The following is a 221,010-nucleotide window of genomic DNA, read 5'->3' as shown; positions in this document are numbered from 1 at the left end:
TGGGACGAGAACTTCTCCCGTATCTTCCCGCCGAAGGGCGGCACGACCTCGGTGCCGGATCCCGCGAGCATCTACGTCTGCAAGCCCAGCGCCACCGACCCCTCGGTCGCGCCCGAGGGCCACGAGAACGTCTTCATCCTCGTGCCCATCCCCGCCGACCCGACCATCGGCCGCGGCGGCGTCGACGGCGCGGGGGACGCGCGCGTGGAGGAGATCGCCGACCGCGCCATCCAGCAGATCGGCGACTGGGCCGGCATCCCCGACCTCGCCGAGCGCATCGTCCTCCGCCGCACCTCGGGCCCCGGCGACTTCGCCGCCGACCTGCACTCCTGGAAGGGCACCATCCTCGGGCCCGCCCACACGCTCACGCAGTCGGCCATGTTCCGCGCCGGCAACACGAGCAAGAAGGTCGACGGGCTGCACTACGCCGGCGGATCCACCATCCCCGGCATCGGCCTGCCCATGTGCCTCATCAGCGCGGAGATCCTCGTGAAGCGCCTCCGCGGCGACACGTCGACCGGCCCCGGCGCCGTGCCGCTCGTGCGCACGGTCGGCCGCCCGGTGGCCTGATGGGCCTCGTCTACCTGGTGCTGCTGCTCGGCGCGCTCGGCTGCATGATGCTCATCGACCGGCGCTGGCGCCTGTTCTTCTGGCGCGACCGCACGGCGGCGGCGGGCACCCTGCTCATCGGCGTCGCGTTCTTCCTGCTGTGGGACATCGCCGGCATCTCGCAGGGCATCTTCTTCCGCGGGGAGACCTCCTTCATGACGGGGATCCTCGTGGGCCCGGAGCTCCCGCTCGAGGAGGTCTTCTTCCTCGCGCTGCTCTGCTACCTCACGATGAACCTCGTCAACGGGTTCAGCCGCCTCGCCGACCACCACGTCGCCCGGGCGAGGGAGCGCGCGAACCGATGAGCTACCTCGTGCTCGACCTGCTGTTCCTGATCCCCGTCGCCATCGTCGGGTTCCTGTTCCGCCGCCTGCTGCTGCGCGAGGCCAACGCCGTGCCCTACGGATCCAGCCGCTTCGACTACCCCGAGTACTACTGGTACCGGCGGATGCCCGTCGTGATCCTGCTCGTGATGACCCTGATCTTCGACAACATCATGATCAAGGTGGGCCTTGTCGGCTACGACGACGACAAGCTGGTGGGCCTCATCCTCGGCTACGCGCCCATCGAGGACTTCGCCTACGCGATCGCCGCCCTCGTGCTGCTGCCCGCGGTCTGGTACCTGCTGCGTCGTCGTCGCCGCGTGTCCGGGATCGAAGCGCATGAGTGACGTGCGCGCGCGGCCGGGCGCCGCGGAGATGCTGCGCACCATCGCGCTCTCGTCGCGCCCGCTCTCCTGGGTGAACACGGCGTTCCCGTTCGCGGCCGCGTACCTCACGGTCACGCGCGAGCTCGACCTCACGGCGATCCTCGGCACCCTCTACTTCCTCATCCCGTACAACCTCGCGATGTACGGCATCAACGACGTCTTCGACTACGAGTCCGACATGCGCAACCCGCGGAAGGGCGGCGTGGAGGGCGCGGTGCTCGCGCGCGCGATGCACCGGCCCGTGCTCGTCGCGGTGCTCGTGACGAACGTGCCGTTCCTCGTCTACCTCGTGGCCGTGGGATCCGCCGCGAGCGTCGCCGTGCTCGCCGTGAGCGTCTTCGCCGTGATCGCGTACTCGCTCAAGGGCCTCCGCTTCAAGGAGCGGCCGATCCTCGACTCGCTCACGTCCAGCACGCACTTCACGTCCCCCGCGGTCTACGGCATCGTGCTCGCGGGCGGTGCGTTCACGCCCGCGCTGTGGGCGATCCTCGCGGCGTTCTTCCTGTGGGGGGTCGCGTCGCACGCGTTCGGCGCGGTGCAGGACATCGTGGCCGACCGGGAGGGCGGCATCTCCTCCATCGCGACCGTGCTGGGCGGTGCCGTCACCGTGCGGATCGCCGTGCTCGCGTACGCCGCGGCGGGCGTCGCGATGCTGTTCACGGGGCTGCCGGGGATCATCGCGGCCGCGCTCGTGATCCCGTACATCCTCAGCACCGCGCCGTTCTGGTCGATCCGCGACGAGGACGCCGAGCAGGCGAACCGCGGCTGGCGCCGCTTCCTCGGCCTCAACTTCCTCTCCGGCTTCGTCGTGACGATGCTCCTCATCGCGTACTGGCTCACGAACGCCTGACGCCGGCGGCCGGGCCGCGCCGCGCCCCCTCAGTAGTGCGTCGGCAGCATGCCGGTGGCGAGCTCGCGGCGGCGGCGCGCGTGCTCGCCCGCGAAGGAGAGCAGCTCCATGTCGTGCTCGCGCATCCACGCGACGGCGTCCTCGAGCGTGACCGCGGTGGAGACCCAGACACGGCGGCCCGAGTCGTCGACCGCGTCGGCGTAGATCTCGAAGACGGAGGCCTCACAGACGGAGACCTCGCAGGTGGGATCCGCACCGGCCGCGCGCACGGTCGGCACGACGTAGCCGAGCACGGGCTGCGACGCGACCTGCACGCGCCACGCGCCCTGGTGGTAGCGGGCGTGCGGGTGGTGGGGGTGCTCGGGCTCGCGGGTCATCGGTGCTCCAGGTGGTGGGACGGGGGCGCGAGCACCCGGCCGTGCTCGTGGACGACGATAGGCTGTGCGTCCGACACGGGGGTGGTCGGTCCCTGGTCTGCGCGCGGTCTGCGCATGATGGACGGACGCCCCGCGATCCCCAGGAGCCCATGTCACCGCCGATCCGCCTCCTGCACCAGACGGTGCGCCCCTTCGTGGCGGCCGGCCTGCGCGGCGGCATCCCCACGCCGCTGACCGCGGCCGTGCCCACGGACGCGCCCGTCGGCGTGGTGCCGGGGACGGATCCGGATCGCATCCTGGCGCTCGGCGGCATCGGTGGATCCGGCGTCGGCCTCCGCACGCATGCGGAGGGCGTCGCGGCGCAGTCGGCGAAGGCGCTCGCCGCGATCACGGGCCGAGGCGTCGAGTGGCGCACCGTCCCGCTCGCCGACCAGCACATCACGGCCACGCAGGAGGCCGTCCACCAGATCACCGAGCTGCACCGCTACGACGTCGTGCTCGTGATGCCGGGGGTCGCCGACGCGCTCGAGCTCGCGCGCATCACCCCATGGGTCCACCGCCTCGAGGACCTGCTCGACCACCTCGTGGAGCAGACCGCCGACAACTCGGTCGTGCTCGTCTCGGACGTGCCGCAGGTGTCCCAGTACGTGCAGGCCGGGACGTTCGTGCGGGGCCTGTTCCGCGATCACGCGATGTACCTGTCGCAGCGCAAGGCCGAGGTCTGCGCGCGCTTCCCGCAGGTCACGTCGGTGAAGCTGCCGGACGCGGGCCCGGTCGACTTCGAGGGCGGCGAGTTCCGCTACGCGTCCATGTACCGCCGCTGGGGCGAGCACGTGGGTCGCGTGATCGCCGACCTGCAGGCGGGGCGCGCCGGGGCCTGAACCTGCCGGCGGATCCGTCCGCTCGCGTCCCTAGCGCCCGCGACGCTGCCCGCGCGGCGGGGGAGTGCGCTTGCCGCCGCCCTTCGGGGTCGGCTTCTTCGCGCCCGCGGCGCCCGCGGCACCCGGCTTGCCCGCGGCCTTGCGCGCGGTCTTCTGCGACGCGGTGGGCTTCCGGCGGTCGCGCTCGTCGTCGTCCCGCTGCGAACGCGAGCTCGCGGCCGTGCGCCCGCGGACGATGCCCACGAGCTCCTCGATGTCGGGGGAGGTGTCGCCCTCGCGCCAGGCTACGGCGATCCGCGTCTCCGGCAGGTCGTGCACGGGCACCGCGACGACGTCCTTGCGCGCGTGCAGCCGGCCGAGCGCATGCGGCACGACCACGAAGCCGACGCCGGCGGCGACCAGCTCGACGGCGGCGGCGGTGTCCTCGGGCATCGGGACGGGATCCGCGCCCGCGGTGCGCCCGGGCCAGCCCGGCACCCGCTCGGCCGGCTGCAGGAGCAGGTCATCCGCCAGGTCGGCGATCGCCACGGCGTCGGCCGTGGCGTGCGCGTGCTCCTTGGGCAGGATCGCGACCTGGACCTCGCCGTAGAGCGGCACGATCGTGAGGCCGCGGCCGTCGACGGGGAGGCGGAGGAACGCGACGTCGGCGGATCCGTCGACGAGGGCGGGCGCCGCGTCGGGCTCGGCGAGCGGCACGACCCGCAGCGGCACGTCGGCGACGCGCTCGTCCCAGGCGCGGGTCCACTTGGCGACGGTGACGCCGGGCACGATCGCGACGACGAGACCGCGCGGGGGCGCGGCGGCCTCCTCGGCCAGGCGCGCGTCCTCGGCGGCGATCGCGGCGCGGGCCTCCGCGAGCCGGTCCTCGCCCGCGGGGCTGAGGCGCGTGGGGCCGTCGTCGCGCACGAACAGCTCGACGCCCCAGAGCGCCTCGAGGTCGAGGACCGACCGGCTCACGGCGATGCGCGAGACGTTGAGGGCCTTCGCGGCGCGGGCGAAGTGCAGCTCGTCGGCGACGGCGGCGAAGTGCCGGAGGGCGGTCGGGTCGGCGTCCACGGGAGTCCCCTCGATGGCCCGCACGGTGGTGGCGCGCGGAGCGGCGGCGGGTCGGATCCAGGCTAGTGCAGGGCGCCCGGGGCCCCGACGGTACCCTGGGGGCATGACGAGCCCCGGATCCAGCCAGACGATGAAGGCCGCGACCGCGGCGAAGAAGCTGGGCGTGCACCTCCCGGCGACCCCCGTGGAGTTCCAGGAGTCGACCCCGTCACGCGCGGAGCTCGCCGACATGCACGAGAACCCGCCCGAGTGGCTCGCCACGCTGCTGCGCGACGGCCCGCACCCGCGCCAGGTCATCGCCGGCAAGCTCGGCGTCTCCATCGCCGGCCTCGCCCGCGGCGGCGTCGACGAGGCGCTCACCACCGCCCAGATCAAGGAGCTGCTGCAGGCCCCGCCGCAGTGGCTCGTGCAGGAGCGCGCGACGCAGGCCGAGGTGCGCGAGGAGCAGATCCGCGTGAAGAACCGCGACGCCGGCCGCGCCGCCATGGCCGCCGAGCGCGAGCGCCAGGACGGTGCAGGCGGCGCGCGCCGCTGAGCCGACCCGCACCCTCCCGCTCCCGGGTCCGCCGGCCCTGAGCGGATGGTCCCGGGGATCCCGCCGCCGCGATCGCGGCCGCGCGTGAGACCCTGATGCGGTGACCCGCACGAACGACACGGCCCGCCGCCGCCACGCCGCCGACGACGGATCCGTCGAGCCGGATCCCGGGACCGCCCTCCCCGCGCCGATCACCGGATCCCGCGTGCCCGGCACCGTCGGCTCCATCGTCGTCGCGGCGCTCGTCACGGCCGTCTACGTGCTCTACTCGGCGCTCGAGTGGCGCCGCTTCACCGTCAAGTCGTGGGACCTCGGCATCTTCACGCAGCTCGCGCAGGACTACTCGCGCCTCCAGGCGCCGCTCGTCTCCATCAAGGGCGACGGCTTCAACCTCATGGGCGACCACTTCCACCCCATCCTCGTGCTGCTCGGCCCGGTCTACGCCGTGTGGCCGCACGCGTTCGCGCTGCTCGTGGTGCAGGCCGTCCTCATCGGGATCTCGGTGGTGGGCATCGGCCGCATGGCGGGCCGCGTCGTCGGCCGGTGGGGCGCGATCGTCGTGGCCGCCGCCTACGGGCTGAGCTGGGGGATCCAGGGCGCGGTCGCGTTCCAGTTCCACGAGATCGCGTTCGCCCTGCCGCTGCTGGCCTTCGCGCTCGACGCCGTGATCGCCCGCCGCGCGCTCGCCGCCGCCGCGTGGGCGGTGCCGCTCGTGTTCGTGAAGGAGGACCTCGGCCTCACGGTCGCGGTGCTCGGCGCGATCATCGCGCTCACGATGGACCGCCGCATCGGCGTCGCGCTCGCCGGCTGGGGCGTCGCGTGGTTCGTGCTCGCGACCACCGTGATCCTCCCCGCCTTCAACCGCGAGGCCCGCTGGGACTACGCGTCCAAGCTCGACGCGGGCGGCGCGCTCGCGGATCCCCTCGGCACCGTCGCCGGGCTCTTCGTCGCGCCGAAGCTCGAGACGGTGGCCTTCCTGATCCTGGCGGGCGCGCTGATCGCCCTGCGCTCGCCGCTCCTCCTCCTCGTGGTGCCGACGCTCGCCTGGCGCTTCCTCTCGCCGACCGAGGCGTACTGGGCGCCCGGCTACCACTACGACGCGGTGCTCATGCCGATCGTGTTCGCCGCCGCCATCGACGGCATCGTGCGCGCTCGCCGGGGCCGGCAGCACTGGCTCGCCATGGCGTCGCGCGCGACCGTGCCCGTGCTCGCGGTCGCGGCGATCGCGCTCTTCTCCCGCTCGCCCATGGTGGACCTCACGAAGCCGGCCATCTGGCAGCCGGCGCCGCGGGCCGCGCAGGCGCAGGCCGCGCTCGACCAGGTGCCGGCGGGTGCGAGCGTCCTCAGCGACATCGGCCTCATGTCGTACCTCGTCGACGACCACGAGGTCTTCTGGCTCGGCAACCCGGGCAACCCGGCGCCGCAGTACGTCGTGATCGACAGCCTCGGCGGCGGCCTCGGGCAGGGCGCGCTCAACGCGGACCAGTACGGCGAGGCGACGCAGGCGGGCACGACGTACGAGATCGTCTACGCCGACGCCGGGTACCAGGTGGCGCGGCGCACCCAGTAGGACGCACGGGCCCAGCCGCGCGGATCCGGTCGGCCGGGCGGACCCGCCGCACGCGCGGAGGCCGGGCGCTCCCCCGAGCCGCCCGGCCTCCGCGTGCGCGCGCTCCCGCGGGAGCGCTCCCGATCAGATCGGGATCACCGCCGTGAGCACGCCTACGGCGAGCATCGCGAGCGACACGAGCACCGCCCGCCACAGCACCTTGCGGTGGTGGTCGCCGAGGTTCACGTCCGCGAGCGACACGAGCAGCAGGATCGCCGGCACGAGCGGGCTCTGGAGGTGCACGGGCTGCCCGGTGATGGACGCGCGCGCCATCTCGACGGGGTCGATGCCGTAGTTCGCCGCGCTCTCCGCGAGCACCGGGAGCATGCCGTAGTAGAAGGCGTCGTTGCTCATGAAGAAGGTCATCGGGATGCTGAGCACGCCCGTGATGACCGCGAGACCGGGGCCGAGCGCGTCCGGGATGATCGTGACGAGCCAGGCCGACATCGCCGAGACCATGCCCGTGCCGTTGAGCACGCCGATGAGCACACCGGCCGCGAGCACCATCGACACGACGCCGACCACGCTGGGCGCGTGCGCCGCGATGCGCTCGCCCTGGTGCTTGAGGTCGCGGAAGTTGGCGATGAGCGCGATGGCGGCGCCGACCATGAAGACGTAGGCGAGGGGCAGCTGGTCCATGATCAGCAGCGCGAGCACGACGATCGTGAGGCCGAGGTTGAACCAGATCATGCGCGGGCGCAGGGTCTCGCGGTCGGGGTCGAGCATCGTCGTGCCGAGCGTGGAGACGGCGGCCGTCTCGGCGCGGACGAGCGCCGGGGCCATCGTGATGAGGCCGCCGCGCGGGGTCGCGGGGGCGCCGCGACCTGCGCGCCACCAGCCCGAGCCGCCCGCGGACCCGCCGGAGCCGGACCCGCTGCCGCCCGCGGCGTCGAGGCCGCCCTCGGCGCGCGCCTCGCCGAGAGCCGCCAGGCGGCTGCGCTCGCGGAGGCCCATGGTCCAGGCGAAGATCATGACGAGCGCGATGCCCACGAGGAGCGACGGGATCATCGGCACGAAGATGTCGGTCGGCGAGACCTTGAGGGCCGCCGCCGCGCGAACGGTCGGTCCGCCCCACGGGACGATGTTGAGCGTGCCGTTCGCGAGGCCCGCGGTGCAGGTGAGCACGACGGGGCTCATGCCGAGCTTGCGGTAGATGGGCAGCATGGCCGCCGTGGTGACGATGAAGGTCGTGGATCCGTCGCCGTCGAGGGAGACCGCGGCCGCGAGGATCGCCGTGCCGAGCACGATCTTCGCCGGGTCGCCGCCCGCGAGGCGGAGGATGAGGCGCACCAGCGGGTCGAACAGGCCGACGTCGATCATGATGCCGAAGTAGATGATGGCGAACATCAGCAGCGCGGCCGTGGGGGCCAGGTCGCCGAGCGCCTCGATGACCATGTCGCCGATGCCGAGCCCGGCGCCCGCGAAGAGGCCGAAGATCGTCGGGACGAGGATGAGGGCGACCATGGGCGTCAGCCGCTTGGTCATGATGAGGGCCATGAAGGTGAGGACCATGGCGAAGCCCAGGAATACCAGCACGCGTGACTCCTTCGTCGGTGGGCGGGACGCCCGGCTGAACACCACACGCTAGGTGGGCGTCCGCGTCCCGTCGCGCTTGTGCCGCTTCATCGCGATAGTGCACGTAGACGACGTTCTGCGCATTATTCTCAGTGGGTGGGAGAGGCGACGGGGCGAGGCCGGGCGGGGCTCGACTTCGCGCGCCGCACCCTCGTCCTCCAGCTGCTCGTCGTGCTCGTGGTGGTGGGGATCGCGACCGTCGCCTACGGCCTGCTGAGCTCGTCCGAGAACCGCGAGGAGGCGCAGGCGACGGCGCTCGCGATCGCGCGGACGGCCGCAGAGGATCCGGCGCTGCGGGCCGCCGTGACGGCCGAGACCGCGGATCCCGGGGTCGCCACCGCGTCCGACCTCGCCGACGGGCCGGTGCAGCTGACGGCCGAGGCGGTGCGCGAGCGGACCGGCGCGCTGTTCGTCGTGGTGACCGACGACCGGGGGCTGCGGCTCGCTCACCCCGACGCGTCCGAGCTCGGGCAGCGCGTGAGCACGGATCCGACGGTCGCGCTCGCGGGGCGCGAGGAGGTGACGTGGGCCACCGGGACGCTCGGGGAGTCGGCGCGGGCGAAGGTGCCGGTGCGGGCGCTGGCGGACGCGGGTGCCGGCGACGGCGGTGGTGCGTCCGGGGACGACCGCGTCGTCGGCGAGGTCAGCGTCGGCTTCGCGGCGGCCACGGTGCGCGACTCCATCGGCGTCGACGTCGCCGCCATCGCGGTCGTCGCCCTGCTCGCGCTCGGAGTCGGGGCCGTGGCCAGCGGGATCCTCTCGCGGCGGCTCGCGCGCCTCACCCTCGGCCTCCAGCCGTCCGAGCTCGCGGGCCTCGTGCAAGATCAGGCGGCCGTCCTCTCCGGCGTCGGCGAGGGCGTCCTCGGCATCGGACCCGACGGGCGGGTGACCGTCTGCAACCCGCGGGCCGCCGCGCTGCTCGGCCTCGTGGATCCCGTCGGCCGCACGCTCGCGGACCTCGGCGTCGCGCCCGTGCTGCGGGACGCGGTCGCCGGCGCGCAGGCCGGTGCCGCCGCCGGATCCCCGTCTCTCCGGGCGGTGGTCGACGACCGGCTCCTCTTCGTCGACGTCGCGCGCGTCGACCGCGACGGGCGCGATCTCGGCACCGTGATGGTGCTGCGCGACGAGACCGACATCGAGGCGATGAGCCGTCGCCTCACCGCCGTCACCGCGATGTCCACGGCGCTCCGCGTGCAGCGGCACGAGTTCGCGAACCGGCTCCACGTCGTGCGCGGCCTGGTCGCGACCGGCCGGGTCGACGAGGCCGACAGCTACCTCGCGGGCGTGCTCGAGCAGGGGCCCGTCGCGTTCCCGACGGTCGACGCGGGGCTCGTCGACGAGCCCTACCTGCAGGCGTTCCTCGGCGCGAAGGCGATGGAGGCGGAGGAGCGCGGCGTGGCGCTGCGGGTCGGGCCCGGCACGCTCGTGCGCGGGATCCTCGTGCGGCCCGAGGAGGTCACGACCGTGCTCGGCAACCTCGTCGACAACGCGATGCACGCGGCCGTCCGCGGATCCCGCGCCGACAGGTGGGTGGAGGTGGAGGCGCTCGACGACGGGGCCGACCTGCACATCGCGGTGTCGGACTCGGGCGACGGGCTCGCCGCGTCCGACGCCGGCCGCGTGTTCCAGCGCCGGCCCGACGACGTGGACGGGGCCGCGGAGGCGCTCGCGGCGAGCGGGGGAGCGGATCCCGCGCACGGCCTCGGATTCGGCCTGCCGCTGGTGCGCGACATCGCCCGGCGCGACGGCGGCGACGTATGGGTCGCGGATCCCGGCGGCCCGCCGCCCCACGCGGAGGCCGGCGCGGTGTTCTGCGCGCGGCTCGCGGGCGTGGTCGAGCCGCCCGACGCGGATCCGCCCGCCCCCGCCCCCACCGACGACACCTGGACCGACACCGACCCCCACGGAGCCCGCGCATGACCGATGACCTCACCGTCCTCATCGTCGACGACGACTTCCGCATCGCCCGCCTGCACGAGGGCATCGTGGAGCAGGCACCCGGGTTCCGCGCCGTCGGCACCGCGGGCAGCGTGCGGGCGGCGCTCGCCGTGCTCGACACGTCCCGCCCCGACCTCGTGCTCCTCGACGCGTACCTGCCCGACGGCAGCGGCATCGACCTCGTGCGGCGCATCGAGCCGGACGTGATCCTCGTCACGGCCGCCGACGACCCCGCCACCGTCCGCCGCGCCCTCCGCGGCGGAGCCGTCTCCTACCTCGTCAAGCCGTTCGCGCCCGAGCTGCTCACCGCGCGCCTGGCCGCCTACGCGGCCTTCCGCGCCGGGCTCGCGAGCGACCGCCCGCTCGACCAGGCCGGCATCGACCGCGCCATCCACGCGCTGCGGCCCGGCCGGGTCTCGGCGCGCGAGCGGCCGGCGACGGAGCAGGCCGTGCTCGACGCCCTGTCCGCATCCGACGCCGAGCTCAGCGCCCCCGACATCGCCGAGCGCGTGGGCGTCTCCCGTGCCACGGCGCAGCGCTACCTCGGCGCCCTCGCCCGCGACCGCGTGGTCGACGTGCAGCTGAACTACGGATCCACCGGCCGCCCGGAGCACCGCTACCGGATCCTGCGGCCGCGGTGACGTCGCCGGTCGGACGTACGCTCTCCCGATGACCTCCCCGCTCGACCGCCCCGGCTGGCACGCGCCCAGCGCCGTCTCGCTCGCCGACATCAGCAGGTCCGCCGTGGCGCGCTGGCTCGACGCATACGTCGCCGCCTGGCGGTCCTACGAGCCCGCCGACATCGCGGCCCTGTGGTCGGAGGACGCGGTGTGGCACTACCCGTTCGAGATCCGCGCGACGGGACGCGCCGCCATCGTCGCGGAGTGGATGGCCGAGCGCGACGCCTTCGTCGGCGAGCGCTTCGAGGCCGAGTACCACCCTGTGGTGGTCGAGGGGCACACCGCGGTCGCGCACGGGCGCACCGTCTTCCTCGCGTCGGATGGCGACGAGGTCGTCACGGCGTACGACAACATCTGGTTCCTCCGGTTCGACGCCGACGGCCGGTGCACGGAGTTCCACGAGTGGTACGCCGGCCGCCCCGAGGACGAGCCGGACCGCGCCGTCCCGCGCCGATGACCGTCCGCGAGCGGGTGTCGCGACCGTAGGCTCGACGGATGTCCGACGCTGACGCCCAGGTGATCCGCTTCCACCGGAAGCACCACGACGCGATCGTGAGCGGCGAGAAGGTCACCACCGTCCGCTTCGGCGAGCGCCTGCGGGTCGGGCCGGCGACGTTCGTCTTCGACGAGCACCCCACCGCGGTCCCCCTCGCCGGACGGGTCACCTCGGTGCGGCGGCACCTCCTGGCGGATCTCACGCCGGCGGACGCGCACCAGCCGCCGGACACGGACATGGCCCTGTTCGCCGAGCAGCTCCGCGAGAACTACTACCCGACCATGCCGGCGTCCGCGGCCGTCGTGGTCGCGGAGATCCAGCTCGAGGGCGTCGCGCCCGTCGGCTGAGCGGGGCGCGCGCGACGCGACGGACGGCCCACCAGCCGACACACGGAGAGCGGATCAGCTCCCGACGACCACCGGCAGCGGCACCTCGTCGGCCGCGAGCTCCTCGCTGGTGGATCCGAGGACCTCGCGGACGGACGCGCGGATGATCGCGAGACCCTCCTCGACCTGCTCGTCGGTGATGGTGAGCGCGGGCAGCACCTTCATGACCGTGCCGCCGGCGCCGCTCGTCTCCATGAGCATGCCGCGCTCGAACGCCGCCCGGCAGACCGCGCCGGCGAGCTCGCCCGAGGGGAACTCGATGCCGCGCGCGAGGCCGCGGCCGCGCACCTTCAGCTGCATCTCCGGCGCGGCGTCGGCGGCGATCTCGGTGAAGACCTCGTGGATCCGCTCGCCCTTGCGCAGCGTGGACGCCTCGAGCTCGCCGTCGGCCCAGTAGAGCCGCAGCGCCTCGGCACCCGTGAGGAACGCCGGCGCGATGCCGCGGAAGGTGCCGTTGTGCTCGCCCGGCTTCCACTGGTCGAGCTCGGGCTTGAGCAGCGTGAGCGCCATGGGCAGGCCGTAGCCGCCGATGGACTTGGAGAGCGTGACGATGTCGGGGACGATGCCGGACTCCTCGAAGCTGAAGAACCCGCCGGTGCGGCCGCAGCCCATCTGCACGTCGTCGACGATGAGCACGATGCCGTGGCGGGTGGTGAGGTCGCGCAGCTTCCGCAGCCACTCGGGCGTGGCGACGTTGATGCCGCCCTCGCCCTGCACGGTCTCGACGATGACGCCGGCGGGCGTGTCGACACCCGAGCCCGAGTCGTCGAGCAGCTTCTCGAAGTACGCGAGGGTGTCGGTCTCGCCGCCGAGGTAGCCGTCGAACGGCACCGCGACCGCGTGGTGCAGCGGGTGGCCCGCCCCGCCGCGCTTGAGCGCGTTGCCGGTGACCGAGAGCGCGCCCTCGGTCATGCCGTGGAACGAGTTGGTGAAGTGGACGATCGTGGTGCGGCCGGTGACCTTGCGCGCGAGCTTCATGGCGGCCTCGACCGCGTTCGCGCCGCCCGGGCCGGGGAACATGATGCGGTAGTCGAGCCCGCGCGGCTGGAGGATGACGTCCTGGAAGGTCTGCAGGAAGTCGCGGCGGGCCTCCGTGAACATGTCGAGGGAGTGCGTGACGCCGTCGCGGAGGATGTAGTCGACGAGCTTCTGCTTCAGGCCTGCGTTGTTGTGCCCGTAGTTGAGCGCGCCGGCGCCCGCGAAGAAGTCGAGGTAGCGGTCGCCGTCGGCCGTGAACATCTCGCTGCCCACCGCGCGGTCGAACACGACCGGCCAGCCGCGGCTGTAGCTCCGGACCTCGGACTCCATCTGCTCGAAGATCGTCATGCCGTGTCGCTCCTTGATGCTCATCGGCGACCTGGGTCGATCGCCGCACGTCGGGCGGGCTCGTGGCTCCGGGCGACGGGGAAGGCGCTGCGATGCGCAGCGCCTCCATCGTCGCACCTCCTCCCGACATCGCCGGAATCCCTCGCCCGGGGGATCCTCTGTAGGGTCGCGACATGGCCGCATCCGGGGACGTCGATCCGCTCCGGGCCCCGGGGACCGCGATGCTCGACGTCGGCGGCCGGCGGGTGCGGCACCGCGTGACCGGCTCCGGGGATCCGCTCCTCCTGCTGCACGGCATCGGCCGCAGCCTCGAGGACTGGGACGAGCAGCACGCCCGCCTCTCCGCCGGGCACGAGCTGCACAGCCTCGACCTGCCCGGGTTCGGCTGGTCGGATCCCGTCGTCGGAGCGACCACGCTGGAGTCGCTGGCCGACGCGCTGCCCGCGTACATCGACGCGGCGGGCGTCGCCGGTCCCGTGACGGTCGTCGGCAACTCGCTCGGCGGCGCGGTCGCGATGACCCTCGCGACCCGGCACCCGGATCGCGTGCGGGCGCTCGTGCTCGCGGACAGCGCGGGCTTCGGCCGGCAGGTGACCGTGGGCCTCCGGATGCTCGCCTTCGACCCGCTCGCGACGCTGCTGATGCGCCCGACGCCCGGCAACTCGCGGCGCTCGACCCGCACGATCTTCCACGACCCCGCGCTCACGACCGACGCGCGCGTGCGGCACGCGCAGGAGCTCTCGGCCCGGCCGACCCACGCGGCGACGATGCTCGACATCGCGCGCGACCTCGGCACGGTGCGCGGCGTGAGCTCGCGCTGGCGCCGTCCGCTCGTGGAGGGCGTGCGGGAGTCGGGCCTGCCGGTGCTCGCGGTGTGGGGCGATCGCGACCGGATCCTGCCGCTTGCGCACCTCGCGGCCGTCGCGCGCGAGCTCCCCGACGCGCGCACCCGCCTCATCCCCGACTGCGGGCACATGCCCCAGATCGAGCGGCCGGACCTCTTCGCGGGCCTGGTCGAGGACTTCCTCTCCGGACTCTGACGCCGCCGGGTCGGGCCGGGGTCGGGCTGGGGAGCGTCCGCGCGGGCCGTCGCCCTGCCACCTACCGTGGCCCCATCGCGCGGGACCTCCTCGCCTCGATCCTCGGAAGGGCGCCGCATGGGCCTCGCTCCCCACCGCATCCGCACGCTGCTGGTCGACGGGCTGCTCGTCGTCGCCGTCCTCGCCTCCGTGGTCACGCTCGCCGCGGCGCCGCCGGGGGCCGCGTCGGTCGCGTCGGCGGGCGACGCGGGATCCGCCGTGCTCGGCGACCGGCGGGTCGTCGGGGAGCCGGCCGCGCCGACCACCACCTGCGCGACCGTCCCGGCCCAGGTGGCGATGGCGCAGCGGCAGGCATCCGCGGACGACGAGGCGCACGCCCCGGACACCGCGCGCATCCAGGCCGCGCTCGACGGGTGCGCGGGTTCCGGCGGCGCCGTCGTCCTCGCGGCCTCGAGCACCACGGCGGCGTTCCTCAGCGCGCCGATCACCGTGCGCGCCGGCGAGGTGCTGGTCCTCGATCCCGCCGTCGTGCTGCACGCCTCCCGCGCCGCCGCCGACTACCAGGTGGCGGGCCGGGCGACGTGCGGCACCGTCGGCGGCGCCGGGAACGGCTGCCGGCCCTTCATCAGCCTCTCGTCGCACTCCGGGCTCGCGTCGAGCGCGGCGACCGGGCTGAGCCGGGGCCGGGTCGACGGCCGGGGCGACCTCCCGATCCTCGGCGGGACCGCGAGCTGGTGGCAGGTCGCGGCCAGCGCCAAGCAGGCCGGCAAGCAGAACGTGCCCCGGCTCGTCGCCGCGACGCGGGCGGACGACGTGACGCTCCACGACGTGGACCTCGTCGACTCGCCCGGCACGCACGTGTCCTTCGACCACGGCGACGGCCTCACCGTCTGGGGCGTGCGGATCCGGACCCCCGCCGGCGCCCGCAACACGGACGGCATCGACCCCGCCGGCGCGACCGACGTGACGATCGCCCGCTCGTGGATCAGCGCCGGCGACGACGGCATCGCCGTCAAGGCGGGCACCGCGGCGTCGGCGCACATCAGCGTCCTCGACGACCACCTCTTCGGCACGCACGGCGTCGCGATCGGCAGCGAGACGCAGGCCGGGGTGAGCGACGTGCTCGTCGCCCGCGTCACCGTCAGCGGACGGGACGCCTTCGGGGCGCTGAGCGTCGCGGCCGGTGGCATCCGCATCAAGAGCTCCGCCGTGTCAGGCGGCCTCGTGCAGGACGTCGAGTACCGCGACGTGTGCGTCGACGAGGTGAAGTACCCCCTGGCGTTCGATCCCCGCTACTCGTCGGCGGTCGGCACCTCCATCCCGACGATGACGGGGATCGTGGTGGACGGCTTCCGGGCGATCCGGTCGCTGCACCTCGCGTCGTCGGAGCTCGACGGGTACGACGCGGCGCACCCGCTGGGCCTCGCGCTCCGCGGCACCGCGGTGGACTCGGCGCGCGTCGACATGGCGGCGGCCGACATCACGACGGCGGGCGCGACCTTCGGGGGCGTGCCGCTCGCATCCACCGCGTCGGACGTGCGCGTGACGGCGGGGCCGGACGCCGGGGATCCGCCGACCTGCGCGTTCCCGGCGTTCCCCGACCTCTGAGGGAGCGCGCCCGTCGGGGCCTAGGGGCGGTCGGCGTCCGCGTCGGCGTCGTCCGCGTCCGCGTCGTCCGCGTCGGCGGCGGGAGCGCTCGCCTCGGCAGCGGCGGCCGCGTGCCGACCCGCGGGCGAGAGCACCTGCTCGTGGCGCGCGGCGAGGGCCTCGAGGCCGTCGTGGGCGGCGACGCGGACGGAGGTGTCGGGATCCGTGAGCGCGCGACGGATGACCTCCTCGTCGGACGGACCGCCGACGGCGCCGAGCGCGCGGAGGGCGGCGCCGCGGACACGGGCGTTCTCGTCGGTGACGAGCACCGTGAGGGCGCGCACGAGCGGCAGCTGCCGGGTCGCGACGACCTTCGCGCACGCCTCGCGCACGCGCCAGGCGCGGTTCGTGAGGTTCTTCTCGACGACCTTCGCGGCCTCGGGCGTCCAGGCGTAGAGGAGCGCGCGGGCACCCCACGCCTCGGGCCAGTAGAGGGGAGGGGCGCCGTTGAGGATCCCGCGGGCGTGGCGCCCGCCGACCAGCAGCAGGAAGTCGTCGCCCTCGTACAACCCGTCCAGCAGGCCCATCGCCCGCAGGGCGACCTCCCGCTCGCTCGTGCGCGACACCGCGTCGCTCATGCGCGTCGCGAGGGAGTCCTCGCGACGGCGGGGGTCATCTCCGTCAGCCATGCCGACAACCGTATCGGCTGCGACGGGCCGGCCCCGCCGCCCGGAGCGGCGGGACCCGCGGATCAGCCGGCCTGCGTGTTGAAGAGCAGCCCCAGCAGGTAGGTGGCCCCGGCCGCGCCGAACCCGATGAGCAGCTGGCGTCCCGCGCGGCGCAGCGGCGGGCCGCCCGAGAGGAGGCCCGTGACCGCGCCCGTGATCGACAGCGCGATGGCCACGAGCACGCACGCGAGGGCGAGCGCCGCGAGGCCCTGCAGCCCGAAGAGGTACGGGAGCACCGGGATCACGGCGCCGGACGCGAAGAAGCAGAAGCTCGAGATCGCCGCGCCCCAGGCGGTGCCGACGCTCTCGTGGTCGTCCTCCGAGGCGGCGACGCCCGCGATGCTGACGGGGATCGGCCGGGTCTCGGCGGCCAGGTCGCGCAGCACCTCGTCGGCGTGCGTCAGCGCCTCCTCCTCGGTCATGCCGCGGGCGCGGTAGACGAGGGCGAGCTCGTTGGCGTCGACGTCGAGGTGGGGGAGGGCGTCGCGCGTGCCCGGATCCGGGGCCGACGCCTCGAGCAGCTCGCGCTGGGAGCGCACCGACACGAACTCGCCCGCGCCCATCGAGAGCGCACCGGCGAGGAGGCCAGCGAGGCCCGTCGCGAGGATCACGGCGTTGGGCACGCCCGTGGCCGTGATGCCGAGGACGAGCGCGAGGTTGCTGACGAGCCCGTCGTTGGCGCCGAACACCGCGGCGCGGAACGTGCCCGACAGGCGCATGCGGCCGCGGGTCGCGAGGCCGCGCACGACCTCCTCGTGCACGCGCTCGTCGGCGGCCATGGCGTCGGTCGCGTCGGCGTCGTCCGCGTAGGGCGAGCGGCTCTCGGCGCGCTGCGCGAGGGCGAGCACGAAGACGGATCCGAAGCGGCGGGCGAGCAGGCCGAGGATCCGTGTGCGGATGTCGCCGCGGACGGGCTTGCCGACGCGGTCGCCGAGCAGCTCGATCCAGTGGTCGGCATGGCGACCCTCGGCCTCGGCGAGGGCGAGCAGGATCTCGCGCTCCTCGCCCGTGCGGCGACCGGCGAGGTCGCGGTAGACGGCGGCCTCGGCGCGCTCGTCGGCGAGGTACTGCCGCCAGCGGCGCACCTGGGCGGGCGTCGGATCGGGCGTCGGGGCAGGGGGCATGGATGTCATGGGTCCTCCGGTCGGGCGACGGCCGGGAACCTGAGAGGGTCTCCGGCCGACGCGACGGCGCATCGTGCGCCTGTCGTTCGTCTGGCCGAAGGTCTCGTCCGCCCGCCGCTCGTGCTCGTGGCGGGTGATGCACCGGGCCCGGGGGCCAGCATGTCGACGCATCGCCGTCCGGCTAGGAGGCCGGGGGGACTACTCCCCTTCGAGAGGAGACCCTAGCGCACGGGTCCGAGCGGGCCGGGTGGCCCCGTCGCTCAGGCCGCCGGCAGCAGCACGATGACCAGCGGCAGCACGGGGAGCGCGCACGCGACGGCGCACAGCAGCCGCAGCGCGACGCGATGCCCGCCGCGGGGGTGGCGCATGCGATCGGCGCGGAGGGCGGAGAGGCCGCCGTCGGGATCCAGCTTGCGGAGGGCCGAGGCGACCGTGGCCGGCCCGGCGACGCGGGCCGCGTGGTCGTCGGCGATGAACTCGATGGCGATGGTGGTGGAGAGGGCGAGGCGCTGGCTCGCGGGCAGGGCCGGGAGGATCGCGCGGGAGACCTGCGCGATCCGCACCGCGAGGGCGTGCCGCTGCTCCAGGTGCGCGGTCTCGTGCTCGAGCACGGCCGCGAGCTCGTCGTCGTCGAGGCGGGCGCGCGCCTCGGTGGTGAGGAGGATCACGCCGGTCGCGGGGGAGAGCGCGGCGAGGGGCACATCCGACTCCACGAGGCGCGCATCCCGCCCGGCCACCCGGTACGGCCGTGACGCGAGCAGCAGCGTCGCCACCTCGCCCGCGCGCTGCCTGGCCTCGCGCACCACCCGGCCGCCCTCCTCCACGATGCGGAAGAGCAGCACGCCGAGCACGCCCGCGGCGACGTAGGCCAGCGGGATCGCGGCGACGGGCGCGGTGTCCGCGTCCTGCTGCGGGCCGGCGCCCGCCTGCATCGCCATGCCCTGGTGGATGAGGAGGCCGAGCCCGGATCCGAGGCTCAGCACCGCCGTGACGAGGAACCCGTGCCAGGCCGCGAGCATCGCCACGGGCCGCTGCGCGACGAGCGGCAGGCGGCCGAGGAGGAGCGGCGCAAGGAGCGTGACGGTGACGTAGCACTCGAGCAGGAGCACAGCGCGGACCGTGTCGCTCACTGGTCGCGCTCCGATCGGGTGGTGCGGTGGTGCGCCACGGCCGGTGGTGCGTCGGCCGGTCAGATGGTCTCGGGGAGGGCCTTCGCGTTGTCGATGACCTGGCTCAGCACGGTCTTCAGGCCTTCGAGCTGCTCCTCCGTCATGGAGAGGCGGTCGCGGATCTGCTGCGGGATGGCGACGGCCTTCTCGCGGAGCTCGCGGCCCTGGTCGGTGAGGCCGATCTCCAGCACGCGCTCGTCGGTGGCCCGGCGGACGCGCCACACGTGGCCCATCGCCTCGAGCCGCTTGAGGAGCGGGGACAGCGTGGCGCTGTCGAGCTGGAGCTCGTGGCTCAGGTCCTTGACCGAGCGGGGCCCGCGGGCCCAGAGCGCGAGGAGCACGAGGTACTGGGGGTGGGTGAGCCCCAGCGGGTCGAGGATGGGTCGGTAGAGGGCGGTCACGCTGCGGGCGGCGACGACGAGCGAGTAGCTGACCTGCCTGTCGAGCGCGAGCGGGTCCTGCAGGTCCTGCGGTGTTGACATGGTTCCTCCGCGGGTCATTCTGTCACTCCGTGTTGCTAACCCCTGGGCGATAGGGGGCCGGCGGCCGGATCTGTGGAAAGGCTCCTGCTTGTGAGGGATTCGGAGCGGCGGCCTCAGGCGGTGGGTCGGGCGGCCGTCGGGAGCAGCCGCGCCTCGAGCTCGGCGGCCGTCTCGACCACCGCGATGGTGCCCGCGGCCTCCGCCGGGCTGCCGTAGCCCCAGCCGACCATGACGGTCGGGATCCCGTGGGCGGCCGCGCCGAGGACGTCGTGCTCGCGGTCGCCCACCATCACGACGTTGCCGAGGTCGATCCCGTCCGCGCGCAGTCGGCGCAGGGCCTCCTCGATGACGTCGGCCTTCGCGGAGCGGACCTCGTCCTCGCTCGCGCCGCAGACCTCGGTGAACACGTCGGCGAGGCCGTAGTGGTCGAGCACGCGGCGGGCCTGCGACTCGGGCTTGCTGGTGGCGAGGGAGATGGGGATGCCGGCCGCGTGGATCGCGCGCAGCACCTCGGGGACGCCGGCGTACACCGAGCTGTCGAAGACGCCGCCGCCCGCGTAGCCCTCGCGGTAGTGGGCGAGCGCGCGCTGCTGGGCGACGTCGTCCATGCCGGCGAGGTCGCGGAACGAGTCGAGGATGGGCGGGCCGACGTACTCGAGGAGCTGCGCCGGGCCGGGCACGGGCAGGCCCATGAAGACCAGCGTCTTCGCGAGCTGCGCGGTGATGCCGGGGGCCGAGTCGGTGATGGTGCCGTCGAGGTCGAAGAGGATGCAGCTCCAGGGCGCGGAGCCGACGACGGCGGCGGACGGCGTGGACGTGTCGGGTGCGGTCACGCTGCCACCCTACGAGGGTCGTGCGGGTGCCCGCCGGGAACCCGCACCCTCACTGCTGGGTGAGGCCGTGCTCCGTCTTCTCCCAGTAGTGCGGCCGGGTGAGCAGCTGCCAGAGGCCCTTGTACGCGGCGATGGAGTGGAGGATCCAGTAGACGGGGTTGAGCAGCGACCACAGGATCAGGTGGAACGTGCCGCGCTTGAACGGTCCCATCATCGAGACGTAGACCATGACCCCGTTGCCGATGAGGAAGTTGAACAGGCTCGTCCAGAGCGCCCAGGCCGGGAAGACCGAGGCGAGCACCTCGTTCGGGATCGCCAGCGACGCGATGGTCACCAGGTAGAAGGGGATGACGCCGAGGAACGTGGCCGGCGTCCCGCCGATGAGCAGCGCGAACGACAGGAAGCGCACGATCCCGACCTCGCGGATCAGGGCGACGGGACGGCGGGCGTGCACGAGCGTCGTCTGCATGTACCCCTTGATCCACCGCGAGCGCTGGCGGATGAAGTTCGGGATGGAGGTGTTCGCCTCCTCCATGGTGGTGGAGTTGATGACGCCCACGCGGTACCCGACGGCCGAGGCGCGGATGCCGAGGTCGGCGTCCTCCGTCACGTTGTAGGGATCCCAGCCGCCGAGCTCGACGAGCGCGCCCGTGCGGAAGTGGTTCGAGGTGCCGCCGAGCGGGATCGGCAGCTCCGAGTGGTCGAGGCCCGCGAGCATGTAGTCGAACCAGTACGAGTACTCCAGCGTGAACATGCGCGTCAGCGCGTTCTCGGTCGCGTTGAAGTAGTTGAGGGCGGCCTGCACGCACACCATCTCGGGCCCGCCGCGCTCGAAGGCGATGAGGGCCTTCTTGAGCTGGTCGGGATCCGGCGTGTCCTCCGCGTCGTAGATGACGAGGAACTCCCCCGACGCGAGGGTGAGGCCCACGTTGCAGGCGCGCGGCTTGGTCTGCGGCTGGCCGGCGGGCACGGTGACGATGTGGAAGTGGGCGGGCGGATCCGCGTGGACGATCGCGTCCCGGGTCTCGGAGTCCTCCTCCTCGATGAGGATCAGCACCTCGAGCTTGTGCGCCGGGTAGTCGAGGCCGCCGAGGTTCTCGATGAGCTGGGCGACGATGTTGGCCTCCCGGAACACCGGCACGAGCACCGTGTAGACGGGCAGGTCGGCGTCGTCGAGGCGCGCGACCTCCGCGTCGGTGACGCGCTCCACCACGTCGAAGCGCGCGCCCTGCAGCGCCACCAGGAACTTGAACGTCGTCGCCGCGAGGAACGCGAGGCTCACCACGGAGAGCGCGCCGACGGCGGTCTGCCGCGGCCACACCACCGCCAGGGCGACGATGACGACGGCGGCCACCAGGGCCCCCGCCTTCTGGCCGCGCGAGAAGACGAAGCGGCCGGACAGCTCGGGGTTGCGGCGGAAGAGCCGGTTGGCGGCGTCGTCTGCGACGGCCTCGCCGAAGAGGCGGAGGACGGCGTCCTTGAGCTCCCACGCGTCGACGAGCGTGACCGCGATCGGCCCGCCCAGCTCCTCGGCCAGCGCGGCCTCGAACCCCGGATCCCGGCGCCGCTCCTCCGCGGCGACGAGCTGCCGGCCGTCGTCGAGCCGCCGGACGGGGAGCCAGCCCTCGGCGAGGTAGCGCGCGCGGTCGCCAGGGCGGGCGAGGTCCGGGTCGATGCCGTCCGTCCACGTCGGCTGCGCGATCGTCATCTCAGGCCCACCCGAGGACGCGGGCGATGGATCCCATCCAGTCGAGCACCACGGGCCGGTTGTACGCGGCCGCCCAGGCGATGGCGATCTGCACGGCGGCGACGACCGTGATCAGCACGTCTGCCCGTCGCGTCGTGGCGGCCGGCAGGATCGCCATGCCCATCATCGTCATGATGAAGAAGGTGTTGCCGGCGGAGTTGGCGGGGATCAGGCCGAGGATGTAGCCCGTCAGCAGGCCGAGGAACAGCAGCGTGGAGATGAGCACGGCGCCGGGGCGGCGGACCAGGAGCGCGAGGATCCACCCGGAGATCATCGGCGCGAGCAGCAGGAACCCGTTGAGGGTGGTGACGAGCTGCGGCACGGTCGCCCAGAGCGCGGGGTCGTAGTGGAACTGCGCCTCGATGAACGCGAATGGCCGGTGCAGGAACACGAGCTGCAGGAACGACACGGTGAGGAACGCCGAGAGGGTCGGGAACAGGAGCACGAGGATGTTCGACGCCCGGGCTCCGCGCTCCCCGCGGCGGGCGAGCGAGACCAGCGGCGCGGCGAGCCCGATGACCACGATGTAGACGATGCCGCTCGCGCTCGACAGGGCCGCGAGCGCGAACAGCAGGCCCGCGCGGAAGCCGGCCTGCGTGTTCCGGTAGGCGACGAAGCGCACCATGTTGGTCGCGCCCACGCCGAACGCCGCGACGCCGAGGAACGCCTCGAGGTTGGTGGTCACCATTTGGGCGAACAGCGGGTTGGCAGCGAGGGCCGCCATGAACATGGCGGACTCGACGGGCGGGAAGCGGCGCTGCTGCATCGCCTGGAGCATCTGCTGGAGGAACGGGCCCGCGATGAGCGCGCCGACGATCCCGAGGCCGAGCGTCCCGCCGGGCGTGATGGCCGCGAGGACCGTCCCCACGGGCGGGTAGAGGTCGCCCACCCACGCGGCGTCGGCGCGGGTCCAGTCGATCCGGGCGACCCGCGCGAGGAGGTCGGCGTTCACCGTGCTCATCGCCGGGGGCGTCTGCGCGGTCGCCCGCTCGCCGAGGATCGCGACCACGACGTACGGGAGGGAGAAGAGCAGCCGCAGCAGCCAGCGGTTCCTGCGGCGGCGCGGATACGGGTCGATGCGCACGCGTGCGACGGCCGGTCCCGCTCCCGGTCCGGCACCGGCTCCGGCTGCTCGCGCGGCGGCGCGGGAGGCGGTGGCGTCGATCGTCGTCACGGCGTCGACCCGGCGATCGCCTCGGCACGCCTCACGTCCACCCCCGGCCATGCGGCGATGAGCCGTCGCCCGTCAGACGCTAGGCACGGGCCCGAGCAGTGCACAGCCCCCGAACGGGGACACGTCGCGCGATGGACATGCGGGCGCTCGCGGCGCGGCGGGCCGCGGGGCGGAACGGGTCAGAACAGGCGCGAGTGCCCGTCGTCCATCCCGCGCATGGCGTCGTAGTCGAGGAGGAGGCAGCGGATGCCGCGGTCCTCGGCGAGCGTGCGCGCCTGCGGCTTGATCTCCTGCGCGGCGTAGACGCCCGTGACCGGCGCGAGGTGCGGATCCCGGTTCATCAGCTCGAGGTAGCGCGTGAGCTGCTCGACGCCGTCGATGTCGCCGCGGCGCTTGAGCTCCACCGCGACGGACTTGCCGGACGCGTCGCGCGCGAGGATGTCGACCGGGCCGATGGCGGTCATGTACTCGCGGCGCACGAGCTCGTGGCCGTCGCCCAGCAGGTGGATCTGCTCGGCCAGCAGCTTCTGCAGGTGCGCCTCCACGCCGTCCTTGACGAGGCCCGGGTCGACGCCGAGGTCGTGCGCCGAGTCGTGCAGCACCTCGTGGATGGAGACGACGAGCATGTCGGCCGTCTTCGGCTGCACGACGCGCCAGATCTCGCGGACGCCCGCGAGCGCCTGGTCGTCGTCGGGCTCGACCTCGACGATGGAGCAGGGCGGGCTCATCCAGTTGAGCGGCTTGTAGGAGCCGCCGTCCGAGTGGACGAGGAGGCTCCCGTCGGCCTTGACCATGAGGAGGCGGGTGGCTAGGGGGAGATGCGCGCTGAGGCGGCCGGCGTAGTCGACGGAGCAGCGGGCGATGACGAGACGCACCCGGCGAGCCTAGCCGGGCGTCGGAGGGGTGCGCGTCGCTGCGGGCGCGGCGGCGGCGGGTGCGACGGTCGCGGAGGCCCGGGTCACGGATCCGCGTCCCGCGCGGCGGCGGCCCTGGGAGAGGAGCACGCCGAGGAGCACGAGGACGGCGCCGGCGGGCTCGTTCCAGTGCAGGGTCTCGCCGAGGACGAGGATCCCGAGCGCGACGCCCACCACGGGCGTGATGTACGTGACGGTCGAGGTGGCGGTGGGCCCCCACGCGAGGAGCACGTTCATGTTCCAGAGGTAGGCGAGGCCCGTGCCGACGACGCCGAGCACCACGAGGCTGAGCACGACGGGGAGATCCAGCGACACGGGGCCGGTCGCGAGGAACGGGGTGGCGAGGATCATCGCGGCGGCGCCCATGCCGATCTGCATGAACGCGGTCACGACGCCGGGGATGCCGCGGTGCGTGAGGAAGCGGCGGAGGTAGCCGAACGTGATCCCGTAGCAGAGGGCCGCGCCGAGGCACGCGAGCTGGCCGGCGAGCTCGAGCAGGGGCTGGCCGGACGCGGCGGCCTCCGCGTCCGGCGTCAGTCGCCAGGGGCCGATGATCACGACGACGCCGACGATGCCCAGCGCGATGCCCGCGAGCTGGCGACGGCCCAGCCTCTCGACGCGGAAGGCGAGCGTCGCGAGGAGCGCGGTCATGATCGGCGTGGTCGCGTTGTAGATGCTCGCGACGCCCGACGTGACGTGCTGCTCGGCCCACGCGAACAGCGAGTACGGGATGGCGGATCCCACGACGCCGACGACCGCGAAGTGCAGCCAGACGACGCGCTCCTTCGGCAGCGGCAGCCGGCGCGCGGCGACGATGAGGCCGAGCGCGATCGCGCCGAGCACCAGCCGCGTCCACGAGACCTGGCCGAACGAGACGCCCTCGAGCGCGACCTTCATGAAGAGGAAGCTCGCGCCCCACACCGTGCCCATGGCGGCGAACTGGATCGCGATGCGGCGGCCGCCGGGGAGCCCGGTCGGCGAGGCGGCGGATGCGGGCGCTGGGGTGGGCGCCGGTGCGCCGCGGGGTGTCACGTCGTCACCGTACCGGTGGGGTGCGACGCCGATCAGCCGCGGGAGGCGCGGGGCCGGCCCAGCCGCTCGGCCGGGATCGCCACGAGCAGGACGAGCAGCGCCCACGTGCCGACGCCGGGGATCGCCGCGGCCAGGACGAGGGCGAGCGCCATGAGGCCCGCGGGGATCCAGCGGCGGCGGCGGAGCGAGGCGGTCGCGGCCTCCGCGGCGTCGTCCTCGGCGCCGGCGCGATGGGCGAGCTCGGCGACGATCGCGAGCGAGGAGGTGGCGACGACCATCGTGCCGATGTAGATCACCACGCCGAGCCGGTCCTCGCTCGTCGCGCCCACGATGAGCACCGTGGGCAGCGGCAGGAAGACGATCGCGGCGAGCCAGGCGAAGTTCACCCGCATCATGCCGCGGGTCGCCATCGTGAACCGGCCCCACACGGAGTGGTGCGCCTGCCACAGGCTCGCGATCACCACGAAGCTCAGCGCCGCCGCGCCGAGCGGGGCCGCGTTCTCGCGGAGGAACCCGAGGACGCTGTCGCTGGCGCCGTCGCGCGCCGTGTCGACGAGCGGGAGCACGACGAGCGTGATGGCGATGGCGACGACCGCGTCGCTGAAGGCGACGAGGCGCTCGAGTCCGCGGGCGGTGGGCATGGGTCGATCAGATCACACGGACCGGCCTCACCGACACGTGCGAGCATCGGCCCATGACGACGTCGTCCGCTCCCGTGCTCGTCACGGCGCGGTTCGCGCTCGAGCCGCTCGTGGTCGCGCACGCGCGCGAGATGGTCGCGGTGCTCGCGGATCCGGCGCTGTACCGCTTCACCGGAGGAGAGCCGCCGTCGCCCGCCGCGCTCGAGGTCCGGTTCGCGCGGCAGGCCGCGGGGCGCTCGCCGGACGGATCCGCGCGGTGGCTCGTGTGGGTGCTGCGCGACCGCGGGTCGGGACGCGCGGCGGGGTTCGTGCAGGCGACCGTGACCGGCGAGGCGCCGACGCGGGTGGCGGAGGTCGCGTGGCTCGTGGGGACGGCGGCGCAGGGATCCGGCGCGGCGGCCGAGTGCGCGGCGGCGATGGTCGCGTGGCTGCGGGAGGACGGCGTCGGGATCGTGCGGGCGAACATCCACCCGGACCACGCGGCGTCGGAGGCGGTCGCCCGGCGGCTGGGGCTCGCGCCCACGGACGAGCGCGTCGACGGCGAGGTGCGCTGGGAGTCGCGCGCCGGCTAGCCGCCGTGCGGCGACGGTTCGCCGAGGTCGCGCACCATCCAGACGGTGTCGCCGTCCTCGGGATCCGGCGTGACGCGGCCGCTCTCCGTGAAGCCCGCCTTCTCGAGCACGCGGAAGGACGCGGCGTTCCACCGGCGCACGGTCGACCAGAGCCGTGCGCGGCCCGACGCGCGGGCGGCCTCGACCACGGCGCGCGCTGCCTCCGTCGCGAGCCCCGAGCCGTGCACCTCGCGGAGCAGCTCGAAGGCCATCTCGGGCTCGTCCACGGATGCGCTGCCGACGACGAGGCCGCAGTAGCCGATCGCTCCCGGCTCGTCCCGGCGCTCGATCGCGAGCAGACCGATCCCCGTCCGGAGCGACTCCTCGGCCTGCACCGTGAGGCGGTCGCGCACCTCCTCGCGCGACGGGCGGCCCTCATCGTCGAGGCGTCGCCTCGCGGGGTGGCGGGGATCGCGCTCGGCCCAGAGGCGGTGGACGACGTCGACGTCCGACGGGCCCAGCGGCCGCATCCGGAGGCGGGCGGTCTCGAGGAGCGCGGGCAGCGGGGACGCGGACATGCGTCCACGCTACGTGGCGGGTGCGCCGGGTCGGCGGCGGGCCGCGGCGACCGGATACCCGGCGGATCAGTGGACGGCGAGCTCCACCACGAGGACCGCGACGCCCAGCACCGCGACGCCCGCGAGCACCAGGAGCTTCACGCCGAACGCCACGCGCAGCCGGCGGACCGCGAGCAGCGTCACGATCACCAGCGTCGCCACGAGCACGATCGCGATGATCCGCAGGGCCGTCGCGAGGTCGAGCGCCCCGAGCGCGGAGAGCCCGAGGATCACCATCGGCGCCGGCAGGGCGCCGAGCGAGCTCACGGCGACGTAGAGGATGTGGCCGACGTCCCTGCGGTCCGGCACCTCCCCGTCGCGCACCATCTGCGCGATGTACTCCGCGACCGACACCGCGAGCAGCGTGCCGACGACCGTGAGCAGGAGGGTGAGGGCGGCTCCGCCGACGGTCGCGTGCTCGGCCTCGCGCTCGGTCGCGATGGTGACCGCGAGCGCGGTGAACGTCACGTAGATCCGCTCCTTGAGCGCCTCGGAGCGCTGCTCGGCGTCGGGGCGGCGGCGGTCGCGGCGCTCGGGGGCGGGCTGCGGATGCGGGTCGGTCACGGGATCAGGCTAGGCGCGCCGCGGGCAGGCACCGCCCGCGTGGGAGCATCGGATCCATGCCCGATGCGACCGCGCCCGTCTCCCCACCCGACCTGGCCGCGGCCGCCGGGATGTGGGCCGCGTACGCCGAGGCGCACCCGCAGGCCGCCGCGGCCGGGCGCGAGCACACGGTCGAGCACTTCGGCGACCATGCCCGGCTCGCCGACGAGCTGCTCGGGATCGTGCTCTCCGGTCGGAAGCGCGCCACCGCCGAGCTGGTCGCGGACTTCCTCGCGCGCGGCGACGAGGTGCCGCGGATCGGATCCCACTGGATCGCCTGCGACAGCACCGGGGCGCCGCGCATCGTGATCCGTAGCACCGAGCTCCGCGTCGGCCCCTTCACGAGCGCCGACGCCGCCTTCGCGCACGACGAGGGGGAGGACGACCTCTCGCTCGAGAGCTGGCGCACGCAGCACCGGATCTACTGGGAGCGCGTCAGCGCGGCCCGCGGCGCCGCGTGGTCGGAGGACGACGAGATCGTCTTCGAGCGCTTCGCCGTGGTGTGGCCGCCGGAGCACGCGGACGCGCGGTGAGTCGCGCGTCGCGCCTCCCATCCGCGCGCACATGGGCGCGCCTCTGGTTCGCCGCGCAGGCGCTCGGCGGGGCCGCGTGGTGGATCGCCGTCCCCCTCGTCCCGGCGGTGCGGGTCGCCACGCTCGGGTCGCTGGATCCGCTGCCCGTCGCGCTGCTCGACGTCCCGCTGTTCGTGGTGGGGTCGGCGCTGGCCGCGGCGGGGATCCGATGGGCGGCCGTCGTCGCTTCCGCGTGGACGCTCCTGGTCGCCGTCGCGCTCGCCGCATACGCGACCTTCACGACTGAGGCCGGGATCGGCGTCGTCATCATGGCGGCGGCGGCCCTCGGATCCCTCGTCGCCTGCGCCCTGCTGCTCCTCGGCCGGCTGCCGACCCGGTGGGCGCTGATCGGCCCGTTCGCCGCCCGACCCGCCGACGCGAGCGCCCCCACCTCGCGGCACGTGACGGCGACGGCCCTGCAGATCGCCGTCTTCTGGGGCTCCTTCCTCGTGGTCGCGCCGCTCGGGATCCGCTGGCTGGAGCTGCGCTGGCGGGTGGCCGTGCCGCTGCCGTCGTGGTCGCTGCCCGTGGGGATCGCCGTGCTGGTGATCGCGAGCGCGCTCGGGATCTGGTCGGCCGCCGCCATGTCTACCCGCGGCGGCGGCACCCCGCTCCCGGCGGCGACCGCCACGCGCCTCGTGATCGCGGGCCCGTACCGCTTCGTCCGCAACCCGATGGCGCTCGCGGGCGTGACGCAGGCGGCGGCGGTCGGGCTGATGCTCGGATCCTGGCTCGTCGTCGCCTACGCCGTCATCGGCTCGTCGCTCTGGAACCACGTCGTGCGGCCGGGCGAGGAGGCGGACCTCGAGGCCCGCTTCGGGGATCCGTTCCGCCGCTACCGCGCCGCCGTGCGCTGCTGGGTGCCGACGTTCCCGGGCGTCGCGGCGACGAGGCGGGGACGCTGACGCGGCGACGACGGCGCGGCGACTCGCGGCGTACGCGTGTGATCCGGCCGGCCGATGCCCGGGGCGAGGCGCCGCCGTAGCGTCGAGGCATGCGCTGCCTCCGGCTCCTCCTCGCCTCGGCCCTCGCGGTCGGACTCCTCGCCGGGTGCGCCTCCGTCGCCCGCATCGTGAACGGCTCGCAGACGGTGCGCGAGGAGACGTGGACCCGCTCCGACGGCGCGGAGTGCGCGACACGCTGGAGCCTCGGCGTCATCGACGGGTTCGACCAGCGGGACGGCCCCATCGAGCGGTTCGAGGAGGCGCTCCTCGAAGCGGATCCCGGGGCGGACGGCATCGCGGCGTCCGAGGCCGGTCTCGAGAGCGCCCTCCGGGTCCGCGAGCCGGATCCGTCGCCCGAGGATCTGCTTCGCGTGGAGGCCGACGCGCGGGGTGCCGCCGTCCTCGACGAGGCGACCGCGCGACTCGAGGCGGAGGGGTTCGGAGACGACCTCCCGCGGTTCGAGATGCGGCACGCGACCGCGTGCGGCTGAGCGCCCGCCGCGCCGCCCTGGCCGCCCGCGCACGCGTCCCCGAGGCGGAGGATGGACGCGATGGCTGACACCTTGATCCCCACGACCACCTTCCCCGACGGCCGCAGCGCGGTCGCCCTCGCGCAGGGCACCTGGAACATGGGCGACGAGCCCGCCGCCCGCGCGACCGAGCTCGACGCCCTGCGCGCCGGCCTCGACGCGGGGCTCACCGCGATCGACACCGCCGAGATGTACGGCAGCGGGCGATCCGAGGAGCTCGTCGGCGAGGCGATCGCCGGCCGCCGCGACGAGGTCTTCCTCATCAGCAAGGTGCTCCCGTCGAACGCGTCCCGCCGCGGCACGGGCGAGGCCGCCCGCCGCAGCCTCGCCCGCCTCGGCACCGACCGGCTCGACCTCTACCTGCTGCACTGGCGCGGATCCCACCCGCTCGCCGACACGGTCGCCGCGATGCAGGAGCTCGTGGAGGAGGGCCTGATCCGCGCGTGGGGCGTCAGCAACCTCGACGCCCACGACCTCGACGAGCTGGCCGCGATCCCCGGCGGCGACGCCGTGCAGACCGACCAGGTGCTCTACAACCTCGCCCAGCGCGGGCCTGAGGCCGACGTGATCCCGTGGGCCGGCTCCCGCCGCACGCCCGTCATGGCCTACTCGCCGCTCGACCAGGGACGCCTCGCGACGGATCCGACCCTCGACGACCTCGCCCAGCCGCTCGGCATGAGCGCGGGTCAGCTCGCGCTCGCCTGGGTCGTCCGCCAGGCGCCGCACGTCTTCGCGACCGCCAAGGCCGCGACCGTCGCGCACGTCGCCGAGAACCGCGCCGCGCTCGACCTCGTGATCCCGGACGAGACGCTCGCCGCGCTCGACCGCGCGTTCCCGGCACCTGCGGGCGCGGGTCCGCTCGCGATGTACTGAGGCGCGCGGCGCGGATCACGCCCGCGCGACCCCCGTCACGATCCACCGGTCGCCGCGCGCCCGGAGGCCCAGCGTCAGCGCCCGCGCGCCGATGTAGACGAGGCCGAAGGCGGCCCACAGCGCGAGGAGGGCGGGGGTGCCGGCGACGCGGCCGGTCTCGGTGAGCCAGGCCACGAGGATCAGGGCGGGCGCGTAGATCGCGAGGTTCACGAGGCCCGCGAGGGCGAGGTAGCGGGCGTCGCCGGCGCCGATCAGCACGCCGTCGAGCACGAACACGTAGCCGGCGGCGGGCAGGCCGACGGCGAGCACGAGGGTCACGGCGGTGAGCATGCGGTGGATCCCCGCGTCGCCCGTGAAGACCGGCCCGAGCAGCGGCGAGAGGGCCGCGAGCACGAGGCCGAGGATCACGCCGAGCCCGACGCCCCACTGCACGAGGCGGCGGGCGACGGCCCGGACGCGCGGCACGTCGTCGGCGCCGAGGCCGTGGCCGACGAGCGCCTGGCCCGCGATCGCGAGCGCGTCGAGCACGAACGCCACGGTCGAGAAGAGCGTGAGCGCGATCTGCAGGGTCGCGAGCCCGGTCACCCCGAGTCCCGCGCCCACCGCGACCGTCGCGAGGATCGCCGCCCGGAGCGACGCCGTGCGCACGAGCAGCCAGCCGCCCGACGCCGCCGAGCGCGCGACGCCGCGGATCCCGGGCCGCAGGGTCGTGCCCGTCTCGCGGGCGGCGCGCACGGCGATCACGACGAAGACCGACGCCATGCCCCACTGCGCGACCACGGTGCCCCACGCGGATCCGGCGATGCCGAACCCGAGGCCGTAGATGAGGAGCGCGTTGAGCGCCGCGTTCGCCGCGAAGCCGGAGACCGCGACGACGAGCGGCGTGCGCGTGTCCTGCAGGCCGCGGAGGAGGCCGGTCGCGGCGATGACGAGGAGCATCGCGGGGATCCCGGCGAGCGAGATGCCGAGGTACGTGCGCGCGGCGTCGACCACGGCGGCGGTCGCGGCGGGGTCCGCGTCGGCGCCGCCGGTGTCCGCGAGGGCACGCACGAGCGGATCCGCGAACAGCAGGCCGAGCACCAGCACCACGGCACCGAGGGCGAGCGCGAGCCACAGGCCGTCGATGCCCGCGCGGATCGCGCCCGGCCGGTCACCCGCGCCGAGCCGCCGCGCGACCGTGGGCGTGGTCGCGTACGCGAGGAAGACGAGGAGCCCGACGATCGTCTGCAGGATCACGCTCGCGATGCCGAGGCCCGCGAGCGGCGCGCTGCCGAGGTGCCCGACGAGCGCCGTGTCGGTGAGGAGGAACAGCGGCTCGGCCACGAGCGCGCCGAGCGCGGGCACCGCCAGCGCGAGGATCTCGCGGTCGAGCGGGCGGCGGATCCGCGGGCGGCGCCCGGTGGATCCGCCCTCGGACGCGTCCGTCAGCGGACCGCGTGCGTGAGCCGCTGCACGACCCCGGCGGTCGCGGCCGTGAAGGCGCGCGCGACCTCGGGGTCGAGCGAGGCGAGCGAGATCGGGCCGCGCTCCGCGATGTGCGCGTCGTACGGCACCGTGAAGATCTGGGCCGGGCGGGCGTCGTCGAGGATCCGGTCGATGCGCGCGACGACCGCGGGATCCTCCGGGCGCCCGTCGTGCAGGCGGATGATGATCGCGTTGTCCGCCAGCATCGCCGCGTGCCCGCCGAGCTCGCGCAGGAAGTCGAGCAGCGCCACGGCCTCGAGCACCGCGTCGCCCGCGTTGAGCACGGGGACGACGAGCACGTCGGTGACCTCGATGGCGCCGCGGAAGGCGGACGACGACGGCTGGTTGCCGGAGTCCATCACGCGCATCGCGTAGTACTCGTCGATGAGGCGCGAGACGCCGATGACGTCGTCGCCCGTGAGCTCGCGGCGCGGCCCGACGGATGCGACGACCGAGGCGAAGCTCGTCTGCGGCGCGGTGTAGCCGGCGAGCTGGCCCGCGCTGTGGATCTCGTCGCGGTCGCGCACGAGCTCGCCGAGCCCCCGGGTCGGCTGGCCCTCGGCGCGGTAGCCGAGCGCTCCGGGATCGTCGGTGACCTCGACCACCGCGACGGATCCGCCGCGGATGGAGCCGAGCACGCCGCCGAGGATGAGGGAGGTGGGCGTCTTGCCCACGCCGCCCTTGCGGTTCGCGACCAGCACGCTGACCGCGCGCGACCAGGTGGCCTGGCGGATCACGCGCTCGTCGCCCTGGCGTCGCGCGACCTCCGCGTTCGCGGCGGCCTCCTCGGCGCCGGGGCCGATCTTGAAGACGCCGCCCGTGATGCTGTTCATGAAGCCGCGGAAGCCCGTGCGGGCGACGGCCGGTCCGCGCGGTGCGCGCTGGCCGGTCTGCTCGGGGAAGAGGGTGAGGGCGCTCGTGGCGGCGTCGGCGCGCGGGGTGGAAATGGCGTAGCGCTGCGGATCCGCGTCGGGGAACGCCGTGAGGTCGGTGCCGGGGCGGCGGTCGTCGACGGGCTCCTCGACGTCGTCGGGCGCGGCGGGGAGCGACGCGATCGGGTTCGGCTGGGGCTCCACCGCGGCAGCGGCACGGGCGGGCGGCGCGTCGTCGACGGGCGCGGCGTCGTCGCGCGCGGCCGGGGACTCGGCCGGGGCGGGGCTAGTGCGCTCGGCGTCCGCCGGCTCGGGGCCGGACGACTCCGCGCTCGGGCGCAGCGGCATGCGGAAGGGGTGCGCGTTCACGACGTGCGGCGCCGGGACCGCCCACGCGGATCCGGCCTCGGGGGAGACGACGGCGTCGAAGGGGGTGGGCGCGGCGGCGGGGCGGACACCGTCGGCGTCGTCGTCCTCCGCGGGAGAGGGCACGGCGGCGGCGGCGGGCACGCGGTCCTCGGGATCCACGTCGTCGTCCTCGGCGTCGTCGAACAGCTCGTCGAAGGCGTGCGTGCCGACGATGACCTCCTCGTCGGGCTCGGCGCCGGACGCGTCGGCGTCGCGCACGTCCGCGTCATCGACCTCGGGAGCCGCGGCCTCGACGGGAGCGGCACCGGGGCGCACGCGGTCGGGCCCGAACAGACCGCCCTCGGAGGTGCGCGGCACGGCGGGGAAGGGATCCACCCAGCGGTGCGCGTCGCCCGACGCGTCGGCGGAGCTCCGCTCCATCTCCTGCTGGCGGCGACGCAGCTCCCTGCGGCTGAGGAGGGGAGGCTCGGACGCCCCGCCGTCGCGGTGGCCGGTGTCGTGCGTGTCGTCGGTCATGTGGCTCGCCTTCATCGTCCCCGCCTGCGCGGACGAGGCTACCAGGGGGCGGTCGGGCACCCGGATCCGGCGGACGCCCCCGCGGCCGCGCCCCCGCCGGCGAGGCCGTCTCCCCATGGGGCGGATGCCCGGATCGGCGTCGGTTAGGGTCGGCACGTGATCCCGGAGCCGACTCCCGACCGCCCCGCCGGCGTGCCCGTCCACGCCGCGCCCGCGGACGGCGGCGCCGAGCCCGGCGCGCCCGTCCCCGCGCCCGCCGGCGACCGCTCGGCCGCGGTGTCGTCCGTCGCGACCGAGCTCGGGGCCCTGCTCATGCAGATCCGCACGCTCCGCGTCGAGGAGGCGGCCGCGTTCCACGCCGGCCTCCAGCCCGGCGCGTTCGCCGTCGCCCGGTGGATCCGCACCGACGGGCCCGCGTCCGCCGGCGCCGTCGCCGCCGGCCTCCTCATGGACAAGAGCTCGGTGAGCCGGCACCTGCGCGTGCTGCGCGAGGCCGGGTACGTGCAGGACGAGCCGGATCCCGAGGACCGCCGCTCCACGATCCTCACCCTCACGCCCCTCGCCGAGGAGCGCCTCGCGCAGGTGCGGATGGGCACGCGCGAACGGCTGCAGAACCGCCTCCACGCGTGGGACACCGATGAGGTCGAGCAGTTCGCCGGCCTGCTGCACCGCTTCAACGTGTCGCCGCGCGACCGGCCCGCGGACGCCTGACCCGGCGCCTGGCCGTCTGGCCGCCTTCGCGGATCCACCGCCCGGCGACCTCAACCCGCCTGGTGCACCGCGTAGCTCGCCACGAACCCGAGCACCGTCACCATCCCGGTGAGCGCCTGCGCCTTGCGGAACGCCTCGGGGATCATCGTGTCGCAGATCATCGCGAGGATCGCGCCGGCCGCGAACGCCATCACGACCGACTGCCCGCTCTCCGGCAGGCCGCCGAGAAGCGCGTAGCCGCCGACCGAGGAGAGCGCGCAGACCACGGCGATGGAGGTCCAGAGCCCGAACACGTAGCGCGCGCTGCGTCCGCTCTGCTTCAGATCCGCCGTGCTCGACATGCCCTCGGGGAAGTTCGAGATCACGACCGCGACGAGCACGCCGATGCTCAGCGCCCCGCCGCCCGTGAGGCTGAGGCCCTGCACGGCCGTCTCGGGCACGCCGTCGAGCAGGGCGCCGAGCGCGATGCCCACGCCGGTGCCGCCTCCGCCGCCGGATCTCCCGTGGTGCTTCCGCCGGAACCCGCCGTGCTCGAGGATCTGGTCGAGCACCACGTACACGACCGCGCCGGCGACGAAGCCGCCGAGCGTGGGGATCACGCCGCCGCTCGCCGCCGCCTCGTCGACCAGGTCGAACGACAGCGCCGAGATCAGCACGCCCGCGCCGAACGCCATCACGAGCGCGACGACCTCGCGCGGCACCTTCACGAACCAGGCGACGAGGGATCCGACGACGAGCGACAGCCCGGAGAGCAGGCCGGCGAGACCGGCCAGGAGGAGAGGCGACATGCCCTCGAGGATGCTCCTCGGACGCGGCCCGCGTCACATCGGCCGTGCTCGCGTGATCACCGCCCGTCCGACACCCCCGCGTCACGCAGCGCCAGGTCGGCGAGCTGCCGCACGACACGCGGGTCGCCCGCACGCCAGGCGGCGACCGGATCCGGGTGCGTCCTCAGGAGCGCCGCGGGCTTCCTGGACGAGAGGGCCCGCAGCGCGAGCAGCTCGGTGCCGCCGGGCGTCGCGGCGAGCGAGCGGGCGGCGGCCGCGCGCCGCACGAAGGAGACGCGTCGCAGCAGCCAGTGCCGCACGATGAACGCGATCGGCACGAGCGCCACCAGCAGCCCCAGCACGAGCGCGATGGTGCCGACGAGCGACTGCTGGTCGCGCCCGGCCTGCACGAGGCCCGATCCGATCCCGCTCGCGTCCTCGAACGGCCCGCGCGCGGCGTCCCCCACGAGCGGCAGGCGGCCGAGGGCGTCGGCCGCGTCGGTCATGGATCCGCTGAGCCGCGTGCCCGACTCCTCCATGCTGCGGCCGAGGTCGCCGAGCGGCCGGATGAGCGCGGCCACCGCGATCCCCACCAGCACCGACACGACGATGCCCGCGAGCGCCGCGGTGTCGGCCGCGATCTGCCGGGCGCGGACGAGGGGGAGCGCGGAGTAGAGCTGCATGCGTCCAGCCTGGCCCGCGGGCCGTCCCGGATGCGCCGGGCGGTCGGTCAGCCGGACGCGTCGAGCGCCTCCAGAGCCCGCAGCGCCTCGCGCGCCCGCTCGAGGCGCGCGTCCTCCGGCTCGTCCCACCAGCGCGGGCCGCGCTCGCCGAGGCCGTGCTTCGCGAGGCTCACCCGCTCCCGGGCCGTGGCGATCGCGGCGTCGTCGCCCGCGCGCTTCGCCGTGCGGACCCCCGACCGGCCGCGGCCGAGGTGCGACTCCAGCGCGTCGACCAGCTCGGCCGGCAGCGACGGATCCGTGCGGGGCCAGCGCCGCCCGTCCACGACCAGCCAGCGCTCCGCCTCGATCGCGGCGGCAGACGCCTCGGCGTCGGCGGCAGGATCCTGCGGGCGCTCGGTCATGGTCCCGACGCTAGCCCCGGCCGCGCCGGACGACCGGCCGTCCGCGGCGATCGGCCACTCACGACGACGGGCGCGTGCTCACCCGGCCCCGCGCACGCCCGGCGCACGGACGAGGGCCGGGGCGCACGCACGCCCCGGCCCTCCGATCGGCCCCCCGATCAGCTCGCGGGTCGCCCCGCGAGCAGCTCTCGGCGGCTCAGCCCCGCCACACCTGGATCACCGACGGACGCGGTCCGCGCCAGGCGCCCTTCGGCGGGGTGGCACCGGCGGGCACGTAGTCGGGGAAGAAGGAGTGCTGCTCGGCGAACGAGCCGTCCTCGCCCGGGTGCTGCACCGCGACGAACACCATGCCCTCGGTGTCGTGCACGACGGGCCCGCAGGTCTCCGCCTCGGTGGGCACGGAGAGGAACTGCTGCACGTGCCCGCGCTCGGTGCCCTCGACGGGGACCTTGAACAGGCCGTCGTTGAGGCCGATGGTGCTCGGGGCGCCGTCGGTGGAGATCCAGAGGTTGCCCTCGGAGTCGAACGCGACGTTGTCCGGGCAGCTGATGGGCGAGACCTTGTCCTTCGGGAAGCCCGAGAAGTAGGTGGACTCGTTCTTCGCCGGGTCGCCCGCGACGAGCAGCAGGTTCCACGTGAAGGTGGTGGATCGGGCGTCGCCGCCGTCCTCGGTGATCTCCACGATGTGGCCGTCGCGGTTGGTCGTCCGCGGGTTCATCTCCGTGGCGCCCTCCTTGCCGGCCTTGCCACGGTCGGTGTTGTTGGTGCAGGCGACGTAGATCTTGCCGGTGACGGGGCTGGGCTGGACGTCCTCGCAGCGGTCCATCTTCGTGGCGCCGGCCGCGTCGGCGACGAGGCGCGTGTGCACGAGCGCCTCCTCGGTCGTGAATCCGGGGACCTGGCAGACGCCGTCGATCACGAGCGGGATCCACTGGCCGATGCCGTCGAACGAGCCGTCCGACGGGACCTGGCCGGTGCCCGTGATCTCCGCGACGGGCGAGTCGCCCGTGAAGCGCGCCACGTAGAGCGCGCCGCGCGTGAGCAGCTGCTTGTTCCGCTTGCGGTCCTGGCGCGTGGTGCCGGTGACCATCGTGTCGTGCGAGACGAACTTGTAGAGGTAGTCGAAGCGCTCGTCGTCGCCCATGTACGCGGCGACGTGGCCGCTCTTCCCGAGGATCACGTTGGCGCCCTCGTGCTTGAAGCGACCGAGCGCGGTGTGCTTCACGGGCGCCTCGCCGGGCTCGAACGGGTCGACCTCGACGATCCAGCCGAAGCGGTTCGGCTCGTTCTCGTAGCCGGCGGTGCGGGCGTCGAAGCGGGGGTCGATGGCCTCCCAGCCGCGGGTCGTCGCCTTGTCGGCGAGGCCGTAGCGCTTGTCCGAGACGCTCGTGCCCGCGGTGCGGAAGTAGCCGTTGAAGTTCTCCTCGCCGGAGAGCACGGTGCCCCACGGGGTGGTGCCGCCGGCGCAGTTGCCGAGGGTGCCGAGGATGCGCGTGCCCTTGGGGTCGTCCTTGGTGCGCAGCGACGCGGATCCCGCGGCCGGGCCCGACACGGAGAAGGGCGTGTCCGCGGTGATGCGGCGGTTGCGGTGGTGGCCGATCGTGTAGGTCCACGGCTGGCCGACGGTCTTGCGGCGGAGCGCGACGACGGACATGCCGTGCGAGGCCTTGCCGATGCGGCGCTGCTCGGCGAGCTCGGCGTCGTCGGCCGCGGGCGGGAACATGATGTTCTCGTTCGTGTACTCGTGGTTGGCGACGAGGAGCGCCTCCTTGTTCCGCGAGTTGATCGGGATGATGTCGAGGTAGTCGTTGTTGTAGCCGAACTGGCGCGACGCGAGCTTGGCCGTCTGGTTGTCGGCGTCGAAGTCGTCGGCGTAGCTGAAGAGCGGGTCGCCCCAGCGGATGATCGGCTGCCAGCGGTATCCGGTGGGGACGGTGAACTGGTCGACGGCGGCGTCGACGGGCGTGATCGCCGTGAAGGGCAGGTTCGACGCGGCCTGCGCGGCGGCGGCCTCGGCGCCGGGGGCCGCGGCGTTCTGGGCCACGAGGATCGCGAGGGCACCGGCGCCCGCGCCGCCGAGCAGCGTGCGGCGCGAGAGGGCGCGGCCGGCGATGTCGCGGAAGTAGGAGTTGTCGGTGACGTTCGGGACGGGCTTCGTGCACGCGTCGTCGCACTTGAGGTGGCAGGTGACGGTGCTGCGCTTGCCGCGGGCGTGCGGGTCGCGGGACAGGATCGGCAGCAGCCGGTGGTGGTTCTCGCGGGTGAGGGTCATGTGGGGTCTCCATCGATCTCGGGCGTCTCCACCCGGGGCGGCGGACGCATCACGCCTGAAAGGTATTGGCGCCCCCGGGCGCGCCCCCGACCCCCGGGTGGACGCGCGGTGAACCCGGGATGGACGGATCGCGCGGGCGTACCGTCGAGGAGCGGCGCGGGTCCGCGTCGCCTCAGACCCGAGAAGGATCCCCATGGCCAGGTTCGACACGAAGACCGCGCTCGTGACAGGCGGAGGCAGCGGCATCGGCGCCGCGATCTCCCGTGCGCTCGCCGCGGAGGGCGCGTCGGTCGTCGTCACCGACATCCAGCTGGAGGCGGCCGAGCGGGTCGTCGCCGAGATCGAAGGAGCGGGCGGCACCGCGACCGCCTTCCGCCAGGACACCGCGAAGGCGGAGGACTCCGAGGCCGCGGTCGCGCACGCCGTGGGCACGTACGGCGCCCTGCACCTGGCGGTCAACAACGCCGGCATCAGCGCGCCCGCGGCCGACATCGGCGACTACGAGATCTCCGCCTGGGACCGCACGCGCGCCATCGACCTCGACGGCGTCTTCTACGGCCTCCGCTACCAGCTGCCCGCGATGGTGGAGGCGGGCGGCGGCGCGATCGTCAACATGAGCTCGGTGCTCGGATCCGTCGGCTTCGCGCAGAACGCCGCCTACGTCGCGAGCAAGCACGCACTCGTCGGCCTCACCAAGGTCGCGGCGCTCGAGTACACGGCCCGCGGCGTGCGCACCAACGCGGTCGGCCCAGGATTCATCGACACCCCGCTCGTGCGCTCGTCCCTCTCGGCCGACGCGCTCGCGTACCTCGAGAGCCAGCACGCGACGGGCCGCCTCGGCACCGACAAGGAGGTCGCGGCCCTCGTGCTGTTCCTCCTCAGCGACGACGCGTCCTTCATCTCGGGCAGCTACCACCTCGTCGACGGCGGGTACTCGGCGCGCTGATCCGCGGGCCCCACCCGCACGAGCCACGCACGAAGGCGGCCGCCCGGCGCGTCGAGACGCCGGGCGGCCGCGGTGCGCGCAGGATCCGCGATTCAGACGGGCGCGAGGAACGTGAGCTGCGACCCGCCCTCCACGATGAGCGGCCCGAGGGCCGCGTTGAACTCGGCGCCGTACGACGCCCCGATGTGCGCGTGGAACGCGGCCTCGTCCCGGTAGACCTCGTGCACCACGAAGCGCGCCGGATCCTCCACCCGCCGGTACGGCGCGAACACGACGTTCCCGGGCTCGGCCCGCACGAGCTCCGCGAGGTCGGCGATCATCCGCGCCACCTGCTCCTCGTGCCCGGGCAGCGCCGTGAACTCCGCGTACAGCACCGTCGCGGTCATGCCGTCGCCGCGCCCGTCATGATCGCGACGGCGTCGGTCATCGAGTGCGACTGCGGCGTGATCGTGGCGGCCTTCTTGCCCAGGCGCTGGATGTGGATCCGGTCGGCCACCTCGAACACCTGCGGCATGTTGTGGCTGATGAGGATCACCGGGATGCCGCGGTCGCGCAGGTTCCGCACCAGCTCGAGCACCTGGTTCGACTCGCGCACGCCGAGCGCCGCGGTGGGCTCGTCGAGCACCACGACCTTCGACCCGAACGCCGCGGCGCGCGCAACGGCGACCGCCTGGCGCTGCCCGCCGGACAGGTTCTCGACGGGCACGGTCACGTCCTGCAGCGTCGAGATGCCCAGCTCGGTCAGCTCCGCGCGCGCCTCGCGACGCATGCCGGCCGTGTCGAGCATGCGGAAGACCGATCCGAGGATCCCCTTCTTCCTCTTCTCGCGCCCGAGGTAGAGGTTCGACGCGACGTCCAGCGCGGGCGAGACGGCGAGGTTCTGGTAGACCGTCTCGATCCCCGCGGCTCGCGCATCCTGCGGCCGCTTGAACGACACGGGCTTGCCGTCGAGGAACAGCTCGCCCTCGTCGGGCGTCTCCGCCCCCGTGAGGCACTTGATGAGCGTCGACTTGCCGGCGCCGTTGTCGCCGATGATCGCGAGCACCTCGCCGGGGAACAGCTCGAGGCTCACGCCGTCGAGTCCGACCACCCGGCCGAAGGTCTTCACGAGCCGCTTCGCCTCGAGGACGGGCGTGCGGGTCGGGGCGGGGGCGCTCCCCGCGGGGTCGGTGAGGGTCACTTGCGCACCTTTCGGATCCACTGGTCGACGGAGACCGCGACGATGATGAGGACGCCCACGGCGAGGGTCTGGTACAGCACGTCCAGCCCGGCGAGCGAGAGCCCGTTGCGGAACACGCCGACGATGAGCGCGCCGAGGAGCGTGCCCCAGACGGTGCCGCGGCCGCCGAAGAGGCTCGTGCCGCCGATGACCACCGCGGTGATGGAGTCGAGGTTGAGATCGGCTCCCGCGTTCGGGCTGGCCGCGTTGCTGCGGCCGATCGCGATCCACGCGCCGACCGCGAGGATCGCCCCGGCCGCGAGGTACACGCTCATCAGCACCCGGTTGACGCTGATGCCGGCGAGGCGCGCGGCCTCCTTGTCGTCGCCGACCGCGTACACGTGCCGGCCCCAGGCCGTCTTGCCGAGGATGAACGCGACCACGACGTACAGCACCAGCATGAGCACCACGCCGAAGCTGATCTTCACCCCGGCCAGGTCGAACGTGCGCCCCGTCCACGAGAGGGCGGCGGGCATGTCCACGCCGCGGATGGTCGCGCCGTTGGAGTAGAGGAGCGTGAGCGCCACGAAGATGTTCAGCGTCCCGAGCGTGACGATGAACGGCGGGAGCCGCAGCCGCGTCACGAGCAGGCCGTTGAACGCGCCGGCCGCGAGGCCCACGACGAGCCCGGCGGCCAGCGCGGCGGGTGCCGGCAGGCCGTTCTGGCTCGCGGTCTGCGCGATCACCATCGACGTGAGCACCATGACCGCGCCCACCGACAGGTCGATGCCCGCGGTGAGGATGATCAGCGTCTGCGCCACCGCGAGCGTGCCCACGACGGCGACCTGCTGCGTCACGAGCGACAGGTTGGCGGGATCGAGGAAGCGGTCGTTGAGCAGGCCGAACACGATGATCGCGAGGACCAGCACGACGGCGGGGCTGACGGCGGGGTAGCGGTGCAGCACCCCGCGGATCCGGTCGACGGGGGAGCGCCGGTCGAGGAACTCGTTGGCGAGGTCGAGGGCGGAGGTGGGCGGGTTCGGATCGGCGGTGGCCCGGCTCACGGTCACTCGCCCCAGCACTTCGTCGCGGCGTCGTCGGCCGTGATGCTCTCGAGGCCGTCGACGGGGGTGTCGGTGACGAGCGCGGATCCGGTGTCGAAGAAGTCGAGGCCGGCGCTCGTGGCGGGCTTGGTGCCGTCCTTCGCGAGCTGCGCGATGGCCTCGACGCCGAGCTGCGCCATCTTCACCGGGTACTGCTGGGCGGTGGCGCCGATGACGCCCTCCTTCACGTTCTTCACGCCCGCGCAGCCGCCGTCGACCGAGACGAGGATCACGTCCTTCTCCTTGCCGGCCGCCTGGAGCGCCTGGTACGCGCCGAACGCGGCGGGCTCGTTGATCGTGTAGACGACGTTGATGTCCGGGTCCTTCGACAGCAGCGTCTCCATCGCCGTGCGGCCGCCGTCCTCCGCGCCCTGCGTGGCCTCGTTGCCGACGATCTCGTAGTCGCCGCCGCTGTAGTCGCCGGTCTTCGCCTCGTCGCCGTTCTTCGCCTTGTCGCCGACGTCGATGCCCATGCCGGTCAGGAAGCCCTGGTCGCGGTTGTAGTCGACCGAGATGGCCTTGTCGTCGTACAGGTCGAGGAGCGCGATGGTCGCCTTCTTGCCGCCGAGCTGCGCGGCCGCCCACTTGCCGATGGACTCGCCCGCGGCGAAGTTGTCGGTGGCGAACGTGATGTCGACGGAGTCGGCCGGGTCGGGCGCGGTGTCCAGCGCGATGACGAAGAGGCCGGCGTCGCGGGCCTTCTGGATCGCGTCGAGGACCGACGGGCCGTTGATCGTGATGAGGATGCCCTTGTCGCCCTTCGAGATGGCGTTCTCGATGGCCTGGATCTGCGTGTCCTCGTCGCCGTCCGCCTTGCCGGCGGCGAGCGTGAGGTCGGTGCCGTCCTTCGCCGCGGCCTCCTTCGCGCCGTCCTCCATCGCGACGAAGAAGGGGTTCGTGGTCGTCTTCACGATGAGCGAGACGCCGACGTCGCCGGAGCCGCCGCTGCCGCCGGATCCGGATCCGCCGCTCGAGCTGGAGCAGCCGGCGAGCCCGCCCGCGGCGATGAGGGCCGCCGAGCCGAGGGCGATGGTGCGCACGAGGCGCGGGGATCGGTTCGTCATTGATGGATCCTGTCCTTCGGGTGGGAGCGCGCTCCCGACAACGTTGTCAGGTAGAGGTCTACCGGGTGGGACCCGATAAGGTCAACCCATTGCGCAGAGAGCGAGACCCATTCGTGACACCGTTGTCATCCCCGCCCGGATCCCCGCTCGACCCGCCGTCGGGCGCGCGCCGCCCCACGATGAAGCACGTGGCGCGGCTCGCGGGAGTCGGCATCAAGACCGTGTCGCGCGTCGTCAACGGCGAGCCGAACGTCTCCGCGGAGATGACCGCCCGGGTGCAGGCGGCCGTCGAGCAGCTGCAGTACCAGCCGGATCTGCACGCCGGCAACCTGCGCCGCGCCGACCGGCGCACCAACACGCTCGGCCTCCTCGTCGGCAGCGTGGCGAACCCGTTCTCGGGAGCGGTGCACCGGGCCGTCGAGGAGGTGGCCAAGGAGCGACAGGTCGCCGTCTTCGCCTCGAGCCTCGACGACGACCCCGAACGCGAGCGCTCCTCCGTCGACGCGTTCCTGGCCCGCAGGGTCGACGGGCTCATCCTCACCACCATCGCGCCCAGCCAGGCCTACCTCGGCGTCGCGGCGTCGCGCGGCACCCCGCTCGTGTTCGTCGACCGCGTGCCCGCCGGGCTCGAGGCCGACTCGGTGATCGTCGACAACGCCGCCGGCATCTCCCGGGCGGTCGCGCACCTCGCCGACCAGGGCCACCGCCGCATCGCGTTCCTCGGCGACCGGCCGGAGATCTTCACGGCGCGGGAGCGCGAGCGCGGCTTCGTCGAGGAGATGCAGCGGCGCGGGCTGCCCGTGGCGCCCGAGCTCGTCCTCGACGGCGCGTGGGACGAGCGCGTGGCCGAGGCGCTCGCGGAGCGACTGCTCGCCCTGCCCGAGCCGCCGACCGCGATCGTCAGCGGGCAGAACCTCATCACCATCGGCGTCATCACGGCCCTCCGTCGGCACGACGCCCACCGGAGCATCGCGCTCGTCGGCTTCGACGACCTGCCGCTGGCGGCCCTGCTGGATCCGGCCGTCACCGTGATCGCGCAGGACCCGTCGGGCATCGGGCACGCCGCCGCCGAGCGCGTCTTCGCCCGGCTCGACGGGGACGCCGGCCCCGCGCAGACCGTCGTCGTCCCCACCACGCTCATCGTCCGCGGCTCAGGAGAGGTCCCCCGCCATGCATGACCAGCCCATCGTCGTCGTCGGCGACGCCCTGATCGACCTCATCCGCGAGGGCGGCCAGGAGACCGCATTCGTCGGCGGAGCCGCGCTCAACGTCGCGGTCGGCCTCGCGATCCTCGGGCATCGCGTGCAGCTCGTCGCGATGGTCGGCGACGACGAGCACGGCGGCCGGATACGCGCCGAGCTCGACGCGCACGGGGTCGAGCTCATCGCCACCGTCGGCCCGTCGGGGACCTCCGTCGCGGTGAGCGAGCGCGAGGACGGCGAGCCGCGCTACTCCTTCAACGAGGCCGCGTGGAACCGGCGCGTGCGCATCGGCGAGGCGGAGCGGGCGGCGCTCGACGCGGCGTCGCTCGTGGTCGTCAGCTGCTTCCCCTACGACGACCACGCGCAGGCCGACGAGCTGCTGGCGGCCGTGCGGGATCCGCGCGAGCGCCTCCTCGTCGACCCGAACCCGCGCGCCGGCATGCTCCACGACGCCGCGCGGTTCCGCGCCGGGTTCGCGCGCGCGGCCGCGGAGTCGCTGCTCGTGAAGATCGGCGACGACGACACCGAGCTGCTCGGCCTGGGCGCGCTCGCCGACGCGCGCTCGGCTCTGCACGCGGCCGGCAGCCGCCTCGTGCTCGCGACCGAGGGCGCGCGCGGCGCGTCCGTGCAGCTCGAGGGCGGTGCGGTGGTCGCGGCGGGCATCGCGCCGGATCCGCGGCCGATCGTCGACACCATGGGCGCCGGCGACGCGTGCCTCGCCGCCGCGGCCGACGCCATCGGGCGCCGGGGTGCGCCGCGCACGCCCGCGGAGGGCGAGGCGATGCTCCGCACCTGCATGGCGATCGCCGCGGCGACCTGCCGCGAGCACGGCGCGCTGCTGCGGATGCCGACCGCCTGAGGCGCGCGCAGGGCGCAGGGTACCGGTGCGCGGATCCGCGCGGCCCGACCCCCGCGTGCGGCGTAGCGTCGACGCGAACGATTCGATCGAACCGCCGAGCGGACACCCCCTCGGCGGCGGTGCTCGAGCAGGCCATCGCCGTCCTCCGTGACGCGTCTGCCGGCGACACCCTTCCTCGGCAGACGGCTGCGGGCCCTGCGCCGCGCACCGATGGAGCAGACGAGGAGGATCACCATGGACGACGCACGAACCCTGATCATCGGCGGCACCGGGACGGTCGGCTCGGCCGTCATCGCCGAGGCCCTGCGTAGGGGGATGACCGGACTGCGGGTCATGAGCCGCGACGCGCGACGGCTCGCGGACCTCCCCGACGGCGTCGAGGGCGTGGTGGGCGATCTCGGCGACCCCTTCGCCGCGATGCCGGCCTTCGACGGAGTCGAGCAGGTGTTCCTGGCCCTGACGGGGACGCCCACCGAGCTGTACGAGACGACCGTCGCGGTGGACCACGCCGTGGCGGCGGGCGTCCGCCGGATCGTCTACCTCTCCGTCCAGGACCTCGACCGGGCGCCGCAGGTGCCGCACAACTCCGCGAAGCTCGCAGTGGAGTCCCTCCTCGAGCACAGCGGCGTCGAGGCCTGCTTCCTCCGGGTCAACAACTTCTTCCAGAACGACCTCTGGTACCTCGATGCGATCCGCGGTGGCGTGTACCCGCAGCCGCTCGGCGGGACGGGCGTCTCCCGGGTCGACGTGCGCGACATCGCCGAGGTCGCGGTGAGCGCGCTGGTGCCGGGGACGGAGCTCGCCGGCCCGATCGACGTGGTCGGCCCGGCCGCATGGACCGGCGAGGCGACGGCGGCGGCCCTGTCCGACGCCCTCGGGAGGACGGTGACGTACGGGGGAGACGACCTGGGGGCGTGGCGCGAGGCGTCCCTGGCCTCCATGCCCTCGTGGCTGGTCTTCGACTACGAGCGGATGTACTCCGGCTTCCAGCGGGACGGGCTCATCGGGAGCCCCGAGGCCATGGCCCGTCTCACCGCCGTCCTCGGGCATGCGCCGCGCTCCTACGAGGACTTCGTGCGGGAGGTGCTGGTGCCCGCCTCGTAGGGTGATGCGAGCCCGGATCCGCCGCCGGCTCAGCGGGCGAGCGCGAGTGCCAGCGCGGCCAGGCCGGCGCACGCGGTGAGGGCGGCGACGAGCGCGGGGAGGGCGCCACCGGGGAGCGCGGTGGTGACGGGGGCCGCGGATGCCGAGGTGAGGATCCGGTGGACGCGGCGGTAGCGACTGTGCGCGGTCGCGAGCACGATCAGGGCGGCGATCACGCCCGCCGCGGCGACGACCAGGCCGGCCGTGCCGAGGAGCGTGGGGAGCACGCGCAGCCCGAGCAGGGATCCGGCGACCAGTGCCAGCGCCGTCCGCCGCCACGCGAGGGCCGTGCGCTCGGGCTGGAGGCCGGGGTCGAAGGGGCGGGCAGCCGCATCGGGGGCGCTCACGCTGTCAGCACCGCCAGCAGCACGAGCAGCCCGGCGACGACCACGGCGATCCCGAGCGGAAGCGACAGCGCGGCCGACGGCAGCGGGCGGTCGCGGCGCAGGGCGCGCTCGGTGCGCATCCAGCCGATCCAGGCCTGCGCGGGCGCAGCGATGCCGGTGAGGACCAGCACGATCGAGGCCGCGAGCCGGAACCCCGGCTGCAGCCCGAGCCCCAGCGCCTCGAGCGCGACGCCGCCCGCGATCAGGGCGAGGGAGGTGCGGATCCAGGCGAGGAACGTGCGCTCGTTCGCGAGCGTGAACCGCACGTCGGGCTCGGCGCCCTCGCGGTAGACGCTCCGCGGGAAGCGGTGGTCGCTCGGCGGCGAGCCGGGGTCGGGGGCGGTCATGCGGCGGGATCCAGGGACCGGTCGGCCGGGGCGCGCGAGGGCATGTCGCCATTCTCCCCACCCGCGCCGACGGCCGCGCCGATCCGCGCCCGGTGCCGCCGCTCGATCGCCTGGCCCGCGTACGACGCCGCGACGATGAGCGCCGCGCCGCCCGCGCCGACCGGCCCGATCGCCTCCCCGGCCACCACCACGCCCACCAGCAGGGCCCACACGGGCTCGGTGCCCATGAGGATGCTCGCGCGCGACGCGGACGTCCGCCGGACGGCCCAGAGCTGCACCGCGAACGCGAAGAGCGAGCAGAGGACCCCGAGGAAGAGGACGCCGGCCCAGCCCGGGGCGTCGAGCGCCGCGGCCGCCGCGGGCAGGTCGGGTCCCGCCATCGCGGAGAAGAGCGCCGCGCACACGGCCATCTGCACGAGGACCACGCCGAGGGATCCCTCGCTCCGCCCGCGCGTGAGGCGTCCGCTCGCGGTGACGTGCACGGCCCGTACGACCGCCGCGGCGATCACCAGCCCGTCGCCGGGCGTCGGCGCGCGCAGCCCGCCCTCGGACACGAGCAGCGCGACGCCGACCACGGCTGCGACCGCCGCCACGAAGTACGACCGCGGCAGCCACGAGCGCGACGCGGCGCCCTCGAGCACGGGCGTCATCACGAGCGCCAGGCTGATGAGGAGGCCCGCGTTGGTCGCGCTCGTCAGGTGCACGCCCCAGGTCTCCAGCCCGATGACCGCGGCCTGCGAGCAGCCGAGCGCCGCCGCGATGAGGAGGCCGCGACCGCGCGGCAGCCGCTCGCGCCGGGCCACGCAGACGAGCCCGGTCGCTCCGGCCGCGACGAGGAAGCGCACCGCGACGGCCGCGGGGACGCCCGTCTCCGCCGCCAGGTCCTTGGCCGCGAGGAAGCTCGCGCCCCAGACGGCCGCGACGGCCAGGAGCAGCAGGTCGACGACGGGCTCGGGACGGGTGCGGGAGGCCATGCCCCCACTGTCCGGCAGTCGACCCGGAAGATCGACGGGCATCGTCTTCATCGATGCGTTAGCCAGCGCTGATGCGTTAGACAGGGCTCATGGATCCCGCCCGCCTCCGCCTCCTGCGCGAGCTCGGCGACCGGGGCAGCGTCGTGGCCGTCGCGGTCGCGATGCACGTGAGCGCGTCCGCCGTCTCGCAGCAGCTCGCCGCGCTGCAGGCCGGCGTCGCTGTGTCGCTGACCGTCAAGCGCGGGCGGCGGCTGGTGCTCACGGAGGCCGGCGAGGCGCTCGCTGCGGCGTCGGTCCGCGTGGACGAGGCGCTCGCCGCGGCCCGGGACGCCGTCGGGTCGTTCCTCGAGCACGACGCGCGGGCCGTCCGCGTGTCCGCGTTCCACAGCGCCGGTCTCGCGCTCTTCGGGCCGCTGCTCGCGGAGCTGGCGGGCGCGGAGGGATCCGGCACGGGCGTCGCGCTCGCGGACGCCGACGTGGCGCAGGGCGACTTCGCGGGCCTCACCGCGGATCACGACCTCGTCGTCGCGCACCGCCTCCCGCACGACCCGCCGTGGCCGACCGCCCGCCTCGTGGTCGTGCCGCTCCTGGTGGAGCCGCTCGACGTCGCCCTCCACGCCGGCCACCCGCTCGCGTCGACCGCGGGCATCACGCCCGACCAGCTCCGCGACGAGCGGTGGATCTCCACCCACGCGGGCTTCCCGCTCGCGGGCGTGCTCGACCACCTCGGCGCGCTCATCGGGGAGGCGCCGCGCATCGTCCACCGCGTCAACGAGTTCTCGGTGGCGGCGCAGATCGTGCGGGCCGGCGATGCGATCGCCGTGATGCCCCGCACGACCGGAGCCCCGCTCGCGGTCGACGGGATGGTGCTGCGGCCGGTCGTCGGCGCGACCCTCGTGCGGCACGTCGACGTGCTCGCCCGGCCGGACGCGCTCGCGCAGGCGCCCGTCCGCGTGGTGCTGGCGGCGCTGAAGCGGGTGGCGGCCGCCGCGGCGGACGCGGGGGAGCGAGCCGCCACGACCTGAGGCGGCGCGTACCCGCGGGCCGCCGGCTCAGCCCCCGATCCCCTCCAGCTCCGCGAGCGCCTCCTCGGGCAGCCGGATCCGCGCGCCCGCGATGTTCTCGCGCAGGTGCTCCACCGACGACGTGCCCGCGATGACGAGCACGTTCGGCGACCGCTGCAGGAGCCAGGCGAGCGCGACCGGCAGCGGCGCGGAGCCGAGCGAGGAGGCCACGCGCGCCAGCGTCTCCGACTGCAGCGGCGAGAACCCGCCGAGCGGGAAGTACGGCACGTAGGAGATGCCGTCGCACGCCAGCTCGTCGATGAGCGCGTCGTCGTCGCGGCGGGCCAGGTTGTAGTGGTTCTGCACGCTCACGATCGGCGCGATCCCGCGGGCCTCGGCCACCTGCGCGGCGGTCACGTTGCTCACCCCGAGGTGGCGGATCAACCCCTCCCGCTGCAGCTCGGCGAGCGCCGTGAACGGCTCCTCGATGGATCCGTCGGTGGGGCTGTCGAACGCGCCGACGCGGAGGTTCACGACGTCGAGCACGTCGAGCGTCAGGTGCGTGAGGTTGTCGTAGACGGCCTGGCGGAGCTCGGCCGCGGAGAGCGCCTGCGGCCAGCGGCCCTTCGCGTCGCGCAGGGATCCGACCTTGGTCACGATGTGCAGGCGCTCCGGGTACGGGAACAGCGCCTCCTCGATGAGCGCGTTCGTGTGGCCGGGGCCGTAGAAGTCGGCCGTGTCGATGTGCGTGATCCCGAGCGCGACGGCCTCGCGCAGGACAGCACGGGCCGCATCCGGATCCGCGGGCGGCCCGAACACGCGCGGCCCCGCGAGCTGCATGGCGCCGTAGCCGAAGCGCGTGACGGTGAGGTCGTGGGCGAGCGGGAAGAGCCCTCCGGGCAGGTCGGTGGACATGGCGATCCTCTCGGGTGGCGGGCGTGGACCCACTCTCCCGCGGCCGGCCGCGCGAGTCGCCGCACTCGCAGGAGCCCGTGAGCGGATCCGAGCGCGAGCGCCCTAGGAGGAGGCGACGGACGCGCCGGGCAGCTCCTGCGCCGCCGGGTGCGCCCGCCGCGTCGCGAGCACGCGCGAGAACACGAGAACGAGGAGCCCGGCGGCGGGGATGAAGATCAGGCCGAAGCGGAGCGAGGACGCGTCCGCGATGGCCCCGACGACCGGCGGCGAGATGAGGAACCCGAGCCGCAGCAGCCAGCCGACGATCGTGAGGCCGGTGCCGGGCTTGAATCCGGGGAGCTCGTCCGCGGCCTGCATGGCGGCGGGGATCAGGGTCGCGACGCCGAAGCCCGCGACGCCGAACCCGACGATCGTGCCGACGATGCTGGGGAACGCGAGCGCGGCGCCCATGCCGACGAGCACGAGGACGCCGCCGAGCCGGGCGATGGCGCGCTGGCCGAAGCGGTCGACCATGCGGTCGCCGAGCATCCGGCCGATGAACTGCATGCCCTGGAGCGAGATGAAGCCGAGGCCCGCGACGAACGCGCTGGCGCCGAGGTCGCCCGAGAGGTAGATGGCGGACCAGGAGCTGCCGGCGTCCTCGACGATGGCACCGCCGGACGCGATGATCACGAGCGCGAGCAGCACGCCGTACTTGGTGACGAGGCCGAGCGCGCGCGGGGAGGCGGCGCGGGCGACGTCGGCCTCGGGATCCGGCGCGTGCGCGTGCGCGGCGCCGCCCTCGCCGGGCTCCGGCTCCGGGCCCTTCAGCAGCCACAGCAGCGACAGCACGGCCAGCGCGCTGAACAGCGCGGCCGAGATGGAGAGGTGCACGAGGAGCGGCATCCGGATCTGCGCGGCGGCCGCGCCCATGATCCCGCCCGCGACCGCGCCGATCGACCAGACCGCGTGGAAGGAGTTGATGATCGAGCGCCCGTACAGCCGCTGCACCCGGAGCGCGTGCGAGTTCTGCGCGACGTCGGTGATGGAGTCCATGGCGCCCGCGAGGAAGAGGGCGCCCGCGAGCACGAGCCAGCCGGGCGCGAGGCCGGCCAGCAGGATCCCGACGGAGGCCACCACGGTCGCCGCGACCGCCACGCGCGCCGACCGGTACCGGCGGATGAGCACGCCCGCGGCGAGCCCGGCGATGAGCGCGCCCAGCGGCGACGCGGCGACCGCGGCCCCGAACTCGACGTTGGCGAGCCCGAGCTCGGCCTTGATCGACGGGTAGCGCGGCAGCAGGTTCGCGAAGATCGCGCCGTTGGTGAAGAAGAGGACGCCGACGGCGACGCGCGCGCGGCGGACGTCGCGGGTCGGGGCGGGCGTGCGCGACAGCGTCGGCGCGGACGGGGAGGGCATCGTCGGTCTCTCTCTGGCCGGGTGGCGCCGTGGCGCGGGGCGGGTCGGCGCCGATCCCTCGGCTGCCGGATCCAGCCTAGGGTCGGCGCGACGCCAGCGGCGACGTGTCCTCGGTGATGTCCATGACGAGGTCCATCAGCGGCACGAGCCGGGCGCTCACCTCGTGGCCGAGCTCGGTGAGCCGGTAGTCGACCCGCGGCGGGATGGTGGGCTGCGCCTCACGGAGGACGAGCCCGTCGTCGGCGAGCGTGCGCAGCGTGGAGGCGAGCATCTTCTCGCTGATCCCCTCGACCTCGCGCCGCAGCTCGCCCCAGCGGCGGGACCGCTCCCCGAGCGCGAGGAGGACGAGCACGCCCCACTTGCTCGTGATGTGGTCGAGCAGGGTGCGCGACGGGCAGTTCGCGGGGTAGCGCCCCGCGGTCACGCCGGGGCGGTCGCGGCTCACCCGGAAGCTCATCTGCGTCACATCGCACAACTTACCAGAAAGTGGGTACCCCTCTGTGGGAAGGTACTCGTCGACGGAGTCGTTGACCCCGGCGTACCGCACCTCCGAAGACTCGAAAGGCATCCCATGACCATCGTCGTCACCGCCGCCACCGGCCGCCTCGGATCGCGCATCGTCGCGTCCCTCCTCGCCCGCGGCGCCGCCGCATCCGACGTGCTCGCCACCGCGCGCCGTCCTGAGGCCCTCGCCGACCTCGCCGCGCAGGGCGTCCGCACCGCGCGCCTCGAGTACACCGACGCCGACAGCGTCGCCGCCGCGATCCAGCCCGGCGACACCCTCGTGCTCGTCTCCGGCAGCGAGGTCGGCCAGCGCGTGCCGCAGCACACCACCGTCATCGAGGCCGCGAAGGCCGCGGGCGTCGGCCGGATCCTCTACACGAGCGTCCTCCGCGCCTCCACCACCGAGCTCTTCATCGCGGGCGAGCACAAGGCCACCGAGGAGGTGCTCGCCGCCTCGGGCGTGCCCGTCACGCTCCTCCGCAACGGCTGGTACACGGAGAACTACGCCGGCACGGTCGACTCCGTGAAGCAGTCCGGCGCGCTCCTCACGAGCGCCGGCGACGGCCGCGTCGCGAGCGCCACCATCGCCGAGTTCGCCGAGGCCACCGCGGTCGCGGCCCTCGACGACTCGCTCGCCGGCCAGACCCTCGAGCTCGCGGGCGACGAGCGCTGGACGCAGGACGACCTCGCGCAGGCGATCTCCGGCATCCTCGGCCAGCCCGTCCCCGTCTCGCAGGTGCCCGCGGAGGAGCACGCGCGGATCCTCGGCGGCGCCGGCCTCGACGAGGGCACCGTCGGCTTCGTCGTGGGCCTCGACGCCGCCACGCGCGCCGGCCAGCTCGACGACGAGACGGGCGACCTCGCGCGCCTCCTCGGCCGTCCCACCACGTCGCTCGCCGACGGCCTCCGCCAGGCGGTCGCGGGCGCCTGACCCGCCCGGATCCGCACCCGACGCGGATCCGCACGCCACGACGGCCCGTCCCCACGCGGGGGCGGGCCGTCGTGCGCTCTCGGCCTCAGCCCAGCGCGTCCCGCATCCGCGCGATCTCGTCCGGGCCGACCCGGCAGCAGCCGCCCACGAGGCTCGCGCCCGCCCGGATCCACGCGTCGACGGCCGGCAGCGCCGGGTCGCCGCCCCAGGCGCGCGCGACCGCGTCCCAGCGCTCGCCGGAGTTCGGGTAGACGACCACCGGCCGGTCGGTGACGCTCCGGGCCGCGGCGATAGCGGCCGGCACCTCCTCCGGGTGCGCGCAGTTGATCCCGACGGCGACGACCTCGTCGGCCTCATCCGCGAGCGCGAAGCCCTCGGCCATGGGCTCGCCCGAGCGCAGCCGCCCGCCCTCGACGGTGAACGCGAGCCACGCGGACGCGCCCGAGCCGCGCGCGAGGTCCACCAGCGCGCGGCCCTCGTCGAGGCTCGGGATGGTCTCGCACGCGAGGAGGTCGGCGCCCGCGTCGGCGAGCACGGCGAACCGCGGGGCGTGCCAGCGGCGGAGCTCGTCGCGCGTGAGGCCGCTGGATCCCGCGTACTCGGATCCGTCGCCGAGCGTCGCGCCGTAGGGGCCGACGGACGCGGCGATCCACCGGTCGCGGCCCGCCCCTGCGGCGTCCTCGCGGGCGACCTCGTCCCGCGCCTCGGCCGCGAGCCGCACGCTCGCCCGCAGCAGCGCCTCGGTGTCGGCCGTGCCCAGCCCGCGCGCCGCGAAGGCCTCGAAGCCCACCTGGTACGACGCCGTGATCGCCACGTCCGCGCCCGCGCGGAAGAACTCGGCGTGCGCCGCCCGCACCGCGTCGGGCTCGTCGGCGAGCACGCGCGCGCTCCACAGCGGATCCGACAGGTCGTGCCCGCGCGCCTCCAGCAGCGTGCCGAGGCCGCCGTCGAGCACCAGCGGGCGGTCGGGGAGCGGGAGCGGCCGGGTCATGCGCACATCCTGCCGGAGCACGGTGACGGATCCGCCATCCGCGACGCCCCGCGACACCGCCCGTCCGCCGCGTGCCCACCCGACCGCGAGCCGCCTGCGTCCCGGGTACCGTGGACGCGACGGTGGGAGTCCCGATGAAGGATGACGACGACGTCGACCTGGTGATCGACGCGTGGGGCGCCGCCATGCCCGACGTCGACTTCGCGCCGCTCGACGTGGTGTCGCGGCTCCGGCGCCTGCTGCCGCAGATGCAGCGGATCCGCGAGGGCGCGTTCGCCGCCGAGGGCCTCACCACGAGCGAGTTCGAGTTCCTGTCCGTGCTGCGTCAGCAGGGCGACGCGGGCCTCACGCGCGCCGGCCTCGCCGAGCGCCTCGGCACCGACACCGGCAGCCTCGTGCACCGGGTGAACCGGCTCACCGCGCGCTCGTTCATCACGCGCGAGGAGGATCCGGCGGGCGGCCGCAGCCGGCTCGTGGTGCTCACGCCGTTCGGCATCGAGCGCGTCGACCGGGCCATGCGCCGCCTCGTGGCCGACGAGGACGAGGTGCTCGCCGACCTCAGCCGCGAGCAGATCGCCACGCTCATCGACAGCCTGCGGGTCATCGCGCGCACGACCGAGCGGGTGCGGGCGCGACGCTCGTCCTGACGTCGGGCGCGTCGCCCGCGCCGGAGCACGATGGAGGGATGGCCGACACCGATCGCACCCCGCCCGCCGTCCTCTTCGACATCGACGAGACCCTCATCCACACGGGCGGGTCCGGCGCCCGCAGCTGGGCGATGGCGTTCCGCGACCTGCACGACGTCGAGGCCGACATCGGCGAGCACTCGTCGGCGGGGGAGACGGATCCGCAGGTCGGCGCCGCGACGTTCCGCGCCGTGATGGGCCGCGACCCCGAGCCCGCCGAGCTCGCCCGCCTCTACGCCTCCTATCTCCGCCACCTCGCCGACGACATCCGCGTCTCCGAGGGCTACCGCGTGCTCGACGGCGCGGAGGCGCTGCTCGACCGGCTCGCCGGCGCGGGCGTCGTGCTCGGCGTCGTCTCCGGCGCGATGGAGGGCGCGGCCCGCACCAAGATGGAGCCCGCCCGCCTCGGCCGGTTCTTCGTGTTCGGCGCGTACGGATCCGACGCACCCGACCGCGTCGACGTGGTCCGCCGCGCGATCGCGACCGCCGGCACCCTGCGCGGCGCTGCTCCCGCGCGCGACGAGGTGCTCGTCGTCGGCGACACCCCGAACGACATCACCTCCGCGCACGACGCGGGCGCGACCGCGGTGGGCGTCGCGAGCGGCCACTACTCGGCCGACGAGCTGCGCCACGCGGGCGCCGACCTCGTGCTCGACTCCCTCGAGGACCCGGCGCTGGAGCGGCTGCTCGGGCTCTGATCCCGAGCCGGCGACGCCTCCTAGCCCGCGGCCTCGGCCGCGTCGGCCTCCCCGCGCAGGAGGTCCTCGAGGGCGGCGCACGCGTCGACGCGGGTGGCCTCGACGTGCCGGCGCGCGAGATCCGCCGCCCGCTCGCCCTCGCGCCGCTCGACCAGCGCCAGCAGCTCACGGTGGTCGGCGAGCGAGTCGGTGCGCCGGGCGCTCGCGGCGGGCAGGTAGTGGAACCGCACGCGCTTCGACATCGACTCGACGACCTGCGCCAGCGTGCTGTTGTGCGCGGCGGCCGCGATCGCGACGTGGAAGTCGTAGTTGAGGCGCGCGAGGTCGGCCGGATCCGCGGCGCGCTCCTGCAGGCGGATCACCCGCTCGAGCTCGCGGAGGTCGTCTGCCGTGCGGCACCCCGCGGCGAGCTCGACGGCACGCGGCTCCACGAGCGCTCGCGCCTCGAACAGGTCCACCAGCTCGGACAGCACGCGCGGCCGCACCGACATGCCCTCGTGCGCGCGATGCACGACCCAGCCGTCGGCCTCGAGCGCCCGCAGCGCCTCGCGCACGGGGATGTGGCTCGTGCCCATCCGTTGGGCGACCTCATCGGCCTTCACGCGGGATCCGGGGGCGATGACGCCGCCGAGGATCTCCTCCTCGAGCAGGACGCGCACGCGCTCCGCGGCGCCGAGACGGGCGGGGACGAGGGCGGGGGAGGCCATTCCCTGATTATAGGATCCGCCGCCAGGCCGCCACCCAGACGTGTTTCACATCCCGGAAACACGACAGAAACGCCCGTGTGCGGCCGGGCTGTTCCTATAGGACGCAGCCGGATCCCCCGCCGGCGTCACCCGACTCCCAGGAGCTCCCATGTCGCACCCCGCTGCCCCGCCGGTCGCGCGCCACGCCGACCCCGCCGCCCCGGATCCCGCCGACCGCCCCGCGTTCTCCGAGTACGAGTCGGAGCCCGTGCCGCCCCACGCGCGCCGCCGCACCGCATCGGTCGCCGCCGTGTGGCTCGGCTTCCCGATGATCCTCACCTGCGCCGTCTTCGGCGGCCTGGTCGTGCACTCGCTCGGCTTCTGGCCGGGCATGGGCGCGATCGCGGTCGGCACGCTCGTCCTCATGGTCTACGTCGGGGCGCTGAGCTACCTGGCCGGTCGCAGCGGCGAGAGCTTCGCGCTCATGGCGATGCGCACGTTCGGCGCGAAGGGGTACGTCGTGCCGGCGGGCTTCCTCGCCACCGTGGTCATCGGCTGGTTCGCCTTCCAGACCGGGCTCACCGGATCCACCCTGCACGGCAGCCTCGGCTGGGACCAGACGGGCACCACGCTCGTGGCCGGCCTCCTCTTCGTCGCGGTCACGCTGCTCGGCATCCGCGCCCTCTCCTGGATCGGCGTGGTCGCCGCTCCCCTCTACCTCGTGCTCGGCGCGGTCGCCGTCGTCATCGTCGCGACCAGGTCGGGCGCCGCGGAGCTGCAGACCGCGCCCGCCGCGGGAGCCGGTGCGCTCAGCTTCGGCGCGGCAGTGACCCTCGTCGTCGCGCTCTTCGCCGACTCGGGCACCATGACCGCCGACTTCACGCGCTGGGCGCGCTCGGGCCGGCAGGCCGTGCTCGCGACCCTGGCGGCGTTCCCGTTCGGCAACGCGATCGCGCTGGTGGTCGGCGGCCTCGTCGTCGCGCTGGGCGGCGCGACCGACCCGGGCACCGCGGGCGGCGACTTCCTCGGGATCCTCGTCGCGCAGGGCGGTGCCCTCGTGCCGCTCGCCGTGCTCTTCGTGGTCGTGAACCTCGGATCCGTGTGCGCCCACTGCCTCTACAACGGCGCCGTCGGCTGGAGCCAGCTCACCGGCATGCGCATGCGCCGCACCACCCTGGTGCTCGGCGCGGTGGGCGTCGTCCTCGCGGTCGCCGGCATCTGGACCTACTTCGAGGTGTGGCTGAACCTGCTCGGCGTGATCGTGCCGCCCATCGGCGCCGTGCTCATCGTCGACCAGCTGCTGCTCGCCCCGCGGCGCGCGGCGACCGGATCCGTCGTCGCCCGCGGTGCCTGGCGTGCCCCCGCCTTCGTGGGCTGGGCGGTCGGCGCCGTCGTCGCGCTCGTCGCCCACGCGTACGCCGACTTCCTCTCCACGGCCGTCGTCGGGATGGTCGTCGGCGCGGTCGTCCTCGTCGTCGCGGACACCGCGGGGCGGGTGCGCGCCCCGCTGGCCGTGGCCGTCGACGCTGGGGAGGCCCGCTCGTGAGCGCGGTCGGCGCGCCCGCGACCGTCGCCGGCACCACGTCCGTCGCGGCGGATCCCTACGCCTGGCCCTACGACGGCACCGTCGACGTCGCCCGCACCGCCGTGGTCTGCATCGACTGGCAGGTCGACTTCTGCGGCGTCGGCGGCTATGTCGACCGCATGGGCTACGACCTCGCCCTCACCCGCGCGGGCCTCGCGCCCACCGTGCGGCTGCTCGAGCGGGTGCGCGCGCTCGGCATGACCGTGATCCACACCCGCGAGGGCCACCGCCCCGACCTCTCCGACCTCCCCGCGAACAAGCGCTGGCGGTCGGAGCGCGCGGGCGCCGAGATCGGCAGCGTCGGCCCGTGCGGGCGGATCCTCGTGCGCGGCGAACCCGGCTGGGAGATCGTCCCCGAGGTGGCCCCGCTCCCGGGCGAGCCCGTGATCGACAAGCCCGGCAAGGGCGCCTTCTACGCGACCGACCTCGACCTCGTGCTGCGGGCGCGCGGCATCGACCGGCTGATCCTCACGGGCATCACCACCGACGTGTGCGTCTCCACGACCATGCGCGAGGCGAACGACCGCGGCTACGAGTGCCTCGTGCTGTCCGACTGCACGGGCGCCACGGATCCGGCGAACCACGACGCGGCGCTGCGGATGGTCACGATGCAGGGCGGCGTGTTCGGCGCGGTCGCCGCATCGGGCGACGTGCTCGCCGCCCTCGCCGGGGCGCAGGTGCGCGCGTGAGCGGCGACATCGGTGCGGCCGGCGCGACGACTCCGCTGCCGGCCGTCGGATCCGCATCCGTCGTCGACCGCGTGGAGGCCGCATACGCGCGCATCGCCGAGGTCGACCGGCCCGAGGTGTGGATCACGCTGCTCGACCTGGCCGAGGCACGCGAACGTGCGGCCGAGCTCGACGACCGCATCGCCCGGCAGCCCGCGGGATCGCTGCCGCTAGCGGGCTGGCTCATCGCGGTGAAGGACAACATCGACGTCGCCGGGATGCCCACGACGGCCGCGTGCCCGTCCGCCGCCACGACGCCCGAGGACGACGCGCTCGCCGTCGCGCGCCTGCGGGAGGCCGGCGTGCTCGTGCTCGGCAAGACCAACCTCGACCAGTTCGCCACCGGTCTCGTCGGCACGCGCAGCCCCTACGGCGCCGTGCGGCACGCGACCCGGCCCGACCGCATCTCGGGCGGATCCAGCTCGGGCTCGGCGGTCGCCGTCGCGCTCGGCCTCGTCGACGTGGCGCTCGGCACCGACACCGCGGGATCCGGCCGCGTGCCCGCCGCCCTGCACGGCCTCGTCGGGATCAAGCCCACGCTCGGCCTCGTGCCCGCCACGGGCGTCGTGCCCGCCTGCCGCTCCTACGACACCGTGAGCGTGCTCGCCGCGGACCTCGCGACCGCGCAGCGCGCGCTCGCCGTGATGGTCGGGACCGACCCGGCGGATCCCGCCAGCCGCGACTGGCCGTCCACCACGCGCCTCGCGCCGCGCGGCGCGCCAGTGATCGGCGTTCCCGCCGACCGCGACCTCGCGCCCCTCTCGCCCGGCGCCCAGGCGGCGTTCGCGGCCGCGGTCGAGCGGATGCGCGACTCGGGCGCCGTCGTCGAGACGGTCGACCTCGGTCCCTTCCTCCGCGCCGCGCTCCTCCTCTACGAGGGCGCGCTCGTGGCGGAGCGCTGCGAAGCGGCCGGGGCGTCCGTGCTCGCGGACGCGCCGGACCTGGATCCCACGGTCGCGGGCATCGTGCGAGCGGCCCTCGGGATCCCCGCGCACCGGCTGGTGGAGGACCGCGCGCTGCTCGAGCGCCTGCGCGTCGCCGCCTGCGCGGTGTTCGACGCCCCGGGCGACGCACGCCGCGGGATCGACGCGCTGTTGCTGCCGACGACCACCGAGCACCCGACGCTCGCCGAGGTCGCCGCCGAGCCGGTCGCCGTCAACGCGCGCCTCGGCACGTACACGAACTTCGTGAACCTCTTCGACCTGTGCGCCGTCGCGGTGCCCGCGGGGGAGGCGGACGGATCCCCGTTCGGCGTCAGCCTCGTCGCGCCCGCCTTCGCGGACCAGGTCGTGCTCGACCTCGCGGGCCGCATCACAGGCGATCCCGCGCGGCCCGCGCTCCTGCCGACCGACGCGGTCGACGTGGTCGTGTTCGGCGCGCACCTGGGCGGGCAGCCGCTGCACCGCCAGCTCGGCGACCTCGGCGCGCGCTTCTCCCGCGACGTGCGCACGAGCGCGGCGTACCGCATGGCGCACCTCCCGGGCGAGCCCGCGCGACCCGGCGTCGCGCCGGCGCCCGACGGCGACGGCGTCCCGCTCGCGGGCGAGGCGTGGACCCTCACCCGCGCCGGCCTCGCCGCGTTCCTCGCCGGCATGGTCCGGCCCATGGCCCTCGGCCCGCTGGAGCTCGAGGACGGCACGTGGGCCGTCGGGTTCCTCTGCACCGACACGGCCGGCGCGCCCGACATCAGCGCGCACGGCGGGTGGATGCGGTACCTGGCGTCCCGCGGTCAGGCGGTCCCGGGCTCCTGATCCGCCGGCGCCGACCGCCACGGGCTGAGCTCGTGCGCGGCGGCCGGGGCTGCAGCGGCTGGGGCCGCCGCGGCCGCCCGCGCCGCGCGTCCCGCCCGGACCCGCGCGGGCCCGTCCTCCGCCGTGCCGCGCAGTCGCACGAGCTGCATCACGGCCACGCCCAGGAGCGCGATCTCGCCGAGGTCGCGCAGCGTGATCACCCCGACCATCACCGGCACGGCCTCGAGCAGCAGCAGGTACGCGTACGGGTAGACGAGCTGGGTGAGCGCGGCCACGACCAGCCCGAGGCGCGCCACGAGAGCCGTGCCGGGCGCGTGGCGGTCGTGCACGAGCATCACGATGATCGGCACGGCGAACCACGACACGTACTGCGGCGATCCGACCTTGTTCGTCACGATGAGGGCGGCGACGAGCGCCAGCGAGAGCGGCCCCATCAGCGCCGCGGGGGACGCGCCGCGGTGGTGCGCGCGGATCCCGAGGAGCGTCACGACGAGCACGACGCCGACCATGATCGGCGTGAGCGCGGCCGCGACGGCGTCGACCCCGGGGCCCGCGACCTGGAACGTGATGATGCCCAGGTCGTCGTACACGCGGTAACGCTCGTCGCCGCCGACGATGCGCCACAGCTGGTACAGCGCGGCGGTCGACTCGACCTGCAGCCCGCGGCCCGTCTGCTGGCCCACGAAGCCCAGCACGTTCGCGCCGCTGCCGAGGGCGAGGGATCCGGCGACGACGACGGCCGTCGTGCCGAGCGAGGTGGCGACGACCGTGCCGCGCGCGAGGCCGCGGCGGGCGATCACGGCCGTGAGCAGGAGCGCGGCCGGCCACACCTTGACCCAGGCGCCCACGGTGAGGAGCGCGGAGGCGAGGGCGGGACGGGTCGCGAGCACGACGAGGCCGGCGAGGGCGAGGGGCACGGTGACCGCATCGATCCGGCCGAGCGAGATCGGCCCGAGCGCCACGAGGAAGCCGAGCCACCAGGCGGCGGGCGCGAGGCCCCGCCCGCGGCGGATGCGGAGGAGCAGCGCGAACGCGGCGGCGTCGAGCAGCGTGATCAGCGCGAGCCACACCGTGCCGAAGAAGACCGCGCCGCCGAGGAGCGAGATGAGCATGGGCACGGCCGCGAGGATCGGGTACACCCACGGCAGGTCGACGCCCACCCAGCCGCGGCCCGTCATCCCCTCCTGCATCCAGATGCGGTAGATGCCCGTCACGTCGCCGAGGGCGGAGGTGGGGCCGATCAGGTTGAGCGTGATGAGCCAGAGGTGGCAGAGCGCGAAGGCCAGCCACGGCCGCGACATGATCCCGCGGGCCGGCGGGCGGACGGCGTGCGCGGCGAGTGACGCGTCCGCGGTCACCGGGCGGCGCCCTCTCGGCGCGCAGGCGGGTGCATGTCGGGTGGTTCTCCTGCGGTCGGGACGGACGGGGACGCGGCCCGCGGCGGCCGGAGCCCGGCTCGCGGACGCCCGGCCGGCGGGCGGCGCACCCGCGATGCTAGGACACGCGGTCGGCGGCCCGCCGTGAGCGGAGGGCCGCCGCGCGGTCAGGCGGTCCCGCGCAGCCGCGCGACCGTGCTCATCACGTGGTAGACGACGATCGCCGCGACGGTGCCGAGCGCGATGCCGTTGAACGAGACGGTGCCGAGGGTGAACGTGAAGGGCGCGATCGCGACGATGAGCGCGGTCGCCGCCGTGAGCTGGTTGACGGGCTTGGCGAAGTCCACCTCGTTGTCGAGCCAGATCTTCACGCCGATGATCCCGATGAGGCCGTACAGCGCGGTCGTCACGCCGCCGAGCACGCCGGCGGGGATCGTGTTGATCACGGCGCCGACCTTGGGCGAGAGCCCGAGCAGCACGGCGAACGCGCCGGCCACCCAGTAGGCGGCGGTCGAGTAGACGCGCGTCGCGGCCATCACGCCGATGTTCTCGCCGTAGGTCGTGGTGCCGGATCCGCCGCCGAGGCCCGCGAGCACGGTCGCGAGGCCGTCGGCCAGCAGCGCGCGGCCGGTCAGCTCGTTCACGCTCCCGTCGGTCATCTGCGCGACGCCGCGGATGTGGCCCACGTTCTCGGCGACGAGCACGAGCACCACGGGCAGGAACGCGGGCAGCAGCGCCCAGAACTGCGGCGTGATCTCGGGCGCGTGGAACTCGGGCAGGCCGATCCACGCGGCGGCCTCGATCTTGGAGTAGTCGATCTCCTGGCGGATCGCCGCGACGACGTACCCGACGACCACGCCGAGCACGATGGAGAGCCGGCCGAGGATCCCGCGGAACAGCACCGTCGAGAGGATCACGGCGGCGAGCGTGATGGTCGCCGTCACGGGCGCCAGCACGAAGTTGTCGCGCGCGGCCGACGCCAGGTTGAAGCCGATGAGCGCCACGATCGCGCCGGCGACGACGGGCGGCAGCAGCGCGTCGATCCAGCCGGTGCCGGTGAGCTGCACGATGCCGCCGACGGTCGCGAGCATCACGCCGACGGCCACGATGCCCGCGAGCGCGGCCCCGATCCCGCCGCCGCCCGCCGCCGTGGCCGCGTTCGCCGCGGTGATCGGCGCGATGAACGCGAAGGACGACCCGAGGTAGCTGGGCAGCCGGTTCTTCGTGATGAGGAGGAAGAGGATCGTGCCGATCCCGGAGAAGAACAGCGTGGTCGTGGGCGGGAAGCCCGTGAGCGCGGGCACGAGGAAGGTCGCGCCGAACATCGCGACGACGTGCTGCAGCCCCAGCCCGATGGTGCGCGGCCAGGTGAGGCGCTCGCCGGGGCCGACGACCGCGGAGGTCTCCACCGTCCGTCCGTCGCCGTGGAGGGTCCAGATCTGTCGGGCCATGATCGCCTGCTCTCGCGCGGGTGTGTGGGGAGACGCCCCGATCGGCGAGCGTACCGACGCCGTGTTGCGGTGGCGTTTCCGGGGGCGGATCCCGCGCGTCTCGCGTCAGCCCCGGCGGGCCGCCAGCCAGTTCGCGACGGCCCAGACCCCGGCGAGCACGAGCATCTGCGCCAGGACGTACCAGTGGACCTGGCCCATCAGCGTCGTCACGAAGAACGTGCCGACGGTCATCACGAGCGCCGCGACGCCAACGGCGGCGAAGCCCTTCTGCGCCAGGAGCCCGTCGCGCTCGTCGCGGTACTCGAGCCCGTTGATGCGCGTGACGTCGGACGCCGTGGGCCGGGCCGCGTGGAGCGCGCTGCCCAGCAGGATGACGGCCATGACCGCGAGCGTGATGGCGTTGTAGAGGTTGCCCGCGATCACGGCGACGAGGGCGCCGAGCAGCAGCACCCCGGTGATGATCGCGTTCACGCGGGAGACCCCGCGGCGTTCAGTCGTCTTCGACATGGAAGACCTCCTCGACGGATCGGTGGAAGAAGCGGGCCGCCTTCACGGCGAGCGCGAGCGACGGGTCGTAGCGGCCCGTCTCGATGGCGTTGATCGTCTGGCGGGAGACGCCGAGCGCGTCGGCGAGGGACTGCTGGGAGAGCCCGGCCGCCGTCCGGAGCCCCCTGACCTCGCTGCGCATGGGTGACAAGCTAGCTTGACACTCCCGAGGTGTCAAGCGCGCTTGTCATCGCGGTCGACGGATCCCCGCCGGTCGCTCCCGGGCCGCACGCGGCCGACGCCCCTAGGCTCGTGCCCATGAGCGCCGAGACACCTCCGACCGGGATCCGCACCGACGAGCTGGACGAGGGGGTGCGCCCGCAGGACGACCTCTACCTCCACGTGAACGGGCGCTGGCTCGACCGCACCGAGATCCCCGACGACAAGGCGCGCTGGGGCTCGTTCCACCAGCTCGCCGAGGCGGCCGAGGACGCCGTGCGCGTGATCATCGAGGAGGCCGTCGACGCCGCGCCCGGCACCGAGGAGCGCAAGACCGGCGACCTCTTCACGAGCTTCATGGACGTCGAGCGCGTCGAGCGCCTCGGTGTCGACCCGATCCGCGACCACCTCGACGCGGCGGCCGCCGTCACCGACGTGCCGTCCTTCCTCCGCACGCTCGGCACGCTCGAGCAGACGAACGTCCCCGGCCTGCTCGGCCTCTTCGTCGACAACGACCCGGGCGACCCCGAGCGCTACGTCGTGCAGATCGAGCAGGGCGGCATCGGCCTGCCCGACGAGAGCTACTACCGCGAGGAGGGCCACGCCGCGATCCGCGACGCGTACCGCGCCTTCGTCGAGCGCATGCTCGACCTCGCCGGCCTCGACGACGCGTCCGCCCGCGCCGACCGGATCCTCGACCTCGAGACCCGCATCGCCGCCGCCCACTGGGACAACGTCCGCACCCGCGACAGCCAGGCCACCTACAACCTCGTCACGTGGGCCGAGCTCCGCGCGCTCGTGGCGAAGGCCGCCGGCGCCGACCTCGACGTCTGGCGCGACGCCATCGAGGCGCCCGCCGCCGCGCTCGACGAGGTCGTGCTGCGCGAGCCGAGCTTCGCCGAGGGCCTCGGCGCGCTGCTGACCGACGCCGAGATCCCGGCGCTCCGCGACTGGCTCAGCTGGCAGGTCATCCGCTCGAACGCGGCGCTGCTGCCGAAGGCCTTCTCGGAGGCGTCCTTCGACTTCTACGGCCGCACGCTCACGGGCGCGCCCGAGCAGCGCGTGCGGTGGAAGCGCGGCGTCTCGCTGGTCGAGGGATCCATGGGCGAGGCCATCGGCCGCATCTACGTCGAGCGACATTTCAGCCCCACCGCCAAGGCCGAGATGGACGTGCTCGTCGGGCACCTCGTCGAGGCGTACCGGCGGTCCATCTCCGGCCTCGAGTGGATGACGGCGGAGACCCGCGGGAGGGCGCTCGAGAAGCTCGAGAAGTTCACGCCGAAGATCGGCTTCCCCGACACGTGGCGCGACTACTCGGCGCTCGAGATCGACCCGACGGACCTCGTGGGCAACGTGCGCGCGACCGCCCGCTTCGAGACGCATCGCGAGCTCGCGAAGATCGGCGCCCCGCTCGATCGCGACGAGTGGTTCATGACTCCGCAGACCATCAACGCGTACTACAACCCGGGCTTCAACGAGATCGTGTTCCCGGCCGCGATCCTGCAGTTCCCGTTCTTCGACGAGGCGCGCGACCCGGCCGCGAACTACGGCGCGATCGGCGCGGTCATCGGCCACGAGATCGGCCACGGCTTCGACGACCAGGGCTCGCGCTACGACGGCGACGGCCGCCTCACCGACTGGTGGACCCCGGCCGACCGCGCGGCGTTCGAGGACCGGACGGCGTCGCTCATCCAGCAGTACGACGCCCTCGTGCCGGCGCAGCTGACGGCCGACGACGCCCCGCACGTCAACGGCGCGCTCACCATCGGCGAGAACATCGGCGACCTCGGCGGCCTCTCCATCGCGTGGAAGGCGTACCTCCTCTCGCTCGAGGGCGCCGAGCCGCCGGTCATCGACGGCCTCACGGGCGCCGAGCGCTTCTTCCTCTCCTGGGCGCAGGCCTGGCAGCAGAAGGGCCGCGACGCCGAGGTGATGCGGCTGCTCGCCATCGACCCGCACGCGCCGAACGAGTTCCGCTGCAACCAGATCGTCCGCAACATCGACGCGTTCTACGACACGTTCGGCGTGCAGCCGGGCGACGGCCTCTGGCTCGACGAGGAGGCCCGCGTCACCATCTGGTGACGCGCCCGGCGATGAGCGGGCGATGAGCGCGACCGGCGAGGATCCGCGACGCCGCTCCCGGCACGCCGGGGGCGGTCCCGCGCGCCACGCGGGGCAGGAGCCGACCGACGGCTTCCGCTCCGCGTTCCGCGCGCTCGGCGGCCTCGCCCTCGATGGGATGCGGGTCGCGGCCCGCGCGACCGACCTCGACTCGGGCGACGTCGTGCTCGCGGTCGACGACCACGTCGCGCTGCCCGCGGCCGGCCTCGGCCGCGTGCTCCTCCTCGTCGAGCTCTCCGCGCGCATGACGTCGGGCGACCTCTCGCCGCTGCACCTCGTGGATCGCCGGCTGGACGACGAGGGCGGCACCGCGGGCCTCTGGCGCCACCTCGTGGTGCCGTCGCTGCCCGTCACCGACCTCGCGTCCCTCGTCGGCGCGACGGGCGACGCGGCCGCCACCAACGCGCTCCTCGGGCTCGTCGGCCTCGACGCCGTCCGCACGCGCGCCGAGTCGCTCGGCCTCCGTCGCACGGCGCTCCTCGACGTGGCGCGCGGCACCCGCGGGCCGGACGACGCCCCGCAGCTCTCCGTGGGATCCGCGCGCGAGCTCGCGTCGCTCTTCGCCTCGCTCGTGCACGGCGAGGTCGTCGACGAGGAGACGAGCACGCGCGTGGTCGGCTGGCTCGCGCTCAACACCGACCGCTCGATGGTCGCCGCGTCCTTCGGGCTCGACGCGCCCGTGGGCCGCGGCGGCGAGCACGGCATGGCGCTCGTCGACTGCACGGGCGTCGACGCGGGCGTGCGGGCCGAGGCGGGCGTGCTCCGCGGGCCGCGCGGCGCGGTCGCCTACGCCGTCATGGTCCACTTCGACGACGCCGACCTCCGCGCCCGCCTCGCCGTGCGCGACGCCCTGGGCGTGGTCGGGCTCGACCTGCTGGAGCACGTGCACTGAGCCGCGCGGATCCGGCCGCCCACCGGTCGTGGATCCCCCCGGGCGTAGAGTCGGATGTCGCCCGCCACCCCTCCCGGGCGACGGAGGAGACCCCCACGATGACCGGCATGAACCCCGCCACCGCCAAGCGCCTCGCCCGCGACGACGTGGCGCCGATGTACGCGGAGGTGGACGCGGCCATCGCGCGCGCCGAGATCCCCGGCACCCCGGAGTGGCAGGAGAAGGTCCGCGGCCGCATCGTCATGGTGCGCCACGGGCAGACCGAGTGGAGCGTCAACGGGCGCCACACCGGCACGACCGACATCCCCCTCACCGCGACCGGCGAGGAGCAGGCCCGCGCGGTCGGCGGCGTGCTCGCGGGCACCGGGTTCGGCCTCGTACTCGCGAGCCCCCGCTCGCGCGCCCAGCGCACCGCCGAGCTCATCGGCTACGGCGACCAGGCCGAGGTCGACGACCGGCTCGTCGAGTTCGACTACGGCGCGTACGAGGGCCGCACCACCGCCGACATCCAGTCCGAGCGCGGCCACTGGGACCTCTGGACCGACGGCGTGCCCGCGGGCGACACCCCCGGCGAGACGTCCCAGCAGGTCCGCGACCGCGTGCTCCAGGTGCTCGAGCGCGTGCTGCCCGTGCTCGAGTCGGGCCAGGACGTGCTCCTCGTCGCCCACGCGCACGTGATCCGCGCCCTCGCCGTCGCGTGGGTCGGCCTGCCCGCGGAGGCCGGCGGGATCCTCACCCTCTCCACCTCGACGCTCAGCGAGCTCGGCTTCGAGCACGGCCGCCACGCGATCATGCGCTGGAACTGCCCGGCGGACGGCTGGGCGCCGTCGCCCGTGGGCGGCAGCCGGTAGCGGCGCCGTCGCCGGGGCGCCGTCCTGACACGGCCCGGCGCGTAGGATCGCCCCTCGTGGCACAGAAGAAGAAGCGCACCCGGCAGGCCCCCTCGTCCGCAGCCCGCACCCGCCCGGGATCGCCCGCGAAGGCGCGCTCCGGCAACCCGGCCGAGGTGCGGAAGGCCACCGCGCGCGACTGGATCTCCGGCGCCCGCATCCGCACCCTCCCGCTCGCCGTCGCCCCCGTCGCGATCGGCGCGGGAGCCGCTCGCGCGCTCGGCCCCGACGAGGGCGTCTCCCTCGGCCTCGCGCTCCTCTGCCTCGCCGTCGCGGTGCTGCTCCAGATCGGCGTGAACTACGCCAACGACTACTCCGACGGCGTCCGCGGCACCGACGACGTGCGCGTCGGCCCGGCCCGCCTCACCGGATCCGGCGCCGCGAAGCCCCGCACCGTGCTCACCGTCGCGCTCGCCTTCTTCGGCCTCGCCGCAGTCGCGGGCCTCGCCATCGTGCTCATCACCGGCCACTGGTGGCTGCTCGCGGTCGGAGCCGTCGCCATCGTCGCGGCCTACTTCTACACCGGCGGCAAGCGCCCCTACGGCTACGCGGGACTCGGCGACGTGGTGGTCTTCGTCTTCTTCGGGCTGGTCGCGACCGCGGGCACGCAGTTCATCCTCATCGGCATGATCACGGGCGAGGGCTGGCTGGGCGGCGTCGCGGCGGGCGGATTCGCGTGCGCGGTGCTCATGGTCAACAACATCCGCGACATCGAGCAGGACGGCAAGGTCGGCAAGCGCACCCTCGCGGTGCGGCTCGGCCCGCGCGGCTCGCGGATCGTCTACTGCGTCGAGATCGCGATCGCCTACGGGGCCGTGGTGTTCTTCTTCCTCTTCTACCCGAAGGCGCTGCTCGTGCTGTTCACGCTCGTGCTCGCGCTGCCGGCCGCGATCATCGCGTGCACGGGCCGCACCCCGAAGGAGCTGATCCTGTCGCTCCAGCTCACGAGCATGGCCGCGCTCACGTTCGGCCTGGGCCTCGGGGCGGCGTTCGCGTTCTGAGCCCGGTGGATCCCGCGCTCGTCCGCGCGCTCGCGGCCGACCACGAGACGTGGGCGACCGACGACCCGCGGCTCCTCGCGATCCGCGAGCGTGCGGGCGCGCGTCGACGGACGGTGCTCGTGGTCGACGCGGTGCTCGAGGTGTGGTGGGCGGAGCGCCGGGCGGCGGATCCCGAGCGTGCGGGCGCCGCGCTCGCTGCGCACGTCTCCCGGGCGGTGGCCGAGGCGCGACCGGGGGAGCGGTACCTCGTGCTCGACGGCGGGCGCCTCACGCCGTCGACGCGCACGACCCCGCCCGCGGTGCGCGAGACGGCTCCGACGACGGGCGGCCGGTGGGTCGCCTACGTGCCGATCGAGGGCGACGGATCCGCGGACCCGGGCTGACGCGCGCGGCTCAGCTGCGCTCGGCCTCGCCATCGGTGCGCGGCGTCGCGGCGGCCGTCGACGCGGATCCGGCACCCGGCGCGGTCTCGCCCGCCATCCCGGGCGCACCGGCAGCCCGGGCCCGGCGCTCGGCGGCGTCCACCGCCGCGTCCTCGGAGTCATCGTCCTCGACAGGCGCCTTGCGGCCGGCCGCGATCGCCGCGAGATCCGCCGCCATGGCCTCGCGCTGCTTGCGCAGGAAGATGTACGACCCGCAGAACGACACCACGGCGCCGATGACCGCGGCGAGCGGCCAGAAGTCCGGGCTCACGGCGACCACCAGCCCGAACGGGACGGCGAACAGGAGGATGCGGACGACGGTGTAGACGAGCCAGTAGCGACGGGAACTCACCGGGTCAGCATAGGTCGGTCGCCTGGGCGGGCCCCTCCCCTGCACAGGCCGCCGCCGTCCAGCCGGGGTCCGGCCGCCGCCCCCTTCCCGCTCGCTGGACGCCCGGCGTCCTCCCCGGTTGCGGAGCTACCATCGGGAGATGCCCCGCCTGTTGATCGGTCTCGCCGTCGTGATCGTGTTCTTCACGGTCTTCGTCATCGTGGACACCTCCCTGACGCCGCGGACCCGCATGCGCGGCCTCCCCAAGCCCGCGTGGATCGCGGTGGTCGTCCTGGTGCCCGTCATCGGCGGCATCCTGTGGCTCGTCATCGGCAAGGACCGCACCGACCTCGCCCGTGCATCCGGCCGGCGCCTCGGCCCCGACGACGACCCCGACTTCCTCTCCGGCCTCGGCCGCACGCGATCGGAGGAGGAGCGGATCCGCCGCCTCGAGCAGGAGCTCGCCGACCTCGACAGCGACGGCACGGGTCCGGACGACCCGCAGGAGCCGGGCCCCACGAGCGGCCCGACCCGGCCGAACCGCGACGACGACGACCGGGCGCCTGGCCGCCGGGACGCCTGACCGCCGGTGACCTCGACCGAGTCCCGCGCCTCCCTGCCGTCCTCCACCTCGCCCCGCACGGGCAACCCCTCCACGGATCGCGCGCTCGCGATGCTCCTGGCCCTCGTCGGCGAGGGCGTCACCGACATCGTGCTCTGCCCCGGATCCCGCTCCCAGGCCCTCGCGCTCGTCGCGGCGGAGCTGGAGCGCGTCGACGGCGTGCGCCTGCACGTGCGCATCGACGAGCGGGCGGCCGGGTTCCTCGCGCTCGGCCTCGGCGTCGAGTCCGGCCGGCCGGCACCCGTCATCACGACCTCCGGCACGGCCGTCGCGAACCTGCACCCCGCCGTGCTCGAGGGCTGGCACTCGGGCGTCCCGATGCTGCTGCTCACGGGTGACCGCCCGGCGGAGCTCCGCGGCATCGCGAGCAACCAGACCACCCGCCAGCCGGGCATGTTCGGCGACCGGGTGGTCGTCGTCGACGTCCCGGCGCCCGAGGAGACCGACGAGGACCTGTCGCGCGACGCGCGTCTCGCGCGCGACGCGCGTCTCGCGCGCGACGCGTACCGTCGGGCCCGCGACGAGCGGACGCCCGTGCACGTGAACGTGGCGTTCCGGGATCCGCTGTCCGTCGCGGTGCCGGATCTCGCGGAGGCCGTCGCGGAGGCGCATGCCGCCGCAGATGCCGAGGCCGCCGCCGCGCCTGCGCCCGCCGGGCCGACCGCCGCCGACGTCCTCGACCTCCCGCACGGCCCGCGCACCCTCGTCGTCGCCGGCCACGCCGCGGGCGAGGCCGCAGAGGAGCTCGCGCGCGCCGGCGGCTGGCCGCTCGCCGCCGAGATCTCGAGCGGTTCCCACTTCGGCCCGAACCTCGTCGTCTCCTTCCGCGAGCTGCTCGCACGCCCCGGCTTCGGCGACCGCGTCGAGCGCGTCATCGTGTTCGGCCACCCCACGCTCACCCGAGAGGTCCCGCTGCTCGTGGGTCGCGAGGACGTCGAGGCGATCGTCGTCGGATCCACCGGCGGCGAGGACTACGACCCGCGCCACCGCGTCACCGCCCACCCGGCCGCCGTGCGCGTGGTCGGCGAGCCCGCGGATCCGGCCGAGGCCCGCCGCTGGACCGGCACGTGGGTGCAGGCGAGCCGCGCGATCCTCGACGAGGCGAGCGCCGCGGAGTCCGCGCCGCTCCTGCCCTCGGGCACCACGCCCGCCGAGCGCCGCGACTTCGCGCGCGCCGAGCTCGCCGCCGTGCGCGCCGACGTCACCCGCCGCCACCTCGTGCGCGCGCTCTGGCAGGCCACGTGGCCGCACGACCGGCTCGTGCTCGGGGCGTCGCGGCTCATCCGCGAGGCCGACCGGGCGCTCCCCGGCAAGCGGGTCCGCGTGCACGCCAACCGCGGTCTCGCCGGCATCGACGGCACGATCTCCACGGGCCTCGGCATCGCGCTCGCCTCCCAGGCCGGATCCGGCAGCGCGGCCGCCGGGATCACGCGCGTGCTCGTCGGCGACCTCACGCTCCTGCACGACGTCGGCTCGCTGCTCATCGGCACGGGCGAACGGGTGCCGCGGATCCAGGTCATCGTCGGCAACGACGGCGGCGGCACGATCTTCGACGGCCTCGAGGTGGCGAACACGGCCGCGCCCGCCGCCATCGACCGCGTCATGTTCACGCCGCAGCGGGTGGATCTCGCGAGCCTCGCGAAGGCCTACGGCTGGACGCACCTGCGCGCCGCGACCCACGGCGAGCTGGAGGCGGCGCTCACGACCGCGTCCGGGGCGCCGCTGCTCATCGAGGTGCCGCTGGTCCGGTAGCGCCTCCGCCCGGTCCGGTGCCCGGCCGGGGCTCGGGTCGAATCCGCGGATCGAACCCATGCAACCGCCAAAGAAGTCTTTGACAGTCGGGACCGCGCCGTGGTCGGATGGCCGCATGCCCGCCGACGAGACCGACCTCCGCGACCTCCGCGTCATCGCCCACCCCCTGCGCCTGCGCCTCCTCTCGCTCTGCACGCGGTCGCCCGTGAGCGCGTCCGAGGCCGCGCGCGAGCTGGGCGAGACGCAGGCGAACGTGAGCTACCACCTGCGCCGCCTGCGCGAGGCCGGGCTGCTCGAGGAGGCGGGCGTCGAGCGGATCCGCGGGGGAGCGGCCAGGCGCTACCGGCACGTGCCCGCGAGCGGCGAGCGGCTCGACGCCCTGACCGGGGGCGCCATGCCGACCCTGGCCGCCGCGCTCACGGCCGAGCTGACCCGTCGCGCCGCGCTGCACGCGGAGGGCACTCGGCCGGTGATCACGGACGCCGAGCTCACGGTCTCGACCGGCACGTGGATCCGCGTGCAGGAGCTGGCCCGCGAGCTCGGCACCGTGCTCCACGACGACTCCGCCCGCCGCCCGGGCGACGACGACGTCGCGGTGAGCGCGACGCTCGCGCTGTTCGCGATGGCCCCGGGCACGACCGCGGGCCAGGCGCCCGCATGACCGCCGCCCGCACGCCGCCGCCCGCCCGCACCGGATACCTCGCCGTCCTGGCGCTCCCCGGCGCGCTCCGCGTCTTCCTCCCGGCGATGCTCGGCCGGCTCTCCTTCGCGATGGTCGCCCTCGCGCTGCTGCTGCTCGTCCAGGCGCGCACCGGCTCCTTCGCCGCCGCCGGCCTCGCGACCGGCGCGTTCGGCCTCGCCAACGTCCTCGCGTCGCCCGTCCGGGCACGGCTCGTGGACGCGCACGGCCAGCGGCCCGTGCTGGTGGCGCTCGCGGTCGCCCACGCGCTCGGGCTCGTCGGGGTCCTCGCGGTGGTCCGCATCGGCGCGCCCGTCGGGGTCGTCGTCGTGACGGCCGCGCTCGCCGGCCTCGCGATGCCGCCGCTCGGCGCCGCCATGCGCGTCGTCTGGGCCGCGCTCGTGCCCGACGCGCGGATGCGGACGCGCGCCTACAGCCTCGACGCCGTGGGGGAGGAGGTCGTCTTCACCGTCGGCCCGCTCGTCGTGGCGGCGCTCGTCGCGGTCGCGGATCCCGAGGTCGCCGTGCTCGCGTCGGCCGCCGCGAGCGTCACCGGCACCCTGGGCATGACGTCGTCGCGCCTGTCCCGGGCGCAGGGCGCGCGGCCGGCCCCACCGGAGGGCCGGCCGACGGCAGACGGGCGCGCGCGTCGCCGGTCCGCGGATCCGCTCCGCCAGCCGCTCGTGATCCCCCTGCTCGTGACGCTGCTCGGGGTCGGCGCGGTGCTCGGATCCGTCGAGGTCGCCGTCGCGGCGCTGGCCGAGCGCGCGGGCAGCACGGCGCTCGCGGGTCCGCTGCTCGCCGCGTTCGCCGCGGGCAGCGCGGTCGGCGGCCTCGCGTACGGGACGTGCGCGTGGCGGGCGCCGGCGCGGATCCGCCTCGTCGTCCTCGTCGCGGCGATGCTCGCGGCGACGGCCGTGCTCGCCGCGGTCGCGGCCCGCGTCCCCGCCGCCCCGGACGCTCTCGCCCTCGTCCTGCTCGCCGCCGCGCTCGTCCCCGTCGGCCTGTTCCTCGCGCCCGCGATGGTCACGGGCTACCTCCTCGCCGACGCGCAGACGGAGCCGTCGGTGCGCACCGAGGCGTCGGCGTGGGTCAACACGGCCGTCAACACCGGGGTCGCGCTCGCGGCGGCCGCGGTCGGCGCGGTGGTGGACGCGGCGGGCCCGCTGGCCGGCATCGGGGTCGGCGCGGTCGCGGCGCTCGTCGTGGCCGGGATCGCGGCGCCGGCGCTGCTACGGCGACGCGCGACGGCGGAGCGAGCGGAGGCGCCAGCCACCGGGACCGCGTCCTAGCCCAGCGCCTCCACGACCGGCCGGAACTTCATGGCCGTCTCGGCGCGCTCGCGCTCGGGGTCGGATCCCGCGACGATGCCGGCGCCCGCGTGCGCGACGATGGCACCCGACGGATCCACCTGGGCGCCCCGCAGCGCGATGGCCCACTCGCCGTCGCCGTCGGCCGAGACCCAGCCGACCGGCCCGGCGTAGCGGCCGCGGTCGGCGGGCTCGAGCTCGGCGATGAGCGACAGCGCGGCGGCCGTCGGGTGCCCGGCGACGGCGGCCGTCGGGTGCAGCGCGCCCACGAGGTCGAGCGACGAGGATCCGTCGCCGAGCGTGCCCGTGACGTCGCTCGCCAGGTGCCACAGGTTCGGCAGCTTGAGCGTGAAGGGCGCGTCGGTGGTGGAGAGGTCGCGGCTGTGCGGGTGGAGCGCGTCGAGCACGCTGTCGCGCGCGAACGCGTGCTCCTCGTTGTCCTTGCGGGATGCGGCGAGGCCGGCGGCCGCGGCGGCGTCGGCGCGCGCGTCCGTGCCGCGCGAGACGGTGCCGGCGAGCACGCGCGCGCCGACCGTGCCGCCGCCGACGCGCACGAGCGTCTCGGGGCTCGCGCCGATGAGGCCGTCGACCGCGTAGGTCCAGCAGTCGGGGTAGCCGAGCGCGAAGCGGCTGAGGGCGAGCCGGAGGTCACCGCCGAGGGGGAGGCGGCCGACGAGGTCGCGCGCGAGCACGACCTTCTCCACGTCGCCCGCCGCGATCGCGGCGACGGCGCGCGCGACGGCCGTCTCGTAGTCGTCGGGACCCATGGATCCGGGGCGCAGGTGCAGGCGGTACTCGGCGCCGGAGCGCTCGGGCACGGGGATGGATCCCGCGGCCAGGGCGTCGAGCGGGGAGGCGACGTCGCCGTCCTCCTGGTCGGCGAGCCGGATCCGCGTGACCCACGACACCCCGTCCCGTCGGCCGACCACGAGGCGGGGCACGACGAGCACGCTCGCGGCCTCCGAGTCGTCGGCGAAGGCGAAGGCGCCGAACGCGATGAGACCCGTGCCGGGGATCCCGAGCGGATCCGTCACGGTCGCCGCCGCGGCCACCTCGCGCCACGCGGCGGCGGCGTCGCGAACACGGTCGGGCCCGCGGAACTCGAGTCGGATGGCCTCGCCGATGCCGCCCATCCCGGATCCGTGCCGGAGCCACAGGAGCGGGTGCCGGGCGTCGAGGAGGGGGACGAGCCGGGCGATGGAGTCGACGGGGGTGGTGTCGACGAGGAGCGCTCGGACGCGGGATGCGGTCACGGATGCCAGCCTACCGCCGGGGATCCGGGCCTCCCCGGGCGCCCGCCGACCCCTGGTCCCGGCCCCGCCTGCGCCCGCCGCCCCCGTCCTCTGATGGGCCCCTGGGCATCCGGCCGCCGCCCACCGCGTGCCCAGCGCGCCCGAATAGACTGACCGCGTGATGCGAGCAGACCTCAGCAAGAAGCCCGGCCAGGTGTCGGCCATGTTCGACGAGGTCTCGAGCGCCTACGACCGCACGAACACCCTCCTGTCGGTAGGGAACGACCAGCTGTGGCGTGTCGCCACCACGCGCGCCGTCGCCCCGGTCGCGGGGGAGCGGATCCTCGACCTGGCTGCAGGCACCGGAACGTCGAGCGCCGCGCTCGCCGCGTCCGGCGCCCACGTGGTCGCCGCCGACTTCTCCGAGGGCATGCTCGAGGTCGGCCGTCGCCGGCTCGCCGGCAACGACCGGGTCGAGTTCGTGCACGCCGACGCCACCGACCTCCCCTTCGACGACGACTCCTTCGACGCCGTCACGATCTCCTTCGGCCTCCGCAACGTGGTCGAGCCGCGGAAGGGCCTCGACGAGCTGCTCCGCGTGCTGAAGCCCGGCGGCCGCATCGTCATCTGCGAGTTCAGCACTCCTCCCGTTCCCCTGGTCCGCCGCGGCTACGACCTCTACATGAAGGCCGTCGCGCCGTCGCTCGTGAAGCTCGTGAGCTCCAACGCCAGCGCGTACGAGTACCTCAACGAGTCGATCCAGGCCTGGCCCGACCAGGAGACGCTGGCCTCGTGGCTCCGCGAGGCTGGATTCGCGTCAGTCGAGCACCGTAACCTCACTGCGGGGATCGTGGCGCTGCACCGCGGCGTCAAGCCGGCCGGCCGTCACGCCGCTCCCCGTCCCGCCGCGTCCTGACCGCGCGTGAACCCCCACAGACAAGGACGCCGATCATGAGTCCGAGCATCCCGCTCGCCCGCCGCGGCGCCTCCGTCGCCTCCCACGCCAGCCTCACCGAGCGCCTCTTCTCGTCCTCGGACGACCGCCGCATGGCGCGCAGCATCGACGACGGGCTCGCGCTCGTCGAGGAGCAGCTGCTCCGCGAGGTCCGGTTCGCGGACGACGTGGCCGACGTCACCACGCGCTACCTGCTCGACGCGGGCGGCAAGCGCGTGCGCCCGATGCTCGCGCTCCTCATCGCCCAGCTCGGCGAGGGCAACACGCAGCAGGTGGTGGACGCGGCGGTAGCCATCGAGATCACGCACCTCGCGTCGCTGTACCACGACGACGTCATGGACGAGGCGGACATGCGCCGCGGCGTCCCGAGCGCGCAGGCCGTATGGGGCAACTCCGTCGCGATCCTCGCGGGCGACCTCCTCTTCGCGCGCGCCAGCAAGATCGTCGCCGACCTCGGCCCGCGCGCCATCCGGCTGCAGGCCGCGACCTTCGAGCGCCTCGTGCTCGGCCAGCTGCACGAGACCATCGGCCCGCGCGATGACCAGGACCCCATCGAGCACTACCTCGACGTCCTCGCCGACAAGACCGGCTCCCTCATCGCGTGCGCCGCGCAGATGGGCGTCATCTACTCCGGCGCGGATCCCGAGCTCGAGTCGGCCGTCCTGGCCTTCGGCGAGCGCACGGGCGTGGCCTTCCAGCTCGTGGACGACGTCCTCGACCTCGCCGACCAGCCCGAGGAGACCGGCAAGCTCGCCGGCACCGACCTCCGCGCCGGAGTCGCCACCCTCCCCCTCCTCTACCTGCGCCGGCTCGCGGAGTCGGACGCCGCCGCGGCGTCGCTGCTCGCCCGGATCCAACGCGACGTCGCGCACGAGGAGACGCCCGAGTCCGAGGCCGACCTCACGGCAGCCATCGCCGAGCTGCGCGACCACGAGGTCACGGCCCGCACCATCGCGGAGGCGCACCGCTGGGCCGCCGAGGCGGTCGACGCGCTCGCGCCCCTCCCGGAGGGCCCGGTCAAGAAGGCGCTCACGCGCTTCGCCGACACCATCGTCGAGCGCACGCGCTAGCTGCCGCTCGTCCCCGCCGGCTCTCGCGGGGATCCGCACCACCACGCCCCCGCACGGCCGGCACGGGGACGACGACGAACCGGAGAACCAGTGACCAAGCTCAGGCTGGCCATCGTGGGCGCAGGGCCCGCGGGCATCTACGCGGCCGACATCATCCTGAAGGCCGAGAAGCAGTTCGACGTCTCCATCGACCTCTTCGAGCGCCTCCCCGCGCCGTACGGCCTGGTCCGCTACGGCGTCGCGCCCGACCACCCGCGCATCAAGGGCATCATCGGCGCGCTGCGCGACGTGCTCGACCGCGGCGACATCCGCATCTTCGGCAACGTCGACTACGGCCGCGACATCACGCTGGAGGACCTCCAGAGGCACTACAACGCGGTCATCTTCTCCACGGGCGCGATCCGCGACGCCGAGCTCGACATCCCCGGCATCGACCTGCCGGGCTCCTACGGCGCGGCCGACTTCGTCAACTGGTTCGACGGACACCCGGACTTCCCGCGCGATTGGCCGCTCGACGCCCGCGAGGTCGCCGTCATCGGCAACGGCAACGTGGCGCTCGACGTGGCGCGCATGCTCGCCAAGCACGCTGACGACCTGCTGCCCACCGAGATCCCGGACAACGTCTACACGGGCCTCAAGCACTCGCCCGTCACCGACGTGCACGTCTTCGGCCGCCGCGGTCCCGCGCAGGTCAAGTTCACGCCGCTGGAGCTCCGCGAGCTGGGCGAGGTGCCCGACGTCGACGTGATCGTCTACGACGAGGACTTCGGCGTGGATCCCGCCGCCGAGGAGGCCGCGAAGACCAACAAGCAGGTCATGGTCATCAGCCGCGTGCTCGAGAAGTGGCGCACGCGCGAGACCGGATCCGCGTCCCGACGCCTGCACCTGCACTTCTACTCGCGCCCCGCGGAGGTGCTCGCGTCCGACGAGGCCGAGCCCCGCGTCGCGGCCCTGCGCATCGAGCGCACGCGTCCCGACGGCCTCGGCGGCGTCGAGGGCACGGGCGAGTTCCGCGACGTGCCCGTGCAGGCCATCTACCGCGCGGTCGGGTACTTCGGCTCGCCGGTCGACGGGATCCCGTTCGACGAGCGCCGCGGCGTCATCCCGAACCACGAGGGCCAGGTCCTCGACGAGGACAACAACCGCATCCCCGGTGTCTACGCCACGGGCTGGATCAAGCGCGGGCCCATCGGCCTCATCGGGCACACCAAGTCCGACGCCATGGAGACCATCTCGCACGTGCTCAACGACCAGGGCGACTGGTGGACCCCCGAGGCGCCCGAGGAGCAGGCGATCGTCGACCTGCTCACCGAGCGCGGCATCGAGCACACCGACCTCGCCGGCTGGCACGCCCTCGACGAGCACGAGATCGCCCTGGGGCAGCCGCACGGCCGCGCCCGCATCAAGGTGGTCGAGCGCGACGAGATGCTCGAGGCGTCGCGGCCGCGGCAGTCCGTGTGATCCGGGCGCGCTGACCCGCACCCCCTGATCGACGCCGACGGGCGCCCGCGGTCCTCCCGCGGGCGCCCGTCCGTCGTCCGTCCCCAGCCGCTCGCGCCCGCGCTCGGACGTCGGCCCGCACCCCCTAGGGTCGCCGCGTGATCCCCGCCGTCGCGCCCGCCCTCTCCGTCGCGGCCGGGCTCGCCGGTGCCGCCGTCGGCGCCTGGTCCCCGGCGCTCGCCCGCGTCGCCCTCGCGGGAGGCCGGCGCCCCGACGGACTCGACGCACGCCCGCTGGATCCGCTCCCCGGCCTCGGCCGCACGGCCGCGCTGGTCGCCGCGCCGGTCACGGGCGCGCTCGCGGCCCTGGTGGTCGCCGAGACGCCGCCCGCGCGGATCCCCGTGGCGCTCCTCCTCGTGATCGTGGGCACGGTGCTCGTGCTCGCGGACCTCGCCGCGCACCGCCTGCCCGACCGCGCCACCGCACCCGCGGCCGTCGCCGCCGCGTCCCTCGCTCTGGTCGCGGGCGGATCCGGCCTCCTGCTCCAGGCCGCGGCGTGCGGCGCGGGCGCCGTCCTCGTCCTCGCGCTCCTCCAGGAGGCCACCGGCGGCGGCCTCGGCACGGGCGACGTGAAGCTCGCGGGCGTCATCGGGCTGGCGCTCGGGCAGGCCGGGCCCGCGCAGGTCGCGCTGGGCCTCGCCGCGGGCACGCTCCTCGGCGGCGTCGCGGCGACCGTCCTGCTCGTCGCCGGCCGCGCTCGGGCGTCGACGGCCGTCCCGTTCGGCCCGTGGCTCGTGCTGGGCGCGCTCCTCGTGGCGGCCGCTCCCAGTACGCTCGCGTGAGCGTGCGGACGACCCCGGCCGATGGTTGCCTGTGCGCCGAGGCCCTCGCGCGTCCGCAGGCGTACGGTGGAGGAAGTGTCCAAGACCCCGGCATCGACGTACTGACGAGCCAGAGGAAAAGAAGATGGCACAGAGATCGCTCACACTGCTGCAGGACGAGACCGGCGTGCTCCTCGCCGCGGCCTCGCGCGCGGTGGTCTCGCTCTACCGGCCGCTGCTGCAGCCGCTCAACCTCACGCATCCGCAGTACCTCGTGCTGCTGGCCCTCGACGAGGAGGAGCCGCAGGCCGTCGTCGACCTCGCGGAGAAGCTGCATCTCACCCCGGGCACGCTCTCGCCGCTGCTCAAGCGCCTGGAGGTCTTCGGGTACGTCACCCGGTTCCGCGACATGACGGACGAGCGTCGTCTGTCCGTCGGCCTCACGAACGCCGGGCGCGAGATGCTGCCCGTCATCTGGCGCGTGGGCGACCAGGTCCGGCGCGACATCGCCGGCGAGGACGCGGGCGACTCCGCGCTCCGCGACCTGCTGCAGGACGTGCTCGACCGCGCCACCGCGCAGGAGCAGGAGCAGGTGCACGACGACCCCGACGCATCCGCCGCCGACCGCGACTGACCCGCCTCCCGCGCGCGGGCCCCGCGGCTACTGCACGCCCGAGGTCAGCCGCGCCAGGTTGTCGAGCACGGTGCTCCAGCGCGTGCGCCGGCTCCACTCGTCGAGGGTCAGCTCGCGGCTGCGCGCACGGTAGCCGTCCTCGACCCGCCGCATCTCGCGCACGAAGCCGGGGCCGCGCACCATCAGCGAGACCTCCATGTTCAGGCTGAACGACCGCATGTCCATGTTGCTGGATCCGATGACGGCCACGTCGTCGTCGATCGTGAAGTGCTTGCTGTGCAGGATGTACGGGGCCCGGTACATCCAGATCCGCACGCCCGCCTTCAGCAGCTCCTCGTAGTACGAGCGCTGCGCGTGGTAGACGACGGGCTGGTCGCCGATCTCGCTCACGAAGAGCTCCACCGAGAGACCGCGCTGCACGGCCGTCGTGATCGCGTACCGCATCGAGTCGTCGGGCACGAAGTACGGCGACGTGATGACGATCCGCTCCTGCGCGTAGTAGAGCAGCGCGTTGAACAGGCGCAGGTTGTTCTCGCCGGGGAAGCCGGGGCCGGACGGCACGACCTGGCAGTCGAGCTCCTCGTCGTCGTCCGACGCCGCGATCTCGATCGGCTCCGTCTCGCGCACGAGCAGCTGGTCGGTCTCCGCGTACCAGTCGGTGATGAAGATCGCGTTGAGGCCGCTGACGATGGGACCCTCGAGCCGCGTCATGAGGTCCTGCCATTTGAGGCCGCGCTTGCGGTTGACGACCTTGTTGTAGCTGCGGTGCACCATGTTCTGCGATCCCATGAAGCCCACGCGGCCGTCGACCACGAGCACCTTGCGGTGGTTGCGGAGGTCGGGCCGCTGATAGCGCCCGCGCAGCGGCTGCACGGGGAGCATGAGGTGCCAGTCCGCGCCGATCGCCGTGAGCTTGCGGGTGGTGCGCGTGTAGCCGGGCGCGCGCAGCGACGCGATGTGGTCGAGCAGCACCCGCACGGTGACGCCGCGCTGCACCGCGCGCTCGAGCGCGTCGAAGAAGGGGGCGCTCGTGACGTCCCACGCGAGGATGTAGAACTCGACGTGCACGTAGCGCGTCGCCCGGTCGACCTCGGCGGTCATCGCCTGGATGGACTCGTCGTAGTGGCTGTAGAGCTTCGCGCGGTTGCCGCCCACGAGCGGCATGGCGCCGAGCGTGCGGTTGAGCTCCACGACGGAGTCGAGCCACGACGGCCACGAGTGCTCGCGCGTGACGCGCTCGATGCCCTCGGTCGACTCGATGATGAACCGGTTGATCTCCTGCTGCTTCTCGCGGCGCCGCTTCGGCAGCCGGGTGGAGCCGATGAGGAGGAAGAGGAATATGCCGATGTACGGCAGGAAGAAGATCGCCATGAGCCACGCCATGGCGGTGGACGGCCGGCGGTTGCGGGGGATGACCAGCAGGGCCACCACGCGCACGATGAAGTCCACGACGACCGCGAGCCCCGCGAGGACGAGGGTTGTCATCGAGGGGTCCATCAGGCGGAGTCTATCCGCCGATCGCCGCCCGGCCGGGGGTCGCGGCACCCGCCGGACAAGCCGGGCGGGCGCCGCGGCGGATCAGCGGAAGTTGACGAACTGCAGGTCGAGGTCGACGTCCGCGCCCTTGAGCAGCGCGATGGTCTGCTGCAGGTCGTCGCGGCTCTTGCTCGAGACGCGGAGCTCGTCGCCCTCGACGCGGCTCTTGATGCCCTTGGGGCCCTCGTCGCGGATGATCTTGCCGAGCTTCTTCGCGTTGGCCTGGTCGATGCCCTGCTTGAGCGTGACCTCGATGCGGTACTCCTTGCCGGACGCGAAGGGCTCGCCCTCCTCGAGGCTCTTGAGGCCGATGCCGCGCTTGATCATCTTCGTCTGCAGCACGTCGAGGATCGCCTTCACGCGCTCCTCGCTCGAGGCCTTCATGAGGATGGTGTCGCCGCTCCACTCGATGGAGGCGCCCACGTTCTTGAAGTCGTAGCGCTGCTCCACCTCCTTCTGGGTCTGGTGGACGGCGTTGTCCGCCTCCATGCGGTCGACCTTGCTGACGACGTCGAACGAGGAATCTGCCATGCCGACCATGTTAAGGGACGGGCGCGTGCGGACCCGCGGCGAGGGGATCCGACGATTTCGGTTCGCGGGCCGGCGACCGCTATCATCGACGAGCGTCTCCGGTCCGTGATCACATAGGTCGGGTGCGCATGGCGAGTTACCCTAGCGGCCAAAGGGATCTGACTGTAAATCAGACGGCTCAGCCTTCGGGGGTTCGAATCCCTCACTCGCCACCCACTGGACGGCCCCGCTCGCACGGGGCCGTTCGTCTGCCCCGCCGCATCCGTCGGGGCCCGCCCGCGCAGGCAGAGTCGCCCGCGCGCCCGACGACCTGGATCCACCACCGATGTTCCCCGCCGCACCCGGCCCACGCACGCGCGCCCTCGGCACGTCCGGCGTCGTCGTCTCCACGCTCGGCCTCGGCACGAGCGGCTTCGGCTGGACCGCCGACCGCGAGGAGGCGTGGGCGATCCTCGACGCCTACCGCGAGGAGGGCGGCACCTTCGTCGACACCGCGTCCTCGTACTCGCAGTGGGTGCCCGGCCACGCGGGCGGCGAGTCCGAGGCGATCATCGGCGGCTGGCTGGCGGCGCGCGGCTGCCGTGACGACGTGGTCGTCGGCACGAAGGTCGGCAAGAGCCGCGACGCCCCCGGCACGTCGGCCGAGTCCATCCGCCGCGGGGTCGACGCCTCGCTCCGCCGCCTCGGCACCGGGCACGTCGACGTCGTGCACGCCCACCTCGACGACACGCGCACCCCGCTCGAGGAGACCGTCGCCGCGCTGTCCGACCTGGTGAAGGAGGGCAAGGCGCGGCTCGTCGGCGTCTCCGGCTTCCGGCCCGAGCGGACCGAGGAGGCGCTCGCGCTCGCGCACGGATCCGGCGCGGTGCCCGTCGGCGTGGTGCAGGAGGAGTACAGCCTCCTGGCGCGCGACCACGCGGAGGGGCGGCTGCAGGCGCTCGTCCGGCAGGAGGGCCTCGGCCTCGTCGCGCACAGCGTGCTCGCCAAGGGCTTCCTCACGGGCAAGTACCTGCCGGGCGCGCCCGCCGTGCCGTCCGCGCGGGCGCTCGACGCCGAGCAGTACATGTCGGCCGGCGGGCACGCCACGGTGCGCACCGCCGAGGAGATCGCGCGGATGCGCGGCGTCACGGTCGCCGAGGTCGCCATCGCCTGGGTGCTCGGTCGGCCCGGGATCGCCAGCGCTCTCGTGGGCGCGCGCACGGCCCGGCAGATCCGGCAGCTGATGCCCGCCGCGCAGCTCGTGCTCGACGACGAAGAGGTCTCCCGCCTCGCCTCCGCCGCCGCCCGGGCGACGCGCGACGAGACCGCCTGACCCGCCCGTATCCTGGGGCGACCGCCGCCCGAGCGGCCCGAGCCTCCCGAGGAGATCCGCCCGTGTCCCGTCCCTTGCCCGAGGGCTCCTACATCGCCGCCCTGCTCGTGATGACCACCGCGACGGGCGCCATCGACGGCGTCAGCTACCTCGCGCTCGACCGCGTCTTCACCGGCAACATGACCGGCAACGTGCTCTTCATCGGCTTCGGCCTGGTCGGCGTCGCCGACATCCCCGTGCTCAACAACCTCGTGGCGCTTGTCGCCTTCATGCTCGGCGCGGTCATCGCGTCGCGCATCACCCGGCGCGCGCCCACCGACGTGCACCTGCCGCGCTCCTCCGTGTGGATCCTGGCCACGGGCACCCTGCTCACCCTCGCGCTCGCGGTGGTCTGGCTCGCCGTCGGGACGCTCGACACCGGCGTCATGATCGCCATCACGGGCTTCCTCGCGCTGCTCCTCGGCGCGCAGGCGGCCGCGGTGAAGAGCATCGGGCTGCGCGACCTCTCCACCGTCGTCGTGACCATGACGATGGTGAACCTCTCCTCCGACAGCCGCGTGGCCGGCGGCACGGGCGCCGCGTGGGCCCGCCGCATCGGCGCGATCGTCTGCATGGGGCTCGGCGCCCTGGTCGCCGCGCTCATCACGACGCACGTCGGCGGCGCGTGGGCGCTGCTCGCCGCGGGCGGGCTGATGGTGGTGGGCGTGGGCCTGCTGTGGAACGCGCGTCGCGTGGAGCGCAAGCGCCTGCGGGAGACCGCCGCGTCGGGCCACGACGAGCGCACGGTCGCCTCGCCCGCCTGAGCGCCGCGCGCCTGCCGGCCGCGACCCCTCTGGCAGGCTGGGCGCATGACGACCCCCGGTGACACCGCGCTCCTGACCATCGCCCGCGACATCGCCGTCCGCGCCGGGGAGCTCGCCCTCCGCCGCCGCCGCGAGGGCGTCGAGGTGGCCGCGTCGAAGTCGAGCCCCGAGGACATCGTCACGCACACCGACCGCGAGACCGAGGACCTCATCCGTCAGGCGCTGCGGGACGTGCGCCCCGACGACGGCTTCCTCGGCGAGGAGTCCGAGGGCACGTCCGGCAGCTCCGGCCTCACCTGGGTGGTCGACCCCATCGACGGCACCGTCAACTTCCTCTACGGGATCCCCGCGTGGGCCGTGAGCATCGCCGTGGTGGAGGGCGAGGCGGATCCGCTCACCTGGACCGCGCGCGCCGGCTGCGTCGTGAACCCCACCCTCGGCGAGGTGTACACGGCGACGAAGGGCGGCGGGTCCGCGCTGGACGGTCGACCGCTCGCCGTGAACGCCGGCGTGCCGCTCAGCCTCGCGCTCGTCGGCACCGGCTTCTCCTACGGCGCCGAGACGCGCATGCGACAGGGCCGCGTGGTCACGGACCTGCTCGGCGAGGTGCGCGACATCCGCCGCATCGGCGCCGCGTCGCTCGACCTCTGCAACGTCGCGGCGGGCCGCACCGACGCCTACTTCGAGCGCGGCCTCAAGCCGTGGGACCACGCGGCGGGCGGCCTCATCGCGGCCGAGGCGGGCGCGCGCGTGACCGGGATCGGCGGCGGACCGGCGTCGGCCGAGCTCCTGATCGCGGCGGATCCGGAGCTCGCGCGCGCCCTCGAGGAGCGGCTGGAGCGCCCGCGCGCATAGCCCCTGGGGGCCCTCCGGCGCATCCCCCGGGTGGCGCGAATCCCTTCCGGCGGTTAGCCTTTACCGATCCGTTACACGACGACCGGGCACGAACCGGTCGCACGCGCACGCCCCGACCTCCGTCGGACGGCACCGCGCAGCACCTGTCCCTCGCACTAGGAGTCCCACGATCCTGTCCGTCCTCCACGCCTCGCGTGCCCCCCAGACCTCCGACCGGCGGCCCTCGTGCTGACCCCCGACGAGACCGCAGGGACCGTGTACCCGACGCGACGCGAGCGCCGCGAGGCCGAGCGCCGGGCGGCGGAGGCGCAGGAGGCGCCCGAGGCGCAGGAGGCGCCCCTGGACGACTCCGTCGCGCAGCCCGCGGCCGAGCCCGCGCAGGTCGCCCCCGCGCCCCGCGTCCTCCACATCCCGGTCGAGGCCCCCGCGGCCCCGCGCGCGCACCTCCCCGCGGCCGCCGAGCCCGCCTCCGCGGCCGCCGCCGAGACGATCCCCCTCGCGACCCGCGCCCGCCGCCTCCGCGCCGCCTCCGCCTCCGCGCCCGAGTCGCGCCGCTCCTCGTACGTGCCCGCGAAGCGCGCGAGCGTCCCCGCCGCCGCGCCCCACGCCCGCGTCCGAGGCCGTCGCGTCCCCGCCTCCTCGCGTCCCGCCCTCGCCGCGCCGGCGCCCGAGGCCGCCGCCGGCCGTCGTCGTTCGAACGCCTCCCGCGGCCTCACGCTCCTCACCATGGCGTTCGTCGCGACGGTGACCATCGCGACCTCGCTGCCGTCCTCCGCGTTCCTCACCGGCCAGGACATGGCGCAGGCGAACGTGGTCACGGACGCGCCGGCCACCTCGATCCCCAGCCAGAGCGTCGCGCTCTCCGCGGCCCCCGCGGCGACCATCGTCGGCGGCACCGACGACGCCTTCACGGCCACGACGCCGCAGCAGATCATGCTCGCCCAGACGTCCAAGGGCGCCGGCGCGTTCACGAACGACATCAACGGCACCATCCAGTGGCCCTTCGCCTCGGGCGTGCCCATCAGCGGCGTCTTCGGCCACCGCATCGCGCCCTGCTCCAACGGCTGCTCGAGCGACCACAAGGGCGTCGACTTCGCGCCCGGCATGGGCGCGCCCATCCAGGCCATCGCCGACGGCGTCGTGCGCGAGGCCGTCAACAGCGACACCGGCCTCGGCGTCCACCTCGTCATCGACCACGTGATCGACGGGCAGCTCGTCACGAGCGTCTACGGCCACATGCTGCCGGGATCCCTGCGCGTCAAGGCGGGCGATCCGGTCAAGGTCGGCACGCAGATCGGCCAGGTCGGCAACACGGGCGCCTCCACCGGCCCGCACCTGCACCTCGAGATCCACGTCGCGGACGGCACCCCGGTGGATCCGTTCGCCTGGCTCCAGGAGCACGCGAACTAACCGGGCTCCGCGCCGCTGCGCCCGCACGACGACGCCCCCTCGCCCGAAGGCGAGGGGGCGTCGTCGTGTCCGCGGCGGGACTACTCCCGGATCAGCCACACGGTCGTGTCCGACGGCACGGCGTCGCCGTCGAGCGGCCGGCTCGCGATCAGCACGCGGCCCTCGGGCAGCGGCACGGCGGCGTCGCCGAGGTTCGCGATCACGGTGACGCCCGCGCTCTCGAACGCGATCACGTCGTCGCCCTCCGCGGTGATCCACTCGAGCGTGCCCAGCGCGAGACCGTGCTCGCGGCGCAGCAGCAGCGCCTCCGTGTAGAGGGAGAGGGTTGACGCGGGATCCGCCTGCTCGGCGTCGCGCGCGAACCGGTCCCAGTCGTCGGGCTGCGGCAGCCAGCTGGCGTCGCCCTCGCTGAAGCCGTACGACGGCCTCCCGGCCTCCCACGGGATCGGCACGCGGCAGCCGTCGCGGCCGTAGCGCTCGCCCGCGGTGCGGTGGAACGTCGGATCCTGGCGCGCCTCGTCGGGCAGTCGGGTGTCCTCGGGCAGCCCGAGCTCCTCGCCCTGGTAGATGTAGGCGCTGCCGGGGAGAGCCAGCATGAGCGCGCTGGCGGCGCGGGCGCGGCGGAGGCCGAGCTCCTCGTCCACCGTCACGGTCGAGAGCGGCCCGATGCCGACGCCCTGCGGGTTCTCACCCGAGAGCGCGAGGCGGCTGGCGTGCCGCACCACGTCGTGGTTCGACAGCACCCACGTGCTGGGCGCGCCCACGGACGAGAACGTCACGAGGGACGCATCGATCGTGCGCCGCAGCGCCGCGGCGTCCCACGGCGTCTCGAGGTAGCTGAAGTTGAAGGCCTGGTGCATCTCGTCCGGGCGCACCCAGTCGGCGAGCTTGGCGAGCGGCTCGACCCACGCCTCGGCGACCATCGCGCGGTCGCCCTCGTAGGAGTCGAAGATCTCGCGCCACTCGCGGTAGATCTCGTGCACGCCCTCCTGCGCGAAGTACGGCGGCGGGGGAGCGGGCTGGTCGTCCACGCCGCCTGCGCCGCCCATGCTGCCCTGGCCCTCGGGCGGCGTGTAGTCGGGGAGACCGGGCGCCTTGACCATGCCGTGCGCGACGTCCACGCGGAACCCGTCGACGCCGCGGTCGAGCCAGAAGCGCAGGATCTCGCGGAAGCGCTCGCGCACCCAGGGGTTCGTCCAGTCGAGGTCGGGCTGCGACGAGTCGAACAGGTGCAGGTACCACTGGCCGGGCGTGCCGTCGGGCTCCGTCAGGCGGGTCCACGCCGGGCCGCCGAAGATCGACTCCCAGTTGTTCGGGGGCAGCTCGCCGTCGGCGCCCTTCCCGTCGCGGAACATGTAGCGGGCGCGCTCCTCGCTGCCTGCGGGGGCCGCGAGCGCCTCCTGGAACCAGCGGTGCGCGGAGGAGGTGTGGTTCGGGACGATGTCGACGATCACCCGGAGGCCGAGCTGGTGCGCGCGGCGCTGCATCCGCTCGAAGTCGTCGAGGGTGCCGAACAGCGGATCCACCGCGCAGTAGTCGGCGACGTCGTAGCCCGCGTCGTTCTGCGGCGAGAGGAAGAAGGGGGAGAGCCAGACGGCGTCGACCCCGAGCTCGCGGAGCGCGGGGAGGCGCTCGGTGATGCCGGGGAGGTCGCCGATGCCGTCGCCGTCGGAGTCGGCGAACGAGCGCGGGTAGATCTGGTAGATGACGGCGGTGCGCCACCACTCGGATCCGGTGCCGTGCTGCGGGGTGCTGTCGGGGTGGGTCGAGATGTCGTCCCGGGCAGCCGTGGACAGGGCTGTGGGGGCAGGCGAAGTCATGCATCGAGCCTAGGCGACGGCCCCGGGGCGCTCCCGCCGAGCGCACGGGCCGCGCCCGCGCGGGTCCCCGGATGCGGCCGCGGGCGGAATAGCCGGGCGCCCCTGCGCGCTGGGGAAGGGGGCGGCCACCGCCCTCATCACCGGACGAAGGAGATCAGGAATGACGAACCCCGCACGCGTGCCCCTCGGATCCAGCGGCCTGGAGGTGCTGCCCCTGTCCTTCGGCGGCAACGTCTTCGGGTGGACGGCCGACGAGGCCACCTCCTTCCAGCTCCTCGACGCGTACACCGCGGCGGGCGGCAACTTCATCGACACCGCCGACGTCTACTCGGCGTGGAAGCCCGGCAACTCGGGCGGCGAGTCCGAGGAGATCATCGGCCGCTGGCTCGCCTCGCGCGGCCGCCCCGACGACCTCGTCATCGCCACCAAGGTCGGGGCGCATGAGGCCGCGAAGGGCACGTCGCGCGACAGCGTCCGCCGCGGCGTCGAGGCGAGCCTGCGTCGGCTCGGCGTCGACGCCATCGACCTCTACTACGCGCACGTCGACGACCAGGACACCCCGATCGAGGAGACCGTCACCGCGCTCGCCGAGCTCGTCGCCGAGGGCAAGGTCCGTGCGATCGGCGCCTCCAACTTCACCGCCGAGCGCCTGCAGGCCGCGCTGGACGTGTCCGCCCGCGAGGGCATCGCCCGCGTCGAGGTCCTCCAGAACCGCTACAACCTCGTCGCCCGCGACGACTACGAGGGCGAGCTCGCCGACCTGCTCGTCCGCGAGGGCATCGGATCCGCGCCCTACTCGAGCCTCGCCAGCGGCTTCCTCACCGGCAAGTACCGCGGCGCCGAGGTCGACAGCCCGCGTGCCGGAGCCGCCTCGAAGTACTACGACGACCACGGCCGAGCCCTGCTCGAGGTGCTGGACCGGGTCGCCGAGGCCCACGGCGTCTCCGTCACGACGGTGTCGCTCGCCTGGCTCCGGGCCCAGCCGTCGGTCACCGCGCCGATCGCCAGCGCGCGCGACCTCACGCAGCTGCCCGACCTCCTCGCCTCCGTCGAGCTCGAGCTGGCGGCCGACGAGATCCGGGACCTCTCCGCGGTCTGATCCCCGGAAGCCCGGCCTGACGTGCGAGGGTCCGGGCCGTCACGCGTCTCGTGGGCGGTCCCGGACCTGCTATCGTCGTATGGTTCCAGCGCGTCTCCGACGCGCCCGGGCACGCCCCCATAGCTCATTGGTAGAGCACTTCCTTGGTAAGGAAGAGGTAGTGAGTTCAATCCTCACTGGGGGCTCGATCCTCTTCGGGTCCGGCTGTGGCCGGCCGCGGGGATCGTGGCGGGGTAGCTCAGGTGGTTAGAGCACACGGCTCATAATCGTGGTGTCGCGGGTTCAAGTCCCGCTCCCGCTACGGAAGCACGGACCCTCACCCGGATCCGTCCTCCTCGATAGGCCCCGGACACCTCTCGCCAGGTTCCGGGGCCTTTCCTCTGCCGGCCGCAGGGCCGCTGCCGGCCGCAGGGCCTCTGCCTCCGTGGCCGCTGCTACCTGGCCTCCCGCCGTCGCCGCCCTTCCGGCATCCCCGCCCTCGGCGTAGCCTCCGGGCATGACCCACCACGACTCCACGGATCCCACCGACCACGACCACGCCACGGGCGCCGAGCACGACGCCGTGCTCTACAAGACCCAGGGCAACCCCGTCCCCGACGCGCACGACGAGGAGCGCCGCGAGGCCCCCGCCGGCGGCGACTACACCGCCAGCGAGTCCGAGGAGGAGAAGGAGGCGCGCGAGGGCGACGCCTGATCCGCACCTCGCACACGAGGGCCGCCGCGACGCGTTCGCGGCGGCCCTCGCACGTCCCCTGGTCCTGCGCCCCGGGCCGTGATGGGGCGACACGCCGGGTCCGCACGAGCTCCGGATGCGGCCAGCGCGCCCGGATCCGCATGACCACGCGGAAGGCGCCGCGACACGCCGAACCACTACATGTAGTGGAATGACAGGTCTGTAGTTCGGGTTATATAGTGGAGAACCTCACCGCCCCACCGGGTGGCCGAGCAACCCGGATCCTCGCGAAGACGCGGATCCGGAGGCCATCGGGGCGAGAGCCACGAGACCTGAGGAACCGCACCGGCGGTTCCCGACCAGACACAACGGGAGGCACCCATGGACTACGACGACAACGACACCGTCGGCGGCTACGCGATCCCCGTCGACCCCATGGAGCTCCTGCAGTGCGACTCCTGCCAGTAGGCAGCTGACGCCGCTCGAGCGGCATCGCGACCCGGGCCCCGGTCCCCACGAGAAGTGGGGGCCGGGGCTCTCGCGTACCAGGGGAGGACGCCGCGCCGGGGCTCTCGCGTGCCCGACGGCCAGGCGGCCCGCCTGGGGCATGCGGACGGTCGCCGCGTAGGATCGTCCGGTGCCAGTGAATCCAGAGCTCCAGGGTCGCGTGCTCCCCGCCGCCGCCCCGTACCTGGTGGGACGCGAGAAGGTGCGCGAGTTCGCTCGCGCCGTCGGCGCCACCCACCCCGTCCACCTCGACCCGGAGGCCGCGCGCGCCGCGGGCCACGCCGACGTGGTCGCGCCGAGCACCTTCCCCGTCGTGCTGCAGGCGATGACCGTGACGCAGCTCCTCGCCGAGCCGGACACCGGGATCGACTACAGCCGCGTGGTCCACGGCGAGCAGGCCTTCACGTACACCCGGCCCGTGGTCGCGGGCGACGAGCTCACCGCGACGCTCACCGTCACGAAGGTGGCGACCCTCGGCGGCAACGCGATGGTGACCGCCGAGTCCGCCATGGTCGACGGATCCGGCGCGCACGTCGTCACGGCCGTGTCCACCCTCGTGGTCCGCGGGGACGACGCGTGAGCGCCGCCGCCGTGCCCGTGCTCGCCGACCTCGCCGTGGGTGACGTCGTGGCGGAGCGCTCCGTGCACCTCACGCGCGACTCCCTCGTCCACTACGCGGGCGCATCGGGCGACTTCAACCCCATCCACTACCGCGACGACGTGGCCGCGTCGGTCGGGTTGCCGGGCGTCCTCGCCCACGGGATGCTCACCATGGGCCAGGCCGTGCAGCCCGTCGCCGACTGGGCGGGGGATCCCTCGCGCATCGTCTCCTACGGCGTGCGGTTCACCCGGCCCGTGGTCGTGGATCCCGCCGACGGCCAGGATCTGGTCATCGTCGCGAAGGTCGGCGCGATCGACGCCGAGGCCGGCACCGTGCGCATCGACATCGCCGTGTCCGTCGACGGCAAGACCGTCCTCGGGCGTGCCCAGGCGCAGGTCCGGCTGGCGTAGGGCCCCCGTGACGATCGAGACCCACCGCGACGCCCCGCTCGCCGAGCTCACGACGCTGCGCGTCGGCGGCCCCGCGGAGGAGCTCGTCACCGTGAGCGAGCGCGACGAGCTCGTCGACACCCTCCTCGGCCTGTGGGCCGTGGGCGAGGACTGGATGGTCCTCGGCGGCGGATCCAACTCCCTCATCTCGGACGAGGGCGTCGAGGGCACCGTCATCCGCATCGCGACCCGCGGCGTCGAGGTCGGCGAGGAGCGGGCCGACGGCACCGTCCTCGTCCGGGTGCAGGCCGGCGAGCCGTGGGACGCGCTCGTCGCGCGCACGGTGGCCGACGGCCTCGCCGGGCTCGAGGCGCTCTCGGGGATCCCCGGATCCACCGGTGCCTCGCCCGTGCAGAACATCGGGGCGTACGGACAGGAGGTCGCCGACGTGCTGGAGGCGATCGACTTCCTCGACTACGAGACCGGCGAGGTCGAGCGGCTGGGCGCCGCCGACCTCGGCCTCGGCTACCGCACCTCCGCGCTCAAGCGCGGCCGCGTGGGCGTCGTGCTCTCGGTCGACTTCGCGCTCACCCGCGGCGATGGGCCCGACGAGCTCGGCCTGCCCGTCGCGTACCCGCAGCTCGCCGGCGCGCTCGGCGTCGAGCTCGGCGACCGCGTCCCCGTCGCCCGCGTGCGCCAGACGGTGCTCGCCCTCCGTGCCTCCAAGGGCATGGTGCTCGACGACGCGGACCACGACACCTGGAGCGCGGGCTCGTTCTTCACGAACCCCATCGTCAGCGCCGCGTTCGCGCGGACGCTCCCGGCCGACGCCCCGCGCTGGCCGCAGGAGGATCCGCCCCAGGACCTCGTCGTGCCGCTCGGCGACGCGTGGGAGGTCGCCGACGCGATCGAGCGCGAGGCCGCCGCGCGACGCCGCCGCGAGCCCGCGGGCGTGAAGCTCAGCGCCGCCTGGCTCATCGAGCGCTCGGGCGTCAGTCGCGGGTTCCGGCTGCCGGGATCCGGCGCGGCCGTCTCCTCGAAGCACACGCTCGCGCTCACCAACCGCGGCACCGCGACCGCAGAGGACGTCGCCGCCCTCGCGCGCTACGTGCAGGGCCGCGTGATGAGCGAGCACGGCGTGATCCTGCAGCCCGAGCCCGTGCTGGTCGGCCTCGCGCTCTAGGGGCGGGCCGACCCGCGGGGGCCGGACGGCGGATCAGGCCAGCAGGTCGCGGATCCGGCGCACGCCCTCGAGCAGCGCATCGTCGCCGAGCGCGTAGCTGAACCGCAGGAAGCCGCTCGGGCCGAACGCCTCGCCGGGGACCGCGGCGACCTCCGCCTTCTCGAGCAGCACGTCGGCGACCTCGAGCGAGGTGGTCGGCGTGACGCCGTCGATGTCGCGGCCGAAGAGGCCCGTCACGTCGGGGTACACGTAGAACGCGCCCTGCGGGGTGGGCGTGACGAATCCGGGGATGGCGTCGAGCTCGGCGACGATCGTGCGGCGGCGGCGGTCGAAGGCCTCGCGCATCTTCTCGACGGTGTCGCGCGGTCCGCGGAGCGCCGCGATGGCCGCGCGCTGCGAGACGTTCGAGACGTTCGAGGAGAGGTGCGACTGCAGGTTGCCGGCTGCCTTGATGGCGTCGGCCGGGCCGACCATCCACCCCACGCGCCATCCGGTCATCGCGTACGTCTTGGCGACGCCGTTGACGAGGATCGTGCGGTCGGCGAGCGCCGGCACCACGTCGACGATGCTCGCAGCCTCGGCCCCGTCGTAGACGAGGTCCTGGTAGATCTCGTCGCTGATGACCCAGAGGCCCTTCGACTCCGCCCACTCGCCGATCTCCCGGGTCTGCTCCCGCGAGTAGACGGCGCCGGTCGGGTTCGACGGCGAGACGAACAGCAGCACCTTGGTGCGCGGCGTCCACGCGGCCTCGAGCTGCTCGACCGTCACGAGGTAGCCCTGGTCGGCGCCCGCGAAGACGTCCACGGGCACGCCTCCCGCGAGCCGGATCGCCTCGGGGTAGGTGGTCCAGTACGGCGTGGGCACGAGGACCTCGTCGCCCGGGTCGAGCAGGGTCTGGAAGGCCTGGTAGACGGCCTGCTTGCCGCCGTTGGTGACGATGATCCGGTCGATGCCCACGTCGAGGCCCGAGGAGACGCGGGTCTTCTCGGCGATCGCCTCGCGGAGGTCGGGCAGGCCGGCCGCCGCGGTGTAGCGGTGGTTGCGGGGATCCCGCGCGGCCTCGACCGCGGCCTCGACCACGTAGTCGGGCGTCGGGAAGTCGGGCTCGCCCGCCGCGAAGCTGATGACGGGGCGTCCGGCGGCCTGCAGGGCCTTGGCCTTGCCGTCGACCTTGAGGGTCGCGGACTCGGCGATGGATCCGATGCGGGTGGAGACGCGGCTGAGGGGGACGGTGCTCTGCGGTTCGGCCATGCATGTGAGCATAGGCATCCGCGCCCGGCGCCACGCGGGTGCCGGCGACCGCCATGCCGCCGCCCGACCGTGCGCCCGCGGATGCTGGTACACTCGTCCGGGTCGGTATCTCCGCCATGCTCTTCCGCGCCTTCTTCCGTCCGTGCTCGCACGGACGTGGCGCATGAAGGCAGGCGGGTGTCGACGCAGAGGGTGGTGGCTCAATTGGTAGAGCAGCGGTCTCCAAAACCGCAGGTTGCAGGTTCGAGTCCTGTCCGCCCTGCTAGATGGAACGGGTCCCCGGGCACGTGACATCGCGGCTCGCCCGAACTCCGGGCGGAGCCGAGCAATGCAGGAAGGGACCCACGCGTGGCGCGGAAGATCGTCGACGAGCCGAGCGAGGAGATCGTCGCGCAGGCTCGCGAGCAGCGGGACGCACGACGCAACCCCTTCGCCCGGCTGGTGCTCTTCATCAAGCAGGTCGTGCAGGAGCTCAAGAAGGTGGTCACCCCCACCCGCAAGGAGCTGCTGACGTTCACGGGAGTGGTGCTGGCCTTCGTCATCGTCATGATGGTGATCGTCTCGCTCCTCGACCAGCTGTTCGGGTACCTCGCCATCGTGGTGTTCGGCAACGGCGCCTAGCACCAGGGCCTCCACGCGGAGGCGGCACGGGCCGTAGACGCGCGCGGCGTGCGGACCACGGGTCCACGCGCGCGGAGCACGGCAGCGGCGCGGGCACCCGCGGGTCCCGCATCCGCGCGGCCCGGCGCCCGGGACCAGCACGGCACAGAACGGCAACGCACGACGAAGAACGAGGGAAGTAGATCCATTGGCTGAGAGCAAGCGCGACGACGTCGACCTCGCCCCCGCGGCGGAGCAGTCCTCCGAGGTGGACGAGGTCCAGGAGGGCCACGCCATCGAGTCCTCCGAGGAGAGCTCGGACGCGGCGGAGCACACCGCACTGCACGTCGAGTCCGACTCGGTCGAGACCGACCTGACGGCGGCGCTCGACGCGATGGAGTCCGTCGAGGACCCCGAGGCCGACGCCATCGTCGAGGACGCCCTCGACATCGACTCGCCCGACGAGGCCGAGGCCGCCGTCGAGGCGACCGACGACGAGGCGGAGGAGGAGGCGGCCGAGGAGGCCCTCGAGCCCGCCGACGTCTCGCCCGCCACGGCGGACGACATCGCGGAGGCCGAGGCCGACCTGGTCCCCGACGAGGACGACGCCGAGGTCGACCCCTACGAGGACTTCCGCAAGGAGCTCCGCTCCAAGCCGGGCAAGTGGTACGTCATCCACTCCTACGCGGGCTTCGAGCGTCGCGTGAAGAGCAACATCGAGAACCGCATGGTGTCGCTCAACATGGAGGACGACATCTACCAGATCGAGGTCCCGATGGAGGACGTCGTCGAGATCAAGAACGGCCAGCGCAAGATGGTCAACCGCGTGCGCATCCCCGGCTACGTGCTGGTGCGCATGGCCCTCAACGAGGACAGCTGGTCGGTCGTCCGCCACACCCCCGGCGTCACGGGCTTCGTGGGCAACGCCCACAACCCCACGCCCCTCCGCTTCGAGGAGGCCTTCTCCATGCTGAAGAGCCTCGTCGAGATCAAGGAGGTGGCGCAGGTCAAGGGCCAGCCCACCAGGGGCGGCCAGGCGCAGCGCGTCGTCGCCGCCGAGGTCGACTTCGAGATCGGCGAGACCATCACGATCAAGGAGGGCTCGTTCGCGGGCCTCCCCGGCTCCATCAGCGAGATCAAGCCCGAGAGCGGCAAGCTCACGGTGCTCGTCTCCCTGTTCGAGCGCGAGACCCCGGTCGAGCTCAGCTTCGACCAGGTCACCAAGCTCTAGGCGGTCGGGCCGCGCGGCCCGCTCGATCTAGCAATCAAGAAGAAGGAAGAGAAATGGCACCGAAGAAGAAGGTCACGGGTCTGATCAAGCTGCAGATCAAGGCCGGCGCCGCCAACCCCGCACCGCCCATCGGGCCGGCGCTGGGACAGCACGGCGTCAACATCATGGAGTTCTGCAAGGCGTACAACGCCCAGACCGAGGCTCAGCGCGGGAACGTCATCCCCGTCGAGATCACCGTCTACGAGGACCGGACGTTCACGTTCATCCTCAAGACGCCCCCGGCCGCGGAGCTCATCAAGAAGGCCGCCGGAGTCGCCAAGGGCTCGGGCACGCCGCACACGGTCAAGGTCGCGAAGCTCACGATGGACCAGGTCCGCGAGATCGCCGAGCAGAAGCAGGCCGACCTCAACGCCAACGACATCGACGCCGCGGCGAAGATCATCGCCGGCACCGCCCGCTCCATGGGCATCACGGTCGAGGCCTAGCCTCCACCACCCGCGGCTCCCGACCGGGATCCGCTCCAGCATCACGCGGGAGAGCCGGCCAGGCTCACATCAACCGCACTCTCGAAACAGGAGACACGAATGGCGAAGTCAAAGGCCTACCGGGCCGCAGCCGAGAAGATCGATCCCGCCAAGGCGTACACCGCCTCGGAGGCCGTCGAGCTCGCGCGCGAGACCGGTTCCAGCAAGTTCGACAGCACCGTCGAGGTCGCGCTCAAGCTCGGCGTCGACCCCCGCAAGGCAGACCAGATGGTCCGCGGCACCGTCATCCTTCCTCACGGTACCGGCAAGACCGCCCGCGTCATCGTCTTCGCGACGGGCCCCGCGGCCGAGGCGGCCATCGCCGCCGGCGCCGACGAGGTCGGCGGCGACGAGCTCATCGAGAAGGTGGCGGGCGGCTACACGTCGTTCGACTCCGCCGTCTCGACGCCAGAGCTCATGGGCAAGGTCGGTCGTCTCGGCAAGGTGCTCGGCCCGCGTGGCCTCATGCCCAACCCGAAGACCGGCACGGTCACCCCGGACGTCGCGCGCGCGGTGTCCGACATCAAGGGCGGCAAGATCGAGTTCCGCGTCGACAAGCACGCGAACGTCCACTTCGTGGTGGGCAAGGCGAGCTTCTCGCCCGAGCAGCTCTCGGAGAACGTCGGCGCAGCGCTCGAGGAGATCGTCCGCCTCAAGCCGTCCTCCTCGAAGGGCCGCTACGTGCAGAAGGCCACGGTCTCCACGACCTTCGGCCCCGGCATCCCGGTGGACGTCAACTCCATCTAGCACCGCCGCGCGAGAAGCGCACGCACGACCAGCAGCACAGGAAGGGCTCGCCTCGGCGGGCCCTTCCGTCGTTCCCGGGCCGCGCGGCTGCCTAGGCTCGCAAGGTGAGCACCCCGGATCCCGCCGCCCCCGCCGCCCCTTCCTTCCGCGTCGCGACGCCCGACGACGCGGAGGAGGTGGCCGCCCTCGCCGCCCGCACCTTCGCGCTCGCGTGCCCGCCGACCACGACGGCCGCCGCGATCGAGGAGCACATCCGCACCGTGCTGTCGCCCGCGCGCTTCCGGGAGCACCTCGCGGATCCCGCGCACCGGGTCGTGCTCGCGGAGGTCGGTGGACGGCCGGTCGGCTACACGATGGTCGTCCAGGCGCCGCCCGCGGACGCCGACGTGGCGGGAGCGCTGCGGCTGCGGCCGGAGATCGAGCTGAGCAAGGTGTACGTCGAGGCGGGGTCGCACGGGGTCGGCGTCGCGCGGCCTCTCATGGCGGAGACGCTGCGCGTCGCGCGCGAGCTCGCGGGGGAGCGCGGCCTCGGCGCGGATGCCGGCATCTGGCTCGGCGTCAACGAGCACAACGCGCGCGCCATCCGGTTCTACGAGCGCAGCGGCTTCCACATCGTGGGCACGCGGTCGTTCCGGCTGTCGGACGCGGTGGAGACGGATCACGTGATGGAGCGGGCGCTGGCGGCGGCCGCGGGAGAGTAGGCCGGCGCGGCCGCGGTGCCCTCTGTCAGGCCGACGCCGCCAGGGCCGCCATGCGCGCGGCAGCGACCCGGGCCGTGCCGCTGTCCGCCGGCGTGACCGGGGCGATCGAGCCGCGCTCGACCATGGGCATCCCCACGAGGCGCTCGCCCGGCTCGGCGTCGCGCAGGACGAGACGAACGGCCTCTCGTCCCATCTCCTCGTGAGGGAGGGCGATGGTCGTGAGGCCGGGCCGCAGGTAGGACGCCAGCTCGTCGTTGTCGAAGCCGACGAGCGAGACGTCGATGCCGACGCGGATCCCGCGCTCCTGGCACGCCTGGTACGCCCCGAACGCCAGGCGGTCGTTCAGGCAGAGGATCGCGCGGGTCCCGGGCGCCGCGTCCAGGATCGCGCCCGCGGCCTCGTAGCCGGCGTCCGGCTCCCAGTCCCCGCACGACCGCTCGGCCGCGAAGCGCAGGCCGAGCTCGGCCATCTCCGCGCGGATCCCGTGCAGGCGACGCGCCACCGTCTCCGAGCGGAAGAAGCTCCGCTCGGTCGCGATGTCGCTGCCGAGGAGCGCGATCCCATCGGAGTGGCCGGCGGCGGCGAGGAGGTCGACCGCGCGGCGTCCGCCCTCCTCCTCGTCCGGCAGCACGGAGCTGCCGTGGTGGGGGCTGGTGGCGTTGAGCATCACGACGTGCGTCGAGGCGGGCACGTCGGGGACGACGAGCTCCCGTGCGCGCATCGTGGCGAAGACGATGCCGTCGACCTGGCGGTCGAGCACCGCGGACACGGCCTCGGCCTCGCGCGACTCTTCGCCACCGGTCTCGAGCACGAGCACGACGTGCCCGGCGCGCTCCGCCTCGACGAGCGCGCCGCGGATGAGGCCGCTCGCGAAGCGGGTGGTGGCGACGACGTCGGAGATGAAGCCGATGGTGAGCGATCGGTCGGTGCGGAGGGCCCGGGCGCCCATGTTGGGGCGGTAGCCGAGCTCGGCGGCGGCGGCTAGGACGCGGCGGTGGGAGTCCTCGGAGAAGCGCGTCTCTGGCGTGCCGTTGAGGATCTGCGACGCCGCCGTCGGGGAGAGGCCGGCGAGCCGGGCCACGTCCGCCAGGGTCGGTCGCTTCTGGCGCATGTGACGTCCTCCTCCTCGTGAGCGTATCCGGTGATCCGTCGACCGCGGAGATGCCGGGTTGACACCCGGCGTCCCTGCGCGCATGATCTCCTGCAACAGGTAAATGGATTTACCACCAGCCTGTCACACCGCGTGCGCCGTTGCCCGCGGCTCCCGCACGACCCGCCCCGCCCCCGCATCACCTGACGAAGGAGTCACCGCATGTCCACCATGAGAAGGGCGGGACGCGCGGCAGCGCTGACCGCCGCCGCCGCGATCTCGGCGCTCGCCCTCGCGAGCTGCGCCCCCGGCAGCGCGCCCGTCGCCTCCGCGCCCGCCGGCGATGTGAGCACCGCGATCCCGACGGACGACGTCACGATCCGGATCCAGGACGAGACCGGCTTCCCGGTCACGGACGAGCTGACGGCCGAGTTCACGAAGCAGCACCCGAACGTGAAGTTCGACATCACGCGCGACAGCTTCCAGAACCTCCTCGCGAACACGCCGCGCCTCCTCGCGAGCGACGACGCCCCGGACCTGATCCGCCTCTCGACGCTCGGCACCACGGTCAAGGACGGGCTCCTCACGAACCTCGACCCGTACTTCGACGCCTACGGCTGGGACCGCTTCCCGGCGGGCCAGCTCGCGGGTGCCCGGATGGATGACCAGGGCGTGCGCGGCGAGGGCTCGCTGTGGCAGTTCGGCATCGGCTACAGCGTCACGGGCATCTACATGAACCAGGAGCTGGCCGACCAGGTGGGCATCACCGAGATGCCGGCCACCATGGACGAGCTCGAGGCGGACCTCGCGAAGGCGAAGGACGCCGGCGTGCTCCCCATCCAGACCGGCATGCAGGACGGCGTCGGGACCTTCATCCTCCAGTCGCTCATCAACCAGCAGGGCGACAAGCAGGACCTCGTCGACTGGATGTACAACAAGCCGGGCGCGACCATCCAGACCGACGCGGCGCTCGCAGGCGCCACGAAGTTCCAGGACTGGGCGAAGGCCGGGTACCTCCCGCCGGACGTCAACGCCATCAACTACACGACGATGGTGTCGAACTTCTCGGCCGGCCAGGGGCTGTTCATGTGGGACGGCAACTGGGACGCCGCGAACGTGGAGAAGGCCCTCGGCCAGGGCGGCGCGCAGTTCGGCCTCGTGCCGCCGGTCGAGGCGGGCGGGAAGCACGTCGCGATGGGCACGGGCAACACCTTCGCCATCCCGGCCAAGTCGAAGAACGCCGACGTCGTCGCCGCGTTCCTGAACTGGATCGTGACCGACGAGAAGGCGCGCCAGATCGTCGTCGACGTGACGGGCGCGTCGCCCGGCGGCGACCCGGCCCAGGCCCTGCCGACCGCCCAGGAGGGCAGCCTCATCGCGAAGGCCCTCGAGCTGTCCGCCGAGGTCGGCGACGACGACGGCTTCGTCGACTTCATGGCGAACAGCACGGCCGGCATCTACCAGGGCTCGCTCCAGCCGAACGAGCAGCTGCTGCTCACCGACAAGATGACGCCCGCGGACTTCCTGAAGGCCACGCAGGACTTCTACGAGCAGGACCTCGCCGCACAGTGAGCACCACGGATCGCACCATCCCCGCGGGGGCGACGGCGACCGCCGCCGTCCCCGCGGGGCCGTCCACGCGCGGCGGCGGGCCCGGGCGCGCGCCCACGCGGCGCCGCCGGCTCGGCCCCGAGGCCCGTCGCACCGCGATGGTCGGCTGGATCATGCTGCTGCCGGCCGTCGCGTCCTACGCTGCGTTCGTCGTCTGGCCGCTCATCACGGCGGTGCAGTACTCGTTCTACAAGTGGAACGGGATCGGCGCCTCCACCTTCATCGGCCTCGACAACTACGTGCAGATCTTCACGGACACCCGGCTGCTGACGCCCATCGTCAACGCGCTGATCCTCGTGGTCTTCTTCATGGTGATCCCCATCACCGCGGGCCTCGCCCTCGCCACGCTCCTGCGCGGGATGAAGCAGGGCCCGTTCGCGTCGATCTCGCGCACCATCCTGTTCCTGCCGCAGATCGTCCCGCTCGTCGCGGCGGGCATCGCGTGGTCGTGGATGTACGCGCAGTCCGGCACCATCAACTCCATCCTCGACGCGGTGGGGCTCGGCTTCCTGTCCCGCTCCTGGCTCGCCGACTTCGGCACGGCGCTGCCCGCGGTCGGGCTCATCGGATCCTGGGTGCTCACGGGCCTCTGCACCGTGCTGCTGCTCACGGGCATGGGCAAGATCGACGGCTCGCTCTACGAGGCCGTGCGGCTCGACGGTGCCGGCTTCTTCCGCGAGTTCGTCACCATCACCCTGCCGGGCCTCCGGCAGGAGATCGCGGTGCTCGTGACCATCACGGTCATCGCCGCCCTGAGCACGTTCGACATCATCTACACGACCACCAAGGGCGGGCCGGGCACCACGACGCTCGTGCCCGGCATCGAGATCTTCCGGCTCGCGTTCGTGCAGAGCCAGGTGGGCCTCGCGTCCGCGTTCGGCGTGGTGCTGCTCGTGTTCGTGCTGCTGCTCGTGCTCCCCGTCCAACGACTCTCGAGGGAGCGCGACCGATGATCGTCAACCGCACCGAGCTCGTCGTGGGCCGCATCCTGCTGATCGCGGTCCTCGTGCTCACCCTGCTGCCCTTCGCCAGCATGCTCACCGCCGCGCTGCAGTCGCCCGACTCGCTGCCCAACGGCTTCTCCTGGCCGACGCCCGCCTACTGGGAGAACTTCGTGACGGCGTTCACGGTCGGGAACATCGGCACGCTGATGCTCTCGAGCCTGTTCATCGTGGTGATGGTCGTGCCCGTCAGCCTCGTCTGCGCGACGCTCGCGGGCTACTCGCTCGGGAACCTCCGGGTGCCCGGCGGGAAGTACGTGCTCGTCGCCATGATCATCGGGCTGACCATCCCGTTCGAGGCGATCATCATCCCGCTCTACTACCAGATGACGGGCTTCGGCCTCATCAACACCAGGTGGGCGGTCATCCTCCCGCTCATCGGGCTGTACATGCCGTTCAGCGTGTTCTGGATGCGCGCGCACTTCGTCGGCGTGCCGCGGGAGCTGTCGGAGGCCGCGCGCGTGGACGGCGCGAGCATCTGGCAGGAGTTCCGGAGCATCCAGCTGCCGCTCGCGCGGCCGGCGCTCTCGGCGCTCGGGATCCTCCTGTTCCTCTGGACCTGGAACCAGTTCCTGCTGCCGCTCGTGATGATCGACGACCCGAGCGAGCGCACCATGGCCGGGGCGCTCGGCGCGTTCCAGGGCCAGTACATCGATGCGCTGCCGCTGCTGTTCGCGGCGTCGCTCATCGTGATGCTGCCAACGGTGATCGTGTACGTGATCTTCCAGCGGCAGTTCATCGCGGCGCTGCTGCAGGGCGCGGTGAAGGGCTGATGGCGTTCGCGCTGCCCGGGCACTGGGTCTGGGACTCGTGGACCGCGGTCGACGGCGACACGACGCACCTCTTCTACCTGCACGCGCCGACCGCGCTCGGGGATCCGGACCTGCGACACCGGAACGCCGCCGTGGGCCACGCGACCTCGACCGACCTCGTCACGTGGACCGACCACGGCATCGTGCTCGAGCACGGGCCGGCCGGGTCACCGGACGCGTCGGCGACGTGGACGGGCAGCGTGACGCGCGACCCGTCGGGGCTCTGGCGGATGTCGTACACGGGCTCGGTGTTCCCGCGGGACGACGCGGGCGTGAACGTGGAGACCGTTCTGCAGGCGACCTCGACCGACCTGCACCGGTGGGTGAAGGCGAGCGTGTCCGCGCTGTCGGCCGACCCGCGCTGGTACGAGACGCTCGCCGACGGCACGTGGCGCGAGGAGGCGTGGCGGGATCCCTGGGTCGAGCGTGACCCCGCGGGCGACGGCTGGCGCATGCTCGTCACCGCGCGGTCGCGGGCCGCCGCGTCAGGTCCGGACGCGGATCCGCTCGACCGCGGCGTCGTGGGGCACGCCGTCTCGCGCGACCTCGTGACCTGGACCGCCGCGGCGCCGCTCAGCGCGCCCGGCGCAGGGTTCGCGCACCTCGAGGTGCTGCAGGTCGCGGAGGTCGACGGCCGGCGGGTGCTCGTGTTCTCGTGCGCGGGGTCCGACCTCGCGGGCGCGCGAGCCGGGCAGGAGGGCGGCGTCTTCGCGCTGCCGCTCGACGACGACCAGCCGTTCGGCCGCCCCGTCGACATCGGGCGCGCCCGGCTCCTGCACGGCGAGGGGCTGTATGCCGCGCGCATCGTCCGGACGCCGTCGGGTCCGGCGCTCCTCGGCTTCGAGGACGCCGGCGCGGACGGCTCGTTCGTCGGCCGCATCCCGGATCCGGTGCCCGTGCGATGGGACGCGGCCGGGCTGCTGGTCGCGGTGCCCGCCGGGTCCGCGTCGTGACCGGCGCGGGGGCGGCCGTCGGCGCCGGGACGCGCGCCGACGGCGTGGTCGGCTGGGTCGCGCCCGGCTTCGAGGGCGTGCGGCGCGCGTTCGCGGACGCCGTCGCGTCCGACGTCGGCACGGGCGCCGCGCTCTCCGTCCGGCAGCGCGGCGACGTGGTGGTGGACCTCGCGGGCGGCGTCGCCGACGACGTGACCGGCCGCGCGTGGGGGCTCGACACCCCGAGCGTGCTGTTCTCCGCGACCAAGGGGGTCATGTCGATCCTGGTCGCGCGCCTCGTCCAGGACGGGCGGCTGCGCTACGACCAGCCGGTCGCCGAGCTGTGGCCGGGGTACGCGCGCGCCGGCAAGGCGGGGACCCGGGTCGCGGACGCGCTTGCGCACCGTGCCGGGATCGCGGCGCCGCACCGGGACTGGACGCTGTCCGACCTCGTCGACTGGGATCGCGCGACCGCGCTCGTCGCGGCGGAGGAGCCGCGCGGGGAGCCCGGCACGGCGTGGGCCTACCACGCCATCACGCACGGTTGGCTGACGGGCGAGATCGTGCGGAGGGCCACCGGGCTCATGCCGGGCGCGTGGTTCCAGGCGCTCGCGACCGGGCCGCTGGGGGTGGACGCCTGGATCGGGATCCCGCCCGAGGTCGGCGAGCGCGTCGCGCGCATGCGCGTGGGCACGACGCTGCGGGAGCTCACCTCCCGGCAGCGCGCGGATGTCGCGGCGGGCGGCCCCGACCTGCCGCTGCGCGCGCTCACGCTCGGCGGCGCGCTGCCGCTGGAGCTCGTGGGCGACGACGCGGGCTTCTCCCGCGCGGACGTGCAGGTGGCGGAGATCCCCGGCGCCGGCGGCATCGGCACGGCCCACGCGCTCGCCGCCGTCTGGTCGGCCGTGGTCGTGGAGACCGCGGGCGTGCGCCTGCTCGACGACGACACGATCCGCCTCGCGACCCGTCCCGTCTCCGGCGGCGACGAGCCGCCCGCGTTCGACGTGCCGGGCCCGTGGCCACGGTGGGGCATGGGCTTCCAGCTCGACTCGGCCGCGCGCCGCTACCTCGGATCCGGCAGCCTCGGCCACGACGGCGCTGGCGGCCAGGTCGCCTTCGCCGACGTCGAGCACCGGGTCGGCTTCGCGTTCCTCACCAACCGGATGGAGGCCGACGACGACCGCGGGACCCGGATCGTCGACGCGCTGCGGGAGGCGCTGCCGCGCTGAGCGGGCGCGGCGGGCGCGACCGGCGAGGGTCAGCCCCGCGCCACGTCGAGCACGTCCTTGCCTGTCGGCGAGGGTCGGCCCCGCGCCACGTCGAGGGCGATCTTGCCTGTCGGCGGGGGTCGGCCCCGCGCCACGTCGAGGGCGACCTTGCCTGTCGGCGAGGGTCGGCCCCGCGCCACGTCGAGGGCGATCTTGCCTGTCGGCGGGGGTCAGCCCCGCGCCACGTTGAGGACGACCTTGCCGCGAGCGTGCCCGCTCTCCATGTGGCGGTGCGCCTCGGCGGCGTCCTCCAGGTCGAAGACCTCGTCGACGTAGACCTTGATGTCGCCGGACTCCAGCAGGCGCGAGATCACCGCGAGCTTCTGCCCGTCGGGCGCGACCTCGTAGTGGGTGGCGCGCACGCCGACCGCGGCCGCGTCCTGCACGAGCGTCGGCCAGCCACGGACGGGCGCGCTGACCAGGAGGCCGCCACGACGGAGGACCTGCAGCGAGCGGGTGCCGGTGTCGTCGGTGCAGTTGCCGACCAGGTCGATCACCACGTCCACGTCGGCGAGCACGTCCTCGAAGCGCACCTGCGAGCGGTCGATGACCTCGTCGGCGCCGAGCTCCGCCAGCCAGTCGACGTTGCGGGGCGAGCCCGTCGCGACCACGCGCGCGCCGAAGTGGCGCGCGAACTGGACCGCGAAGTGGCCGACGCCGCCCGCGCCCGCATGGATCAGGACGACCTGACCCTCGTGCGCCCTGCCGATGTCGACGACCATGCCCCACGCGGTGAGGGCGCTCACGGGCGTCGCCGCGGCCTCCACGTGCGAGAGGCGCGCGGGCTTCCGGGCGAGGCTCACGCTCGGGACGGCGATGTACGGGGCATAGCTGCCGGGCATCCGCGGCACCATCGCGAGGCCGAACACCTCGTCGCCCGGATGCAGCGCGTGGTCCTCGTAGGGCGATTCGACGACGACGCCGCTGAAGTCGCGGCCGAGCACCGCGGGCAGGACGCCGAGCGTCGGGCCGCCGGGCTCGCCCGCGCGGAGACGCAGGTCGATGGGGTTCACGCCCGCGGCGACGACCTTCACGAGCACCTCGGAGTCGAGGCGGTGCGGCACCGGCACGTCCGCGACGTGCAGCACGTCGGGCCCTCCGGTCTCCGTGACGACGACCGCGCGCATGGTCTCCCCGTGGGGCGCCAGGGCGACGGCGGCCGCCGCCCGATCCCGCTCGGCCGCGGCGGCGACGCCGGCTCTCGACTGGACGACCTGGCTCATCGTGCGACCCCTCCTCGGAACGCGGCGGCAAGGTGGATCCCACCGGCCCCCGCTCGTCCAGTGAAGCCGCCGAGTGAGTCGGGCGTGTTTCCGCGGTGTTCCCCGGGCGAGAAGAATGCGGAGGGCACTCGCCGACGGCGACGGCGACGGCGCGCGCACCGGGCCGGGCCGGGCTCGCAGGCAGCGCCGCTCAGGCCAGGCCGCGGGCTCCGGCCGGCGCGTTCGCCATGCGCACGATGAGCGCGATGAGGTCGTTCGCGCGCGCCACGAGCGCGGCTATCTCCGCCTCGTCGCGGTCGATCCACTTCCACTTCGGGATGTCGTGCACGGGCACGAAGTCCACGTGCTGCTCCCAGACGATGAGCGAGCGCTCGGCGCCGAGCACGTACTGCTGCCACCAGATCTGGCGCAGGTAGTTGCGCGGGATGCTGCGCCACGGCTTCGCGGTCGTCTTGATCTCCGCGAGCTCGAGCCGGCCGTCTGCCCGGAGGCCCACGCCGTCGGGGGTCGCCAGGTGGCGGCGCTGGCCCTCCGCGTGGAACAGGTGCGCGCTCGGGACGATGCCGTGCTCCGCCTCGACCCAGCGGGCGATCTCGGGCTCGCGCTCCCGGCCGTGGTCGGTGTAGCGGTTGCCGCCGAAGCCGGATCCGTAGAGCTTCTCGAGCGCGACGGCCTGCAGCGACGCGTCGGTCGCGAGGCGTGCGACGTCGGTCGCGGTGATGCCGAAGCTGCGGGCGCGGAGCCAGGCGACGCGATCCGACGAGTGGGCGACGATGCGCGTCAGGTGCGGTGGGGGAGGAGGCGGCGCGGGTGCTGCGGGGGCGAGGTCGTCCTCCCAGGGGAAGGCCAGCATCTCGTCCGTCACGGGCTCCAGGGTACGCGTCGGATCCGACCCGGGCCGCCTCGACGCGGGCGGATCGTGCCGCCTCGCGGATGGGTTGTCAACAGGTGATGCGCATATGACCAGGGCACGGAAGATCGTGCTAGAAAGGCGTCGTCCCACCCACCCAGAGGAAGGAACGGCAATGTCACTGCTCATGGAACCGACGCGCACCACCGCACCCGAGGTCGCGCCCGCGGCCGGAGGCGAGGCGGCGTCCGACGCGCTGCTGGCGGAGGCCTTCGGCTTCACCATCACGCACCGCGGCGCGGAGGAGGAGCTCGTGATGGGCGACGTCACCCTGTGCTGCAGCACGACGTGCTCGTCGAGCGGCAGCGGCCACCAGCAGCCTCGCTGATCGCCCGCGCATGGATTCGTCGACCACGTACTCGGTGAGTCCCCGCTACGCCGTCGGGGAGGTGGAGGACACCCTCCACCTCCTCGGCGGTCGTGAGCTGGTCTCCCTGAAGCTGCCCTCGGGCGACGCCGTCTCCGCGGTGTCGCGCCTCCTCTCCCGTCCCTTCACCCGTGCGGACCTCGACCGGGCCTTCGCCGCGCACGCCCCCGCCGTGGCGGACCTGGTCGACGAGCTCGTGCTGCGCGACGTCGTGGTCGGGTCGCCGACCGGCTCCGCGGGATCCGTCCCGGACGAGCTCGCGCACGTCCTCGACGAGGCGCGGCGCAACGGCGGCGACCGCACCGGGCTCGGTCCCGTGCGCGACGCCGCGTCGCCCGCGCGGATCGCGCTCGTGGGCGACATGATCCCGTCGCTGCTCACGGGCCTCGCGGAGGCCCTCCCCTCGGCCGAGCTCGGCGACGAGCACGACGCCGACCTGGTCATCGCGGTCGGCTCGCGACCGGTCCTCCGCGAGGTCGGCGCGCGCATGCACGCCGCGGGGCGCCCGTGGCTCCCCGTGCACCCGTTCGACGGCCGCTTCCAGCTCGTCGGGCCGGTGGTCGTGCCCGGCGAGGGGCCGTGCCTGGAGTGCGTCGCGCTGCGCTGGGCGTCGACCACGCCGTTCGCCGCGGATCACGCCGCGGCGGCCGACGCGGTCGCCGTCGTGCCGCGCGACCCGAGCCTGGACGCCATCACGGCCGGGTTCGCCGCGCGCTTCGCCGCCCGGTGGATCCACGCGCACGACTGGCTCGTGGCCAGCACCGTGCTCGTCATCGAGCCCAAGGTCATGGAGGCGGAGGCGCACGCCGTGTTCCGCGTGGCCAGGTGCGGCACGTGCGGCCCCCGCCCCTACGCCGGCGTGGCCTCGCCGTGGCGGGCATGAGCCGCGGCGGGGCGGGCGTCGTCAGCCCGTACACGGGGCTCGTGGAGCACGCGCATCCCATGGCCTTCACGCCCGACGCCATCCCCGACGCCCTCTACTCGGGCCGCTCCGCGGACACCGGGTTCCTCACCGGCACGGAGTCCGAGCGCTTCAGCATGGGGCCGGGCGGATCCCGGATGGAGGCGCGCCGCTCCTGCATCGGCGAGGCGGTGGAGCGCATGTCGCTCGCGGGAGCGCCCGGCGGGTTCCGCGCGCCCCTCGGCGCCGACGCCCGCCAGGTGGGGCCGGACGCCTTCCAGCGCTTCCACCCGACGCAGCGCGAGGATCCGGCCTTCCACTACGAGCGCGCCCAGGCGGGCGACCTCCTCACCTGGATGCCGGCGCGGTCGCTGCACCGGGGCGACGCGGTGCACGTGCCCGCGCAGATGGTGGTGTTCGACGACCCGCACCGCGCGGACGGGCACCGGGAGCCGCACGTGGAGCCGGCCACCTCGTCCGGCGTCGCGGCCGGGCCGCACTTCGGGTTCGCCGCGGGCCGCGCCGTGCTGGAGCTCATCGAGCGCGACGCGTTCCAGCGCTCGTGGCTCCGCGGATCCACGCCCCCGGCCTTCGACTGGCGCGGCAGCTCCCGGCTCACCGACGCGACGCTCCGGGAGCTCGAGCGCCTGGAGGAGCTGTGCGGCCGGTTCGGCGCGTCGTTCACGGTGCGCGTGCTGGACGCGGCAGCCGACGTGCCCGTGCTGCTCGCGGTCATGCGCAGCGATCGCATCGGCGTCGCGGTGGGCTGCGCGGCCGACTTCCGGCTCGACCGGGCGATCCTCAACGCGGTCCGCGAGGCGCTGCACACGCACAACTGGTGCCTGCGGCTTCTCGCGGAGCCGACCATCGACCCCGAGGACGTGGTCGAGTTCGAGGACCACATCCGGCTGCACTGCCGCCCGTCCGCGCGCCCGCTCACGGCCGCGCTCGACGGCTCGGACGAACGGGTCGCGGCCATCGGGGGCCCGGACAGCTGGGCGGAGGTCGTCGCCGGGCTCGACCGCGAGGGCATCGAGGTGCTGCTCGCGGACATCACGGCGCCCGAGGTGCGCGCGGCCGGCTTCCACGTGGTGCGCGCGCTGAGCCCCGACCTCGTGGCGCTCGACGTGGTGCACGCCGCGCGGTTCCTCGGGCACCCGCGCCTCTACCGGCGGTGGCGCGACGGGCCCGCGATCGACGGGCCGGCCGACCTCGTCCACGTCCCGCACCCGTTCCCGTGACGGGCGGCACCGCCCGTCCCCGCCGCCGTCCCACCGCCCGTCGCACCAGGAGGATCCCATGAGCACCATCGAGACCGACGCCACCCCCGAGCGCGCGGAGGCCGCGACGGGTCCGTCCGCGAGGGCGGATCCCGCCACCCTCGCGTCCGGGCGCTCCCTCGGGAGCGTGGGGCCGATCTTCAGCGTCGGGGGCGCCGTCGACCGGCATGCGGGCGACCCCGCGGAGGACTTCCACGAGGCGTCGAAGATCACGCGGATCACCCACCCCGGCTGGACCGACGTGCGGTACGCGCACCAGATGGCGCAGGAGGCGCAGGGCGTCACGGACGCCGGTCCGGGCGGGGCCACCTCCGCGCCGCGGCTGCTCCCGGCCCTGCCCCTCCCGCGCGCGCTCCCGCTCCGGCACGAGCTGGGCGCGACGCTGGCCGCGCGCCGGTCGGCCGAGCCGCGCACGCTCGGGCGGCCGGTCGAGCTGGCCGAGCTCGCCACCGTGCTGCGCCTCGCCTACGGGCCGCGCGGCGACGGCACGCCCGGGCGATTCGTGCCCTCGGGCGGCGGGCTGTACCCGCTCGACCTGCACGTGGTCGCGCGGTCGGTCGTGGGGCTCGAGCCGGGGATCCACCAGCTCGACCCGCTCGAGGAGACGCTCGTCGACGTGTCCGGGCTCGACCGCGACGGGCGGCTCGCGCGGTTCCGCCGCGCGGCGCCGTCGCTCATGGCGCCGATCCCGGAGACGGCGGCGGTCACCGTCGTCATCACGGGCAGCTTCGAGCGCTCGCGCTGCAAGTACGGGCTCCGGGGCTACCGGCTCACCCTGCTGGAGGCCGGGCACGTGGGGCAGAACGCGCTCCTGGTCGCGACCGCGCTGGGGCTGCCGGTGCTGGGCTGGGTGGGCTTCGTCGACCACGAGCTCGACGCGGTGCTCGGGCTCGACGGGGTGACGCAGTCGTCCCTGTACGCGATCTCGTTCGGCGGCGCGGAGCCGGGCGCGCGGCGCTTCGCCGAGGAGGAGGCATCCCATGACTGACGCGATCGAGCTCGAGGGGATCACCCGCGCCTTCGGCCGGACGCGCGCGCTCGACGCCGCGTCCTTCTCCCTCGCGCCGGGGCTCGTGCACGCGCTGCTCGGGCCGAACGGATCCGGCAAGACCACCGCCATCGACGTGCTCACCGCCACCCGGCGCCCGGATGCGGGCCGGGCGCGCGTGCTCGGCCACGACGTGCGCCGCGGCGGTCCCACGGCGGCGCTCGTCGCGGTCATGCCGCAGGCGCTCGCCTTCCCCGAGTACCTCACGGTGCGCGAGGTGCTGGCGCTCGCCCTCGTGCCGCATGCGGCCGCGCTCACCCCAGCCGCCGCGATCGACCGCTTCGACCTCGACCGCCTCGCGTCGCGCCAGACCGGCGGCCTCAGCGGCGGAGAGCGGCGGCGCGTCGCGCTCGCGTGCGTGGTCGGCGCGGGGACGCCCGTCGTGGTGCTCGACGAGCCCTCCGCGGCGCTCGACATCCCGGGCCGGGCCGCCGTGCGCGACGCCATCGCCGCGGTCCGCGACTCCGGGCGCACCGTGCTCCTCGCCTCGCACGACATGGAGGAGGTCGCGGCGCTCGCCGACACGGTCGTCTGCCTCGACCATGGGCGCGTCGTCGGCCACTGGACCGCCGCCGACTTCCGCGGTCTGGCCGGCGTCCGTCGGGTCGGCTTCGACGCGACCGTCGCCGAGGCGCGTCGCCTGCGGTCGTCCGGCGCGGTGCCCGAGGCGGGGGAGGAACCGCGCGGCCTCGAGCGGATCCGGTGGGTCATCGACACCGACCGCTCCGACGTCGTCGCCGGGCTGGTGCTCGCCGCCGTGCCGCAGCCCCGCCTCACGGTCGTCGAGCCCGGGCTCGGCGAGATCGTGGAGCGCGTGCTGGCGGGCGGCGCGGACGCGATCCCCGCCGATGCGTCGCGCACCGAGGATCACGCGGGGTGCGCCCGATGACCGCCGCGCCGATGCCGGTCCGCCCCACCGCAGCCCGCCGGTTCGCCGTCTACCGCGCCCACGTCGTCAGCGAGCTCGCGCAGAACGCGCGCATGCCGGCCTTCGTGCTGCCGCTCCTCGCCTACCCCGTGCTCATCTACGCGGTCGTCGGTCTGCCGCAGGGCGGCCCGCCGAGCGCGCGGCTCAGCGTCCTGCTCGGCTACGTGCTGTTCTCGGTGCTCGGCACGGTGACGTTCCAGTTCGGCGTCGGCGTCGCATCGGCCCGGGAGTCGCCGTGGGAGCGGTGGCTGTTCACGGCGCCGGTGCCCGCGTGGATCCGGCTGGCGGCGAAGCTCACGGTCGCGTGCGTCTTCGGCGTCGTGTTCGTGATCCCGGTGGTCGCGGTCGGGATCCTCGCGGGCGGCGTCCGGGTGGACGCGGCGACGCTCGGATCCGTGGCGCTCGCCGTCCTGGCCGGCGCCGTGCCGATGGCGCTGCTCGGCCTCGCGATGGGCTACTGGTTCCCCGCCCGCGGCGCGCTCGGCCTGGCCAACCTCGTGTACCTGCCCCTGTCGTTCGCGGGCGGCCTGTTCACGGGCGGCGACACGAGCGGCACACCCTGGGAGTCGCTCACGGTGCTGCTGCCGACCGGCGCGTGGAGCACGCTGACGAGCGCGGCGGCCCGGCAGGACACGGCGGTCATGGGGATCCCGCTGATCCTCCTCGCGGCGTGGGCGGTGCTGCTCGGCGGCATCACCCTCGCGGGCTACCAGCGCACGCAGTCGGCGAACTTCCGCTGACGGCCACCCGTGAGCGGGCGCGGCCCGGTGTGTAGCGTGGATCCCGCGCCCCGTCACGGGGCCGCGCCACCGCACGCACCGCACGCCACGCACCGCACCGTCACCGTCGACGAGAGGGAACCATGCCCCAGATCACCACCCCCGTAGCGCTCTTCACCGGCCAGTGGGCCGACCTGCCGCTGGAGGAGGTCGCCCGGCTCGCGAGCGGCTGGGGCTTCGACGCCCTCGAGATCGCGTGCTCCGCCGAGCACCTCGACGTGTGGCGCGCGGCCGAGGATCCGGCGTACCTCCGCGGCCGCCTCGAGATCCTCGAGCGCCACGGCCTCCAGGTGCACGCGCTCTCACAGCACCTCACCGGCCAGGCCGTGTGCGACGACCCGATCGACTTCCGGCACCAGGCGATCCTGCGCTCCAAGGTCTGGGGCGACGGCCAGGCGGAGGGCGTGCGCCAGCGCGCGGCGGAGGAGCTGAAGCTCACCGCGAAGGCGGCCGCCGCCCTCGGGGTCACGCGCGTGACGGGCTTCACCGGATCCCGCATCTGGCCCTACGTCGCGATGTTCCCGCCCGTGCCCGAGTCGGTCATCGACGCCGGCTACCAGGACTTCGCCGACCGCTGGAACCCGATCATCGACGTGTTCGACGACGAGGGCGTGCGGTACGCGCTCGAGGTGCACCCGAGCGAGATCGCCTACGACTACTGGACCACGCGCCGCACGCTCGAGGCCATCGGGCACCGCCCCGGCTTCGGCCTCAACTGGGATCCGAGCCACATGATGTGGCAGGGCATCGACCCGGTGGGCTTCCTCCTCGACTTCGCCGACCGGATCTACCACGTGCACGCCAAGGACACGCGCGTCACGTCCGACGGTCGCGGTGGCCGGCTCGGATCCCACCTCCCGTGGGGCAACCCGCGCCGGGGCTGGGACTTCGTCTCGGTCGGCCACGGCGACGTCCCGTTCGAGCGCGCCTTCCGGGCCCTGCGCAGCATCGGCTACGACGGTCCCGTCTCCGTCGAGTGGGAGGATGCGGGGATGGACCGCCTGCACGGAGCACCCGACGCCCTCGCGCGGGTGCGCTCCCTCCTCTGGCCGACGCCCGACAGCCTCTTCGACTCTTCGTTCGCGAACAACCGGGACGACGCGCCCGCCGCGACGTCCGCCGACGGATCCACCGGCACCGCCGGATCCACCGCGTGACGCTGCGCGACGGCCAGCTGGCCCGCCTCCTCGTCATGGACGTGGAGACGGGGGCCGAGCGCATGGTCGCCGAGTCGGCCGTGCTGCACATCGAGGCCCCGAACTGGACGCCCGACGGCCGCTGGCTCGTCGTCAACGCGGAGGGCGGGCTCTGGCGGCTGTCGGCGCCCGACCCGGAGGAGCCGGATCCCGACCTGCCCGAGCCCGCGGTCGACTTCCAGGCGGTCGACCTCGGCGGCGTCCCGCCGATCAACAACGACCACGTCATGTCGCCTGACGGCGCGCACGTCTACGTCTCCGGCCGCGACGGCCACCTCTACGACGTGCTCTGGAACGACGGCGCGGGCGGCCAGGGGCGGCGGATCACGGCCGACCGGGATCCGGCGCTCGGCTTCAAGAACTACCTGCACGGCGTCTCGCCCGACGGCTCGATGCTCAGCGTCATCGGCGGCCAGCTCGACGCGCGCGGCGAGTGGACCACGAACATCCACCTCGTGCCCGTCGACGGCGGCCCTACCACGCAGCTCACCGACGACGGCTTCCCGGACGACGGCGCCGAGTTCTCGCCCGACGGCGGCTGGCTCTACTTCAACTCCGAGCGGGGATCCGACCTGCCGGGCCACGCGCAGCTGTTCACGATGCGCACCGACGGCACCGACACGCACCAGTTCACCTCCGACGAGCGCGTCAACTGGTTCCCGCACCCGTCGCCCGACGGCGAGCACATCGTCTACCTGAGCTTCCCGCCCGGCACGCTCGGGCACCCCGCCGACCACGACGTGATCCTCCGCGTCATCGACCGGCAGAGCCACCGCACGCGCGACCTCGCCGCCTTCCCCGGCGGCCAGGGCACCATCAACGTCACGAGCTGGGCGCCCGACTCGCGCCGCTTCGCCTACGTCGCCTACCCGTTCGAGGCGCCGAGCCTGACTTGACCCGGCCGGCAGGCGGCCGGGCGGCCCTGCGACTCCGCGCGCAGGCGGCCCGCGGCACGCACGATCCGCGGAGCGTAGGCGCAGGCATTTCCCCGGTGTGAGGAGATCCCGCGTGGGATCATGGATGCGTCCGCGCGCCACCTAGCCGTTCCGATTCCCGTCGGCCTCATCACCGGAGACCCCCGTGAACATCACCACGACCACCTGGCTCATCACGATCGCGGTCACCATCGCGTTCTTCGTCTACGAGTTCTTCACCCACGTGCGCAAGCCGCACGAGCCCACCATCGGAGAGTCCGCCCGCTGGTCGGCCTTCTACATCGGCCTCGCCCTGATCTTCGGCGTCGGCATCGGCTTCACCAGCGGCTGGGGCTACGGCGGCGAGTACTTCGCCGGCTACCTCACCGAGAAGGCCCTGTCGATCGACAACCTGTTCGTGTTCCTCCTGATCATGACCGGGTTCGCCGTGCCGCGGAAGTACCAGCAGAAGGTGCTGATGATCGGCATCGTCATCGCGCTGATCATGCGCGCCGGCTTCATCGCCCTGGGCGCCGCGCTCATCGAGAACTTCTCCTGGGTCTTCTACATCTTCGGCGCGCTGCTTTTCGTGCTCGCGTACCAGCAGCTGAAGGGCGACCACGGCGGCAACGCGGCGGACAACATGTTCGTGCGCATCGCCCGCCGGATCCTCCCCGTCCACGACGACTTCGTCGGCGACCGCTTCACCACGAAGATCGACGGCAAGCGCTTCGTCACCCCGCTGCTGCTCTGCGTCATCGCCATCGGCTTCGTCGACCTGGTGTTCGCGCTCGACTCGATCCCCGCCATCTACGGCCTCACGAACGAGGCCTACATCGTGTTCACCGCGAACGCCTTCGCGCTGATGGGGCTGCGCCAGCTGTACTTCCTCATCGGCGGCCTGCTCGAGCGCCTCGTGTACCTGTCGCAGGGCCTCGCGGTGATCCTCGCGTTCATCGGCCTCAAGCTGGTGCTGCACGCGATGCACGTCAACGAGCTGCCCTTTATCAACGGCGGCGAGCCGATGCTGTGGGCGCCTGAGATCCCGATCTGGTTCTCGCTCCTCTTCATCGGCGCGACCATCACGGTCGCCACCGTCGCGAGCCTCGCGAAGACCCGCGGCGACAAGCAGAAGAAGGACCGCGCGAGCGTGGACGGCGAGACCGTCACGCGCGCGACGGAGGACAAGCACTAGCTCCTCGCACCTCCGCACGACCCGGGCCCGGCGCACCACGCGCCGGGCCCGTCGTCGTCCGCGGACGCCCATGCGCTGCCGGTGCGCTGCCCGCTCGCTGCGCGCGCCGACCTGGCAGCATCACCCGGTGCCCGACGATCCCGACGCCCCGACCCGCGCCCGCCTGCTCTGGGACGAGCATGACCGGGCCGCGGCGCTCGCCCTCCTCAAGGATCACCTGCGCGAGGACCCCCGCGACGGCGACGCCCGACTCGCGCTCGCGGAGATGTACCGCGAGCTCATCGCGCCCGACCAGGCCGGTCGGTGGGGGATCGCCGTCCCCGGCTGGACGACGGAGGTCGAGCGCGACCGGCTCGCGCGCATGATCGCGCACTCGGGGATCGCGGACCACGAGATCGCCGGCTTCCTCGAGCTGCCGCCCGACGCCGAGCTGCCCGCCGAGGCGACCGCGCTGATGCCCGCGATCGAGCGGCACCGCACCGACTTCGCCGACCCGGCGCGCATGACGAAGCGCGAGAGGAAGGCGGCGCGCTACGCGAGCACCCCGTCCTCCTTCGCCTACGAGGTGGCGGATGTCGCGGCAGACCTCGCGTGGTGGGTCATCGGGATCGTCTTCGCCCTGGGCGCCCTGCTCGTGTGGGTGGCCGCGCTGTGCGGTCAGCCGGTCACGGCGCTCGCCCGCTGGACGGGCACCGCCACGCTCGCGACGACGGCGCTCGTCTGCCTCGCGCGCGCCTACACGATGCGGACAGAGGAGCTGGTCCGGCGCACGCGCGAACCGGACACCGCTCCTGTCGACGTCGACGTGCTCCCGTGGATCAGCGGCGCGATCCTGCTCGGCCTCGTCGTGGTGGCGCTCGTCAGCGAGGGCGTGCGGAGCGGCGATCCCTTCCCGTTCTGAGGTCCACCCTCGCGCTGTCCGTCGAAGCCGGCCCATGGCCGCTTCATGGTCGCTTCATAGGAACATCCGCATGATGGATCCCGTGACCACCACCCCGCCCTCCGGCTTCCAGCCCGCCGCCGCCCCGCAGCCCCGCCTCACGCGCGCCGACGGGTCGCCCATCCGGGTGCTCGTCGTCGACGACGAGGCGTCCCTCACCGACCTGCTCCAGATGGCGCTGCGCTACGAGGGCTGGCAGATCCGCACGGCCGAGAACGGGCACCAGGCGCTCGCCGCCGCGCGCGAGTTCAAGCCCGACGCCGTGGTGCTCGACATCATGCTGCCCGACCTCGACGGCCTCCAGGTGCTGTCGCGGCTGCGCGCCGACGCCGAGGACATCCCCGTGCTCTTCCTCACCGCGAAGGACTCGCTCGACGACCGCCTCGCCGGCCTCACCGCGGGTGGCGACGACTACGTGACGAAGCCGTTCAGCCTGGAGGAGGTCGTCGCCCGGCTGCGCGGCCTCATCCGCCGCTCGACCCTTGTGGTGAGCGACAGCGTCGATCCGGTGATCCGCGTCGGCGACCTCACGCTCGACGAGGACAGCCACGAGGTCGCCCGCGCCGGCGACCCGATCGAGCTCACCGCCACCGAGTTCGAGCTGCTGCGCTACCTCATGCGCAACCCGCGCCGCGTGCTGAGCAAGCTGCAGATCCTCGACCGGGTGTGGAGCTACGACTTCGGCGGCAAGTCGAGCGTGGTCGAGATCTACATCTCCTACCTGCGGCGCAAGATCGACGCCGGGCGGAACCCGATGATCCACACGGTGCGCGGGAGCGGCTACATGCTCAAGGCCGCGGAGTGACCCAGCCGAAGGCCGCCACGTCGCCGGACACGACGCCGCTGCGCGCCACACCGCTGCGGGCCCGGCTCACCGCCGCCGCGCGCGGCATGACCCTGCGGCGCCGCCTCGTGCTCAGCGTGGTGGGGCTGCTGGCGCTCGCGAGCATCCTCATCGGCACGGTGAGCATCCTCGCGCTGCGGGCGTCGCTCGTGCAGGAGGTCGACCAGCAGCTGCAGGCCACCGCGGCGCGCTCCTCGAACCTCATCGACCGGGACGCGGATCAGTACGGCAGCTTCCCCGGCGCCCCTCCCGGCGGGCTCGGCGCGTTCGGGCAGCAGGTCGGCACGATCAGCGCGACCATCGTCGACGGCGTGGTCTCGGGCGGCTACATCGCCGACCGCGATGCGGCAGAGGGCGAGCCGGGCGGCGCGGGCGCGGTGGAGCTGACGCAGGTGCAGAGCCAGCAGCTGCAGAGCGTGCCCACCGACGGGATCCCCCGCACGGTCGACCTCGGCGGCGCGCTCGGCCGCTATCGGCTCGTCGGTGACACCGCGGCCACCGGCGCGACCCTCGTCACCGGCCTGCCGATGAAGCCCGCCGACGACGTGGTCGAGCAGCTCATCGTCGTGATCTCCGTGGTCGCCGCCCTCACCCTGGCGCTCGCCGCGGTGCTGGGCGCCGTCATCGTGCGGCGCGCGCTGCGTCCGCTCGACCGGGTCGTCGACACGGCCACGCACGTGGCCGCGCTCGAGCTGGATCGCGGCGACGTCGCGCTCGAGGCCCGCGTGCCCGCATCCGACACCGACGAGCGCACCGAGGTCGGCCGCGTGGGCGCCGCGCTCAACGGCCTGCTCGGGCACGTCGCCGCGGCGCTGTCGTCGCGGCAGGCGAGCGAGGCGAAGGTGCGGCGCTTCGTGTCGGACGCGAGCCACGAGCTGCGCACCCCGCTCGCCTCCATCCGCGGATACGCCGAGCTCACCCGCCGGGGTCCCCACCAGCTGCCCGAGGACGTGACGCACTCGCTGTCGCGCATCGAGTCGGAGTCGGTGCGCATGACCACGATCGTCGAGGACCTCCTGCTCCTCGCGCGCCTCGACGAGGGGCGCGAGCTGGAGTCGGATCCGGTCGACCTCACGCGCATCCTCCTCGACACGGTCGGCGACGCGAGCGCGGCGGGTCCGGATCATGACTGGGACCTCGACCTGCCGGACGACTCCGTGAGCGTCCCCGGCGACGACGCGCGGCTCCGCCAGGTGGTCGTCAACCTGCTCGCGAACGCCCGCACGCACACCCCGGCCGGCACGCGCGTGGTCGCGTCGCTCGCGGTGGAGGGCGCGGGGTCGGATGCCCATGCCGTCATCCGTGTGACCGACGACGGCCCCGGCATCCCGCCTGAGCTGCAGGCCTCGCTGTTCGAGCGCTTCGTGCGCGGCGACGGATCCCGGGCGCGCTCCACCGGCGGCACGGGCCTCGGCCTCGCGATCGCGCAGGCCATCGTGTCGGCGCACCACGGCGCGGTGTGGGTGGAGTCGGAGCCGGGGCGCACGGTCTTCGGGGTGCGGCTGCCGGTGGCGCGGCGTGCGGTGGATGCGCGCTCCGAGTCGGGCGCGCCCGCGGGATCCGCGTCCGATCGCTGGGCGCCGCCGTCGGGCGCACCCGTCGCGGATCGTCCGGGGCCGGTCGGCGGCAGCTGACATGGATCCCGTCCGCCGCCTCATGTTCTGGCTGCGCGTGCCGTTCGTCGCGGACGTGGCGCTCGTCGTCATCGGGGTCGCGCTGCTCGTCGGCGGCGACGGGGTCGGCTGGTGGGTGCTCGTGTTCGCCGGGCTGCGCGCGGTGGTGGGGGTGGTGGCGATCGTGTGGATCGCGCCGCGGATGATCGCGCGGCTCGCATCGCCCGCGCCGGGCGCCGGCGCCGAGCCGCCCGCCCCGGACGCGGGATCCGCCCGTCGCTAGGCTGGACCCCTGATCCGGGCGCCCGTGCCGCGGATCGAGAGGGTCATCACCGTGAGCGCAGAGCCAGTCACCGCCGAGTCCGTGGAGCCCGCAGCCGGCATCCGCGTGCGACGCGCGCGCACCGGCGACGTGCCGCGGATCCAGCAGCTCGTCGAGCCGCTCGTGATGGAGGGCATCCTCCTCGGCAAGGACCTCGTGGTGCTCTACGAGAACGTGCAGGAGTTCCGGGTCGCGGTCGACGCGTCCGGCGAGGTCGTCGGCTGCGGCGCGCTGCACGTGATGTGGGAGGACCTCGGCGAGATCCGCACCCTCGCGGCTGCCCCGCACACGCGCGGCACCGGCGTCGGCCACGCGCTCCTCGAGCGCCTCGAGGACGACGCCCGCGAGCTCGGCCTCAGCCGCCTGTTCTGCCTGACCTTCGAGGTCGGCTTCTTCTCGCGTCACGGCTATCACGAGGTCGCGGAGTCGATCATCGCGCAGGAGATCTACTACGAGATGCTCCGCTCGCACGACGAGGGCATCGCCGAGTTCCTCGACCTCTCCCGCGTGAAGCCGAACACCCTCGGCAACACGCGCATGCTCAAGGCGCTCTGACCGGATCCACCGTACGCGGGGCCGCGCGCCCGGGCGCGCCGACCGGGCCCCGGCCTGGCCCGCGAATAGCCTGTGGTCATGTCCTCGACCTCGCCCGGAGACCGCCCGTCCGCGGCCGTGTACCGCCGTCGCCGCCTGCTCGCGCTGCTCGTCGTGGTGGCCGTGATCGCCGTCGTGGTGATCATCGTCTCCAACCTCGGCCGCGGTACGGCCGAGACCGCCGCTCCCGGCGCGACGCCCAGCGCGGACGCCGCCGCCGGCGACTCGGGTGACGCCGCCGCCGAGCCTGCCCCCGACCCCAGTCCGAGCGCGAGCGACGGCACGGAGACGAACGCCGACGGATCCTGCGCCGCGGGCCAGCTGACCGTCACCCCCGTCACCGACGCCGCGTCCTACAAGGCCGGCGTGCTGCCGAAGCTCTCCTTCACCGTGACGAACACCGGCATGGAGCCCTGCACCGCGAACCTCGGGACGACCACGCAGGTGTTCACGATCTCGAGCGGATCCGACGTCTACTGGAAGTCGACCGACTGCCAGACGGGCGCGGAGGACGCCGAGGTCGAGCTCGCCGCACGCACGCCGCAGACGTCGTCGCCGTTCGAGTGGTCGCGTCAGCGGTCGTCCACCACCACGTGCCAGGAGAAGGAGCGCCCGGCCGTGCCCGCGGGCGGCGCGACCTACACGCTCTCGGTCGAGGTGGCCGGCGTGAAGAGCGCCGAGCCCAAGTCCTTCCTGCTCTACTGACGCGCGCAGCGGCCGGCGCCCATGTGCGCACATGAGCACGATTCCCAATTGGATGCATCCATTGCAATCCATGCATGCGTCTGTCATCCTGGTGCTCCACCGACTGAAGGACGCATCATGACCGACACCACCGAGACCCACGCCGAGCACACCGTCGCCGAGCACCAGCACGGCACCGACTGCGGTCACGAGACCGTCACGCACGAGGACCACGTGGACTACGTCCACGACGGCCACAAGCACGCCGAGCACGGCGACCACTACGACGAGCACTGATCCGACGCGCGACGACGCGCGAGGATCGACACGGGGACCGGGCCATGAGGCCCGGTCCCCGTCGTCGTCTCCCGCCCGGGCGTCCGCTCCCGTCCCCATAGGATCGTCCAGGTGACCTACCCACCCCCCGGCTTCGAGCAGGCCGCCGACCTCTTCAAGGCGCTGTCCTCGCCGTCGCGCCTCGGCCTCATCGGGCTGCTCGCGTCGCGTCGGATGAGCGTGACGGAGCTGGTCGCCGAGTCGGGCCTCTCGCAGCCGCTCGTGTCGCAGCACCTGCGCGTGCTGCGGTCGGCGGGTCTCGTGACCGTGGAGCGCGACGGGCGCATCGCCCGCTACGAGGTGGCGGACACGCACGTGACGCATGTGGTGGACGACGCCGTGGCGCACGTGCGCGAGCACGTGGTCGGATCCGTCGACGCGGGCTGACGCGCACCTCGCCGCCGCCGCCGCCCGGCTCGGGTCGCGGCCCGCGGATCAGAACGCCTCGTCGAGCTCCTTCTCCCGCTCGCTCTTCGCCAGGGAGAACGCGCGGCCGAGCGCGGAGAACAGCGGCCCCCACTCGGCGTCGACGATCTGCGTGAAGCCGAGCCGCCGGGCCTCCGCCGCGCGCTGCGGCGCCGACGTGACGCCGCGGATCTCGCCTGCGAGGCTGATCTCGCCGAACGCCGCGAGATCGTGCGGCATGGCCTTGCCGTTGACGGCGGAGACGAGCGCGACGGCGATGGCGAGATCCGCCGCGGGCTCGGTGAGGCGCACGCCGCCGACCGTGGAGACGTAGACGTCGCGATCCGAGAGCCGCACGTTGGCCCGCTTCTCCAGCACCGCGAGCAGCATCGCGACGCGGGATGCGTCGACCCCGTTGACGACCCGGCGCGGCTGCGGGGCCTTCGTGTCGACGACGAGCGCCTGCACCTCCACGGGCAGGGCGCGGCGACCCTCCATCGCGACGGTGACGCACGTGCCGCTGACCGAGTGGACGCCGCGCGAGAGGAACATGCCGCTCGGATCCGGGACCTCGACGATGCCGTCGCCCGCCATCTCGAAGCAGCCGACCTCGTCGGTGGGGCCGAAGCGGTTCTTGAGCGCCCGGATGAAGCGCAGCGACGTCTGCCGGTCGCCCTCGAACTGGCACACGACGTCGACCAGGTGCTCGAGGAGCCGCGGGCCGGCGATGGATCCGTCCTTCGTGACGTGGCCGACGAGCAGGAGCGGCAGGTCGCGCTCCTTGCAGACGCGGATGAGCGTGACCGCGACCTCGCGCACCTGGCCGGGGTGGCCGGGCAGGCCGTCGGACGTGCTGCTGGAGACGGTCTGCACGGAGTCGACGATGAGGAGGTCGGGCGCCACCTGCTCGATGTGGCCGAGGATCGTGCCGAGGTCGGTCTCGGCCGCGATCATGAGCGACTCCTGCAGCCCGCCCGTGCGCTCCGCGCGCATGCGCACCTGCGCGACGGACTCCTCGGCCGTGACGTAGAGGACCTTCGCGCCCTTCGCGGCGGCGCGGGCCGCGACCTCGAGCAGCAGCGTGGACTTGCCGACGCCGGGCTCGCCGCTCATGAGGATGGCGGCGCCGGGCACGATGCCGCCGCCGAGCACGCGGTCGAGCTCGCCGACGCCGCTCGGCATGTGGCTGGCGGACGCGGTGCCGACGTGCATGATCGAGCGCGCCTGGCTGGATCCCGCGGGCGTGAGCGTGGTGACCCGGCCGGCCGCGGCGGGCGTCTGCGACACCTCGGCGACGGTGTTCCAGCTCTGGCACTCGGCGCACCGGCCGACCCACTTCGGGGTCGTCCACCCGCACTCCGAGCAGCGGTACGTGGAGTGGGTGCGGGCCATGCGGGGGACTCTACCGGCGGGCACCGACATGGGCGGGCGGGGTCAGCCGCCGGTATCCGGGTCCGGCGCTGGCCGCGCCGTGAGGCGGATCATCGCCCGGATGTAGAGGAGCACGGCGCTCGCGAGGGCGACCACGCCGACCCACGGCAACTCGAAGGCGCCCGTCACGAGCAGGGCGCCGACGATCAGCGTGACCACGAACCAGAGCGTGCCGGTCGGCGGCGGCGCGAGTGCCCGGTCGCGTCCGCGGACGTGCACGTACATGAAGACGGACAGTGCGAAGGCGGCTGCGGAGATCCACGGCGAGACGAGAGACGAGGTGACGAGTAGGGCCCCCGAGACGAGCCCGACCACCATCCAGAGGGTGCCGGTCGGGCGGGCTTCGGGGGTGTCGTCGGCCATGGATCCACCCTACGGACGGGGTCGGGGGCGACGCGAGCGCGTCAGCGCCCCGACACCTCCAGCGCGCGCACCGTCGCCGGGAGGAATGGCAGGAACGCGCTCGCCCAGACGCGGTAGCCGCGGTCGTTCGGGTGGAAGAGGTCGCCCGCGGCCTGGGTGAGGGCGAGCACGGCCGTCTGGCGGCGGGTGATGCGGTGCAGCGGGGCGATGCGGAGGCCGCGGTCGGTGGCGAGGCGGCGGACGATCTCGTTCGCGACCCGCACCTTGCGCTCGCTCGCGGGGAAGTGGAAGCACGGCAGGTCGGCGACGACGGTGGTCGGCGGGACGGCGTCGAGGATCCGGCCGAGGTCGTGCTCGAACGCGACCGGCTCGAACGCCGGGATGTCGTTGGCACCGATCGCGAGGGTCACGACGTCGGGCTGCAGCTTCGCGAGGCGCGGGAGCTGGTGCTCGACCAGGTCGGTGGCGCGGGCGCCCGAGACGCTGAGGTTGACGGTGCGGACCGAGCGGCCGCTGAGGGCGCGGATCCGGTCGGCGAGGATCCCGACGTAGCCGTTGCCGGGGCGGCTGGCGCCGATGCCCTGCGCGGTCGAGTCGCCGAGCGCGACGTAGAGGAGGTCGCCCTCGAGCTTCGCGTGCTCGCGCCACCAGGCGGAGTTCACGGGGAGCGTCTCGTTGAGGACCACGGCGCGCTCGCGGCGACCGGCCTCGAACCGGCGCGGCACCACGAGGGCGGCGGCGGCGAGTCCGCCGAGCGCGGCGGTGGCGGACGCGATGACGGCGGTGGCACGGGCGGAGCGGGTGGATCTCTGGGGCACCACGGGAGCATACGCGCGTGGATCCGGATGCCGGCTGGCCGCCGCGATGCCGTGCGCTAGTCGGCCTCCGGCGCGCGCCCCGCCCCCGCCGGCACGAACCGGTACCCCATCCCGGGATCCGTGAGCAGGTGCCGCGGGTGGGTGGGATCCGGCTCGAGCTTCTTGCGCAGCTGCGCCACGTAGAGGCGGAGGTAGCCGCTGTCGTTCAGGTGGGTCGGCCCCCAGATCTCGGTGAGGAGGGTCTGGCGCGAGACGAGCCGGTCGGGGTTCCGCACGAGCAGCTCGAGCACCTGCCACTCGGTGGGGGTGAGGCGCACGCGCTGGTCGGCGCGGGTGACGACGCGGGCGGCGAGGTCGACCGTCACGTCGGCGAACGACACGGTCGCGGAGCGGTCCTCGTCGGCGGCGGCGCGGCGGCCCAGGGCGCGGATCCGGGCGAGCAGCTCGTCGATGGAGAACGGCTTGGTCACGTAGTCGTCGGCGCCCGCGTCGAGCGCCTCGACCTTGTCGGCGGCGCCGGAGCGACCCGAGACGACGAGGATCGGCGCGGTCGACCACAGCCGGAGCGCCTGGATCACCTCGACGCCGTCGAGCCGGGGCATGCCGAGGTCGATCATGTAGAGGTCGGGCTTCTCGGCGACGGCCGCTCGGACGGCGGCGGCGCCGTCCTCCGCCGTGACGATGTCGTAGCCGAGGCTCGTGAGGGTGATGCGCAGGGCCCGCAGGATCTGCTGGTCGTCGTCGGCGATGAGGATCTTCACGCGGACACCTCCGAGGCGGACGAGGGGAGGTCAGCGGGAGCTGGCGGCTCCGCTACCGGCTCCGCGTCCGCCCTGCTCGCCGGCAGCGCGACCACCATCGTGAGGCCGCCGCCCGGGGTGTCCTCGGCGGTGAGCGTGCCGCCCATCCCCTCGGTGAAGCCCTTCGAGAGCGCGAGGCCGAGGCCGAGGCCGGACGCGTTGTCGGTGTCGCCGAGGCGCTGGAACGGCACGAACATGTCGTCGCGGCGCTCGGGCGCGACGCCGGGGCCGTGGTCCACGACGCGGATCTCCACGGAGTCGGCGAACGCGCTCGTGCTGAGCCGCACGGGCACGCCGTCGGGCGCGTGCCGCACGGCGTTGCTCAGCAGGTTGACGACCACGCGCTGGAGGAGGCCCGGATCCGCGACCGCGCCGGGCAGGTCGGGCGCGAGATCCAGCACGGCGTCGGCGGGGCCGAGGTCCAGCTCGTCGAGGGCGGCGAGCACGACGTCGTCGAGGTCGACGTCCATGAGCCGCACGCCGAGCACGCCGGCCTGCACGCGGCTGACGTCGAGGAGGTCGGTGACGAGGTCGGCGAGCGTGCCGAGGCTCTCCTCAGCGGTCGCGAGCAGCTCCTCGCGGTCGCCGTCGGCCCACGTCATGCCGGGGGAGCGGAGCGCGGTGACGGCGGCGGTCGCGGCGCTGAGCGGCCGGCGGAGGTCGTGGCTGACGGCGGAGAGCAGGGCCGTGCGCACGCGGTCGGTCTGCGCGAGCGGACCGACCTCGCGGGCGGTGTCGGAGAGGTCGCGGTGCTCGAGCGCGGCGTCGAGCTGCGCGGCGATGACCCGGAGGAGCCGCCGGCCGGACGCCTCGAGGTCGTCGCCGTAGAGGGTGAGCACGCCGCGGGATCCCACGGGCACGTCGGTCGAGGCCCCGCCGGTGACGACGCCATCCCACGCGATCGTCTCGTCGCGGTCCACGAGCTTCACGCCCTGCAGGCCGAACGCCTCGCGGGTGCGGCTCACGAGCGCGTGCACGGCGCCCTCGCCGCGGAGCACGGATCCGGAGACGGTGGCCAGCAGCTCGGCCTCGGCGACCGCGCGGCGGGCGAGGCGGGTGCGGCGGGCGGCCTGGTCGACGATCCAGCTGACGAGCAGCGCGATGACCACGTAGAGCACGAGCGCGAGCAGGTGCAGCGGCTCGTCGACGGTGATCGTGTAGAGCGGGTCGATGAAGAAGTAGTCGAGCGTGAATCCGGAGAGCACGGCGGCGAACAGGGCCGGCCAGATCCCGCCGACGAGCGCGACGAGCACCACGAGCAGCTGGTACGAGAGCACGTCGCTCGTGATCGAGTCGTCGGAGCGCGTGGCCGAGAGCAGCCAGGTGAGCAGCGGGCCGCCGCCGAGCGCGAGCAGCCCGCCGAGGATCCGGCGCCGCATGCTGAGCGCGCCGCCCCGGATGCGCGGCAGCCGGAAGCGCCCGCCCGCGGCCGCGTGCGTCACGATGTGCACGTCGATGTCGCCGGACTCGCGGATCACCGTGGCGCCGATGCCGGGACCGGTCGCGGCGGCGGCGAGGCGGCTGCGGCGGCTGACGCCGAGCACGAGCTGCGTGGCGTTGGACGCGCGCGCGAACTCGACGAGCGCGCGCGGGATGTCGTCGCCGACGACCTGGTGGTAGCTGCCGCCGAGCGAGTCGACGAGCGCGCGCTGGCTGGCGAGCGCCTCGGGGCTGCCGGAGCGGAGGCCGTCCTGGCTGGAGACGTGCACGGCCATCAGCTCGCCGCCGGCGGAGCGGGCCGCGATCCGGGCGCCGCGCCGTAGGAGCGTCTCGCCCTCGGGTCCGCCGGTGAGCGCGACGACCACGCGCTCGCGGGCCTCCCACCTGGCGTCGATCCCCTTCTCGTCGCGGTAGGCGGCGAGCGCGGTGTCGACCTCGTCCGCCAGCCACAGGAGCGCGAGCTCGCGGAGGGCGGTGAGGTTGCCGAGGCGGAAGTAGTGGGAGAGGGCCGCGTCGATCCGCTCGGCCGGGTACACGCGCCCGCCGGCGAGCCGGTCGCGCAGGGCCTCGGGCGCCAGGTCGATGACCTCGATCTGGTGCGCCTCGCGGAGCACGCGGTCGGGGATCGTCTCGCGCTGCGGCACGCCGGTGATCTTCTCGACCACGTCGTTGAGCGACGCGATGTGCTGGATGTTGACGGTGGAGATCACGTCGATGCCGGCGTCGCGGATGAGGTCCACGTCCTGCCAGCGCTTCTCGGATCGGCCGCCCGGGGCGTTCGTGTGGGCGAGCTCGTCCACCAGCGCGATGGTCGGCCGGCGGGCGATGACCGCGTCCACGTCGAGGTCGGTGATCTCCACCCCGCGGTGCGACACCTCGCGCCGGGGCAGGATCTCCAGCCCCTCGAGCATCGCCGCCGTGGCGGCGCGGCCGTGGGTCTCCACGACCGCGACCACCACGTCGGCGCCCTCGTCGCGCAGCCGCTTGCCCTCCTCGAGCATCGCGTAGGTCTTGCCCACGCCCGGCGCCGCTCCCAGCAGCACCCGCAGTCGACCGCGCTTCATGTCTTCTCTCCCTGCCCGCGTGGTGCGGGCGTCAGCCGCCGAGGCCGGCGAGCGCGATGTTCAGCTCGAGCACGTTCACGGTCGGCTCCCCGAGGTAGCCGAGGTCGCGTCCCTGCACGTGCTGGTCGACGAGGCGCGCGACCTCCTGCTCGGGGATGCCCCGGGCGTCGGCCACGCGGGCCACCTGCTCCCGAGCGTATTCCGGGCTGATGTGCGGATCGAGCCCCGACGCGGATGCGGTGAGCGCATCGGCCGGGATGGTGCTCGGATCCACGCCGTCGGACTCGGCGATGGCGGCCTTCCGGTCCTCGATGGAGGACACCAGGTCGTCGTTCTCGGGTCCGAGGTTCGAGCCGCTGGACGCGGACGCGTCGTAGCCGTCGCCCGCGGCCGACGGCCGGGACTGGAACCACTCCGGGAGGGCGTCGCCGTCGGAGTCCTGGAAGGACTGGCCGATCAGGCGGGATCCGACGACCTGGCCGTCGACGGAGACGAGCGAGCCGTCCGCCTGCGCGGGGAGCGCGAGCTGGCCGATGCCCGTGACGACGGCCGTGTAGCCGACGCCGAGGACGACGGTGAGGACGGCCATCGCGCGGACGGCGACGCCGGCGGTGCGGAGGGACTGGCGGGGGGAGGACATGCGCTTCCTTCTATCGGTGACGTGAGGTGATCGGGGAGGGTGTCAGAAGCCGGGGATCAGGCTGACGACGAGGTCGACGAGCTTGATGCCGATGAACGGCGCGATCACGCCGCCGACCCCGTAGACGAGCAGGTTCCGGCTGAGCACCTTGGAGGCGCTGAGCGGCCGGTAGGCCACGCCCTTCAGGGCCAGCGGGATGAGCGCCACGATGATCAGCGCGTTGAAGATGATCGCGGAGAGGATCGCGGACGCCGGCGAGTGCAGCTGCATCACGTTGAGCACCGCGAGCTGCGGGAAGACGCCCGTGAACATGGCCGGGATGATCGCGAAGTACTTGGCGATGTCGTTGGCGATGGAGAAGGTCGTGAGCGCGCCGCGGGTGATGAGCAGCTGCTTGCCGATCCGCACGATGTCGATGAGCTTCGTCGGGTCCGAGTCGAGGTCGACCATGTTGCCGGCCTCCTTCGCGGCCGACGTGCCCGTGTTCATCGCGACGCCGACGTCGGCCTGCGCGAGCGCGGGCGCGTCGTTGGTGCCGTCGCCGGTCATGGCGACCAGGCGGCCGCCCTCCTGCTCCTTGCGGATGAGCGCGAGCTTGTCCTCGGGCGTGGCCTCGGCGAGGTGGTCGTCGACCCCGGCCTCTGCGGCGATGGCGCGGGCGGTGAGCGGGTTGTCGCCCGTGATCATCACCGTGCGGATGCCCATCGCGCGCAGCTCCGCGAAGCGCTCCTTGAGGCCGTCCTTCACGACGTCCTTGAGGTGCACGACGCCGAGCACGCGGCCGGATCCGTCGGCGTCCTTGGTCGCGACGACGAGCGGGGTGCCGCCGCCGTTGGAGACGGCCTCGACGGTCCGGGTGAGCTCGTCGCGGACGAGCTTCGGCAGCGCGCGGCCGCCCTCCTCGATCCAGGCGAACACGGCGGACGACGCGCCCTTGCGGACGATGCGGCCGTCGGGCAGGTCGACGCCCGACATGCGGGTCTGCGCGGTGAAGGGCACGTCGACGCCGCGGGGCAGCGTCGCGGTGTCCACGCCCTGCGCGACCGCGAGGTCGACGACGCTGGATCCCTCCGGCGTCGGATCCGCGAGCGACGACATGGCCGCGGCGCGGGCGAGCTCGTCGCCCGTCACGCCGCCCACGGGGATCAGCTCGCTGGCGCGGCGGTTGCCGTACGTGATGGTGCCGGTCTTGTCGAGGAGCAGCGTCGTGACGTCGCCCGCCGCCTCGACCGCGCGGCCCGACATGGCGAGCACGTTGCGCTGCACGAGGCGGTCCATGCCGGCGATGCCGATGGCGGAGAGGAGCGCGCCGATGGTGGTCGGGATCAGGCAGACGAGCAGCGCGATGAGCACAGGCACGCTGACGGTGGCCGCCGAGTAGGAGGCGATCGGGTTGAGCGTGAGCGCCACGATCACGAACACGATCGTGAGGCTCGCGAGCAGGATGTTCAGCGCGATCTCGTTCGGCGTGCGCTGGCGCGACGCGCCCTCGACGAGGCCGATCATGCGGTCGACGAAGGTCTCGCCGGGCTTCGAGGTGATGCGCACCACGATCCGGTCGCTCAGCACGCGCGTGCCGCCGGTGACCGCGCTTCGGTCGCCGCCCGACTCGCGGACCACCGGGGCGGACTCGCCCGTGATGGCCGACTCGTCGATGGAGGCGATGCCCCACACCACGTCGCCGTCGCCCGGGATCGACTCCCCGGCCACCACGACGACCGTGTCGCCGAGGGTGAGGTCCGCGCTCGACACCTCGCGGAGCTCGGCGCGCTCGGCGCCGGGATCCCCGGAGGCGTCGTAGGACGCGACGACGTGCGCCATCGTGCTGGTGCGGGTCTTGCGGAGGCTGTCGGCCTGCGCCTTGCCGCGGCCCTCGGCCACCGACTCCGCGAGGTTCGCGAAGACGACCGTGAGCCAGAGCCACAGGGCGATCCCGGCCGTGAAGGTCGCGGGCACGGCGCTGCCGCCGGAGGATCCCGCGCCGCCCGTGAACGGCTCGGCGATCGCGAGGACGGTGGTGAACGCGGCGCCGACCTCGACGATCAGCATCACCGGGTTCCGCCACATGAGGCGCGGATCCAGCTTCCGGAACGCGCCGGGGAGCGCCTCGGCGAGCTGCCGGGCGTCGATGGCCCGAGCGCGTGAGGCGGGAGCCGGTTCGGCCGGCGCCTCGGGGGTGGTCATGGCGGTCATGATGCGAGCCCTTCCGCCAGGGGACCCAGCGCGAGAACGGGGAAGTAGGTGAGAGCGGTCACGATGACCGTCACCCCGATGAGGAGGCCGACGAACTGCGGCCGGTGGGTGGGCAGGGTCCCCGATGTGGTGGGGATGCGGTCCTGCGCCGCGAGGGATCCGGCGAGCGCCAGCACGAACACGATCGGGAGGAACCGCCCGAGCAGCATGGCGACGCCGAGCGCCGTGTTGAACCACGGCGTCGAGGCGGTGAGGCCGGCGAACGCGGATCCGTTGTTGTTGGCCGCCGAGGTGAACGCGTAGACCACCTCGGAGAGGCCGTGCAGGCCGCTGTTGAGGATCGAGGTGCCCTCCACGTCGTCGCGGACGGCGGGGATCGCGAAGCTGAGCGCGGTGCCGACGAGCACGAGGATCGGCGTGACGAGGATGTAGAGGCTCGCGAGCTTGATCTCGCGCGGCCCGATCTTCTTGCCGAGGTACTCGGGCGTGCGGCCGACGAGCAGGCCCGCGACGAACACCGAGATCACGGCGAGGATGAGCATGCCGTAGAGGCCCGAGCCGGTGCCGCCGGGGGCGACCTCGCCGAGCATCATGTTGATCATCGGCATCATGCCGCCGAGCGCCGTGTACGAGTCGTGCATCGAGTTGACCGCGCCCGTCGAGGTGAGCGTCGACGCGGATCCGAACAGCGTCGAGGCGATGATGCCGAAGCGCTGCTCCTTGCCCTCCATCGCGCCGCCGGCGGCCATCGGCGCCGTGCCCTGGCCGTTCAGCTCGAAGATCGTGAGCGCGGTGAAGGAGACCACGAAGATCGTCGCCATGACGGCCACGATCGCCGTGCCCTGGCGGGTGTCGCCGACCATCTTCCCGAAGGTGCGGGGGAGCGAGAACGGGATCGCGAGCATCAGGATCACCTGGAACGCGCTCGTCCAGGCGGTCGGGTCCTCGAACGGGTGCGCGGAGTTCGCGTTGAAGAACCCGCCGCCGTTCGTGCCGAGCATCTTGATGGCCTCCTGCGAGGCCACCGGACCGCCCGGGATCGCCTGCGAGCCGCCCGCGAGGGTCGCCACGTCCTGGAAGCCGGCGAAGTTCTGGATCACGCCGCCGGCGATGAGCACCACCGCGGCGACGAGCGAGAGCGGGAGGAGCAGGCGGAGGGATCCGCGGATCAGGTCGACCCAGAGGTTGCCGATCGTGCCGGTGCGGGTGCGGGCGAACCCGCGGACGAGCGCGATGGCCACCGCGATGCCGACCGCCGCCGAGACGAAGTTCTGCACGGCGAGCCCGGCGAGCTGGACCGTGTAGCCCATGGTCGCCTCGGGCGAGTACGACTGCCAGTTCGTGTTGGTGACGAACGAGACGGCCGTGTTGAAGGAGAGGCCCTCGGGTACGGCGGGGAGGCCGAGCGCGTAGGGGAGGAACGCCTGGAGGCGCTGCAGCCCGTACACGACGAGGACGCCGACGAGCGAGAACGCGAGCACCGCGCGGAGGTAGGCGGGCCAGGTCTGCTCGGAGCGGGGATCCACGCCGATCAGGCGGTAGATGCCGCGCTCGACGCGGGAGTCGTGGCGCGACTCGTACATGCGCGCCATGAGGTCGCCCAGCGGGCGGTGGATGAGGACGAGGACCAGGACGACGGACGCGACCTGGAGGATGCCGGCGAGCGTGTCCATCAGAACTTCTCGGGGCGGATCAGGGCGTACACGAGGTACACCACGGAGGCGATGCCGAGCACGGCGGCGGCGAGGCCGGCGGCGTCGGCGAACGAGGTGATCACAGCTTCTCCACTCCTCGGCCGACGACGGCGACGAGGGCGAACAGGACGATGGCGCCTGCGATGTACACGAGGTCGAGCACGGGGGATCCTCCAGGAGGGGTGCCGCGGCCGGTCGGACGCGGGTGCCCGGCGGGGGCACGGAGGACCACTAGACACCTCGCGCGCGGGCGTCCTCACGCATCCATACGGTTTGCTCACGGGGCTGCGGGGAACCTCACGACACTCCTACGCGGGGGATCGGCGGGCGGGCGTCACCCCGGGATCGCGACGCCGACGGCGTCAGACGAGGTCGTCGAAGACGCCCCAGCAGATGCTCGAGCGGGCGCGCTGGTCGGCGAGGACGGCGGCGCGGAGGTGGGTGGGGATCCGCTCGCGCTGCCAGGCGCACTCGGCGTCACGGGCGGCGTCCCGATCGGCGGGCGGGGCGGCGGCGCTCGCCGTGCGGATCGCGTATGCCGCAGCTCCGAGGTCGTGCGCCGCGACGTGGGCGACCGCCACCGCCTGACCCGCAGCGAGCGCCGCGAACCGCGCCGGATCCGGCAGCCCCTTCCCGGCCGCGTTCGCCCGGAACGACTGCTGGTGGGCATCCTTCATGGGGACCTCGCCGCGCACCCAGCCGCGCGCGACCTCGAGCGTCGCGCGGAGGATCGGGTCGTCGGGTCGCTCCGCCTCGAACAGCGGCCGCACGTGCTCGGCGCACGCGACCGCCCACGTCGCGAGCAGCCGGTGGTCGTCGTCGGTGAGCGTGCCGCCGCGGCGCACGGTGATGAGGGCGGGGTCGCGCTCCTTCGGGAGGATGGGCATGCGGGGGATCCCTTCCGAGAGCCTGGCCGGCGACTCGTCAGTGCCCGATCGTGAAGCGCGGGTCGACCGTGACGACGACGTCGAACCCCGCGAGGTCGGCGGCCGGGATGCCGGCGCCGATGCGGTCCTCGAGCTCGTCGACGTCCATGCGCAGATCGGAGGCGTCGTCGGAGGTCGATGCGCCGATGTCCACCGTGAACACGCGGTCGCGCACGAAGGCGCTGACGGCGAAGGTGCGGTCGGGGGCGACCGCCAGGGTGCGCTCGCTCAGGGCGCCGACCACCTGGTTGAGCTGGACGCTCGAGATCCCCAGGCCCTCCTGCACGGCGAAGGGACGGTCCAGCGCGCGCAGCCGCTCGACGACCTCGGCGGGTGCGGCACCGGAGGACGCCACGGTCGGCACGTCCCCCTCCAGCCACGCCTCGGTGACGTCGTCCGGGAAGTCCTCCATGATGCCCGCGAGGACGCCGTTCACCGGGCCCCGCCAGCCCGCCGACAGATCGACGGAGGTCGCCGCCGGTGCGGGTGTCGGTGACTCGGAGGGCGACGGCGTCGGATCCGACGTCCCAGGAGGGGACGCGGCGGCCTGCGGCGACAGCGCGTCCGGACGAGGGGTGGTGGCGAGCGCGAGCCCACCCACGGCCGTCGCGCACAGCGCGACCACCAGCAGCGCCGATCCGATGCGGTGCATGCGGGATCCTCCCTCGTCGACCGGGTGCGCTCGCCGACGGTGCGCCTCATCCGTGACGCTACGGGCGGGGCCACCGGATCACCAGGCCCGCGATCGGGGCACGGCGGCGCGCGTCGAGGGTCCGGGTCACGCCCCGCCGTCGGACTCGGCGAGGTCGATCCTCGTCGCTGCGGTCGTCCACCCGCGCTCGACCGCCTTCGCGTGCACCGCGTCCACGATGGTCCGAGCCGGGGCGGCGAGCGCGGGCAGGTGCGCCAAGTCAGCCGCCGCCTCCGCGTACGCGGCCGTGATGCCGTCGCGGATGCGGTCGATCCGCGCATCCGCGAGATCCGCGTCGACCTGCAGCCGTCGGGCCGCCTTCTGCAGGTGACGGCGACCGATGGCCGACAGCCGGTACTCGTCCCCGACCTTCATCGCGGAGCGCTCGGCCTGGGGGCCGCCGCCGTAGGGCGCGTAGGTGGCGAGGTCGTAGAGCGGGGCGAGCTGCTGGCCGTTCCCGCGCAGCATGATCGAGAAGTTCTTGGCATGCGCATCCGTGGCCCACGCAGCCACGTTGAACACGACCGCGTCGAAGAAGCGCGCTCGGGCGGATGCGGCCTCGGCCGGGTACTCGAACTCGCTGACGAGGTCGGCGGCCTGCGCTATCCCGGGGCCGCCCTGGTCCTGGTATTTGCGGGCAGGCATCACGGAGAGCGCCTGGCAGAGGTCCTCCTGGTGGAGCCGACGCCACCGGCCGTCGACCTCGATCCTGTCGTAGCGGTGCGACACCAGCACGGAGAGCCCGTCTCCCAGGTCGAGCACGTCCGTGCGCGCCGTGTCGAGCCCCAGCGATGCGGCCGCCCGCATCGTCAGGAACTCGTTCACGTCGTGATGCGCGAAGCCCGGGATCGCCGGCTTCAGGATGTGCGTCGTGGGCGTGGAGTCACGGGGGATCCCCCATACGCCGGACGCGAGCCGGTGCAGCGCCACCTTCCGCTGCGCGCCCGGTAGCGACCACCGCCCCTGCAGCATCGCGGGCGTGGCGCCGGCGCCGGATCCCAGATCGGACATGAGGCCGCGGAGCTCGTCGGGCGAGAGCTCCGTCACGTCACCCTGCGCGCGGGCGTCGTCGTCGGCCTCCTGCGACTCGGGCAGGATCTGCACGGCCCCCGGGGCATCGCGCCCGATGTGGCGGAGGACGGAAAATGCATCGGCGGTCGTCCGCAGCCCGTGCGTCCGTCGGATCTGCTCCAACGCGTCGGCGCCCTCGGGGATGAGCCCCGAGAAGTAGGCGTCCACCGCCCGGGGCGGCAGGCGCGCGCCGAAGGGGAGGGACATGGACAGCGGCGTCGCTCCGAGCCTCTCGGCGTACGCGGCGTCGTAGGTGAAGCCGACGCGACCCGCGGTCGTCCGTTCGTAGCGCCCGGCGAACCGGCCGTCGAGGTAGACGCTCAGGGCCTCACTCATCGTCGTCCTCCCATGGCTGGTCGAACGGCGTGGGCGAGCCGGCATCCGCGGCCCGCGGGTCGACCGCGAGGTTCAGCTCGCATCCGAGCGCGCGGACGACGCGCATCATCGACCCGAGCTCGGAACGGAGCTTCCCGCTCTCGAGGCGCACGACGTACTCCCGCGAGACCCCCGCGAGTCCGGCGACGCCTGCCTGCGTGAGTCCCAGCTCCTCCCGCCGGTGGCGCAGCTCGGCTGCGAGCGTGCGCGTGGTCCTGGCCATGCCTCCTCCTCGGGTGATCGATCGATCACCTACGAGTATGTGATCGATCGATCACCGGGTCAAGGGTGATCGATCGATCACGCGCCCCACTCCGCCACCACGTCCGACCCCACCTTCACGATGAGCACCGCGACCACCACGATGAACGCGATGCGGATGAAGCGGCTGCCGCGGGCGACCGCCATCCGGGATCCCGCGTAGCCGCCGACCATGTTCGCGACGCCCATGCCGAGCGCGAGCGCCCAGAGCACGTGGCCCTGGGGGATGAAGAAGGCGAGGGCGCCGAGGTTCGTCGCGACGTTCACGATCTTCGCCTTGGCGCTCGCGAGCACGAAGTCGTAGCCGAGCGCGGTGATGAGCGCGATGATCAGGAACGTGCCCGTGCCGGGTCCGATGAGCCCGTCGTAGAAGCCGATCACCACGCCGAGCAGCGCCGCGATCCCGTGGTGCTTCCGGCCGGTGTGGCGGAGCGCGGCGACGTCGCCGAGCTTCGGGCGGGCGATGGTCACGACGGCGACGATGATCAGCGCGACCACCACGAGCGGCTTGAACACCGACGCGGGCAGCAGCGCCGCGAGGCTCGCGCCGCCGTAGGAGCCGGCCAGCGCGACCGCCGCCATGGGCAGCGCGGTGCGGAGATCCGGATGCGTGCGCCGGTACCAGGTGACCGCGCTCGTCGACGTGCCGAACAGCGACGCGAGCTTGTTGGTCGCGAGCGCCTCCACCGGCGTGATCCCCGGCACGAGCAGCAGCGCCGGCAGCTGCAGCAGGCCGCCGCCGCCCACGACCGCGTCGATCCATCCGGCCGCGAGCGCCGCCAGGATCATGAGCAGCGCGACCGTGAGCGTGATCTCGCCGAGGGAGCCGCCGATGTCCATGCGCGGTCGCTACTCGGCGGCGGGGGAGGCGGAGCGCACGTCCGCCGACTCGAGCGCGACCAGGCGGCGGATCTCGTCGGCGTCGACGTTCACGCCGAAGAGCGAGCGGCCCGGCTCGAGCACGCGACCCGCGGCGAGCGGGCCGATGTCGACCGGGTCGAAGCCGAACGCGTCGACGAGGGCGGCCACCGTCGCGCGCGCCCGGTCGTCGTCGCCCGCGACCGCGATGCCCTTGCGACCGGGCTCGCCTGCCGGACGGGGTCCCTCGTCGAGGTCGTGGTACCCCATGTGGTTGAAGGCCTTGACGATCGTCGAGTCGGGGAGGGAGTCCTGCACGAGCTCGCTCGTGGAGGAGGCGGGGTTCGCGAGGTCGTCGCGATGGCCGTCGACCTCCCACCAGTAGTTCATGGCGTCGATCACGAGCTTCCCGGCGAGCTCCGCGACGGGCACCGAGGGCAGCTTGCCGAGGGGCAGCGCGAGGATCACGACGTCGGCGCGCGCGGCCGCATCCGCCGAGGTGGTGGCGACGGCGCCCGGCGCGAGCACGTCGACGATGAGGGCGATGCGCGACGGGTCCCCGGAGCCCGAGATGAGCACCTCGTGCCCGGCTGCGATCGCGCGGCGGGCGAGGACTGTGCCGACCTTGCCGGCGCCGAGGATCCCCACGGTGGCCGGTCGCGCCGCCTCCGACGCGGGGGTCTCGGATCGGTCGGAGGGGTCGTGGCGCAACGTCATGGGATCCATTCTGCGCAGACCTGCGTGGCCCGCTCGACCACGGACCCCGACGTGGCCTAGCGTCGTTCGAGGTCCTGCGGCATCACGACGCAGGATCGAGAGCGGGATCCATCCGAACCTCGATCCGACCCTCGGTCGTGGATCCGGTACCCGCACACACGCTCAGCCGCGGCATGCGCCACCGACCGGGCACAGAGGCCTCATGAAGTCAGCCCAGACCCCGCTGATGGCGGGTCCGCGCACGCGGGCCCGCCGGCCTCGTCACCACCGCCCGTGCTTCCACCGCGGCGCTAGGCTGGCGTGCGGTCGGTACCCAGTCCCTGCGCTCCGCGACCCACCTCGCGGACTCGACGGGCCATGGAGGCTTTCGTGATGACACGCACATCCCCGCATGCGGCGGCTCATGCCTAGCCGCGGTCTCGTGGCCGACGCCGCGGAGGCCCTCGAGCGCGCGACGTCCACCGGCGCCGACCTGTGCGGCCCCCTCGTCGCCGCCATCGGCGTCACCGGCGCCGCCGTCTCCACCCTCGGGGATCCGCTCGGCAGCGAGACCGTGTGCGCGTCGGACGACGGGGCGGCTCGGCTCGACGAGATCCAGCTCGACCTCGGCGAGGGCCCGTGCTGGGACGCGATGACCACCCGCCTGCCCGTGCTGGAGCCCGACGTGCAGGGATCCGACGCCACGTCCTGGCCGCTCGCCCGCAGCGCCATGCACGAGACGGGCCTCGGCGCGGTCTTCGCGTTCCCGCTCGTCGTCGCGGGCCTCAGCCTCGGCGCGGTGGACCTCTACTCCCGCACCGCCCGCGACATCTCCACCCAGGAGGTGTCGGATGCGACCACCCTGTCCCGGATCGTCGCCCGCCAGGTCCTCCGCCGCGCGCTCCTGGCCGCGGAGGTCCGGCAGGAGGAGACTGGCGGCTGGGAGGGGCGCTACTCGCGTCGCGAGGTGCACCAAGCCACCGGGATGGTCGTCGCGCAGATGGGCATCCCCCCGGCTGATGCGCTCCTCGTGATCCGGGGGCACGCCTTCGCCACCGGACGCCCCGTGCGTGACGTGGCCGAGGACGTCGTCGGGCGCATCCTCGACTTCACCCCGGCCCGCTGATGCGGACCACCGACCACCCACCGCCCGAACGACCCAGAGGAAGCACGACGATGCCGGAGACCCGGGAAGAGCTGCTCGTCCACACCTTCGTGAGCCTCGCGGACTCGCTCGTGAGCGACTTCGACGTGCTCGAGCTGCTCCAGACGCTGGTCGACCAGACCACGCTGCTGTTCGACGCGAGCGCGTCCGGCATCATCATCGGGCCGGACGTCCAGCACCTCGAGGTCGTCGCGTCGACGAGCGAGAAGAGCCGTCTCGTCGGGCTGATGCAGCTGGAGGCCGGCGAGGGTCCGTGCGTCGAGGCCGTGAGCACGGGCCGGGTGGTGTCCGTGGTCGACGTGCGCGAGATCGCCCACCGCTGGCCGGCCTTCGCGGCGCAGGCGGCGGGCGCCGGGTACGTGTCGGTGCACGCGATCCCGCTCCGGCTGCGCGGGCAGGTCATCGGCTCGCTCAACCTCTTCCGCGACCACGAGGGAGCGCTCAACGCGGCCGACGCGACGGCCGCGCAGGCGCTCGCCGACGTCGCGACGATCAGCGTGCTGCAGGAGCGGACGATCCGCGACAGCACCGTCGTGCACGACCAGCTCCGCCACGCGCTCGACAGCCGCGTGGTGATCGAGCAGGCCAAGGGCGTCATCGCGCACACCCACGGCGTCGACATGGACGAGGCGTTCCAGCTGATCCGCCGCCAGGCGCGGGGCACCAGCACGGCGATGCACGTCGTCGCAGCGGGCATCGTGGCGGGTCGGCTGACGATCCCGGCGGCCGCGCGGCCCTAGGGTCCGGGCCCGGGTCCCGGCCCGTCGCGTCCCAGCTCGGCCCGCTGCCGCGTCAGGCGAGCGTGCCGGCGAGGATCCGGTCGAGCGTCCCGAGGCCCTCCCAGACGTGGGCGTGGATGCCGGCGGCTCGGGCGGCGTCGACGTTCGCGGGCTTGTCGTCAACGAACACGATCCGGTCGGCCGGGCTGCCGAGGCGCTCCGCGGCGAGCGGCCAGATGTCGGCGTCGGGCTTGGCCGTGCCGATGCGGGCGCTGACCAGCACCACGTCGAACCGCGCGCCCCAGCCCGCCGGGTCCTCGAGCACGTCGGCGAGCTCGTGCGGCGCGTTGGAGAGGATCGCGAGCCGGTACCCGGCGGCGATGGCGCGATCCAGGGCGGCGAGCGTCTCGTCACCAGGCGATGCCCATCGGCGCTGCTCGATCGCGACGAGCTCCGCGAGGTCGTCCTCGCCGGGCGCGGGCAGGTCGAGGTCGCGGGCGACGGCCTCCCAGAATTCCCGCGCGCTGCCGCCGCGGTCGTACTGCTCGCGGTGCGCGTCGAACGCGTCGCGGACGCGGGCCTCGGCGTCCTCGCCACCGGGGGCATCGGGATCGAGCGCGCGGCTGATGGCCCCGATGTCGTCCGGCCGAGTGATGAGCACCCCGCCGATGTCGAAGAGGAGCCACGGGAGGGCGGGGTCGCGGTTCTCGGGCACGGGTCTCCTTCGGGACGAGCGGACGGGATCCCTCGAGCATGCCCGCTGCGCGTCCGGAGCGCCCGCGGCGTCCACGGCCGTGCGGATCCCGTGAGGGTCGGGCCCGCGGGCGCACGGCTTCCGTCAGGGCCGGGTCCCGCGGCCGTCCGCGGCGGTAGACCTGCTGCCATGACCCTCACCGCGATCCTCCCGTCGCTCCGCCGCAGCATCCCGGATCCGCTCGCCGCCGCCGAATGGCCCGCGGGCACCGTCGCCACCACGACCGACCTGCGCGTCGGCGACGTGTCGCTCGTCGCGCTCGCCGCGGGGCGCGGGACGCCGTGCACGACCACGGCGGCCGCCGTCGAACGGGGCAGCAGCGGACACGCGTCGCGCACGGCGTCGGCTTCGGCGGTCGTGCTGCGGATCCTCGCCGTCGCCCCCGCGACCGACGGCTCCCCGCGCGCCCTCCTCGTCGACGCGGACGTCGCCGGCCTCGCCTGCGCCTGGGCCGAGGCGCGGCTCATCGGCCGCGCGTCCACCGCCGCGGCGCGCCCCGCGGAGGTCGGCGGCCAGGCCGTCCGGCTTCCCGCCGACCTCGCGGCAGGCGACCTCATCGCGGTGCCCGTGCCGGCCGCGGTGGAGGTGCGGGGGATCCGCGTGGTCAACGCGTCGACGCCGGTGACGCTCCCGCGCGCGGCCTGCATCGCGTCCGTCCCGGTGCGCGTCGAGGTGCCCGTCGTCGTGCGCGCGCTGGCGCACGTGCGTTGATCCGCGCCCGCCCGCCCCGTGCGGCCGTGCCGCCGCCCTGTACTACACTCGATCCCGGTGGCGTGTCCGAGCGGCCTAAGGAGCACGCCTCGAAAGCGTGTGTGGGGGAGACTCCACCGTGGGTTCAAATCCCACCGCCACCGCCAGATGGATCCGGCACCGCGCCTCGCGCGCATCCGCCGATCCGCGTGAAGGGCCCCGGGAGACCGGGGCCCTTCGTCGTTCTAGGGGTCGTCGCGGCGACGCATCTTCAATCGCCCCCACGACTTTGTGCAAAGTCCAAGATGCGCATGGTCGTAAGTCACTCGTTGGGGGGATGGTTTGGATTGATGCCAGGGCTCATACTTGATCAGTTGTGGCGGTTGACCTTGATCGCTGAACTAATCGGCATCGGCGCCTGAAGCACCTTGCGCCGCTACAGGGAAGAGGCGCGCGTGGAAGACGTCGAACTGCTTATTGGGCTTCATCGACACCTTGGTGCGTACGCTACCAACGCGACAACATCGAGTCTCGGCGAAATACAGTTTGCGGGAAAACTCTACGATCTCGCTTTTCGCATCCGCGGTTCTGGCGTATCATCGCTTGTCCGAATCGAAGCGATCGCAAGCGATGCGGGCATCAACGCATACGAAGCCAAAAGTAGTCTCTTGGTTGCCCTGGAGGCACTAGGATGGGTGCGTCTTTCAAAAGATACCAACGGTGTCACCTATGCGGTTGAAGAAGCCGTTCCTCCGGTGTCTGAGATTCTTGCTTCTACACAGAAGGTATTAGCAATGGTTTCTCTTAGTGGTCTAGGGCGGGCGTCACTTGCGATACTTAGGGCCACGACACTGCTTCCGCTTGAGAGGAACGCTGCGCTACAGTCCGCAGCAGAGTTTGGTGATGAGGTTGCTGAAGCTGCTCTTCGAGCACTTGAAGCTATCAATCTGGTTCGCGAGGTAGGCGCGGACGACGGGCGCACGGTGGTATTCAACCCGAACGTTTGGAAGAATGCGGCCGAAGTCGCTATCGCCGCTCTTCGCGTTGAAGATTCAAGAATTCAGACAGAAGTTGGAAGCCTCATTGAAGAGGTGCAAGCATCCCAGGGGCTCCCTGAAGATAAGGTCCTAAGTACTGAGCAGCGGTGGATAGACTTTGGCGTAAGTCAGGGCTTGATTCAAAGATCTGTCGTCGCCACGAGCAATGGAGACGAACGCCGGTTCCTATTCACGCCGCACTTGCAAAATGATGCGTTTGGCAATGTCCCAAATGACTCATCAGGGCATGTTCGACAACTCGTGGGTTCCATGGTTTACGCAGCGACCTATCCAGCATATAAGCTTACCGAGCCGGATGCGTTTATCCGTTCTTTGCTCACCAACGGGAGGGCCGGAAACGCGTCGCCTATCGGGACTGATTATCCGATGCTCGAAACGGCTGGTATCGTTCGGGTCGTACCTGGGCGCGGAGAGGGTAGGTATGCTTTCGAGCTCTTGCAGGCCGACGTGGCTGAGGCTTCGCTCAAAATCCTCGAGAATCGCCCGTCGGCAGGTCGTTCGCCTGCGGACAATACAGCGCGCTCCATTTCTGCTCAACAGCGGTACAGGCACTTGGAATCAGAGAGGGCGCGTCTAGTGATGGTTCCGAGTACGAATGACAAGGACATAAAGCGTTTGGTCGCAGCCGTTCGTCAGGCAGCCACTTCGAGGCGCGCGTCGGATGCGTAACGCGCAGGGTGGGGGTTCAAGCGTGGACTCGGAGCAGCCGGAAGATTCGAGCAAAGTAAACGATCCTATGGGGCCACGCGCCGGCAGTATGTCTCGCGGATACGCTCGCAGGCGGGAGCTTCGTCAAGATGATCCCGGCTTTGACCTTGAGTGCCGGGTGGGTCGGGTCGAATTTGCCGAAGGGGCCTTAGTCAGGCTGAGGGTCCCGGTTCGCGCTGAGGCTGAAGCTGGGCGTGATGTGCTTACGGACTTAGATGTCGTCGCGGTGGATGTGGATTCAAGACTGCGCTTCGGCAGATCGATATTAGAGTGCAAATCTGGCAAAGGCCAGTCGAAGGAACCTGACCGACTGTTGTGGTTGTCAGGCCTACGGGCATATATGCGTGGACCGCGTGCTGTTTTGGTGCGCCAGACTATCAGTGCACGCGGGAGGCTAATGGCCAGGCGACTGGGTATTGAAGCAATGGACACAAAGCAGCTTTCGCAACTTGAGGCTGCGGTAAGCTGGGTCCCTGATCGTTTTGCTCATGTCGGTGGCGCGGAGTGTGCTCTCGCTGAGAAGCGAACAGATGAGCAAATTCAAGGGCTTGGATATATCGATACTGGGACTGTCGGCTTCCTTCGGCATGATGCACTGTTTGCGGATCCGCTGACAATACTGGTTCAATTGATGCAGCTAGGGAGCGTGACGGCTGACCAGGGGTCCCTACCCGTGCCGGCAAACTTCACAGTCGGTGGACATGCTCTTATGGCGCTCCTCCTGGCTGCGCTAAGTGATGCTCAACGCCTCGATGTGATGCCGCGTGAGATGCTCAAGGATAAGATAGAACGCGCGTTGACGGTAGGTGGATCAGATGCGGGTGATCTTCTCACCGTTTTAGAAAGTGCCGATAATTTATTCGGACACGTTGTTGAGTCGTTACATGACGCTTATGTATCAGTAAGCGGTGTTGGTAAAATAGATGTTGACGTACCGAAGTTATTGGACTTGGTTGCGGTGCCTCCGATATGGGTTGATCGCTACCTCGATCTGGTTGAGTCCTTGAGGGCTAATGGTTCGATTTCGAGTCAGCTACTGCAAACGGCAGAGTTGTCCGTATTTGAGGGATTGGCTGGCGGTGACAAGCACTTGTACTCCTCATTCGATCATCTGTTTACGGTGGAGCACCGCCAGCTTTTGCGACTGGCAGTGCTTACGCTGACTAAAATCACGGGCTCTGTAATAACGGAGGGCCTGGAGGGCATCAGTAACATGCCATTTGATCGGCATCGCCCCGCCGTACCTGACCGTCGGGGTAACCCAGAAAGATCGAAAGGACTCTAGATCGGCCAGCTTGACACCGATTTCGTAAGTGGCCGTGATCAGCGCGAAGGGCCCCGGGAGACCGGGGCCCTTCGTATTGCGCGGGGTCGTCGCCGAGCGGGTGCGCGCCTCAGCGCAACACCCCCATCTCCCGCGCTGCCGCGACCGCGCCGGTGCGCGAGCTCACGCCGAGCTTCGAGAAGACGTGCACGAGGTGCGACTTCACGGTCGCGTCGGTGATGTGCAGGCGAGCCGCGACGTCGGTGTTCGACGCGCCGTCCGCGACGAGCCGGAGCACCTCGATCTCGCGCGACGACAGGCTCACGCGCGGGGCGCGCATCCGGGCGAGCAGGCGGCTCGCGACCGCGGGCGCCAGCGCGCTCTCGCCGGCGGCGGCCGCGCGCACCGCCGCGAGCAGCTCCGCGGGCGGCGCGTCCTTGAGGAGGTAGCCGCTCGCGCCCGCCTCGACCGCGCTGAGGATGTCGCCGTCGCTGTCGTAGTTGGTGAGGATCAGCACGTAGGGCGCCGCCTCCGCTGCGCGGATCTGCCGGGTCGCGTCCGCGCCCGTGCGCTCCTGGCCGAACTGGAGGTCCATCAGCACGAGGTCGGGATCCTCGGACGCCGCCAGCGCGACGGCCTCGGCGGGCGTCGCCGCCTCCCCGATGACGTCGATGTCGGCCGCGGCGTCGAGCACTGCATGGAGGCCGGCGCGGACCACGGGGTGGTCGTCGGCGATGACGATGCGGATCACTTAGGGCTCGACCTCCAGGATCGCGGTGATGGTGGTGCCCCGGCCGGGCGCGCTGTCGACGTCGAGGGTGCCGCCGAGCTGCTCGACGCGCTGCGCCATGGCGCGGAGGCCGAACGAGTCGGAGGCGCCGGCGTCTGCGCCGACGCGCGCCGGGTCGAAGCCCATCCCGTCGTCGCGCACGGTGAGCGTCGCGTGGGCGGCCGTGACCGCGAGCCCGATCTCCACGACGCTCGCGTCGGCGTGCTGCGCGACGTTCGCCACCGCTCCCTGGGCGATCCGCAGCAGGGCCGTCTGCACGTCCATGGGCAGCGGCGACTCGAGCGGCGGGACCGCGACGTCGATGCGGAGCCCCTCCCGGCGCCACTGCGCGCTCAGCCGGCCGAGCGCCGCGGCCAGCCCCGCGTCGAGCGAGGGCGGAGCGAGCTCCCGGATGAACCGGCACGTGTCGGCGAGCCCGTCGGCCGCGGTGGCCCGGGCCAGGCGGATGTGGTCGAGGCCCGGCCGGTCGCCGTCGGCCGCCTCCGCCGCGTGCAGCAGCATCTGGATGCTGCTGAGGCCCTGCGCGACGGTGTCGTGGATCTCCCGCGCGAGCCGCGCGCGCTCCGTCAGCACCCCCTGCTCCCGCTCCGTCGCGGCGAGCAGGTCGCGCGTCGCGATGAGCTCCGCGAGGAGCGCCTCCCGCTCCGCCGACTCGCGCGCGAGCGCCCGGTAGCCGAGGCCGATGAGCAGCGCGACCCCGGCGCCGACGAGCGGGCCGATCACACCGCCGATGGTGAAGCCGCCGTGCAGCCCGAGCGCCACCACCGCGACGAGCGTCGCGACCACCACGGCGATCGGCCCGGCGGCGCGCGGCAGCGCGTGCAGGTAGAGGAAGAAGAGCGGGAAGACGAGGTAGGCCGCATCCGGCACCAGCACGAGGAGCGCGATCCACGCGGCGGTGAGCGCGGTGATCCACACGGCGCCGACCGCGGCCCGGCGGGACTCGCGCACGAGCCGCACGCGGGCGCCCAGCAGGTAGAGCACCGCGAACGCCGCGGCCAGCGCGAGCGCCGCCACCATGCGGGGCGAGTCCGCGACGAGCACGCGCACCACCACCAGCGCGAGCAGCGCCGCGACGAGCACGTGCAGTCCGGTGCGGAGCCCCACGAACACGGGGGAGAGGGTGCTGTGGGCCATGTCCCCTGGAGCGTACGGCGGGCGCGGCCCGTCCGGATCAATCGAAAGTGGGAAGCAGGGAGCGAACCTCTCCCCGATGGATGCGGGGAGCCCGACGGCGAGGCTGATCTCGGCGGTGGGGAAGGGCCCCGGCGCCGGAAGGATCCATCGTGTTCGTCGCCTGGCGTGATCTCCGATTCGCCCGGGGCAGGTTCGTGCTCATCGGCGCGGTCGTCGCCCTGATCACCCTGCTCGTGGGGTTCCTCGCGGGCCTGACCGGCGGGCTCGCCGGGCAGGACGTGTCGGCCGTGCTCGGCCTCCCCGGGGACCGCCTCGTGCTCGCCCAGCCGGACTCCGGGCAGCCGTCGTTCTCCCAGTCCTCGCTCGACGACGCCACGGTCGCGGCCTGGCGCGGCACCGCGGGGGTCACGGCGGTCACGCCGATCGGCATCGCGCAGGGTCGGGCGACCGGCGCGGGAGCTGCCGGCGGCGCGGATGCGGATGCGGTCGCGGTCGCGCTCTTCGGCGTCCCGCACGGCGCGCCGTCCTCCACGGTCACCGTCCTGGCGCCCAGCGCGGACGACGAGGTCGGGCTGTCGTCCGAGGCGGCGCGCGCCCTGCACGCGGCCGTCGGCGACCGGATCACGATCGCGGGCGCCGCCTACGACGTCGCCGCGATCGGCGGCGACGCCTCCTACAGCCACACCCCCGTCGTCGCGCTCACGCCGAACGCCTGGGCCGACGCCGACAAGCGGCTCGGCGGCGACGGCGACGCGACCGTGCTCGCCGTCTCCGGATCCCCCGACTGGTCCGCCGCCGCGAGCGCCACCCGCACCTCCGCGTCGCCGGCCCTCGCGAGCCTCGGCGCCCTCGAGACGTTCAAGTCGGAGATCGGATCCCTCGCCCTCATGATCGCGATGCTGTTCGGCGTCTCCGCCCTCGTGGTCGGCGCGTTCTTCACCGTGTGGACGATGCAGCGGGCGGGGGACATCGCCGTGCTGAAGGCCCTCGGCGCGTCTGACGCGTCCCTGATCCGCGACGCGCTCGGGCAGGCGCTCGTCGTCCTGGTGCTCGGGATCGGCGTCGGCATGGCCGTCGTCGTCGGCCTCGGCGCGCTCGCGGGCGGCACCATCCCGTTCCTCCTGAGCCCGCTCACCACCCTCCTCCCGGCGGCCGCCATGGCCGTCCTCGGGCTCGCCGGCGCCGCCGTCGCGCTCCGCACCGTCACCCACGCCGACCCCCTCACCGCACTCGGGAGCAACCGATGATCCACCTCGACGACGTCACCCTCACCTTCCCCGACGGGGACTCCCGCATCACCGCGGTCGACCACGTGACGCTCACGGCGCCCGCGGGCGTCGTCACCGGGATCACCGGGCCGTCCGGGTCCGGCAAGTCGTCGATCCTCGCGGTCGCCGCCACTCTGATCCGGCCCGACTCCGGCCGTGTGCTCATCGGCGACGTCGACGCCGCGACCCTCAGCAAGAAGGAGGCGACGGCGCTGCGGCGCGACGGCATCGGGATCGTGTTCCAGCAGTCGAACCTCGTGCCGTCGCTCACGGCGCGGGAGCAGCTGCTCGTGATGGCGGAGCTCGGCGGTGGGCGTCGGGACCGGGCCGCCGTCCGTCGTCGGGCCGATGCCCTGCTGGACGCGGTGGGCCTCATCGCGCACGCCGGCAAGCGCCCCGCGCAGCTCTCCGGCGGGCAGCGGCAGCGCGTGGCCATCGCCCGCGCGCTCGTGAACGACCCGTCCGTGCTCCTCGTCGACGAGCCCACGAGCGCGCTCGACCAGGAGCGCGGCGCCGAGATCATGGACCTCATCGCGCAGCTCAGCCACCAGCGGGGCACCGCGACCCTGCTCGTCACCCACGACCTCGTGCACCGCACCGCGCTCGACCGGCTCGTGACGGTGGTGGACGGGCGGATCGCGGGCGTCGAGGAGGCCGGCGGCGCGCGGGCGGCGGGGGCGGTCGCCGCGACGCGCTGACCCGCGCGGCGGCCCGGGCGCGGCTCCCGGCGCGACGCTCGGATCCCGCACAGCCGCCCGGAGGATCCTCATGCGCACGCATGCGGGACATCGCGGGCCGCCGTCCACCGCGCACCGCCATGATGGGCGCCTGGCCCTCCTCCGAGCGAGGGGCCGGCCTCCCGCGCATCGAGATCGGAGCACCGCCATGTCCCACGACGTCCCACCCTCGCCGGGCGCGCCCGAGTCGGCGCCGCACGCCGACCGCGCCGCCCAGCGCGGCGTCACGCCGGGCGTCCTGCTCGCGGCCGAGTGGTCGTGGCGCCTGCTCGTCATCGGCATCGCGGTGGCGGCGGCCGTGTGGATCCTCATCGCGGTGAAGGAGGTGGTCATCCCGTTCCTCATCGGCCTCCTCATCTGCGCGCTGCTGGAGCCGCTCGTGGCTGCGCTGCGGAAGCGCCGGTGGCCGGCCTGGGTGGCCATCACGTCGACGCTGCTCGGCACCGCGGTCGTCATCTCGGGGCTCGTGCTCCTGCTGATCACGCAGATCCGCACGGGCATCCCCACCCTGCAGCGCGAGGCGATGGAGCGGTTCGAGTCCGTGCGCGACCTGCTCGCGCAGCCGCCGTTCAACGTCGTGCCGTCCGACTACGACGCGCTGCTCGCGTCTGCGGGCAAGGCCCTCGAGAACAGCCGCGAGGCGCTCCTCACCGGCGCGCTCGACGCGGGGCTCGGCGTCGGCCACCTCGTCACGGGCGCGCTCCTCGCCTTCTTCACCATCGTGATCGTGCTCATCGACGGCCGCGGCATCTGGCGCTTCGTCGTCTCCGTCTTCCCCCGTCGCGCGCGTCCGGCGATCGACGGCGCGGGCCGCGCGGGCTGGGGCACGCTGTCCGCTTTCACGCGCGTGCAGATCTTCGTGGCCGCCGGCAACGCGGTCGGCATCGGCATCGCCGCGTGGCTGCTCGGCCTGCCGCTCGCGATCCCCATCGCGGTCCTCGTGTTCCTCGCGTCCTTCATCCCGGTCGTCGGCGCGATCGTGTCGGGCGCGTTCGCGGTGGTCATCGCGCTGGTGTTCGTGGGGCCGCTGCAGGCCGTGATCATGCTGGCCGCCGTCATCGGCGTGCACCTGCTCGAGTCGCACGTGCTGCAGCCGCTCGTGATGGGCGGGGCCGTGCACGTGCACCCGCTCGCCGTCGTGCTGTCCGTGGCCGCCGGGTCCTACGTCGGCGGGGTCGCCGGGGCCCTGTTCGCGGTGCCGTTCGTCGCCACCGTCAACGTGATGGTGCGGTACATCGCGGGCGGCAGCTGGAAGGCCCGCACCCCCGCCGTAGGATCGTAGGGACGCACCTGCGGAGTCGACGGAGCCGCCCGCGCACGTCTCTACGGGAGGACCCCACATGACCGAGGAGAACTACTCGAATCCGGATCGCAACCTCGGGATGGAGCTCGTCCGAGCCACCGAGGCCGCCGCCATCCGCTCCGCCCCCTTCATCGGCAAGGGCGACAAGAACGCCGCCGACGGCGCCGCGGTCGACGCGATGCGCAAGTTCCTCGGCACGGTCGCCTTCGACGGCCTCGTCGTCATCGGCGAGGGCGAGAAGGACGAGGCGCCGATGCTCTTCAACGGCGAGCACGTCGGCAACGGCTTCGGCCCCGCCTGCGACATCGCGGTGGATCCCATCGACGGCACGAGCCTCACCGCCGCGGGCCGCATGAACGCCCTCTCGGTCATCGCGGTCAGCGACCGCGGCAGCATGTTCGACCCGTCGGCCGTCTTCTACATGGACAAGCTCGTCACCGGCCCCGAGGGCCACGGCGTCGTCGACCTCGACCGCCCCATCGGCGACAACATCCGCGCGCTCGCCGACGCGAAGGGCCTCGCGGTCGAGGACATGCAGGTCGCCGTGCTCGACCGGCCGCGTCACGCCGACCTCATCGCGCAGATCCGCGCGGCCGGCGCCTCCACCCGCCTCCTGCTCGACGGCGACGTCGCCGGCGGCATCAACGCGGCCCGCCCCGACTCGCGCATCGACATGTGCGTCGGCATCGGCGGCACCCCCGAGGGCATCATCACGGCGTGCGCGATCAAGGCGCTCGGCGGCGTGCTCCTCTCGCGCCTCGCGCCCAAGGACGAGTCCGAGAGGCAGCGCGCGATCGACGCCGGCCACGACCTCGACCGCATCCTCGACCAGGACGACCTCGTCACGGGCGACAACGCCTACTTCGTCGCGACCGGCGTCACCGACGGCGCGCTCGTCGCCGGCGTGACCCGGCACCGCGGCATGATCCGCACCTCGAGCATCGTGCTCCGCTCCCACTCGGGCACCATCCGCCGCGTCGAGGCCGACCACCTGGTCTCCAAGTGGTACAGCCCCGCCAGCTGATCCGACGCTGACATGACCGGAACGCGCACCCGCCGCAGCCTGCTGTCCCGCCTCGTCCCGCCCGTGATCGCCCTCGTGGGCGGGCAGACGGAGTTCGCGTCGCCCGCGCGCATGATGGGCGGCGCGCACCGGCGCGTGGTCCGGCCGGGCGCGTTCGCGCCGCCGCCGCTCCTCCGCGGGGTGCGCGTGACGGCCCGGATACAGGGCGGCTGGCACGTGTACGAGGTGGCCCCGACGGGTCCCGCGTCCCGGCGTCGCGCGCTGTACGCGCACGGCGGCGGCTGGACCCACGAGATCAGCCCGTTCCACTGGTGGCTCGTCGCGGGGCTCGCCCGGCGCACGGGAACGACGTTCACCGTGCCCATCTACCCGCTCGTCCCGTCGGCCACGGCCGCCGAGGTCGTCGAGCGCACGGCGGATCTCGCGGAGGCGCTCGTGGCCGAGGTCGGCCCCGGCGCCGTCACGCTCATGGGCGACTCGGCCGGCGGCCAGATCGCGCTGTCCACCGCGATGGTCCTGCGCGACCGCGGCGTGCCCGCGCCGCGCGACGTGGTGCTGCTCTCGCCCGCGCTCGACCTGTCGTTCACGGATCCGCTCATCGCCCGCATCCAGCCGACCGACCCGTGGCTCGCGGTCGACGGCATGCGCGCCGCCGTGGAGTCGTGGCGCGGCGACCTTCCCGTGGAGGACCCGCGCGTGAGCCCGATGCACGGATCCCTCGCGGGCCTCGGCCGCGTGACCGTGTTCTCGGGCACGCACGACATCCTCTTCGCCGACGCGCGCGCCTTCGAGCGCAAGGCGGCCGCGGTCGGGCACCCGGTGCGGATCCACGTCGAGCCGAACCTCCTGCACGTGTACGCGCTCATGCCCATCCCCGAGGGCGCCCGGGCGCGCGACGCGATGGTGGACCTGCTCCTCGCCTGACGCGCGCTGACCCCCGCGCTGCCGCCCGGATCGCCGCGGGAGATGCGGCGTACGTTCGAGGAGCGGGCGACGAGGCCCGCCGTGCTCTCGGAGGTACCCATGACCAGGACACACAGGACGCTCGCGGTCGTCGCGGCGGCCGCCACGGCGACGCTGCTCGCGGGATGCGGATCCGGCGGCACCGGCGCGGCCGACGCCTCCTTCACCACGGAGGCCACCGGCACCCTGAGGGCCTGGGCCTTCGACGGCGCCGACGACGTGGGCAAGGCCCGCCTCGCGCACGCGGCCGACGCGCTCTCGGGCGTGGAGATCGACCTCGACTCCACCGCGTTCGACGCCCAGAAGTTCACGACCCGCGTCGCGAGCGGCCAGACGCCCGACGTCGTGCAGATGGACCGCCAGTTCGTGGCGACCTACGCGGCGCAGGACCTCATCCTCCCGCTCGACCAGTGCTACTCCGCCCACGACGTGGATCCCACGGAGCGCTTCTACGAGTCCGTCACCAACGACATCCGCTACGACGACGCGATCTGGGCGGTGCCGCAGTTCTTCCAGCCGCCGGCGATCCTCCTCAACGAGCGCGTGCTCTCCGCGGCCGGCGTCTCGGGCGACCAGTTCGACACCTCGGAGCCCGACCAGCTGCTCGACGCCGTCGGGAAGGTCTACCGGGAGTCGGGCGGCGACCCCGCGGTGCTCGGCCTCGACGCCGTCCCCACCGCGCAGGCCGCGCTCTGGATGCTCGGCTTCGGCGGCCAGCTCGTGGACGCCGACGGGAAGCCCACCCTCGACGACGACGCGAATCTCCCGGGCCTCGAGTTCCTCAAGCAGCTCTCGGATGCGCAGGGCGGCTACGCGAAGGGCAAGAGCTTCAGCGACGCCTTCGACACCTTCGGCGACGGCAACCAGTTCGTGAAGGACCAGGTCGGCGCGCAGATCGACGCCCAGTGGTACCTCAACGTGGTCGCGCCCTACCGCGACGACATCGACATCTCCGCGGTGCCCTTCCGCGACAGCGACGGCGAGCCGTTCGCGGTGGCCGGCGGATCCGCGTTCGTGATCCCCGCGGGCGCCGCGAACAAGGACGCCGCGTGCGCGTGGATGATCGACCTCACCAGCCAGGAGTCGTGGGAGGCCGCGGGCGACGTGCGCGCCGCGACCGTGACGGAGAACGGCGGCATCAACACGGGCCTGTTCACGGGATCCCCGGCCGCCGACCAGGCCATCCGCGACGCCCACGTCGTGCCGAGCGGCGACGACGGCATCGACCAGGCCATCGCGACGTTCTACGACGTAGTCGCGGAAGGCCGGTCGATCGGCGGATCCCCGGCGGGGCAGCAGATCCAGAGCGAGCTGCAGAACGCCGTCGCGTCGACGCTCCTCGGTGACAAGACGCCCGAGCAGGCGCTCGCCGACGCACAGACTGCGGCCATGCGGGCCTACGAGCAGGCGGCCCGCTGATCCACCGCTGACGTGCACATGGGGTGACCAGGGCGCCCGGCTACCGTGGTGGTCGGGCGCCCTCCCGCGCTCCCGGACGAGGGATCAGTACCCGGAACGCGACAAGACTGGCCAGGAGAAGCAGCCATGTCGTGGATCGTCCTCATCGTGTCCGGGGTGCTCGAGGCCGTCTGGGCCACCGCCCTCGGGAAGTCCGCCGGCTTCACGAAGGCCGGGCCGTCGATCGTCTTCGGCGTGACCGTCGTGCTGAGCATGGTCGGCCTCGCGTACGCGATGCGCGAGATCAGCACGGGCACCGCGTACGCCGTGTGGGTCGGCATCGGCGCGGCGCTCACGGTGACCTACGCGATCGTCACCGGATCCGAGCCCGCGAGCGTCGTCAAGGTCCTGCTGCTGCTCGGCCTCGTCGGCTGCGTGGTGGGCCTCAAGGTCGTCGACACCGGGCACTGAGCCCGGGCCCGTCGCCGACCGCTCGCGTCAGCCCTTCCGCCCCTGCGTCGCGATGCCCTCCACGAAGTAGCGCTGGCCGAAGGCGAACAGCAGCAGCATCGGCAGCGTCACGAGCAGCGCCGCGACCATCACGAGCTGGTAGTCGCCCTGCCCGCCGTTCGTGGGGCTGAACGCGGTCATCGCGTAGGAGAGGCCGAGCGGCACGGTGAATCCCTCGACGCTGCCGGCGTTGAGGTAGATGAGCGACGCCTGCAGGTTGTTCCAGCTGGCCTGGAACTCGAAGATGAAGATGATGACGAACGACGGGATCGACAGCGGCAGCGCGATCCGCCGGAACATCCCGAAGTAGCTCGCCCCGTCGAGCCGGGCCGCCTCGAACAGCTCCTTCGGCAGCCCGAGGAAGAACTGGCGCTGCAGGAAGATGTAGAAGGCCGAGCCGAACAGGTTCATGCCGAACAGCGGGATCCACGTGCCGATGAGCCCGAGGTTCTTCCAGATGAGGAACTGCGGCACCATCGTCACGGCGCCCGGCAGCATCATCGTCGCGAGCACCAGGCCGAACAGGATCCGCCGCCCCGGGAACCGGAAGTACGCGAAGCCGAACGCCACGAGCGCGCTCGAGATCGACACGAGCGCGGCGGAGAGCAGCGCGATCGCGAGGCTGTTGCCCATCCAGCCGAGGAGCGGCAGCTGCTCCCACACCTCGACGTAGTTCTGCGGCGTGAACGTGCGCGGCCAGAGCGAGTTGTCGAAGACCTCGCCGCGCGGCTTGAGGCTCGCGGCCAGCAGCCACGCGAACGGGTAGAGGAACAGGAGCGCGAATCCCACGAGCAGCGCGGTGATGAGGGCGCGGCCGATGCGCGAGCGCACGCGGCGGACGCGGTCGGGGTCGCGGCGGCCCGGTGACGGATCCCGCGAGGGGAGCGGCGTGAGGGCGGCGGCGAGGCGCGGATCCCCGGTAGCGGCGGCGGGTACGGCCTCCGGCGTCGGGGCGGCGCCCGGCGTGCGGTCGGTGACGGCCATCAGCGGTCCCCCTCGTAGTAGACGAACCGGTTGCTGAGCTTGACCTGGATCAGGGTGATGACCAGCACGATGACGAACAGCAGCCAGGCCATCGCGGCCGCGAACCCGAAGTCGAACGACCGGAACGCCTGCTGGAACAGGTACACGCCGTAGAAGAGCGACGAGTCGGGCGACGCGTTCGTCTGGTCCCGCCAGAACAGCAGGTAGGCCTGGTCGAAGACCTGGAGCGCGGCGATCGTCAGCACGACGACGTTGAAGAAGATGGCGCCGGAGATCATCGGCACGGTGATGGCGAAGAACTGCCGCACGGGCCCGGCGCCGTCGAGCGACGAGACCTCGTAGAGCTCGCGCGGCACGTCCTTCAGGGCGGCAAGGAAGATCACCATGGTGCCGCTCACGCCCCACAGCGTCATGAGCACGATGGACGGCTTCACCCATGCCGGGTCGATGAGCCACTGCGGGCCGTCGATGCCGATCGCCTCGAGACCCTGGTTCACCGCGCCCGTGTTGCCGTTGAGCAGCAGCAGGAAGACGCTCGCGGTCGCGACCGTCGGGGTCATCTTCGGCAGGTAGTAGAGGGTGCGGAAGATGCCGGCGCCGCGGCCGAGGCGGGCGAGCAGGATCGCCAGCAGGAGCGCGAGGCACACCTCGAAGGGCACGGCGAGGATCGCGTAGAAGAGGGTGTTGCCGAGGCTCAGGGCGACGCGCGGATCCGAGAAGAGGCGCTCGTAGTTCTCGGTGCCGACCGGCGTGGCCACGTCGGTGGCGAGGTTGTAGTCGCTGAACGACACCACGAGGCTGTAGACCATCGCGCCGAGCGTGAAGACGAGGAAGCCGACGATCCACGGGCTGATGAAGAGGTAGCCGGCGGTCGCCTCGCGGCGGGCCATGCGGGAGCGGCGGGGACGGGGCGGCCGGTCGGCGGAAGGGCTTCGCGCGGGGCGGCTCGTCGTCGTCATGGTGGTCCTCGTCGACTGGTGGATCGGAGCGTCGTCGCTCCTGCTGCCGACCCTAGCCCGGCTCCTCCTCGGCGTCCGGGCCGTGCGCATGACGGACGCCCGCCCCCGCGCGAGGCGGGGACGGGCGTCGGGTGGTGCAGGGCGCGGCGGCGTGCGGCGCTGCGGCGTCTAGCGCCGGCGGCGGCGGATGCGCACCGCGATCACCGCGACGACACCGGCTGCGAGCGCCGCGGCTCCGAGGCCCAGCTCGAGGGCGAGGCGGGCGCCGTCGCCGCCCGTGCGGGGGAGGTGGCCGGACGGCGGCGGCACGTCGCCGGGAGGGGTGGTGGGCGTGGGGGACGGCGTCGGCGTGGAGCCACCGGTGGTGCCGCCCGTCGTGCCGCCCGTGGAGCCGCCGGTCGGCGTGGGCGCCGGGGTGGACGAGGGCGCCGGCGTGGGCGTGACGACGGGCGTCGTGCCGGAGCCGATGGGCGACGTGCTGGTGCCGCAGGTGGAGGAGACGAACGCGTCGTCGTCGAGGGTGACGGAGCCGTTGCGCGCGAGCGTGCGACCGTCGACCGTGGCACCCGTGCCGACCGAGACGCTCGTGAGCGCGAGGATCGTGCCCGCGAAGCCGGAGCTGGTGCCGAGCGACGCCGAGCTCGAGACCTGCCAGAACACGTTGCAGGCCTGGGCTCCGTTGACGAGCGACACCCGGCTGCCGGAGCCCGTGGTGAGCGACGACGGGGCCTGGATGACGAAGACGGCCGACGGGTCGCCCTGCGCGTCGAGCGTGACCGTGCCGGTGAGGCCGAGCGGGCCGGCGGCCGTGTAGACGCCGGGGGTGAGGGTGGATCCGACGAGGTCGGCGGGCACCGCAGCGGTGGTGGGGCGGCCGGCCGCGTCGTCGTACGCGGTGGTGAGGTCGGACTGGGCCTGGCCGGCCGCGGCGTCGGCCGCGTGCGTGGCGCCGCCGACGACGCCGGGCGGGAAGCCCGTGACGGAGGCGGACGGGCTGGTGCCGAGATCCGCCGAGAGGGTGGTGGGGCCGGTGTTGGTGACGCCCTGGCCGGCGAGCACCGAGTAGGTCGCGGCGGTGCCGAGGCCCACCGTGGCGGTGGCGGCGAACGCGCTCGCGGGGGCGAGGAGGGCGGCGCCCAGGCCGGAGGCGGCGACGGCCGCGACGGCCAGCGAGGCGACGGCGAGGGATCCGGATCGGCTCCGACGGGATGAGGACGTGCAGGCATGGCGCGACTGGTGCATGGACAGCTCTCGTCGGAAGGGTTGGCGGGCGGAACCGCGACCGTACCGAGCCGCGGCAATCGGCCGTGCGCGGAGTCCACAGGCCGTTACGGTGTGGGGGTGACCCGCCTCGCCGCCGAGATCCCCGCCCGCGACGAGCTGCTCGACCTCTACGGATCCGTCGGCTGGAGCGTCTACACGCGCGACCCGGAGCGGCTCGAGCGGGCGCTCGCCGGATCCGGCCTCGTCGTCACGGCGCGCGACGCCGACGGCTGGCTCGTCGGGCTGGTGCGCACCGTGGGCGACGGCGCGACAATCTGCTACCTGCAGGACCTCCTCGTCCGGCCCGACCTGCAGCGCGGCGGCGTCGGGCGCGCGCTCGTCGATCACGTGCGCGCGGCACAGCCGTCCGGCGTCCTCCTCGTGCTCACCACCGACGCGGGCGGCACCGAGGACGGCGACCGCTCGCACGCCTTCTACCGCTCGCTCGGCTTCGCGCCGCACGCGGAGCAGGGGCTCGCGGCGTTCTCGCTGCGCGTGTGAGGGACGGGGCGCGCCGGCTGCGCCGTGCTCGTCGTCAGCTCCCGTCGGCGGGGCGGGCGGGCTCGGATGGATCCACGGGGTCCGTCGCTGCGGTCTCGGCCGCGCGGGCGGCGCGCTGTGCGTCGGCCCGTCGCGCGTCGCGCCGGATGACGAGGACGTACGCGATCCCGGCCGGCAGCATGAGCAGGGCGATGCCCAGGACCGGGATGTCCCGCCGGCCGAAGAGCGCGTCGGGGTGCTGGATCGCGATGACGGCCGCCGCGATGCCGATGACGAGCACGAACACGGCGACCCCGTACTGGCCGCGGAGCGAGGGCGCCTTCGCCGACAGCGCGCGGCCCGTGTCGTCGGACCGGCGCACGTTCGGCGCGCCTGAGCCCTGCCCGCGCTGCCCGCGCGCGGCCATCGGCTCCGCGACCCCGCTGCCGTCCACGAGCGCCGCCGTGTCCTCCAGCGTCAGGTGCCCGGGGAACTCGATGTGCGCGAACCGGCCGTGCGGGTCGTCCTTCGAGCGCGGCGGCGCGATGCGGGATCCGGCGATCGCCGCGAGGAGCGCATCGCGCTGGTCGTCGTCGAGACGCACGCCCTCGCGCGTGGAGACGACGACGCTGCAGCTCTCGTCCCCGCTCGTCGAGAGGCGCAGGATCAGGGTGTCGTCGCCCTCCCCGCCCGCCAGCTCGATGCGGGCGCCGGTGATCTCCGAGAAGCCCCACTCCTTGCGCCCGATGCGGAGGATGCCGCGCGCGACGTCGACCGCGGGCGGCTGCGTGCGCTCGGCGACGATGAGGTACGCGATGCCGAGCACGGCGAGCGCCAGGAGGATCGGCAGGCCCACGCGGATGAGCGGTGACGGGCCGACGGCCTCGTCGACGATGCGCGTGATCCCGCCGACGGGCGTCCAGAGGAAGAGGGAGAGGATCGCGAGCGAGCCGAAGGTCAGGAGGAGCCGCTGCCGGGTGCCGGGGGACGGGATCCGCACCCACGCGCCGCTGGCCATGCTCCGACCCTACGGGCGCGGATCCGCGGCGCCGGCCCGATCGACACCCGGCCGCGCCCCCAGAACGAGGCGCGCGCGTCCTCCATCCGCTCATGGCCGGCCCGCCCGCGCTCCGGTTGGATGGACCCATGCAGACACCCCCGGCGGCACCCGCGCGCCTGCTCCTCACGCGGCACGCGCAGACGCCCTGGAACCGGGAGTACCGCTACAACTCGCGCACCGACGTCGACGTGGGCGACGACGCGGCGGAGCAGCTCGCGCCCCTCGCGGCGCGGCTGCGCGGCGAGGGCGTCGAGCGGATCCTCGTGAGCACGCTCGCGCGCGCCCGCAGCACAGCGCGCATCCTGCAGGAGCAGGGCGTCGCGCCGGCCGTCGCGCCCGAGCCGCGGCCCGAGCTGGTGGAGCTCGACTTCGGCGGCTTCGAGGGGATCACGCGCGACGAGCTGCGCGGACCCGTGCACGGGGCCGCGTTCGCGGCCTGGCTCACGGGCGAGGACGGCGAGCCCGCGGCACCCGGCGGCGGCGAGACGTGGGCGGCGGCGGCGGTGCGGGCCCGGGCGATCCTCGAGGACGTGGCGGCGGATCCGCGCACCACCCTCGTGGTCGCGCACGGCTACCTGCTGCGCGTGCTCTACCTCACGGCGCTCGGCCGGTCGCCCGCGCTCACGCGCTCGCTGGTGTGGGCGAACGGGCAGCTCATCGAGCTGGAGCGCGACGGATCCGGGTGGCGCGAGCCGAGCGCTCCTGCCGGCTAGGCGTCCGGGCCCGCGGGATCCGCGTACGCCGCCGGGTAGCGGAGCTCGAACACGACCTCGTCGATCGCGCCCGTCCAGACCATGTCCTCGCCGCGGCGCGCGAGCGGGCCGTCGGTGAGGTCGATGGCGTCGGCCAGGCCGAGCCCCGCGATCCACGCCTCGATCACCTCGCGCCGCGCCTCGGGCGCGTACGCGTCGGCGTCGCCCGAGAAGTGCACGCCCTCCCACGGGCCGCCGAGCTGCCACGCGAGCGGCGGCAGGCCGCGGATGGCGCCCTCCGCGTTCCAGGCCAGCGCGACGGAGGTCTCGATCGCCAGCCGCGTGATGCGGCGCTCGGTCGGGAGGTGCTCGGGTGCGGTCGACACGGTCTCTCCTCGTGCGGCCGGTGCGGCCGTGCTCGTGCGGGGGGTCAGCCGCACCGTAACGGGACGCAGGCGGCCTCGCCAGTCGGATGCGCCGCGCGGACATGCGACGGGTCGCCGGACCCATCGTATTTCCTCGGACGATGGATGAGATGATGGGCGCGGTGGAGGCAGGGGATCCGCGCGGGGGACCGCGGGGGACCGGCGCCGCCCGCCGGCCGCATCGGGGGATGCCGACGCCGGCGCACGGAACACCCGAGGGGGACGCATGGCGCTCACGACCGCCACCGCACGACGCGAGGACGACGTCACCGTCGTCACGGCCGCAGGGATGCTCAACATGGCCGCGGCCCCCGAGCTCCGGCAGGCGATCCACGACGCGCTGGAGCCCGCACCCGCCCGCATCGTCGTCGACCTCGCCGGCGTCGACTTCATCGACTCCTCCGGCCTCGGCGCCCTCATCGCCGGCCTCCGCTCCGCGCGCGACGCCGGTGGCGACCTCCGCATCTCGGCGCCCGGCCCGCAGGTCCAGATGGTGCTGCAGCTCTCCAACCTCGACCGGGTGCTGATCTCCACCCCGACGGCCGAGGCGGCCTACCGTGACTGAGACCACCCGCAGCCTCACGCTCCAGTCCCCGCCCGACGACGTCGACGCGGTCCACGAGCTCGTCGCCGGCCTCTGGGACGACCGCCCCGACGTGGGCGCGCTCGACCGGATGGCCTTCGAGACCGCGCTGATCGAGCTGGCCTCCAACGTGATCGAGCACGCCGACACCGGCCAGGGCGTCACCTGCATCGTAAGCGTCACCGTCGACGACGGCGTGATGAGCGCTCGGCTGCGCGACGGATCCGAGCCCGGCGACTTCCGCCTCACCGCGCGCGAGATGCCGGGCGCCGACGCCGAGTCGGGACGCGGCCTCGCGATGGTGCAGATGCTGTGCGACGAGCTGACCTACGAGCGGGTCGGCGGCGAGAACGTGTGGAGCGTCCGCCGGACCCGGATCGAGCCCGAGGCGTCCTGATGAGCTCGCCCGCGCGCGCGTCCGGGCTCGCCGCGCTCCCGCTGCCCGCGTGGGTCGGCCGTGCGACCTGGATCCCCGAGTCCGCAGCCCGGTCGGGATCCGCGGGCACGTCCGGCCCCACCCCCATGCTCAAGCAGCTGCCGATGCTGGTGCTGTTCGTCCTCGCGGTGCTCACCAGCTTCGCCGTGCCCACGATCGGGGTCACGGCGCCGCGCGCGCTCCTCGTGTCCTGCGCGATCCTCGTGGTCGGCACCGTGCTCGCCGTCGTCGTCACCCTGCGCCGGGACCTCGCGCGCTTCGCCGTGGTCGTGCCCGCCCTCGACTTCCTCGCCGTCGGCCTGCTGCGGATCGGGACGGGCGAGAGCGCGTCCGTGTTCGGGTCCCTGGTGATCCTCCCGGTCGTCTGGTTCAGCCTGAACCCGAGCCGATGGAACGTGCTCGTCGCGTTCGTCGGCACCTACGTGTCGCTCGGCCTGCCGCTCCTCCTCCGGCTCGGCGGGCAGAACGCGAACGAGCTGTGGCGCGGGTTCTTCAGCGCCCTGGCCTTCGGCGTCGCGGCGCTCGTGGTCAACGAGCTGTCCCGGCGCACCCGGTTCAGCCTCGAGGCCGCGCGCGACCGGGAGCGGGTGAGCGAGGAGGAGCTGACCCGCGCGTCCATCGTGCAGCAGGCGCTCCTGCCGAAGACGACCGTGCCGCTCGCCGGGTACCAGGTCGCGGGCGCCTGCCTGCCGTCCAAGGCCGTGGGCGGCGACTTCTTCGACTGGTACCCGGTGAAGGAGGGCCTGGCGTTCACCCTCGGCGACGTGATGGGGAAGGGCGTGGGGGCGGGGATCATCGCGGCCACCGCGCGCGCGGTCGTGCGCAGCGCCAAGAACGTGCCGGATCCGGTCGCCGCCATCGAGCGCACCGCCGACTGCTTCACCGCGGAGATGAGCGCGGCCGCCTCGTTCGCGACGGTGTTCCACGCCCGCGTGCGCGCCGAGGACCACACGGTCCTCTACGCCGACGCGGGCCACGGCCTCTCCGCCGTCGTGCGCGCGGACGGCACCCACGAGCGGCTCGAGTCCACCGACCTGCCCGTCGGCGTGCCGGGCGCGGCCGGCTGGAGCGCGCACGAGATAGCGCTCGGCCCGGGCGACCTCATCGTCACGTTCAGCGACGGCGTGCTCGACCTCTACGACGGCACCCTGCGCGCGGTCGACCGTGTGGCGGAGCTCGCGCGCGAGTCCACGTCCGCGGACGAGCTGGTGCGACGGATCACCGCGCTCGCCGGCGGCCAGGCCAACCCCGACGACGTGACCGTGGTGGTGCTGCGCCGCGAGGCGTGACGGTTCGCCTGGCGGGCTGTGGAGCCCCTCCGATCCAGGGAGGGCTCCGAACACCAGCGCATACACTCGACGCAGGCGCCGCGGTCCGGGGGGATCGTGCGCCGGGCGGGTCCCGCCCGGCGCGAACGGCGCCCGATCCACCAGGGGGAGCACATGGCCATGCCGGAGACCGTCGCGCGCTCGGGTGGCTCGGATCCCGCGGGTCGCGCCAGCCGCGACGCCCCGGCGCTGCAGGGTCCGGCCGAGGAGGCGCGCCTCCGGGCCGTGCGCGACCTGCGGCTCGTCGGATCCACCGCGGAGGAGCGCTTCGACCGCGTCACCCGCGTCGCGCGCGAGGTGTTCGGCGTGCCCGTCGCCGAGATCAACCTGGTCGACGACGCCGAGCAGTTCACGAAGTCGCCGCAGCCCGCGGGCGTCTCCCTGCTGTCGGACCGCACGCAGTCGTTCTGCGACGTCGCGATCCGCTCGTCGGACATCCTCGTGGTGCCCGATGCGACGCAGGACGCGCGCTTCGCCTAACGCACCACGGTCACCGGCCCCCGCCACATCCGCTTCTACGCCGGCCGCCCGCTCCTCTCCGGCGGCCAGACCGTCGGCACGCTCTGCCTGGTCGACACCGAGCCGCGCGAGCTCGCACCCGACCAGGAGAAGCTGCTCGACGAGATGGGCGCCTGGGTCGAGCGCGAGCTCCGGGACAGCCGGGACGAGGAGCTCGCGGGCGAGATCCAGCGGCGGCTCCTGCCCGTCGACCGCCCGCTCTGGCCCGACTTCGACCTCGCCGGCATCAGCCGTCCGGCCCGCGGCGTGGGCGGCGACTTCTACGCGTGGGGCGAGGACGCCGACGGCCTGCACGTGACCATCGCCGACGTGATGGGCAAGGGCGCGGGCGCGGCGATCCTCGCGTCGGCCGTGCGTTCGGGCTTCCAGGCGCACCGGGGGCCGGATGCCGCGGGCACCGTCGCCGCGGTGCAGGCCCAGCTCCAGGCCGACCTCGACGCGACCGAGACGTTCGCGACGTTCCTGCACTGCCGCGTCGACGGATCCACCGGCCGCTTCGCGTACGCCGACGGCGGCCACGGCCTCACGGCGCTCATCCGCGCGGACGGCGCCCACGAGATGCTCCCGGCGCTCGGCCTGCCGCTCGGCGTCGTGCCGGGCGCCTCGTGGGCGGCGGCATCCGGCGAGCTGCGGCCCGGCGACCGGCTCCTCGCGTTCACCGACGGCGCGCTCGACCTCTTCGACGGATCCCTCGACTCGGTCGCGCCGCTCATCGACCTGGTGCGCACGGCCGCGGACGCCGCCGAGACGGTCGGCCGCATCGCGGCCGCTGCCGCCGCCGCGGCCTCGCGCGGCACGCTCGGCGACGACGTGTCCGCGGTGTGCGTGCGCTACGCCGGCGGCGCCTGAGCGCCGATCCGCGGCCCGGCCGTCAGGATCCTGTCGCCCCCAGCGGCTGCAGGCTCGGGTGGTCGCGCAGCGCGTCGAGGCCCTGGGTGCCGAGCACCGTGATCACCGCGGCGATGGGGGCGTCGACGCCGCGGAGGCGGAGCGGCTCGACGTCCGGGAACTGGCAGACGAGCGCCCACTCGCGCACCTCGGGGTAGACGGCCGTCATGCCCGCGTACCAGAACGCGAGCCATCGGCCGCCGACCTGGCAGAGGAGGCGGCGGTCGGAGATCACGAGCCGGACGGGCTGCAGCTCGCGCCACCGCTCGGCGGCCTGCGCCTCGTCCGCGCTCCGCCGGGACGCGTTCCCGAGGGCCGCGACCGCCATCCCGCCGAGCACGAACGCGGGGCTCCCGACGAGGAACCCGCTCGAGCGCGTGTACGTGACGTCCTGCCCGTAGTAGCGCTCGTAGTCCGCCTGCACGTCGTAGAGGAACACCTCGCCCGGCTCGGCGACGACGTCCCAGACGGGGATCCCGGGCGGGCGCTCGCCGCGCAGCAGCGACGCTCGGAGGCGGCACGCCTCCGCCCAGCCCGCGGCGCTCCGGGCCGCGAGGTCCTCGGCGGCCGCCGCCTCGCGGGCCGGCCGGGCGAGCTCGTGCCGGGCGCCGCGGACCATGCCCGCCAGCACGCGCGCGCCGCGGACCAGGGTCCGCACCGCCGCGACGCAGAGGAGCAGGAGCACGAGCCCGGGGATGAGGGTCTCGGGTCGGGTGAGCACCGACGGATCCGCCGCGGCCGTGAGGAGCGCGAGCAGCCCCATCCCGAGCACGAGCAGCGCGGGCCAGCAGAGCAGCAGCCGGAACCAGCCCGGCACCTCGCGCGTCACGACGCCGCTCCGGTCGGATCCGGCTCCGGCCGCGGCGCGCACGGCAGCGGCTCGCCGGCCTCGGTGGTGGCGGAGGTGCGGGCGAAGGGGCCGGTCGGGCCCATGAGGACGGCGAGGTGGTAGTCGGCGTGATCCCGCCACCAGACGCTCATGCCGGTCGCGCCCTCGAGGCGGAGCGCCTCCCACGCGAGCCACAGCGCCTCGAGCCGCGCGACGGCCTCGGGGTGGCGCCACCACGCGGGATCCCACCGGCCCTCGCCGCGCGGACTCACCTCGCGGCGGTAGGTGGGCGCCAGGAAGTCGCGCACGAACGCGTCCACGTCGGCGAAGACCGGACCCTCGGATGCTGCGGGCGCGTCGCCCCAGCCGAAGGCGTCCGTCACGAGGCGGCCCCCGGCGCGGCCCCCGGCACTGCTGCCGGGCTCGCGACCGCGCGCGCTTCGGCGGCCGCGAGCGAGGCGCGGATGACGGCGGCCTCGGGCCCGTCCATCCACGGCACGGTCGCGATCATCGAGGCGCGCACCCCGGACGCGAGCAGCACGGCGCGGCCGCGGGGCAGCTCGGCGAGCTCCGCGGTGTCGAGGATCCGGCGCCGGTCGTTCTGCACGCTCGTCGACCGCACGCCGCGCGTCGTGGAGCTGGAGACCGTCTCGTGGTCGTAGTCGCCGATGAGCTCCGAGAGCTCCCGCAGCCACTCCGCCTCCTTCACGCCGCCGAGGTACACGACCTCGTTCGCGGCGCTGAACAGCTTGCGCATGCCCTCGCGGCCGAACACGTCGACGCCCTGCGCGTACGACTGGAAGATCGACATGACCGGGATCCCGCGCGAGCCGAGGTGCGAGTACAGGTCGGGCAGCTCCTTCCACCGGCACACGTTCGCGGCCTCGTCGAGCACGCACACGAGCGGCGTGGACAGGCGGCCGCCCGGCTGCGTGCGGGCGAGGCGCTCGGCGGCCTCGACGATCGCGACCGTGAGCGCCGTGACGAGCGGCGCGGCCGTGCCCTCGCCCTCGACCGAGAGGGAGTAGAGGGTGTCGGTGGAGCGGACGAAGGCGTCGGGGTCGAGCCGGGGGCGGGGATCCGCGGCCGCGTCGCCGCCGGCTGGCGTGATCCACCTGTTGATGCGGCTGCTGCGCACGCACGACGCCATCTTCCGGGCGGTCGCGTACACGCCGTCGCGCTGGCGGGGCGAGGTGCGCGACGCGCTCTCGACATCGTCCGCGATGAGCGGGTAGCCGCCGCGGCGGAGCACGGCCACCATCTCGCGCTCGTCGGGATCCGTGAGCCAGCCGAGCACGTCCGTGATGGGCCGGTGGTCGAGCGCGGCCGCGAGGAGGAGCCCGGTGAGCAGGTCCTTGCCGGCCGCGTCGAAGAACGCGTCGCCCCGGTCGTCGGGCTCCCGGGATCCGGCGGCGAAGTGCCCGGCGAGCTTCGCGGCGGAGGTGTCGTCGGTGACGGATGAGAGCGGATCCCACCACCAGGTCGGCTCCTCGTCCACGACCTGCTGCGGGTCGAAGACCCACGCGGTGCCGACGCCGGCCCGCAGGTCGCGGGTGGCGTGGACGACGTCGGGCTTGTTCGACGTGGTGATGAGCGCGCCGGGTGCCGCGAGGATCGCGGGCACCACGAGCGAGGTGGTCTTGCCGACGCGGGGCCCGGCGATGCCGACCACCACGTCCTCCCACGACGCGTAGACCATACCGCCGGAGCGGAGGTCGCGGCCGAGCGGCAGGCCGGGCCGCCCGGGCACGCCGAGGCGCGCGGCCTTCGCAAGGGACGCCCGCTCGCGCAGCTCCTCGAGGTCGGACGCGGAGGCGAGGTAGCGGGCGCTGCGGTCGACGCGCGTGCGGCCGCGGCCGAGGCGGCGGATCGCGCGGGCGACCACGACCGTGACGGCCGTGAGCAGCGCGGCGACGGCGACGGCGAGCACGACCGCGAGCGGGGTCCACGACACCTCGCCCTTCTTCAGCGCGATGGCGACGGCGAGCGGATCCGCGGGCAGCGCCGCGCCCTCGCCGGTGAGCGCGTGCGCCGCGGCGAGCCCGGCCCAGGCGGACGCGAGCAGGCCGGCGGCGATGCCGATGGCCCACGTCGCGATGATCGTGCCCGGGTTCGCGCGCCCGGGCTCGGCGCGGCGGTTGGTGCGGTCGGAGCTCATGCGGCGCCGGCCTCGACGGTCTCGCGCTCGGCGTCGAACCCGTCGGCGATCCCGCCACCGGCCCCGCCCACGGCCGGCTCGGGCGGCCGCCCCGACGTCTCGTCCGGCTCCGGGAACGACTCGGTCGCGTGCCACGCCTTGTTGGTGTCGTTGATGTGCCGCTCCTCCTCGGTGAGCTCGACGTGCACGGGGATCCCCGGGTGCCCGCCGACCTTGATGAGGAACCGCCCGCGGCCCGGCGGCTCCTGGTCGGGCGACCAGCCGGGCGGGTTCTGCCACGACATCACGAGGTCCTGCTCCGAGCGCGACAGCGCCACGGCCTGCGTGAGCATCGACATCTCCGCCCGCGGCAGCCCGCCCGCGACGACCATGCCGGCGCGCTCGACGAAGCCGCGCGCCTTCATCCGGTCCTGCTCGTCGGCGAGCGCGAGCAGGTCGGACATGGTGTGCGTGATCATCGCGAGCCCCACGCCCCGCTGCCGGTTGAGGCGAGTGAGCGAGTCGATGCGGTCGACGATGCCCTTGCCCACGCGGAGCGCGCGCCACAGCTCGTCCATCACGATCAGGTAGTGCCGCCGGGGCTGGAGGCCCGCGTCGGCGAGGGCTGTCGCGACGTTCACGGTGCCGAAGCCCTGCGACCAGCACGCGAGGAGCACGGCGGCCTGGAGGTCGGTGTCGGACTCGTCGATGGACGACACGTCGTAGACCACCGGCCTGTCGTGCCGCATGGCCACGTCGGTCTGCTGCGCGAAGATCTCGCCGAGCCGCCCGCCGCGCGTGAGGCTGATGAGGCTGGCCTCGAGCCCGCGCGTGATCTCCTGGTAGCGCCCGAGGTCGCCGCGGTCGACGGCCACGTCGCGCACGGCGGGGTGGGCGTCCTGGATCACGCGCAGCAGGTCGGCGAGCACGGGCACGCCCGGGAACTCGTCGTCGAGCACGCGCAGGGCCGCGTCGATGATCGACTCCTCCACGTCGTCGGGCGCCTGCTTGCGGAGGATGGTGAGCAGCGACGAGACCATCGTGTTGCGGCGCCCGTGCGCGTCGGCGATGAGGCGCTGCCGCTCCTGCTCGAAGCCGGCGGCGCGCAGCTGCTCGGCGGCCTCGATCGCGCCGCCCGGATCCAGCACGTTGAGGTGCCCGCGGCCCCGACCGAGCGTGATGACCTGGCCGTCGAGCGCGTGCACCATGTCGACGTAGTCGGGCTTGAGGTCGCCGAGCACGAGCGGCAGGTAGCCCATGCCGTCGCCGCCCACGCACATGCGGCGGATGAGGGTCGACTTGCCGAGGCCGGGGAGGCCGAGGGCGAAGATCGACGGGTTCGAGATGATCCCGGACTGGAACCACGAGATCGGGTCGGCGCACACGGTCGCGCCCGTGTCGAGGTGCAGGCCGAGCGGCACGCCGCTGATGGGGCTGCTGGATCCGACCGCGTAGGGCCAGAGGCCGCACACCTGCACGGTGGTGCCGCGCCACTCGGGCGCGGGCTGCACGAGCACGGTCTCGCCGCGGGCACGGCCGAGCCAGCCGCGCGGGGAGGGGCGACGGTGGGAGCGCGCGGCGGTGCGGAGGGCGCGGCGCTCCGCCCGGGTCGGCCGCGGCGTCTCGGGACGGGCCTCGGCCTCCGACGCCACGCGGGCGGCCTCGGCGGCGAGCTTCCGGGTGCGGCGGGTGGCGACCTTGCGGGATCCCTGGTCAAGCGCGGGCACGGCGGCTCCTCTCGGGGCGGGCGGCGGTCGCCCGGCGGGCGGCGGCGCGGCGGATCACAGCTGGTCCCGGATGTCGTGCGGGATGGCCAGGTGCCGCGGCAGCACCAGGCCGAGCGGCAGGCCGGCGGCGAACGCGGAGTCCTGCGAGCCGTGCACCACGCGCAGCCGGATGCGGGCCTGCGCGGAGAGGCTGTCGACCGCGGCGCGCGCGTCCTCGATGGTCGCGGGATCCTGCACGGTGGCCGTCACGACCATCCCGAAGTTGACGAGCCCCGCGCCGCCCGACTCCTCCGACTCGTTCGCGAAGGCGGCGATCACGTCCTTGCGCGACCGGCCGGTGGGGTTCTTGGTCGACCCGACGAGGAACTCGGCGTCGCGCTTGTCGGCCTCGACGATGGCGGCGGCGCGCGCCGGGTCGATGGGCCGGTAGAGCATGGTCACGCGCTTGCGGGCGATGTGCCGGTGCGGCGCGAGCAGGCGCGACAGGATCGACTCGCCCACGTTCCCGCGCGGTGCCTGCGACATCATCCACGACACCGAGAACGCTGAGTCGTGCCGGTAGGAGTCCCACGACGCCTGGTGCGCGGTGGGCCCGACCTCCGGCCAGTACAGCTCGGTGGCCTGGCCGGCGGAGTTCGCCTGGTCGATGAGGATCGCGGCGGCGGGATCGTAGGCGATCCGCACCACCTCGCACAGGTCCTGCGCCGTGAGCGGCCGGGCGGCTCCCGCTCCCGTGGAGGACAGGCCCGAGGTGAGGCCGGGCAGCCGGTAGGCGAGCTCGCGGCCCATCTCCTCGGGGCTGCGTCGTGCCGCGCCGGTGCGCGCGGCACCCGCGAACGTGATGGCGACGTACGCCTTGATGGTCGCGGCGCCCGCCGGGTAGGTGGCCACGATCTTCCGCAGCACGCTCTTGGAGAACTCGGATCCGCGGTCGTCGATGCGCCCGAGCACCTCGGACGCGAGCCGCGTGCCGGTGTCCGGCGCGGTCTCGAGCGTGACGGAGGCGGCCACGAGGCCGGGCTCGTCCGCGAGCGCCTCGAGCCAGGAGCCCCACTCGGCCACCCAGATGTCGACCTGCTCCTGGTCCACCAGCGCGGATCCGTCGGGCTCGGCACCCAGCACCACCGTGAAGTCGTTCGTCGACGGCACCTCGATCAGCGCGAACGGCCGGCCGTAGGAGTCCTTCCACTCGGTGAGGCGGGATCCCGCGGCGAGGCCCGGCAGCTGCGCCGTGCCCCACTCCGCGAAGCCCAGCGGCCCCGAGCGGTAGAGGTGCGCGCCGCGGTTGCGGGCGAACAGCCAGCCCGCGCGGTTCATGATCCGGATCATCCCCGACTCCCCGTGCTTGTCCTTGACCGCGACCGCCGCGAGCACGCCGGCGAACACCGCCGCCGTGATCACCCCGGCGACGAGTCCCTTGTTGGTGGCGACGATGATGACCATCACGGCCCCGGCGAACCCGAACATCGTCGGGAACATGCCGAGCCCGCCGACGCCGCGGGTGCGCGGCTTCCGCCAGTTGCCGTACGTGCGCGCGGTGGCGCGGCCCTCGATGGCGCTCATGGATCCGTGTCCCTACCTGGCCCCCGAGGGGCCCTCTCCCGCGGCGTCCTCGACGGCGCCCCTGGTGGCGTGCGCCGCCTTCTTGGCACCCTCGGCGAGCTTCGCGACGCCGAGCGCGGCGAGGCCGACGGGACCCGCGACCGCGGCTCCCGCGGCGGCCGCTCCGCCGGCGGCGCCGCCCGCTGCCGCGCCGCTCGCGCCGGCACCGGCCTTGGCACCCGCGGCCGCGCCCTTGGCGGCGGTGCCGTTGCGTGCGCCGGCGCTGGCGTTGGCTGCTCCGGAGGGTCCGGACGCGGATCCGCCGCCCGCGCCGCTGCCTCCGCCGCCCGACCTGCTCGCCATGGATCCGGCCTGCTTGATCGCCCCGGACGCGGCCTCGCCGGCTCCGCCCATCACGGCGCCCGCGACCGCCGCGCCCGACACCCCGCCGGCCGGCGCGACCATCGGCGCGATGAAGCGCATGAGCGCGGGCAGCGCGATGAGCGCGATGAGCATGAGCGCCATCCCGGTGAGCACCGCCCAGATGCCCTGCCCGTCCTTCGCGAACAGGTCGGTGCCGATGAGGCGGAACGCGGCCGCGTAGACGAGCGCGGCGGCGGGCTTGTAGAGGATGAACGCGGTGAGCCAGCCGAGCGACTTGCGGAACCACTGGTTCCCCGTCGGCGTGTTCGTGAAGCTCGCGGTGAGCGGGAGGATCCCGGCGAGGAGGACGAGCATCGCCGACCGGACGATCATCATGGCGATCTGCACGTACGAGATGAGGATCGCGATGAGGGCGAGGATCAGGACGCCGATCGTCCCCAACGGCGACTGCGCGGTGAGCTGCATCATGAGCGCGATGTTGCTGCCGAAGCAGTTGCCGCCGACGTCCGCCACATCGCACTTGGTCGCCGCGTTCAGGACGCCGACCGCGAAGGCATCACCGAGTCGGACGGCGAGCTGGATCACCGTGAGCCCGATCGTGGAGACCATCACGAGGGTCACCAAGGACCGGAGCAGCTCGCGGACCGGATCCGCCCGCTGCGTCCACGCCAGCCGGATGCCCGCGAGGATCACCGACCCGACCGCCATCGCGAGGACGACGAACCAGGTGGAGTTCTGCAGGAACCCCACGGCCGTGGTGGATCCGTCCGGAGCCGTCTTCGGGATGACCCAGGCGACCAGCGACGACGCGCTGGTGATGAGGAAGACCCCTCCGAGCACGAGCCCCAGCCGCCCGAGACTGTCCATGCCGGTCTCGGACGAGCGAGCTCGCATGTAGAGGATCGCGAACCCGATGATCGAGAGGACTGCCACCACGAGCCCGATCCACGCGACGTACCCGAGCAGCGTGTCGAAGTCACCGGTGACGGTCGAGTTCGGCTCGTAGCCGTCGGTCGAGCCCTCGCCCTTCGTGAATTGCGGCCCCGGTATGTAGACCCACATGGTGCCGAGGGATGCGACGACCTTGCCGAAGGTCTCGAGCGCGGCGTCCATCAGCTGTTCGAGGGTGTTCTTCGCACCTTGCTCGATCGCGTCGGCCACGATCTCCGAGGTGGAACATCCGATGTCGCCGAAGCTGCAGCCCACTTCACGCCCCGGCCCACGGGATGTATCCGCCGAGGCTCTGGAGCTGCGACGAGTCGAGGGGGAGAGTGCCGTCATCCGCGAGCTCGAACTTCCAGTCCCCGTCGACCCACTTCAGGATCATCGGCATGCTCACGAGGGCGTTCCCTTGGCTGGTGACAGCGGCGGCGACCTCGACGGTCGTCTCCGACGGAGAGTAGGACTCGATCTTGAAGCCGGAGATCTGGAGGCGGACGCTCGACGACGAGGTCGAGGAGGCCCCTGCCTTGGCCGCTGCCGCGTCCTTGCCCGGCCCCGGAGCTGCCAGGTCGGCGATGTGGCTCTTGAGTCGTCCGTCGGTGGACTGCCCGATGTAGTTGGCGACCGCGTACAGGGCACCGGTCGCCGTGTGCGCGTAGCAGGAGCGGATGCCGTCGGAGCCCGTGACCCCCGGGCCCGCGCCCTGAGGGTCATCCGGGACCGCGACCGTCCCGACGAGCTTCCACGTCGTCGCGGGAGCGGTGTCGAGCGAGCTCGTCTCCTCGTACCCCGGGAGGCCGCACACGGACGCGGCGCCGTCCGGCAGCGCGGATGCGCTCGGCGCCGCGGGCGCCGCCGGCTCCGCGGCGGCGGTCGCGTCGCTCGTCGGCGCCGCGGCCTGCGTCCCACCGCCCGAGAACGCGCCCGTCGCCGCCGCGATGCCGCCGCCCACGAGGACGAGGGCGAGGAAGGCCGCGATGGCGATCCAGAGCGGGCGCTTGTGGAAGGGCGTGGCGGGGGTGCTCATGAGGATCCTCTCGGGGGAGCGGGCGGCGCAGGCAGGCAGGTCGGGGGAAGCGGCGGTCGCGCTACGCGATCACGAAGCTCACGAGCGACGCGGCGCCCAGCCCGAGGAAGAGGCCGAAGCCGATCTTGATGAGGCGCTCCTGGATCTCGCCGCCCTCGTGCCGGTTGTTGCGGAAGAGCATCGCGCCGGTCGCGATGAGGGAGAGCACCGCGAGGGGCAGGAGCACCCACTTGGCGATGCCGATGATGCGGCCGAACTTCTCCGTCCAGTCGGCGGGGGCCTGCGCGTCGCCGTTGGGCACGTCGATGGCGACGGCGTCCATGGCGTGGTGGATGTGCGCGGACGCCTGATGGACGGCGTCGAGCGCGAGGAGCGTGGGGGACATGAGGGCCTCTCGTGGAAGGGGGGACTAGCGGGGGGAAGCGGTGAGCTGCAGGTCGGCGAGGAGCCGCTGGTGCTCGCGGCCCATGTCCGCGGGCTCCGCGGGGCCGAGGCGCCAGGCGTCGATCCACGGCAGCGTCCACGCGCGCGGGTACCCGCCGGCGACGAGCTGCTCGAGCTGGCGAAGCTCCTTGGGGCGTCGGCCCGGCGCATCCGCCACGAGGACGAGGCCGACGAGGTCGACGAGGCCCGCGACCTGGCCGGACGCCCACTCGCGGGCGACCCGCTGCGCGGCCAGCAGGCCGGAGTGGTCGGTGCGGGCGACGACGACCACGCGGGAGGCGGGGGATCCGGCGGCAGGAGCGGGCCAGGCGTGGCCGGCGGGGCGGGACCCGGGAGCGAGGCGCGCGAGGGTCGTCTCGCCGGCGCCGCCGTGGGCGCCGACCCACCACAGCTCGGCGGTCCCGTCCGCGCGGCGGACGGGCAGGCGGTCGGTCGCCGCGGGGGCGGCGACGGTGGCCGGCTGTGGTGCGCGGGGTCCGCGGAGGCGCTCGCGGCGGGTGAGGGGAGGGGCGTCGGATGCGGGTGCGTCGACGACCGCGGGCGCGCCGACCACCCATGGATTGCCGCTGTCGCTCATGCCCTGCCCGTCCCACCCGAAGGGTCTCGTGCTCGCCTCACGCGTGATCCACCGGGCGGGGGATGTCGACAGGGCGCTGCACGGTGATGCTGTCAAAGTGCTTGCGCAGACGCAAGTGCTTGCCCCTGCTCGCATTTTCCATGAGACTGTCTCGCCGACGTCGATCCTGGCGGGCACCGCCGCTCGCGCGGGCCGGCTCTCCACACCGGACGCCGGCATCTCCCTCGCACGACCCGCACGACGCCCCCTCACCGAGAGCCGCAGATGACCGACGCCCCGACCGTGCCCGCCTTCCCCCGCATCGACGCCACCATCACGCCCACCATGGGCGGCCGGGCCACCGGGGTGCTCACCGTCAACGGCGTCGCGACGCCGTTCGCGGAGGCGTCGGAGGACGACATCCGCCGCGGCATCGTGACGAGCGTGCGCGGCATCGCCGAGCAGATGCAGCGGGTGGTGCGCCTCACGACGCGCGACCGCTTCGGATCCCAGGCGCTCGCCGTCGGGCCGGACGGCACGGTCGAGGCGCTCAGCGAGCTCGACCGCACGGACGCGATCGCGGAGCCGGCGGTCGTGCCGCCGATCGCGGCCGCGCACGGGGGAGCCGCGGCGCCGATCGCCCCCGTGGCGGCGGTGGCCGCCGTCCCCGCCGCGTCGCCCGCGGTAGGTGCCCCGGCGCCGACCATGCCCTCGACGGTCGCGCCCGCTCCGGCCGCCGTCGCGGATCCGCCGCTCACCCGGCGCGCTGCCCGCCAGTCCTTCCTCACGCGCGAGGAGGTGGAGGAGCCGGCCACGCAGGGCATGCGCGGCACCCTCACGCGGCTCGGGATCCGCATGTCGCCGTCCGAGGCCGAGCGCCTCGAGCGCGAGTGGACCCGCCTCGTCAGCCAGCACTGGCCCGGCCCCCGCACCGTCGCGGTCGTCAACGGCAAGGGCGGGGTCGGCAAGACCATGACCACCATCTGCCTGTCGTCCGTATTCGCGCGGCACGGCGGCGCGGGGGTGCTCGCCTGGGACAACAACCAGACGCGCGGCACCCTCGGCTGGAGCACGGAGCAAGGTCCGCACGACGCGAGCATCCTCGACCTCCTGCCGCAGGTCGACCGGCTCCTCGGCACGGGCGCGCAGTCCGCCGACCTCGCGCACTTCGTCCACCACCAGACCCGCGACCGCTACGACGTGCTCCGCTCGAAGCCCGAGGTGCTCGCCACCCAGCAGCGCTTCGACGACACCACGGTGGATCTGATCCACGCGGTCGCCGCCAAGTTCTACCGGCTCGTGCTCATCGACTCGGGCAACGACGAGACCGACCCGATGTGGCTACGCGCCATCGAGCGGGCCGACCAGATCGTGGTGCCGACCATCGGCGAGGCCAAGGCGGCGGAGTCGGCGGCCCTCCTCATCGAGGGCCTCGCCGAGCGCGGCGGGCACTTCGCCGACCTCGCGGAGCGCGCGGTCGTGGTGGTCAGCGCGCACAAGCACGACCTGGCCCCCGCCGAGCTCGCGAAGATCTCCGACGGCTTCGCGCCCCTCGCGCGCGACGTGGTGACGGTGCCGTACGACCCGGCCCTCGGCGCGGACGTCCTCAACTACGGCGCGCTCCGGGCGTCCACGCAGCGGGCCTGGCTCCGCGCGGGGGCGGCCGTGGCGCGGGGCCTCTGATGCGGGCGGGCGCAGCGTGGTCGGGCGTCGTCCGCGGGGCGGGTGCCGTCGCGCTCGCCGCCGCCCTTGCCCTGGGAGTCGCCGGATGCACGAGCGTCACCGTGCACGACGACGGGAGCCCCGTGGATCCGGCCCCCTCGTCCGGCGCGGCCACGGCGGACGGCACGGGCGGCGGCGACGCCGGCACCTCCACCCCGGGCGCGACGGACGACGGCGCCGCCGCGGAGCCCGAACCGGTGGCGGATGCGGCATCGCAGGCGGCGGCGCTCGCCGCGGCCGACGAGGTGATGCGCACCTACGCGCAGCCCGGGATCACCGAGTCCGAGTGGGAGCGGCAGATGACGCCGCTCCTGTCGCAGCAGGGCGCGGTGGCGTTCGTGCCCACGATCCCCTCGCGGCTCACGGCCCACGCGGTCACCGGCACCGGCACGGTCATGCCGGCGCCGACGGCCTACGCGCTCATCGTGCGCGTGCCCACGGACGACGGCGACTACGACGTCGCCCTCATCCGCTCGTCGACCACGGCTCCGTGGCTGGCGGACGAGATCCAGGCCGTCCGCGACAAGTGAACGGCGGCGGCAAGGGGATCCTGATCCTCATCGGCACGCCCGCGGCGCTGATGGGGATGATCGTCTTCCTGGTGCTCTTCGGCTTCGGCGGCGACGACGCGTCCGCCTGCACGACGCAGGGCGCGGCGTCCTCGTCGACCGGGCCGCGCACGCCCGTCGACGGCTACTCGGGGGACCAGCTCGACAACGCCGCCGCGATCATGGACGCCGCCGCCGGGCTCGGCCTCTCCCGGCAGGCGCAGGTGCTCGGGGTCATGGCCGCGATGGGGGAGTCGTCGCTGCGCGCCATCGACTACGGCGACGACGCGGTGAACCCGGACGGCTCCATCGCCGACTCGATCGGGCTCTTCCAGCAGCAGTCGTCGTGGGGCACGGTGCAGGAGCGCATGGATCCGACGTCGAGCGCGAAGCTGTTCCTCACCCGGCTGCAGAAGGTGGAGGGGTGGGCGACGCTCGAGCCGACCCTCGCGATCCACGCGGTGCAGATCAACGCGGATCCGTACCACTACCGGAGGTTCCAGCAGCCGGCCGAGGACGTGGTCGCGCAGCTGTCGGGCGCCTCGGCCGCAGCTCCGGCGGCGACCCCCGTCGCGTCCGGCACGCCGGATCCCTCCGCCACCCCCGCGCCCGTCGGCGGCTGCTCGGCCGGCGGCACCGTGCTCCCGCTGAAGGCGCCCTTCGACCAGACCTCCGGGTACGGGCCCCGCGTGAGCCCGACCGCGGGCGCATCCTCCTGGCACCCCGCGAACGACTACCAGACGCGCGAGACGGGGACGTCCTCCGGGCGGAGCGGCTACTCGTGCGGCTCGCCCGTGCTCGCCGCGCAGGCCGGCAGCGTGACGACCGCGGGCGGCTACACGGTGTCGATCCGCTCGGCCGCGGGCTACACGATCAGCTACCTGCACATGTACGAGCCGGACATGGAGGTCCACGTCGGGGACGCCGTGACCCCCGGCCAGGAGATCGGGAAGGTCGGGTCGAACGGCCCGTCGACGGGGTGCCACCTCGACATCCGCATCGACGTCGCGGGATCCACCGACCCGCGCGTCAGCGGCCTGCCGCAGTCGCAGACGCAGGGGGCGCCGGTGAGCGGCTACGTCGATCCCGAGGCGTTCTTCGCCGCGTTCGGCGTGACGCTCTGCGGCGGGGAGTGCCGGCATGCGTCCTCGTGAGACCGGCGGGGTTGCGGTGCACCCGGGCCCTGCGACGATAATTGCTCAGGCGGGTAAATTTGAGCATCCCGCGCCCGATCCGACCGGAGCAGCACCCGCGCATGGCAGACGACGACACCTGGGACGCGCTGCCGGCGACCCTGCGGTCGGCGGACCTGCAGCGGATCCTGCAGATCGGCCAGACGACCGTGAGCCTCTGGTTCGCGAAGGGCACCATCCCCGGGTACCGGATCTCGCACTCGTGGATCGCGTTCCGCTCCGAGGTGCGCGAGTGGCTCGAGTCGACGTCGACCGTGCCGGTGCCGCCGCACGAGCCCTACCCGCATCCGCTCGACGCCTACCCCGACCACCTCACGCACCGCGACCTCATGGAGCTGTTCCAGAAGAGCCGCCCGGCGGTCCTCGGCTGGCTGCGCGACGGCGTGATCCCGGCCATGCGCCCCGGCGGACGCTGGCTGATCGAGAAGGCGGCCGTCCGGCGGCTCCTCGAGGAGACGAGCAACCAGCGCGCGGACTTCGTGCCGAAGGGCGATCGCGCGGCGAGCTGAGGCGCGCGGTGCGCGGGGGCGGCCGACGGCCCGTCGCCTGCCCTAGCCTGGCTGCTTCGCGCGGTCGGATCCGGCGCTCGAGGACTTGCGGCGGGATCGGGACGGCGCGACGTGCTGGGCACTTCGGCGTTGACGACGACAGGCGGAGCTCGGGCTTCATGCGTCCGGAGCCGTGCGTTCCGGCGCGGGGCTTCGTGATCCTGCAGACGCGGGGCACTTCGATGAGGAGGAATTGATGGGGATATGGAACGCGCCTGAGGAGCGGGAACCGGCTGTGCGGGCGGTGGTGCGCTGGCGCTTGGCGGAGCTCGACCTCCAGCGGGAGATCCGGCGGCTGCAGGACGCCGGAGTCGACCGTGACGAGCTGGCCAGGGCCCTCCGCATCTTCGACGGGCAGGACGTGCGTCACCTCGAAGGTGCCCGGGACGTGGCGATGCCCGTCGAGGGATTCTCCGGGGCGACGCCATTGGAGATCTGCGAGCGGTACGCAGTGGGATATCTCGATCGGGAGCGACTGGTGGACGAGCTCACGCGGTTCCCGTACGTGCCGTTGGACAAGCCGGAAGGTTGGGATGACCTCGTAGTGAATCCCCCCGGGACGTGGATGGACCTGTCCATAGCTCGCGGCGAGAAGCTGATCGACATGGACGTGTACGCCGATGTCTTCGATCGCGTCAACGCGTCTGGCGACTGAACGATGCAGTCCGAGGGCGACATCGATCACCTGACGAGGCTGCGTCAGCTCTCTCGGGATGGCGGTCCGCTCGGGCTGGACGCCCCGAGCGCGTCGATGGCCAACCCTGCGTGGTACCGGGCCGGCCGACCGACGGCTGCGCGCGCTGTCATGCACGAGCGCCTGCTGTCGGATGCTGAGGCTTCGGTACCTGAGCTGGGGGCTCACCGGCGCGCGGTCGTGCTGGCGGGGCCACCGGGTGCCGGGAAGACCTCGACGCGAGAGCGCACGCTGGGGGACGCGGCCACCGGCTTCCTCATCATCGATGCGGATGAGTTCAAGAAGCGGCTGCTGAAGGAGGCGATCGCGGACAAGAGCTATGAGTCGTGGATCAAGCCCGCCGCTGTGCGGGAGCTCGAGGCGGCGGGAGAGCGGTTCCACCCGATGGAGTTGTCGTCGCTCCTCCACACGGAGTCCTCATTCCTCGCTGACGAGCAGAGGGCACGTGCCCTGCGAGGCGGGAAGAACGTCGTCATCGACACGGTCCTGAGCTCGGACACGAAGGCGCGCCAGATCATGGGCGAGCTGGAGCGGGCCGGGTACGACGTCCAGGTCGTGGACGTGGAGGTGCCGCGGGAGGTGTCGGAGGAGCGGATCCGGCAGCGGTGGCGCGAGGGGAACGAGGCGGCTGAGAAGGGCGAGGGGCTCGGGGGTCGGTGGGTGCCGAGCGAGTTCGGGGCGTGGGTGTACGGGGAGCCGGGCGGTGGGTCGCGGCCGGAGGCGAACGCGCGGATGGTCGCGGCGGAGTCGCCTGCGGTGTCGCGGTACCGGGTGTACCGGACGACGGCGGAGCAGGCCGAGGCGAAGGCGCCGCCGGTCCTCGAGACGGACATGTCGCGGGCGACGCGGGGCGGGCCCCTGGTGTCGACGCGTTCGGCCGAGGCGGAGATGCCGGGTGCGAGGCCGCTGCCGGGGATCGCGCGCGCAGGTCGGACGACGCGAGGGCGAGCCGGACCGGCGCGCGTGGACCGCGGGCGCTAGGCCGGCTCGTCCGTCACCCGCGCGTACTCGGAGCCCGAGCGCGTCCGCAGCACCAGGCCCGCGTCCACGAGGTGGCGGCGGAGGAGCGCGTGGTCGTCGGTGAGGCGCAGCAGGCGCGCGGCGAGGGTCCTCTCGTCGAGCACCTCATCGGGGTCCAGCACCTGGGCGACGACGTGCCGCAGCAGGTCGTCGAGGTCGGCGGGGCCCGCCGGCCACTGGGCGATGCGGCCGTCGCGGAGGAAGCGCTCGACGCCCTGGGCGGGCGGCGTCGCGGGCTGCTGGGCGAGGATCGCGCGGAAGACGGCGTCGGGCGCGGTCGCGGTGCCGCCGGGGTCGAGCGCGACGAGGCCGGATCCGGTGAGCGCCGCCCGGGCCTTCCGCGCGCGAGCGGGGGAGAGGTGGGCGAGGGCGCCGTCGAGGCCGGATCCGAGGACGACCCGCGCGTACGCGGCCCGCATCTCCGCGTCGGCGAGCACCGCGGCGAGGCGGCGCGGGTCGATGTGGTCCATGCCCCCATCCTGCCCGGCGCCTTCCCGCGCGCCGACCACGCCGATACGGTCGGGACATGACCGTCCTCCGCTTCCTCGGCCGCGTCCTCATGCGGGTCGTCTACGTGCTCGGGAAGGTCGGCATCGGCGGCAGCGGCCAGAACCCGGCGAACGGCGACCCGATGGGGTTCGACAAGCCGCAGCAGTACCGGCCCTGATCGCCGGCTCCCGCGCGTCCTCCCCAGAGTCGCCGCATCCCGGCAACTGACGGTTCATGTCGCGGGCCCCGTGGCCATCGATCGTCGCGCCTACCGTCGGGCAGACGGGGCGTTTCCCCGTGCGGAGAACGAGGGGGACCATGCAGCACCACGACGGACGCCTCGAGGTCGTCACGCTCAGCAGCACGGACTGGCGGGTGTGCGACGCCCGCATCCCCGAGTCCGACGCGAGCCGACTCCTCGCCTACGTGCAGCAGCACGACCACCGGGTGGAGCTCATGCGGATGCGGCCCGTGCCCGGTCTCTGCGACTGGTTCGCCTCCGTCGAGGACGCGCTCGCGACGATCGCCGCGGAGCTCCCGAGGGATCACGCGCTCACGGCGTAGCGCCGCACGCTTGTCCGGGTGCCGGTCTCCGCGTGCCCAGAACGGCGGACGGCCCCGATCCTCGCGAGGAGGATCGGGGCCGTCGGCCTGATGGGGCTGATCAGCTCGCGTCGGAGACCGCGGAGTTGATCGCGGTGGGTGCGTCGTACTCCGTGTCGGCGATGCCGCGGAGCGCGTCGAGGGTGTCGGAGTCGGCGCCCGACTCCTCCGCCTTCTTCACGATCGCGTCCTTCGATGCCGGGTAGTCGAGGCCGCTGAGGTGCTTCTGGAGCGCGATGGGGTCGATGGCCATGGGGTGTCCTCTCGTCGGGTGCGGGCTGCGTCGCCTGCGTGTCGAGTCGACTCCCGAGGTCGAGCAGTGGGCAGGGGGACGGTCGCGATCTACGGGGAGCCGTCAGGATCCGCGGTCGCCGCGGGAGCCGGGGGCTGCGCGGGCGCCGACGTGGCCGTGCCGGCCGGCCGTGTGAACCCGGTGTCGGGCGCCGACGCGCGGATCCGGTCGACCATCGAGCTCGTGGACTGCGAGGGCACGTACCCGAGGATCGACACCTCGCCGCCGTACGCGCGCACCACGTCGGTCTCGTCGAGCATCTCGGGCGTGTAGTCGCCGCCCTTCGCGTAGACGTCGGGCCGCACCGCCTCGAGCAGCGGGATGGGGGTGTCGGTGTCGAACACGGTGATCACGTCGACGCACGAGAGCTCGGCGAGCACGCCGGCGCGGTCCTCGGCGGTGTTCACCGGCCGGTCGGATCCCTTCAGCCGTCGCACCGAGTCGTCGCTGTTCAGCGCCACCACGAGGACGTCGCCGAGGCGCTTGGCCTGGCGGAGGTAGGTGGTGTGGCCGCGGTGCAGCACGTCGAAGCAGCCGTTCGTGAAGACGATCCGGCGGCCGGCGGCGCGCTCGCCGGCGACGAGGTCCACGAGCTCGGCCTGCGACACCGTGCGCGAGCGGGTCTCGCCGAGGTGGTCGGCCAGGGTCGCGGCGGAGCAGACGGAGGTGCCGGGGAGGCGCACGACCACGTCGGCGGCGGCCTGCGCGAAGTCGGCGGCGACCGGGAGCGGGAGGCCGACCGCGCGCGCGAGGGTGAGGGCGGCGACGAACGTGTCGCCCGCGCCGGATGCCTGCTTCTCGGGCACCGGGTGCGCGCGCGTCCGGTACGGCTCGCCCGCGCCGAGCACGACGGTGCCGTCGCGGTCGAGGGTGACGACGGCGGTGGCGGATCCGGCGGCGGCCAGGATCCGGTCGCCGAGCGACGCGACCGCGGCGGCGCGGTCCTCGTCGCGCGCGAACGGCCGGTCGACGAGGCGCCCGGCCTCGCCCGCGTTCGGGGTGATGAGGTCGGGGCGGAGCGGCGCCCAGATGGCGGGATCGTGCGCGTCCACGACCGTGAGGCCGGGGCGGCTCGTGCGTGCGGCGAGCGACTCGAGCACCACGCCGTGCAGCGTGCCGGTGCCGTAGTCGGAGACGATCTCGGCGTCGACGCCCGCGGTGGCCTCGAGGGCGGCGCGGGCGAGGGCGCGGGCGTCGTCGCGGTGGACGGATCCGCGGTGCACGTCGTCGACCCGCACGATCACCTGGTCGTCGCCCACGATGCGCGTCTTCGTGGTGGTGCGCAGGCGCGGCGAATGCACGAGGCCGGACACGTCGACGCCGGCCGCGAGGAGCAGGTCGCGCACGCGGTCGCCCGCGGCGTCCTGGCCGACGAGGCCGACCATCCGCACGGTGCCGCCGAGGCTCGCGAGGTTGACGGCCGTGTTCGCGGCGCCGCCGAGCGACTGGATCCGCTCGCTCACGTCCACGACGGGCGCCGGCGCCTCGCGCGTCATGCGGTCGCTGTGGCCGCGCCACCACTCGTCGAGGATGACGTCGCCGATGACCGTGACCGTCGGCCGGCGCTCGGCGAGGAGGCCGATGATCCCGCGCAGCTCGCTGGTCATCGCGCGTCGTCCGCGGTGGAGGCGGGCTCGACCGGCGCGTCGACGAGCGGCGTGTCGCCCGCGCCGGCTCGAGCGGATCCCGCGGCCGCCTCCGCCGGGGCGGTCGCGGCGTGCGGATCGCCCGCGTCGAGCACGGGCAGCCCCAGGTGCACGACGGTCGTGGTGCTCATCTCGTCGAGCAGCTCGGGGCCGTAGCCGAAGCCCGATCCGCTGCGGCCGCGGGGCTGCGCGGCCCCGCCGGGTGCGCCGCCGAAGACGCCGTTGACCTTGATCGTGCCGACGGGCAGCTCGGCCGCGGCGCGCTGCGCGTGCTCCATCGACGCGGTCAGCACGCTCGCGGCGAGCCCGTACCGGTCGTCGGATGCGCGGGCGAGCGCCTCGTCGAAGTCCGCGACGACCTGCACGGCCGCGACCGGGCCGAAGGTCTCGGCCGTCATCACGGTCATGTCGGCGGTGCAGTCCACGAGCACGGTGGCGGGGTAGCGGGATCCGGGGCCGTCGGGCACGTGCCCGCCGACGAGCGCGCGGGCGCCCTCGGTGAGCGCCTCCGCGACCTGCTCGTGCACGGCGTCGCGCATGCGCCCGTCGACCAGCGGGCCGAGGTCGCCGGAGGAGTTCCAGCGCTCGGCCTCCGCGACGAGCGCGGCGGTGAAGCGGTCGGCGATGTCGCGGTGCACGTAGATCCGCTCGACCGAGGTGCAGATCTGGCCGGCGTTGGCGAATGAGCCGAGGGCGGCCTGCGCGGCCGCCCACGCGGGATCGACGCCCGCGTCGACGAGGAGCGGGTCGTTGCCGCCGTTCTCGCGGATCACGTGCGTGGGGGTCCCGGCGGCACGGCGCGCGATGGCCTCGCCGGCGGCGGTGGATCCGACGTGCGCGACCACGCGCGTGCCCTCGTGCGCGACGAGCCGGTCGCCGACGTCGCCGCCGCCGACCACGGAGACGAGCACGCCGTCGGGCAGGGCCTCGGCGAGGATCCGGCCGAGCAGCTCGCCGGTGTGCGGGCAGCGCTCGCTCGGCTTGTGGACCACGGTGTTGCCCATCACGAGCGCCGCGCCGATGATCCCCGCTGCCACCGCCACCGGGTCGTTCCACGGCGTGAGCGCGACCGTGACGCCGCGCGGCCGCGGGACCGAGAAGTCGACGGCCGGGAGGGTGCCGAGGAGGCTCTTCCCGCGGTGGACGGGCCCGAGCTCGGAGTACTGCAGCAGCGTGTCCACGCCCGCGCCGACGCCGCCGAGCGCGTCGCCGCGCGGCTTGCCGGTCTCGCGCTCGTTGAGCTCGGCCAGCTCCTCCGCGCGCTCGGCCAGCGCGTGGGCGGCGCGGCGCACGGCCTGGCCGCGCTGGGCGGGCGGCGTCGCGGCCCACGCGGCGGACGCGTCCACCGACCGGCGGACCGCGGCGTAGACCTCGTCGGGCGTCGACGCGTCGATGTCGCCCACGAGCGACCCGTCGCGCGGATCCGTGATCCGCAGCGTCCCGGGTCCGGCCTCGGCGTCCGCGGGGTCGATGAGGCCGTCGATGTCGAGTGCGGTGTCGGTGGTCACGGGTCTCCTCGCGGGGTCGGCGGCCCACGGGGATCCGCGGGTGGATGCGCTCGCGCGCCACCCGGCCCGTACCCACTTCCCCCGCTGCTCACACGGAGGCGCGGATCACGACTCGAGGTGCCCCAGCTCCGGCTGCGCCAGGAACGCCACGACCGGATCCGCCGCCGCGCCCGTCTCGAACACGACGAGGTCGTTGCGGCCCGCGCGGAGCTGCGCGCCCGGCACGTAGAGCGTGTGCTGCGGCCCGCGGGTCCAGTGACGGCCGAGCGCGAAGCCGTTGACGAAGGCGACGCCCTTGCCCCACGAGCGCGTGTCGAGGAAGAGGTCGGCGGGCGCGTCCATCTCGAGGGACGCGTGCGCGAGCACGGGCCCGTCGAGGAAGCGGACCGGCTCCGCGACGGAGGCTCCAGCCAAGGACGCAGCGGACGACACCGAACCAGCCATCGCGTCCAGGTCCAGCGGCACGCTCGCCCAGCCGGTGAGCTCGACGCCGTCCAGCGTCGCCGGCCCGATGAGCCCCTTCGCCTCGCCGATCCGCACGCCGTAGTTCACGCGCCCCTGGTCCTCCACGAGCACCTCGAGGATCCGGCCGGGCGGCACGGCGATCGCGGTCTCGTGCTGGTCGCGCTGGATCACGCCGATCCGCACGCCGTCGACCGACACCACGGCCCGGTCGCGCACCTCGCCGAACGCGAGCACGCGCGTGCGGGTCGACGCGGGCAGCTCCACCCGGTGCAGCGCGAACCCGCGGAAGACGCCGAGCTGATCCATCGACGGCACGGCGTCGGTCGCGCGCCAGGCAGCGGCATCGTCCGGCACCAGGTCGGCCAGCGGCACGGCCGCGTCGAACGCGACCTCGAACGCGGGCGCGTCGCCGCGCATCGCCGGCACCTCGTCGGGGACGGACCGGTAGCGCGCGATCACGTCGCGGAAGGCGAAGAACTTCGCTGTGGGGGATCCGGTCTCGTCGAGCGGGGCGTCGTAGTCGTACGAGGTGACGTGCGACTGGTACGTGCCCTTGTGGTTGGCGCCGTTCGTGAAGCCGAAGTTCGTGCCGCCGTGGAACATGTAGATGTTGACGGAGGCACCCGCGGCGAGCAGCGCGTCCAGCTCGGCGGCGGCGTCGGACGCCGAGGTCGTGTGGTGGTGCTCGCCCCAGTGGTCGAACCAGCCGTCCCAGAACTCGCTGCACATGAGCGGGCCGGTGGGCTGGTGGCGGCGGAGGGTCGCGAGGCGCTCGGTGGCGCGCGAGCCGAAGGATCCGGTGCGGTGCAGCTCGTCGAGGCTGCCGCGCGAGAGCATCTCGTCGGTCGGCTGGTCGACGGTCGTCAGAGGCACGATGATGCCGGACTCGCGCGTGAGGTCGACGAGGTGGCGGAGGTAGTCGGCGTCGTCGCCGTACGCGCCGTACTCGTTCTCGATCTGCACGAGGATCACGGGACCGCCCATGTCGATCTGCCGCGGCGCGACGATCTCGTAGACGCGGCGGAGGAACTCGTCGACGGCCGCGAGGTACAGCGGCTCGCTGCGACGGACGCCCACCGCGGGATCCTCGAACAGCCAGCCCGGCAGCCCGCCGCCGTCCCACTCGGCGCAGATGTAGGGGCCGGGGCGCACGATCGCGTGCATGCCCTCCGCGTGCACGAGGTCGAGGAAGCGGCCGAGGTCGAGGCCGGCGCTCGTGTCGAAGGCGCCGCGCTCGGGCGAGTGGGCGTTCCAGGCGACGTACGTCTCGATGGTGTCGAGCCCCATGAGGCGGGCCTTGCGGATCCGGTCGGCCCACTGGTCGGGGTGCACGCGGAAGTAGTGGAGCGCGCCCGCGATGACGCGGTGCGGGCGGCCGTCGAGCTCGAAGTCGTCGGCGCCGATGCGGAAGCGGGTGCTGGAGGCGGGGAGGCCGGGCATGTCGTGTCCTTGCGTGAGGGAGGGCATGGGAGAGGGGAGGCGCGACTCGCGTCGCACCTCCCCTCGGGTCGATCGGTGGTGCTACTTCACGTCGACGGTGAAGCCCTGCTGCTGGCCGTACTCGGCGGCCGCCTTGCCCCACGCCTCGAGGACGGGGTCGAGCGACGTGCCGTTGGAGTACGCGGACGAGGCCGAGTCGCTGAAGATGCTGTTCGTGTAGACCTGGAAGGGCAGGTACTGCCAGTCCGGGACGACCTCCTTCGAGGCCGCGCTGAGCACCTCGTTGATCTTCTGGCCGCCGAAGTACTCGGGCGTCTCGTTGAGGAACTCGTCGCTGTTCAGGTCCGCCGTGGTGGAGGGGAATCCACCGGCGTCGAACGAGATCTGGCGACCCTGCTCGTCGGCCGTCGTGAACTTCGCGAACTCCGCCGCGACGAGCTTGTTCTGGGACTGCTGCATGACGGCGATGGAGGATCCACCGCTCTCCGCGGTCGCGGTGTCACCCGCGGTGTACTGCGGCATGGGGGCGACGCGCCACTGGCCGGAGCCCTCGGTGGCCTGCGCCTCGAGGTTGCCGGGCATCCAGGCGCCGGTGATCAGCGTGGCGATGGATCCGTCGCCGAGGCCGCGGAACCACTCGTCGGTCCAGCCGGGGGTCTGGGCGAGCGAGCCGTTGGCGACGAGCTGGTTCCACATGGCCGTGTACTTCTTGGCGCCCGCGTCCTGCATGTCGATGGTGACCTTGTCGCCGTCGACCTTGTAGGGGTGGCCGCCGGCCTGCCAGATCATGCTCGTGGTGAAGCCGGCGTCGCCGGAGTCGCTGGTGATGTACTGATTCGGGTCGGCGGCGTGCATCTTCTCCGCGGCGGCCACGTACTCGTCCCACGTGGTGGGGACGGCGATCTGGTACTTGTCGAAGATGTCCTGGCGGTAGAACATCGCCATGGGGCCCGAGTCCTGCGGCAGCGCGTAGAGGGCGTCGCCCTCGGTGACCGCGTTCCAGGTGGACGCCGTGAACTGGTCCTTGAGGTCCGTGTAGCCGTAGCCGGAGAGGTCGGCGAGGGACTTGCCGAGCGCGAACTGCGGGATCGCGAAGTACTCGATCTGCGCCACGTCGGGAGCGCCCTTGCCCGCCTTGATGGCGTTCTGGAGCTTCGTGTACTGGTCGGCGCCGGTGCCGACGTTCTGCACGTCGACCGTGATCTTCGGGTGCTCCTTCTCGAACGCCTCGGCGATCGGCTTGATCGCGGGGGCCCAGCCCCAGACGGTGATGGAGGACTGCGTGTCGAGGGCCTTCGCGAGGTCGTCGGCGCTGGCGGAGTCGGCGCTGGCGCCGCCGCCGGATCCGGACGAGCACGCCGCGAGGGAGCCCGCGAGGACGATGCCGAGGCCGAGCGCGATGGCGCGCTTCGCCCTGCGGGGGAACGAGATGGACATGGTGGTGCCTTTCACTTCTTCGTGGTGGTGAGGGGAGGTGCGGAGGTGCTGTCGGAGGGCGCTACGCCTTGACGCCGCCGGCCGAGAGGCCGGACTGCCAGTAGCGCTGGAGGAAGAGGAACGCGATCACGATCGGGATGATCGCGAGGAACGAGCCCGTGATGACGAGGTTGTAGATCGGCTGGCCGCCCACGGTGGTGGACTGCGCGTTCCACTGGTTGAGCCCCACGGTGAGGGGGTACCAGCGGGAGTCGCTCAGCATGATCAGGGGCAGGAAGTAGTTGTTCCAGGTGGCGACGATCGAGAACAGCAGCACCGTGATGAGGCCGGGCGACAGGAGCCGCAGGCTGATCGTGAAGAAGGTGCGGATCTCGCTCGACCCGTCGATACGGGCGGCCTCGAGGATCTCCTCGGGCACCGAGTCGACCGCGTAGGTCCAGATGAGGTACAGCCCGAAGGGGCTGATGAGCGACGGCAGGATGATCGCCCACGGGGTGTTCGTGAGGCCCATCTGGCTGAACAGCAGGAAGGTCGGCACCGCGAGGGCCGTGCCGGGGATCGCGACGGCGCCGAGCACCACCGCGAACACGATCTTCTTGCCGGGGAAGTCGAACTTCGCCAGGCCGTAGCCCGCGAGGGTCGCGAGCAGCGTGGCGCCGCCCGCTCCGACGACCACGTAGATCAGCGTGTTGCCGAGCCAGCGGACGAACTCGCCGTTGCCGTAGGTCAGCACGCCCTGGATGTTGTCCCACAGCGCGAAGTCGCCCGAGAACCAGAGGCCGAACGAGCTGAACAGCGCGTCCTGCGTCTTGGTCGAGTTGACCAGGAGCCAGAACAGCGGGAGCACGGAGTAGATGAGCAGCAGCGCCATGACGAGCGTGAGCACGATGCTGCGGCGCTCGCGCGGAGCGCCGGCGCTCTTGCGGCGCTTCGGGGTGCGCTCCGCCGGGGCGTCGCGGACGGGCGTGCCGGCGTCGGGCGCGGCGAGGGGGGTTCCGGTGAGGGTCGACACGGTCAGCTGTCCTTCCGGGTGCCGACGAGCTGCACCACGTAGGCGACCACCATCGTCAGGACGCCCATGATGATCGCGATGGCGGCGGAGTAGTTGAACTGCTGTCCCGCGAAGGACAGGTTGTACGCGTACATGTTCGGGGTGAAGTACGAGCTGATCGCGTTCGGCGCCAGCGTCTGCAGGATGTTCGGCTCGTTGAAGAGCTGGAAGCTGCCGATGATGGAGAAGATCACGCCGATGACGAGCGCGCCGCGGATGGCGGGGAGCTTGATGCCGGTGATGATGCGGAACGGGCCCGCGCCGTCGAGCTCGGCGGCCTCGTAGAGGTCGGGCGAGATGACGCGGAGGGCCGCGTAGAACAGCAGCATGTTGTAGCCGACGAACTCCCACGTGACGATGTTGCCGATCGACGCGAGGATCCAGCTCTGCGAGAGCAGGTCGGGGAGGTCCCAGCCGGTGGCCTGCTCGACGTTGCCGACGAGGCCGAAGCGGTTGCCGTAGATGAAGCCCCACATGAGCGCCGCGACGACCGCGGGGACGGCGTAGGGCAGGAAGATCGAGATGCGGAAGAACGCCGTGAAGTGCAGCCGGGCCGAGTCGAGCGCGAGGGCCGCGAACAGGGCGATGAAGAGCATGATCGGCACCTGCACGACGAGGAACAGGGCGACGCGGCCGAGCGCGTCCCAGAAGTTCGGGTCGTTGAGCGCCTGCGTGTAGTTCGCGATGCCGACGAACGAGTTGCCGCCGATCATCCGCTCCTGGAACAGGCTGAGGTAGATCGAGTAGCCGACGGGCGCGATGAGGACGACGAGGAAGACCACGAGGAACGGGGCGACGAAGCCCAGTCCGGTCCAGCGTCGCTTGTCGCGTCGCATCGGGGGACCGCTCGGGCGGGCCGCGTCGGGCGCCTTCGGCCGGGTGGCCGAGGTCGACATCGTCGTCATGTTGTTCCACTTCGTCGGGGGATCTCCGCGCATCCAGCCCCCGGGGGAGGGCCGTCACCCCTTTCGGGGCGATTGGGTGTTTGCGCAAACATCTGTGATGCTCGCAACCATGACATCTCCACCGTCGGCCGTCAAGTCGGGTGGCCGGCGCACGCCCGGCGGCCGCACCGTGTCGATGGCCGACGTCGCCGCGCACGCCGGGGTGTCGGCCCAGACGGTGTCCCGGGTGTCCAACGGGGCGCAGAACGTGGAGGCCTCGACCCGGCAGCGGGTGATGGACGCGATGGCCGAGCTCGGCTACCGGCCGAACAGCGCCGCGCGGGCGCTGAAGACCGGGCGCTTCCGCAGCATCGGCATCATCATGTTCACGCTCTCCACCCTCGGCAACATGCGCACGCTCGACGCGATCGTCACGGCCGCGTCCGGCGCCGGGTACACGATCACGCTGATGCCGGTGCCGCATCCGACCGAGGGCGAGGTGGCCGGGGCGTTCAGCCGGCTGCAGGAGGAGGCGGTCGACGGGGTCGTCATCATCATCGAGGCGCACATGCTCGACCGGGCCGACGTGATCATCCCCGTGGGGCTGCCCGTCGTGATCATCGACTCCGACGCGGGCGACCCGTTCGTGGTGGTGGACACCGACCAGGAGCAGGGCACGCGGCTCGTGACGCAGCACCTGCTGGATCTCGGGCACACCGCGATCGTGCACGTCGCCGGCCCCTCCACCTCCTACTCGGCGGCCCGCCGCGCGGCCGAGTGGCGCGCGACCATGCTCGACGCCGGGCTCCAGCCGGAGGATCCCGCGCAGGGCGACTGGACCACGGCGTCGGGCTACCGCATCGGCAAGGAGCTCGGGCAGCGCGCCGACATCACGGGCATCGTCGCCGCGAACGACCAGATGGCGCTCGGGATCATGCACGCGCTGCACGAGCTCGGCCGCGAGGTGCCGGGCGACATCAGCGTGGTCGGCTTCGACGACACCGAGGAGTCGAGCTCGTTCTGGCCGCCGCTCACGACCGTGCACCAGGACTTCACCGAGATCGGCCGCCGCTCGATGCAGGTGCTGCTCGAGATGCTCGACGGCCGCGAGCCCTCGGGCGACCGCATCGTGCCGACGCGGCTCGTGGTGCGCGAGAGCGCGGCGGCGCCGCGGGGCGACGCGCGCTGATCCGCCGCCCGCCCGCGGCCGTTTCGATGCGGCCGCCGCGGGGAACGGGGTGGGGGACCCGCCCGCCCGAACTGGAGGCCGCCCCGTGCCCGTCGTCGCCCCGCTCCACGAGACATTCCCCGACGTCCGCTCCATCGCCGTGCTGCGCGGCGGCGGGCTCGGCGACCTGATCTTCGCGCTGCCCGCGATGGCGGCGCTCAAGGCCGCGTACCCGGGGGCGCGGATCACGCTGCTCGGCACGCCGCTGCACCGCGCGCTCCTCGCCGGTCGGCCGGGCGGGCCCGACGAGATCGAGGTGCTGCCGGTCGCGCACGGCGTGCGGGACGTGCCCGGCACGGATCCGGACCCGGCGGAGATCGAGGCGTTCGCGGCCCGGATGCGCGCGCGCCGCTTCGACCTCGCCATGCAGGTGCACGGGGGCGGCCGCAACTCCAACCCGTTCCTGCTGCGGCTCGGCGCCCGGCACACCGTGGGCACCGCGACCGACGACGCCGAGCGGCTCGAGCGCGTGATCCCGTACGTCTACTACCAGCACGAGGTGCTGCGCGGGCTCGAGGTCGCGGGGCTCGCGGGGGCGCCCGTCGCCGACCTGGAGCCGGTCGTCGAGGTGACCGACGCCGAGCGGGCGGCCGCGTCCGAGCACGTGACGGGCGCGCCGGGCGGGCTCGTCGTGATCCACCCGGGCGCCACCGACCCGCGCCGCCGGTGGCCCGTCGAGTCGTTCGCGGAGGTCGCGCGCCAGGCCGCCGCGGACGACGCGCAGGTGGTCGTCGTGGGCGACGCGACCGACGCCGCGGACGCCGAGCGCATCGTGGCGCTCGGCCGGGAGGGACTGTCCGCGGAGCAGGCCGGGCGGATCACCTCGCTCGCCGACGCGCTCACCCTCGGCGAGCTCGCCGGCCTCTTCACGCACGCCGACGTGGTGCTCGGCAACGACAGCGGCCCGCGCCACCTCGCGCAGGCCGTCGGCGCGCGCACCGTCGGCGTCTTCTGGTTCGGCAACGTGATCAACGCGGCGGCGTTCGGGCGCACGCGGCACCGGATCCACATCGGCTGGACCACGCGCTGCCCCGTCTGCGGCGTCGACGTGACCCAGGTCGGCTGGACCGCCGAGCGCTGCGCGCACGACCCGTCGCACGTCGCCGGGGTGCGCGTGGAGGACGTGCACGCGGACGTGCAGCAGCTGCGGCGGGCGTCGCTCGGGGAGCGCGTCGGCGCCTGAAGATCGGGCTCCGTCGTCGGCGAGAGGCACCATGGCCGACGTCGCTGAACGCAGGCTCTCGGCGAGCCTTGCGAAGACGGTGCCCTCGACGACACAGGATGCTGCACCTGCCGCCGCAGGGCTATCTCCTGTCTTCGGGAGGTTCTCCTGTCACAGGCGTGCGTCCGGCGCGTTCCAGGGCGTTCATCACGTCAGCATCTGCGAGATCGGCAGCCGCCGCATCATCTGCGCGTCGGTGATCGTCGAACTCCGCGTAGCGCTGGGCCGTCACGCGGGCTGCTGCGTCGGCGGAGACGGTGCCAGGTCCGGTCAGGATGTTGCGCTCGTCGAATAGGAGGAAGCCATCCGTCCGCGCGACCCAATCGCCCATGGACGTCGTCATCCGGCGTCGGGCCCGGTCCTCAGCGAAGTCGAGGAATCTCGTGGTGAGCAAGTTCAACGCGCTCAGCTCGTCCGCGGTGAGGTAGTTCTTCGACGTCGTCACGTCCCCCTTCCGGACACGCTCACCCTTCCAGCTGGTGAGGCCCATGTTCTCCGCTTCGGGGTCAGAGCGCGCGACGACGAGCTCAGCTGCAGTGAGACCAGTCACGGCGAACAGCAGCTTGTTCTGGATGGTCGCGAAGAACTCCTTGGCGGCGGCGTTCCCCGGGGCGTAGTCGACACTGCTCGCCGCGAAGATGTCGCGGATCTTCTGGTAGAAGCGCTTCTCGGACGAACGGATGTCCCGGATGCGTTCGAGGAGCTCGTCGAAGTAGTCGACTCCGGCAGGATCCTTGAGGCGTTCGTCCTGCATCGCGAATCCCTTGACGAGGTATTCGCGCAACACGGTGGTCGCCCACTGTCGGAACTGCACACCCCTGTCTGTCGTGACGCGATAGCCGATGGCGAGGATCATCTCCAAGTCGTAGACGGTCATCTCCCGCCTCACATCACGATTTCCCTCCCGGCGAACAATTAACTCAGAGTTAATTGTTGCCTCGGTGACTTCTCCGTCGTCGAGAATCCGACGGATGATCTGCGCGATGTTGACGACGGATGTCCCGTACAGCTCCGCGAGCTGAGACTGCGTGAGCCACACCGTCCCGTCGACGGCATGGAGCTGCACCTGTGCTCCGCCGGGCTCCGTGTACAGGATGAACCGACCCGTGCCTTCGATCATGCAGTGCTCCATCCCGTGGCCGATCGCCCGCGTGCCGCTCGACTTCGGACGACCCTATTCGAGGCCGGCGACATCCTGTGGGCGCGGCGGCGCGGCGGTGCCGTATCGCGCTGAGGAGCGGGCTGTCGAGCCTCCAGCATGTGCCAGGTGAGGGATGTCAGCCGCACTCCCGGGAGATGAGCTTCCGGCGCTCAGCCCGCCGCGTCCAGCCGCGCCGTCGCGTGCGGCGTCGTCGCGATGGCCGCGTTCCGGAGCGACTCCGTGCCCGCGTCGAGATAGCCGTACGTCTTCTCGTGCGCGGCGAACTCGGCGGCGCGCTGGGCCGGATCGCGGATGGTCGTCCAGGCGCGCGAGTCCGGGTCGTCGTTCCAGGACGAGTGCAGGACAGGGGCGTGCGTGGTGACGGGGAGGAGGCCGCGCGCGGGATCCCCGTCGACGGAGATGACGGTGGCACCGAAGCCGGGCGCGCGCGGATCCTGCCGCGAGAGCCGCCCCCACACGGCCTCGTCGTCGTCCGCAGCCTCGCCCGCGTAGACGTGGCGGGCGTGCAGCTGGCGCGCGTCCTCGATGCCGTCCTCGACGCCGGCCGAGCCGAGCATGACGAAGGAGTCGACGCCGAGGTCGCGGGCGGCGAGGGCGTCGGCGGCCATGGTGGATCCGTACGAGTGCGCGATGACGTTCACGCTCGCGAGGTCGCCGCCGTGCCTCGCTGCCTGCAGGCCGGCGATCTCGCTCGCGAGCAGCGGGGCGCCGCGCTCCGCGTAGTCGCCGAGCGTCGCGTCGACCCCAGGCGGCGGCGTGCGGTAGCCGATCCACGCGACCACGGCGTGCGCGGTCGGAGCGCCGACCGACGCCTGCGCGTCGAACACGTTCTGCGCGGTCTCGGTCCAGAGCTGCATGTCGTCGGTATAGGTGCCCATGCCCGGCACCGTGAAGGTGACCTGGCGGGCCGTGTCGAGGTCGCCGACCGCGATGGCGGCGAGCGGCGGATCCCGGTGGCTCAGCGACACGAGCCAGCGCCGCGGCTCGGCGTGCCCGCCCGCGCGGGCCTCGGGCTTGAGCGCGTCGCGGATCGCCGTGAGGGCGGTGAGCCGGTCGCGCGCGTCGGCGTCGTCGGGGTGGGCGGCGACCGCCTCCCGCTCCGTGCGCAGCTCGGCGCGCAGCTGGCGTCGGTTGGCGGCGTCGCGCGAGGCGTAGTCGACGCCGTCGAGGTTGCCGACGAGCGCGGGCGAGCTCCGGATCAGCGCGCGCTGGTGCTTCCGGTCCTTGGCGGCCCACCACGAGACGACGCGCGCGGGCGACGCATCCATCACCTGCAGCTCGAGGGCCGGGTGCGCCTGGATCATCCGCTGGGCTTGCGCCTGGGTGAGGGCGGCGTAGCGGTCGAGCTGGGCGAAGCCTCCCTCGACGCCGGATCCGGGTGGGGCCGGCAGGATCACGAGGCCGACGAGCACGGCGGCGAGGGCCAGCGCCGTCTCGCGCCGCCGGTGGGCTCGGGTCACCACCGCCTCCTCATCGCGTGCGCCGCCGTCGGGTCGGACGGGCGCAGATCAGATCGTAGGCCGCGCTCTCCTCGTGACGCCCATGCGCCGGCTGGGCGGCGACTGTGCGCCGCCCGGTCGCGCGGGATCAGCCCCGCCGGAGGGCGAGCGCCTCGCGGAGGGCTGTGGCGGAGGCGGCGGAGCTGTCGATGCGCCAGTCCGCCTCCTTCTGGAAGTCGAACCACACGAAGCCGAGCACGTCGGGCTGGGCCTGCAGGTACGCGACGAGGTCCTTGTCCCACGCGGCCTTGGATCCGCCCGTCTCGCTCGAGGCGACCTCGCCGATGATGAGCGGCTTCCCGGGCGCGACGGCGCGCAGCTGCGCGATGCCGGGACCGAAGAGGTCGGCCGGCGCGGTCCAGCGCTGGCCGGCGACGGCGCCCCAGTTGTAGCCGTCGAGCGCGACGACGTCGACCTGGTCGGCACCGGGGTAGAGGGAGGCGAGGTCGGTGGATCCCGGGTACGGCACGTTCGGGCTCCACACCCACTTCACGTTCGTGGCGCCCTGCGCGACCACGAGGTCGTGCACGTGCTTCCACGCTTGGACGTAGGAGCCGGATGCGTTGCCGTTGACGCCGTCCGACCACGGGTACCAGTTGCCGTTCATCTCGTGTCCGTAGCGGAGGTAGACGGTCTTGCCGTACTTCGCGAGGTCGGTGCCCCACGAGCGGATGTACGCGTCCTGGTCGCCCGCGATGATGCGCGCGTTCGTGTACGCGGCCTGGTCGACGCCCGCGCCGCCCTGCCAGGGCTCCCACGTGATGAGGCTGTCGGCACCGCGCGCGGCGACGCTCTGGAGCCCGGCGATGGGCGCCGGGTGCGTGAAGTCGACGTGGCTCATCACGATGGACGGGCTCTCGCCGAGGGTCGCCGACGCGGCGTCGAGCTCGCCGTTCGCCGTGGGGCCGCCGGGGGTCGAGAGGCCGAGGCGCAGGCGGGCGGAGCTGATGGCGGGGGCGGTGGATGCGGCCGGTGCGGTCGAGGAGGTCGCCGGGGCCGGAGCGGCGGAGGACGTGGGCGCGCTCGTGGGAGCGGGGGCCGGCGTCGGGGCCGGCGCGGTCGTGGGTGCCGGAGCGGACGTGCCCAGGCGTGAGGATCCGCTCGACTTCGCCGTCGTGACGGTGAAGGCGGCCCCGGCCGAGCGGGTGCCGGCCGTCGCGGTGATCCGGATGGTGGAGAGCGAGGTGCGGGGGATCGTGACCGCGGCCGTGAACCCGCCCGTGGCGGTGGTCGTGATTCGCTTCGTGGTCGACCCGACCGCGACGACCGCGGCCTTCTTCGCGGCGAAGCCCGTGCCGGTGACCGTCACGGGCGTGCCGACCGGGCCGGAGGCGACGGAGAGCACGATCGCGGCGGGTGCCGAGGGCACGGCCTGCGTCGAGGCGGCGCGGGCGGCGGTCGCCGGTGCGACGAGCACCGTGGCCGTCACGACCGCGGGTGCGACGGCGGTGACGACGGCGCATTTGAGACGGCGGCGAGTGGGCATGGCGGTAGGGTCCTTCCCCCGATGGATGCATGCGAGCGTATGTTCTTCGGTGCGACCCGTCCACCGGATGTCCGCCGAGCGACGGGATCCGATGGCGGGGGTTGAGCGGCTATCAGACGCGACGGGCGGCGAGCGCGTCGCGGAGGGCGGTGGCGGACGACGCGGAGCTGCCGATGCGCCAGTCCGCCTCCTTGTCCATGTCGAACCAGACGAAGGCGACGACGTCCGGCTGGGCCTGCAGGAACGCGACGAGGTCGGTGTCCCACTCGGCCTTGGATCCGCCGACCTCGGACGACGCGGTCTCCGCGATGATGATCGGCTTGCCCGGCGCGACGGCGCGCAGCCGCTCGAGCCCGAAGCCGAACAGGTCGCTCGGCGCGGTCCAGCGCTGGCCCGCGACGGAGCCCCAGTTGTAGCCGTCGAGCCCGACGACGTCGACGTAGCCGGCGCCCGGGTAGAGGCCCGCGAGGGCGGTGGATCCGGTGTACGGCACGTTCGGCGTCCACACCCAGCGGACGTTGGTCGCGCCCTGGGCGACGACGGCGTCGTGCACGTGACGCCAGGCGGCGGCGTAGGAGCCCGGCGCGTTGCCGTTGACCCCGTCGGCCCACGGGTACCAGTCGCCGTTCATCTCGTGCGCGTAGCGGAGGGAGACGGGACCGCCCCACTTCGCCAGGGCGGTGCCCCACTCCCGGATGTAGGCGTCGTGGTCGCCCGCGGCGATGCTCGCGTTCGTGAACGCGGGCTGGTCCACGCCCGCTCCGGCCTTCCACGGCTCCCAGGTGAGGAGGCTCTCGGCGCCGCGGGCGCGGACCTGGTCGAGGGCCTGGATGGGTGGCGCCTGCGTGAAGTCGGCGTAGGAGAGCACGATGCTCGGGGCCTCGCCGACCTGCTGGGCGACGGCGTCGAGCTCGCCGCCGGCGGTGGGACCGCCGGGGGTCGCGACGCCGAATCGGAGCCGGGCGTCGGAGACGGTCGGAGCGGCGCTCGCGACGGTGGGGGCCTGGCCGGTGGCGGCGGTGGCCGGGGATGCTGCGGTGAGGATCCCGGCGGTGAGGGCGAGACCCAGGATGAGGGTGGTGGCGGTGCGGATGGTGCGGGGGTGGTGCGTCATTTTGTCCAGTTTTCTGCGGATGTCCGCTCCCTGGAAGCTATCCCGCGCTTCCCTGGGATCCCCGGCCGATGTCCGTCCACGGCCGGACGGTCAGGTGATGGGCGGGTGGGGGTCGACGCGACGCTCGGGGCGTCGGTGCCTGTCTCCGTGGGAATGTGGACGCACCCGACCCGAGGAGCGCGCATGGCCATGTACCCGTACGAGTCGCAGTGGGGCGACCTCGCCTGCAACGCGGCGGTCGTCGAGCGCGGTGAGAGCCCGACCGGGTTCTTCGACTGGCGGGTGGAGGGGTATCCGTCGGCGGAGGAGTACGAGTTCTGGTCGCGGCACGTGTGCGGGCTCGCGGGGCTGCGGTCGGTGCTGCGCGCGTGGATCCCGGCGGCCGGCGACCTCGGCATGCACGAGCTGATCACGCGGGCCGTCGCCCGCGGAGCCCTCACCCGCGACGGCGACGAGGTCGGCGGCCTGTACTACCGGCCGTTCACGGAGTGGGTGCGCGACGACTTCGTGATCGAGGCGGTCGTGCATCCGCGGATCCCCGTGCCCGAGCTGCTCGCCGAGGTGGGCGAGGGGCGGGTGGTGCTCGCGTCGGTGTCGTCGGAGATCCGCTACCCGGAGCGGCCGGCGACGAGGCGCGGCGGGCACCTCGTGCTGGTCCACGCGTTCGACGGGGAGACGGCGACGTTCCACAATCCGTCGGGCGTCGGATCCACGGCGGCGGATGCCCGGCTCGGGGTGGCGGAGTTCGCGCGGTTCTCAGGCTTGCGCGGCGTGACGCTGGTGCGGCCGGGCTGAGGCGGGGGCGCAAGGCCCTTCCGCGGGGGTGGGGTCGCGGATAGCGTCGGGGGATCGACGGGCGCAGTGCGTGCCCGGATCAGGGGGATCCGATGAGCGACCAGCAGACCGTCCGCCGCCCGAGCGTCGCCGGGCCCGTTCCGACCAGGCCGCCGTACGACGCGCGGCTGGCCACCGTCCTGCTCGTGGTCGAGTGGGTGCTCGGCTTCGCGGGGCTCGTCGCCATGGTGCTCGTGAGCTGGCTGCCGGATCGCTGCGGGGTCTCGGGCGCCTGCGACATCGCCCTCGAGACGGACGCCTCGCGACTCTGGGTCGTCGGGACCATCGCGGTGCTCGTGCTGTCGACCGTCGCCACCGTCGTCTGCCGCACCCGACGCGTGCCGGCCGCGTGGGCGCCGGTCGCGGGCATCGCGCTCATCCTCGCGATCAACGTCGCGGTGCAGATCATGACCGGCATCGCTCTGCGCTGACCCTCGAGAGCACACGAGCCCGGCCCCGCGTGATGCTGGGCCGGGCTATTGCTTTCGATCGAGGGCGTGCGTCGGTGAAGGTCTCCGCGCGACGTCGCGTCCACGTGGTCACTTCGCGCGCCCCGGGCGTCAGTCGATATCAGGATCACGAGGCAAATGCAATGATCTCTAATTCTGTTAGCAGAGAAATTCGATTGGCCGATAGCTTTGCCTCGGAGGCCGCTTCTCCAAGGGGGAGATTGCGGCTACGCACTGCTGGCCTGTCGATGAACGAGGCGAACCAGAATGCTTGTGCTGCAATCAAGGTCAAAGAGGCATCGGGGTTTGTGTCAGATTCTGGTAGTACTGATGCGTGGTAACTGGGTGCGGCGCCTGAGGGTCGACCGGGGGCGTCCTTGCCTAGCGATAAGTTATTTTGCTGATCGGAGGCAGCGGTGTCCACGGTGTGTGGTTTGAATCAATATTTTTACGAGGAGGGGTGGGTGCGTGGTCTTTTCAATTAGCATCGCGAGGCGGCCTGCGCGGAGACTTGCGGGTCTACTCTTGATTGCCAGTGTCGTAGGGGCTCTGGCACTGTCGGGAGCCTCTCCCGCGATCGCCAGCGAGTCGGACCAGCGATGCGGCGTGTCCACTTTGATTGCAGTTCGTGGTTCGTACGACGGTCAAGCCGGCAGCGGGACAGGGGCGACGCCGTATGTATATGCTCACGGCACGGGAGGACAAGGTGACATGATGGCAGGATTGATAACTGCGTTCGCCGTCGAGCAGAACATTCCCGTATATATCGAGGCGCTCAGGTATCCAGCGGTCATCTATCCCGATCTGACCAATGATGGGTACATCGAGAGCGAGAGGGATGGCGTCATCGCCCTCCGCGGCGAGATAAACTCGTTGGCTACCGACTGTCCTGACACGACCATACAGTTGGCTGGATACTCGCAAGGCGCCCATATAATCGGTGACGTGTTGTCTGATCGCACTCAACTTTCCGTCGTTGCAAGGCAAAATCTTGACGGCGTCGTTCTCTTCGGAGATCCGGCCTACAGGGCTGGGGAACCGTGGGATGACTCGGCGAACGGGGACGGCAACGGGCGCTTCGCAAGAGGAAAAGGTGAACTGAACGCCTGGGACAGGACTTCCACGACGAGCGCCACGCCAGTGACGATGATCCATTCCTGGTGCGTCCCCGACGACTTGTTCTGTCAGTCGGGGACCTCGGCAACCGCCCATCAGTCGTACGGGAACGCCTCGACGCAACTGGATGCCTTTGAGTTCCTTCGCAGCTTCTTGACCACTGCGGATTAGCGCTGGAGCTCCGAGGCTCACGCGGCGAGGGCCAAGGTCACGACGGCCTATAGAACCGGAACGAAGGATTTATCAATGATGGCATCCAACGATGCAAAGGCGCGCGCGCGGCCGTACGGGTCGACTGTTCTGCTGCTCGTCGCGGAACTCGTTGTTGCAACAATTGCCTACATCAACAACATCGCTTTCAGCGGACTGCTCGGTGTCTGTGGGTACAACGATCCGGATTGTGATTACGGGCTAGCGGACTTCGGATACAGGTTCGGTGCATTAGGCATTGCCTCGGTTGCCGTGCTCAGCACAGTGGTGACGGTCTTTTTCATCGCTCGACGGCAGCCCAGTCGGCGGATCCCGATCGCGGGGATGATCCTCACCATCGGTGTCGCCGTCGCCGCGCTTGTGATGACGGGCGTGTCCATCGGTTGAGCGACGAGACGAGCCCGGCCCCGCGCGATGCGGGGGCGGGCTCGTCTCATGCGCGCAGGGCGCAGGGTGCGCGGATCAGCCGCGACTCACGGCCAGCTGTCCTCCAGCTCGTGGGTGATGACGAGCTCGCGGATCTCGCAGCCGCGGGGCTGGCCGAGGATGAACATCACCGAGTCGGCGACGGCGGCCGGGTCGTTGAGGTTCGCGTCGGAGCCGGGCTTGTACTTCGGGTCGCGGTCGTCGAAGAAGTGCGTCTTCATGCCGGAGGGGATCAGCGTGGTGACGCCGACCTCGCCCTTCGTCTCGGCGGCGAGTGCGCGCGTGAAGCCGAGCACGCCGAACTTGGAGGCGCAGTAGGCGGTCGCGTCGGAGACGGCCTTGATGGCGAGCGACGACGCGACGGTGACGACGCGGCCGTGCGACTCGGTGAGGAACGGCAGCGCCGCGCGGACGACGGCTACCGTGCCCATGAGGTTCACGCCGATGACCTTCTCCCACTCGGTGGGGGCGACGTCGACGAGGCGGCCGCAGCGGTCGATGCCCGCGGCGGTGACGACGGCATCCAGCCCGCCGTGCGCCTGCGCGATCTCGGCGACGAGCGCCTCGGTGGCGCGGGTGTCGGAGACGTCGATGCGGTGGGCCTCCATGCCGGTGACGCTCGAGGTGTCGAGGTCGAGCACGATGGGCTCGCCGCCGGCCGCGAGGACCGCCTGCGCGACCGCGGCGCCGAGCCCGGACGCGCCTCCGGTGATGAGGACGCGGCCGGTGCTGGGGCGGGGGGAGTCGGTCATGGGTGTTCCTTCCGTGGTGCGGATCGCGCCTGGTGGGCGCGGTGGTTCAGGGGAGTGGTGCGGATCGGGGGCTCAGCCGACGCGCGCGAGGGCGCCGGCGAGCTTCGTGGTGGAGCGGCCTGGGTGGTACGGGACGGTCACGGCCTGGCCGCCCCACTCGGCGATGACCGCCGACTCGGGGAGGTCCTCGGCGCGGTAGTCGCCGCCCTTGACCCAGAGGTCGGGCTTGATGGAGCGGAGCGCCTCCTCGGGGGTGTCCTCCGAGAAGAGCACCACCGCATCCACGACGCCGAGCGACATCAGCAGGTCGACGCGGTCCTCCTCGGTCATGATCGGCCGCTCGGGTCCCTTGAGGCGGCGCACCGAGTCGTCCGAGTTGAGGAGCACGACCAGGCAGTCGCCGAGCGCGCGGGCCGCGGCGAGGGTGCGGGCGTGGCCGGCGTGCACGAGGTCGAAGCAGCCGCCGGTCGCGACGACGGTGCCGCCGGAGGCGCGGGTCGCGCGCACCACCTGGAGGGCGCTCGCCGCGTGGCCGCCGATGGGGCGCGCGGCTGGCGGGCCCACGAGGGTCGCGACGCCGCCCGCGTCCACGTACTCGGCGGCCGAGGCGACGGCGTCGCGCACGGCGTCCTCGACGGGGGATCCCGCGGCCAGCGCGGCGAGGGCCGTGGCAGCGAGCCGGTCTCCCGCGCCGCACGGATCGCCCGTCGCGACGAGCGGGGCGGGGACGACGACGGGCATGGATCCGCCGGCCGAGCCCTCCGAGCCCGAGCCCGAGCCCGACACGGGCGCCGACACGAGCAGGGCGCCGCGCTCGCTCATGGTGACGGAGACCGTGCGGACGCCCCACCGCTCGAGCAGGAGACGGGCGGCGTCAGCGGCCGCGGCGACGTCACGCCCGGCGACGCCGGAGAACGCGCGTGCCTCGGCGAGGTTCGGGGTGGCGAGCGCCGTGTTCGGGACGGGCGGCTCGCCCGCGGGGTGCGGATCCCACACGAGCGGCACCACGGCGGCGCGCGCGTCGAGGGCGGCGCGGAGGCGCGGATCGCGCGTGACGCCGCGGCCGTAGTCGGCGACCACGATGGCGTCGGCCGTGGCGATCGCGTCGAGCATCTCGTCGGTCGCGGCGGGGGTGGGCGGCGGCGCGCAGCCCTCGTCGATGCGGGCGATGGCGTGGCCGTCGGCGCGGACGCGGGTCTTCACGGGCGTGGGCGCGCCGGACGGGCCGGCGACCACCTCGATCCGCTGCAGGCACTCGCGGAGGGTCGCGGAGTGGCGGTCGTCGGAGAGCACGGTGACGAGGCGCACGTCGTGGCCGTCGCGCGCGAGCATCGTGGCGACGAGGCCGGCGCCGCCCGCGCGGGGCAGCGACTCCTCGACCTCGATCACCGGCACGGGCGCGTCGGGGCTGAGGCGGTGGGCGGCGCCGGTCATGTCGACGTCGAGGAGCACGTCGCCGACCACGACGAACCTCATGCGGGCACCTCGGCGGGCTCGGCCGTGGTGGACGCGGGCGCGACCGTCGCGGGGATCGACGCGGACGCGGCCCCCGACACCGGAGCAGGGGCGGCCGACGCGCGCGCCGCCGCCCGGTCGTTCGCCTGCAGGCGGCTCTCGAACGAGCGGCAGATCGCGTGCACGGCGACGAGCTGCGCCTCCTGCACGTTGGCCGACGGCCCGTCGAGCGCTATGTGCTCGTCGCACGCCTCCACCAGCGGGTTCGGTCCCGGTCCCGTCATCGCCCAGGTCGTCGCCCCGGCGGCGCGCGCGGCGGCCGCGGCCCGGAGCAGGTTCTGGCTGCGCCCGCTCGTGGAGAGCAGAACCACGATGTCGCCGGATCTCGCGTGCGCGTGCACCTGCCGGGCGAACACCTCGTCGAAGCCGTAGTCGTTGCCGATGGCCGTGACCGCGGACGACTCGGAGTGCAGCGCGATGGCCGAGAACGGGCGGCGATCGCCGTCGAACCGGCCCACCAGCTCGCTCGTGAGGTGCTGGGCCTCGGCCGCGGATCCGCCGTTGCCCGCCGCGAGCAGGCGCGCGCCGTGGCTCATGCGGTCGGCCATCTCGCGGCCCCACGCGGTGAGGCGCGGCGCGTGCGTGCGGAGGTCGGCGAGCACCGGGGCGAGCGCGTCGAGGTGGGCGTCGACCACGGTCGGGTCGGCGGGGAGCGCGTCGGGTGCGGCCGCCTGGATCGCGGCGCGGTAGGCGTCGGCGGTGCGCGCGGCGACGGTCGACCACGCGTAGCCGTGCTCCATGCGGTCGCGGCCGGCGCGGCCGAGGCGTCGGCGGCGCGCGGGATCCGCGAGGAGCTCCCCGAGGGCGTCCGCGATGGCGGCGGGGTCGCGCGGCGGCACGAGGATCCCCGTCACGCCGTCGACCACGCTGTCGGTGAGGCCGCCGACGGCCGACGCGACCACGGGCACGCCGGAGGCCATCGCCTCGAGCGGCACGATGCCGAACGGCTCGTACCAGGGCGCGCACACCACGACGTCCGCGGTGCGCATCACGGCGGGCATGTCGGCCTGGGAGACACGGCCGTGGAGGCGCACGCGGTCGGCGACCCCGGCGGCGCGCGCGGCGTCCATCAGGCGGCGGGCCTCGGCGTCCTCGCCCGCGTCGGCGGCGTCGCCGGATCCGCCGACGATGACCAGCTCGACGTCGCGGCGGCCGCGGCGGGCGAGGATCCCGAGGGCCTCGATCGCGAGGTCGACGCCCTTGCGCGGCACCAGGCGGCCGACGACCATGACGCGCATCGGGTGCGTCGGGTCGGCGTCCGCGGCGTCGTCGTACGCCCGCGGCGTGAAGTGCCCGATGTCGACGCCGCACGGGATCACGGTGATGCGGGCCGCGTCGACGCCCGCGCGCACGAGCTCCGCGGCCTCGTCGGAGCAGGTCGCGATGACCGCATCGGCACGGCGGCCGACGCCCGGCTCGAGCTCGGCGCGCGCGGCGGGGCTCGTGTCCTCGGCGCCGAGGTGGCGGCGCTTCACGGATCCGAGCGCGTGGAAGGTGTGCAGCACGGGCGGGGCCGCGGCGGCGCCGACCGGGGAGGACGCGAGCCGCGCGGCAGCGTCGAGCGCGGCGACCCCGGACATCCAGAAGTGGCTGTGCACCACGTCGGGTCGGGCGGTGCGCCAGTCGGCGAGGAGGCCGTCGGCGAGCTCGCCCATGTGCGGAAGCAGCTCGTCCTTGGGGACCGCGCGGGCGGGTCCGGCGTCGAGGTGCACGACCTCCACGCCGGGCGCGAACGCGACGCGGGCGGGCAGCGCCGCGTCGTCCCGGCGCGTGTAGACGGTGACGGTGTGGCCCTCCTCCGCGAGCGCGGCCGACAGCGCGGCCACGTGCACGTTCTGGCCGCCGGCGTCCACGCCGCCGAGCGTCGCCAGCGGGCTGGCGTGCTCCGAGATCATCGCGATCCTCATCGTGTCGTCCTCTCGTCGAGCGGGTGGTGCGGGGAGTGCGTGGGGGCGGATGCGGCGGGCGCGCGCCGGGCGCGACGGCCAGCGGTCGCGTCCACGGCGTCGTGCAGCACGGCGTCCATGTCGCGCAGGAACCGGCCGAGCGAGTAGCGGGCGAGCGCGGCCTCGCGGGCGACGCGGCCGCGGCGGGCGGCCTCGTCGGCATCCGCGAGGAGCAGCCGGGCCACGCGCACGAGGTCGGCCGGGCCGGACGAGATCGCGCCCGCGTCCGGCGGCACCGCGCGCGACGCCTCGGTCGCGTCGAGCACGAGCACGGGCATCCCCATGTGCATGGCCTCGAGCAGGGACAGCCCGAGCGAGGTCCAGCGGTGCGGGTGGACGTAGGCGCGCAGGCGCGCGAGCTCGGGGTGCATGCGGGCCGTGGGCAGGTCGCCGCGCGGGACGATGCGCTCGCCGAGGTCCGGGAACGCACCCGGGAGCAGATCCGTCCCCATGCCGAACACCTCGACGGGCGCGACCGCCGCGAACGCTGGAAGGAGGTCGGTGCCGGTGATGCGGCCGCGGCGCACGGGCTCGTTGATCACCGCGCCGAACGACGCGACCTCGCCCGTGTAGAGCGCGCCGGGGTCGGGCACGCCGTGCTCGACGACCGTCGTGGGCGCGACGCCGGTGTCCCACATGAGCGCGTTGAAGCGCGTGACGTGGATCACCGGGATGTCGTCGCGGCCGGCCAGCGCGTGCACGGTCTCGGTCGGGGCGCCGCGCGGGGTGTTGTGCTCGAGGAAGACGGCGGGCACGTCGGATCCGAGGCGGCGGCCGAGCAGGCGCTCCGCCTCCTCGATCTCCGCGACGCGCTGGAGCAGGACGAGGTCGACGTCGGCGTCGTGCAGGGACGACGGATCCACCTCGCGCGCGCTCACGGGCCAGGCGCGGCCGCCACGGCCGAGGCCCCACGCGTCGCGCGCGGGCGTGGTGGGGAACAGGATCTCGTGGGTTCCGAGGACGAACGAGTCGGTCCAGCCGCCGTGGACGTGCCACATCAGGATCCTCATGCGGGCACCTCCGTGCGGCTCGTCGCCATGAGCCGCTCGACCGCGTCGGCGACCTCGGCGGGCGAGACGCCGGCGAGGCACGGGTGGCCGGGGATCGGGCAGTCGCGCGCGCGGCTCAGCTTGCAGGCCGCGTCCTGGTCGCCGAGCAGGATCACGGGCACGCGGTACGGCGCCCAGCGGATCGGCGGCACGACGGGCGAGAACAGGCTGACGACGGGGAGGCCCACCGCCGCGGCGAGGTGCGCCGGGCCGGTGTTGCCGCTCACGAGCACGGCCGCGCGGCGCATGAGCGCGCCCAGCCCGGCGAGGTCGGTGCGGCCGCCGAGGTCGAGGGCGGCGGATCCGGCGACGTGCGCCGTGAGGCCCCGCTCGTCGGGGCCGCCGGTGACGACCACGGGGATCCCGCGCTCCACGAGGAGCGCCACGGCGTCACGGTGCTGGTCGGCGGGATACGAGCGCGCGCCCACGGCGGCGCCCGGGTGCACGAGCGCGAACGGGCCGTCGGGGAGGAGCGCCGCGACGTCGGCGGGCAGCGACGCGTCGAGGACGGCGAGGCGCCCGTCGTCGTCGGCGGGCAGCGCGTGCCCGGCCGCGGCGGCGATCGCGAGGGCGCGCTCGGGCTCGGGCTGGTCCTCGTCGAGGTCCTCGCCGGGCTTGAGGCGCACGTCGAGGAGGGAGCCGGCGTAGTCGACGCTGGCGCCCGTGATCCGGCCGACGCCCGCGAGCCGCAGCAGCAGCGCGAGCGGCAGGGGCGACTGGTGGAAGGAGGTGAGGATGACGGCCTCGTCCGCGTCGACCTCGGCGAGGATCGCGTGCAGCGCGTCGACCGACGCGGCATCTGCGGCGGGCGCGGGGGAGGAGATCCAGGGCGCGTCCCACACGTGCACCGCGTGGACGCCGGGCAGCAGCCGGCCGGCCGACGCGCCGCGCGGACCGCAGAGCAGGTGCACCTCGACGCGCGGGTCGGCGGCGACGGCGCGCACCGCGGGCCCGGAGATGAGCACGTCGCCCACGGAGTCGAGCCGCACGACGAGCACGCGGCGGGGCGCGGGGTCGTGGATGAGGAGGTGCACGGCGTCGAGGATCGTCGGGGCCACCAGCTCCGCCTCGGCCACCTCCTCCTCGCGCGTCACGGGTGTGGGCACGAGCACGCCGCGCGCGCCCGCGGTCCGGGCGGCGCCCATGTCGGCCGCGATGTCGCCGACGACCGCGACGCGCGACGGATCCACGCCCCACGCCCGGCAGGCCTCGAGCACCATGCCCGGCTGCGGCTTCCGGCAGTCGCAGCCGTCCTCGGATCCGTGCGGGCACAGCAGCACGAGGTCGAACGCGCCGAGCAGCTCCTGCACGCGCGCGTTGACGGCGTCGGCCTGCGCGCGCGTGATGAGGCCGCGCGCGATGCCGGACTGGTTGGTCACCATCCCGACGCGCAGGCCCGCGGCCCGCACGGCGTCGACGGCCTCGCGGGCGCCGGGCATGAGCGTGACGAGGGCGGGATCCCCGTTGTACGGCACGTCGACGACGAGCGTCCCGTCCCGGTCGAACAGGACGGCCTCGAGGTCGATCCCGGGCGAGCGCATGATCGGCCCGTACCCGACTGCTCCTCCGGCCAAACCCCGCCCGGAGCACTTCTCCTCGGGGCGTCACGCTCGTCCGGTGCCGGGAGGAGCAGCGCCCCCGCGCGGGGAGCAGCAGCGCCCTGCGAGCGACGCTCCTCCATCGTCCCCGCTTGTAGTCATGGCACGTCGCTTCGACTCAACTGTGCAGGCAGCGCGCGGTTGGCAGTCTTTGCGACGTACGCATGCCCTACAGAGCAAGTGCGAAATGGGTTCAGGCGCGCCAAGGTTTGGTGATGGATATGAATACGCAGGTCTTTGCTTAGGATGCGACCTTGAATCGGTAACCTGCTTTGAGCTTCACGCCGGTGAGGCAGGCGACATCACTAATGGGTGCAAGATATGCGTGATGGCCAACGTGGTTCCGGAGGCCACGAGCGCGACGTACGACGCCAGCATCCACCGCTTGCGGGAAATGAGGGCATCCTCTAGCAGGCGGACCCACCTACGTTCGACCTCCAGTCGGTCGGTTTCTTTCTCGAGCGAAGCGGTTTTCCCGTTGATTGCCTCTTTAACTAGTTCCCGGCTTCCGTACTGAAGTACCAGGGACATTCCCGGTTCTCCATTTTCAAGAGTATTCGTCAGTAGTGCCACGACTCCTAGGAAGGCGCTCACTACCGCCATTGCAGTACAGAGCCCGCTCCATACGGGCACGGCTCCGACGTAAGAGGCGACCGATAAAGCGACTGCCAGCGAGATGACTATGCCCGCACGCGTATCCAGCGCCTTGGCTTCGTCCGTCAACTGGCCGCGCAGGCTTTGCAGCAGGTCTAAGTATCCTTCAACTTCAACTTTAACTTCTGCATCGGTTGCGGGGCTCATCGTACGTGCCTTTCGTGGCACCATGCGTTTGAAGAAGTTGTGAATCGCCCGCACCTTTGACGAATATGTATCGGACATAGGACTCCTAGTCTTCGTCCTGGCCAAACGCGTCTAGTCGCGCGTTTCGGATTCAGCTAGCTCTGATGCTACTGCGAAAAATGGGTATCACGACTGGTTTTACGTCACTCTTCTCGTATTTTTAGCCCCCAAAATGCGGCACATTGATCCAGCGGGGGAGTCGCTGTAGCTGGCGATTGCACGGTTTTGCCCACGTGGAAGACGCATATGTTGCTACTTGCGTTAAAGATCTTTGTTGGTCACGTACACTCAGGCCTCCGCGATCCACCGCGACCGCGCCAGCAGCATCGGCATGAGCGGCGCGATCAGGAGCGCGCCCAACCCGCCGACCGCCATGTCGCCGATCGTGTCGGCGTACCCGGTGAGGATCTCCGGGTCCAGCCACGCCTGCCCCGCCCACTCGCCGAGCTCCCACAGCGCCGAGAGCGCGAGGCCCACCGTGAGGCTGAGGATCCCGAGGGGCAGCGGCCGCCGATCGACCACGACGCCCGCGCGGTCGGCCAGCAGGATCACGAGGGCGGCGAGGGCGGCTGTCGTGACGAGGTGCGCGGGGATGTCCCACCACGGCAGCGTCTCGTAGAGGTCGAGCCGGTTGCTCGCGGCGGAGACGAGCGTGGTGATCCCGATCGCGAGATCCATCGCGGGCCGCGCCCCGAGGAAACGCGGCGCGACGAGGCCGAGCAGCGCGAGCGCGAACATCGCCGACGTCGTCCCCGTCCACGCGAACACGGAGAAGAGGAACGTGGCGAGACCGATCACCCGCACGACGTCGGCGAGCACCGCCGTGATCCCGTGCGGCGGCTGCAGGAAGGCGCGCGCGGCGTCGGCGGCGAACATGGCGACGTCCTCGGGCGGGTGCGGCTCGTGCGTCGCCTCGGGGCCGTCGGGCGGGGCCGGCGTCGGCGGATCCGTCAGCACCGCACCACCGCCTGCAGCGCCTCGTGGTCGCTCGGCGCGCGCCCGCCGATGCGCGTGGTGTTGATGCCGACCCGCTCCACCTCGATGTCGGGCGTCACGAGCATCCAGTCGATGCGGCGGGTCGTGCGCTTCGGCGCCTTGTAGTTCGACCACGTGCCCCACTCGGGCGTGAGGCGCTCGCGGGCGGCGGGCCACGCGTCCACGAGCGCGCCGTGCTCGAGGAGCAGCCGGTGCGGCTCCGTGTCGACGCCCGCGTTGGTGTCGCCCGCGACGATCGTGGGCACCTGCACCTCGGCGACGATCCCGAGGATCATGCGCGCCGACTCCTCGCGCGAGCGCCGCGAGAGGTGGTCGAAGTGCGTGTTCACGTGGCGCAGCGGCAGGCCGGTCGCGCGATCCGTGAAGTCGGCGACCACCGCGATCCGCGGCACCATGTTGCCCCAGCTGCGGGATCCGGCGACCGCGGGCGTGTCCGACAGCGCGACCTGGCGCCAGCTCGTGAGCTCCAGTCGGCGCGTGTCGTAGAAGGTGGGGCAGCCCTCGCCGTGGCCGTCGGCGTTGCGGCCGTGCCCGATCCGCCGGTAGTGCCGCCCGAGCGCGTGCGACAGCGCGCGCCCCTGCGTGGGCATCGCCTCCTGCGTGCCGAGGAGCGCGGGCTGCTCACGCTGGAGCAGCTCGGCGATGAGCGGCTCGCGGTCGGCCCAGCGGTCGGGGCTGCCCGGCCGGTAGCGGCGGAACAGGCGCCGGATGTTGTACGTCATCACGTGCAGCTCGGGGGCGTCGACCGGGCCGACGAGCGCCCGTCCGTCCGTGAGGGTGCCGTCGGCGCTGAGGGTCATGGATCCATCGTCCCCCTGCGCGGCCGCGTCGACCGCGGCTGGCGGGGAACCGTCACGGGCGCGCTAGGCGCTCGCGGGATCCGGCGCCGCGTCGATGCGCGCGAGGAACTCGTGCAGGTCGTCCCGGATCCTGCCGAGCTCCGCGGCAGTCATGCCCGTGCGCTCGGCCACACGGGCGGGCACCTGCTCGGCCTGGCGGCGGAGCTCGCGGCCCGCGTCGGTGAGCGTGACGCGCACGACGCGCTCGTCCTCCACGCTGCGCGCGCGCTCCAGCAGGCCGGCCGACTGCAGGCGCTTCAGGAGCGGCGTGATGGTCGCGGGCTCGAGGGCCAGCGCGCCGCCGAGGTCGGAGATCGAGCGGCCGTCGCGCTCCCAGAGCGCGAGCATCACGAGGTACTGCGGATGCGTGAGGCCCAGCGGCTCGAGGATCGGCCGGTACAGCGCGACGACCGACCTCGCCGCCAGCACCGCCGCGAAGCAGAGCTGGCTCTCGAGCGCCAGGGGATCCGTGCGCGTCGCGCCCTCGTGTGCCATGCCAGCTCCTCGCCGCCTGCGGAATTACCGCGTACACTGAATACTATGACACGAGGTAAGGATCGAGATGGTAGCCCGCGGCGCGAGCGCGGCTTCGGGGCGGCCGTCGAGCGGTTCAACGAGCGGCTCCGCCCGTACCTCGGCGCGCCGCCGCTCGGCCCGTACACCGACGACCCGGTGCCCGAGCCGCAGTCGCGCCTCTGCCCCATGTGCGGCAAGCCCATGCCCGACCACGACATCGATCGCTCGGGTGCCCGCACGCAGGTGCACTGCCCGGTCTGATCCCGGCACGCGGATCCCGCGCTGATCCTGCGCCCCGTCGCCTCAGCGAACCGGCGACTCCACCCGCGCCGACCGCCACATCGCCACCGGGCGCGCCCCGGCCAGGCCCGCCAGCTCGCCCAGCTCGGCGAAGCCGTTGCGGAGGTAGAGCGCGCGGTTCCGCTCGGTCGACGACTCGAGGTAGGCCGCGGATCCCTCGGCGTCGACCCGGGCGAGGCCGTGGGCGAGGAGCGCGGATCCGACGCCGAGGCCTCGCGCCGCCGCGCCCACGCCGACCTCGGCGAGGCGCCAGTGCGGGAGGCCCGGTCGCGCGCGGTCGAGGGTGCGGAGGCGCGTGGCCGCGCGGAGGGCGCCCGCGACGCCGAGGGCGCGCAGGAACGTCGGCGCCTGACGGAGGGTCCGGTGCGCGGGGATGCCGCCGGGGGCCTCCCAGACGGCCGCGCCGAGGATCCCGCCGCGCGCGTCGACCGCGACGTCGACCGTCCCGTCAGGGAGCGGGCCGCTGCGAAGGAGCGCGGCGAAGAGCAGGGCCAGGCGCTCGCGCTTCCGGGGGCCGGCGGGGACGAAGCCGGCCAGCACGGGATCCTCGGCGAAGGCCTCCGCGAGGACGCGCGTGACGTCGTCGAGGTCGGCGGCGCGGGCCGTGCGGATGGCGGGGGCGGTGCGGCGGTCGGTGCTCATGCTCCGACGCTAGATCACACATTCGGCCATACGGCCAAATCGACCCAGCTTGGTAGCTTTCTCCCATGAAGCCCGCGTCCGAGAGCACCCGCGCGTACGGATCACGGGACGCCAGGCGGGCCGAGCTGCTCGACGCCGCGGTGCGGGTGATGGCCGTCGCGGGTGTCGCCGGGGCGAGCACGCGGGCGATCACCGCGGAGGCCGGGCTCGCGCACGGCGCCTTCCACTACTGCTTCGGCGTGCGGGAGGAGCTGCTCGGGGCGCTGCTGCGGCAGGAGGTCGAGGCGGTCGTCGCGCAGCTGGAGGCCGCCGAGGATCCCGCGGGCGCGCCGCTCGGCGAGGTCGTCGCCCTGACCCTCCGCGCCGAGCTCGACCGCGTGCGCCGCGAGCCCGACCGCCAGCGCGTGCTCATCGACCTCGCCGCGACCGTGCAGCGGATCCCGGCGCTCGCCGACCTGCCCGCCTGGGAGTACAGCCGCTACGTGGAGGAGACGCGCCGCCGGTTCACCGCGGCCGGCCTCGACGACGCCCTCGCCGGCCGGTGCGCGGCGCTCGCCGTGGCGGGCATGCAGGGGATCGTCGCGGCCTGGCTCGCGCGCCGCGACGCGGGTGCGGATGCGGCGGCCGAGCGGGCGGTCGACGACCTGTCCCGGGCGCTCGCCCTGCTCGCGGAGGACGGCGGGCGCTGATCCCGGCGCGCCCGCGCCCGGCGGCGTCCCGACCCGTCAGCCGAGCGCGCCGAGCGCCTGCGCCGCGGCCTTCGCTGCGCCCGAGATGAGGGCGTCGTCGGCGTCCGCGTCCTGCTGGTCCTTCGCGGAGTGCACGGCGATCACGATCGGCGCGGCGTCGGCCCGCCAGATCACCGCGACGTCGCCTCGGCTCGCGTACTCGCCGAGACCGGACTTGTCGCCGACCGTCCAGTCGGCGGGGAGCTCGGCGCGCACGAGCGTCGCGCCCGTATGCGTGGCCTTCAGCCAGCCGGTGAAGAGGGCGCGCTCGTCGGCGTCGAGGGGATCCGCGATCGCGCCCGGATCGCCCAGCGCGTGCGCCCGGAGGAGGGCGGCGGCGGCGCGCGGGGTCGTCGTGTCGCGGTCGTCGCCGGGGGTGGCCTCGTTGAGGTCGGGCTCGGTGCGGGAGACGACAGTGGTGTCGTCACCGAGGGCGGTGAGCGCCGCGTCCAGCTCGGCCGGACCGCCGAGCGCCTCGAGCAGGAGGTTCGCGGCGGTGTTGTCGCTGCGGGTCATGGCGGCCTCGGCCAGCTCGCGGAGGGTCATCGTGCCGCCGACGCGCGTCTCGGTGACGGGCGCGTAGGAGAGGATGTCGGCCGCCTCGATCGGCACCGCGCGATCCATCCCGGCGATGCCGACGCGGTCGAGCAGCGCGGCCGCGAGCGGGGCCTTGATGGTGGACGCGTACGCGAACCGCTCGTCCGCGCGCCAGGAGACCTCGGCGCCCGTGCCGGTGTCGACCGCGTGCACGCCGAGGCGCGCGCCGAAGCGCCCCTCGAGCGCGGTGAACGCGGCGTCGGCGGCCGCCTGGTCGACCGCGGGGGCGGCGGATGCGGACGGCGCGGCGGCCGCGGACGCGGGCGGGGCCGTCGGCGCCTCGGCGGCGGGGGTCGCGCATCCGGCGAGGAGGGTCGTGGCGAGGGCCGCGGCGAGCGCGAGGCGGGCGGAGCGGGCGGGGTGGATCACGGCGGAGCTCCTCGGGAGGCGTCGGGCGGGTGCGATGCGGCGCGGCGGCCGCGGATCCAGCCTCTCCTGCGGCGACGCGCACGTCGTCCCCCGCGGGGTGCGGGCAGGTACCCCGGACGGACCACGCGCCCGATTCAGCGGACGTGGAAATGTGTTCCCTAGGATTCGCGGGACGACGACGCCCGACCCCCCGAGAGAACGAGAGGCCGCATGAGCGCCATCCAGGCAGTGACCCCCGGCGAGATCCATCCGAGCGAGGGGTACGACGGCTTCGTCGGCTGGGTCCTCTCGCTCATCGAGACGCTGGGGGAGGTGGGCGTGGGCCTCGCGGTGCTCATCGAGACGTTCGTGCCGCCGATCCCCTCCGAGGCGATCCTCCCCGTCGCCGGCTTCCTCGCGTACGAGGGCCGGATGAGCGCGTGGGGCGCGTGGGCCGCGGCCACCGTCGGCGCGCTCCTCGGCGCGCTCATCTGGTACGCGATCGGCGCCGCGCTCGGCCGGGATCGCACCCGCCGCCTCGTCGGCCGGATCCCGCTGCTCGACCACGCGGACTTCGACAAGGCGGAGGCGTTCTTCCAGCGCTGGGGCGGCACCGCCGTGCTCCTCGGCCGGTGCGTGCCGCTCGTGCGCTCCTTCATCTCCATCCCGGCGGGCATCGAGCGCATGCCGATCGGGCGGTTCTCCCTCTACACGGTCATCGGATCCGGCGCCTGGAACGCCATCTGGGTGGGCCTCGGCTTCGCGTTCGGCCCGGCGATCCGCCCGGTGCTCGAGGAGTGGAGCGGCCTGATCTCGTACGCGGCCATCGGCGTCATCGCGCTGCTCGTCGTGTGGTTCGTGGTGTCGCGGCTGATCCGGCGGGTGCGAGCGGCCTGACGTTCGCACGGGTCCCGGCGGCGGAACGACCCGGCCGCCGCGCGTCCCCTCTGCCAGGCTGGAATCCATGCAGATCCCCGGCGTTCCCGACGCCCACATCGACGACGCCCGCCCCGCGACCCCCGGATCCGCGGACGCCGCGACGGGGGAGCCCGGCCCCGCCGAGATCCTCGTCCTCCGCGCCATCAAGCTCGGCGACATCCTCGTGGCCGTCCCCGCGCTCCGCGCCATCCGCCGCGCGCACCCCGACGCCCGCATCTCGCTCGCCACCACCGGCTGGCTCGCGCCGGTCGTCCGGCTCCTCGGCATGGTCGACGAGCACCTCCCGCAGCAGGGCTTCGACCACCCGATCGCGCGCGAGCCCGGCACGGTCGACCTCGCGATCAACCTGCACGGCGCCGGTGTCGAGAGCCGCACGCTCCTCCACGAGCTGCGCGCGCACCGCACCCTCGGCCACGCCGCCCCCGAGCTCGACGGGATGCCCGCCGCCGACGGCCCCGCCTGGGAGGACCACGTCCTCGAGCGCCACCGCTGGGCTCGGCTCGTCTCCTGGCACGGCATGCCCGCGGATCCCGAGGACGTCGGCATCCTCGTCCCCGCCGAGCCGCCCGTCGCCGAGCACGCCGTCGTGATCCACGTGGGCGCCGCCTACGGTTCCCGCCAGTGGCCCGTCGACCGCTTCGCCGAGGTCGCCCGCGCGCTCGCCGACGAGGGCCGCACGGTCGTCTTCACCGGCTCCGACAAGGAGCGCGAGCGCGCCCTCGAGGTCGCCGCCCTCGCCGACATGCCCACGGAGACGGTGCTCGCGGGCGAGCTGGCCCTCGACGCCTTCGCCGGCATCATCGCTGCCGCCGACCTCGTCATCTCCGCCGACACCGGCGCCGCCCACCTCGCGACCGCCTACGGCATCCCCTCGGTCGTGATCTTCGGCCCGGCCCCGCCCGAGGAGTGGGGCCCGCCCGCGTCCGGCCCGCACATCGTGCTGACCGACGCGACGCAGCGCCTCGGCGACACGTTCTCCGCGATCCCGGACCCGGCTCTCCTCGCGATCGCATCCGCCCACGTCCTCGAGGCGGCCCGCTCCCTCGACGGCCACCGCGTGATCCGCCCCCTCACGGGCGAGCCGCGCGACTGATCCGCGCGGATCAGCTCCGAGCCGAAGCCCCCGGCCACGGCACCGTCGCCGCCGGCCATGCGGACGCGACGAGCGCATCCCGCACCCGCCGCTGCGACATCACCGCGTCGAGGCTGTCGGTCCGGAAGGCGAGCGCGAGCGCGGCGTCCGCCCAGTACGCGTCCCAGCCGTCGTAGGTCGCGAAGACCCGCGCACCGATCTGCCGGATCAGCGCCCACGCGTCGTCCGCGGGCAGGTACCCGGCCATGTAGGCGTAGCGGATCGCGCCGATCGTGCGCTCGCTGTCGCCCGCGAGCAGCAGCACGGGAGGCCGGCCGTCGTGCGGGCGGGTCAGGTCGATGATCTCGAACTCGCTCCGGCCGGTGAGCGCGGCCATCCGCGACACCATGCGCTCCGCCTCCTCGGACGCGGCCAGCTCCGCGAAGCGCGCCGACTGCGGCCCCTGCGCCAGCGCATCCGCCACGAACAGCTCGATGTCGTCGCGCGACGCGATGCGGAACTGCGTGTCGAGGGCGGCGCGGTGCTGCGCGAGGGTCGTCATCGGAAGGCCGACCCACTCGTGCCCGGTCGCGCCGTCGGCGTGCTTCGTGCGCAGCTCCGCGGGCATCTCGGCCCACGTCGGCTGGAACGCGAGCGACGAGTTCCAGCCGCCGAACGAGAAGTCGCTCACGGCGTCGAGCGCGAGCAGCTGCTGCTCCTCGAGCAGCAGCGGCCGGATCCGCGCCTCGGCCACGTACGCGAGCTGGTCGCGTCGAGGCGCCCGCGCGTCGATCTGCTGGAAGACGACCGACGCGACGAGCAGGCCCACGCCCATCCCGAGCGCGAACAGCACGATGGGCATGGCCGGGCCGCCCTCCGGCTCGCCGGACGTCGCCACGACGATCCCGAGCGCCACGCCGGCCGCTCCGAAGGGCAGCGCCAGGGCGGTGACGAGCAGCGCGCGCGTCCCCTTGCCGCCGCCGGGCCGCAACCGCTGCGCGTCGAGCATGCGGGCGTAGCGCACACGGGCGCGCGCGGGGAACTCGACCTCGCCGGGGTGGTTCTGCAGCGTCACGCGCGAAGCCTATCCAGCGACCGGATCGGCACCGCCGTCCGGGCGTCGAGCCGTCAGCTGTAGTCCGCGAACACCCTCCTCGCGGCGCCGTCGAGCCGCACCGTGCCGCCGTGGGGCAGGATCCACTGCGGCCGCGTGTGGCCGAACGGCACGCCCACGCAGACGACAGCGCGCGGGTTGTAGCGGGCCACCTGCTCGATGACGGTGTCGCGCTGCTCCGCCCGCAGCCGCGCGCGCTCCTCGGGCGACGGCACGGGCGCGCCCATGACGATGGTCGGCGGCCGGGCGACGAGCACGCCCGCGACGACGTCGAGGATCCCGCGCTCGCCGAGCCCCCGCACCCACCGCTTCACGCTGTCGGCCGACGGCACCTCCTCGCTGGTCTCGAGCAGCAGGATCCCGCCCTCGATCTTCGCGGTCTCGGGCATGCGCCCGGCCATCGCGATCTGGTCGATCACCTCGATGCAGCCGCCCCACGTCGGCCCCTCCACCGTGCGCGCCGGGCCGGCCCACTTCCACGGTTCGGTCGCGTGGCGCTCGCCGAACTCGGTGAGCGCGCGAGGATCCGTCCAGTCGATCCCGAAGTCCTCCGACTCGCCGGGCTCGGTGATCTCCAGCTCCCCGCCCTCGATGAGCGCCGCCCGCAGCGAGCGCAGGTGCACGTCGTCGATTCCGGGTCCGGCGCCGAGGTGCACCTGGGTGGATCCGCCGTAGAAGCTCGGGATGCCGAGCCCCGCGAGCAGGTTGTGCAGGTTCGTGTTGTCGCTGTAGCCGAGGAACGGCTTCGGGTTCCGGGCCAGCTCCTCGATGTCGACGTGCGGGATCACCGTGACCTGGTCGTCCCCGCCGATGGTCGAGACGATCGCGCGGATGGAGTCGTCGGCGAACGCGGCCGTGATGTCGGCGGTGCGATCGCGGACGCTGGCGCCGAGACGCCGGGTGGTCGGGTACTCGACGGGGATCAGCCCGGTCGCCTCCCGCAGCCGCCGCATCGCCTGCTCGTGCACCTCGGGCGCCATGCCGGGCGCGGCGAACGCGGGGCTCAGCACCGCCACCCGATCTCCCGCCTTCGCCTTGGGCACGGACTTGCGGAACCGGGACGAGGTGGAGGGGATCATGCGGGTCATGCTCCCAGAGGAGGCGGGGAGCGCGCGGGTGATGTGCCGGGCCATGCGTCCGCTTTCGCGGTCAGGAGCTCCTCCCCAACTCGCCGTCCCGGCTGCGCTCCGAGGATGTCGCGATTCACCGCTCACGCCACAACCGCGCGGGTAGGTTTGTAGATCCCAGGAAGGATCTCGTCATGCCCCACGCATCTCCCGCCTCAGACGCTGCCTCAGCCGAAGACGCACGGGTAGCCGACCGCCTCGCGTTCGCGGATGCAGCTCTGGCCCTGGCCGGACACGAGGTGTCGGATCCTGCACTGAGAGCCATCCTCGAGCGAGCCGCACGACACGAGATCACCGGTGACGAGGCAGTCGCGGAGATCCGCCGGCACATCCAGGGCTGATGCCTCGCCGTTCGACGTTCCGTACCTGGGATGACTACTTCATCCCGGGTACGTCTGTATTGAGGAACAAGTTCACGGGACCCGGCCGGCCGCACGGCGAGGTGGATGGAATCGTGCTCACGCAGCTCGAGGAGGCGGCCACGGCTCTGAGGACGGGTGAGCTGGCCGACGAACCGATCGACGGCGTCTTCGACTACCCCCACATGAAGGCGATCCACCGGCACATCTTCCAGGATGTCTACGACTGGGCCGGTGAGGAGCGCGTGGCTCCCGTCGGCTCCTTCATGACCAAGGACGGGCACTCCTACTACCCGGCCGGTCCGACCCTCACCGAAGCAGCCGAGGCCCAGTACCGGCAGCTCGCCGCCAAGGACCTTCTGCGCGGTCTCGAACGGCCGGACTTCGTCCACGAGCTGGCAGAGATCTGGGGTGAGCTCAACGTGATCCACAGCTTCCGCGAGGGCAACACCCGCACGCAGTTCGTGTTCTTCTCGCAGCTCGCGGAGCAGGCGGGGTACCGGATCGAATCCTCTCGGTTCGCGGTCGGCTCGCCGCTGAGGGAGCAGTTCGTCGAGGCTCGGTTCCACAGCCAGGACACCGGCAGCAATGCGCGCTTGGAGGAGGTGTTGGGGCGAGCGATCGTCCCTCTCCCGCGACCGGCATCGCCCGGGACCGCGCGACCCGCGAGGCCGTCACCGTCGCGAGCGGTCCGCGGCGCCGCGCGACCGGGCCCGCTTGCCGGTGGTCGCGCGAGCGGCCGAGACGGCGGCTACGGGAGGTAGCGACAAGTGGCATCCGGGCGCTATCGGTCCGCGAGCGAGGTCGTCCACGCCGGGCTCCGCCGCATGGAGGACCAGGAATCGCAGCTCGCCGGTGAGGCGAGCGGCGAAGCCGCATCGTTCGACCTCGACGCGTTCATCGCGGACAAGCGCACGTGAATCCATGACGGTTCCCATCGGCCGCGAAGACCTCTAGGTGCCCGCTACGGCCCACCCAGCCAATGGTCGATCCGGTGGTGATCCGGGCTGAACCCGTGCCCGACACCCCAGATCACCGCCTGGGTGCGGCTCTGCACCTGGATCTTCCGGTAGATCGAGCGGATGTAGCTCTTCACCGTGTTGGGGGAGAGGTACGTGAGCGCCGCGACCTCCTGGTTGCTCTTGCCCTGCGTGATGAGCGCGAGGATCTCCGACTCGCGATCCGTGATCCCCTCGCGCTTGCCCGGCCAGTCGAGCGAGGGCGCGCTCGCGGCCCGCAGCGGCGCGTCATTGAAGAGCTCCTCGCCCGAGTGGATCCGCTCGAGCGCCTCCACGAGCTCCCGGGCCGGCAGCGCCTTGGAGAGGTAGCCGTGCACGCCCTGCATGCGGGCGTCCGCGACGAGCTCGGGCTGGAAGTTCCAGGTGTAGACGACCACGCGGCGGGCCCGCGGGTTCCGCACCAGCTCCGCGATCTCGTGGTGATCCGACTCCGGCTGGGCGAACGAGTCGTAGAGGACGATGTCGATCTCGTCGGAGAGGGCGGCGTTGGCGTCGATCTCCGCGACGAGCACGCGGTCGCGGTAGTCGTCGAACATGTGGGCGAGGCCCTTCAGCACCACGTCGTAGTCGTCGACGAGCGCGATCGTGACGGGACGGGTGCGGGTGGCGGGCATGGATCCACCATCCCACCCCCAGGGGTGTGCTGCCACACCCCGCAGGGTGGTTGGTTGGAGTCATCGCCCCGAACGGGCACCACCGCGCGTCTTCCTGACGTGCTCGCACAGAAGAGAGATCACCATGCTCGGACTCATCATCAGCCTCATCGTCATCGGCCTCATCGCCGGCTTCATCGCCCGCGCGGTCATCCCCGGACGCCAGAGCATGTCGATCCTCATGACCATCGTGCTCGGCATCGTCGGCTCGTTCGTCGGCGGATTCCTCGCGTTCCTGCTGTTCCAGCGCGACGCCATGGACGGCTTCTTCCAGCCCGCCGGCATCATCGGCTCGATCATCGGCGCCATCATCGTCCTCGTCATCTACGTGAAGGTCGGCGGCCGCAAATCCGTGCGCCGCTGAACACGGCCGGGCGACCCGTCGATGCGCTGGCGCGCGTCTGACGACAGCCGGTAGTGGAGCAGGAGGAGGGGCGGGTCGCCGAGGAGGCGGCCCGCCCCTCCCGTCTGCCCGGCGTCAGGCGCGGGCGGACGCGCGGGCGCCGTCCGCCGGCCCCAGCAGCGGCGCCCGCGCATCCACCAGCACCGAGCGCGCCGCAGCCCCGAAGCCGTGCATCGCCTCCCGCCAGTACGCCCGCGGCGCGACCCCGCACGCACGCAGCGCAGCCCGGTGGTCGACCACGATCACGGTCGCCGCGCCCGCCGCGACGACCGTCCACGCCCCGCCGATGAGCGCGCGCAGGGGAGCGGGGGTGTCGCGGAAGCCGGTGCGGAGGCGGTCGATCTGGAAGCGGACGTGGTCGCGCTCGTCGTCGGCGATCCGCTGCCCGAGGGCGCGGAGCGCGGGATCCGGGGCGTGGTCGGCGAGGGCGTGGAAGTAGCCCGTCGCGACCGTCTCGGCGATGAGGAACAGGCTGATCTCCGTCCGCAGCCCGATGAGATGCCGCAGCCGGGTGAACGCCGCGTCGGTCCAGTGCGCGGGCAGCGCGGGCGCGTCGAGATGGTCGAGCGCGCGGAGGAACAGGGCCGCGTGCTTCTGCTCCTCCTGCACGAGGAGCGCGAGCGCGTGCGTGTAGGCGGGATCGCCCGCGGCGGTCGCCATCCGGAGGAGGTGCGCACCGTCGCCGCTCTCCCCGAGCGCGAACCGCTGGAACGAGCGGACGAACGCCCGGCGGGTGCGGGCGTCGAGCGGCGAGGGCGTGCCGGACGGGATCAGCTGCTCGGGCGTCAGATGCCGGTCCGCGTTGGCGTGGAAGTGGGCGATCCAGTCGGCGGCGGTGCCCATGCGGGCGGTCGCCGCGGCGGGGCGTGCGGGCGTCGGTGTCTGCGTGATCGAGGTCATGCCCTCACGCTAGGAACCGCGATGCGACGGCCTCGCCGGGCGCAGGAGGGACTCCGGGGGTCGCCAGGGCGCATCCTGCGGCGGCGGGGTGGTCCGCGAGGCGGACCCGGGTACGTCCTCCGCCCGACGACCATCCGGTGACGCTTCGCCCGCTGGGCGCGATCGCGTCCGTCCGTGGCTCATGATGGGCATGCGCCCACCGCCAGGACGATCCGTCCACTCCCGTCCGCGGATCCGGTCACCACGACGACGTCCCGGTCGGAGCATCGACGCGGATGCCCGGTCCGCCCCAGAGGACCCGACCCCGGCGAACCCCGCGCGCACCGAGCGGGCTGCCCACGAGAGGAACCACCATGAGCATGGACAGCGTCGCCTGGAGCTCGCTCTACAAGATCTCGAGCGCGCAGGACGGGTCGCGCGGCATCTCCCGCGAGTCCGTGAAGCGGATCATGACGTTCGCCGTGCCGTACCGGGCGAAGCTGCTCGTCTTCATCGGGCTGTCCGTCGTCGGCGCGTTCCTCGCGGTGGCGACGCCGGTGCTCGCCGGCCAGGTGGTCGACGTCATCGTCGCCCGGGGCGAGACCGCCACGATCATCCGCCTGGCCGTCGTCATCGCGCTCGTGGCCGTGGCCGACGCCGCCGTGTCGCTCGTGACGCGCTGGTTCTCGGCGCGCATCGGCGAGGGCGTGATCCTCGACCTCCGCACCGCCGTGTTCGACCACGTGCAGAGGATGCCCATCGCGTTCTTCACCCGCACGCGCACCGGCGCCCTCGTGAGCCGCCTCAACAACGACGTGATCGGCGCGCAGCAGGCCTTCAGCGGCACGCTGTCGGGCGTGGTCACGAACGTCGTGGCGCTGATCCTCACCCTCATCGTCATGCTCAGCACGTCGTGGCTCGTGACGGTGCTCGCGGTGATCATGCTGCCCGTGTTCCTGGTGCCCGCGCGCCGCATGGGCGGCCGCCTCGCCGCGCTGCGCCGCGAGGCCGCCGACCACAACTCCGCGATGAGCACGCAGATGACCGAGCGCTTCTCGGCGCCCGGCGCCACCCTCGTGAAGCTGTTCGGCCGTCCCGACGAGGAGTCCGCGGAGTTCCGCGTCCGCGCCGCCCGCGTCCGCGACATCGGGGTCCGCACCGCGATGCTCCAGTTCGTCTTCGTCACCGCGCTGATGCTCGTCTCCGCGCTCGCCCTGGCGCTCGTCTACGGGCTCGGCGGCGCCCTCGCGCTCGGCGGCCAGCTGGACACCGGCGAGGTCGTCACCCTGGCGCTCCTCCTCACCCGCCTCTACGCGCCGCTCACCAGCCTCGCGAACGCGCGGGTCGAGATCATGAGCGCGGTGGTCAGCTTCGAGCGGGTCTTCGAGGTGCTGGACCTCGAGCCGCTCATCCAGGAGAAGCCCGACGCCGTCACCGTCCCCGATGGCCCGGTGGCGGTCGAGTTCGACGACGTCCGCTTCGCCTACCCGTCGGCCGACAAGGTGTCGCTGGCGTCCCTCGAGGAGGTCTCCACGCTCGACACCCGCGGCGGCGAGGAGGTGCTGCACGGCGTGTCCTTCCGCATCGAGCCGGGGCAGACCGTCGCGCTCGTCGGCACGTCAGGCGCCGGCAAGTCCACGATCGCGCAGCTCCTCTCGCGCCTGTACGACGTCGACAGCGGTGCCGTGCGGCTCGCGGAGACCGACGTGCGCGACGTCACCTTCGCATCCATGCGGCACACGCTCGGCATGGTGACCCAGGACGGCCACCTGTTCCACGAGACGATCCTGTCCAACCTGCGCCTCGCGCGGCCGGAGGCCACCGACGACGAGGTGTGGGACGCGGTCCGGCGGGCGCGGCTCGAGCCGCTCATCCGCTCGCTGCCTGACCAGCTCGACACCATGGTGGGGGAGCGCGGCTACCGGCTCTCCGGCGGCGAGCGCCAGCGCATGACCATCGCGCGGCTCCTGCTCGCCCAGCCGCGCGTCGTCATCCTCGACGAGGCGACGGCGGCGCTCGACTCGACGTCGGAGGCGGCCGTGCAGGCGGCGCTCAGCGAGGCGCTCGAGGGGCGGACGGCGCTGGTCATCGCGCACCGCCTCTCCACCATCCGCGACGCGGACCTGATCCTCGTGGTCGAGGACGGGGCGATCGTCCAGCGCGGCACGCACGAGGAGCTGCTGGCCGCGGGCGGCCGGTACGAGGAGCTGCACCGCACCCAGTTCGCGGTGCAGAAGGCCGTCGCGGCGGATGCGGAGTCGGCGCTCGGCTGATCCGGGCTCGCCTCACCGGGCTCACCTCACCCGAAGACCCGCCGCACCACCTCGTGCTCCTGCTCGAGGCCGTCCCACTCGTCGGATCCGTCGGGCCGGGTCGACTCGTTGACCATCGCGAGCGCTCCCTGGTAGCCCGCGTCCTGCAGCACGCGGAGGGAGCGGGCGTAGTCGACGCCGTCGAGCCGGCCGTGCGCGTCGCGGTGGGCCTTCGCGTGGCAGGTGACCGCGTGCGGCGCGATGCGGGCGAGCTGCTCGTGCTTGTCGGGCATCGTCCAGTTGCCGAGGTCGATCAGGAGGCGCACGTCGACGGCGTCGGCCAGGAGCGCGAGCACCGCGTCCGCGTCGGGCAGCGGCTCGCGCCAGTTCTCGGTGACGACGGCGACGCCCGGGTGATCTGCGGCGAGCCGCGACAGGCGCCGCGCGCTCGACGCGAGCAGCTCGGGCGTCGGTGCGCTCCGGCCCGCGACGACGCGGGCGTGGTGCGCGCCGAGCGTCTCGGCGTCGTCGAGCAGGTCGGAGATCCATCGCTCGTGCCGGTCGGCGTCGGTGGGGTGCGTGAGGTCGCCGTCGTCGAGGAGGAACGCGTCGAGCGTGATCTCCGACGCCGCGAGCGACGCGCGCAGCTCCGCGAGGTAGCCGGCGTCCCGCGTGGGCAGCTGGAAGTGGGTGATCTGCACGGCCCGGTAGCCGCGCCGGGCGAGCTCGGCGGGCAGGTCGAGGAGGTCCAGCGCGTCCGCTGCTCGGCCGCCTGCCGTGCTCGGGCCGGACCCGTCGGGCCCGGGGACGCGCGGCCGCCCGAGCGTCCCGTCGAGGGACCAGGCGTGCACGGCCTTGTCGGTCGGTCGCGTGGACCCGGCGGTATCGGTCGAATCGCTCATCGGATCGCTCCGCGGTCGTCGTCGCTGGCGGTCATGCGGCCTCCCGGGTCGCCCGCATCGGCGCGGGGCATGCGTACGATCGTATGCGCGGGCATCCGCCGCGTCACGGCCGATCTCGGGCCGGGGACGCCCGGCGCACGTCCCGAACCCCCGATCACCGCCGAACGAGGAGCGCCATGGACATCGTCGTCTGGAACGAGAACGTGCACGAGAGCCGGGGGGACGCGACCGTCCTGTCGCACTACCCGGACGGGATCCACGCCGTGGTCGCCGACGGCCTCCGCGAGCTGCTCGGCGACGACGCGCGCGTGAGCACCGCGACCCTCCAGGAGGATCAGCACGGCCTCACCGAGGAGCGCCTCGCCGCGACCGACGTCCTCTACTGGTGGGGGCACGTCGCGCACGGCGAGGTGTCCGACGAGGTCGTCGCGCGCGTGATCCGCCACGTGCACGCCGGCATGGGCCTCGTCGTGCTGCACTCCGGCCACTACTCCAAGGTCTTCACGCGCCTGATGGGCACGACCTGCTCCCTCAAGTGGCGCAACGACGGCGAGCGCGAGCTGGTCTGGACCATCGCGCCGCAGCACCCGATCGCCGCCGGGATCCCGCATCCGATCGTCATCGACCGGCAGGAGATGTACGGCGAGCAGTTCGACATCCCGCGCCCCGACGAGGAGGTGTTCCTCTCCACCTTCGCGGGCGGCGAGGTCTTCCGCTCCGGTGTCGCGTACCACCGCGGCCGCGGCCGGGTCTTCTACTTCTCGCCCGGCGATCAGGAGTACCCCGTGTACCACCACCCCGACATCCGCCGCGTGCTCGCGAACGCCGCCCGCTGGGTCGCGCCGACGGACGGCCGCGCCGACCTCACGGCCGACGAGCACCCGCGCGACTGGTTCCTCGCCCGATGAGCGCCGCGAAGCCCGCCGTGCCCGCGACCCCGGCCGCTCCTGCTGCTCCGGCGACCCCGGCGGCTGCTCCGGTCACGCCCACGACCGCGTACGACGGCCCGCGCGTCCGCGTGATCCACGTCGGCCTCGGCGGATGGGGCGGCGACTGGGCGCGCAACGCCGTGCCCCGCGTCGCCGAGATCGAGGTCGCCGCGATCGTGGATCCGAGCGAGCCCACCCGCGAGAAGGTCCGGTCCCTGCTCGGCCTCCCCGCCGAGGCCGCGTTCGCCTCGCTCGCCGACGCGCTCGCCGCGGTGGAGGCGGACGCCGTCATCGTCACCGCTCCCGCCGTCACGCACGCGCCGCTCGCGCTGGAGGCGCTCGAGGCGGGCAAGCACGTGATCGTCGAGAAGCCCTTCGCGAACTCGACCGCGGAGGCCGCCGCCGTGGTCCGCCGCGGCGAGG

General features: G+C 73.5%; 232 protein-coding genes, 5 tRNA genes, 2 pseudogenes and 1 riboswitch (2 of these 240 running past the window's edge). Of the genes and pseudogenes, 130 read left to right on the top strand and 109 right to left on the bottom strand.

The annotated features are described in order from the left end of the window. The 4 genes in view from crtI to K0V08_RS10395 are tightly spaced (each overlapping or abutting the next) and all read left to right on the top strand, a layout consistent with a single transcriptional unit that may run on beyond the window. On the top strand, positions 1-570 hold the 3' portion of the coding sequence (gene crtI, locus K0V08_RS16135; protein ID WP_079533915.1) for a phytoene desaturase family protein. Its footprint begins 2,076 nt before the window's first position; 570 of the gene's 2,646 nt are visible here — the last part of the coding sequence; its start codon lies off the left edge, out of view; the stop codon is at positions 568-570. Continuing rightward, entirely contained in the window at positions 570-914 is a 345-nt protein-coding gene (locus K0V08_RS10405; protein WP_012039574.1) for a lycopene cyclase domain-containing protein, read from the top strand. Before crtI ends, K0V08_RS10405 begins: the two co-directional genes overlap by 1 nt. After that, positions 911-1,279 carry a lycopene cyclase domain-containing protein gene (locus K0V08_RS10400; protein WP_012039573.1) on the top strand — a complete coding sequence of 123 codons (369 nt, stop codon included), beginning with the start codon at positions 911-913 and terminating at the stop codon, positions 1,277-1,279. The genes K0V08_RS10405 and K0V08_RS10400 overlap by 4 nt, the downstream gene beginning before the upstream one ends. Next, positions 1,272-2,168 carry a prenyltransferase gene (locus tag K0V08_RS10395; protein ID WP_079533917.1) on the top strand — a complete coding sequence of 299 codons (897 nt, stop codon included), beginning with the start codon at positions 1,272-1,274 and terminating at the stop codon, positions 2,166-2,168. The genes K0V08_RS10400 and K0V08_RS10395 overlap by 8 nt, the downstream gene beginning before the upstream one ends. A 29-nt stretch (positions 2,169-2,197) precedes the next feature. On the opposite strand, the gene K0V08_RS10390 is transcribed toward K0V08_RS10395, so the two are convergent. Further along, the gene (locus tag K0V08_RS10390) at positions 2,198-2,545 is read right to left on the bottom strand and encodes a hypothetical protein (protein ID WP_079533920.1); all 348 of its coding nucleotides are present in this window, start codon (positions 2,543-2,545) and stop codon (positions 2,198-2,200) included. Between the two features lie 149 nt (positions 2,546-2,694). Here K0V08_RS10390 and K0V08_RS10385 point away from each other — a divergent pair, with 149 nt between their 5' ends. Further along, positions 2,695-3,426 carry an SGNH/GDSL hydrolase family protein gene (locus K0V08_RS10385; RefSeq protein WP_012039570.1) on the top strand — a complete coding sequence of 244 codons (732 nt, stop codon included), beginning with the start codon at positions 2,695-2,697 and terminating at the stop codon, positions 3,424-3,426. 30 nt (positions 3,427-3,456) lie between these two features. On the opposite strand, the gene K0V08_RS10380 is transcribed toward K0V08_RS10385, so the two are convergent. Next, positions 3,457-4,482: a LysR family transcriptional regulator gene (locus K0V08_RS10380; protein WP_012039569.1), complete on the bottom strand. Its 1,026-nt coding sequence runs from the start codon at positions 4,480-4,482 to the stop codon at positions 3,457-3,459. Positions 4,483-4,585: 103 nt separating this feature from the next. Between K0V08_RS10380 and K0V08_RS10375 the strand changes: the two genes are divergently transcribed. Both K0V08_RS10375 and K0V08_RS10370 read left to right on the top strand, forming a co-directional pair. Next, positions 4,586-5,017, top strand: a complete 432-nt coding sequence (locus tag K0V08_RS10375) for a DUF5997 family protein (RefSeq protein ID WP_079533922.1) — start codon at positions 4,586-4,588, stop codon at positions 5,015-5,017. A 100-nt stretch (positions 5,018-5,117) separates the two neighbouring features. Continuing rightward, complete coding sequence (locus K0V08_RS10370) at positions 5,118-6,587, top strand: DUF2079 domain-containing protein (protein ID WP_079533924.1); 1,470 nt, start codon at positions 5,118-5,120, stop codon at positions 6,585-6,587. 123 nt (positions 6,588-6,710) lie between these two features. Here K0V08_RS10370 and K0V08_RS10365 read toward each other — a convergent pair whose 3' ends face one another. Continuing rightward, positions 6,711-8,138: a CitMHS family transporter gene (locus K0V08_RS10365; protein WP_174240079.1), complete on the bottom strand. Its 1,428-nt coding sequence runs from the start codon at positions 8,136-8,138 to the stop codon at positions 6,711-6,713. A 159-nt stretch (positions 8,139-8,297) separates the two neighbouring features. On the opposite strand from K0V08_RS10365, the gene K0V08_RS10360 reads away from it, so the two are divergent. Genes K0V08_RS10360 through K0V08_RS10345 form a run of 4 tightly spaced genes read left to right on the top strand, consistent with a single transcriptional unit; the run spans position 8,298 to position 11,662 of the window. Beyond that, positions 8,298-10,121, top strand: a complete 1,824-nt coding sequence (locus K0V08_RS10360) for a sensor histidine kinase (protein ID WP_079533926.1) — start codon at positions 8,298-8,300, stop codon at positions 10,119-10,121. Next, positions 10,118-10,780: a response regulator transcription factor gene (locus K0V08_RS10355; protein WP_012039564.1), complete on the top strand. Its 663-nt coding sequence runs from the start codon at positions 10,118-10,120 to the stop codon at positions 10,778-10,780. Before K0V08_RS10360 ends, K0V08_RS10355 begins: the two co-directional genes overlap by 4 nt. Positions 10,781-10,808: 28 nt before the next feature. Further along, positions 10,809-11,276: a YybH family protein gene (locus tag K0V08_RS10350; protein WP_079533928.1), complete on the top strand. Its 468-nt coding sequence runs from the start codon at positions 10,809-10,811 to the stop codon at positions 11,274-11,276. A gap of 38 nt (positions 11,277-11,314) precedes the next feature. After that, positions 11,315-11,662, top strand: coding sequence for an ASCH domain-containing protein (locus K0V08_RS10345; protein ID WP_079533930.1), 348 nt, complete (start codon positions 11,315-11,317; stop codon positions 11,660-11,662). Between the two features lie 54 nt (positions 11,663-11,716). On the opposite strand, the gene ectB is transcribed toward K0V08_RS10345, so the two are convergent. Beyond that, positions 11,717-13,051 carry a diaminobutyrate--2-oxoglutarate transaminase gene (gene ectB, locus K0V08_RS10340; protein WP_197278529.1) on the bottom strand — a complete coding sequence of 445 codons (1,335 nt, stop codon included), beginning with the start codon at positions 13,049-13,051 and terminating at the stop codon, positions 11,717-11,719. Between the two features lie 149 nt (positions 13,052-13,200). Here ectB and K0V08_RS10335 point away from each other — a divergent pair, with 149 nt between their 5' ends. Continuing rightward, positions 13,201-14,067: an alpha/beta fold hydrolase gene (locus K0V08_RS10335; RefSeq protein WP_079533934.1), complete on the top strand. Its 867-nt coding sequence runs from the start codon at positions 13,201-13,203 to the stop codon at positions 14,065-14,067. A gap of 117 nt (positions 14,068-14,184) precedes the next feature. Next, a complete protein-coding gene (locus tag K0V08_RS10330) occupies positions 14,185-15,675 on the top strand; it encodes a glycoside hydrolase family 28 protein (RefSeq protein ID WP_012039559.1) in 1,491 nt (496 codons plus the stop codon). Between the two features lie 20 nt (positions 15,676-15,695). Here the strand turns inward: K0V08_RS10330 and K0V08_RS10325 are convergent, their stop codons facing one another. The 10 genes from K0V08_RS10325 to K0V08_RS10280 form a co-directional block, all read right to left on the bottom strand. Continuing rightward, complete coding sequence (locus K0V08_RS10325) at positions 15,696-16,343, bottom strand: HEAT repeat domain-containing protein (protein WP_012039558.1); 648 nt, start codon at positions 16,341-16,343, stop codon at positions 15,696-15,698. Between the two features lie 62 nt (positions 16,344-16,405). Next, positions 16,406-17,515, bottom strand: coding sequence for a VIT1/CCC1 transporter family protein (locus tag K0V08_RS10320; RefSeq protein WP_079533935.1), 1,110 nt, complete (start codon positions 17,513-17,515; stop codon positions 16,406-16,408). Between the two features lie 251 nt (positions 17,516-17,766). Beyond that, positions 17,767-18,636, bottom strand: a complete 870-nt coding sequence (locus K0V08_RS10315) for a M56 family metallopeptidase (protein ID WP_079533937.1) — start codon at positions 18,634-18,636, stop codon at positions 17,767-17,769. 59 nt (positions 18,637-18,695) lie between these two features. Continuing rightward, a complete protein-coding gene (locus K0V08_RS10310) occupies positions 18,696-19,157 on the bottom strand; it encodes a MarR family winged helix-turn-helix transcriptional regulator (protein ID WP_012039555.1) in 462 nt (153 codons plus the stop codon). Between the two features lie 113 nt (positions 19,158-19,270). Beyond that, positions 19,271-19,990 (bottom strand): HAD family hydrolase, encoded by a 720-nt coding sequence (locus K0V08_RS10305; protein WP_079533939.1) that lies wholly within the window; start codon positions 19,988-19,990, stop codon positions 19,271-19,273. A gap of 49 nt (positions 19,991-20,039) precedes the next feature. Continuing rightward, complete coding sequence (locus tag K0V08_RS10300) at positions 20,040-21,698, bottom strand: glycosyltransferase family 2 protein (protein ID WP_079533941.1); 1,659 nt, start codon at positions 21,696-21,698, stop codon at positions 20,040-20,042. Between the two features lies 1 nt (position 21,699). Next, on the bottom strand, positions 21,700-22,911 hold the full coding sequence (locus K0V08_RS10295) for a hypothetical protein (RefSeq protein WP_079533943.1): 1,212 nt from the start codon (positions 22,909-22,911) through the stop codon (positions 21,700-21,702). 179 nt (positions 22,912-23,090) lie between these two features. Beyond that, a complete protein-coding gene (gene nucS, locus K0V08_RS10290; protein WP_012039553.1) occupies positions 23,091-23,786 on the bottom strand; it encodes an endonuclease NucS in 696 nt (231 codons plus the stop codon). A 9-nt stretch (positions 23,787-23,795) separates the two neighbouring features. After that, positions 23,796-24,755 carry a DMT family transporter gene (locus K0V08_RS10285; RefSeq protein WP_228510973.1) on the bottom strand — a complete coding sequence of 320 codons (960 nt, stop codon included), beginning with the start codon at positions 24,753-24,755 and terminating at the stop codon, positions 23,796-23,798. A 134-nt stretch (positions 24,756-24,889) separates the two neighbouring features. After that, entirely contained in the window at positions 24,890-25,498 is a 609-nt protein-coding gene (locus K0V08_RS10280; protein WP_012039551.1) for a TMEM175 family protein, read from the bottom strand. A gap of 53 nt (positions 25,499-25,551) precedes the next feature. Between K0V08_RS10280 and K0V08_RS10275 the strand changes: the two genes are divergently transcribed. Further along, on the top strand, positions 25,552-26,070 hold the full coding sequence (locus K0V08_RS10275) for a GNAT family N-acetyltransferase (RefSeq protein ID WP_079533947.1): 519 nt from the start codon (positions 25,552-25,554) through the stop codon (positions 26,068-26,070). On the opposite strand, the gene K0V08_RS10270 is transcribed toward K0V08_RS10275, so the two are convergent. Beyond that, entirely contained in the window at positions 26,067-26,627 is a 561-nt protein-coding gene (locus K0V08_RS10270; RefSeq protein WP_079533949.1) for a GNAT family N-acetyltransferase, read from the bottom strand. The two genes, K0V08_RS10275 and K0V08_RS10270, sit on opposite strands and share 4 nt — an antisense overlap. A gap of 66 nt (positions 26,628-26,693) precedes the next feature. Beyond that, positions 26,694-27,230 carry a hypothetical protein gene (locus tag K0V08_RS10265; RefSeq protein WP_012039548.1) on the bottom strand — a complete coding sequence of 179 codons (537 nt, stop codon included), beginning with the start codon at positions 27,228-27,230 and terminating at the stop codon, positions 26,694-26,696. Between the two features lie 56 nt (positions 27,231-27,286). Here K0V08_RS10265 and K0V08_RS10260 point away from each other — a divergent pair, with 56 nt between their 5' ends. The 4 genes from K0V08_RS10260 (at position 27,287) to K0V08_RS10245 (ending at position 30,188) form a co-directional block, all read left to right on the top strand. Further along, complete coding sequence (locus tag K0V08_RS10260) at positions 27,287-27,802, top strand: ASCH domain-containing protein (protein ID WP_079533951.1); 516 nt, start codon at positions 27,287-27,289, stop codon at positions 27,800-27,802. After that, positions 27,799-28,746: a methyltransferase family protein gene (locus tag K0V08_RS10255; RefSeq protein WP_079534275.1), complete on the top strand. Its 948-nt coding sequence runs from the start codon at positions 27,799-27,801 to the stop codon at positions 28,744-28,746. Before K0V08_RS10260 ends, K0V08_RS10255 begins: the two co-directional genes overlap by 4 nt. 89 nt (positions 28,747-28,835) lie before the next feature. Beyond that, entirely contained in the window at positions 28,836-29,276 is a 441-nt protein-coding gene (locus tag K0V08_RS10250; protein WP_079533953.1) for a hypothetical protein, read from the top strand. 51 nt (positions 29,277-29,327) lie between these two features. Beyond that, positions 29,328-30,188, top strand: coding sequence for an aldo/keto reductase (locus tag K0V08_RS10245; RefSeq protein WP_079533955.1), 861 nt, complete (start codon positions 29,328-29,330; stop codon positions 30,186-30,188). 15 nt (positions 30,189-30,203) lie between these two features. On the opposite strand, the gene K0V08_RS10240 is transcribed toward K0V08_RS10245, so the two are convergent. Together K0V08_RS10240 and K0V08_RS10235 are read right to left on the bottom strand one after the other, a co-directional pair. Further along, on the bottom strand, positions 30,204-31,532 hold the full coding sequence (locus K0V08_RS10240; protein WP_231689072.1) for an MATE family efflux transporter: 1,329 nt from the start codon (positions 31,530-31,532) through the stop codon (positions 30,204-30,206). Between the two features lie 80 nt (positions 31,533-31,612). Then, on the bottom strand, positions 31,613-33,409 hold the full coding sequence (locus K0V08_RS10235) for a MinD/ParA family ATP-binding protein (protein ID WP_079534277.1): 1,797 nt from the start codon (positions 33,407-33,409) through the stop codon (positions 31,613-31,615). Positions 33,410-33,565: 156 nt separating this feature from the next. Between K0V08_RS10235 and K0V08_RS10230 the strand changes: the two genes are divergently transcribed. Next, the gene (locus tag K0V08_RS10230) at positions 33,566-34,120 is read left to right on the top strand and encodes a MarR family winged helix-turn-helix transcriptional regulator (RefSeq protein ID WP_094106707.1); all 555 of its coding nucleotides are present in this window, start codon (positions 33,566-33,568) and stop codon (positions 34,118-34,120) included. A gap of 50 nt (positions 34,121-34,170) precedes the next feature. On the opposite strand, the gene K0V08_RS10225 is transcribed toward K0V08_RS10230, so the two are convergent. The 4 genes from K0V08_RS10225 to K0V08_RS10210 form a co-directional block, all read right to left on the bottom strand. After that, a complete protein-coding gene (locus K0V08_RS10225) occupies positions 34,171-34,908 on the bottom strand; it encodes a ZIP family metal transporter (protein ID WP_079533959.1) in 738 nt (245 codons plus the stop codon). Between the two features lie 56 nt (positions 34,909-34,964). Next, entirely contained in the window at positions 34,965-35,570 is a 606-nt protein-coding gene (locus K0V08_RS10220; protein WP_012039539.1) for a hypothetical protein, read from the bottom strand. Positions 35,571-35,617: 47 nt separating this feature from the next. Continuing rightward, on the bottom strand, positions 35,618-35,971 hold the full coding sequence (locus tag K0V08_RS10215) for a biopolymer transporter Tol (protein WP_079533961.1): 354 nt from the start codon (positions 35,969-35,971) through the stop codon (positions 35,618-35,620). A 196-nt stretch (positions 35,972-36,167) separates the two neighbouring features. Further along, entirely contained in the window at positions 36,168-38,243 is a 2,076-nt protein-coding gene (locus tag K0V08_RS10210; protein ID WP_079533963.1) for a PhoX family protein, read from the bottom strand. A 193-nt stretch (positions 38,244-38,436) separates the two neighbouring features. Here K0V08_RS10210 and K0V08_RS10205 point away from each other — a divergent pair, with 193 nt between their 5' ends. Beyond that, entirely contained in the window at positions 38,437-39,189 is a 753-nt protein-coding gene (locus K0V08_RS10205) for an SDR family NAD(P)-dependent oxidoreductase (RefSeq protein ID WP_079533965.1), read from the top strand. A 92-nt stretch (positions 39,190-39,281) separates the two neighbouring features. On the opposite strand, the gene K0V08_RS10200 is transcribed toward K0V08_RS10205, so the two are convergent. From K0V08_RS10200 to K0V08_RS10185, 4 genes are read right to left on the bottom strand one after another with little or no spacing between them, the layout of a single operon-like run. Next, positions 39,282-39,575: a putative quinol monooxygenase gene (locus tag K0V08_RS10200; protein WP_079533967.1), complete on the bottom strand. Its 294-nt coding sequence runs from the start codon at positions 39,573-39,575 to the stop codon at positions 39,282-39,284. After that, positions 39,572-40,369 carry an ATP-binding cassette domain-containing protein gene (locus K0V08_RS10195; RefSeq protein ID WP_012039532.1) on the bottom strand — a complete coding sequence of 266 codons (798 nt, stop codon included), beginning with the start codon at positions 40,367-40,369 and terminating at the stop codon, positions 39,572-39,574. Before K0V08_RS10195 ends, K0V08_RS10200 begins: the two co-directional genes overlap by 4 nt. Further along, a complete protein-coding gene (locus tag K0V08_RS10190) occupies positions 40,366-41,412 on the bottom strand; it encodes an ABC transporter permease (RefSeq protein WP_079534281.1) in 1,047 nt (348 codons plus the stop codon). The genes K0V08_RS10195 and K0V08_RS10190 overlap by 4 nt, the downstream gene beginning before the upstream one ends. Positions 41,413-41,414: 2 nt before the next feature. After that, the gene (locus K0V08_RS10185; protein WP_079533969.1) at positions 41,415-42,515 is read right to left on the bottom strand and encodes a substrate-binding domain-containing protein; all 1,101 of its coding nucleotides are present in this window, start codon (positions 42,513-42,515) and stop codon (positions 41,415-41,417) included. 113 nt (positions 42,516-42,628) lie between these two features. Between K0V08_RS10185 and K0V08_RS10180 the strand changes: the two genes are divergently transcribed. From K0V08_RS10180 to K0V08_RS10170, 3 genes are all read left to right on the top strand, one after another. After that, positions 42,629-43,693 (top strand): LacI family DNA-binding transcriptional regulator, encoded by a 1,065-nt coding sequence (locus K0V08_RS10180; protein WP_079533972.1) that lies wholly within the window; start codon positions 42,629-42,631, stop codon positions 43,691-43,693. Continuing rightward, positions 43,686-44,576 (top strand): carbohydrate kinase family protein, encoded by an 891-nt coding sequence (locus K0V08_RS10175; RefSeq protein ID WP_079533974.1) that lies wholly within the window; start codon positions 43,686-43,688, stop codon positions 44,574-44,576. The genes K0V08_RS10180 and K0V08_RS10175 overlap by 8 nt, the downstream gene beginning before the upstream one ends. Positions 44,577-44,810: 234 nt before the next feature. Beyond that, positions 44,811-45,680, top strand: coding sequence for an SDR family oxidoreductase (locus K0V08_RS10170; RefSeq protein WP_079533976.1), 870 nt, complete (start codon positions 44,811-44,813; stop codon positions 45,678-45,680). Between the two features lie 29 nt (positions 45,681-45,709). On the opposite strand, the gene K0V08_RS10165 is transcribed toward K0V08_RS10170, so the two are convergent. The 3 genes from K0V08_RS10165 to K0V08_RS10155 are packed head-to-tail and all read right to left on the bottom strand — an operon-like array spanning position 45,710 to position 47,426. Then, entirely contained in the window at positions 45,710-46,066 is a 357-nt protein-coding gene (locus K0V08_RS10165) for a DUF202 domain-containing protein (RefSeq protein ID WP_079533978.1), read from the bottom strand. Beyond that, positions 46,063-46,452 (bottom strand): YidH family protein, encoded by a 390-nt coding sequence (locus tag K0V08_RS10160; RefSeq protein WP_079533980.1) that lies wholly within the window; start codon positions 46,450-46,452, stop codon positions 46,063-46,065. Before K0V08_RS10160 ends, K0V08_RS10165 begins: the two co-directional genes overlap by 4 nt. Continuing rightward, positions 46,449-47,426, bottom strand: a complete 978-nt coding sequence (locus K0V08_RS10155; RefSeq protein WP_079533982.1) for a DMT family transporter — start codon at positions 47,424-47,426, stop codon at positions 46,449-46,451. The genes K0V08_RS10160 and K0V08_RS10155 overlap by 4 nt, the downstream gene beginning before the upstream one ends. Positions 47,427-47,515: 89 nt before the next feature. Between K0V08_RS10155 and K0V08_RS10150 the strand changes: the two genes are divergently transcribed. Then, positions 47,516-48,451 (top strand): LysR family transcriptional regulator, encoded by a 936-nt coding sequence (locus tag K0V08_RS10150; protein WP_079533984.1) that lies wholly within the window; start codon positions 47,516-47,518, stop codon positions 48,449-48,451. A 27-nt stretch (positions 48,452-48,478) separates the two neighbouring features. On the opposite strand, the gene K0V08_RS10145 is transcribed toward K0V08_RS10150, so the two are convergent. From K0V08_RS10145 to K0V08_RS10135, 3 genes are all read right to left on the bottom strand, one after another. After that, positions 48,479-49,345 (bottom strand): aldo/keto reductase family oxidoreductase, encoded by an 867-nt coding sequence (locus tag K0V08_RS10145; protein ID WP_079533986.1) that lies wholly within the window; start codon positions 49,343-49,345, stop codon positions 48,479-48,481. A 102-nt stretch (positions 49,346-49,447) separates the two neighbouring features. Further along, the gene (locus K0V08_RS10140; RefSeq protein WP_079533988.1) at positions 49,448-50,743 is read right to left on the bottom strand and encodes an MFS transporter; all 1,296 of its coding nucleotides are present in this window, start codon (positions 50,741-50,743) and stop codon (positions 49,448-49,450) included. A 76-nt stretch (positions 50,744-50,819) separates the two neighbouring features. Beyond that, a complete protein-coding gene (locus tag K0V08_RS10135; protein WP_012039520.1) occupies positions 50,820-51,200 on the bottom strand; it encodes a winged helix-turn-helix transcriptional regulator in 381 nt (126 codons plus the stop codon). A gap of 114 nt (positions 51,201-51,314) precedes the next feature. Here K0V08_RS10135 and K0V08_RS10130 point away from each other — a divergent pair, with 114 nt between their 5' ends. After that, positions 51,315-52,178, top strand: coding sequence for an SDR family oxidoreductase (locus tag K0V08_RS10130; protein ID WP_012039519.1), 864 nt, complete (start codon positions 51,315-51,317; stop codon positions 52,176-52,178). Between the two features lie 85 nt (positions 52,179-52,263). Here the strand turns inward: K0V08_RS10130 and mmuM are convergent, their stop codons facing one another. Next, the gene (gene mmuM / locus K0V08_RS10125) at positions 52,264-53,169 is read right to left on the bottom strand and encodes a homocysteine S-methyltransferase (protein WP_079534283.1); all 906 of its coding nucleotides are present in this window, start codon (positions 53,167-53,169) and stop codon (positions 52,264-52,266) included. A 134-nt stretch (positions 53,170-53,303) separates the two neighbouring features. On the opposite strand from mmuM, the gene K0V08_RS10120 reads away from it, so the two are divergent. Then, on the top strand, positions 53,304-53,816 hold the full coding sequence (locus tag K0V08_RS10120) for a MarR family winged helix-turn-helix transcriptional regulator (RefSeq protein WP_012039517.1): 513 nt from the start codon (positions 53,304-53,306) through the stop codon (positions 53,814-53,816). Between the two features lie 38 nt (positions 53,817-53,854). Then, positions 53,855-54,553: an HAD family hydrolase gene (locus tag K0V08_RS10115; RefSeq protein ID WP_079533990.1), complete on the top strand. Its 699-nt coding sequence runs from the start codon at positions 53,855-53,857 to the stop codon at positions 54,551-54,553. Between the two features lie 20 nt (positions 54,554-54,573). On the opposite strand, the gene K0V08_RS10110 is transcribed toward K0V08_RS10115, so the two are convergent. Further along, a complete protein-coding gene (locus tag K0V08_RS10110) occupies positions 54,574-55,260 on the bottom strand; it encodes a GntR family transcriptional regulator (protein WP_079533992.1) in 687 nt (228 codons plus the stop codon). Between the two features lie 148 nt (positions 55,261-55,408). On the opposite strand from K0V08_RS10110, the gene K0V08_RS10105 reads away from it, so the two are divergent. Genes K0V08_RS10105 through atzF form a run of 3 tightly spaced genes read left to right on the top strand, consistent with a single transcriptional unit; the run spans position 55,409 to position 59,303 of the window. Beyond that, positions 55,409-56,785, top strand: coding sequence for a purine-cytosine permease family protein (locus K0V08_RS10105; protein WP_079533994.1), 1,377 nt, complete (start codon positions 55,409-55,411; stop codon positions 56,783-56,785). Then, positions 56,782-57,513, top strand: coding sequence for a biuret amidohydrolase (biuH, locus tag K0V08_RS10100; protein WP_079533996.1), 732 nt, complete (start codon positions 56,782-56,784; stop codon positions 57,511-57,513). The genes K0V08_RS10105 and biuH overlap by 4 nt, the downstream gene beginning before the upstream one ends. Continuing rightward, complete coding sequence (gene atzF, locus K0V08_RS10095; RefSeq protein ID WP_079533998.1) at positions 57,510-59,303, top strand: allophanate hydrolase; 1,794 nt, start codon at positions 57,510-57,512, stop codon at positions 59,301-59,303. Before biuH ends, atzF begins: the two co-directional genes overlap by 4 nt. Here the strand turns inward: atzF and K0V08_RS10090 are convergent. The 4 genes from K0V08_RS10090 to K0V08_RS10075 form a co-directional block, all read right to left on the bottom strand. Beyond that, positions 59,282-60,661, bottom strand: coding sequence for a glycosyltransferase family 87 protein (locus tag K0V08_RS10090; protein ID WP_079534000.1), 1,380 nt, complete (start codon positions 60,659-60,661; stop codon positions 59,282-59,284). The genes atzF and K0V08_RS10090 overlap by 22 nt on opposite strands. Positions 60,662-60,846: 185 nt before the next feature. Continuing rightward, the gene (locus tag K0V08_RS10085; RefSeq protein WP_079534002.1) at positions 60,847-62,130 is read right to left on the bottom strand and encodes a uracil-xanthine permease family protein; all 1,284 of its coding nucleotides are present in this window, start codon (positions 62,128-62,130) and stop codon (positions 60,847-60,849) included. Positions 62,131-62,235: 105 nt separating this feature from the next. Next, positions 62,236-62,637, bottom strand: coding sequence for a hypothetical protein (locus K0V08_RS10080; RefSeq protein ID WP_079534004.1), 402 nt, complete (start codon positions 62,635-62,637; stop codon positions 62,236-62,238). Further along, a complete protein-coding gene (locus K0V08_RS10075) occupies positions 62,621-62,818 on the bottom strand; it encodes a helix-turn-helix transcriptional regulator (protein WP_015491381.1) in 198 nt (65 codons plus the stop codon). Before K0V08_RS10075 ends, K0V08_RS10080 begins: the two co-directional genes overlap by 17 nt. A 116-nt stretch (positions 62,819-62,934) precedes the next feature. On the opposite strand from K0V08_RS10075, the gene K0V08_RS10070 reads away from it, so the two are divergent. The 5 genes from K0V08_RS10070 to K0V08_RS10050 all read left to right on the top strand — a co-directional run bounded on the left by K0V08_RS10070 (position 62,935) and on the right by K0V08_RS10050 (position 68,122). Next, a complete protein-coding gene (locus tag K0V08_RS10070; protein ID WP_079534005.1) occupies positions 62,935-64,917 on the top strand; it encodes a M13 family metallopeptidase in 1,983 nt (660 codons plus the stop codon). Between the two features lie 22 nt (positions 64,918-64,939). Next, the gene (locus tag K0V08_RS10065; protein WP_012039506.1) at positions 64,940-65,848 is read left to right on the top strand and encodes a serine hydrolase; all 909 of its coding nucleotides are present in this window, start codon (positions 64,940-64,942) and stop codon (positions 65,846-65,848) included. 107 nt (positions 65,849-65,955) lie between these two features. Further along, entirely contained in the window at positions 65,956-66,699 is a 744-nt protein-coding gene (locus K0V08_RS10060) for a histidine phosphatase family protein (RefSeq protein WP_406567219.1), read from the top strand. Between the two features lie 56 nt (positions 66,700-66,755). Further along, positions 66,756-67,739: a 1,4-dihydroxy-2-naphthoate polyprenyltransferase gene (locus K0V08_RS10055; RefSeq protein ID WP_086503610.1), complete on the top strand. Its 984-nt coding sequence runs from the start codon at positions 66,756-66,758 to the stop codon at positions 67,737-67,739. A gap of 5 nt (positions 67,740-67,744) precedes the next feature. Then, positions 67,745-68,122, top strand: coding sequence for a hypothetical protein (locus K0V08_RS10050; RefSeq protein WP_079534009.1), 378 nt, complete (start codon positions 67,745-67,747; stop codon positions 68,120-68,122). 10 nt (positions 68,123-68,132) lie between these two features. Here the strand turns inward: K0V08_RS10050 and K0V08_RS10045 are convergent, their stop codons facing one another. Then, a complete protein-coding gene (locus K0V08_RS10045) occupies positions 68,133-68,513 on the bottom strand; it encodes a DUF4229 domain-containing protein (protein WP_012039502.1) in 381 nt (126 codons plus the stop codon). 139 nt (positions 68,514-68,652) lie between these two features. Here K0V08_RS10045 and K0V08_RS10040 point away from each other — a divergent pair, with 139 nt between their 5' ends. The 4 genes from K0V08_RS10040 to K0V08_RS10025 all read left to right on the top strand — a co-directional run bounded on the left by K0V08_RS10040 (position 68,653) and on the right by K0V08_RS10025 (position 72,837). Further along, positions 68,653-69,075 (top strand): PLD nuclease N-terminal domain-containing protein, encoded by a 423-nt coding sequence (locus K0V08_RS10040; RefSeq protein ID WP_012039501.1) that lies wholly within the window; start codon positions 68,653-68,655, stop codon positions 69,073-69,075. Positions 69,076-69,165: 90 nt separating this feature from the next. Next, positions 69,166-70,866 carry a 2-succinyl-5-enolpyruvyl-6-hydroxy-3-cyclohexene-1-carboxylic-acid synthase gene (gene menD / locus K0V08_RS10035; protein ID WP_169716130.1) on the top strand — a complete coding sequence of 567 codons (1,701 nt, stop codon included), beginning with the start codon at positions 69,166-69,168 and terminating at the stop codon, positions 70,864-70,866. Positions 70,867-70,981: 115 nt separating this feature from the next. Further along, positions 70,982-71,527, top strand: a complete 546-nt coding sequence (locus tag K0V08_RS10030; protein WP_012039499.1) for an ArsR/SmtB family transcription factor — start codon at positions 70,982-70,984, stop codon at positions 71,525-71,527. Then, on the top strand, positions 71,524-72,837 hold the full coding sequence (locus K0V08_RS10025; protein ID WP_079534013.1) for an MFS transporter: 1,314 nt from the start codon (positions 71,524-71,526) through the stop codon (positions 72,835-72,837). The genes K0V08_RS10030 and K0V08_RS10025 overlap by 4 nt, the downstream gene beginning before the upstream one ends. Here the strand turns inward: K0V08_RS10025 and K0V08_RS10020 are convergent. Then, positions 72,834-74,108 (bottom strand): isochorismate synthase, encoded by a 1,275-nt coding sequence (locus K0V08_RS10020; protein WP_079534015.1) that lies wholly within the window; start codon positions 74,106-74,108, stop codon positions 72,834-72,836. The two genes, K0V08_RS10025 and K0V08_RS10020, sit on opposite strands and share 4 nt — an antisense overlap. Positions 74,109-74,268: 160 nt before the next feature. Here K0V08_RS10020 and ubiE point away from each other — a divergent pair, with 160 nt between their 5' ends. The 5 genes from ubiE to K0V08_RS09995 all read left to right on the top strand — a co-directional run bounded on the left by ubiE (position 74,269) and on the right by K0V08_RS09995 (position 79,007). Continuing rightward, entirely contained in the window at positions 74,269-75,003 is a 735-nt protein-coding gene (ubiE, locus tag K0V08_RS10015; protein WP_012039496.1) for a bifunctional demethylmenaquinone methyltransferase/2-methoxy-6-polyprenyl-1,4-benzoquinol methylase UbiE, read from the top strand. 35 nt (positions 75,004-75,038) lie between these two features. Beyond that, positions 75,039-76,112, top strand: a complete 1,074-nt coding sequence (locus tag K0V08_RS10010; protein ID WP_079534017.1) for a polyprenyl synthetase family protein — start codon at positions 75,039-75,041, stop codon at positions 76,110-76,112. A gap of 90 nt (positions 76,113-76,202) precedes the next feature. Continuing rightward, the gene (locus tag K0V08_RS10005) at positions 76,203-77,573 is read left to right on the top strand and encodes an FAD-dependent oxidoreductase (protein ID WP_012039494.1); all 1,371 of its coding nucleotides are present in this window, start codon (positions 76,203-76,205) and stop codon (positions 77,571-77,573) included. 137 nt (positions 77,574-77,710) lie between these two features. Beyond that, entirely contained in the window at positions 77,711-78,394 is a 684-nt protein-coding gene (locus K0V08_RS10000; protein ID WP_079534019.1) for a prepilin peptidase, read from the top strand. Positions 78,395-78,518: 124 nt separating this feature from the next. Beyond that, the gene (locus K0V08_RS09995) at positions 78,519-79,007 is read left to right on the top strand and encodes a MarR family winged helix-turn-helix transcriptional regulator (RefSeq protein WP_079534021.1); all 489 of its coding nucleotides are present in this window, start codon (positions 78,519-78,521) and stop codon (positions 79,005-79,007) included. A gap of 27 nt (positions 79,008-79,034) precedes the next feature. Here K0V08_RS09995 and cls read toward each other — a convergent pair whose 3' ends face one another. Both cls and K0V08_RS09985 read right to left on the bottom strand, forming a co-directional pair. Next, positions 79,035-80,504: a cardiolipin synthase gene (gene cls / locus K0V08_RS09990; protein WP_012039491.1), complete on the bottom strand. Its 1,470-nt coding sequence runs from the start codon at positions 80,502-80,504 to the stop codon at positions 79,035-79,037. Between the two features lie 81 nt (positions 80,505-80,585). Next, positions 80,586-81,074: a YajQ family cyclic di-GMP-binding protein gene (locus K0V08_RS09985; RefSeq protein WP_079534287.1), complete on the bottom strand. Its 489-nt coding sequence runs from the start codon at positions 81,072-81,074 to the stop codon at positions 80,586-80,588. A 130-nt stretch (positions 81,075-81,204) separates the two neighbouring features. On the opposite strand from K0V08_RS09985, the gene K0V08_RS09980 reads away from it, so the two are divergent. From K0V08_RS09980 to K0V08_RS09960, 5 genes are all read left to right on the top strand, one after another. Then, positions 81,205-81,286, top strand: a tRNA-Tyr gene (locus tag K0V08_RS09980). 113 nt (positions 81,287-81,399) lie between these two features. Further along, a complete protein-coding gene (locus K0V08_RS09975) occupies positions 81,400-82,386 on the top strand; it encodes an aldo/keto reductase (protein ID WP_079534023.1) in 987 nt (328 codons plus the stop codon). Positions 82,387-82,448: 62 nt separating this feature from the next. Next, on the top strand, positions 82,449-83,189 hold the full coding sequence (locus K0V08_RS09970; protein WP_079534025.1) for a YoaK family protein: 741 nt from the start codon (positions 82,449-82,451) through the stop codon (positions 83,187-83,189). Between the two features lie 45 nt (positions 83,190-83,234). Further along, complete coding sequence (locus K0V08_RS09965) at positions 83,235-84,044, top strand: inositol monophosphatase family protein (RefSeq protein WP_079534027.1); 810 nt, start codon at positions 83,235-83,237, stop codon at positions 84,042-84,044. Positions 84,045-84,269: 225 nt separating this feature from the next. Further along, entirely contained in the window at positions 84,270-85,454 is a 1,185-nt protein-coding gene (locus K0V08_RS09960) for a M23 family metallopeptidase (RefSeq protein WP_079534028.1), read from the top strand. A gap of 80 nt (positions 85,455-85,534) precedes the next feature. On the opposite strand, the gene K0V08_RS09955 is transcribed toward K0V08_RS09960, so the two are convergent. Further along, positions 85,535-87,274, bottom strand: a complete 1,740-nt coding sequence (locus K0V08_RS09955) for a glycoside hydrolase family 13 protein (RefSeq protein WP_079534030.1) — start codon at positions 87,272-87,274, stop codon at positions 85,535-85,537. A 160-nt stretch (positions 87,275-87,434) separates the two neighbouring features. Here K0V08_RS09955 and K0V08_RS09950 point away from each other — a divergent pair, with 160 nt between their 5' ends. The 7 genes from K0V08_RS09950 (at position 87,435) to K0V08_RS09920 (ending at position 91,726) form a co-directional block, all read left to right on the top strand. Beyond that, positions 87,435-88,373, top strand: coding sequence for an aldo/keto reductase (locus K0V08_RS09950; protein ID WP_079534032.1), 939 nt, complete (start codon positions 87,435-87,437; stop codon positions 88,371-88,373). Positions 88,374-88,486: 113 nt separating this feature from the next. Then, a tRNA-Thr gene (locus K0V08_RS09945) sits at positions 88,487-88,558 on the top strand. Positions 88,559-88,600: 42 nt separating this feature from the next. Then, positions 88,601-88,674, top strand: a tRNA-Met gene (locus K0V08_RS09940). A 195-nt stretch (positions 88,675-88,869) separates the two neighbouring features. Then, on the top strand, positions 88,870-89,067 hold the full coding sequence (locus tag K0V08_RS09935) for a hypothetical protein (RefSeq protein WP_079534034.1): 198 nt from the start codon (positions 88,870-88,872) through the stop codon (positions 89,065-89,067). A 616-nt stretch (positions 89,068-89,683) separates the two neighbouring features. Further along, positions 89,684-90,133 carry an FAS1-like dehydratase domain-containing protein gene (locus tag K0V08_RS09930; RefSeq protein ID WP_012039482.1) on the top strand — a complete coding sequence of 150 codons (450 nt, stop codon included), beginning with the start codon at positions 89,684-89,686 and terminating at the stop codon, positions 90,131-90,133. Then, positions 90,130-90,564 (top strand): MaoC/PaaZ C-terminal domain-containing protein, encoded by a 435-nt coding sequence (locus K0V08_RS09925; protein ID WP_012039481.1) that lies wholly within the window; start codon positions 90,130-90,132, stop codon positions 90,562-90,564. Before K0V08_RS09930 ends, K0V08_RS09925 begins: the two co-directional genes overlap by 4 nt. 7 nt (positions 90,565-90,571) lie before the next feature. Further along, positions 90,572-91,726 (top strand): UDP-N-acetylmuramate dehydrogenase, encoded by a 1,155-nt coding sequence (locus K0V08_RS09920; RefSeq protein WP_079534036.1) that lies wholly within the window; start codon positions 90,572-90,574, stop codon positions 91,724-91,726. A 33-nt stretch (positions 91,727-91,759) separates the two neighbouring features. Here K0V08_RS09920 and K0V08_RS09915 read toward each other — a convergent pair whose 3' ends face one another. Further along, positions 91,760-92,977, bottom strand: coding sequence for a pyridoxal phosphate-dependent aminotransferase (locus K0V08_RS09915; RefSeq protein WP_043561137.1), 1,218 nt, complete (start codon positions 92,975-92,977; stop codon positions 91,760-91,762). A gap of 189 nt (positions 92,978-93,166) precedes the next feature. On the opposite strand from K0V08_RS09915, the gene K0V08_RS09910 reads away from it, so the two are divergent. The 6 genes from K0V08_RS09910 (at position 93,167) to K0V08_RS09885 (ending at position 96,780) form a co-directional block, all read left to right on the top strand. Continuing rightward, positions 93,167-93,239 (top strand) — tRNA-Trp (locus K0V08_RS09910). Between the two features lie 86 nt (positions 93,240-93,325). Further along, positions 93,326-93,598 carry a preprotein translocase subunit SecE gene (gene secE / locus K0V08_RS09905; protein WP_012039478.1) on the top strand — a complete coding sequence of 91 codons (273 nt, stop codon included), beginning with the start codon at positions 93,326-93,328 and terminating at the stop codon, positions 93,596-93,598. A gap of 187 nt (positions 93,599-93,785) precedes the next feature. Further along, a complete protein-coding gene (nusG, locus tag K0V08_RS09900; RefSeq protein WP_079534040.1) occupies positions 93,786-94,808 on the top strand; it encodes a transcription termination/antitermination protein NusG in 1,023 nt (340 codons plus the stop codon). Between the two features lie 53 nt (positions 94,809-94,861). Then, positions 94,862-95,293 (top strand): 50S ribosomal protein L11, encoded by a 432-nt coding sequence (gene rplK, locus K0V08_RS09895; RefSeq protein ID WP_012039476.1) that lies wholly within the window; start codon positions 94,862-94,864, stop codon positions 95,291-95,293. Positions 95,294-95,392: 99 nt separating this feature from the next. After that, on the top strand, positions 95,393-96,079 hold the full coding sequence (gene rplA, locus K0V08_RS09890) for a 50S ribosomal protein L1 (RefSeq protein WP_012039475.1): 687 nt from the start codon (positions 95,393-95,395) through the stop codon (positions 96,077-96,079). 104 nt (positions 96,080-96,183) lie between these two features. Then, positions 96,184-96,780, top strand: coding sequence for a GNAT family N-acetyltransferase (locus K0V08_RS09885; RefSeq protein WP_012039474.1), 597 nt, complete (start codon positions 96,184-96,186; stop codon positions 96,778-96,780). 25 nt (positions 96,781-96,805) lie between these two features. Here K0V08_RS09885 and K0V08_RS09880 read toward each other — a convergent pair whose 3' ends face one another. Then, positions 96,806-97,891: a LacI family DNA-binding transcriptional regulator gene (locus K0V08_RS09880; RefSeq protein ID WP_079534042.1), complete on the bottom strand. Its 1,086-nt coding sequence runs from the start codon at positions 97,889-97,891 to the stop codon at positions 96,806-96,808. Positions 97,892-98,092: 201 nt separating this feature from the next. Here K0V08_RS09880 and K0V08_RS09875 point away from each other — a divergent pair, with 201 nt between their 5' ends. The 5 genes from K0V08_RS09875 to K0V08_RS09855 are packed head-to-tail and all read left to right on the top strand — an operon-like array spanning position 98,093 to position 103,455. Next, a complete protein-coding gene (locus K0V08_RS09875; protein ID WP_012039472.1) occupies positions 98,093-99,442 on the top strand; it encodes an ABC transporter substrate-binding protein in 1,350 nt (449 codons plus the stop codon). Further along, on the top strand, positions 99,439-100,434 hold the full coding sequence (locus K0V08_RS09870; protein ID WP_172405429.1) for a carbohydrate ABC transporter permease: 996 nt from the start codon (positions 99,439-99,441) through the stop codon (positions 100,432-100,434). The genes K0V08_RS09875 and K0V08_RS09870 overlap by 4 nt, the downstream gene beginning before the upstream one ends. Further along, positions 100,431-101,255 carry a carbohydrate ABC transporter permease gene (locus tag K0V08_RS09865; RefSeq protein ID WP_012039470.1) on the top strand — a complete coding sequence of 275 codons (825 nt, stop codon included), beginning with the start codon at positions 100,431-100,433 and terminating at the stop codon, positions 101,253-101,255. The genes K0V08_RS09870 and K0V08_RS09865 overlap by 4 nt, the downstream gene beginning before the upstream one ends. Continuing rightward, positions 101,255-102,247, top strand: coding sequence for a glycoside hydrolase family protein (locus tag K0V08_RS09860; RefSeq protein WP_079534044.1), 993 nt, complete (start codon positions 101,255-101,257; stop codon positions 102,245-102,247). The genes K0V08_RS09865 and K0V08_RS09860 overlap by 1 nt, the downstream gene beginning before the upstream one ends. Continuing rightward, positions 102,244-103,455 (top strand): serine hydrolase domain-containing protein, encoded by a 1,212-nt coding sequence (locus K0V08_RS09855; protein ID WP_079534291.1) that lies wholly within the window; start codon positions 102,244-102,246, stop codon positions 103,453-103,455. Before K0V08_RS09860 ends, K0V08_RS09855 begins: the two co-directional genes overlap by 4 nt. 209 nt (positions 103,456-103,664) lie before the next feature. Here K0V08_RS09855 and K0V08_RS09850 read toward each other — a convergent pair whose 3' ends face one another. Both K0V08_RS09850 and K0V08_RS09845 read right to left on the bottom strand, forming a co-directional pair. Further along, entirely contained in the window at positions 103,665-104,717 is a 1,053-nt protein-coding gene (locus K0V08_RS09850; protein WP_079534046.1) for an NADP-dependent oxidoreductase, read from the bottom strand. Between the two features lie 190 nt (positions 104,718-104,907). Continuing rightward, entirely contained in the window at positions 104,908-105,570 is a 663-nt protein-coding gene (locus K0V08_RS09845) for a YqaJ viral recombinase family protein (RefSeq protein ID WP_012039466.1), read from the bottom strand. A 172-nt stretch (positions 105,571-105,742) separates the two neighbouring features. On the opposite strand from K0V08_RS09845, the gene K0V08_RS09840 reads away from it, so the two are divergent. From K0V08_RS09840 to K0V08_RS09760, 17 genes are all read left to right on the top strand, one after another. Then, positions 105,743-105,955: a hypothetical protein gene (locus tag K0V08_RS09840; RefSeq protein WP_012039465.1), complete on the top strand. Its 213-nt coding sequence runs from the start codon at positions 105,743-105,745 to the stop codon at positions 105,953-105,955. Between the two features lie 10 nt (positions 105,956-105,965). Beyond that, positions 105,966-106,877 carry a TOMM precursor leader peptide-binding protein gene (locus tag K0V08_RS09835; protein ID WP_079534048.1) on the top strand — a complete coding sequence of 304 codons (912 nt, stop codon included), beginning with the start codon at positions 105,966-105,968 and terminating at the stop codon, positions 106,875-106,877. Then, positions 106,874-108,136 carry a YcaO-like family protein gene (locus tag K0V08_RS09830; protein WP_079534293.1) on the top strand — a complete coding sequence of 421 codons (1,263 nt, stop codon included), beginning with the start codon at positions 106,874-106,876 and terminating at the stop codon, positions 108,134-108,136. Before K0V08_RS09835 ends, K0V08_RS09830 begins: the two co-directional genes overlap by 4 nt. 58 nt (positions 108,137-108,194) lie before the next feature. Next, positions 108,195-109,163 carry a SagB/ThcOx family dehydrogenase gene (locus tag K0V08_RS09825; RefSeq protein WP_079534050.1) on the top strand — a complete coding sequence of 323 codons (969 nt, stop codon included), beginning with the start codon at positions 108,195-108,197 and terminating at the stop codon, positions 109,161-109,163. After that, positions 109,156-110,112: an ABC transporter ATP-binding protein gene (locus K0V08_RS09820; protein WP_079534052.1), complete on the top strand. Its 957-nt coding sequence runs from the start codon at positions 109,156-109,158 to the stop codon at positions 110,110-110,112. The genes K0V08_RS09825 and K0V08_RS09820 overlap by 8 nt, the downstream gene beginning before the upstream one ends. Next, positions 110,109-110,891 carry an ABC transporter permease gene (locus K0V08_RS09815; protein WP_012039460.1) on the top strand — a complete coding sequence of 261 codons (783 nt, stop codon included), beginning with the start codon at positions 110,109-110,111 and terminating at the stop codon, positions 110,889-110,891. Before K0V08_RS09820 ends, K0V08_RS09815 begins: the two co-directional genes overlap by 4 nt. Positions 110,892-111,013: 122 nt before the next feature. Continuing rightward, the gene (locus K0V08_RS09810; RefSeq protein ID WP_079534054.1) at positions 111,014-112,087 is read left to right on the top strand and encodes a sugar phosphate isomerase/epimerase family protein; all 1,074 of its coding nucleotides are present in this window, start codon (positions 111,014-111,016) and stop codon (positions 112,085-112,087) included. After that, positions 112,084-113,022: a TolB-like translocation protein gene (locus K0V08_RS09805; RefSeq protein ID WP_079534056.1), complete on the top strand. Its 939-nt coding sequence runs from the start codon at positions 112,084-112,086 to the stop codon at positions 113,020-113,022. Before K0V08_RS09810 ends, K0V08_RS09805 begins: the two co-directional genes overlap by 4 nt. A 184-nt stretch (positions 113,023-113,206) precedes the next feature. Then, positions 113,207-114,235, top strand: coding sequence for a TerC family protein (locus K0V08_RS09800; RefSeq protein ID WP_079534057.1), 1,029 nt, complete (start codon positions 113,207-113,209; stop codon positions 114,233-114,235). A 127-nt stretch (positions 114,236-114,362) separates the two neighbouring features. After that, complete coding sequence (locus tag K0V08_RS09795; RefSeq protein ID WP_231689071.1) at positions 114,363-115,136, top strand: tetratricopeptide repeat protein; 774 nt, start codon at positions 114,363-114,365, stop codon at positions 115,134-115,136. 70 nt (positions 115,137-115,206) lie between these two features. Further along, positions 115,207-115,980 carry a response regulator transcription factor gene (locus K0V08_RS09790; RefSeq protein WP_012039455.1) on the top strand — a complete coding sequence of 258 codons (774 nt, stop codon included), beginning with the start codon at positions 115,207-115,209 and terminating at the stop codon, positions 115,978-115,980. Next, positions 115,977-117,653 carry a sensor histidine kinase gene (locus K0V08_RS09785; protein ID WP_079534061.1) on the top strand — a complete coding sequence of 559 codons (1,677 nt, stop codon included), beginning with the start codon at positions 115,977-115,979 and terminating at the stop codon, positions 117,651-117,653. The genes K0V08_RS09790 and K0V08_RS09785 overlap by 4 nt, the downstream gene beginning before the upstream one ends. A 1-nt stretch (position 117,654) precedes the next feature. After that, entirely contained in the window at positions 117,655-117,915 is a 261-nt protein-coding gene (locus K0V08_RS09780) for a hypothetical protein (protein ID WP_079534063.1), read from the top strand. A 51-nt stretch (positions 117,916-117,966) separates the two neighbouring features. Further along, positions 117,967-118,509: an amino-acid N-acetyltransferase gene (locus tag K0V08_RS09775; protein WP_012039452.1), complete on the top strand. Its 543-nt coding sequence runs from the start codon at positions 117,967-117,969 to the stop codon at positions 118,507-118,509. A 78-nt stretch (positions 118,510-118,587) separates the two neighbouring features. Next, positions 118,588-119,253: a hypothetical protein gene (locus tag K0V08_RS09770; protein ID WP_079534295.1), complete on the top strand. Its 666-nt coding sequence runs from the start codon at positions 118,588-118,590 to the stop codon at positions 119,251-119,253. A 117-nt stretch (positions 119,254-119,370) separates the two neighbouring features. Next, on the top strand, positions 119,371-119,529 hold the full coding sequence (locus tag K0V08_RS09765; RefSeq protein WP_012039450.1) for a hypothetical protein: 159 nt from the start codon (positions 119,371-119,373) through the stop codon (positions 119,527-119,529). 111 nt (positions 119,530-119,640) lie between these two features. Next, entirely contained in the window at positions 119,641-119,955 is a 315-nt protein-coding gene (locus K0V08_RS09760; RefSeq protein ID WP_079534065.1) for an ArsR/SmtB family transcription factor, read from the top strand. A 48-nt stretch (positions 119,956-120,003) separates the two neighbouring features. Here the strand turns inward: K0V08_RS09760 and radA are convergent, their stop codons facing one another. The 16 genes from radA to K0V08_RS09680 form a co-directional block, all read right to left on the bottom strand. After that, positions 120,004-121,365 (bottom strand): DNA repair protein RadA, encoded by a 1,362-nt coding sequence (radA, locus tag K0V08_RS09755; RefSeq protein WP_079534067.1) that lies wholly within the window; start codon positions 121,363-121,365, stop codon positions 120,004-120,006. 42 nt (positions 121,366-121,407) lie between these two features. Next, positions 121,408-121,767, bottom strand: coding sequence for a hypothetical protein (locus K0V08_RS09750; protein ID WP_079534069.1), 360 nt, complete (start codon positions 121,765-121,767; stop codon positions 121,408-121,410). A 41-nt stretch (positions 121,768-121,808) separates the two neighbouring features. Then, positions 121,809-122,585 carry an SGNH/GDSL hydrolase family protein gene (locus K0V08_RS09745; RefSeq protein ID WP_231689070.1) on the bottom strand — a complete coding sequence of 259 codons (777 nt, stop codon included), beginning with the start codon at positions 122,583-122,585 and terminating at the stop codon, positions 121,809-121,811. A 56-nt stretch (positions 122,586-122,641) separates the two neighbouring features. Beyond that, positions 122,642-123,346, bottom strand: a complete 705-nt coding sequence (locus K0V08_RS09740) for a response regulator (RefSeq protein ID WP_079534073.1) — start codon at positions 123,344-123,346, stop codon at positions 122,642-122,644. Then, entirely contained in the window at positions 123,343-125,889 is a 2,547-nt protein-coding gene (locus K0V08_RS09735; RefSeq protein ID WP_079534075.1) for a DUF4118 domain-containing protein, read from the bottom strand. Before K0V08_RS09735 ends, K0V08_RS09740 begins: the two co-directional genes overlap by 4 nt. A 31-nt stretch (positions 125,890-125,920) precedes the next feature. Continuing rightward, entirely contained in the window at positions 125,921-126,529 is a 609-nt protein-coding gene (kdpC, locus tag K0V08_RS09730; protein ID WP_079534077.1) for a potassium-transporting ATPase subunit KdpC, read from the bottom strand. Between the two features lie 42 nt (positions 126,530-126,571). Then, entirely contained in the window at positions 126,572-128,722 is a 2,151-nt protein-coding gene (kdpB, locus tag K0V08_RS09725; protein ID WP_079534079.1) for a potassium-transporting ATPase subunit KdpB, read from the bottom strand. Continuing rightward, a complete protein-coding gene (kdpA, locus tag K0V08_RS09720; RefSeq protein ID WP_079534081.1) occupies positions 128,719-130,395 on the bottom strand; it encodes a potassium-transporting ATPase subunit KdpA in 1,677 nt (558 codons plus the stop codon). The genes kdpB and kdpA overlap by 4 nt, the downstream gene beginning before the upstream one ends. Then, complete coding sequence (gene kdpF, locus K0V08_RS09715; protein ID WP_041464319.1) at positions 130,395-130,499, bottom strand: K(+)-transporting ATPase subunit F; 105 nt, start codon at positions 130,497-130,499, stop codon at positions 130,395-130,397. Before kdpF ends, kdpA begins: the two co-directional genes overlap by 1 nt. After that, a complete protein-coding gene (locus K0V08_RS09710) occupies positions 130,496-130,648 on the bottom strand; it encodes a hypothetical protein (protein ID WP_227266698.1) in 153 nt (50 codons plus the stop codon). Before K0V08_RS09710 ends, kdpF begins: the two co-directional genes overlap by 4 nt. Positions 130,649-130,778: 130 nt before the next feature. Further along, complete coding sequence (locus K0V08_RS09705; RefSeq protein WP_079534083.1) at positions 130,779-131,303, bottom strand: putative immunity protein; 525 nt, start codon at positions 131,301-131,303, stop codon at positions 130,779-130,781. Positions 131,304-131,340: 37 nt separating this feature from the next. After that, positions 131,341-131,994, bottom strand: coding sequence for an RAD23 family protein (locus tag K0V08_RS09700; protein ID WP_079534085.1), 654 nt, complete (start codon positions 131,992-131,994; stop codon positions 131,341-131,343). A gap of 126 nt (positions 131,995-132,120) precedes the next feature. Beyond that, positions 132,121-133,440, bottom strand: a complete 1,320-nt coding sequence (locus K0V08_RS09695; protein WP_079534087.1) for a HipA domain-containing protein — start codon at positions 133,438-133,440, stop codon at positions 132,121-132,123. Next, entirely contained in the window at positions 133,433-133,702 is a 270-nt protein-coding gene (locus K0V08_RS09690) for a helix-turn-helix domain-containing protein (RefSeq protein ID WP_079534089.1), read from the bottom strand. The genes K0V08_RS09695 and K0V08_RS09690 overlap by 8 nt, the downstream gene beginning before the upstream one ends. Positions 133,703-133,779: 77 nt before the next feature. Next, entirely contained in the window at positions 133,780-134,580 is an 801-nt protein-coding gene (locus K0V08_RS09685; RefSeq protein ID WP_079534091.1) for a sulfite exporter TauE/SafE family protein, read from the bottom strand. Positions 134,581-134,589: 9 nt separating this feature from the next. Beyond that, complete coding sequence (locus tag K0V08_RS09680; protein ID WP_079534092.1) at positions 134,590-135,315, bottom strand: NADPH-dependent F420 reductase; 726 nt, start codon at positions 135,313-135,315, stop codon at positions 134,590-134,592. A gap of 421 nt (positions 135,316-135,736) precedes the next feature. Here K0V08_RS09680 and K0V08_RS09675 point away from each other — a divergent pair, with 421 nt between their 5' ends. Together K0V08_RS09675 and K0V08_RS09670 are read left to right on the top strand one after the other, a co-directional pair. Then, on the top strand, positions 135,737-136,420 hold the full coding sequence (locus K0V08_RS09675) for a GAF and ANTAR domain-containing protein (protein WP_231689069.1): 684 nt from the start codon (positions 135,737-135,739) through the stop codon (positions 136,418-136,420). Between the two features lie 50 nt (positions 136,421-136,470). After that, positions 136,471-137,199 carry a GAF and ANTAR domain-containing protein gene (locus tag K0V08_RS09670; protein WP_079534096.1) on the top strand — a complete coding sequence of 243 codons (729 nt, stop codon included), beginning with the start codon at positions 136,471-136,473 and terminating at the stop codon, positions 137,197-137,199. A 52-nt stretch (positions 137,200-137,251) separates the two neighbouring features. Here K0V08_RS09670 and K0V08_RS09665 read toward each other — a convergent pair whose 3' ends face one another. Then, a complete protein-coding gene (locus tag K0V08_RS09665) occupies positions 137,252-137,893 on the bottom strand; it encodes an HAD family hydrolase (RefSeq protein ID WP_079534098.1) in 642 nt (213 codons plus the stop codon). A gap of 168 nt (positions 137,894-138,061) precedes the next feature. Between K0V08_RS09665 and K0V08_RS09660 the strand changes: the two genes are divergently transcribed. The 4 genes from K0V08_RS09660 (at position 138,062) to K0V08_RS09645 (ending at position 141,673) form a co-directional block, all read left to right on the top strand. Further along, entirely contained in the window at positions 138,062-138,643 is a 582-nt protein-coding gene (locus K0V08_RS09660; protein WP_079534100.1) for a hypothetical protein, read from the top strand. 56 nt (positions 138,644-138,699) lie between these two features. Beyond that, positions 138,700-138,789, top strand: a tRNA-Ser gene (locus tag K0V08_RS09655). Positions 138,790-139,077: 288 nt separating this feature from the next. Further along, a complete protein-coding gene (locus K0V08_RS09650) occupies positions 139,078-140,349 on the top strand; it encodes a hypothetical protein (protein WP_128516972.1) in 1,272 nt (423 codons plus the stop codon). Between the two features lie 463 nt (positions 140,350-140,812). Beyond that, entirely contained in the window at positions 140,813-141,673 is an 861-nt protein-coding gene (locus K0V08_RS09645; protein ID WP_128516973.1) for a hypothetical protein, read from the top strand. 109 nt (positions 141,674-141,782) lie between these two features. Here K0V08_RS09645 and K0V08_RS09640 read toward each other — a convergent pair whose 3' ends face one another. Together K0V08_RS09640 and K0V08_RS09635 are read right to left on the bottom strand one after the other, a co-directional pair. Beyond that, a complete protein-coding gene (locus K0V08_RS09640) occupies positions 141,783-142,403 on the bottom strand; it encodes a response regulator (protein ID WP_079534102.1) in 621 nt (206 codons plus the stop codon). Then, the gene (locus K0V08_RS09635; RefSeq protein ID WP_079534103.1) at positions 142,404-143,579 is read right to left on the bottom strand and encodes a sensor histidine kinase; all 1,176 of its coding nucleotides are present in this window, start codon (positions 143,577-143,579) and stop codon (positions 142,404-142,406) included. It abuts the gene before it with no gap. 149 nt (positions 143,580-143,728) lie between these two features. Here K0V08_RS09635 and K0V08_RS09630 point away from each other — a divergent pair, with 149 nt between their 5' ends. The 7 genes from K0V08_RS09630 to K0V08_RS09600 all read left to right on the top strand — a co-directional run bounded on the left by K0V08_RS09630 (position 143,729) and on the right by K0V08_RS09600 (position 150,743). Then, positions 143,729-144,826: an ABC transporter permease gene (locus tag K0V08_RS09630; protein WP_079534105.1), complete on the top strand. Its 1,098-nt coding sequence runs from the start codon at positions 143,729-143,731 to the stop codon at positions 144,824-144,826. After that, positions 144,823-145,545, top strand: coding sequence for an ABC transporter ATP-binding protein (locus K0V08_RS09625; protein WP_079534107.1), 723 nt, complete (start codon positions 144,823-144,825; stop codon positions 145,543-145,545). Before K0V08_RS09630 ends, K0V08_RS09625 begins: the two co-directional genes overlap by 4 nt. A gap of 187 nt (positions 145,546-145,732) precedes the next feature. Then, a complete protein-coding gene (locus K0V08_RS09620; RefSeq protein ID WP_079534109.1) occupies positions 145,733-146,866 on the top strand; it encodes an AI-2E family transporter in 1,134 nt (377 codons plus the stop codon). 58 nt (positions 146,867-146,924) lie between these two features. Next, complete coding sequence (gene glpX / locus K0V08_RS09615; protein WP_079534111.1) at positions 146,925-147,911, top strand: class II fructose-bisphosphatase; 987 nt, start codon at positions 146,925-146,927, stop codon at positions 147,909-147,911. Positions 147,912-147,923: 12 nt separating this feature from the next. Further along, on the top strand, positions 147,924-148,835 hold the full coding sequence (locus K0V08_RS09610; protein WP_079534112.1) for an alpha/beta hydrolase fold domain-containing protein: 912 nt from the start codon (positions 147,924-147,926) through the stop codon (positions 148,833-148,835). A gap of 99 nt (positions 148,836-148,934) precedes the next feature. Next, on the top strand, positions 148,935-150,293 hold the full coding sequence (locus K0V08_RS09605; RefSeq protein ID WP_079534114.1) for an ABC transporter substrate-binding protein: 1,359 nt from the start codon (positions 148,935-148,937) through the stop codon (positions 150,291-150,293). 51 nt (positions 150,294-150,344) lie between these two features. Continuing rightward, positions 150,345-150,409, top strand: a riboswitch (guanidine-III (ykkC-III) riboswitch). Between the two features lie 10 nt (positions 150,410-150,419). Next, the gene (locus K0V08_RS09600) at positions 150,420-150,743 is read left to right on the top strand and encodes a DMT family transporter (RefSeq protein ID WP_012039421.1); all 324 of its coding nucleotides are present in this window, start codon (positions 150,420-150,422) and stop codon (positions 150,741-150,743) included. Between the two features lie 27 nt (positions 150,744-150,770). Here K0V08_RS09600 and K0V08_RS09595 read toward each other — a convergent pair whose 3' ends face one another. From K0V08_RS09595 to K0V08_RS09585, 3 genes are all read right to left on the bottom strand, one after another. Next, positions 150,771-151,766 (bottom strand): carbohydrate ABC transporter permease, encoded by a 996-nt coding sequence (locus K0V08_RS09595; protein WP_079534116.1) that lies wholly within the window; start codon positions 151,764-151,766, stop codon positions 150,771-150,773. After that, a complete protein-coding gene (locus K0V08_RS09590; protein ID WP_012039419.1) occupies positions 151,766-152,725 on the bottom strand; it encodes a carbohydrate ABC transporter permease in 960 nt (319 codons plus the stop codon). Before K0V08_RS09590 ends, K0V08_RS09595 begins: the two co-directional genes overlap by 1 nt. Before the next feature lie 168 nt (positions 152,726-152,893). Further along, entirely contained in the window at positions 152,894-153,967 is a 1,074-nt protein-coding gene (locus K0V08_RS09585; protein ID WP_079534118.1) for an ice-binding family protein, read from the bottom strand. A 99-nt stretch (positions 153,968-154,066) separates the two neighbouring features. On the opposite strand from K0V08_RS09585, the gene K0V08_RS09580 reads away from it, so the two are divergent. Then, complete coding sequence (locus K0V08_RS09580) at positions 154,067-154,489, top strand: GNAT family N-acetyltransferase (protein ID WP_079534120.1); 423 nt, start codon at positions 154,067-154,069, stop codon at positions 154,487-154,489. A 34-nt stretch (positions 154,490-154,523) separates the two neighbouring features. Here K0V08_RS09580 and K0V08_RS09575 read toward each other — a convergent pair whose 3' ends face one another. Continuing rightward, positions 154,524-155,486 (bottom strand): hypothetical protein, encoded by a 963-nt coding sequence (locus K0V08_RS09575; RefSeq protein ID WP_079534121.1) that lies wholly within the window; start codon positions 155,484-155,486, stop codon positions 154,524-154,526. Positions 155,487-155,614: 128 nt separating this feature from the next. Here K0V08_RS09575 and K0V08_RS09570 point away from each other — a divergent pair, with 128 nt between their 5' ends. Beyond that, positions 155,615-156,241 (top strand): histidine phosphatase family protein, encoded by a 627-nt coding sequence (locus tag K0V08_RS09570; RefSeq protein ID WP_079534123.1) that lies wholly within the window; start codon positions 155,615-155,617, stop codon positions 156,239-156,241. Here K0V08_RS09570 and K0V08_RS09565 read toward each other — a convergent pair. Further along, positions 156,238-156,606, bottom strand: coding sequence for a hypothetical protein (locus K0V08_RS09565; RefSeq protein ID WP_079534125.1), 369 nt, complete (start codon positions 156,604-156,606; stop codon positions 156,238-156,240). The two genes, K0V08_RS09570 and K0V08_RS09565, sit on opposite strands and share 4 nt — an antisense overlap. A 265-nt stretch (positions 156,607-156,871) precedes the next feature. Here K0V08_RS09565 and K0V08_RS09560 point away from each other — a divergent pair, with 265 nt between their 5' ends. The 6 genes and pseudogenes from K0V08_RS09560 to K0V08_RS09540 all read left to right on the top strand — a co-directional run bounded on the left by K0V08_RS09560 (position 156,872) and on the right by K0V08_RS09540 (position 160,360). Continuing rightward, on the top strand, positions 156,872-157,210 hold the full coding sequence (locus tag K0V08_RS09560) for an STAS domain-containing protein (RefSeq protein ID WP_012039413.1): 339 nt from the start codon (positions 156,872-156,874) through the stop codon (positions 157,208-157,210). After that, positions 157,203-157,625: an ATP-binding protein gene (locus tag K0V08_RS09555; RefSeq protein WP_012039412.1), complete on the top strand. Its 423-nt coding sequence runs from the start codon at positions 157,203-157,205 to the stop codon at positions 157,623-157,625. The genes K0V08_RS09560 and K0V08_RS09555 overlap by 8 nt, the downstream gene beginning before the upstream one ends. Beyond that, positions 157,625-158,953 (top strand): PP2C family protein-serine/threonine phosphatase, encoded by a 1,329-nt coding sequence (locus K0V08_RS09550; protein WP_079534127.1) that lies wholly within the window; start codon positions 157,625-157,627, stop codon positions 158,951-158,953. Before K0V08_RS09555 ends, K0V08_RS09550 begins: the two co-directional genes overlap by 1 nt. Positions 158,954-159,106: 153 nt before the next feature. Beyond that, positions 159,107-159,472: a hypothetical protein gene (locus tag K0V08_RS09545; protein WP_228510926.1), complete on the top strand. Its 366-nt coding sequence runs from the start codon at positions 159,107-159,109 to the stop codon at positions 159,470-159,472. A gap of 27 nt (positions 159,473-159,499) precedes the next feature. Next, positions 159,500-159,580 (top strand): annotated as a pseudogene (locus K0V08_RS16130) (hypothetical protein); the annotation flags it as partial. 36 nt (positions 159,581-159,616) lie between these two features. Further along, positions 159,617-160,360, top strand: a complete 744-nt coding sequence (locus K0V08_RS09540; RefSeq protein WP_228510924.1) for a PP2C family protein-serine/threonine phosphatase — start codon at positions 159,617-159,619, stop codon at positions 160,358-160,360. A gap of 22 nt (positions 160,361-160,382) precedes the next feature. Here the strand turns inward: K0V08_RS09540 and K0V08_RS09535 are convergent, their stop codons facing one another. From K0V08_RS09535 to K0V08_RS09495, 9 genes are all read right to left on the bottom strand, one after another. Next, positions 160,383-161,270, bottom strand: coding sequence for a hypothetical protein (locus K0V08_RS09535; protein WP_227266689.1), 888 nt, complete (start codon positions 161,268-161,270; stop codon positions 160,383-160,385). Beyond that, positions 161,225-161,611, bottom strand: coding sequence for a DUF4913 domain-containing protein (locus K0V08_RS09530; RefSeq protein WP_012039408.1), 387 nt, complete (start codon positions 161,609-161,611; stop codon positions 161,225-161,227). The genes K0V08_RS09535 and K0V08_RS09530 overlap by 46 nt, the downstream gene beginning before the upstream one ends. Continuing rightward, positions 161,608-163,386 (bottom strand): type IV secretory system conjugative DNA transfer family protein, encoded by a 1,779-nt coding sequence (locus K0V08_RS09525; RefSeq protein WP_079534129.1) that lies wholly within the window; start codon positions 163,384-163,386, stop codon positions 161,608-161,610. The genes K0V08_RS09530 and K0V08_RS09525 overlap by 4 nt, the downstream gene beginning before the upstream one ends. After that, the gene (locus K0V08_RS09520; RefSeq protein ID WP_012039406.1) at positions 163,383-165,092 is read right to left on the bottom strand and encodes a hypothetical protein; all 1,710 of its coding nucleotides are present in this window, start codon (positions 165,090-165,092) and stop codon (positions 163,383-163,385) included. The genes K0V08_RS09525 and K0V08_RS09520 overlap by 4 nt, the downstream gene beginning before the upstream one ends. Positions 165,093-165,146: 54 nt before the next feature. Beyond that, positions 165,147-166,655, bottom strand: a complete 1,509-nt coding sequence (locus K0V08_RS09515; protein WP_086503562.1) for an SCO6880 family protein — start codon at positions 166,653-166,655, stop codon at positions 165,147-165,149. 12 nt (positions 166,656-166,667) lie between these two features. Next, positions 166,668-168,179 (bottom strand): TrbL/VirB6 family protein, encoded by a 1,512-nt coding sequence (locus K0V08_RS09510; RefSeq protein WP_227324743.1) that lies wholly within the window; start codon positions 168,177-168,179, stop codon positions 166,668-166,670. 46 nt (positions 168,180-168,225) lie between these two features. Beyond that, on the bottom strand, positions 168,226-168,987 hold the full coding sequence (locus tag K0V08_RS09505) for a DUF8175 domain-containg protein (protein ID WP_079534132.1): 762 nt from the start codon (positions 168,985-168,987) through the stop codon (positions 168,226-168,228). 61 nt (positions 168,988-169,048) lie between these two features. Beyond that, complete coding sequence (locus tag K0V08_RS09500; RefSeq protein ID WP_053775336.1) at positions 169,049-169,372, bottom strand: hypothetical protein; 324 nt, start codon at positions 169,370-169,372, stop codon at positions 169,049-169,051. Positions 169,373-169,396: 24 nt separating this feature from the next. Further along, positions 169,397-170,008, bottom strand: coding sequence for a DUF6668 family protein (locus tag K0V08_RS09495; protein WP_012039401.1), 612 nt, complete (start codon positions 170,006-170,008; stop codon positions 169,397-169,399). A 264-nt stretch (positions 170,009-170,272) separates the two neighbouring features. Between K0V08_RS09495 and K0V08_RS09490 the strand changes: the two genes are divergently transcribed. From K0V08_RS09490 to K0V08_RS09465, 6 genes are all read left to right on the top strand, one after another. Continuing rightward, positions 170,273-171,670, top strand: a complete 1,398-nt coding sequence (locus K0V08_RS09490) for a MinD/ParA family ATP-binding protein (RefSeq protein WP_079534134.1) — start codon at positions 170,273-170,275, stop codon at positions 171,668-171,670. Next, positions 171,670-172,239: a hypothetical protein gene (locus K0V08_RS09485; protein ID WP_079534136.1), complete on the top strand. Its 570-nt coding sequence runs from the start codon at positions 171,670-171,672 to the stop codon at positions 172,237-172,239. Before K0V08_RS09490 ends, K0V08_RS09485 begins: the two co-directional genes overlap by 1 nt. Next, a complete protein-coding gene (locus K0V08_RS09480; RefSeq protein ID WP_012039398.1) occupies positions 172,236-173,411 on the top strand; it encodes a M23 family metallopeptidase in 1,176 nt (391 codons plus the stop codon). The genes K0V08_RS09485 and K0V08_RS09480 overlap by 4 nt, the downstream gene beginning before the upstream one ends. 101 nt (positions 173,412-173,512) lie before the next feature. Then, positions 173,513-173,959, top strand: coding sequence for a helix-turn-helix domain-containing protein (locus K0V08_RS09475; protein WP_050976387.1), 447 nt, complete (start codon positions 173,513-173,515; stop codon positions 173,957-173,959). Positions 173,960-174,194: 235 nt separating this feature from the next. Then, positions 174,195-174,653, top strand: a complete 459-nt coding sequence (locus tag K0V08_RS09470) for a hypothetical protein (protein ID WP_228510922.1) — start codon at positions 174,195-174,197, stop codon at positions 174,651-174,653. Between the two features lie 3 nt (positions 174,654-174,656). Further along, positions 174,657-175,673, top strand: a complete 1,017-nt coding sequence (locus K0V08_RS09465; RefSeq protein ID WP_079534140.1) for a zeta toxin family protein — start codon at positions 174,657-174,659, stop codon at positions 175,671-175,673. Here the strand turns inward: K0V08_RS09465 and K0V08_RS09460 are convergent. Continuing rightward, on the bottom strand, positions 175,670-176,182 hold the full coding sequence (locus tag K0V08_RS09460; RefSeq protein ID WP_079534142.1) for a DUF2087 domain-containing protein: 513 nt from the start codon (positions 176,180-176,182) through the stop codon (positions 175,670-175,672). The genes K0V08_RS09465 and K0V08_RS09460 overlap by 4 nt on opposite strands. A 56-nt stretch (positions 176,183-176,238) precedes the next feature. On the opposite strand from K0V08_RS09460, the gene K0V08_RS09455 reads away from it, so the two are divergent. Beyond that, positions 176,239-176,379, top strand: a complete 141-nt coding sequence (locus K0V08_RS09455; protein ID WP_167435242.1) for a hypothetical protein — start codon at positions 176,239-176,241, stop codon at positions 176,377-176,379. A 140-nt stretch (positions 176,380-176,519) separates the two neighbouring features. Continuing rightward, positions 176,520-176,765, top strand: a complete 246-nt coding sequence (locus K0V08_RS09450) for a hypothetical protein (protein WP_043584061.1) — start codon at positions 176,520-176,522, stop codon at positions 176,763-176,765. A gap of 100 nt (positions 176,766-176,865) precedes the next feature. Here the strand turns inward: K0V08_RS09450 and K0V08_RS09445 are convergent, their stop codons facing one another. From K0V08_RS09445 to K0V08_RS09415, 7 genes are all read right to left on the bottom strand, one after another. After that, positions 176,866-177,057 carry a DUF2795 domain-containing protein gene (locus K0V08_RS09445; protein WP_012039392.1) on the bottom strand — a complete coding sequence of 64 codons (192 nt, stop codon included), beginning with the start codon at positions 177,055-177,057 and terminating at the stop codon, positions 176,866-176,868. Positions 177,058-177,146: 89 nt separating this feature from the next. Next, positions 177,147-178,703: a D-glycero-beta-D-manno-heptose 1-phosphate adenylyltransferase gene (gene rfaE2 / locus K0V08_RS09440; protein ID WP_012039391.1), complete on the bottom strand. Its 1,557-nt coding sequence runs from the start codon at positions 178,701-178,703 to the stop codon at positions 177,147-177,149. Continuing rightward, the gene (locus K0V08_RS09435; RefSeq protein ID WP_079534143.1) at positions 178,700-180,250 is read right to left on the bottom strand and encodes an aldehyde dehydrogenase family protein; all 1,551 of its coding nucleotides are present in this window, start codon (positions 180,248-180,250) and stop codon (positions 178,700-178,702) included. Before K0V08_RS09435 ends, rfaE2 begins: the two co-directional genes overlap by 4 nt. A gap of 105 nt (positions 180,251-180,355) precedes the next feature. Further along, on the bottom strand, positions 180,356-182,155 hold the full coding sequence (locus K0V08_RS09430) for a glycoside hydrolase family 35 protein (RefSeq protein WP_079534145.1): 1,800 nt from the start codon (positions 182,153-182,155) through the stop codon (positions 180,356-180,358). Positions 182,156-182,236: 81 nt separating this feature from the next. After that, positions 182,237-183,592 carry an ABC transporter substrate-binding protein gene (locus tag K0V08_RS09425; protein WP_012039388.1) on the bottom strand — a complete coding sequence of 452 codons (1,356 nt, stop codon included), beginning with the start codon at positions 183,590-183,592 and terminating at the stop codon, positions 182,237-182,239. Positions 183,593-183,653: 61 nt separating this feature from the next. Then, the gene (locus K0V08_RS09420; RefSeq protein ID WP_012039387.1) at positions 183,654-184,604 is read right to left on the bottom strand and encodes a carbohydrate ABC transporter permease; all 951 of its coding nucleotides are present in this window, start codon (positions 184,602-184,604) and stop codon (positions 183,654-183,656) included. A 2-nt stretch (positions 184,605-184,606) separates the two neighbouring features. Beyond that, the gene (locus K0V08_RS09415) at positions 184,607-185,548 is read right to left on the bottom strand and encodes a carbohydrate ABC transporter permease (RefSeq protein WP_012039386.1); all 942 of its coding nucleotides are present in this window, start codon (positions 185,546-185,548) and stop codon (positions 184,607-184,609) included. 109 nt (positions 185,549-185,657) lie between these two features. Here K0V08_RS09415 and K0V08_RS09410 point away from each other — a divergent pair, with 109 nt between their 5' ends. Both K0V08_RS09410 and K0V08_RS09405 read left to right on the top strand, forming a co-directional pair. Beyond that, a complete protein-coding gene (locus K0V08_RS09410) occupies positions 185,658-186,716 on the top strand; it encodes a LacI family DNA-binding transcriptional regulator (RefSeq protein ID WP_174240069.1) in 1,059 nt (352 codons plus the stop codon). A gap of 85 nt (positions 186,717-186,801) precedes the next feature. Then, positions 186,802-187,938, top strand: a complete 1,137-nt coding sequence (locus K0V08_RS09405; RefSeq protein WP_079534147.1) for a glycosyltransferase family 9 protein — start codon at positions 186,802-186,804, stop codon at positions 187,936-187,938. 121 nt (positions 187,939-188,059) lie between these two features. Here the strand turns inward: K0V08_RS09405 and rhuM are convergent, their stop codons facing one another. The 4 genes from rhuM to K0V08_RS09385 all read right to left on the bottom strand — a co-directional run bounded on the left by rhuM (position 188,060) and on the right by K0V08_RS09385 (position 193,238). Beyond that, the gene (rhuM, locus tag K0V08_RS09400; RefSeq protein WP_012039383.1) at positions 188,060-189,097 is read right to left on the bottom strand and encodes a RhuM family protein; all 1,038 of its coding nucleotides are present in this window, start codon (positions 189,095-189,097) and stop codon (positions 188,060-188,062) included. Between the two features lie 191 nt (positions 189,098-189,288). After that, positions 189,289-190,599: an alpha/beta hydrolase gene (locus K0V08_RS09395; RefSeq protein WP_079534159.1), complete on the bottom strand. Its 1,311-nt coding sequence runs from the start codon at positions 190,597-190,599 to the stop codon at positions 189,289-189,291. 127 nt (positions 190,600-190,726) lie between these two features. Beyond that, a complete protein-coding gene (locus tag K0V08_RS09390) occupies positions 190,727-192,124 on the bottom strand; it encodes a glycoside hydrolase family 26 protein (RefSeq protein ID WP_079534161.1) in 1,398 nt (465 codons plus the stop codon). A 112-nt stretch (positions 192,125-192,236) separates the two neighbouring features. Continuing rightward, entirely contained in the window at positions 192,237-193,238 is a 1,002-nt protein-coding gene (locus K0V08_RS09385) for a glycoside hydrolase family 26 protein (protein WP_012039380.1), read from the bottom strand. 183 nt (positions 193,239-193,421) lie between these two features. Between K0V08_RS09385 and K0V08_RS09380 the strand changes: the two genes are divergently transcribed. From K0V08_RS09380 to K0V08_RS09365, 4 genes are all read left to right on the top strand, one after another. Then, complete coding sequence (locus tag K0V08_RS09380; RefSeq protein ID WP_012039379.1) at positions 193,422-194,033, top strand: hypothetical protein; 612 nt, start codon at positions 193,422-193,424, stop codon at positions 194,031-194,033. A 92-nt stretch (positions 194,034-194,125) separates the two neighbouring features. Next, positions 194,126-194,503, top strand: a complete 378-nt coding sequence (locus K0V08_RS09375) for a hypothetical protein (protein WP_079534162.1) — start codon at positions 194,126-194,128, stop codon at positions 194,501-194,503. A gap of 729 nt (positions 194,504-195,232) precedes the next feature. Further along, a complete protein-coding gene (locus K0V08_RS09370) occupies positions 195,233-195,808 on the top strand; it encodes a cutinase family protein (protein ID WP_079534164.1) in 576 nt (191 codons plus the stop codon). 75 nt (positions 195,809-195,883) lie between these two features. Further along, the gene (locus K0V08_RS09365; protein WP_043561096.1) at positions 195,884-196,234 is read left to right on the top strand and encodes a hypothetical protein; all 351 of its coding nucleotides are present in this window, start codon (positions 195,884-195,886) and stop codon (positions 196,232-196,234) included. Positions 196,235-196,320: 86 nt separating this feature from the next. On the opposite strand, the gene K0V08_RS09360 is transcribed toward K0V08_RS09365, so the two are convergent. The 10 genes and pseudogenes from K0V08_RS09360 to K0V08_RS09310 all read right to left on the bottom strand — a co-directional run bounded on the left by K0V08_RS09360 (position 196,321) and on the right by K0V08_RS09310 (position 206,303). Beyond that, the gene (locus tag K0V08_RS09360) at positions 196,321-197,025 is read right to left on the bottom strand and encodes an SDR family oxidoreductase (protein WP_012039376.1); all 705 of its coding nucleotides are present in this window, start codon (positions 197,023-197,025) and stop codon (positions 196,321-196,323) included. Between the two features lie 72 nt (positions 197,026-197,097). Further along, positions 197,098-198,501, bottom strand: a complete 1,404-nt coding sequence (locus K0V08_RS09355; RefSeq protein ID WP_079534166.1) for a PfkB family carbohydrate kinase — start codon at positions 198,499-198,501, stop codon at positions 197,098-197,100. Beyond that, on the bottom strand, positions 198,498-200,447 hold the full coding sequence (locus K0V08_RS16125; RefSeq protein WP_079534167.1) for a glycosyltransferase: 1,950 nt from the start codon (positions 200,445-200,447) through the stop codon (positions 198,498-198,500). Before K0V08_RS16125 ends, K0V08_RS09355 begins: the two co-directional genes overlap by 4 nt. Further along, complete coding sequence (locus tag K0V08_RS09340; RefSeq protein WP_079534169.1) at positions 200,444-201,496, bottom strand: glycosyltransferase; 1,053 nt, start codon at positions 201,494-201,496, stop codon at positions 200,444-200,446. The genes K0V08_RS16125 and K0V08_RS09340 overlap by 4 nt, the downstream gene beginning before the upstream one ends. Then, entirely contained in the window at positions 201,493-202,557 is a 1,065-nt protein-coding gene (locus K0V08_RS09335) for a glycosyltransferase family 9 protein (RefSeq protein ID WP_231689104.1), read from the bottom strand. Before K0V08_RS09335 ends, K0V08_RS09340 begins: the two co-directional genes overlap by 4 nt. 78 nt (positions 202,558-202,635) lie before the next feature. Next, positions 202,636-203,076, bottom strand: a pseudogene (locus K0V08_RS09330) (D-glycero-alpha-D-manno-heptose-1,7-bisphosphate 7-phosphatase); the annotation flags it as partial. Positions 203,077-203,412: 336 nt separating this feature from the next. Next, a complete protein-coding gene (locus tag K0V08_RS09325) occupies positions 203,413-204,012 on the bottom strand; it encodes a hypothetical protein (protein WP_128516974.1) in 600 nt (199 codons plus the stop codon). Positions 204,013-204,261: 249 nt separating this feature from the next. Next, positions 204,262-204,930 carry a DUF2238 domain-containing protein gene (locus K0V08_RS09320; RefSeq protein ID WP_079534175.1) on the bottom strand — a complete coding sequence of 223 codons (669 nt, stop codon included), beginning with the start codon at positions 204,928-204,930 and terminating at the stop codon, positions 204,262-204,264. After that, positions 204,924-205,769, bottom strand: coding sequence for an endonuclease/exonuclease/phosphatase family protein (locus K0V08_RS09315; RefSeq protein WP_079534177.1), 846 nt, complete (start codon positions 205,767-205,769; stop codon positions 204,924-204,926). Before K0V08_RS09315 ends, K0V08_RS09320 begins: the two co-directional genes overlap by 7 nt. Positions 205,770-205,832: 63 nt before the next feature. Then, positions 205,833-206,303: a MarR family winged helix-turn-helix transcriptional regulator gene (locus K0V08_RS09310; RefSeq protein WP_012039369.1), complete on the bottom strand. Its 471-nt coding sequence runs from the start codon at positions 206,301-206,303 to the stop codon at positions 205,833-205,835. A gap of 45 nt (positions 206,304-206,348) precedes the next feature. Here K0V08_RS09310 and K0V08_RS09305 point away from each other — a divergent pair, with 45 nt between their 5' ends. Then, complete coding sequence (locus K0V08_RS09305; RefSeq protein WP_079534179.1) at positions 206,349-206,585, top strand: hypothetical protein; 237 nt, start codon at positions 206,349-206,351, stop codon at positions 206,583-206,585. A 42-nt stretch (positions 206,586-206,627) separates the two neighbouring features. On the opposite strand, the gene K0V08_RS09300 is transcribed toward K0V08_RS09305, so the two are convergent. Next, entirely contained in the window at positions 206,628-207,266 is a 639-nt protein-coding gene (locus K0V08_RS09300) for a GNAT family N-acetyltransferase (protein WP_079534181.1), read from the bottom strand. A 65-nt stretch (positions 207,267-207,331) separates the two neighbouring features. Here K0V08_RS09300 and K0V08_RS09295 point away from each other — a divergent pair, with 65 nt between their 5' ends. Further along, positions 207,332-207,955, top strand: a complete 624-nt coding sequence (locus K0V08_RS09295) for a TetR/AcrR family transcriptional regulator (RefSeq protein WP_079534182.1) — start codon at positions 207,332-207,334, stop codon at positions 207,953-207,955. Between the two features lie 36 nt (positions 207,956-207,991). Here K0V08_RS09295 and bla read toward each other — a convergent pair whose 3' ends face one another. Next, on the bottom strand, positions 207,992-208,960 hold the full coding sequence (gene bla / locus K0V08_RS09290; RefSeq protein ID WP_079534184.1) for a class A beta-lactamase: 969 nt from the start codon (positions 208,958-208,960) through the stop codon (positions 207,992-207,994). 210 nt (positions 208,961-209,170) lie between these two features. Between bla and K0V08_RS09285 the strand changes: the two genes are divergently transcribed. Together K0V08_RS09285 and K0V08_RS09280 are read left to right on the top strand one after the other, a co-directional pair. Then, positions 209,171-209,836, top strand: coding sequence for a DedA family protein (locus K0V08_RS09285; RefSeq protein WP_079534186.1), 666 nt, complete (start codon positions 209,171-209,173; stop codon positions 209,834-209,836). A gap of 67 nt (positions 209,837-209,903) precedes the next feature. Continuing rightward, entirely contained in the window at positions 209,904-210,971 is a 1,068-nt protein-coding gene (locus K0V08_RS09280; RefSeq protein ID WP_079534188.1) for a glycosyltransferase family 9 protein, read from the top strand. A 10-nt stretch (positions 210,972-210,981) separates the two neighbouring features. Here K0V08_RS09280 and K0V08_RS09275 read toward each other — a convergent pair whose 3' ends face one another. Beyond that, positions 210,982-212,025: a DUF1266 domain-containing protein gene (locus tag K0V08_RS09275; protein WP_079534192.1), complete on the bottom strand. Its 1,044-nt coding sequence runs from the start codon at positions 212,023-212,025 to the stop codon at positions 210,982-210,984. 53 nt (positions 212,026-212,078) lie between these two features. Continuing rightward, entirely contained in the window at positions 212,079-213,143 is a 1,065-nt protein-coding gene (locus K0V08_RS09270; protein ID WP_079534301.1) for a S66 family peptidase, read from the bottom strand. 182 nt (positions 213,144-213,325) lie between these two features. Here K0V08_RS09270 and K0V08_RS09265 point away from each other — a divergent pair, with 182 nt between their 5' ends. The 3 genes from K0V08_RS09265 (at position 213,326) to K0V08_RS09255 (ending at position 214,470) form a co-directional block, all read left to right on the top strand. Continuing rightward, positions 213,326-213,532, top strand: coding sequence for an antitoxin VbhA family protein (locus tag K0V08_RS09265; RefSeq protein WP_079534194.1), 207 nt, complete (start codon positions 213,326-213,328; stop codon positions 213,530-213,532). 113 nt (positions 213,533-213,645) lie between these two features. After that, entirely contained in the window at positions 213,646-214,314 is a 669-nt protein-coding gene (locus K0V08_RS09260; protein ID WP_231689068.1) for a Fic/DOC family protein, read from the top strand. A 6-nt stretch (positions 214,315-214,320) separates the two neighbouring features. Beyond that, on the top strand, positions 214,321-214,470 hold the full coding sequence (locus K0V08_RS09255; protein WP_079534196.1) for a type II toxin-antitoxin system ParD family antitoxin: 150 nt from the start codon (positions 214,321-214,323) through the stop codon (positions 214,468-214,470). A 44-nt stretch (positions 214,471-214,514) separates the two neighbouring features. Here K0V08_RS09255 and K0V08_RS09250 read toward each other — a convergent pair whose 3' ends face one another. Next, a complete protein-coding gene (locus K0V08_RS09250; RefSeq protein ID WP_079534198.1) occupies positions 214,515-215,183 on the bottom strand; it encodes a response regulator transcription factor in 669 nt (222 codons plus the stop codon). Positions 215,184-215,307: 124 nt separating this feature from the next. Here K0V08_RS09250 and K0V08_RS09245 point away from each other — a divergent pair, with 124 nt between their 5' ends. Next, the gene (locus tag K0V08_RS09245; protein ID WP_079534200.1) at positions 215,308-215,586 is read left to right on the top strand and encodes a GlsB/YeaQ/YmgE family stress response membrane protein; all 279 of its coding nucleotides are present in this window, start codon (positions 215,308-215,310) and stop codon (positions 215,584-215,586) included. A 114-nt stretch (positions 215,587-215,700) separates the two neighbouring features. Here the strand turns inward: K0V08_RS09245 and K0V08_RS09240 are convergent, their stop codons facing one another. Further along, positions 215,701-216,525, bottom strand: a complete 825-nt coding sequence (locus K0V08_RS09240) for a ferritin-like domain-containing protein (protein ID WP_227266658.1) — start codon at positions 216,523-216,525, stop codon at positions 215,701-215,703. A 353-nt stretch (positions 216,526-216,878) separates the two neighbouring features. Here K0V08_RS09240 and K0V08_RS09235 point away from each other — a divergent pair, with 353 nt between their 5' ends. Further along, positions 216,879-218,777: an ABC transporter ATP-binding protein gene (locus K0V08_RS09235; protein WP_079534202.1), complete on the top strand. Its 1,899-nt coding sequence runs from the start codon at positions 216,879-216,881 to the stop codon at positions 218,775-218,777. A 26-nt stretch (positions 218,778-218,803) separates the two neighbouring features. On the opposite strand, the gene K0V08_RS09230 is transcribed toward K0V08_RS09235, so the two are convergent. After that, the gene (locus tag K0V08_RS09230; protein ID WP_079534204.1) at positions 218,804-219,658 is read right to left on the bottom strand and encodes a sugar phosphate isomerase/epimerase family protein; all 855 of its coding nucleotides are present in this window, start codon (positions 219,656-219,658) and stop codon (positions 218,804-218,806) included. A gap of 176 nt (positions 219,659-219,834) precedes the next feature. Between K0V08_RS09230 and K0V08_RS09225 the strand changes: the two genes are divergently transcribed. Beyond that, the gene (locus tag K0V08_RS09225) at positions 219,835-220,566 is read left to right on the top strand and encodes a ThuA domain-containing protein (protein ID WP_043584374.1); all 732 of its coding nucleotides are present in this window, start codon (positions 219,835-219,837) and stop codon (positions 220,564-220,566) included. Then, positions 220,563-221,010 carry the 5' end (the start) of a Gfo/Idh/MocA family protein gene (locus K0V08_RS09220; RefSeq protein ID WP_174239391.1) on the top strand. Its footprint extends 695 nt past the window's final position, so only the first 448 of its 1,143 coding nucleotides appear in the window; it begins with the start codon at positions 220,563-220,565; its stop codon lies off the right edge, out of view. The genes K0V08_RS09225 and K0V08_RS09220 overlap by 4 nt, the downstream gene beginning before the upstream one ends.

Source organism: Clavibacter michiganensis (assembly GCF_021216655.1).
In the GTDB taxonomy this organism is placed as follows: domain Bacteria; phylum Actinomycetota; class Actinomycetes; order Actinomycetales; family Microbacteriaceae; genus Clavibacter; species Clavibacter michiganensis.
The sequence above is the reverse complement of the archived record's forward strand: the minus strand, read 5'-3'. Positions and strand labels throughout refer to the sequence as shown.

Excerpts from the sequence above, each read along its gene's own strand:
- K0V08_RS10405 (WP_012039574.1), top strand. The coding sequence starts at position 570 with ATGGGCCTCGTCTACCTGGTGCTGCTGCTCGGCGCGCTCGGCTGCATG.
- K0V08_RS10400 (WP_012039573.1), top strand. The coding sequence starts at position 911 with ATGAGCTACCTCGTGCTCGACCTGCTGTTCCTGATCCCCGTCGCCATC.
- K0V08_RS10395 (WP_079533917.1), top strand. The coding sequence starts at position 1,272 with ATGAGTGACGTGCGCGCGCGGCCGGGCGCCGCGGAGATGCTGCGCACC.
- K0V08_RS10390 (WP_079533920.1), bottom strand. The coding sequence starts at position 2,545 with ATGACCCGCGAGCCCGAGCACCCCCACCACCCGCACGCCCGCTACCAC.
- K0V08_RS10385 (WP_012039570.1), top strand. The coding sequence starts at position 2,695 with ATGTCACCGCCGATCCGCCTCCTGCACCAGACGGTGCGCCCCTTCGTG.
- K0V08_RS10375 (WP_079533922.1), top strand. The coding sequence starts at position 4,586 with ATGACGAGCCCCGGATCCAGCCAGACGATGAAGGCCGCGACCGCGGCG.
- K0V08_RS10365 (WP_174240079.1), bottom strand. The coding sequence starts at position 8,138 with ATGGTCCTCACCTTCATGGCCCTCATCATGACCAAGCGGCTGACGCCC.
- K0V08_RS10355 (WP_012039564.1), top strand. The coding sequence starts at position 10,118 with ATGACCGATGACCTCACCGTCCTCATCGTCGACGACGACTTCCGCATC.
- K0V08_RS10350 (WP_079533928.1), top strand. The coding sequence starts at position 10,809 with ATGACCTCCCCGCTCGACCGCCCCGGCTGGCACGCGCCCAGCGCCGTC.
- K0V08_RS10345 (WP_079533930.1), top strand. The coding sequence starts at position 11,315 with ATGTCCGACGCTGACGCCCAGGTGATCCGCTTCCACCGGAAGCACCAC.
- ectB (WP_197278529.1), bottom strand. The coding sequence starts at position 13,051 with ATGAGCATCAAGGAGCGACACGGCATGACGATCTTCGAGCAGATGGAG.
- K0V08_RS10335 (WP_079533934.1), top strand. The coding sequence starts at position 13,201 with ATGGCCGCATCCGGGGACGTCGATCCGCTCCGGGCCCCGGGGACCGCG.
- K0V08_RS10330 (WP_012039559.1), top strand. The coding sequence starts at position 14,185 with ATGGGCCTCGCTCCCCACCGCATCCGCACGCTGCTGGTCGACGGGCTG.
- K0V08_RS10325 (WP_012039558.1), bottom strand. The coding sequence starts at position 16,343 with ATGGCTGACGGAGATGACCCCCGCCGTCGCGAGGACTCCCTCGCGACG.
- K0V08_RS10320 (WP_079533935.1), bottom strand. The coding sequence starts at position 17,515 with ATGACATCCATGCCCCCTGCCCCGACGCCCGATCCGACGCCCGCCCAG.
- K0V08_RS10310 (WP_012039555.1), bottom strand. The coding sequence starts at position 19,157 with ATGTCAACACCGCAGGACCTGCAGGACCCGCTCGCGCTCGACAGGCAG.
- K0V08_RS10300 (WP_079533941.1), bottom strand. The coding sequence starts at position 21,698 with ATGACGATCGCGCAGCCGACGTGGACGGACGGCATCGACCCGGACCTC.
- K0V08_RS10285 (WP_228510973.1), bottom strand. The coding sequence starts at position 24,755 with ATGGGCACGGTGTGGGGCGCGAGCTTCCTCTTCATGAAGGTCGCGCTC.
- K0V08_RS10280 (WP_012039551.1), bottom strand. The coding sequence starts at position 25,498 with ATGCCCACCGCCCGCGGACTCGAGCGCCTCGTCGCCTTCAGCGACGCG.
- K0V08_RS10275 (WP_079533947.1), top strand. The coding sequence starts at position 25,552 with ATGACGACGTCGTCCGCTCCCGTGCTCGTCACGGCGCGGTTCGCGCTC.
- K0V08_RS10270 (WP_079533949.1), bottom strand. The coding sequence starts at position 26,627 with ATGTCCGCGTCCCCGCTGCCCGCGCTCCTCGAGACCGCCCGCCTCCGG.
- K0V08_RS10260 (WP_079533951.1), top strand. The coding sequence starts at position 27,287 with ATGCCCGATGCGACCGCGCCCGTCTCCCCACCCGACCTGGCCGCGGCC.
- K0V08_RS10250 (WP_079533953.1), top strand. The coding sequence starts at position 28,836 with ATGCGCTGCCTCCGGCTCCTCCTCGCCTCGGCCCTCGCGGTCGGACTC.
- K0V08_RS10245 (WP_079533955.1), top strand. The coding sequence starts at position 29,328 with ATGGACGCGATGGCTGACACCTTGATCCCCACGACCACCTTCCCCGAC.
- K0V08_RS10235 (WP_079534277.1), bottom strand. The coding sequence starts at position 33,409 with ATGACCGACGACACGCACGACACCGGCCACCGCGACGGCGGGGCGTCC.
- K0V08_RS10225 (WP_079533959.1), bottom strand. The coding sequence starts at position 34,908 with ATGTCGCCTCTCCTCCTGGCCGGTCTCGCCGGCCTGCTCTCCGGGCTG.
- K0V08_RS10220 (WP_012039539.1), bottom strand. The coding sequence starts at position 35,570 with ATGCAGCTCTACTCCGCGCTCCCCCTCGTCCGCGCCCGGCAGATCGCG.
- K0V08_RS10215 (WP_079533961.1), bottom strand. The coding sequence starts at position 35,971 with ATGACCGAGCGCCCGCAGGATCCTGCCGCCGACGCCGAGGCGTCTGCC.
- K0V08_RS10210 (WP_079533963.1), bottom strand. The coding sequence starts at position 38,243 with ATGACCCTCACCCGCGAGAACCACCACCGGCTGCTGCCGATCCTGTCC.
- K0V08_RS10205 (WP_079533965.1), top strand. The coding sequence starts at position 38,437 with ATGGCCAGGTTCGACACGAAGACCGCGCTCGTGACAGGCGGAGGCAGC.
- K0V08_RS10200 (WP_079533967.1), bottom strand. The coding sequence starts at position 39,575 with ATGACCGCGACGGTGCTGTACGCGGAGTTCACGGCGCTGCCCGGGCAC.
- K0V08_RS10185 (WP_079533969.1), bottom strand. The coding sequence starts at position 42,515 with ATGACGAACCGATCCCCGCGCCTCGTGCGCACCATCGCCCTCGGCTCG.
- K0V08_RS10175 (WP_079533974.1), top strand. The coding sequence starts at position 43,686 with ATGCATGACCAGCCCATCGTCGTCGTCGGCGACGCCCTGATCGACCTC.
- K0V08_RS10170 (WP_079533976.1), top strand. The coding sequence starts at position 44,811 with ATGGACGACGCACGAACCCTGATCATCGGCGGCACCGGGACGGTCGGC.
- K0V08_RS10160 (WP_079533980.1), bottom strand. The coding sequence starts at position 46,452 with ATGACCGCCCCCGACCCCGGCTCGCCGCCGAGCGACCACCGCTTCCCG.
- K0V08_RS10155 (WP_079533982.1), bottom strand. The coding sequence starts at position 47,426 with ATGGCCTCCCGCACCCGTCCCGAGCCCGTCGTCGACCTGCTGCTCCTG.
- K0V08_RS10150 (WP_079533984.1), top strand. The coding sequence starts at position 47,516 with ATGGATCCCGCCCGCCTCCGCCTCCTGCGCGAGCTCGGCGACCGGGGC.
- K0V08_RS10145 (WP_079533986.1), bottom strand. The coding sequence starts at position 49,345 with ATGTCCACCGACCTGCCCGGAGGGCTCTTCCCGCTCGCCCACGACCTC.
- K0V08_RS10140 (WP_079533988.1), bottom strand. The coding sequence starts at position 50,743 with ATGCCCTCCCCGTCCGCGCCGACGCTGTCGCGCACGCCCGCCCCGACC.
- K0V08_RS10135 (WP_012039520.1), bottom strand. The coding sequence starts at position 51,200 with ATGAGCTTCCGGGTGAGCCGCGACCGCCCCGGCGTGACCGCGGGGCGC.
- K0V08_RS10130 (WP_012039519.1), top strand. The coding sequence starts at position 51,315 with ATGACCATCGTCGTCACCGCCGCCACCGGCCGCCTCGGATCGCGCATC.
- mmuM (WP_079534283.1), bottom strand. The coding sequence starts at position 53,169 with ATGACCCGGCCGCTCCCGCTCCCCGACCGCCCGCTGGTGCTCGACGGC.
- K0V08_RS10120 (WP_012039517.1), top strand. The coding sequence starts at position 53,304 with ATGAAGGATGACGACGACGTCGACCTGGTGATCGACGCGTGGGGCGCC.
- K0V08_RS10115 (WP_079533990.1), top strand. The coding sequence starts at position 53,855 with ATGGCCGACACCGATCGCACCCCGCCCGCCGTCCTCTTCGACATCGAC.
- K0V08_RS10110 (WP_079533992.1), bottom strand. The coding sequence starts at position 55,260 with ATGGCCTCCCCCGCCCTCGTCCCCGCCCGTCTCGGCGCCGCGGAGCGC.
- K0V08_RS10105 (WP_079533994.1), top strand. The coding sequence starts at position 55,409 with ATGTCGCACCCCGCTGCCCCGCCGGTCGCGCGCCACGCCGACCCCGCC.
- K0V08_RS10085 (WP_079534002.1), bottom strand. The coding sequence starts at position 62,130 with ATGGCCCGACAGATCTGGACCCTCCACGGCGACGGACGGACGGTGGAG.
- K0V08_RS10080 (WP_079534004.1), bottom strand. The coding sequence starts at position 62,637 with ATGTCGAAGACGACTGAACGCCGCGGGGTCTCCCGCGTGAACGCGATC.
- K0V08_RS10075 (WP_015491381.1), bottom strand. The coding sequence starts at position 62,818 with ATGCGCAGCGAGGTCAGGGGGCTCCGGACGGCGGCCGGGCTCTCCCAG.
- K0V08_RS10070 (WP_079534005.1), top strand. The coding sequence starts at position 62,935 with ATGAGCGCCGAGACACCTCCGACCGGGATCCGCACCGACGAGCTGGAC.
- K0V08_RS10065 (WP_012039506.1), top strand. The coding sequence starts at position 64,940 with ATGAGCGCGACCGGCGAGGATCCGCGACGCCGCTCCCGGCACGCCGGG.
- K0V08_RS10060 (WP_406567219.1), top strand. The coding sequence starts at position 65,956 with ATGAACCCCGCCACCGCCAAGCGCCTCGCCCGCGACGACGTGGCGCCG.
- K0V08_RS10040 (WP_012039501.1), top strand. The coding sequence starts at position 68,653 with ATGCCCCGCCTGTTGATCGGTCTCGCCGTCGTGATCGTGTTCTTCACG.
- menD (WP_169716130.1), top strand. The coding sequence starts at position 69,166 with ATGCTCCTGGCCCTCGTCGGCGAGGGCGTCACCGACATCGTGCTCTGC.
- K0V08_RS10030 (WP_012039499.1), top strand. The coding sequence starts at position 70,982 with ATGCCCGCCGACGAGACCGACCTCCGCGACCTCCGCGTCATCGCCCAC.
- K0V08_RS10025 (WP_079534013.1), top strand. The coding sequence starts at position 71,524 with ATGACCGCCGCCCGCACGCCGCCGCCCGCCCGCACCGGATACCTCGCC.
- ubiE (WP_012039496.1), top strand. The coding sequence starts at position 74,269 with ATGCGAGCAGACCTCAGCAAGAAGCCCGGCCAGGTGTCGGCCATGTTC.
- K0V08_RS10010 (WP_079534017.1), top strand. The coding sequence starts at position 75,039 with ATGAGTCCGAGCATCCCGCTCGCCCGCCGCGGCGCCTCCGTCGCCTCC.
- K0V08_RS09995 (WP_079534021.1), top strand. The coding sequence starts at position 78,519 with ATGGCACAGAGATCGCTCACACTGCTGCAGGACGAGACCGGCGTGCTC.
- cls (WP_012039491.1), bottom strand. The coding sequence starts at position 80,504 with ATGGACCCCTCGATGACAACCCTCGTCCTCGCGGGGCTCGCGGTCGTC.
- K0V08_RS09985 (WP_079534287.1), bottom strand. The coding sequence starts at position 81,074 with ATGGCAGATTCCTCGTTCGACGTCGTCAGCAAGGTCGACCGCATGGAG.
- K0V08_RS09975 (WP_079534023.1), top strand. The coding sequence starts at position 81,400 with ATGTTCCCCGCCGCACCCGGCCCACGCACGCGCGCCCTCGGCACGTCC.
- K0V08_RS09965 (WP_079534027.1), top strand. The coding sequence starts at position 83,235 with ATGACGACCCCCGGTGACACCGCGCTCCTGACCATCGCCCGCGACATC.
- K0V08_RS09955 (WP_079534030.1), bottom strand. The coding sequence starts at position 87,274 with ATGACTTCGCCTGCCCCCACAGCCCTGTCCACGGCTGCCCGGGACGAC.
- K0V08_RS09950 (WP_079534032.1), top strand. The coding sequence starts at position 87,435 with ATGACGAACCCCGCACGCGTGCCCCTCGGATCCAGCGGCCTGGAGGTG.
- K0V08_RS09935 (WP_079534034.1), top strand. The coding sequence starts at position 88,870 with ATGACCCACCACGACTCCACGGATCCCACCGACCACGACCACGCCACG.
- K0V08_RS09915 (WP_043561137.1), bottom strand. The coding sequence starts at position 92,977 with ATGGCCGAACCGCAGAGCACCGTCCCCCTCAGCCGCGTCTCCACCCGC.
- rplK (WP_012039476.1), top strand. The coding sequence starts at position 94,862 with ATGGCACCGAAGAAGAAGGTCACGGGTCTGATCAAGCTGCAGATCAAG.
- rplA (WP_012039475.1), top strand. The coding sequence starts at position 95,393 with ATGGCGAAGTCAAAGGCCTACCGGGCCGCAGCCGAGAAGATCGATCCC.
- K0V08_RS09880 (WP_079534042.1), bottom strand. The coding sequence starts at position 97,891 with ATGCGCCAGAAGCGACCGACCCTGGCGGACGTGGCCCGGCTCGCCGGC.
- K0V08_RS09875 (WP_012039472.1), top strand. The coding sequence starts at position 98,093 with ATGTCCACCATGAGAAGGGCGGGACGCGCGGCAGCGCTGACCGCCGCC.
- K0V08_RS09865 (WP_012039470.1), top strand. The coding sequence starts at position 100,431 with ATGATCGTCAACCGCACCGAGCTCGTCGTGGGCCGCATCCTGCTGATC.
- K0V08_RS09860 (WP_079534044.1), top strand. The coding sequence starts at position 101,255 with ATGGCGTTCGCGCTGCCCGGGCACTGGGTCTGGGACTCGTGGACCGCG.
- K0V08_RS09850 (WP_079534046.1), bottom strand. The coding sequence starts at position 104,717 with ATGAGCCAGGTCGTCCAGTCGAGAGCCGGCGTCGCCGCCGCGGCCGAG.
- K0V08_RS09845 (WP_012039466.1), bottom strand. The coding sequence starts at position 105,570 with ATGCTGGCCTTCCCCTGGGAGGACGACCTCGCCCCCGCAGCACCCGCG.
- K0V08_RS09840 (WP_012039465.1), top strand. The coding sequence starts at position 105,743 with ATGTCACTGCTCATGGAACCGACGCGCACCACCGCACCCGAGGTCGCG.
- K0V08_RS09835 (WP_079534048.1), top strand. The coding sequence starts at position 105,966 with ATGGATTCGTCGACCACGTACTCGGTGAGTCCCCGCTACGCCGTCGGG.
- K0V08_RS09830 (WP_079534293.1), top strand. The coding sequence starts at position 106,874 with ATGAGCCGCGGCGGGGCGGGCGTCGTCAGCCCGTACACGGGGCTCGTG.
- K0V08_RS09825 (WP_079534050.1), top strand. The coding sequence starts at position 108,195 with ATGAGCACCATCGAGACCGACGCCACCCCCGAGCGCGCGGAGGCCGCG.
- K0V08_RS09820 (WP_079534052.1), top strand. The coding sequence starts at position 109,156 with ATGACTGACGCGATCGAGCTCGAGGGGATCACCCGCGCCTTCGGCCGG.
- K0V08_RS09815 (WP_012039460.1), top strand. The coding sequence starts at position 110,109 with ATGACCGCCGCGCCGATGCCGGTCCGCCCCACCGCAGCCCGCCGGTTC.
- K0V08_RS09810 (WP_079534054.1), top strand. The coding sequence starts at position 111,014 with ATGCCCCAGATCACCACCCCCGTAGCGCTCTTCACCGGCCAGTGGGCC.
- K0V08_RS09790 (WP_012039455.1), top strand. The coding sequence starts at position 115,207 with ATGATGGATCCCGTGACCACCACCCCGCCCTCCGGCTTCCAGCCCGCC.
- K0V08_RS09780 (WP_079534063.1), top strand. The coding sequence starts at position 117,655 with ATGGATCCCGTCCGCCGCCTCATGTTCTGGCTGCGCGTGCCGTTCGTC.
- K0V08_RS09770 (WP_079534295.1), top strand. The coding sequence starts at position 118,588 with ATGTCCTCGACCTCGCCCGGAGACCGCCCGTCCGCGGCCGTGTACCGC.
- K0V08_RS09765 (WP_012039450.1), top strand. The coding sequence starts at position 119,371 with ATGACCGACACCACCGAGACCCACGCCGAGCACACCGTCGCCGAGCAC.
- radA (WP_079534067.1), bottom strand. The coding sequence starts at position 121,365 with ATGGCCCGCACCCACTCCACGTACCGCTGCTCGGAGTGCGGGTGGACG.
- K0V08_RS09750 (WP_079534069.1), bottom strand. The coding sequence starts at position 121,767 with ATGGCCGACGACACCCCCGAAGCCCGCCCGACCGGCACCCTCTGGATG.
- K0V08_RS09735 (WP_079534075.1), bottom strand. The coding sequence starts at position 125,889 with ATGAAGCGCGGTCGACTGCGGGTGCTGCTGGGAGCGGCGCCGGGCGTG.
- kdpC (WP_079534077.1), bottom strand. The coding sequence starts at position 126,529 with ATGTCCTCCCCCCGCCAGTCCCTCCGCACCGCCGGCGTCGCCGTCCGC.
- kdpB (WP_079534079.1), bottom strand. The coding sequence starts at position 128,722 with ATGACCGCCATGACCACCCCCGAGGCGCCGGCCGAACCGGCTCCCGCC.
- kdpA (WP_079534081.1), bottom strand. The coding sequence starts at position 130,395 with ATGGACACGCTCGCCGGCATCCTCCAGGTCGCGTCCGTCGTCCTGGTC.
- K0V08_RS09705 (WP_079534083.1), bottom strand. The coding sequence starts at position 131,303 with ATGCCCATCCTCCCGAAGGAGCGCGACCCCGCCCTCATCACCGTGCGC.
- K0V08_RS09700 (WP_079534085.1), bottom strand. The coding sequence starts at position 131,994 with ATGCACCGCATCGGATCGGCGCTGCTGGTGGTCGCGCTGTGCGCGACG.
- K0V08_RS09695 (WP_079534087.1), bottom strand. The coding sequence starts at position 133,440 with ATGAGTGAGGCCCTGAGCGTCTACCTCGACGGCCGGTTCGCCGGGCGC.
- K0V08_RS09690 (WP_079534089.1), bottom strand. The coding sequence starts at position 133,702 with ATGGCCAGGACCACGCGCACGCTCGCAGCCGAGCTGCGCCACCGGCGG.
- K0V08_RS09685 (WP_079534091.1), bottom strand. The coding sequence starts at position 134,580 with ATGGACATCGGCGGCTCCCTCGGCGAGATCACGCTCACGGTCGCGCTG.
- K0V08_RS09680 (WP_079534092.1), bottom strand. The coding sequence starts at position 135,315 with ATGACGTTGCGCCACGACCCCTCCGACCGATCCGAGACCCCCGCGTCG.
- K0V08_RS09670 (WP_079534096.1), top strand. The coding sequence starts at position 136,471 with ATGCCGGAGACCCGGGAAGAGCTGCTCGTCCACACCTTCGTGAGCCTC.
- K0V08_RS09660 (WP_079534100.1), top strand. The coding sequence starts at position 138,062 with ATGACCCTCACCGCGATCCTCCCGTCGCTCCGCCGCAGCATCCCGGAT.
- K0V08_RS09645 (WP_128516973.1), top strand. The coding sequence starts at position 140,813 with ATGGACACAAAGCAGCTTTCGCAACTTGAGGCTGCGGTAAGCTGGGTC.
- K0V08_RS09635 (WP_079534103.1), bottom strand. The coding sequence starts at position 143,579 with ATGGCCCACAGCACCCTCTCCCCCGTGTTCGTGGGGCTCCGCACCGGA.
- K0V08_RS09625 (WP_079534107.1), top strand. The coding sequence starts at position 144,823 with ATGATCCACCTCGACGACGTCACCCTCACCTTCCCCGACGGGGACTCC.
- K0V08_RS09620 (WP_079534109.1), top strand. The coding sequence starts at position 145,733 with ATGTCCCACGACGTCCCACCCTCGCCGGGCGCGCCCGAGTCGGCGCCG.
- glpX (WP_079534111.1), top strand. The coding sequence starts at position 146,925 with ATGACCGAGGAGAACTACTCGAATCCGGATCGCAACCTCGGGATGGAG.
- K0V08_RS09610 (WP_079534112.1), top strand. The coding sequence starts at position 147,924 with ATGACCGGAACGCGCACCCGCCGCAGCCTGCTGTCCCGCCTCGTCCCG.
- K0V08_RS09605 (WP_079534114.1), top strand. The coding sequence starts at position 148,935 with ATGACCAGGACACACAGGACGCTCGCGGTCGTCGCGGCGGCCGCCACG.
- K0V08_RS09600 (WP_012039421.1), top strand. The coding sequence starts at position 150,420 with ATGTCGTGGATCGTCCTCATCGTGTCCGGGGTGCTCGAGGCCGTCTGG.
- K0V08_RS09595 (WP_079534116.1), bottom strand. The coding sequence starts at position 151,766 with ATGGCCGTCACCGACCGCACGCCGGGCGCCGCCCCGACGCCGGAGGCC.
- K0V08_RS09590 (WP_012039419.1), bottom strand. The coding sequence starts at position 152,725 with ATGACGACGACGAGCCGCCCCGCGCGAAGCCCTTCCGCCGACCGGCCG.
- K0V08_RS09585 (WP_079534118.1), bottom strand. The coding sequence starts at position 153,967 with ATGCACCAGTCGCGCCATGCCTGCACGTCCTCATCCCGTCGGAGCCGA.
- K0V08_RS09575 (WP_079534121.1), bottom strand. The coding sequence starts at position 155,486 with ATGGCCAGCGGCGCGTGGGTGCGGATCCCGTCCCCCGGCACCCGGCAG.
- K0V08_RS09570 (WP_079534123.1), top strand. The coding sequence starts at position 155,615 with ATGCAGACACCCCCGGCGGCACCCGCGCGCCTGCTCCTCACGCGGCAC.
- K0V08_RS09560 (WP_012039413.1), top strand. The coding sequence starts at position 156,872 with ATGGCGCTCACGACCGCCACCGCACGACGCGAGGACGACGTCACCGTC.
- K0V08_RS09550 (WP_079534127.1), top strand. The coding sequence starts at position 157,625 with ATGAGCTCGCCCGCGCGCGCGTCCGGGCTCGCCGCGCTCCCGCTGCCC.
- K0V08_RS09545 (WP_228510926.1), top strand. The coding sequence starts at position 159,107 with ATGGCCATGCCGGAGACCGTCGCGCGCTCGGGTGGCTCGGATCCCGCG.
- K0V08_RS09540 (WP_228510924.1), top strand. The coding sequence starts at position 159,617 with ATGGGCGCCTGGGTCGAGCGCGAGCTCCGGGACAGCCGGGACGAGGAG.
- K0V08_RS09525 (WP_079534129.1), bottom strand. The coding sequence starts at position 163,386 with ATGAGCTCCGACCGCACCAACCGCCGCGCCGAGCCCGGGCGCGCGAAC.
- K0V08_RS09515 (WP_086503562.1), bottom strand. The coding sequence starts at position 166,655 with ATGAGCGCCATCGAGGGCCGCGCCACCGCGCGCACGTACGGCAACTGG.
- K0V08_RS09505 (WP_079534132.1), bottom strand. The coding sequence starts at position 168,987 with ATGAGCACCCCCGCCACGCCCTTCCACAAGCGCCCGCTCTGGATCGCC.
- K0V08_RS09500 (WP_053775336.1), bottom strand. The coding sequence starts at position 169,372 with ATGTCCCCCACGCTCCTCGCGCTCGACGCCGTCCATCAGGCGTCCGCG.
- K0V08_RS09495 (WP_012039401.1), bottom strand. The coding sequence starts at position 170,008 with ATGAGCGACAGCGGCAATCCATGGGTGGTCGGCGCGCCCGCGGTCGTC.
- K0V08_RS09490 (WP_079534134.1), top strand. The coding sequence starts at position 170,273 with ATGACCGACGCCCCGACCGTGCCCGCCTTCCCCCGCATCGACGCCACC.
- K0V08_RS09485 (WP_079534136.1), top strand. The coding sequence starts at position 171,670 with ATGCGGGCGGGCGCAGCGTGGTCGGGCGTCGTCCGCGGGGCGGGTGCC.
- K0V08_RS09475 (WP_050976387.1), top strand. The coding sequence starts at position 173,513 with ATGGCAGACGACGACACCTGGGACGCGCTGCCGGCGACCCTGCGGTCG.
- K0V08_RS09470 (WP_228510922.1), top strand. The coding sequence starts at position 174,195 with ATGGGGATATGGAACGCGCCTGAGGAGCGGGAACCGGCTGTGCGGGCG.
- K0V08_RS09465 (WP_079534140.1), top strand. The coding sequence starts at position 174,657 with ATGCAGTCCGAGGGCGACATCGATCACCTGACGAGGCTGCGTCAGCTC.
- K0V08_RS09460 (WP_079534142.1), bottom strand. The coding sequence starts at position 176,182 with ATGGACCACATCGACCCGCGCCGCCTCGCCGCGGTGCTCGCCGACGCG.
- K0V08_RS09455 (WP_167435242.1), top strand. The coding sequence starts at position 176,239 with ATGACCGTCCTCCGCTTCCTCGGCCGCGTCCTCATGCGGGTCGTCTAC.
- K0V08_RS09450 (WP_043584061.1), top strand. The coding sequence starts at position 176,520 with ATGCAGCACCACGACGGACGCCTCGAGGTCGTCACGCTCAGCAGCACG.
- K0V08_RS09445 (WP_012039392.1), bottom strand. The coding sequence starts at position 177,057 with ATGGCCATCGACCCCATCGCGCTCCAGAAGCACCTCAGCGGCCTCGAC.
- rfaE2 (WP_012039391.1), bottom strand. The coding sequence starts at position 178,703 with ATGACCAGCGAGCTGCGCGGGATCATCGGCCTCCTCGCCGAGCGCCGG.
- K0V08_RS09430 (WP_079534145.1), bottom strand. The coding sequence starts at position 182,155 with ATGCCCGGCCTCCCCGCCTCCAGCACCCGCTTCCGCATCGGCGCCGAC.
- K0V08_RS09425 (WP_012039388.1), bottom strand. The coding sequence starts at position 183,592 with ATGTCCATCTCGTTCCCCCGCAGGGCGAAGCGCGCCATCGCGCTCGGC.
- K0V08_RS09415 (WP_012039386.1), bottom strand. The coding sequence starts at position 185,548 with ATGACGACGATGTCGACCTCGGCCACCCGGCCGAAGGCGCCCGACGCG.
- K0V08_RS09410 (WP_174240069.1), top strand. The coding sequence starts at position 185,658 with ATGACATCTCCACCGTCGGCCGTCAAGTCGGGTGGCCGGCGCACGCCC.
- rhuM (WP_012039383.1), bottom strand. The coding sequence starts at position 189,097 with ATGATCGAAGGCACGGGTCGGTTCATCCTGTACACGGAGCCCGGCGGA.
- K0V08_RS09390 (WP_079534161.1), bottom strand. The coding sequence starts at position 192,124 with ATGCCCACTCGCCGCCGTCTCAAATGCGCCGTCGTCACCGCCGTCGCA.
- K0V08_RS09385 (WP_012039380.1), bottom strand. The coding sequence starts at position 193,238 with ATGACGCACCACCCCCGCACCATCCGCACCGCCACCACCCTCATCCTG.
- K0V08_RS09380 (WP_012039379.1), top strand. The coding sequence starts at position 193,422 with ATGGCCATGTACCCGTACGAGTCGCAGTGGGGCGACCTCGCCTGCAAC.
- K0V08_RS09375 (WP_079534162.1), top strand. The coding sequence starts at position 194,126 with ATGAGCGACCAGCAGACCGTCCGCCGCCCGAGCGTCGCCGGGCCCGTT.
- K0V08_RS09370 (WP_079534164.1), top strand. The coding sequence starts at position 195,233 with ATGATGGCAGGATTGATAACTGCGTTCGCCGTCGAGCAGAACATTCCC.
- K0V08_RS09365 (WP_043561096.1), top strand. The coding sequence starts at position 195,884 with ATGATGGCATCCAACGATGCAAAGGCGCGCGCGCGGCCGTACGGGTCG.
- K0V08_RS09360 (WP_012039376.1), bottom strand. The coding sequence starts at position 197,025 with ATGACCGACTCCCCCCGCCCCAGCACCGGCCGCGTCCTCATCACCGGA.
- K0V08_RS09355 (WP_079534166.1), bottom strand. The coding sequence starts at position 198,501 with ATGAGGTTCGTCGTGGTCGGCGACGTGCTCCTCGACGTCGACATGACC.
- K0V08_RS16125 (WP_079534167.1), bottom strand. The coding sequence starts at position 200,447 with ATGAGGATCGCGATGATCTCGGAGCACGCCAGCCCGCTGGCGACGCTC.
- K0V08_RS09340 (WP_079534169.1), bottom strand. The coding sequence starts at position 201,496 with ATGAGGATCCTGATGTGGCACGTCCACGGCGGCTGGACCGACTCGTTC.
- K0V08_RS09325 (WP_128516974.1), bottom strand. The coding sequence starts at position 204,012 with ATGTCCGATACATATTCGTCAAAGGTGCGGGCGATTCACAACTTCTTC.
- K0V08_RS09315 (WP_079534177.1), bottom strand. The coding sequence starts at position 205,769 with ATGACCCTCAGCGCCGACGGCACCCTCACGGACGGACGGGCGCTCGTC.
- K0V08_RS09310 (WP_012039369.1), bottom strand. The coding sequence starts at position 206,303 with ATGGCACACGAGGGCGCGACGCGCACGGATCCCCTGGCGCTCGAGAGC.
- K0V08_RS09305 (WP_079534179.1), top strand. The coding sequence starts at position 206,349 with ATGACACGAGGTAAGGATCGAGATGGTAGCCCGCGGCGCGAGCGCGGC.
- K0V08_RS09300 (WP_079534181.1), bottom strand. The coding sequence starts at position 207,266 with ATGAGCACCGACCGCCGCACCGCCCCCGCCATCCGCACGGCCCGCGCC.
- K0V08_RS09295 (WP_079534182.1), top strand. The coding sequence starts at position 207,332 with ATGAAGCCCGCGTCCGAGAGCACCCGCGCGTACGGATCACGGGACGCC.
- K0V08_RS09285 (WP_079534186.1), top strand. The coding sequence starts at position 209,171 with ATGAGCGCCATCCAGGCAGTGACCCCCGGCGAGATCCATCCGAGCGAG.
- K0V08_RS09280 (WP_079534188.1), top strand. The coding sequence starts at position 209,904 with ATGCAGATCCCCGGCGTTCCCGACGCCCACATCGACGACGCCCGCCCC.
- K0V08_RS09270 (WP_079534301.1), bottom strand. The coding sequence starts at position 213,143 with ATGATCCCCTCCACCTCGTCCCGGTTCCGCAAGTCCGTGCCCAAGGCG.
- K0V08_RS09265 (WP_079534194.1), top strand. The coding sequence starts at position 213,326 with ATGCCCCACGCATCTCCCGCCTCAGACGCTGCCTCAGCCGAAGACGCA.
- K0V08_RS09250 (WP_079534198.1), bottom strand. The coding sequence starts at position 215,183 with ATGCCCGCCACCCGCACCCGTCCCGTCACGATCGCGCTCGTCGACGAC.
- K0V08_RS09245 (WP_079534200.1), top strand. The coding sequence starts at position 215,308 with ATGCTCGGACTCATCATCAGCCTCATCGTCATCGGCCTCATCGCCGGC.
- K0V08_RS09240 (WP_227266658.1), bottom strand. The coding sequence starts at position 216,525 with ATGACCTCGATCACGCAGACACCGACGCCCGCACGCCCCGCCGCGGCG.
- K0V08_RS09235 (WP_079534202.1), top strand. The coding sequence starts at position 216,879 with ATGAGCATGGACAGCGTCGCCTGGAGCTCGCTCTACAAGATCTCGAGC.
- K0V08_RS09230 (WP_079534204.1), bottom strand. The coding sequence starts at position 219,658 with ATGAGCGATTCGACCGATACCGCCGGGTCCACGCGACCGACCGACAAG.
- K0V08_RS09225 (WP_043584374.1), top strand. The coding sequence starts at position 219,835 with ATGGACATCGTCGTCTGGAACGAGAACGTGCACGAGAGCCGGGGGGAC.